Raw genomic sequence first — 230686 nt, forward strand, 5'->3', positions numbered from 1 at the left:
GGCGTCGAACTTGCCGACCTTCTCGTAAAGCGCCTGCAGCGATCGCTTGTCGGTGATGTCGACCTGGTGATCACAGCCCTTGCCCGAGCGGCTCGCCGTGATGACGTTGTGCTTCTTCAACCCGGACATCGCCGCTTTACCTATTTTTCCTTGTGCGCCAATGAGAATTACCGTTTTCATTGCAAGACCTGTTGCGTTAATTGAAGGAAATGCAATATTAAAAATTGATACACGGCGCGTAAATCAAGGGGAGGTTGTATGAGTTACCGGAGTTTGTTGTGGATAAAATAGATATCAAACATATGCGCGTCTTTCTGCAATTGGTGCGCGAAAGAAATGCATCGAAAGTCGCCGCCCAGGCAGGGATCTCGCAACAAGCCATCAGCGGATATCTGAAGCGGCTAAGAGACGCCTTCCCGCACGAAATATTCCTGCGGCAAAGCAGCGGGCTGCAACCCACGGACTTCGCCCTCGAACTGGCGTCGAAATTCGAAAGAGTGCTCGCCGAAGTCGACGACTTGCTCGACAGCCAGCCATTCGACCCGCGCGGCGAGCAACGCACCGTCACGATTGTCGCCAACGAGTACGCGCAACTGGCGCTCGTGCCGAAAATCGTTTTCGCGGTACGGCACGCAGCACCCGGCGTGGATGTGAGAATCGTCGACTTCGATCAAGGCACCCACGCCGATCTCGTCGCGCAAGGCGACGCGGATGTCGTGATCGGATTCGCGGATTTCCTGAATGACGGACTGGTGAAGCGCCCGCTTCGCGAAGAGGTCTATTGCTGCGTGGCAGGGAAGGGCGAGGTGATTGCCGAGGCGAAGGCGAGCGTCGAGGACATCGCGCGACTACCGTTCGTCGACTTCGCACACGGCGGCAGCCACTTTCGAGACGCGATCGACAGCATGCTCGGCACCCAACGACACGGAAAAAGGCCCGTCGCTACGCTTCCCTGCTACACCGCGCTGCAACCGTTCCTCCAGACGAATGACGACGTCATCGCCTTCGTGCCCGCCGACATCGCCCACGTATGCCAAATGCGCGTCGTCGAACTCGATTTTCAACCGCCCCGTTTCAATGTCTCGCTCGCCTGGCATCGCCGCGCCTCCGGAAGCCCGCTTCGGAAATGGCTGGTCGATGTGATTGGGGGGTGTGTTTAGAGAGGGTGGTTGATGTGGAGGCAAGCGCAGACCCCAGTAGTACCCCACACCCCCATACGACGCCTCCGGCGCCGCGAGGACTCGGTCACGTTCCGCGACCCCGGCATCGCTTGCAAGCGATGCCTTTCGAGTCCCCACGCAATGTGCGCAGGCACATTGCTTTCTGGGCAAGAATGAAAAAAGCCGATGATCTAGGATCATCGGCTTTTTTAAATATTTTTTGGTGCCCAGAAGAGGACTCGAACCTCCACGGTGTTACCCGCTAGTACCTGAAACTAGTGCGTCTACCAATTCCGCCATCTGGGCCCCGTCAACTCACACACCCTTACTTCTTTTTGTGTGCTCGCTGCGAAGAAGTGAAATTATGCGGATGCGATGCGGGACTGTCAACACTTTGGACGAAAAATATTTTGTTTCCGTCATCCCCCTCCACCCCCACGCTCAAAATCCGCACAGGTGGCAGATTTCGCGAGGTTTGCCGTATGATTGTCCCTGTTCGCGTCGCCTCATATTCGTAGGCCACGCAACACCACGGACCGTCGGGCGCATGGTGCGCCACTCGGCCGGACTCAACCGGCACAGCAACGCTACCGACCTTTGAGCAAATATCCTTACCCGATCCCGAGTCGCGAAGAGATCCTCGGTGTCCTGCGCACCGCAAACTCCGCGCTGTCCGCCAACGATATCGCCGAATCCCTGGCCATCAAGAAGCAGGAACGCGAAGGCTTCTTCAAACGCCTCGCCGCCATGGAACGCGACGATCAAATCCGACTCGACCGCCGCGGTTATTACCAACTGACCCACCCGTCGAACTTCATCGCAGGCCGCGTCATCGGCCACCGCGACGGCTACGGCTTCGCCGTGCGCGACGACGACGGCGATGACCTCTTCCTCCCCAACGAGGAAATGAAGAAGGTCATGCACAACGACCGCGTCCTCCTGCGCATCGCCGGCTACGATCGCCGCGGCCGCCCCGAAGGCCATATCGTCGAAGTCGTCAGCCGCGCCAATACCCACGTCATCGGCCGACTCCTCAACGAGAACGGCGTCATGGTCGTCGCCCCCGAAGACAAACGCATCGGCCACGACATCCTCATCCCGCCCCGCGCCCAAGGCAAAGCCAAGGTCGGGCAGGTCGTCTCCGTCGAACTCACCGACTACCCCAGCCGCTACAGCCAACCCATCGGCCGCGTCTCGGAAGTGCTCGGCGATATCGACGACCCCGGCATGGAAATCGAAATCGCCGTGCGCAAGTACGGCGTGCCGCATCAGTTCTCCGCCGAAGCCCTCGCCGCCGCCGGTGCACTGCCCGATGAAGTCCGCGCCCCGGATCTGCGCCATCGCATCGACCTGCGCGACGTCCCGCTCGTCACGATCGACGGCGAAGACGCTCGCGACTTCGACGACGCCGTCTACTGCGAACCCGCCAAAATCGGCCGCACGAACGGCTACCGCCTGATCGTCGCCATCGCCGACGTCTCGCACTACGTCACCCCAGGCGGGCCGCTCGACGCCGACGCCCTCACGCGCAGCACCTCCGTGTACTTCCCGCGCCGCGTCATCCCGATGCTCCCGGAGAAGCTCTCGAACGGCCTGTGCTCGCTCAACCCGGACGTCGACCGCTGCGTGCTCGTATGCGATGCGCTCGTGGCCCTCAACGGCGACGTGAAGGCCTATCAGTTCTACCCGGCCGTCATCCACTCGGCCGCTCGCCTCACCTATACGGAAGTGGCCGCCGTCCTCGGCAACACCAAAGGCGCCGAAGCCCAGCGCCGCGCCGCATTGCTGCCGCACCTGCAGAACCTCTACGATCTCTACAAGGTGCTAGCCAAGGCGCGCAAGTCGCGCGGGGCCATCGAATTCGACTCGACCGAGACGTACATCGTCTGCAACGCTCAAGGCAAGATCGAACAGATCCTGCCGCGCACCCGCAACGACGCCCACCGCCTCATCGAGGAGTGCATGCTGACGGCCAACGTGTGTGCCGCCGACTTCCTCAAGCGTCACAAACAACCGGGGCTCTATCGCATTCACGCCGGCCCGTCGGGCGAACGCCTCCAGATCCTGCGCACGTTCCTCAAGACGCTCGGCCTCACGCTGGGCGGCGGCGACGAGCCTGCCACGTCCGACTACGCGGAACTGATGACGCAGATCGAGTCGCGCCCCGACGCGCCAATGCTGCAGACCATGCTGCTGCGCTCCATGCAGCAAGCCGTCTACAGTCCGGACAATATCGGCCACTTCGGTCTCGCGTACCCTGCGTATACCCACTTCACCAGCCCGATTCGACGTTACCCGGACCTGCTCACGCACCGCGCGATCAAGGCGGTGCTCGCCGGGAAGAAGTACGAGCCCGTCGTTCCGGAGGGCGTCGAAATGACGACCGGCCTCTCGCCCCACGCGCGCAAGCTCCAGAAGGACGATGAAGCCGCGAAAGGCAAGAAGACGGCTTCGGCGAAGAAGCGCGACGCCATCTGGGAAGAGCTCGGCCTGCATTGCTCCGCGAACGAACGCCGCGCCGACGAAGCCTCGCGTGACGTGGAAGCCTGGCTCAAGTGCTACTTCATGCGCGACAAGCTCGGCGAGGAATACGGCGGCACGGTCAGCGCCGTCACCTCGTTCGGCATCTTCGTGCAACTCGACGACCTGTTCATCGAAGGCCTCGTGCACGTCACGGAACTGGGCAGCGACTACTTTCAGTTCGACGAAGTGCGCCACGAGCTGCGCGGCGAGCGCACCGGCATCCGTTACCGTCTCACCGACCGCGTTCGCGTGCAGGTCAGCCGCGTGGATCTCGACGCCCGCAAGATCGATTTCCGCCTCGTGCGGGAGCCGAACGCCCGATCGCTCGCGAAGACGTCGGGACGCACCGAGCGTGGCGGAGCACCGGTGCCGGCGCCCGCCGCCGGCACGCCCGGCGTTGCCGGTACGGCCAGCGCCGGGCCCAGCATTCGCCAACTGCCCAAGGGCGGCGCTTTGCTCAACGGCGTGCAACCGGCGCCGGTGGGCAAGCGTCCCGCCAAGCCGAAGTCGGCCAAGGTGAAAGCGGCTCGCGCCGAGCGCGGTGCAGCACCGGCCAAGCGAAGCGGCGGCAAGGCCCCGGCGAAGCATCCGGGAGGCCCGGCGAAGAAGTCGCGCCGCTGACCCGGCGCATCGCCCTCGGTCCCTCGCGGAGCGGCGGCCTGCATGCCGGAGATCGGCCGCAGGCGCGTCGCCGAACGAAGCCGCGGTGCCGGGATCGCGACGCGGCGTTGCATCGGAGCACGCCGGACGGCGGGGGGGGGCAGGGCGCAAGCGTCGAACCGAAAGTTGAGCGCCGTCCTGTGCCGGAAGCGCCGGCCGTAAGTGGCATGGCGAGTCCTGAGTCGCACAGTGCAGCGTTTGCAGTAAGATGGGCGCCTTGTGCCGGTGACAGCCGGCATTTGGCGCCCGCGAGTTTTATGCGGCGGCGGTTGCCCCTACCGGGCACCGCCGCCGCCGTGCTTTGTGCGGTCCAAGCCTCCGGGGCGCCGGCACACACGCTATTTTGAGGAAGTGAAATGAGTCAATTGAAATTGCTGTTCGGCTTTCATGCCGTGACGGCACGTCTTCGCCACGATGCCGGCAGCATCGAGGAAATCTACTACGATCCGAGCCGCCGCGATCGCCGCATGACGGACTTCCTCAAGCATGTGGAATCGGTCGAGGGCGCGCCAGGCGTCAAGATCAAGGTGATTCAGGCCGACGGCAAACGTCTGGATGGCATGGCGGGATCGTCGCGTCATCAGGGCGTTGTCGCGCGCGCACAGGAAGTGTCGCTCGCGCTCAATCTGGACGAACTGCTCGACGGAATTTCCGGGCCGCCGCTGTTGCTGGTGCTCGATGGCGTGACCGATCCGCATAACCTCGGCGCGTGCCTGCGCGTGGCGGACGGGGCGGGGGCGCATGCCGTCATTGCCCCGAAGGATCGCGCCGTCGGCCTGAACGCCACGGCGGCCAAGGTGGCCAGCGGCGCCGCCGAGACCGTGCCGTACATCATGGTGACAAACCTGTCGCGCACGCTGCGGGAGCTCAAGGATCGCGGCATTTGGGTGGTCGGCACGTCCGACGATGCGCCGGCCGACATCTACGGCACCGAACTGACGGGGCCGATGGCCATCGTCATGGGTGCGGAAGGCGAGGGCATACGCCGCCTCGTGCGCGAGAACTGCGATTCGCTGATGAGCATTCCGATGGCCGGTGGCTGCGAGAGCCTGAACGTCTCGGTGGCCAGCGCCGTGTGCCTGTACGAAGCCGTGCGCCAACGTGGCGTCGCCACCAAAGCCGTGAAGAAGTAAGCGCCGGAACGAGCGCCCGAAGCCACTGCACTCGCGGCGTCCGCAGCGGCATCGGCGGCATCGGCGGCGCGTCACCGCCGATGCATCCGCGCAAGAGACAACGTATCGCGGCACCGGCAGGCGCGCATCGCATGCGCACCCCGTTCGCGACAGGCTGATTGCGGACTCCTGCCTTCTCCGCGTGCGCCGCCTTTCGATGCGACGCTTTCAGTGGCTGGCGTACTTATCGCGCTGCGTCGATCAGCGCTTCGAGCTTGATCGCATCGGCGGCGAATGCGCGAATACCTTCGGCGAGCTTCTCGGTGGCCATCGCGTCGTCGTTGAGCTGGAAGCGGAACGACGGCTCGTCCGTTTTCACGCGCTCGATCGTGGCCGAGCGGGCTTCCTTCACATCGAGCTCGCGTTTGACTTCGCCTTCGGTGGTGCGCAGCTGTTCGAGCAGCGCCGGACTGATCGTGAGCAGGTCGCAGCCGGCCAGCGCCAGGATCTGCCCCGTGGAACGGAAGCTGGCGCCCATCACTTCCGTGTCGTGGCCGAAGTGCTTGTAATAGCGGTAGATGGCCGAGACCGAGCGTACGCCCGGATCGTTCGTGCCGGCATTCGCCGCTTCATCCCAGCTCGCGCCCGCCGACTTCTTGAACCAGTCGTAGATGCGACCGACGAATGGCGAGATCAGTCGCGCGCCCGCCTCGGCGCATGCAGCCGCCTGCACCAGCGAGAAGAGCAGCGTCATGTTGCAGCGGATACCGTCGCGCTCGAGGATTTCGGCTGCCCGGATACCTTCCCACGTCGAGGCGATCTTGATCAGGACCCGGTCGCGCTCGATGCCTTCCGCTTCGTACATCGCGATGAGCTTGCGTGCGCGGGCGACGGTGCCGGCGGTGTCGAACGACAGACGTGCATCGACTTCCGTCGACACGCGCCCGGGCACGATGTCGAGAATTTCACGTCCGAAGGCGATCAGCAGTCGATCGATGATCTCGTCGGTGGACTCGGCGCGATGCTCGCCGACCACGCGCGTGAGGATTGGCCGATAGGCGTCCTTCTGTACCGCGCCGAGGATCAGGGAGGGATTCGTGGTGGCGTCCTGCGGCTTGTAGGCGTCCATCGCCTGAAAGTCACCGGTATCGGCGACGACGATCGTATGGCGTTTGAGCTGGTCGAGCAGATTCATGAGAGCGGCCTTGCGACAAGTGCATTGCGTGACATGATGCCCGCCGCATCCGGAGAGCCCGGACGTGCGCGGCGCGGGACGGCGGGAGACGGTGCGTCGATGGCGTGCGGGGCGACGAAATACGGCGCGCCGCGCCCGACTCCGGTAAACTTCCGACTTTACCAAACTTTGCCGGAATTCCCCATGACCCAGGACGAACTCAAACGCCTGGTCGGCCAGGCAGCTGCCGACTATGTGAACCAACACGTGCCCGAGGGCAGCGTGATCGGCGTGGGCACCGGATCGACCGCCAACTGTTTCATCGACGCGCTCGCCGCCCACAAGGGCCGCTATCGCGGCGCCGTCTCCAGCTCCGAAGCGAGCACCGAGCGCCTGCGCAAGCATGGCATCGAAGTCTTCGACCTCAACCAGATCGAAAGCCTGCCCGTCTACGTGGACGGCGCTGATGAAATCAACGCGCTTGGCCACATGGTCAAGGGCGGCGGCGGGGCGCTCACGCGTGAGAAGATCGTGGCTTCCGTGGCAAAGGCGTTTGTCTGCGTGGTCGACGCTTCCAAGGAAGTCGCCGTGCTTGGCGTCTTCCCGCTGCCCGTGGAGGTCATCCCGATGGCGCAGGCGAGCGTCGCCCGTGCGCTCACCGCGCTTGGCGGCAAGCCGCAGGCGCGTGTGCGTGCCGACGGCAGCCCGTACGTGACCGACAACGGTTGTGCCATCCTCGACGTCCACGGTCTGCAGATCCTCGACCCGGTGGCGTTCGAAACGCAGGTCAACCAGATCCCTGGCGTGGTGACGGTTGGCCTGTTCGCGCAGCGTGGCGCGGACCTCACGCTCATGGGTACGCCGGAAGGTGTGCGTACCATCGACTACAAAAACTGATTGGAGGAGGGCTGGATGGCTGGATCGCGTCGTCTTCCCGAAACCTGGTTCCGTCGAGGTTTGTGGCTGATCGCCGTGTTGTTCGCGGCGTTTCTGGTCGGCCTCGGCGGCCTAGTCGTCGATCAACTGCCGGGCGTGGCCCCGGCACCTACGCTCGAGTCCTTCGTGGATCCGGCGCAGGCGCAGCGAGCGGATGCCGCCATCAAGCAGGCGCAGACGCAGTTGGAAGATGTGCAGAGCAAGCTGGAGACGGCGCGTCTCCAGCTCAAGGCGCGCAGTACGGCGTATCGCGATGCGCGCGAGTCCTTCAACGACTGGGTGGCGACGCGCACGGCGACGGCGCAGGCCAGTCAGGATGCGGAGCTCGTATCGCGCACGCGCGCGCTCGACGTGCTCAAGGCGGCGGAACGCGACGCGCAGACGCAGGTTGATGGACTGGAAGCCAGGCAACTCGAAGCGCAGCGTGGCGTTCAATCCGCCCGGAGTGCGCGTGATGCGCTCAACACAGCGGCGGGCGAGCAACTGGCGGCGGTCCAGCACTCGCAGGAGCTCAAGGTTTTCGGCATTCGTCTGGCGTTGACATTGCCGTTGTTGGTGGTGGCGGGCTGGTTGTTCGTGCGTCAGCGCAAGAGTACGTGGTGGCCGTTCGTCTGGGGCTTCATCTTTTTTGCGCTGTTCGCGTTCTTCGTCGAGCTGGTGCCGTATCTGCCGGACTATGGCGGCTATGTGCGTTATCTCGTGGGGATCGTGCTGACCGTGCTGATCGGACGTTATGCGATCGTTTCGTTGCAACGGTATCTGGCGCGTCAGAAGGCGGAAGAGCAGTTGCCGGACGAAGAGCGCCGCAAGACATTGTCGTACGATCTGGCGCAGGCGCGTTTGGCGAAGTCGGTGTGTCCGGGTTGTGAGCGTCCGGTGAAGCTCGACGACGCCGACCGCGACTTCTGTGTGCACTGTGGCATCTGTCTTTTCGATCGCTGTGGGACGTGCACGACGCGCAAGAATGCGTTTGCGCACTTCTGTCATCACTGTGGGGCACGCTCGACGGGCAGTGGCGCAGGCGGTTCAGTGACCGCCGCGTAGCGGACGCCGCCACAAGCGGTCGACAGCAGATGAAAAAAGGCTGAGCCCGAGAGATGGGAGCTCAGCCTTTTGCTTTTGGCGGGAGGCACTGAGTGCGTGTGCGGGGACGGATCGGCGCCCCTTTTCGCCGCGAGTTGGGTTTATGTCTGAGTGGAGGAAAGGGGGGGCGATCCGTCCGGGGGGAGGTTTTCGGGTTTGGGGAACTGGGGAACGAGACGATGCCCGACGTCAGCTCATTCCGAAGCTGGCGGCACATACCCTTGCGCGACGTCGGCGCCTTCGCCGAAGAAGTACTTTTCGGTTTGCTTGACGAGGTACTGGCGTGCGCGTGGGTCGGCCATGTTCAGGCGGTTCTCGTTGATGAGCATGGTTTGCTGCTTGAGCCAGCCGGCCCAGGCTTCCTTGGAGACGCTTTCCCAGAGGCGTTTGCCGAGTTCGCCGGGCATCGGCGGGAAATCGAGACCTTCGGCTTCTTTGCCGAGTTTGACGCATTGAACCATGCGGGCCATGGGGAACTCCTTCGTAATCGTGGTGTGCCGGGAGGCAACAAAAGTGGGTTGTCGCGTTATCGGGTCTGGGGGGCGTGGCCCGGGCGGTCGATCCGTCTAGTCGCCGATAGCGGGATATGGGGGCAGGGGCGCGCAACACAAGAGGCGCATGGCATCGAGTGCGCGCGCGGCCGGCCTGTTCATCGTTACAGCTTCTTGATCAGCACCAGCGAGCGGCGCTGCCAGTTATAGAGGCGGCGGCGGTCGGCGGGCAGATCGTCCACGCCGGCCTTGACGAAGCCTCGCTTGAGGAACCAGTGTTCCGTGCGTGTGGTGAGCACGAACAGGCGTTCCAGTCCGCGGGCGCGCGCCCGTTGCTCGATGTGCTTGAGCAACCGTTCGCCGTCGCCCGATCCTTGAGCTTCGGGGTCGACCGTGAGGCAGGCCATTTCGCCGATGCGCTCCGCGGGGTAGGGATAGAGCGCGGCGCAGCCGAACAGGCGTCCGTCGTGCTCGATGACCGAGAAGTGGTCGATGTCGCGTTCGAGCTGATGGCGGCCGCGGCGCACCAGCGTGCCGTCGGCTTCGAGCGGTTCGATGAGCTGCAGAATGCCGCCGACGTCGTCGATGGTGGCTTCGCGCAGACTCTCGAGGTTCTCGTACGAGATCATGGTGCCCACGCCGTCGTGCGAAAACAGTTCGAGCAGCATGCTGCCGTCGAGCGCGAAGGGCACGATGTGGGCGCGGGCCACCCCAGCGCGGCAGGCGCGGGTGGCGTACTTCAGATAGAACGCCGAGTCGCGATCGAGTGTGCCCTGCGCCTGCATGCGCTGGGCATCCTCGAGCGTGAGCTCGCGCTGCAACTCGTTGTATTCGTTCAGAACGCCGGGCGTCTCGGTGATGAAGATCAGCTTGTCGGCGCGCAGTGCAATGGCGGCCGACGACGCCACGTCTTCCATCGTCAGGTTGAACGACTGCCCCGTCGGCGAGAAACCGAGCGGGGAGAGCAGCACGATCTTGCCGTTGGCGAGCGAGAGGCGAATCGACTCGGCGTCGACCTTGCGAACCACGCCCGTGTGCTGGAAATCGACGCCATCGACGATCCCGACCGGCCGGCCGGTGACGAAGTTGCCCGACACCACGCTGATGCGTGCGTTGCCCATCGGCGTGTTCGGCAGCCCCTGGCTGATCGACGCCTCGATGTCCAGGCGCAGCTCGCCCGCCGCTTCCTTGACCGCTTCGAGCGCTGCGGCGTCGGTGATGCGTAATTGCTGAGCGAAATGCGACTCGATATGTCGCAGACGCATCTGCTCCTCGACCTGCGGTCGCGAGCCATGCACCAGCACGATGTGCATGCCCATGGCGCACAGCAGGGCGACGTCCTGGATCAGGGAGTCGAGCCCGCCGGCCGCGACGAGCTCGCCGCCGAAGGCGACCACGAACGTCTTGTCGCGAAACGCATGGATGTAGGGGGCAACCGAGCGCAGCCAGTCCACGAACTGGGCTTGGCGGGCGGTTTCTTCGTCTTGTATGGCGGGGTCGGGTTCGGTCAGCATGAGTGTACGTGCGCAAACATGCGCAGATTATATAATGCGCGCCCATGGCAAGTGATGAACGAAATCGACAATCGAAGCCCCCGAAGCCGAAAGTGACGGCGCCGGGGCACACGCGCGGCCCGTCCAAGGGGGCCGCACCCGAGGGTGGACGCCGCCTCACGTCGGCCGAGCGCGCCGCGCGCGACGCCGAGCGGCTGGCCGCCCGGCAGGCCGCCGCCCACCGCGTGCCCGAGATCACCTTCCCCGAAGCGTTGCCGGTGTCCGGCCGTCGCGAGGAGATCGCGCGGGCCATCGCCGGGCATCAGGTCGTGATCGTGAGCGGCGAAACCGGCTCCGGCAAGACCACGCAGCTCCCCAAGATATGCCTTGCGCTCGGCCGTGGCCTCGGCGCGGGCGGCGCCGGTCTGATCGGCCACACGCAGCCACGCCGCATTGCGGCCTCGGCCACCGCCCGTCGCATCGCCGAAGAACTGAACACGCCGCTGGGCGAGATCGTCGGCTTCAAGGTCCGCTTCAACGACACGCTCTCGAACGGCGCCTCCGTCAAACTGATGACCGACGGGATCTTGCTCGCCGAGACGCAGACCGATCCGCTGTTGCGCGCGTACGACACGATCATCATCGACGAGGCTCACGAGCGCAGCCTGAACATCGACTTCCTGCTCGGCTACCTCAAGCAGTTGCTGCCGTGTCGGCCGGATCTGAAGATCATCATCACGTCGGCCACCATCGACGCCGAACGCTTCGCCCGCCATTTCGGCACCGGCGAGGGCGATGACCTGCGTCCGGCGCCGGTCATCGAGGTGAGCGGCCGCCTGTACCCGGTGGAAGTTCGTTACCGGCCGATTCAGGACGATGCGCGCATTGCCAATGCCGAGGGGCGCGAGGGCGCCCGTGCAAGCGCCCGGGATCGCGAGCGCGATCTGATGGACGGCATCGTCGACGCCGTCGACGAACTCTGCCGCGAAGGCTCGGGCGACGTGCTCGTGTTCCTGCCCGGCGAGCGCGAGATCCGCGAGGCCGCCGAGTCGCTGCGCAAGCACCATCCGCCGCACACCGAAATTCTCCCGCTCTACGCGCGTCTGTCGGCCGCCGAGCAGGAGCGCGTGTTCAAGCCCTCGAACGCCCGACGCATCGTGCTTGCGACGAACGTGGCGGAAACGTCGCTTACCGTGCCAGGCATTCGCTACGTGGTCGATGCGGGTACGGCGCGCGTCAAACGCTACTCGTACCGCAACAAGGTCGAACAGCTGCAGATCGAACCGATTTCGCAGGCGGCGGCCAACCAGCGTGCCGGCCGATGCGGCCGGGTGGCCGACGGGGTGTGCATTCGCCTGTACGACGAAGCGGATTTCCAGTCGCGCGCGCGCTTCACCGATCCGGAAATCCTGCGCTCGTCGCTGGCCGCCGTCATTCTACGCATGCAGTCGTTGCGGCTCGCGAAGGTCGAGGAATTCCCGTTCATCGAGCCGCCGCCCGGCCGCGCCATTGCCGACGGCTACCAGTTGCTGAACGAACTGGGCGCGGTGGACGACACCAATCAACTCACGCCGCTCGGCCGTGAACTGGCGCGTCTGCCGCTCGACCCGCGCGTCGGTCGCATGATCCTGGCCGCGCGCGATCAGCAGTCGCTGCGCGAAGTGCTGATCATCGCCAGTGCGCTGGCGGTGCAGGATCCTCGCGACCGGCCCATCGAGGCGCAGGATGCCGCCGACAACGCCCATCGCAAGTTCGCCGACGAGCGCAGCGAATTCCTCTCGTGGCTGAAGATCTGGCACTGGTTCGAAGAGGCGATCGCGCACAAGAAGTCGAACCGTCTGCTCGCGCAGGCGTGCCGCGACAACTTCCTCTCGCAGTTGCGTCTGCGCGAGTGGCGCGACGTCCACAGCCAGTTGCTGACGGTCGTGCGCGAGCAGGGGTGGCGCATCAGCGAAACCGAGGCGACCTACGAACAGATCCATCTGGCGCTGCTCGCGGGTCTGCTGGGCAATATCGGCTGCAAGGCCGACGACGAGCCGTACTTCCTCGGCGCGCACGGCATCAAGTTCCACATCTGGCCGGGCTCCTCGCTCGTGAAGAAGGCCGGGCGCTGGGTAATGGCGGGCGAGCTCGTCGAGACGAGCCGGTTGTATGCGCGCTGCATCGCCCGCATCGAGCCGGAATGGATCGAGCGCGTCGGCAAGCATCTCGTCAGGACGTCGCTGTCGGACGCGCATTGGGAGAAGAAGGCCGCGCAGGTCGTCGCCTACGAGCGCGGCACGCTCTACGGGCTCACGATCTATGCGCGCCGGCGCATGAACTTCGGCCCGCGCGATCCGCGGCGCGCGCGAGAGATTTTCCTGCGCAGTGCTCTGGTGGAAGGCGAATGGGAGACGAAACTCCCGTTTTACGCGCACAACCGCAAGCTCATTGCCGACATCGAACAGCTCGAACACAAGTCGCGTCGCCAGGACGTGCTCGTCGACGACGAGCTGATCTACGCATACTACGACGCTCATGTGCCCGCCGATCTGTACGACGGCGCGAGCTTCGAACACTGGTACCGCGAGAACGCCAAGGGTACGCCCCGGTTGCTTTACCTCGAGCGCGACGATCTGATGCGTCACGAGGCCGCCGGCGTCACCACCGATCTGTTCCCCAAGAAGACGGCCATTGCCGGCATCGAAATGGCGCTCACCTACCATTTCGAGCCGGGCTCGCCGCGGGACGGCGTCACGCTCGCGGTGCCGCTGTACGCGCTCAATCAGGTCGACGCGCGGCGTTGCGAATGGCTGGTGCCGGGCATGCTCAAGGAGAAGGTGCACTTGCTGATGAAGTCGCTGCCGCAGAAGCTGCGGCGCCACTTCGTGCCGCTGCCCGACTATGCGGCCGGCTTCGTCGACCGGGCGACATTCGGACAGGGCGCGCTGCTCGATGCGCTCATCGCCGACGCGCGCGAGGCGACCGGCGTCATGCTCAAGCCGAGCGACTTCAAGCTCGAAATGCTCTCGGCGCATCTGTCGATGAACTTCAAGGTGATCGACGAGCACGGGCGTCAGCTCGGCATGGGCCGCAATCTCGCCCAACTGCGTGCCGAGCTTGGCCAGCAGGCGCAGCGGACCTTCCAGGAGCTGGCCGCCAGAAGCGGGACGACGCCGACCGGCAACGTTGCCGCCGAGATCCGCACGCCCGAGGCGAAGGCCGCTCAGGTGCGCAGCAAGGCGGAGGGGCAGGGGCAAGGACAGAAGGCGCCACCGGGCGCACCGACGGCGGCCGTCGAGCCGGGCCGCTACGACAACCTCACGACGTGGAGTTTCGGCGAGTTGCCGGAGATGCTCGAGATTCGCCGGGGTGGGCAGACCCTGTTCGGCTATCCGGCGCTCGTCGACCGCGGCGATCACTGCGACCTGGAAGTGTTCGACGATCCAGACGAGGCGCAGCGTCAGCATCGCGCCGGGCTGCGCAAGCTCTTCGCGATCCAGTTGCGCGAGCAGGTGAAGTACCTGGAGAAGAATATCCCCGGTCTGCAGCAGATGGCGATGCAGTACATGAATCTGGGTACGCAGGAGGAATTGCGCGCGCAGATCGTCGATCTGGCGCTGGAGCGGGCGTGTCTTCAACTGCCGTGGCCGAGCGATAATGCGTCGTTCGTCGCACGCAAGGACGAGGGGCGAGGGCGCCTCACATTGCTTGCGCAGGAGATCGCGCGACTGGCCGGCCAGATCCTCGCCGAGTACGCCACGCTGCAGAAGAAGCTCGCACAGGCGAAGCCGTTCGCACAGGCCTACGCCGATCTGACGGCGCAACTGCCGCGGCTTGTGGGCAAGCGTTTCCTGATCGACACGCCTTATGTCCAGTTGGCGCATTTCCCTCGCTATCTGAAAGCGATGGCCACGCGCATCGACAAGCTCAAGGCCGATCCGGCACGCGATGCGCGCGCCATGAGCGAGCTGGGGCCGTTGCTGCAGAACTGGCAGCGTGCCACGTCGCAACGGCGCGACCATGGCGATGCGCGTCTCGACGAGTTCCGCTGGCTGCTCGAAGAGCTGCGCGTCTCGCTCTTCGCGCAGGAGCTGCGCACGCCGATGCCGGTGTCGGTCAAGCGCCTGCACAAGGTTTGGGAGGCGCTGCAGCGTTGACCGCGAAGGGTTCGCGAAGGTGCGAAGCGGGCGATGGCGTCTGGAGCCGCCGGGCCAACGTTTCCGGGTGCCATCTTTGCATGCAATTCGCGCGCCGGTTTGCGTTGCATCAGGAAGTGTCGCGATTGTGTTTCGCTTGATCAAAAAAGGCGGTGCCGCGACATGCTCGCAGGGCGTTCACAGCCTACAATAGCGAGACTTTTTGCAAGCGAAACCCAATCCCGACCGCAGCTCGACGCAGGGGCGGCGGTCGAGGATTCCGGGCTTCGCTCTCGATCTGCCGACAACGGCTTCAGTTCACCTTTCTCCCGAGAGACTTTGCAATGCGCAAACTTCTGACCGCTGCCAGCCTGGCGGCTTCCTTCGGCCTTGCGGCGCTCGCCGGCCCGGCCGCTGCGACGACGCCCGCGGCGCCCGCGACCGGCGGCGTGGTCGTCGTGCTCAATTCGGGCGACGCGAGCGTCAGTCTGATCGACAAGGCCACGCAGAAGGTCGTTCAGACGTTTCCGGTCGGCAAGGAGCCGCATCACCTGATGGCTACGCCCGACAATCAGTCGCTCATCGTGGCGAACTCGGTGGGCAACAACCTCGTATTCCTCGATCCGAAGACCGGCCAGATCCAGCGCAAGGTCGAAAACATCGAGGACCCGTACCAGATCGGCTTCTCGCCCGACAAGAAATGGTTCGTGGCCAACGGCCTGCGCCTGGATCGCGTGGACGTGTACCGCTTCGACGGCAAGAACCTGAGCGTCGCCAAGCGCATTGCGCTCAAGAAGATGCCGAGCCACCTGGTCTTCACGCAGGACAGCAGGCTCGTGTTCGTCTCGTTGCAGGAATCGAACGAGGTCGCCGCCATCGATCTGGCCACGCAGACGGTGCTCTGGAAGATGAAGGTGGGCGACAGCCCGGCCGGCGTGTGGCTCACGCCGGGCGACAAGTATCTGCTCGTGGGCATGACCGGCGCCGACTATGCCGCCGTGGTCGACTGGCGCAACCAGAAGGTGGTGAAGACCATCCCGACGGGCAAGGGGGCGCACAACTTCCGCTCGCTCGCCGACGGCAAGCACGTGCTGATCTCGAACCGCGTGTCGAGCACGATCAGCATCATCGACCAGGACGCGCTGACCAACGTCGGCAATATCACCGGTCTGCTGCCCGGACCGGACGACATGGAGCTCTCGGCCGATCGCAAGACGCTCTGGGTGACGTTCCGCTGGGCACGCAAGGTCGGCATCATCGACCTGGCGTCGCGCAAGCTGATCAACACCATTCCGGTCGGGCGCTCCCCGCACGGGATCTATTTCTACGACCGCGCGCCGGTGCTGTAACATCAGGGCATTGCCGCAAGCGCGCTATTGACCGGGCGTCACCACGGCGTCCGGCCCCGTTACATGTTCGATTCGCTGGTCGACGGTTCTTACGCCGCTTTCTCGGTGGCGCAGACCGAGATCTATACCCGCGTCGTACAGCCCGTGCTGTACGCCACCGGGCTGATGTCGCTTGCCGACGACGCCTTCGACGCCGTCCAGTTCTTCCTGATCGGCGTACTCCAGATCGTGCTGATGCTCGTGCTGCTGCGCCCGCTCGAGGCGCTCGCGCCGGCCGAGCGCTGGCGTGAGCGCCGCGCCGTGCGTGTCGACGTGATCTACACGCTGGTGCATCGGCTCGGGCTCTTCAATCTGGTGTTCTTCTTCGCGTTCCGTCCGCTCTTCGACAGCCTCCAGTCGTGGTTGCGGCTGGCCGGCTTCGTCAACCTGAATCTCGAAGACCTGTGGCCAGGCGTGACGGATCACGCGCTCGCGAGTTTTCTCATCTATCTGCTGGTGCTCGACTTCGCCGGTTACTGGTATCACCGCTGGAGCCACACGTTTCGATGGTGGTGGGCGCTGCATGCCGTGCATCACAGCCAGCGGCAGATGTCGCTGTGGACCGATAACCGCAACCATCTGCTCGACGATCTGATCAGGGCGGCGTTCTTTGCCGTCATCGCCATCGCGATCGGGGTGAGTCCGGTGCAATTCGTGCTGCTCGTGGCGGTGTCGGACTGGCTGCAGAGCCTGCAGCACACGAACACGCGCCTGCGCTTCGGCTGGCTCGGCGAACGGCTGCTCGTGAGCCCGGCGTTTCATCGGCGCCATCATGCGATTGGCGTCGGGCACGAGGGGCGCCATCGTGGGTGCAACTTCGGCGTGCTGTTCCCGTGGTGGGACATGCTTTTCGGCACCGCCGACTTCTCGCACGCGGGTGTCGCCACCGGCATTCGCGACCAGCTCCCGCCGCCCGCGGGCCGTCTGGCCGACTATGGCGAGGGCTTCTGGGCTCAGCAATGGCTGGGTCTGCGGCGTCTGTGGGCGAGCTTGCGCCCGCGCCGGGCCGCAGGCCCCGGTTCCGATTCCGCGACCCGCACCGACCGTACCGAATCCGCATGAACGATATTCTTCGCGCGCTCGGCCGCGCGCTCGTGAGCCTGTTGCACCCCCGCATGCTGTGGCTCACGGCCATGCCCTTCATCGTTTCGGGCCTCGTCTGGGGCGCCGTGATCTGGTTCGGCTGGGAGCCGTTTACCGATTTCCTGCGCGTCTGGCTGGAGCAGTGGGAGTTCACACAGTGGATCTACCGCTTCTTCAACTACTTCGGCGTGGACAGCGTGCGCATGGCGCTCGCGCCCTTCATTCTGGTGGCGCTGCTCGTGCCGCTGATCGTCGTCACGGCGCTGCTGCTCATTGCGGGATGGTCCATGCCCGCGGTGCTGCGGCATCTGTCGCGCCGTCACTTCATCCATCTCGAGGCCCGTCGCGGCGGCTCGTTCTGGGGCAGTCTCGGGCAATCGCTCGGCGCGACGGTGGTCTTCCTGATCGCCGCGCTGCTGACGCTGCCGCTGTGGCTCGTGCCGCCGTTCTTCGCCATCGTTCCGCCGCTGCTGTGGGGCTGGCTCACGTATCGCGTGATGACCTACGACGCGCTCGCCCATCACGCCAGCCCGGAGGAGCGGCGCCGCATCGTGCGCGAACGCCGTCTGCCGCTGCTCGTGATCGGCGTGTCCACGGGCCTTCTGGGGTCGCTGCCGACGCTGCTCTGGGTCTCGTCGGTCATCATGATCGTGCTGTTCCCGGTCATCGCTTTGCTCGCGATCTGGCTCTATGTGGTGATTTTCGTGTTCTCCGCCCTGTGGTTCGCGCACTACTGTCTGCGGGCGTTGTCGCGGTTGCGGCTCGAAGAGGAAAAGGCCGCCCGGCATGAGCCGACGCTCGGCGCCACCGTCCTGCCGGGGACTGGCGTACCGTCGTCCGAGAGCGAGGATCTGCCGCCCGCGCCGGGCCCGCACGGGGCGCCGAACGGGTCGTCGTGAAAGTGGCACAATCGTCGGATTGCGATCCGGGCGCCGGGTCGCGCCGCGCGACGGCAACCGGGAAGTCCCTCTCAGTCCCCCCTGACGACAAATAAAGGAAGCATCATGGCGGTCGGCATCATCATCATCGGCGACGAAATCCTCTCCGGGCGTCGCCAGGACAAACATCTGCCCAAGATCATCGAACTGCTCACCGAGCGAGGCATGCAACTCGGCTGGGCGGAGTACGTTGGAGACGATCCGGTGCGCATTACCGCCACGCTGCGCCGCACCTTCGCGAGCGACGACATCGTGTTCGTGACCGGCGGCATCGGCGCGACGCCCGACGATCACACCCGCCAGTGCGCGGCCGCGGCGCTCAACGTGCCGCTCGTGCTCACACCGGAAGCCGAAGCGCTCATCATGGAGCGCATTGCCGATACGAGCCCCGACGGCCGCGCCGACATGAGTCAGCCCGACAACCGACACCGTCTGAAGATGGGCGAGTTTCCGGTCGGCGCACGCGTTCTGCCCAATCCGTACAACAAGATTCCGGGCTTCTCGGTCGAACGGCATCACTTCATGCCAGGCTTTCCGGTCATGGCGTGGCCGATGATGGCCTGGGTGCTGGACACGTATTACGCCGACCTGCATCACCTCACGCAGCACGCGGAACGCTCGGTGCTGGTCTTCGGACTGGCGGAATCGACGCTCACGCCGCTCATGGAAACCATCGAGGCCGAGTATGAGGGCGTGAAGGTGTTCAGCCTGCCCAGCGTGGGCGATGCGCAGCGCGGCGGGGTTTATGCGCGGCGTCATATCGATCTGGGAGTGAAAGGCGATCCGGCGCTGGTCGGTGCGGCGTTCGAGCGACTGCTCGCCGGCGTGAGTACGCTGGGCGGCGAAATCATTCACCCGGCCGATGCCGTGGCCGTGCCGGAAGGGACGGCGCACGTGGCGAAGTAGAACGGGCGCGCATCTGCCACGCAGGGCGCGGTTGCGCGACGGTCGTGGTGCGACGACTTCCGTCTGATCTGGACAATACAAGAAGCGGCGCTTGCCTTTGACGGGCAAGCGCCGTTGTCATTTCGAGACGTTCGATGCATGCGATACCGTCGTCACGCGCAACGCACTCGAGCCACGTAACGTGACGACGCGGCGATCAGAATCCGGCGAGTACGAGTTTGCCGATGGTGCGTTCGCCTTCGAGCTGCGCATGTGCACGTCGCAGGTTCACCGCGTTGATCGGGCCAATGACTTCGCCGACGGTCGTGCGCAACGTACCGGCGTCGACCAGGCGCGCCACCTCGGTGAGCAGCTTGTGCTGCGCGATCATGTCCGGCGTCTCGTACATCGCGCGCGTGAACATGAACTCCCACACGAACGTCGCGCTCTTGCTCTTGAGCAGGCCGATTTCCAACGGTCCGGCGTTCTCCACGATCGAGCAGATCTTGCCTTGCGGCGCGACGACCTGCGCCATGGCCGGGAAGTGCGAGTCCGTGTCGTTCAGGCACAGCACGTAGTCGACCTGCGGCAGCCCGAGCGCCTGTAATTGCACGGGGATGTCCTGTGTGTGATCGACGACGTGCTGCGCGCCGAGCTGACGGCACCAGTCGCTCGATTCCGGCCGTGATGCCGTGGCCACGATCGTCAGGCGCGCCAGACGTCTCGCAAGCTGGATCGCGATCGAGCCCACTCCGCCCGCACCTCCCACAATCAGGATCGACTTGCCTTCGTCGGCACCGTCGGGGGCGATGCCAAGCCGATCGAACAGGGCTTCCCATGCTGTAATCGTCGTGAGTGGCAGGGCGGCCGCGCTCACGAAGTCGAGCGACGTCGGCATGTGGCCAACGATGCGCTCATCCACCAGATGGAACTCGCTGTTGGCACCCGGACGCGTGATGCTGCCCGCGTAGTAGACGGGGTCGCCGACCTGGAACAGCGTGACGTCCGGCCCGACGGCGGCGACGGTTCCGGCCGCGTCCCAGCCGAGCACTCGCGGGGCGTCCTCCACTTTGTCCTTCGGAGCGCGCACCTTCGTGTCGACGGGGTTGACGGAGATGGCCTCCACCTTGACCAGCAGGTCGCGGCCGATCGGCGTCGGTGTCGGCAGTTCGACGTCTTCGAGCGACATGGGGTCGTCGATGGGCAAATATCGGGTCAATCCTACGGCTTTCATCGATTTTCTCCTGTTGATGACGGGATGTCGCCAGTTGCGGTAAGGCGCTGGCGATGCCCGCGATGCTCGCGATGGAATAGGGAAAAGATTACGGCTGGTCGATTGATTTGATAATCCGCATAATGCTGAAAATATTTTTTGGAATATCCATCAAATGGCATTGGACCTCGATGCGGTCGCATTGTTCGTCCGCGTGGCGGCGCTGGGCAATGTATCGGCCGCCGGGCGCGAGCGGGGACTGTCGCCGGCAACCGCCAGTACGCGTCTGGCGCAGCTGGAAAGCGCACTCGGCGCGCGCCTGTTGCACCGGACGACGCGTCGCGTTGCGCTCACGCAGGAAGGCGAGCAATTCCTGTCGCAGGCACAGGGCCTGCTCGCAGCCGAAGCCCAGGCGCTCGCGAGTGTGGGACAGGGGTATGCCGCACCGCGGGGACGCCTTCGCGTGTCGTGCTCGTCGTCGTTCGGGCGTCAGCATGTCTCACCGGCACTGCCCGTCTTTCTGGCGCAGTACCCCGGCATCTCGCTCGACTTCCGGCTCACGGATCGGGTCGTCGACCTGATCGAAGAGGGGGTGGATCTGGCGATTCGCGTGGGGGCGTTGCGGGATTCGTCGCTCGTTGCGCGCAAGCTCGCCCCCAACCGACGCACGCTATGCGCGTCGCCCGCCTATCTGGCCACACGCGGTGTGCCGAAGCATCCGGGCGATCTCGCGTCGCATGATTGCCTGATCCTGGGGGAGCGGCGCGACTGGCGTTTCGTCACACCGGGCGGCGCGCTCAACGTGCGGGTGAGCGGACGGCTCGCGTCGGACAACGGCGAGGTGCTGCGCGACGCCGTGCTGGCCGGACTCGGCATTGCGCTGAAGTCGACCTGGGACGTCGGCGCGCACCTGCGGCGCGGGGAGCTGGTGCCGGTGCTGCCGGCGTACCCGCTGGCCGAGGAGGTCGCGATCTGGGCCGTCTACCCGAGTCGGGCGTTTGTGCCGCCGAAGACGCACGCGTTGATCGAGTTCCTGCAGGCGCGTTTCGGCCCGGTGCCGTATTGGGATGCCGGGGACGCGGAGGGTGGGCAGGGGGCCGCGCCGGGACGGTGAGCCCGGCGGCGGGGAAGAATTGAGCTTGGTCGACGTTGGCGACGGGGCCGCCAGAGCATCTCAGTGCAGGCGGTGTGAGCGAGAGGCTTGCGCGCTGCTGTCTTCGTGGCCGATGGCCGGGCTGGCGTGGTGCAGGACGAGCCGCCAGCCGTCCGCCTCCTTCAGATAGACATTGGTCGCCAGCACGAACGCGTAGCGCGCCTCGGGATGGGATTCGACGAGGATCTGCTCGAGCACGTTATGCACGGCGCAAAGCGGGTTGTGGGCGACCTGCAGATGACTCACCGCGACCTGCAGGCCGCCATGGGTCAGCATCTGCCGCCAACTGGCGCGCACGGCCGCCGGCCCGACGTGCCGCGGCCCCGCGGGATGGATGCAGACGATTTCCTCGTCCTCCGACCAGACGTCCATCAGTGCGTCGGTGTCGCCGGCGCGCAACGCTTCGTAGTACGCGTGCTCGGCGTCTTCCGGGCTCAGGTATATGGCTGCGGGCATAGCGACGGCCTCCGTCGGCGTGATGCACCGGGCGGTACGTTCCAGCGGTGGGGAGTCAATGTGTCAGGCGGCCCGGCGAACGCGCCGATTATGGAGGGTTTGTCCGAGCTTGTCGACGTTGCGGCGCTTGCGCGGGCGTCCGTTCGCGGCGACGCGCGACTCTTGATCTGGCGCAAGGCGGGCGGCCCGTCGGACCGGTAGCTTATCGGTAACGCGGGGAAGCGTTATCTGGTGAGGTGTTGAAAGGCGAAGGGGGCGCGTTGGCGCCCCCGGTTGCCCATCAGCAGGGCGCGCCGGCGAGTTCCCGCAGCGCGGTGGCGTCGATGATTTTCACGTGACGCTGGCGAATTTCGATCATGCCATTCTGCGCGAAGCGCGAGAACAGGCGGCTGACCGTTTCGAGCTTGAGGCCCAGGAAGCTGCCGATTTCCTCGCGGCTCATGCGCAGCACGAATTCGTTGGCGGCGTAGCCCCGGGCGGCAAGCCGCTCGGAGAGGTTGAGCAGGAAGACGGCCAGCCGCTCTTCGGCGCGCATGGTGCCGAGTGCGAGCAGTTGCTGGTGTTCATTGCGGATTTCCTGGCTCATCAGCCGGTGCAACTGGCGCTGCAGCGATGGCACCTGGCGCGAAAGCGTTTCGAGTTCGCCGAAGCGGGCGATGCACAGCTCGCTATCCTCGAGCGCGATGGCCGTGCTCGGATGATGGTTGTCGGCCACGGCGTCGAGACCGATCAACTCGCCTTGCAAGTGGAAGCCGACGACCTGCTCGCGACCGTCAGGCGCAGTGACGCAACTCTTGAGCGAGCCAAAACGGATGCCGTAGACGGCATTCAGCGGATCGTTGGCGTGATAGAGCACTTCGCCCTTCTTGAGGCGGCGGCGTTCGTTGACGAGTGCGTCCAGTCGATTCAGCTCCGGTTCCGGGATGCCGACCGGCAGGCAGAACTGCCCCAGCGAGCAGGTGGAACAACGGGGCTGAGCGATGGGAATGCGACCGTTTTCGGTGGTCATGGAGGCCCTTGAAGTTATTATGTGAGTTTACCATGAGGCGTGCACTCGTCGTTCCGTACGACGGAGGGCATGGCCTTGTGCGGGCGATGCGTGCAGTGCTGGCGGCCCCGATAGAGAACGCGAGCCCGCCCGCCGGCAGCCTTGCCGGGCGGTAAATCCACGTGCGCGGCGGGGTTCGGTGCGCCGTTCCCGATGCCGAGGGAGAACGGGGTGCGGCAAGGCGTCGCACGGGAGGGCGAGGGGATACATGAGCTTTCGGCTTCGACGACGCTTTACGGGCGTCAGTGTTTCAGTAATAATTGCGCACATACCGGACGTCCGTCTCGCCGCACTATCGGCCTGGGCGTTTTCCCGGCAGGTCGTTTCGAAGCATCCAGGTCGCGCCGCCGTCACTACGACCGAACACAAACGGGCGCGCGCTTATGCGAAGCGGTTACGACCGTTTCTCGTGTTCCAAGCATCCATTTATTCCTGATACCGGGTTGCCAAGCCCCCGGTTTGCTTAGTCGCACATGAATACCCAAGAGGCGAAAATCGTCCTCGAGACCGCGTTGATTTGCGCGCAGGAGCCGCTCAAGGTCGGCGATCTGCGCAAGCTCTTCAATGACGCCGTGTCTGGCGACACGGTGCGCGCGCTGCTCGAGGAAATCCGCGTGCAATGGGATGGCCGAGGTGTGGAATTGGTGGCGTTGGCCACCGGCTGGCGTTTTCAGAGCCGTCCGCGCATGCGCGAATACCTTGATCGCCTCAATCCGGAGAAGCCGCCGAAGTACTCGCGCGCCGTGATGGAGACGCTGGCGATCATTGCGTACCGACAGCCGGTCACGCGTGGTGACATCGAAGAGATTCGCGGCGTGACAGTCAACACGCAGATCATCAAACAGCTCGAAGACCGTGGCTGGATCGAGGTGATCGGTCATCGCGACGTGCCGGGGCGCCCCGGCCTGTACGCCACGACCAAGGACTTCCTCGACGACCTCGGTCTGCGCGCGCTCGATGCGTTGCCGCCGCTCGAGGATCCTGCCGCACAGGCGCAGATCGATCTGCTCGCGCAGCAGAACATCGAATTCGGCGAGCGTGCCGAAGGCGAAGAGGGTGACGAGGCCGGGGCCGAGGACGCACCGGTGGCCGATGCCGACGCGCTGGCGCGTCTGGCCGAAGCCCGTGCCGACGCCTTGCCGCTGGCACAGGGACTGCCCGCGGATCAGCGCGAGCCGGTTGCTTCACCCCAGGATGAGGCGGTGAGCGAAGAGGCATTGCTCGACGCCGCGCTGGCCGAAGGCGAAGTGCCGGCCGTGACCGAAGTCGATGCCGTGGCTGCCGCCGATGCTGAAATTGCGGTGCCCGACGCGGAACTCCCGCCGGCGGCGCACGTCAGTGAGCAGGTCGATGCGTCGGAGGCCGATGCATCGGACGAACATGGTTCGCAGGGTGACGCGCAAGCATCGTATGCCGACAAGTCGCCGGAGGACGAGGCGGCTGGAGAGGGTGATGTCGCGCCAAGCGCGTGGCATGAGGAATTTTCCGAAGAATCGGAATCCGCGGTGTCGTCTGACGACGAGCTGCCGCAAGATGCGCTGGACGTGACGGCGCTGGCGGCAGATCCCGCCGAGTCGGCGACGCAGGAGGTTTCCCCGCGCGCTGCCGACTCGGCGGCGAACGAAGCCGCTGCCGGACAGCCCGTGTCCGGCGCGTCGGATGACGACGAGAACAGCGGGGACGACAAGAATCTCGTCACCGGTACCTGAGGCGCCGGCGCGGTTGCGCCGTGTGCACACTCAGGGCCGTTAGCGATAAGAACGAAGTCGCGGCAAGGACTTGCCGCGCATTCATGGTGCGAACACGGATCAGGGCGGCGACTTGCGCCTGCCCGCAACGATCCCGTTTTCCAATGAGGTTGTGTTGAAACAAAACGAAGAATCCCAGGACCTGCACGCACGCGATGCCGGTGTCGAAGCGCGCGCGCCGGAAGGCGAGGGCGGCGATGAAAAGGCGTCGCGCCGTGGTTTGCGCCGTGGTCCGCGCAGTCTGATCGCCCGCCGTCGTGCGGCCCAGCAAGCCAAGCGAGAGGGCGACGAGGGCGAGTCGTCCGCGTCGGAGGCCGTGCAGAAGGCATCGGCCGGCAACGGCCCCGAGGGGCAAGCCTCCGGTAACGAAGGTGGCCCTCAGGCCGCCCAAGGGCGAGGCCGCAACGCCGCGCGCAAGCCGCGCGGCGGCAAGCGCGACGGCGGCGCCGGACCATCGTCCTCGTCACAGGCCGGTGCGGCAGGCGCCAACGGTGCCAGTGGTACCCATGGCGCATCGCAGGGGGGCAAGGGGCAAGGGGCCGGCAAGGGCCGCGCTCGCAAGGGTGCGCCCGGCGCTGTCCGCGGTGGCAAGGGCGACGGCGACGACCTGTTTGCGTTCGTGACCTCGGGCGGCTTCGACGGCGAAGAGTCCGACGCCGACAAGGCCGCTGCCAAGCGTGGCCGCCGTCCGGCCGATCGCCGTGTGCTCTCGCCCGATGACGAAGCGCCGAAGCTGCACAAGGTGCTCGCGGAAGCGGGCATGGGCTCGCGTCGCGAGATGGAGGAGCTGATTCTCGCGGGGCGCGTGTCGGTGAATGCCGAGCCGGCCCACATCGGCCAGCGTATTCTGCCGACCGATCAGGTTCGCATCAACGGCAAGCTGGTCAAGCGTCGTATCACCAGCAAGCCGCCGCGCGTGCTGCTCTATCACAAGCCGGCGGGCGAAATCGTCAGCCACTCGGATCCGGAGGGCCGCACGTCGGTGTTCGACCGTCTGCCGCCGATGAAGACCGCCAAGTGGCTCGCCGTCGGACGTCTCGACTTCAATACCGAAGGTCTGCTGATCCTGACGACCTCGGGCGATCTGGCCAACCGTTTCATGCATCCGCGCTACGGTATCGAACGCGAATACGCGGTGCGTACCGTCGGGCAATTGAGCGAAGCGTCGCGCCAGCAATTGCTGCGCGGCATCGAGCTCGACGACGGCCAGGCCAACTTCCTGCGGCTGCAGGACGGTGGTGGCGAAGGCTCCAATCACTGGTACCACGTGGCGCTGACGGAAGGCCGCAACCGCGAAGTGCGTCGTATGTTCGATGCGGCCGGCCTGATGGTGAGCCGTCTGATTCGCACCCGCTACGGCCCGTTGACACTGCCTCGCGGCCTCAAGCGCGGTCGCTACGAGGAACTCGACGACGCGCAGGTGCGTTCGCTGTTCGCGGCGGTCGGCATGAAGATGCCGGGCGCGAGTTCGGACGACAAGGGCAAGAGCGGTCGCGGCGGCAAGGCCGGTGCGCCGAAGGAGCCGCGCCGTCAGCCGGATCCGATGCAAACGGCGCTGGGCGTCTTCGCGCGCGAGCCGGGGCAGTCGCGCCGTCCGCGCGCCAATCCGTTGACGGCGTTCGTCGGGCCGAGCGGCGGTTATCCGGGCCAGACGCCCGCGCCGCGCGGTGAAGGCCGACGTTTCGGCGGTGGCGGCAACGGCGGTGGCGGTTTTGGCGGGCAGCCGCGTGGTGGAAATGCCAACGGAAATACCAACGGCAACGTCAATGGCAACCGCAGCCGTGGCGGCAACCGCGCAGGCACAGGCAGCGGGGGCGGCAATCATGGCAACCGGGGAAATCGCGGTGGGAACCGCTCGCGCTGATTGCGGGGACGGTGTTCTTCCGCGGTGCGGCAATGTCGCATCGATGCCCGTCAGGTGGGCATTTGCCGCGCCAAGCGTTGCAAATTGGCCCAAAACCATATAAAATCAACGAATAAGCTGGTTTGCGCGTCACACGATCTGTTGCGGCGCGCACCTCATGCGCAATGAGGCTGTAAGAAATGGGCGTTTCGCCCATTTTTTTTTGCCGCGAGCGTTTTGCGCGGCCGATACCGCCGTGTCGGGGAGTGGGTGTGTCGACACTGGCACGCCGGCCCGGACGGTCAAGGCAGGTATCGTGCGACGCCCCATGCGGGGCGCGCAGACATGTCGGGCGCTGCTGATGCGCGCGAGTTTTTCTAGGGTGAGCAAAGTTGCAATTGCCAGAACTGATCGAGACCACGGTCGAAGGCCTGGGTTACGAGCTGGTCGATCTTGAGCGCGCCGGCGGCGGGTTGCTGCGCGTGTACATCGACAAGCCGGAGGGCATCACGATCGATGACTGCGAGACGGTGAGCCGTCAGCTCTCGCATGTCCTGATGGTCGAGAACGTCAATTACGACCGACTCGAAGTGTCGTCGCCGGGGCTGGATCGTCCGCTGCGCAAGCTGCGTGACTTCGAGCGTTTCACCGGTGCGGAAGTGAGTCTCACGTTGCGTGTGCCGCTCGAAGGCCGCAAGCAGTTCCGCGGCATTCTGCAGGCACCGCAGGGCGAGAATCTGAGCCTGGAGTTCGAAGGCAAGGGCGGCCCGGCGCTGCTTGAATTCACCCTCGCGGATATTGACCGTGCGCGCCTTGTGCCGCAGATTGATTTTAGGAGTCGCAAACGATGAGTCGCGAAGTATTGCTGTTGGTCGATGCGCTCGCGCGCGAAAAGAACGTCGACAAGGATGTCGTGTTCGGCGCGCTTGAAGCAGCATTGGCTTCGGCCACCAAGAAGCGCTACACGGAAGACGTCGACATTCGCGTGCACATCGACCGTGAGTCGGGCGAGCACGAGAGTTTCCGTCGCTGGCTGGTGGTGCCCGACGAAGCCGGCCTGCAGGAACCGGACAAGCAGATCCTGCTGTTCGAAGCCAAGGAAGAAAATCCCGCGCTCGAAATCGGCGAGTACATCGAAGAGCCGGTCGAGTCGGTGGAGTTTGGCCGCATTGGCGCACAGGCGGCCAAGCAGGTGATTCTGCAGCGCATCCGCGATGCCGAGCGCGAGCAGATCCTGTCGGACTTCCTCGAGCGCGGCGAAAAGATCATGACCGGCACGGTCAAGCGTCTCGACAAGGGCAACCTGATCGTCGAGTCGGGTCGCGTCGAAGCACTGCTGCGCCGCGATCAACTGATCCCGAAGGAAAACCTGCGTATCGGTGACCGCGTTCGCGCGTACATCGTGAAGGTCGACCGTACGGCTCGCGGCCCGCAGATCGAACTCTCGCGCACGGCGCCGGAATTCCTGATCGAGCTGTTCGGCATGGAAGTGCCGGAGATCGAGCAAGGCCTGCTGGAGATCAAGTCGGCCGCCCGCGATCCGGGCGTGCGCGCGAAGATCGCCGTGGTGGCGTACGACAAGCGCATCGATCCGATCGGCACCTGCGTGGGGATTCGCGGCACGCGTGTGCAGGCCGTGCGCAACGAACTCGGCGGCGAAAACGTCGACATCGTGCTGTGGTCGGAAGATCCGGCGCAGTTCGTGATCGGCGCGCTGGCGCCGGCGGCGGTGCAATCGATCGTCGTGGACGAAGAGAAGCACAGCATGGACGTCGTCGTCGACGAGAACGAACTGGCCGTGGCGATCGGTCGCAGCGGTCAGAACGTGCGTCTCGCGTCGGAGTTGACCGGCTGGCAGATCAACATCATGACGCCGGACGAATCGGCCGAGAAGCAGAACGAAGAGCGCGGCACGCTGCGTACGCTGTTCATGCAACGTCTGGACGTGGACGAGGAAGTGGCGGACATCCTGATCGAGGAAGGTTTCTCGAGCCTGGAGGAGATCGCCTACGTGCCCTTGAACGAAATGCTGGAAATCGAAGCGTTCGACGAGGACACGGTGCATGAACTGCGCAACCGTGCGCGCGACGCGCTGCTGACGCAGGCAATTGCGACCGAGGAAAAGGTCGAGGGTGTTGCCCTCGATCTGAAGAGCCTCGAGGGCATGACGCCCGAGTTGCTGGCCAAGCTGGCCGAGCATGAAATTCAGACGCGCGATGATCTGGCCGAACTGGCTGTCGACGAACTGACCGAGATGACCGGCGTCGACGAGGAAGCCGCGAAGGCCCTGATCATGAAAGCGCGAGAGCACTGGTTCCAATGATGACCTGCCCCGGCATGCATATGGAACAGTGAACTTTGAAGTTAACCGCAAGGCGCCTGGCCTTGCTTGAAGAGGTTTGAATGGCGAGCATCAACGTAGCCCAATTTGCTGCAGAACTGAAAATGCCGGCCGGCGTGTTGCTGGAGCAACTCAAAGCCGCCGGCGTGGACAAACTCAGCGCCGACGATTCGCTGACGGAAGCCGACAAGGCCCGTCTGCTGGAGCACCTGCGCCGGTCGCACGGTGCTGGCGACGGCGACAAAAAGAAGATCACTCTGACGCGTCGCCAGACCTCGGAAATCAAGCAGGCCGATGCGACCGGCAAGGCGCGCACGATTCAGGTCGAAGTGCGCAAGAAGCGCACCTTCGTCAAGCGCGACGATATCGCCGAAGGTGCCGAGAGCGCCGCTGCGGCGGAAGACGAAGCGCTTCGCCAGCGTGAGGAAGACGCACGCCGCGAGGCGGAGCGTCTGGCCGCCGAGGCTGCCGAACTGAAGCGTCGCCAGGAGCAACTGGAGCGCGAGGAAGCCGAGCGCCGCGAACGCGAAGAAAAGGAAGCCGCCGAGCGCCGTGCTCGCGAGGAAGCCGAGCGTGCTGCGGCCGCGCAGGTTGCCGAGGCGCAGAAGGCAAAGGCCGCCGAAGCCCAGGCCGACGCGGAAGCCGACAAGGTTGCCAAGGCAGAAGCCGAGCAGGCGGCACAAGCAGAGAAGGCTGCCGCCGACAAGGCAGCCGCGGCGAAGGCGGACGCCGAGCGCGAGCAGGCCCGCAAGGCCAGCGAGGAAGCGCGTGCGGCTGCTGAAAAGGCGAGCGCCGCAGCCGACAAGGCGCGTGCCGAAGAGGAAGCGATTCGCAAGCGCCGCGCGGCAGCCGAAGCCGAAGCCCGTGCCATTCGCGAGATGATGAACGCGCCGCGTCGCGTGCTCAAGGCGCCGGAACCGGCACCGGCGGCGGCAGCGGCGGCGGCCAAGCCCGAAGCGAAGGGCACGCTGCACAAGCCGGCCAAGCCGGAAGGTGCGGCAACGGCCAAGCCGGCGGACAAGAAGCCGGCAGCCGCGGCTCCGGCCACGACGGCTGGCGCAGCGGACAAGAAGGACAAGAAGGGCGGGGCCTGGCAGAAGGACGCCGACAACCGCAACAAGCGCGGCGGCATGAAGACGCGCGGCGACACGAGCGGTGGTTCGGACGGCTGGCGCGGCGGTGGCCGTGGCGGTCGCCGTGGCGACCGTCACGCGCAGGATGACCGTCAGGCATTCCAGGCGCCGACCGAACCGGTCGTGCGCGACGTGCACGTGCCGGAGACGATCAGCGTTGCCGATCTGGCGCACAAGATGTCGGTCAAGGCCGCGGAAGTCATCAAGCTGATGATGAAGATGGGCCAGATGGTGACCATCAACCAGGTGCTCGATCAGGAAACGGCAATGATCGTGGTCGAGGAACTCGGCCACCGTGCGATTGCCGCGAAGCTGGACGATCCGGAAACGTTGCTGGAACTGGGCAACGAGGCGTCGGTGGCCGAAGCGCTGCCGCGTCCGCCGGTCGTCACGGTGATGGGTCACGTCGACCACGGCAAGACCTCGCTGCTCGACTACATCCGTCGCGCCAAGGTGGCGGCGGGCGAAGCGGGCGGCATTACGCAGCATATCGGCGCGTACCACGTCGATACGCCGCGCGGCACGGTCACGTTCCTCGACACGCCGGGTCACGAGGCCTTCACGGCCATGCGTGCCCGCGGCGCCCAGGCGACGGACATCGTGATTCTCGTTGTCGCGGCCGACGACGGCGTGATGCCGCAGACGAAGGAAGCGATTGCCCACGCGAAGTCGGCCGGTGTGCCGATCGTGGTGGCGATCAACAAGATCGACAAGCCGGAAGCCAACCCGGACCGCGTGAAGCAGGAACTCGTGGCCGAAGGCGTGGTGCCGGAAGAGTACGGCGGCGATTCGCCGTTCGTGCCGGTGTCGGCCAAGACGGGTACGGGGATCGACGATCTGCTCGAGAACGTGCTGCTGCAGGCCGAAGTGCTGGAATTGAAGGCGCCGGTGGACGCCCCGGCCAAGGGTATCGTGATCGAAGCGAAGCTGGACAAGGGCAAGGGTCCGGTCGCGACGATCCTGGTGCAGTCGGGCACGCTCAATCGCGGCGACATGGTGCTGGCCGGTCAGGCCTACGGCCGTGTGCGCGCGATGCTGGACGAAACCGGCAAGAACGCGAAGGAAGCAGGCCCGTCGATTCCTGTGGAAATTCAGGGTCTGTCGGAAGTCCCGGGCGCCGGCGAAGAAGTGCTGGTCGTGCAGGACGAGCGCAAGGCGCGCGAAATCGCGCTGTTCCGTCAGGGCAAGTTCCGCGACGTGAAGCTGGCCAAGCAACAGGCCGCCAAGCTCGAGAACATGTTCGAGCAGATGGCCGAAGGCGAAGTCAAGACGCTGCCGCTCATCATCAAGGCCGACGTGCAGGGTTCGCAGGAAGCGCTGGCGCAGTCGCTCAACAAGCTCTCGACGCCGGAAGTGCGCGTGCAGATCGTGCATGCCGCCGTGGGGGGCATCAGCGAAAGCGACGTTAACCTGGCCACGGCTTCGAAGGCGGTCATCATCGGCTTCAACACGCGTGCGGACGCACTGGCCCGCAAGCTGGCGGAATCGAACGGTATCGACATTCGTTACTACAACATCATCTACGACGCTGTGGATGAGGTGAAGGCGGCAATGTCGGGCATGCTGGCGCCGGAGAAGAAGGAAGAGATCACGGGTCTCATCGAAGTGCGCCAGACGTTCCGCGTGCCGAAGGTCGGCACGGTGGCCGGTTGTATGGTACTCGACGGCTTCGTCAAGCGTTCGTCGCACGTGCGTGTGCTGCGCGACAACGTGGTCATCTTTACGGGCGAGCTCGATTCGCTCAAGCGTTTCAAGGATGACGTGAAGGAAGTCAAGTCCGGCTTCGAGTGCGGTCTGTCGGTGAAGAACTTCAACGACATCACCGAAGGCGACCAACTGGAAGCGTTCGAAATCACGGAAGTTGCGCGCTCGCTGTAACGCGATCTGCTCAACGGAAGTGGAATGGCCCACCGAGCCGGGAAACCGGCGGCGTGGGCCATTGCATTATTAGCGAGTTTGTCATGGCAAAGAAACGTGGCGTTCCGGGTCGGAATCTTCGCATCAACGATCAGATCCAGCGCGATCTGTCGGAACTGATCCAACGCGAAGTGAAGGACCCGCGCATTGGTCTGGTGACGCTGCAGAGCGTGGAAGTCACCCCGGACTATGCGCATGCGAAGGTGTTTTACACGACGCTCACCGGCGATCCGAAGGAAACCGGCGAAGCGCTCAACGAGGCGGCCGGCTATCTGCGCAATCTGCTGTTCAAGCGCTTGCACATCCACACCGTGCCGACGCTGCACTTCCACTTCGACCAATCGATCGAACGTGCGATCGAGATGTCGCGACTGATCGATACGGCGAACGCTACGCGCGCGAAGGAAGAGACGGGTGAGGGCGAGTCGCACGACGATGGCGAAGACGGTAAGGAAGGTGACGGTAAGTAGGCCGCCCCGCAAAGTCGATAGAAGACTGCCGACCTGCAGCCTGCCGGGCTGGCCGATGGCGAGCCTGGCGGCGCTGCGGTATCCGTTGCGGTATCCCTCCGGTATCCTTCTTCTCGCTGCCCCTCTCTGCGCCATCGTTGCATCGGCGGCAGGGTGGAATTTCCACGAATCTCTCAAGCCATCCCCGCATCATGACGGACCCGCGTTCGCAGGCATCCCGCCAGAAACTCCCCCGCTTTGCCCTCGACGGCGTGCTGTTGCTCGACAAGCCGCTAGGCCTGTCGTCCAACGATGCGCTCATCAAGGCGAAGCGCTTGCTCCAGGCGTTGAAGGCGGGACATACGGGCACGCTCGATCCCCTGGCCACCGGGTTGCTGCCGTTGTGCTTCGGCGAAGCGACGAAGTTCTCGCAGGACCTGCTCGAAGCGGACAAGACATACGAAGCGCATGTCCGTCTTGGTGAGACGACCACGACGGGCGATGCGGAAGGCGAGGTGCTGCAAACGCGTCCGGTGACGGTGGACGAGGTGGCGATTCGCGCCGTGCTGCCGCGCTTTACCGGTTCGATTTCGCAGGTGCCGCCGATGTACTCGGCGCTCAAGCGCGATGGCAAGCCGCTCTACGAATATGCGCGTGCGGGGCAGACGCTGGAGCGCGAGGCGCGTCAGGTCACGATCCTGTCGCTCGAGTTGGTGACGTGCTCGTTGCCGGAGGTCGCCGAATTCACGTTCCGCGTGACGTGCAGCAAGGGGACCTACGTGCGCACGCTGGCGGAAGACATCGGCGAGGCGCTGGGCTGTGGTGCGCATCTGCGTGGCCTGCGCCGCACGGCGGTGGGGCCGCTCACGCTCGAAGGCGCGATCACGCTTGAAGCGCTGAACGCCCTTGACCACGCGCAACGCGTGGAAAAGCTCGCGCCCGTGGACGCGTTGCTCAAGACCTTGCCGACCGTCTGGCTCGACGAGACGCTGGCGAAGCGCTTCAGTCACGGGCAGCGCTTGCGCCTGGACGACACTCGTTGCCCTCAGCCGCTCCGCGCTTGTGCGTCGACGCACGGCGCGATCGAGGTCAAGGTCTACGCCGAGGCGGCGGGCGACGTCGGTAGCCGGTTGCTCGGCGTCGCGCGGCTCGACGGGGAAGCGCTACTTACGCCGCAGCGCTTGCTCAAGACCCAATAGTCGGCGGCAGACGAAACGCCAAGGGCCTCGCTCCCGATCCCCCGTGCTTTGCCACTGCGGGGAACGGGCGTCGAGGCCCTTGCTGTCGATATCGTCGCCGCGGTACCGCGTTGGCCCGTGGGCGTGAGTACTCGTGACTCAGTTGGTGACGTTGTCGGGCTTCATGGCGTCGATCGCCCCCAGCGCGGCGCGGACGTCCATGGCGTACTTGGCGAGCGCCTTCTGCTCGTCGGTCTTCGGCTCGAACGACGGCACGCTCACCGGGTGATTGCTCTCGTCGACGGCGACGAAAACCATCAGGCAGTCGGTTGTCTGGCGCAACTCGCCCCATTTCGGATCGCCCGCGTGAACCGAGACGTGGATGTGCATGCTCGTGCGGCCGGTCGCGACGATGCGCGCGCGCAGTTCCACCAGATTGCCGACGAGAATCGGACGATGGAAATGGATGTTGCCGACGCTGACCGTCACGCAGTAACGCCCCGACCACGTGGCGGCGCAGGCGTAGGCGACTTCGTCGATCCATTTCATCAGGGAGCCCCCGTGGACCTTGCCGCCGAAGTTGACGGCGGCCGGTTCGGCCAGGAAGCGGAAAGTGATCTCGGAGCGGTCGCTCTGGTTTTGCGGCGTGTTCATGACGTTCGGTTCAGCGGGGAAATAGGTTCTTTACGGCATCGCAGCAACGGGACGCATTGCCGATTGCGCCACGATGATACTGCGAATACGCGAAACGCGCGTCGGCGTGCAATATTCGATGGATTCTCGCTTGCTCACCCGCTTTCCCACCTGCCGAGCCCCCAACGTTCACATTCCACCACTGCGTCGACAACGATTGTCGTGCGCGGCCCCTCGATTCCAGACTCGCAAGAACGTACAAGCCGGCGGCGGCCATATCCGCTATCCTGCACGGCCAGTGGTAATTGCAGGAGTTTTCGTGTCTGGAATGTCTTCTTCGGCTGCGGCGTCGCAGCAGTCCGATGTCAAACTCGAAGTGGCGCGCGGCATGCGCGCTTCGTTGCCGGTGATGCTCGGTTTTGTCCCCTTCGCGATGGTGCTCGGCGCGCAGGCGACCCAAAAGGGGATGCCCGCGTTTCTGGTGCCCCTCATGACGGGCCTCAACTTCGCCGGTGGTTCGGAATTCACCGCCGTGCGCCTGTGGACGTCTCCGCCGCATCTCGCCCTGATCGTGGCGATGTCGTGCCTCGTCAATGCGCGTCACATCCTCATGGGCGCGGCGTTCGCGCCGCTCATGCGTCATGTGCCGCTGCGCCGTGCGCTCGCATCGCTCTTTCTCATGTGCGACGAGAGTTGGGCGATGGCGTTGACCGATGCGAAGGTGCGTCATGCGGACCGCATCAGTCTGCCGTACTATCTCGGCGTGGCCGTCAATCTTTGGCTCGCGTGGATCGCCTTCACGGCGCTTGGCGCGGTGCTCGGTCCCGTGCTCGGCGACATCGAGCAATACGGCTTCGACATGGCCTTCACCGCCGTGTTTCTCGTCCTGCTCAAGGGCATGTGGCGCGGATGGCGCAAGTGTCTGCCGTGGCTCGTGAGCCTCGTGGCCGCAGCGCTTGCATATCTCTATGTGCCCGGCGCCTGGTATGTCGCCGCGGGTGCGTGCGCGGGCCTCGTCGCCGCGATTCTGATGGAGCCGCGCGATGCCGCTTGATGCCACGCTCCTGCTGCCCATTGCGACCGTCGCCCTGATGGCCGCCACGACCTATGTCACACGTATCGTCGGCTTCCTCGTGCTGCGCGATCGCGCGCTCGGCCCGCGAGTGCGCTCGGTGATGGAGAGCCTGCCCGGCTGCGTGCTGATCTCCGTGATCGCGCCGTCGTTCGTCGCCGAGCGTCCCGCCGACCTGATCGCGCTGGCCGTGACACTATTCGCCGCCACGCGTTTCTCGCTGTTGCCCACGGTCGTGATCAGCATCGCCGCCACCGGCGCACTGCGGTACTTCGTCGGCTGAACCCGCGCAAGTCGACGGAATGACGGAATGACGGGATGATGGGATGAAAAAAACCCCGCCAACGTCGGCGGGGTTCAAGAAGCGCCCGGTAGTACAGAGCAGGGCCGGGCACTCGGGGGGAAGTCTTTGCCTCGACGCGTGTGCGCGTCAGTGCGCCCCGGCTGCGGCGTCGCCGCCACCGCCGCCCTTGATCGGCCGCGTGATCCAGACCATCGCGATCATCAGCACGAAGAGCAGCGCCGAAATCCAGAAGATGTCGTTGGCGCCGAGCATCGCCGATTGCTGTGTGACGATGCGATCGAGGTAGCCATGGGCCTGCGACGTGGACATGCCCAACTGGTTGAGCGATTCCACCGAAGCGTTGAACGGCTGATCGTACGGCGTCAGATGCTCGGTCAACTGTGCGTGGTGCAGCGTGATCCGGTTGTCCCACACGGTTGTCGCGATGGACGTGCCCACCGCGCCGCACGTGATACGCACGAAATTCGACAGCCCCGCGGCCGCCGGGATGCGGCTCGGCGGCAGCCCCGACAGGATGATGGCCGTGAGCGGGATGAAGAACATCGACATCGGCACGCCCTGCAGGAACGTCGGAATCATCAGCGTGCGCGTATCGACCAGCGTGTTGAAGTGCGAGCGCATCAGGAACACGAGCGCGAACAGCAGGAACGAGACGGTCACCACCCAGCGCGCGTCGAGCTTTGGCAGGAACTTGCCGATCACCGGCGACAGGATGATCGCGAACAGCCCCACGGGCGCCATCACGAGACCGGCCTCGGTTGCCGTGTATCCGAGATAGATCTGCAACCATTGCGGCAGAATCACCAGATTCCCGAAGAACAGCCCGTAGCCGACCGAGATGGCGACCACGCCGCCCGTGAAGTTGATCCGCTTGAACAGCGTCAGATCGACCACCGGATGCTTCTCGGTGATCTCCCAGACCACGAAGAAGCAGAAGGAGACGAGCGACACGAGCGCGAGCATCACGATGGTCGACGAGTTGAACCAGTCGAGTTCCTTACCCTTGTCGAGCATGACCTGCAGCGAACCGACCCACACCACGAGCAGCGCGAGTCCGATCGTGTCGATGGGCTTGCGATGCGTTGGCGTTTCGCGCTTGGCGTAGATCATCCATGTGACGTACGCGGCCGCGATACCGACTGGAATGTTGATGTAGAAGATCCAGGGCCAGCGATAGTTGTCGGAGATCCAGCCGCCCAGAATCGGCCCCATCACCGGGGCGACGAGTGTCGTCATCCCCCAGAGTGCCAGCGCCATCGAACTCTTCGCGGGCGGATAGCTCGAGAGCAGCAGCGATTGCGAGAGCGGAATCATCGGGCCGGCCACCGCGCCCTGGAGCACGCGGGCAGCCAGCAGGAATTCGAGCGTCGGCGCCATGCCGCACAACCACGAGGCCAGAACGAACAGCAGGATCGACGTGACGAAGAGTCGCACCGCGCCGAAGCGCTCGGTGAGCCAGCCCGTGAGCGGCACCGAGATGGCATTGGCCACGGCGAACGAGGTAATCACCCACGTGCCCTGGCTCGACGAGACGCCGAGGTCGCCGGAGATGGCGGGAATGGACACGTTGGCAATCGATGTGTCGAGCACGTTCATGAACGTGGCGAGCGACAACGCGATGGTGCCAAGGACCAGCTGGCCCCCCGACAGGGGGCCAGGAGCGTTTTGAGTTGCCATGAGATGTCAAAGGGGGTGGGGAGCACCCCCCTCCGATTTACAGGGGACGAGCGCGGGCCGGCTGGTTGCGCGTGTCGTTGGCGCTGCCCGAGGCGAGCGGCGCACCGGCGTTTTCGGTGATGATCCTGGCGACGATGTCGTCGGCGTCGTGCCCGACCTTGTCGTAGACGTCGGTCGAATACACCGGCAGCGCGGGCGCCTCGCGCAGTTCCTTGCCGTCGGTGTTGCGCACGTTCACCTTGACCTGCATCGACAGACCGACACGCAGCGGGTGCTCCTGCAACTGCTTCGGGTCGAGTGCGATGCGCACCGGCAGGCGTTGCACCACCTTGATCCAGTTGCCCGTGGCGTTTTGCGCCGGCAGCAGCGAGAACGCGCTGCCAGTGCCTGCCGAGAAGCCGGCGACCGTGCCCTTGTATTCCACCGACGAACCGTACACGTCGGCCGTGAGCGTCACGGGCTGACCCACGCGCATGTGCGCGATCTGCACTTCCTTGAAGTTGGCGTCGACCCACACTTCGTTGAGCGGCACGAGCGCCATGAGCGGAGCGCCCGTCGCGACTCGCTGGCCGACCTGCACCGAACGCTTGGCGACGTAACCGTCGACCGGCGCCGGAATCGTCGTGCGGGCGTAGTCGAGGTACGAGGCGCGCACCTTGGCGGCGGCCTGTTGCACGTTCGGATGCGTGGTCACCGACGTCTTGTCGGTGAGTGCCTTGTTCGACACGAGTTGCGCGCGAGCCTGTTCGAGCGCGGCGCGGGCGGCCTTCACGGCGTCCTGCGCGTGGGCCAGTTCTTCACGCGACACGGCGCCCGTGGCGATCGCCATCTCACGGCGCTTCACGTCGGCCTGCGCCTTGGCGAGTTCCGACTCGCGCATCGCGACGGTGGCCGCATAGGCGTCGTTGTTCACGAAATAGGTACGAACCTGACGCACGGTCTGCGCCAGATTCGCCTCGGCCTGCAGCAGCGCCACGCGGGCGTCGGCCTGGTCGAGCGTGACCAGCGGCTGGCCGGCCTTGACCATCTGCGTGTCGTCGACCTTCACGCCGGTGACCGTGCCCGCCACTTGCGGGGTGATCTGCACGACGTTGCCCGCGACGTAGGCGTCGTCGGTGTCTTCGTAATAGCGCGCGTACAGCGCGTAGTAGGCGCCGTAGCCGATGGCCGCAATCGCGATCACGGCCGTCAGCGTCAGCATCATGCGGCGGCGCTTGCCATTGCTCTGAGCCGGCTGCTGGGCAGGCGCTTGTTGTTGGTTGTCGCTCATCATTTGCTCCGTACTAATCTCTCAATGTGCTTTGACGTTGTCTTGTCTGTCTTGCGTGTCCTGCATGTCTTGCGCGGCGTGCCTGCCGGTCTGCGCACCGTCAGTGCGTCTGCGGGGCGTCGCCTTCGGCCCTGGCCGGGCGCTCCTGACCCACGACGAGACCTGCGGCCTGGGCGTCGAACCCGCCGCCCAGCGCCTTGATCAGACCGATCTGCTGATCGCGACGGGCGCTTTCGATGTTCACGCGCGCCTGTTCCTGCGTCAGCAGCGAAGACTCCGCGGCGAGCACGGTGAGCTGAGGCGTGAGGCCCGCCTTGTATCGGTCGACGGCCAGGTCGTAGGCGCGCTGCGCGGCGTCCTGTGCCACGCGTTGCGACACCATCTGCTTGTCGGCCGAACGGATCGACGACATGCGATCGGCGATGTCGCCCAGCGCCTTGTTCAGTGTGGCGTCGTAGTTCGCGACGGCGCTTTCGTACGCGGCGTACTGGCCCTTGAGGTTGGCGCGCAGACGTCCGCCGTCGAAGATCGGCAGCGAGATCACCGGGCCGAACTGAATGTTCTGGCTGCTCGGGTCGATCAGCTTGCCCAGCCCGAAGGTCGAATAGCCGAACGCGGCGTTCAGGTTCACATCGGGGTAGAAGCGCGCCTTCGCGACGTCGACGCCCTTGAGTTGCGCTTCGACGCTCCAGCGCGCCGTCACGATGTCGGGGCGGCGGCCGAGCAGGGCGAGCGGCAGGTTGTCGGGCAGGGCGGGCGTCGGTTGTTCGGCGAGCTTCGGACGCTGGATTTCCAGACCGCGATCCGGGCCCTTGCCGAGCAGCACGCCAAGCTGGTGGCGCGTGAGCAGGATCTGTCCGTCGAGCTGCGCGAGTTGTGTGGCGATATCGGCCGTATTGCTGTCGGCCTGTTTCTGTTCGACTTGCGTGTCGAGACCGGCGCGCACGCGATCGGCGGTGAGTTTGCCGAGGTTCTGGCGCTGCCGGGCCGTGCGTTCGAGCACGTCATGCAGCGCGTATTGCTGGGCGAGCTGGTTGTAAGCGCGCGCGACGGCCGTGGCGAGGGCGAGGCGCACTTCCTGGTCTTCGGCTTCTTCGGCGCGTTCGGCCGAAATGGCCTGGGCGCGCGCCGAGCGGTTCTTGCCCCACAGGTCGAGCTCCCACGACAGCGTGGCGTTCAGGTCGCCCTGTGTGAACCAGTTGCCGCCGTAGCCCGGCGGGTAGATGGTGTTCTCGGTGAATTTTTGACGATAGACGTCGCCCGAGAAGTTGACCGACGGCAGCAGCGCGGCGGCGGCGCCTTCAGTCTGCGCCTGCGCCGACTTCAGACGCGCGGCGGCCATCGCCAGATCGGGATTGCCCGCGAGGGCTTCGTCGATCAGCGACACCAGTTGCGGATCGCCAAAGCGCTGGGCCCAGTCCGTGCCGGGCCACTGGCCGCCCTCGGAGGGCAGGCTGCGCTGGGTCTGGTACTGATCCGGCGTGCGGATCTGCTTGTCGCTGTGGATGCCGGCGAAGTTCGCGCAACCGGCAAAGCCCAGCGTCACGGCCGCCACACACAGGGCGGAAATCGCTGAGCGGGCCCGCTGACGCGGGAGGAACGGTGAGGCCGCTTTCATCGCAAAACCTTTACGAGTGAAGTCTTCAACTGACAATAATCGGGAATCGGGCGATGGCAGGTCCGAGAAATAGTGGACTCGACATGCTTTCTGAGGCTGAAGGCAGGGCTGGGTTACCCGCTCTCGCCGTTGACGATCACGCGTCGCAGCAGGCTTTTCAGAAAACCCACTTCCTCGACGGTGAAGCCGCGCAGCAGATGATCGGCGGCGCGCACGAAGATGTCCGGCATCCGGTCGGCCATGGCGTAGCCTGCCTCGGTCGCGCGCAGTTCCACTGTGCGGCGGTCCGTCTTGCTGCGCTCGCGCATCAGCAGACCTTGGGCTTCGAGCCGATCGAGCAGGCGCGTAACGGCGCTCGCATCTATACAGTAGTCGCGCGCGAGGTCCGCCGCTGTCCTGCTCTTGCCCGTGGCGACCTTGTAAAGCATGGTCGCCTGCGTGCTGGTCAGCCCGAACTGCGAGGTTTCTTTCGTAAGCTCCGCCATGATCAGTTGACGCACCCGTGCGACGAGATAGCCGAGCGAATCGTCGATGTCGTAGGCGTTACGAGGCGACTGGATGGTCGAATCGACAGTGGGATTGGCCGGCGGCGCTGAAGTCTCGGAAAGGGGGGCGGACGGTTCGGACATTTTCGTGCTGGTGCAATAATTGACTTGTCACGATTATAGCGTTCACTTAATAAAAAGCAAGGCGATGCAATAGTTGACTAGGCAAATATTGCAACCAGATGTAGACGTATTGCTCTAGTCCGGATTGGTGCGTAGCGGGAAGGGGTAAGGATGCCGGAGAGGGGCGATTCCGCGCATCCGGCAAAGCCGCGGCGCAAGCCGTTGTTGCATCGCAGAAAAGCCATGACGTGAGACATGCGCAAGTGGTAGAATCGCGGATTCTCCAAAGGCTTTTTCGAGCACCTCTTTCATGACCCGCGCTCTCCGTAATATCGCCATCATCGCGCACGTCGACCACGGCAAAACCACGCTCGTCGACCAGCTGCTGCGCCAGTCCGGCACTTTCCGCGAAAACCAGCAGATCGCTGAACGTGTGATGGACTCGAACGACATCGAAAAAGAGCGCGGCATCACGATCCTCGCCAAGAACTGCGCCGTCGAGTACGAAGGCACGCACATCAACATCGTCGACACGCCGGGCCACGCGGACTTCGGCGGCGAAGTGGAGCGCGTGCTCTCGATGGTCGACGGGGTGCTGCTGCTGGTCGACGCCGTCGAAGGCCCGATGCCGCAGACCCGTTTCGTGACGCGCAAGGCGCTCGGCCTCGGTCTGAAGCCGATCGTGGTGGTCAACAAGATCGACCGCCCGGGCGCGCGTCCGGACTGGGTGATCAACCAGACGTTCGACCTGATGGACAAGCTCGGCGCCACCGACGAGCAGCTCGATTTCCCGGTCATCTACGCTTCGGGGCTGAACGGTTTCGCGGGCCTCGACGCCGACGTGCGCGAGGGCGACATGCGCCCGTTGTTCAACGCGATCCTCGAGCACGTGCCCGTGCGTGAAGCCGACGTCGACGCCCCGCTGCAGCTCCAGATCAGCTCGCTCGACTATTCGACGTTCGTGGGCCGCATCGGTATCGGCCGCATCACGCGCGGTCGCATCAAACCGGGCCAGCAAGTCGCCATGCGCTTCGGTCCGGAAGGCGAAGTGCTCAAGCGCAAGATCAACCAGGTGCTGACGTTCAAGGGCCTGGAGCGCGTGATGTCGGACGGCGCGCAGGCCGGCGACATCGTGCTGATCAACGGCATCGAAGACGTGGGCATCGGCGCGACGATCTGCGACGTGGAAGCTCCGGAAGCGCTGCCGCTGCTGACCGTCGACGAGCCGACGCTCACCATGAACTTCTGCGTGAACACGTCGCCGCTGGCCGGTCGTGAAGGCAAGTTCGTGACGAGCCGTCAGATTCGCGATCGTCTGCACAAGGAACTCAACCACAACGTGGCGCTGCGTGTGAAGGACACCTCGGAAGACTCCGTCTTCGAAGTGTCGGGTCGCGGCGAACTGCACCTGACGATTCTCATCGAGAACATGCGTCGCGAAGGCTACGAGCTGGCCGTGTCGCGTCCGCGCGTGGTGCTCAAGGAAATCGACGGTGTGAAGCACGAGCCATACGAACTGCTGACCATCGACCTGGAAGACGATCACCAGGGCGCGGTCATGGAGGAAATCGGCCGTCGCAAGGGCGAAATGCTGGACATGGTCTCGGACGGCCGTGGCCGCACGCGTCTGGAGTACCGCATTCCGGCACGTGGCTTGATCGGCTTCCAGGGCGACTTCCTGTCGATGACCCGTGGTACGGGCCTGATGAGCCACATCTTCGACGCCTACGCACCGCTCAAGGATGGTTCGCTGGGCGAGCGTCGCAACGGCGTGCTGATCTCCCAGGACGACGGTGCCGCCGTGGCCTACGCCCTGTGGAAGTTGCAGGACCGTGGTCGCATGTTCGTGTCGCCGGGCGATGCGCTGTATGAAGGCATGATCATCGGCATCCACAGCCGCGACAACGACCTCGTCGTCAACCCGATCAAGGGCAAGCAGCTCACGAACGTGCGTGCGTCGGGTACCGACGAAGCCGTGCGTCTGGTGCCGCCGATCGCATTGAGCCTGGAATACGCCGTGGAATTCATCGACGACGACGAACTCGTCGAAGTCACGCCGCAAACGATTCGTCTGCGCAAGCGTTTCCTGAAGGAACACGAGCGCAAGCGCGCCTCGCGCGAAGAGAAGTAAGCCCGGCGATGGCGGCGGTGCGTGGCAGACGACAGTCCGCTGCGCCCGCGACGTCCGTTGGTTGGAAGGAAGCCGGTGCCTCGCGCCGGCTTTTTTGTTGGCCGTTCGCCTGTGAATTTGCGATGTCCGACGTGCGGCGCAATGGTTGCCGCCGGCCGTCGCTAGCCCCCGAGGATGTCGTTGTCGACATGGCGCGTCGCCGTGCGCAACGATGTTCATTCCGTTGACGATTTTGAAACACTCGCCTGACATGACCGAATTTGTCCGCACCGAAATCCGTGGTCGCATTGGTTTCATCACGCTGACGCGCCCGAAGGCTCTCAACGCGCTGTCGCACGACATGATCCGCGCGATCGCTGCTGCGCTCGATGGCTGGCGCGACGACCCGAAGGTGCTCGGCGTCGTGCTGCAAGGAGAGGGCGAGAAGGGCTTGTGCGCGGGGGGCGACATTCGCTATTTCCATGAGGCCGTCAGTGCCGGGCGCACCGACATCATGGACTTTTTCACCGACGAGTACCGGCTGAACTACGCCATCGCCGCTTATCCGAAGCCCTACATCGCATTGATGGACGGCGTGGTGATGGGCGGCGGCATGGGCGTCTCACAGGGAGCCGCGCTGCGCATCGTGACCGAAGCGACGCGCATGGCGATGCCCGAAACGGCTATCGGGCTGTTCCCTGATGTCGGCGGGGGGTATTTCCTCGCGAATCTCGCAGGGCGTCTCGGCGAGTATCTCGGCACGACCGGCCTCGTGTTCGGTGCTGTCGACGCATGTGAAATCGGCCTGGCCGACGCGGTGCTGCCGCGCGCCTCGCTGCCTGCGCTGTGCGAATTGCTGGCGAACGGCGAGTGGCAGAACGCCGATGCCGTGCTCGATGCGGCGCGCAACTTTGCTCGCGAGAGCCTGCCGCCCGCCGGCATTGCCCCGGGCAAGCTCGCGCCGTTGCGCGATGTCATTGATCATCATTTCGGTCTGCCCGACATGCCAGCCATTCTTCACTCGCTCAAGCGGGAAGCGCGTTGCGAGTATTCGGGGTGGGCCGAAGAGACGGAGGACCTGCTGCGTGCCAAGCGCTCGCCGCTGATGGTCTGTGTCACGCTGGAGCAGGTGCGCCGCGCCCGCAAACTGTCGTTGGCCGACGAGCTGCGCGAGGAGTGGCTGATGATGCGCAGCGTCTTCAACCTCGATGGCCGTACGGGCGCCGAAGGTGTGGAGGGGATTCGCGCACTGGTCGTGGACAAGGATCACAAGCCGCGCTGGCAGCACGCGAACATCGAAGCGGTGACGCACGCCGATGTGGCGCGCTTCTTCGAAGGTGAGCGCCGCGGCGCAGACAACCCCTTGCGCGATCTGGGGCAGTGATGGTGGCGTGACTGGTTGCCTGCGCGATCGGTTCGTCGACGAACGCGGCCATGGGCGGTCCCGGCTGGCGCCATAGATTCTTCAGACGGCGCCTCCCGGATTTCGGCCTGCGACTTACACCGCAGCCTGGCAGAACTGCTCGCCGACGGCCTGATCGAGCCTGCGGCAGATGTCGGCAATGCTGCCGACCATCACGATGTGCGACACATCGCGATACACGCGCACGTCGTGAGCGGCATGTCCGTTTCCGTTCCCGTTACGGTCGCGCACATCGCGGGATGCCTTGACGGCCTTGCCGGCGGGACATGCGCGGCGCGTCGCCGATGCGACTGCCGACGTCAGCGTGCGCGGCAGCAGCGTACTGCGGGGGCGCACCGGCACGGTATAGGAACGCGCCGTGGCGGGCGCCGCGGCGAACGGGCCGGACAGCGCGGACAAACCGTACACCGCGGACAGACGCGCTTGCGACGACACCCGAACACGCGCTTCACCCAGCGACGTACGCAGCAAACCAAAGAGTCGAGCCATGATGCGATCCTTCTTCCAATATGGGTCGGAGGGGCGTATCCCGTTGCATCGCTTCACAAATCACAGGCGCAGCAGGGCACGGGCGCCGGACCCAGCCCGGCGCAGACGGAAATGCAAATCTTCAGGGAGTGGCGCGTGTCGCTCTCGCGGCGCGCCCGGACAGACGCCTAGAGGTCGTTGTTGCGGATCAGGCCAACCGCAATCCCCTCCAGCGCAAAGTCACCGCTTCCTTCATCGACATGGATGTTCTCGAAGTCGGGGTTCTCGGCGATGAGTTCGACCCCGCCCTTGATGCGATGAAATCGTTTGACGGTCACGTCGTCGCCGATACGCGCCACGACGATCTGACCTTCGCGTGCGTCCGCGGCCTTCTGCACGGCGAGCAGGTCGCCATCGAGAATGCCGGCGTCGCGCATCGACATCCCGCGCACCTTCAACAGGTAATCGGGTTGGCGCGCGAACATGTTCGGATCGCACTGGAAATTGCGTTCGATGTGCTCCTGCGCCAGGATCGGGCTACCGGCGGCCACACGTCCGACGAGCGGCAGCGACAGTTGCATGAGGCTCATATGCGGCAACGTGAACTGATGCGCGCCACCAGCTTCGTCCAGACGCTTGAGGCGGATGCCGCGCGACTGACCGGCCGCCAGTTCGATCACGCCCTTGCGCGCCAGCGCCCGCAGATGCTCCTCCGCCGCATTGGCCGAGGAGAAGCCCAGTTCGGCCGCAATCTCGGCGCGCGTAGGCGGAAAGCCGGTGCGCTCGATCGCTTGTCGGACCAGTTCGTAGACTTGCTGTTGACGGGCAGTCAGTTTGATCATGGCATTACTGTATGGAAGCACAGGTGGCTGTATTTTTGTACAGTGTTTGCAAAAAGGCAAGCGAAACTTCATGTAGTGCATGAAGTTCGTCGACATCCGACGCGATTTTGGCCGGCTGCCGTCATCAGCACGAAATCGCTAATCCTTATTCCGGCATAAACAAAAGAAAAATAATTATTTTTAATTATTTAGCGCCCCCCATAGACTGGCGTCCTACCACACGTAAGCAAACGAGGAGTGCAAGTCATGAGCAGAGCAGCACGGGGATCGAAAGCTAAGAAGCTGGCAAGCGTATTGGGCAGACTGGGTGCGGTGGCGCTGGCCGCCGGCATGGCGATTCAGGCGCACGCGGCGAGTGTTTCGCTGCTGAACGTGTCGTACGATCCGACGCGTGAACTGTACGCCGACTACAACAAGGCCTTCGAAGCGCATTACAAGCAGATCGCGGGCGACACGGTCAACGTGAAGGCCTCGCACGGCGGCTCGGGCAAGCAGGCCCGCACCGTGCTCGATGGCGCACCCGCCGACGTCGTCACGCTCGGCATCTCGGCCGACATCGACGAACTGGCGCAAGCCGGCCTCGTGAGCAAGGACTGGCAGAAGCGTCTGCCGGACAACGCCACGCCGTACACGTCCACCATCGTGTTGCTCGTGCGCAAGGGCAATCCGAAGCAGATCAAGGACTGGGGCGATCTGGTCAAGCCGGGCATCAGCGTCGTCACGCCGAATCCGAAGACCTCGGCCGGCGCTCGCTGGAACTACCTCGCCGCATGGCTCTATGCGCTCAAGCAACCGGGCGGCAACGAGCAGAAGGCGCAGGATTTCGTCAAGGCGCTGTACAGGAACGTCGGCGTGCTCGATTCGGGCGCACGCGGGGCGACGACCACGTTCGTCGAACGCGGTATCGGCGACGTGCTGATCGCCTGGGAAAACGAGGCGCTGCTGTCGGTGAAGGACCTCGGTCCGGACAAGTTCGACATCGTCGTGCCGTCGTCGTCGATCCTGACGGAGCCGCCGGTGGCGGTGGTCGACAAGAACGTCGACAAGCGCGGTACGCGCAAGGTCGCCGAGGCCTATCTGCAATGGCTGTACTCGCCGCAGGGGCAGGAAATCGCCGCCAAGCACTTCTACCGTCCGCGCTCGCCGGAAATCGCGAAGAAGTACGAGTCGCAGTATCCGAAGCTCAAGCTCTATACGGTCGACGCCGATCTGGGCGGCTGGACGAAGACGCAGGCGAAGCACTTTGCCGACGGCGGCATCTTCGACCAGATCTACACTAAGAAGTAACGGCACAGCGAAAGGGGACCATCGCATGAGTACCGCACTGTTTCCTCTCTGGCGCAAGCCGAGTGCCTTGCCGGGCTTCGGCCTGACGATGGGCTACACCGTCGCGTACCTGAGCCTCGTGGTGCTGGTGCCGTTGCTGATGGTCTTCATCAAGGCGAGTTCGCTCGACTGGGCGAGCTTCGTGGCCGCCGTGGGTTCGCCGCGCGTGCTGGCGTCGTACCGCCTCACGTTTGGGATCTCGCTCGCGGCGGCGCTTCTCAATGCCGTGTTCGGCTTCATTCTGGCGTGGGTGCTGGTGCGCTACACGTTCCCGGGCAAGCGCTTCGTCGACGCGCTCATCGACCTGCCGTTCGCGCTGCCGACGTCGGTCGCCGGCATCGTGCTGGCGGCTGTCTATGCGCCCAACGGCTGGGTCGGACGCTGGTTCGAGCCGCTTGGCATCAAGATCGCTTTCACGCCGCTGGGCATTTTCGTGGCGCTGACGTTCATCGGTCTGCCGTTCGTCGTGCGCACGCTCCAACCGGTGCTCGAAGAGTTCGAGCGCGAGCAGGAGGAGGCGGCGGCGTGCTTGGGCGCGTCGCGCTGGCAAACGGTGCGTCACGTCATCCTGCCGGCCGTGCTGCCCGCGCTGCTGACCGGTTTCGCACTGGCCTTCGCGCGCGCCGTCGGCGAATACGGTTCTGTCATCTTCATCGCGGGCAACATCCCGATGGTCTCGGAAATCACGTCGCTGCTCATCGTCACCAAGCTCGAGCAGTTCGATTACGCGGGCGCCGCGGCGCTGGCCGTGGTGATGCTGGGCATCTCGTTCGTGTTGCTGCTCCTTATCAATACCCTGCAATGGTGGCTGCAAAACCGCCATTCGGGCCGGCGCGCCAGCGGCGTGTGATTCCAGAGAACGTTTCGATCATGTCCGATTCACTCGCACTGTCGCCCGCCTTGTCGCAGACGACCTCCGCGCACCGCGCCGATCCCACCGACGAGCCGGCGCTCGTCAAGGTCGTGCTCATTGGCGTGGCGCTGCTGTTCTTTGCGCTGTTCCTGGTGTTGCCGCTCGTGTCGGTGTTCGTTACCGCGCTGGGCAAGGGCCTGGCTGCCTACTGGGAGGGGCTGGCCAACGACGACGCATTGTCGGCCATTCGCCTCACGCTGCTCATCGCGGTCATCGCCGTGCCGCTCAATCTCGTGTTCGGCGTGGCCGCATCGTGGGCGATTGCGCGCTTCGAATTTCGCGGCAAGAGCTTCCTCACCACGCTCATCGACCTGCCGTTCTCGGTCTCGCCGGTCATTGCCGGCATGACGTTCCTGCTGCTCTTCGGCCGTCAGGGCCCGCTGTGGGACTGGCTCGACGCGCACAACCTGAAGATCGTGTTCGCACTGCCGGGCCTGGTGCTCGCCACGGTGTTCGTCACGTTTCCTTTCGTCGCGCGCGAGCTGATCCCGCTCATGCAGGCGCAAGGCAGCGAAGAGGAGGAGGCGGCGCGCGTGCTCGGCGCGAGCGGCTGGCAGGTGTTCACCCGCGTGACGCTGCCCAAGATCAAATGGGGGCTGCTGTACGGCGTGATCCTGTGCAACGCCCGTGCGATGGGCGAATTCGGTGCGGTGTCGGTCGTCTCCGGCCACATTCGCGGCGAGACGAACACGCTGCCGCTGCACGTGGAGATCGAATACAACGATTACCACACCGTGGGCGCATTCGCGGCGGCATCGATTCTCGCGCTGCTGGCGCTTGCCACGCTTGCGCTCAAGCTCTGGGCCGAGCGCAAGCTGGCGCAGGACAAGGCCGCGCGGCGCGAAGACGCCGTACAGGCCTGACCCGCCGCGGCGGCACGACAACACGACAACGTATCGAGGAGCAAGGCAAATGAGTATCCAGGTACAACAGGTTTCGAAGCGTTTCGGTGATTTCGCGGCGCTCGACGACGTCAGTCTAGAATTCCCCACGGGCGAGCTCGTCGCGCTGCTCGGGCCGTCCGGCTGCGGCAAGACCACGCTGCTGCGCATCGTCGCCGGGCTGGAGTTCGCCGATGCGGGGCGCGTGTTGCTCAATGGCGAAGACGTCGCCTCGGTCGGCACGCGCGAGCGGCAGGTCGGCTTCGTGTTCCAGCATTACGCGCTGTTCCGTCACATGACGGTGTTCGAGAACGTGGCGTTCGGCCTGCGCGTGAAGTCGCGTCGGGAGCGCCTTCCGGACGCGCGGATTCGCGCCAAGGTGCACGAACTGCTGGGCCTGGTCCAGCTCGATTGGCTCGCCGATCACTATCCGGCCGAGCTTTCGGGCGGGCAGCGTCAGCGCATTGCGCTGGCGCGTGCGCTGGCCGTCGAGCCGAAGGTGCTGCTGCTCGATGAACCGTTCGGCGCGCTCGACGCGAAGGTGCGCAAGGAGCTGCGCAGCTGGCTGCGCCGGCTGCACGACGAGCTGCACATCACGACGATCTTCGTCACGCACGATCAGGAAGAGGCGCTCGAAGTGGCCGATCGCATCGTGCTGATGAACCGCGGCAAGGTCGAGCAGATCGGTGCGCCGCAGGACGTATACGACACGCCGGAAAGTGCCTTCGTATATGAATTCCTCGGCGCGGCCAACCGTCTCTCGGGCGAGTTGCGTACGCACGATTTCATCGCGGATGCCGGCGCGTATCGGGTGACGGTGCCGCGCGACGATCTGCCGGCGCTGCCGCGGGACGGCCGGGCGATCGCGTACGTGCGTCCGCACGATCTCACGTTGCTGCCGGCGCATGACGGCGGCCCCGGCATCGACGTGGCCGTGCGCCGTGCGATTCCGCTGGGCGGCACCGTGCGCGTGGAGCTCGCCGCACCTGGCGACGCCGTATGGGAGGCGGAACTCACGCGCTCGGGCTGGCAGGCGTTGAAGGCCGATGCCGGTGCGACGCTGCGCGCCGTGCCGCGTCAGTTGCGCGTGTTCGCCGCGCAGGCGTGAACCCGGAGCGCACGGGAGACGCCACGCGCACGATGGAGCGAAGCACCACGCGGCATATCGAACGAAACACTGCACGCATTTCATAACCACAACAGTCAACACGGACAGACAGCCACAGGGCGGAGTCACATCATGAATTTCCAGCAATTGCGCTACGTGCGCGAAGCAGTCCGGCAGAACCTGAACCTGACGGAGGCCGCGAGCGCGCTCTACACGTCGCAATCGGGCGTGAGCAAGCAGATCAAGGATCTCGAGGACGAACTCGGCGTGGACGTGTTCGTGCGTCGCGGCAAGCGGCTCACGGGCCTCACCGAGCCGGGCAAGGCCGTGCTGCAACTGATCGAGCGCATGCTGCTCGACGCCGAGAACCTGCGCCGTGTCGCGCGCCAGTTCGCCGATCAGGACAGCGGTCATCTCGTGGTCGCGACCACGCACACACAGGCGCGCTACGCGTTGCCGCAGGTCATCAAGCAGTTCACCAGCGTGTACCCCAAGGTGCACCTCGCGCTGCGTCAGGGCAGCCCGCGCCAGATCGCGCAGATGGTGATCGATGGCGAGGCCGATATCGGCATCACGACCGAGGCGCTCGATCGCTTCCCCGATATCGTGACGTTCCCGTGCTACTCGTGGCACCACGTGGCCGTCGTGCCGAAGGAGCATCCGCTGGTCGGACGCGAGAACGTGACGCTGGCCGATATCGCCGAATACCCGATCATCACGTACGACGGCGATTTCACGGGACGCTCGCACGTCGACAAGGCGTTCCAGGACCAGGGGCTGGTGCCGGACATCGTGCTCACCGCGCTGGATACGGACGTCATCAAGACCTACGTCGAACTCGGGCTGGGCGTCGGGATCGTGGCGGCGATGGCGGTCGACCCGCGCAAGGATCAGGATCTGGCCGTGCTCGAACTGGACAACGCGTTCGAGCCGAGCACCACGCGTATCGGCCTGCGCCGCGGGGCGTTCCTGCGCTCGTACGCGTATCGATTCATCGAGATGCTGGCCCCGGCGCTCAAGGAGCAGGACATCTCGACGCAGCTTCGCGAGGCGCTTGAATTTGCGGCCTGACATTCGCGGCCTGAAATTCGTCGCCTGAGCGCGATGTCCCGCCGCTTCCGGCGGCGATTCCGCTGCCCGGCGGGATCGCTTTTTTCAGCGATTGGGAAGCGCGGCAGTATTGGATACAATCGCTGGCATGACCTTGACCTCTTTCAATCCGATTCCTCACTATGCCGTGCCGGCGGGCGATCTGCCGCGCATCGCGCTGCTCGCCACGGGCGGCACGATTGCGGGAAGCGCGGCCGACGCCACACGCACTGCCGGCTATCAGGCCGGCGCGCTTGGCGTCCAGGATCTGCTCGCGGCGGTGCCCGCCCTGGGCAGCATTGCGCACATCCATGCGGAGCAGGTCGCGCAGATCGACAGCAAGGACATGAGCGTCGCGCTCTGGCAGAAGCTGGCGGCGCGGGTCAATGCCTTGCTCGCGCAGCCCGACGTGGCGGGCGCGGTCGTCACGCACGGCACCGACACGCTGGAAGAGACGGCGTACTACCTGCATCTGACGGTCAACAGCCGCAAGCCGGTGGTGCTTACGGCCGCGATGCGTCCCGCAACGGCGCTGTCGGCCGACGGACCGCTCAATCTGCTCAATGCGGTGCGTGTGGCGACCGATCCGATTTCGGGCGGCCGCGGCGTGATGGTGGCCATCAACAACCAGATCCATTGCGCGCGCGACGTCGTCAAGACGAGCACCTACAAGGTCGACGCGTTTCACTCGCCCGAGATCGGCGTGCTGGGCTGGGTGCAGGACGAGCGCGTGGCGTTCCAGCGTGCGGCGATGCAGTACCACACGGTCGAGAGCGAGTTCGTCGGGCTGTCGGGCGAGTTGCCCGCCGTGGAAGTGGTATCGAGCTACGCAGGGGTCTCGCGCATCGCGGTGGACGCGCTCGTCGAGGCTGGCGTGCAGGGCATCGTGGTGGCGGGCACGGGCAACGGTTCGCTGCACTCGCAGCTGCAACAGGCGCTCTCCGAAGCGGTACAGCGCGGCGTGACTGTCGTGCGTTCGTCGCGCGTGGGCAGCGGCCATGTGATGCACAACGGCGCCGCGCCCGACGATCAATATGGCTTCGTGAGCGCCGGCAACCTGCACCCGTACAAGGCGCGCGTGCTGCTGATGCTGGCGCTGCAGGCGGGCGTGCCGCGCGAGCGCATGCAGAGTCTGTTCGACGAATATTGACGAAGGGCGGGGCGCTCGACAGCGTCGCGCCGGCGTTTCCCCGTTCCGCGAAGCGATGCCGACGGGGAAAAACCGCGCGATGTGCGCTCAACGGGCGCCGGACTTCTCAGCCCGACGCCCGCCGTCACCTGCCGCCGTCCGCCATCGTTCGGCGGCTTGCGGCGGCGCTCCCTGATTTTCCGTCGTTCCAGGCGGTGGGGTATCAGGCCACCGTGTGGTTGGCGAGCATTTCCAGCGCGCGCACCATACCCGAGTGATCCCAGGCGGCCCCGCCGTTCGCAGCGCATGCGTTGAACAGCTCCTGGCAAGTGGCCGTGTTCGGCAGCGACACGCCCAGCGCCTTCGCGCTCTGGAGCGCCAGATTCAGATCCTTCTGGTGCAGCGCGATGCGGAAGCCCGGCTCGAAGTTGCGCTTGACCATGCGTTCGCCGTGCACTTCGAGAATGCGCGACGAGGCGAAACCTCCCATCAACGCTTCGCGCACCTTGGCCGGATCGGCGCCCGCCTTCGACGCGAAGAGCAGGGCTTCGGCCACGGCTTCGATGGTGAGCGCCACCACGATCTGGTTGGCTACCTTGCAGGTCTGGCCCGCGCCGCTCTCGCCCACGAGCGTGATGTTCTTGCCCATCAACTCGAAGAACGGCTTGACGTCGTCGAACGCGGCTTGCGAGCCACCGACCATGATCGACAGCGAGGCGGCCTTCGCGCCGACTTCGCCGCCCGAGACCGGGGCGTCCAGATACTCGCAGCCCAGCGCCTTGATTTTCTTGGCGTATTCCTTCGTCTCGATCGGCGAGATCGAGCTCATGTCCACGACGATCTTGCCTGCCGTGAGGCCCTCCGCCAGACCGTCCTGGCCGAACAGCACGGCGCCGACGTCGGGCGTGTCCGGCACCATCACGAAGACGATGTCGGCGCGCTTGGCGACTTCCTTGGCCGACGTGCAGACCGTGGCCTGACCGTCGATCAGATCTTGCGGGGGCGTGCGACGCTCGTACAGGAACAGCTTGTGACCGGCGTTTTGCAGATGCTTCGCCATCGGCGCGCCCATGATGCCCAAGCCAATGAAACCGAGTTGTGCCATTTCGAGACTCCTTGTTGCCAAAGTTTGATGTTGCGGCTTGCCGACGATGTCGCGAACCGGGGAGGGGCGACGACGCACCGGTCGTCATGTTCCCCGTGCTCCGGCCGCATGCCCCCTGCATGCGGCCGGCGGGGCCCTCCTCGTCGAAACGTCGTCGTGTCCTGCCGTGTCCTGCCGCACGTCGCCGGGGGAGGCGGCGTGCGGGTTCCGCGTGACGGGGTGCCCGGGGCGCCTAAGTCACTTATGCCGCTTCGCGCAGGCCCGCGGCCTTGAACCAGCCCAGGCCGTCCGTCGTGGTGGTCGCGGGCTTGTACTCGCAGCCGATCCAGCCGGCGTACCCGATGCGATCCAGGAACGCGAACAGGTAGGCATAGTGGATCTCGCCGGTGCCCGGTTCGTTGCGGCCCGGGTTGTCGGCCAGTTGCACGTGAGCGATGCGCGGCAGATTCGTCTCGATGGTCTTGGCGAGCTCACCTTCCATGCGCTGCATGTGATAGATGTCGTACTGCAGGAACAGGTTGTCCGAACCCACTTCGTCGAAGATCTCCAGCGCCTGTTTCGTACGGTTCACGAAGAAGCCGGGAATGTCGTATGTGTTGATCGGCTCGACCAGCAGGCGGATGCCTTCGGCCTTGAGCGCGTTGGCGGCGAAGCGCAGATTGCCCACGAGCGTCTCGCGTGCGGCCTGCGTCGACAGATCCGCGCCTTGCTTGCCCACGAGGCAATTGAGTTGCTTCACGCCCAGCGCCTTGGCGTAGGTGATTGCTTCGCCCACGCCGTCGCGGAATTCCGCCACGCGGTCGGGGAAGATCGCGATGCCGCGCTCGCCCGCGTCCCAGTTGCCGGCCGGCAGGTTGTGCAGCACGAGGTCGAGCTGGTACTGGTTGAGCTTGTCGGCGATCTGGTCGCGGTGATACGCATAGGGGAACAGAAACTCAACGCCGCGAAAGCCCGCAGCGGCGGCCGCCTTGAAGCGGTCGAGGAACGGCACCTCGTTGAACAGCATGGTCAGGTTGGCGGCAAATTTTGGCATTGCACTGACTCCTCTCTCTTTTTTTAGGGGGTGGTTTCGACGATTTCGAAGCAGGGTGTTTCAGGGGCTTGCTGGGGTTGCGGGGCGCGAACTTTGGCCGGTCACGGGGTCTGGTCGCTGCCGGAGGGGACGAACGCACCCCGCAAACCGGTCTCGCAGATGTCGCACTCAGGCGGTCACTGCGTTGTCTTCCTCCACCACGTCGATGATTTCCTCGAACTCATTGACGTTGTTGATTTCGGTGCCCATCGCGATGTTGGTCACACGTTCGAGAATCACTTCCACGATCACCGGCACCGAGAACTCGGCCATGAGCTTGCGGGCCTGGGCGAACGCGGGTTGGATGTCGTTCGGCTGGAACACGCGGATCGCCTTCACGCCGAGGCCTTCGGCCACCTTCACGTGGTCCACGCCGTAGCCGTTCACTTCCGGCGAATTCACGTTCTCGAACGCGAGCTGCACGCAGTAATCCATGTCGAAGTTGCGCTGTGCCTGACGAATCAGGCCCAGGTACGAGTTGTTCACCACGACGTGGATGTACGGCACCTTGAACTGCGCGGCCACGGCCAGCTCTTCGATCATGAACTGGAAGTCGTAGTCGCCCGAGATCGCCACGACGTCCGACGAGGGCGACGCGACCTTCGCACCGATCGCGGCGGGCACCGTCCAGCCCAGCGGGCCGGCCTGACCGCAGTTGATCCAGTGGCGCGGCTTGTTCACGTGCAGGAATTGGGCGGCGGCGATCTGCGACAGGCCGATGGTCGAGACGTAGCGCACGTCGCGGCCGAAGAACGCGTTCATTTCCTGATACACGCGCTGCGGCTTGATCGGCACCTGGTCGAAGTCGGTGCGGCGCAGCATGGTGCGCTTGCGTTTCTGGCAGTCGGCCACCCACTGCGAGCGGTCCGGCAGACGGCCGGCGGCCTTCAGCTCCCTGGCCACTTCGACGAACAGCGTCAGGGCGGCCTTGGCGTCGGAGACGATGCCGTAGTCCGGGCCGAACACGCGGCCGATTTGCGTCGGCTCGATGTCGACGTGCACGAACTTGCGGCCCTTGGTGAACACGTCGACACTGCCCGTGTGGCGGTTCGCCCAACGGTTGCCGATGCCCATCACGAAGTCCGATGCGAGCATCGTGGCGTTGCCGAAGCGGTGCGACGTCTGCAGGCCGACCATGCCGGCCATGAGCGGGTGGTCGTCGGCGATGGTGCCCCAGCCCATGAGCGTGGGCACGACGGGCACGTTCACCGTCTCGGCGAATTCGACCAGCAGGTCGGCCGCATCGGCGTTGATCACGCCGCCGCCCGACACGATGAGCGGGCGCTCCGAGGCGACCAGCATCTGGATGGCCTTCTCGATCTGGGCGCGCGTGGCGGCGGGCTTGTAGACCGGCAGCGGTTCGTACGTCTCGGGATCGAAGTCGATCTCGGCGACCTGCACGTCGAACGGCAGGTCGATGAGCACCGGACCCGGGCGGCCCGAGCGCATCAGGTGGAATGCCTGCTGGAACACGCGCGGCACGAGCGCGGGCTCGCGCACGGTCACGGCCCACTTGGTGACCGGCTTGGCGATCGACTCGATGTCGACGGCCTGGAAGTCTTCCTTGTACAGACGGGCGCGCGGCGCCTGACCCGTGATGCACAGGATGGGAATCGAGTCGGCCCAGGCCGAATACAGGCCCGTGATCATGTCCGTGCCCGCCGGGCCCGAGGTGCCGATGCAAACGCCGATATTGCCCGCTTCGGCGCGTGTGTAGCCTTCGGCCATGTGCGAAGCGCCTTCGACGTGGCGCGCAAGCACGTGCTCGACGCTGCCCGCCTTGCGCAGTGCCGAATAGAACGGGTTGATGGCGGCGCCGGGCACGCCGAATGCGGTCGTGATGCCTTCCTTCTCCAACACTCGGACGGCGGCCTCTACGGCGGTCATCTTGGCCATGTGACTCCTCCAATGGGCAATCGGTATTGATGTTGGAGCCCACTTTAAGCCGGTACGATTTGTTTGATAAGATCACAAAATATCGTTTTTTTAAGAACAAAAAGTATCGAATGGAGACGCGATGGACCGTTACAAGCAGATCGAAACCTTCGTGCAGGTCGCGGAAGCGGGCAGTCTGGCGGCTGCGGCGCTCAAGGAGGGCGTGTCGCCCGTGATCCTGGGGCGTCGCATCGACGCCCTCGAAAAGCGGCTCGGCATCAAGCTCATGTACCGCTCGACGCGCCGGCTTGCGCTCTCGGAGGAGGGCGGCGCTTTCCTGGAGCGCTGCAAACAGTTGCTGGGCGACTGGGAGATGGCGGAGAACGAGATCAGCGCGGGGCGCCATGCGGTTTCGGGGCACCTGATCGTGTCCGCGCCGGCGGCGTTCGGCCGCAAGCACGTGGCGCCGCACGCGCCGGCCTTCCTGCGCCAGCACCCCGATGTCCAGATCTCGTTCAACCTGACCGATCGGGTGGTCGACATCGTGCGCGAAGGCTACGACATGGGCATTCGTATCGGCGGCTCGGTCGATCCGAACTTCGTTGCCGTCAAGCTGGCCCAGAACCGACGCGTGGTGTGCGGCACCCCCGCGTATTTCGCGCGGCACGGCCGTCCGAAGACGCTGGAGGACCTCGCCAGGCACAACTGCCTGGCGTTCAACCTGCAGGGCGGCCAGCAGCGCGGCTGGTACTTCAAGCGGCAGGGCAAGCTCGTGACGATCCGCGTGACGGGCAGTCTGGACTGCAACGACGGCGAGCTGCTGCACCGCTGGGCGCTCGAAGGGCTGGGGCTGGGCTGGCGCTCGACCTGGGAAATCCAGCGCGAACTACTCTCCGGCGAGCTGGAAACCGTCCTCGACGAGTACGCGCTGCCCGACTACGACATTCTCGCCGTGTACCCGCAACAGCGCTTCCAGCCGGCGCGGGTGCGGCTTTTCATCGAGCAGTTGCGGCAGATCTATGCACGGCCCAACTACTGGCTGGAAAATACCTGATGGCGCGGGCGGCGGGTGGTGGTCAGTGGGCCTGAAAGCCGATGTCGCGGACCGGCTCGCCGGCACCGATAGGGCGGGAGTTGATGGTCGACAGGAAATCCGCTAGAATCGCGGGTTCTGCAACCTTGCTGCACTGGTTCTGACGCCCAGGCGGCTTTGTCCATAAGGAGCTCATATGCGTCATTATGAAATCGTATTTATCGTTCACCCCGATCAGAGCGAGCAAGTGCCTGCGATGATCGAGCGCTACAAGGGCATGGTGACGGCCAAGGCGGGTCAGATCCACCGCGTCGAAGACTGGGGCCGTCGTCAACTGGCCTACATGATCGAGAAGCTGGCCAAGGCTCACTACGTGTGCATGAACATCGAGTGCGACCAGGAAACCCTGGACGAGCTCGAGCACGCCTTCAAGTTCAACGACGCCGTGCTGCGCCACCTCGTGGTCCGCCTGAAGAAGGCCGAGACGGCTCCGTCGCCGATGATGAAGGAAGTGGCCCGCGAAGAAGCCAAGAAGGCTGCCGCGACGCCCGCGACCGAAGCCGCCGCTTCGTAAGTAGCGCACCGGAACGCATCGGGGTGTCAACGGATACGTCGACCACGTGAATCGCTTACGGCTCGAGGCCAGCATCGCCGAAATCGGCACGCTGCGCTATACCCCGGCCGGGCTTCCCGTGATCGATGTCACGCTGACGCACGAGGGAACAGTCGAAGAGGCGGGCGTACCCCGTCAGACCGAGTTCTCGATACCGGCGGTTGCGATCGGTCCCATCAGCGCCAAAGTCATGGCGTTGGGACTCGGGAAACCGGCCCAGTGGGCAGGGTTTCTGGCCAAGAAGCATCGCAATAGCCGCACCCTGGTGTTTCACATCACAGCATTGCAAGAATTTGAAAAGGATTGTTGAACATGCCGCGTCCTAACGGTAAAAACAAGAAGTTTGATCGTCGCCGCCAACAGCAGAACCCGCTGTTCAAGCGCAAGAAGTTCTGCCGCTTCACCGTCGCCGGTGTCGAGCAGATCGATTACAAGGATGTCGAAACGCTGAAGGACTTCATCGGCGACAACGGCAAGATCACCCCGGCTCGCCTGACGGGCACGAAGGCGCACTACCAGCGCCAGCTCGATACGGCCATCAAGCGCGCACGTTTCCTGGCGCTGCTGCCGTACACCGATCTGCACGGTGCTTAATCGCCAGTCGACGAAGGAGAATAGATAATGCAAGTGATTCTGCTGGAAAAGGTCGTCAATCTGGGTAACCTGGGCGACATCGTGAAGGTCAAGGACGGTTTCGCACGTAACTTCCTGATCCCGACCAAGCTGGCTCGTCGTGCCACCAAGGATGCCATCGCCGAATTCGAAGTTCGCCGCGCCGAACTGGAAAAGGCCGCTGCCGAGAAGCTGGCTGCCGCGCAAGCCGAAGGCGAAAAGCTGGCTGGCCTGACCGTTCAAATCTCGCAGAAGGCCGGTGTTGACGGCCGTCTGTTCGGTTCGGTCACCAACTTCGACATCGCCGAGGCTCTGAACGGCCAAGGTTTCAAGGTCGAGAAGATGCAAGTGCGCCTGCCGAACGGCCCGCTCAAGACCGTGGGCGACTTCCCGGTCCAGGTGGCGCTGCACACGGACGTCGTCGTTGACGTGAACGTGTCGGTGCTGGGCGAGCACGCCTAAGTCGTATCCGCGTCAGCTTCCCGACGCGAATGGAAAAAACGGAAGTCGGTTCACCGGCTTCCGTTTTTTTATGCCTGTCCACCTCAAGAGCCGCCGATGCTGCCGGTTGCCGCTCAAGCACGGATTGGCCTGATCAATGCCGACCGCCTCCCGGTTGCGCGCCCGTCCCACGTACGTCTCGTTCGATAGCTGCGCCTTATGCTGCCTCCAGGGAAACTACTGAGCAAATCACGTTCGGAAAAAACATCGCGCAAGCGGGAATTCGCCGGTTCGGATCGCGATCGCGGGAACGGTATAATGCCCGGCATGAACGCGCCCGATCCCCAGCTCGATTCGCTAAAAGTGCCGCCGCACTCCATCGAGGCGGAGCAATCCGTGCTCGGCGGGTTGCTGCTCGATAACAGCGCCTGGGATCGTATCGGCGACTTCGTATCCGAGTCGGACTTCTACCGTTACGACCACCGGCTGATCTATCAGCACATCGGCCGTCTGATCGCCTCCGACCGTCCCGCGGACGTCATCACCGTCTTCGAATCGCTCACGAGCGCCGGCAAGGGCGAAGATGTGGGCGGGCTCGCCTATCTGAACGCGCTCGCACAGAACACGCCGAGCGCGGCCAACATCCGTCGTTATGCCGAGATCGTGCGCGACCGTGCGGTGTTGCGCAAGCTGGTCACGGTGGCCGACGAGATCGCCTCCGACGCCTTCAACCCGCAGGGCAAGGAAGTGCGTCAGATGCTCGACGAGGCCGAAGCCAAGGTCTTCGCCATCGCGGAAGAAGGCTCGCGCAGCACGAGCGGCTTTCTCGAACTCCAGCCGCTGCTCACCCAGGTGGTGGAGCGCATCGACGAGCTCTATCATCGCGAAGGCGGCAGCGACATCACCGGCATTCCGACCGGCTTCGTCGATCTCGATCGCATGACGTCGGGCTTCAATGGCGGCGACTTGATCATCGTCGCCGGCCGTCCGTCGATGGGTAAGACGACCTTCTCGATGAACATCGGCGAGCACATCGCCGTGGAAGAGGGCTTGCCCGTTGCCGTATTCTCGATGGAAATGCCGGGCACCCAGCTGGCCATGCGTATGCTGGGCTCGGTCGGGCGCCTGGATCAGCATCGCCTGCGTACCGGCAAGCTGGTCGACGAAGACTGGCCGAAGCTCACGCACGCGATGCAGAAGATGAACGAGACGCAGTTGTTCGTCGACGAGACGCCCGCGCTCAACCCGATGGAACTGCGTGCGCGTGCACGACGCCTGGCGCGGCAGTGCGGCAAGCTCGGGCTGATCATCATCGACTACCTGCAGCTCATGAGCGGCTCGGGCGGCGGCGAAAACCGCGCGACCGAGATTTCCGAAATCTCGCGCTCGCTCAAGGGCCTGGCCAAAGAGCTGAACGTGCCGGTCATTGCGCTCTCGCAGCTCAACCGCAGTCTCGAGCAACGTCCGAACAAGCGCCCCGTGATGTCGGACCTGCGTGAATCGGGCGCTATCGAACAGGATGCCGACATCATCCTGTTCATCTATCGCGACGAAGTTTACAACCCCGATACGCCCGACAAGGGCACGGCCGAGATCATTATCGCGAAGCAGCGTAATGGCCCGATCGGTCACGTGCGTCTGGCGTTCATCGGTGCCTATACCAAATTCGACAATCTGGCCGGTCCCCAATACTGATACGCAAATTTGGGCCTGTGTGAGTCGGCTTGCGGCGACGCATGCCTGCACAGGGTAGAATGTGACGTTTTTGTGTCGACCAGTTCCCTCTCAATACCCGGAGTTTTCCAATAATGTTCGGTCGCTTCATGCCCACCGAGGGCAAGTTCTTTGAGCTGTTCAACCAGCATGCGGCATGCATGGTTGCCGGCAGCCGCGAGCTGTCTGCCATGCTCAACGATCTGCCCAATGCCGAGGCACGCACCGTCGCCGTGCAGAACAACGAGAAGAAAGCGGATCGCATCACGCACGAGACCATCGACCTGATGCACAAGACGTTCATCACGCCGTTCGATCGCGATGAGATCCACAAGTTGATCAGCACGATGGACGACATCCTGGACCTGATGGAAGACGTCGCCACGGCCGTCTGGATGTACGACATCAAGCGTGTGCCCGCCGAGGCCCGCACGCTCGGCGAGATCTGCGTGAAGTGCTGCGAACGCGTGCAAAGCACCGTGGCGCTGCTCAACGACATGGATCGTGCGCGCGACATCCTCAAGCTGTGCGAGGAAATCGACGGGCTCGAGTCGGAAGCGGATCGTCTGCTGCGCGCCTCGCTCTCGAAGCTGTTCCGCGAAGAGAACGACGTGAAAGAGCTGATCAAGCAGAAGGCCGTTTCGGAATTGCTCGAGTCGGTGACCGACAAGTGCGAGGACGTTGCCAATATCATCGAAGGCATTGTGCTGGAAAACGCCTGAGCGCCTGAGCGGAGATTTTCGATGGCAACGCTGCACATCAGCCTTTGGCTGGTCGGACTCTTGGTCGTACTGGCGCTCCTGTTCGACTTCATGAATGGCTTTCACGACGCCGCTAACTCCATCGCCACGGTGGTGTCGACGGGCGTGCTCAAGCCGCATCAGGCGGTGGCTTTTGCCGCCATGTTCAACATCATCGCGCTGTTCGTCTTTCACCTGAAAGTGGCCGCGACGGTGGGCAAGGGCACGGTCCACCCGGAGATCGTCGATCACTATGTGATTTTCGGCGCGCTCGTCGGGGCGATCGCCTGGAACATCATCACTTGGTATTACGGCATTCCGTCGAGCTCGTCGCATGCGCTGATCGGCGGTCTGGTCGGCGCGGCAGTGGCCAAGGCGGGCACGGGCTCGCTCGTGGCGAGCGGCCTGCTGCAGACGGTGGCCTTCATTTTCGTGTCGCCGCTGCTCGGCTTCGTGCTCGGGTCGTTCTTCATGCTCGTGGTGTCGTGGCTGTGCTTCCGCACGCCGCCCGCCCGGGTGGATCGCTGGTTCCGTCGCCTGCAACTGGTCTCGGCCGGCATGTACAGCCTCGGACACGGCGGCAACGACGCGCAGAAGACCATCGGCATCATCTGGATGCTGCTGATCGCCGCCGGTCTGTGGCCGCAGGAAGCGGCCGAGCCGCCGCTGTGGGTGATCGTCGGCTGCTATCTGGCCATCGGTCTGGGCACCATGTTCGGCGGCTGGCGCATCGTGCGCACGATGGGGCAGAAGATTACCAAGCTCAAGCCGGTCGGCGGTTTCTGTGCCGAGACGGGTGGCGCCTTCACGCTGTTCTTCGCATCGTGGCTGGGCGTGCCGGTGTCGACCACGCACACGATCACGGGCGCCATCGTCGGCGTCGGTGCGACGCAGAAGCTCTCGGCGGTGCGCTGGGGCGTGGCAGGGAACATTGTTTGGGCGTGGATTCTGACGATTCCGGCTTCGGCATTCATTGCCGCCATCGCCTGGTGGGTCGGCAAGCAGTTCCTGTGATTTCGGGTGCATATGAGCCGTCTTGTGGCGGCGCATGGACGAAATGAAAAGCGGCTTCGGCCGCTTTCTTCATGTCCGCGTTCGGGCGCGGTTCGCATTGACTCGGTGTATCGCCGTCATCGGGAGAATTCATTTCAATAGAAAATTGCGATTGACTATCATATAGTCATAGTATTTTTGAGAAAACGCCGGAGGCCGATATGACCGCATTGTTCACTCATTCCCTGCGCCGCCGCCCACTAGCCACACTCATGGGCGTGGCGATCAATGTCGGCGGTGCTGCGACCCTGCTGGCGCATCTGCACCGGTAAGGGCAAAGCTGCGATGGAAGCACAAAAAAACACGCCAGACGCATTCGCGCGCCTGGCGTGTTTTGCATTCTTGCGACTCTCTTGCGGTGTTTACATCGAACTATTGGCGAAGCGGGCGATGGGATCGTCTTCCGGGGCGGGCGGCGCGCTCAACCGCGCAGTGTTGCTCGCAGACGTGGCTTGCGGCGTGTCGAGCGGTGACGGCGTCGCTGTCGTCAGGGGGCGATTGAGCGGGGGCGCCGCAACGGGTTGGGCCTGTGCCACGCTGGCGGGTGCCGAGCGGTTCACGTACGTCGTATTGCCCGCCGGCGCCTTGTTGGCGGCGACCCGGCGGATACCGTCGATGCGGCGCGCCCAGTAGGGGATGTAGAGGCTTTCCAGGCGCACGGTGCCACCCGAATTGGGGGCGTGCACGAATTTGCCCTGACCGACGTAGATGCCCACGTGCGAATGCGCGCGTCCCGTCGTATTGAAGAAGATCAGGTCGCCGGAGGCGAGGTCGTCGCGATCGAGCGACGTGCCGACACTGCTCATGTCCGCGGTGGTGCGTGGCAGGTTGACGCCGGCAGCTCGCGCGACGACGTAGCGCACGAGGCCGCTGCAATCGAAGCCGGAATCGGGCGTGTTGCCGCCGTAGCGGTAGGGGATGCCGACGAGGCTCATCGCCTCGAGCGTGATCTCTTCCTGTCCCGCACTGTTCTCGGGCCCCATGGTGCGATTGCCATAGTTCGTACTGCTGCCTTGGCGGACCGATGGGCCCGAGGAGCATGCCGCGACCAGCAGGGTAATCGCGAGCACGGTGGCGCAGCGCGATGACGTACGCAGCAGTCCTGCCGAGGATGTCAGGCGGCGGGCAGGGGCGGCGTCGTGACCGAGGGAGCGGGCAAGAGAGCGAGGCATGCGGAGAGGGCGCTGGATTCGCATGCGCCGAGTTTACGACGCTTATCGGACGAATGCACCGCAGAAGTGCCGAAATACGGACGTTTTGTGGCATCGATGTCACAAACGCGCCGTTTTTCGGGTGATTTCACCGTTCAGACGCCGTGATCACTACGTCCGTCGCGTGAGATCGATGAAAAAACGGCGCCCGAAGGCGCCGTCGTCGTAGCGATCAAGCCGGTGCGCTCAGAGGATTTCCGCCGCGTAATCGGCCAGCCGCGAGCGTTCGCCGCGCGCGAGCGTGACGTGCCCGCTATGACCCCAGCCCTTGAAGCGATCCACCACGTAGGTGAGGCCCGAACTGCCTTCGGTCAGATACGGCGTATCGATCTGCGCGATGTTGCCCAGGCAGACCAGCTTGGTGCCGGGACCAGCGCGCGTGACGAGCGTCTTCATCTGCTTCGGCGTGAGGTTCTGCGCCTCATCGATGATGACGAACTTGTTCACGAACGTGCGTCCGCGCATGAAGTTCATGCTCTTGACCTTGAGTCGCGAGCGAATCAGCTCTTGCGTGGCCGCACGGCCCCATTCGCCGGCGGAGTCGTCGGTCTTCTGCAGGACTTCGAGGTTGTCGTCGAACGCCCCCATCCACGGCTGCATCTTCTCTTCCTCGGTCCCCGGCAGGAAGCCGATATCCTCACCGACGGGCACGGTCGCGCGCGTGATGATGATCTCGTTGTAGCGCTTCTCGTCGAGCGTCTGCGCCAGCCCGGCGGCGAGCGCGAGCAGCGTCTTGCCGGTGCCTGCCTGACCGAGCAGGGTGATGAAGTCGACCTCGGGATTCATCAGCAGGTTCAGCGCGAAGTTCTGCTCGCGGTTGCGTGCCGTGATGCCCCACACGTTGTTCTTGTGGTGCCCGTAGTCACGCAGCGTCTGCAGCAGCGCCGTCTTGCCGTTGATTTCGCGGACCTGCGCGTAGAAGGGCGCTTCGCCGTTGTTGGTCTCGAGATAGACGAACTGGTTGATGAGGAAGCTCGCGCACAGCGGGCCGGTGATCCGGTAGAACGTGGTGCCGGTACGGTTGTCCTGCCAGCTCTCCATGCCCTTGCCGTGCTTCGTCCAGAAGTCCGGCGGCAGCGCCATCACGCCCGAGTACAGCAGGTCGCTGTCCTCGAGCACCTTGTCGTTGAAGTAGTCTTCCGCCGGCAGCCCGAGCGCATGCGCCTTGACACGCATGTTGATGTCCTTCGACACCAGCACGACCTGACGATCGCGGAACTTGTCCTGCAACGCGCGCACGACGCCAAGAATCTGGTTGTCGGCCTTGCTCTGCGGCAAGCCTTCGAGCGGCGGCACTTCGGGCAGATCGGTCTGGAAGTACAGACGACCCGTGGCGTCCTTGTTGCCGAGGCGGGACAGCGGAATGCCTTCCGCCATCGACTTCGTGCCGCTCTCCGCGACCAGCCCGTCGAGCGTGCGGCTCACCTGACGCGCGTTGCGCGCCACTTCCGACATGCCCTTCTTGTGATTGTCGAGCTCTTCCAACGTCATCATCGGCAGATAGACGTCGTGCTCTTCGAAGCGGAACAGGCTGCTCGGGTCGTGCATGAGCACGTTCGTGTCGAGTACGAAGAGCTTGGCCGGCTCCTGGTCCTTGTTGCGTGCACGTTTCGAACCGGCGCCCGGGGCCGTCGTCTTCACGGATTTGAGCGACGTGGCGGCGTCATTCGAACCGGTGGGCGCGGGCGTTTGCGGCGAACGTGCGACGGGTGACGGCTGTGCTGCAGTCTGCGTCACCGCGGGTGTCTTGGGAACGACCTTCAAATCGGCCGCACCAGCGGCGCCGGACGTGTCGCCCAGCGCGTGTTGTTCAGAAGTGGGGATCGGTTTCTTGGCCTCCGTGCGCGAAGGTTTGAGGCGAGTGGGGAATTGATCCGGGGCAAGCAGCGTGCCCGGTTTGGTCGGCGCCGATGGCAATGGCATAGATTTCCCGTTCAAGAAAACACAACACTACTCGGCCGGGACATACAACGGTACAACACGTCCCGGCAACAAAAAAGCCGCCTGCCCGGACGCACCGGAGAGGCGGCTTGGCTGAAGGCGCCGCCTTGGCGACGCCTGCAATAGTCTCGTTCAATGCGCTTGATCATTACGGCCGACTATAGCGTCTCTTGCCGTGCTTGTATAGCGTCGGATGTTCGCATGGGCGGCCATCGTACAACACGTCGGCCGCACCAGGTACGCGAGGTTTGGGGGCCGCCGGGCAGCGCTCAGAGCGCCTGGACGGTTGCGAGTACTTCGTCGACGTGATCGGGCACGCGCACGCCGCGCCACTCCTTGCGCAGCACGCCTTTCTCATCGATCAGAAACGTGCTGCGCTCGATGCCCAGATGTTCCTTGCCATACAGCTTTTTCAACTTGATGACACCGAACAATTTGCACACCGCTTCGTCGGCATCCGAGATGAGCGGGAAGGGCAGGCCGAGCTTCTTCTGGAAGTTCTCGTGCGAGCGCAGGCTGTCGCGCGATACGCCGACGATTTGCGCGCCGGCGGCCTGGAATTGCGCGTAGCTGTCGCGGAAGTTCATGCCTTCCGTGGTGCAGCCCGGTGTGTTGTCCTTCGGGTAGAAGTAGATCACCACTTTCTGGCCGCGATGCGCCTTGAGCGAAAAATCGCCGCCGGTGGCCGGTGCGGTGAATTCGGGCACGGCGGTGTCGATGGCTACCGTCACTATGGTCTCCTTGGATGGCCTTGCCAGGCCGGAACGGGGAAGCGGGTTACAAGCAGGCTGGAAGCGAATTGGATGCGGGTTCAGGCAGCCGCCTGGCCCTCGAGAATCAGATCGCCCGAGCGGCCCGGAATCTCTCCCCACACGACCGGACGCGCCGGTAGCGAGGCAAGATCGAGCGACGCGTACAACTGGCCCATCGTCACCAGGTCGTGCCCCTGACGACGCCATCCGGCCAGCAACCGGCGGAACAGCGGGGCCAGCTTCTGCCCTTCGAGTTCTGCGTGAAGCGTGAACACGTGATCTTGCGCCGGATCGCGGGTCAGGGCAAGCAGATGCTCCGCCACACCCTCGATGTCGCGACCGTCCACGCCGAGCAACTCGTCGACCGTCGGCAGTGTGGTGGGCATCTGCACGTGTTGCAGACGCACGCCGTCGACGATCGGGTAGTGTGGGGCATTGCCGCGGCCGTCAGACGCATACTTCATGCCCCAGGCGTCGATCTGGCGAAATGCGTCGTTGTTCATCTGCCACCCGGCGGCGCCATGGGTGAGCGGTGGGGCGCCGAAGATCTGCGTGAAGCGGGCATGCGCCTGCGACATCTGGCGCTGCGTCCACGCGGCGTCGCGCGTGCGCACGTTGTCCTGCCAGTAGGTGTGGTCCCAGGTGTGGATGCCGGTCTCGTGGCCGGCCGTCTGCACGGTGCGCATGACGTCGGCGGCGCGTCGGCCGATGTCCGGCCCGGGCAGCAGCGTGCCGTACATAAGTGTCTTGAAGCCATAGTGCTCGACCACCGAGGTGCGCGAGACCTTCTTCAGGAAACCCGGGCGGAAAACGCGCTTGAGCGCCCACCCGGTGTGGTCCGGCCCGAGGCTGAACAGGAACGTCGCCTGAGCCTGGTGCTCGGCCAGCGCGGCGAGCAGATTGGGCACGCCTTCGCGCGTGCCGCGCAAGGTGTCGACGTCGATCTTCAGGACAATCTTGGCCATAGCCGTCCTTGATTGCGGGTATCGGCAGCGTGCTGCCCGATCCCTCCGTTTCCGAGTCAAAAACGCCCGATGCGCCGAGGGCGCACCGGGCGTGCCGTGCGATGTGCCGCCCGCGGCGCCGAAGCGGCGGGCGCGCGCGTTACTCGACCAGGCGGCGAGCTTCCGCGACGTGGCCGCGATACGCTTCGAAAATCTTGCGCAGCGCGTCGTCCATCGACGTGGTCGGCGCCCAGCCGAGTTCCTGCATGGTGTTCTCGATCTTCGGCACGCGATTCTGCACGTCCTGGTAGCCGTTGCCGTAGTAGGCGCCCGACGACGTCTCGACGAGCTGAACCTTCTTGGCGGTCTCGGCGTACTCGGGGAATTCGGCGGCCAGCTTGAGCATCATGTTGGCCAGCTCGCGCACCGAATAGTTGTTCTTCGGGTTGCCGATGTTGTAGATCTTGCCGCTGGCAACGTTGTTCTTGTTGTCGATGATGCGCACGAGCGCGTCGATGCCGTCGTCGATGTCGGTGAAGGCGCGCTTTTGCGAGCCGCCGTCGACCAGGCTGATGTTCTCGCCGCGGGCGATGTGGCCCAGGAACTGCGTGACCACGCGCGACGAACCTTCCTTCGGCGTATAGATCGAGTCGAGGCCGGCGCCGATCCAGTTGAACGGACGGAACAGCGAGAAATTCAGACCTTCCTGCATGCCGTAACCCCAGATCACGCGATCCATGAGTTGCTTCGAGCAGGCGTAGATCCAGCGCGGCTTGTTGATCGGGCCGTAGATCAGCGGCGAGTTTTCCGGATCGAACTCGCCGTCGGTGCACATGCCGTAGACCTCCGAGGTCGACGGGAACACCAGGTGCTTGCCGTACTTCACGGCCGAGCGCACGATCGGCAGGTTCGCCTCGAAGTCGAGTTCGAACACGCGCAGCGGCGCCTTCACGTAGGTGGCCGGCGTGGCGATGGCGACCAGCGGCAGGATCACGTCGCACTTGCGGATGTGGTACTCGACCCACTCCTTGTTGATCGTGATATCGCCTTCGAAGAAGTGCATGCGCTCGTGGTTCACCAGATCGCCGAGGCGATCGGTGAGCATGTCCATGCCATAAACTTCCCAGTCGGTCGTCTCCAGGATGCGCTTCGACAGATGGTGGCCGATGAACCCGTTGACACCGAGAATCAGGACTTTTTTCATATTGCGGTCAGTGATTTAGCTGGGAAAACCGGTCCGGCGTGACAGGCTTGCCGTCCAGTAATAGTTCATGAATGACGATGGCGTTCGCGTCGCCGCAAACGCCGAGGATCGCATTATCCACTACTTGCAGTCCGCAGGGCAAACCGGCAGGCGCGGGCGCGCGGGACAGGCGGGCGCGGGTGACGACCCAGCGGCGTCCGGCGCTTTCGGTGAATGCGCCCGGGTAGGGCGGTGCCACGGCGCGAATCAGGTTGTAGACCTCCTGGGCAGGCTTCGACCAGTCGATGCGGCCGTCTTCCGGCTTGCGACCGCCGAAGTAGCTGCCTGCGCCGAGATCGTTGAGGCGCCGCTCAGCAGTCCCTGCGAGCAGGCCCGGCAGGCAGTGCCAGAGCGTCTGCTCGGCGGCGACGGTGACCTTTTCGAAGACTTCGCCCGCCGTGTCGTCCGGCAGGATCGGCACGGACGTCTGGTCGACGATGGCGCCGGCATCGGGCTTGAGGGCCATTTCGTGCAGCGTCGCGCCCGTTTCCGTTTCGCCGTTCAAAACCGCCCAGTTCACCGGCACGCGGCCACGATATTTCGGCAGCAGTGAGCCGTGCATGTTGAAAGCGCCGCGCGGGGCGATCTCCAGCACCGGCACGGGAATCATGTGGCGGTAATAGAACGAGAAGATGAAGTCCGGCGCCACGGCGCGGATGCGCTCGGCAAGCGCCGGGTCGGCCGGGTCGTCGGGCGTGACGACCGGAATGCCGTGCTCGGCGGCCACTGCGGCGACGCTGCCGAACCAGATGTTCTCATTCGGGTTGTCCTGGTGGGTGACCACGAGGGCAACGTCGACGCCGCGCGCGAGCAGCACCTGCAGGCAGCGCACACCGACGTTGTGATACGCGAAGACGACAGCTTTGATGCTCATGAGGTGTGCGACCCCAGTTCCTTGGCGCCGGTCGTGTGGCTCGCACCGCCGACCGTCTTGTCGGCATGGCCCGACGGCGCCGGCTGGTTTTCGAGCACGGCCTGCACCAGATAGCGCGGGCGCTGACGAACCTGCTGGTAGATGCGGCCGATGTACTCGCCAAGCAGCCCCATGCCGAACAGGATCACACCGAGCAGACAGAACGTGACGGCAAACAGCGTAAACACCCCTTGAACCTCCGAACCAAAAATGAAGCGGCGGGCCATCAGCACGACGAACAGCACGCCCGACGCGGCCGACAGCGTGATGCCCACGCCCGAGAGCCATTGGAGCGGCACCACCGAAAAGCCCGTGACCAGATCGAAATTGAGACGGATCAGGCTGTAGAGCGAGTACTTCGACTCGCCGGCGAAGCGTTCCTCGTGCGCAACGTCCACTTCCGTGGGGTTTTGCGCAAACGTATAGGCCAGCGCCGGGATGAATGTGTTGATTTCGCGGCACTGGTTGACCGTGTCGACGATGTGGCGGCTGTAGCCACGCAGCATGCAGCCCTGGTCGGTCATGCGAATGCGCGTGATGCGCTCGCGCAGACGGTTCATCGCGCGCGAGGCATTGCGGCGGAACCACGTGTCCTGACGGTTCATGCGCACCGTGCCGACGTAGTCGTGACCGGCGGCGAGCTGATCGACGAGCTTGCGGATTTCCTCCGGCGGGTTCTGCAGGTCGGCGTCGAGGGTCACGACCCATTCGCCGCGCGTGTGCTCGAAGCCCGCGAGAATCGCCATGTGCTGGCCGTAGTTGCCGTTGAACAGCACCACGCGCGTCACGTCGGGACGCTGGCGCTGCTGCTCGGCCAGGATCGCCGCGGAGCGGTCGCGGCTGCCGTCGTTGACGAACACCACTTCGTAAGGCACGCCCAGCTTGTCGAGTGCCGGGTACAGCCGAGCGAAGAGCGCGGCGAGGCCGGCCTCTTCGTTATAAACCGGGATGACGACGGAGAGTTGGGGAGAAGTCATTTTTGATGGTCGGCGCAGATGGCATTGACGGCTTCGCAAACGCGCGCGACGTCGGCATCCGTCATGGCGGGGAATAGGGGGAGCGTGAGAATCGCGCGGCCCAGTCGTTCCGTGTGCGGGAACTGACCCTCCCGGAAACCGAGCGCGCGATACATGGTAAACAGGTGGATGGCCGGGTAGTGCACACCGCTGCCGATGTTGCGGGCCTTGAGCTTTTCCATGAACCCGGCGCGGTCGATCGTCAGACGCTCGAGCGGCAACTCGACCTGGAACATGTGCCAGTTCGAGTTCGTGAAGTCGGCAGGCGGCAGGCCGAGACCCAGCGCCACGGCGGGGCCGCCGGCAAGCGTGTCGAAATACAGGCGCGCGAGTTCGGCGCGGCGGGTATTGAATGCCGCCAGGTGCGGCATCTGGCCGAGGCCGACGCGGGCGGCCACATCGGTCAGGTTGTACTTGCCGCCGAGCACGTCGACGTCCATGCCGTCGAAGCCGGTGCGGGTCACGCCCTGCAGACGGTACTTTTCGGCCAGACGCGCTTCGTCCTCGTTGTTGAACACGAGTGCGCCGCCTTCGATGGAGGTCAGATTCTTGTTGGCATGGAAGCTGAACGACACGAGGTCGCCGAACGATCCGATGCGCTTGCCGCCCCACGTCGAGCCCATGGCTTGTGCCGCATCTTCGATCACGCGCAGTTGATGGCGGCGGGCGATGTCGTAAAGGCGGTCCATGTCGAGCGGCAACCCGGCGAGATAGACGGGGATGATCGCGCGAGTCTTCGGCGTGATCGCCTTTTCGAGTCGGTCGAGGTCGAGGTTGCGCGTGGCCGGATCGACGTCGACGAATACGGGCGTGGCGCCCACTTCCAGGATCACGTTGGCCGTGGCGACCCACGACAGCGGGGTGGTGATGACTTCGTCGCCGGCCTGCACGCCGGCCAGACGCAGGCCGATTTCCAGCGTGGCGGTGCCCGAGTTGAAGGCGCGCACCGGACGCCCGCCGAAGTACTCCGAGAGGGCCTTCTCGAAGGCCTGCACTTGCGGACCCGAAGTGATCCAGCCCGAGCGCAGCACGTCGGCCACGCCGGCGATCGTCGCGTCGTCGATGCTCGGCCGCGTGAACGGCAGGAACGGTTGATTCGGTTGGGAGGTTGCCGAGTCGCTCATGATGTAGGTCAAAGCCTCAGGTAAGCATTACGAATGCGCCGGCGCTTGCCGCCGCGCGTTCTTCGATTCCGTTGCCATCGGGCAGGGCCGCCCGATGCGTTTTAGCTGCGCGCAAGAATATAGACGCCAACAAGGATGATGCCGATGGCCACGATACGTTGCATCGACAGGGTTTCGCCAAACAGGTACCAGGCAGCGATCGCGTTCACGACGTAGCCCAGCGAGAGCATCGGGTAGGCGATCGAGACTTCGACGCGCGAGAGCGCGAGAATCCAGACGACCACGCTGATGGCATAGCAGACCAGCCCGCCCATGATCGGCACTTGCGTTGCAAGCTTGATGCCGATGGGCACGATGTTGGCGCGCGTAAATTCCAGTGCGCCGATGGAGCCCGCACCTGCCTTGAGCAGCAACTGGGCGCAGGCATTGAGCAGCACGCCCGTGAGAATAAGTGAAAACGTGGCGAGATTCATGGAACGTTTGTGAACGTTTGTGAACAATTATGGACGTCGTAAGTTGGCGTTTCCGTCCGTTCATCCGTCTGTCGCGAGTTGCCGGCACGATCGCGCCGGTGGATCGCACCGGCTGAGCATCGAACCGGCGATTGAAACGGAGGGACGAGCGATAAAAGCGCTATTTTACGTTGTCTTCAGGCAGGGGTTTCGAGATTACGACGCGTCGGACGTCGCGGGCGACGATTCGCATCGGTAAATGTGCGGCTTCGAGCTTGCCGAACGTGTCCGGATCGACCAGGGCAAGCGCTTTCGGGTCGGCTCGCCAGCGGGCGCAGAACGCGTCGAGCGTCGGTAGCCACTTCTGCGGTTCCTGCTTCACGCCAAACTCCAGTTCATCCGGATGCTGCACCATGATCATCGTGTGCCCGAGGTAGTAGGGCATGGTGTGATCGAGCACGTTCACCGAATAGAACGGCACGTCGGGTCCGAGGCGCCGCATCTCGGCCTTGACGGCGGGCACCAGCAGCACGCCGGTGCTCTGGCGCCCGAACACCTCGTGGCCCAGGCCGCCGATCGTTGCCAGCAGCAGCATCGAGCCGGCGAACGTGAGCAGCGCCCGGCGCGCACTGTGCCGTGCCAGACGCCACGCCACGAGCGTGCCGGCCAGGCCGGCGCCCAGCGCGAAGTACAACCAGATCTGAAACGTCTTGTACAGCTCGTTCGGATTGCGCACGCTGCCGGCGCGACCCACGAAGATGGCCACCATGACGAGCGCGGCAATCAGGAAGATCGCATAGCCGGCCAGATGCCCACGCACGGTGTCGCGACGCAACTGGGCCAGATACAGGCCAAGGAGCAGCGCCATGGCCGGGGCGATCGGCAGCAGGTACGAGATCAGTTTCGAATGCGAAGCGCTGAAGAACAGGAAGATGAAGACCGACCACACCCACAGCATGAGCGCCGGGGCGAAGCCGTTGGGCTGACGCGGCATGCGCAGCGTCGCGCGCACCGTGCCCGGCAGCACCGACAGCCACGGCAGGAAGCCCACGAGGAAGACGGGCACGAAATACCACGGCGCGCCGTCCCGGTTGTGGCCTTCCATCGCGAAACGGCGGAAGTGTTCGTTGATGAAGAAGAAATCGAAGAATTCGGGGTTGCGCATCTCCACCAGCACGAACCAGGGCGCGGCGATCGCGAGGAAGACGATCAGACCGCTGCCCAGGTAGAGGCGGCGCCACAGCGCCCAGTCTCGTGCAATCAGCGTGTAGAGCACGAGCACGGCGCCCGGCAGCACGATGCCCACGAGTCCTTTGCTCAGCACCGCGAGCGCCATGGCCGCCCAGCACACCCACATCCAGCCGCGCACGGCGGGGCGGGCCAGTCCCGGACGCTGCGCGAGCAGCAGGGCGCACAGGGACAGTCCCATGAAGAAGGACAGCCCCATGTCGAGCACGTTGAAGTGCCCCAGCAGCGACCACAGCGGTGCGCTCGCGAGCGCGGCGGCGGCGAAGAGCCCCACGCGGGCGTTGAAGAGGCGTCGGCCGGTAAAGCCGATCATCAGCACGCCGGCGAAGCCGGTGAGGGCCGTCCACAGACGCGCCTGCCATTCGCCCAGCCCGAAGGCCGCGAACGTGAGCGCGTTCATCCAGGTCTGCAGCGGGGGTTTCTCGAAGTACTTGTAGCCGTTGTAGCGCGGCGTGATCCAGTCGCCCGTGACCCACATCTCGCGCGCCATTTCGGCATAACGGCCTTCGTCGCTCGCGATCAGGTGACGGTAGTCGAGCACGCCGAACCACACCAGCGCGAACGCCAGGAGCAGCAGCCAGAAGGCGGCGGGGGAGAGCGGGTACGACACCGCGGCGGTGCCGGAAGCATGGGAAGCGTGAGGGGTGGGCGATTCGGCGCCCGTCAGGGCGGCAGCGAGCGGGCGGCGGCTCACGCAGGCGCCTCGCTCTCGATGAGCAGGGCGAGGACGACGCGACGGCCTTCGCTCATCAGGATGTTGTAGGTGCGGCAGGCGGCTTGCGTGTCCATCGAGTCGACGCCGATGCGCTCGCTGGTGAGCGACGTGGTCAGGCGCGGATGCGCGAAGCGCAGACGCCCGCCGCTGCCGAAGATGACCAGCTCGGGGTCGAGGCGACGCAAGGCTTCGAAATGGGGCGGCTCGAGCGCATCGAAGCTCGAGACCGGCCAGGGCTGGATCTCGCCCTCGGGCGCGATGATCACGCTGTGCTCGTGGCGAACCTTGTTGACCTCGACATAGCCCGGCCCGTAGCCGGTCACCGTGTTCAATGCTTGCGACGGGTCTTGATGCAGTTTCACTTTCGGAGATTCCCTACCCAGTGGTTGGCCAATGGTGCCCCAGTGGCGACTGAGCGTCGGCAGCTCGCGCAACGGCCGGGCATCTTGCCTCGCATGGCGCAAACCGTCAATGATGCATTGCCGAACTCTGTCATAATTGGCTAAATTATAGCTTTTTGCCGTACGCAGCACGGCAAAACCGTTGCAGTGCGGCATTTGCCACGCCGAACGCGGGGAAACCCGGCGCATCGTGCGCTTCATGCGCGTCGGTCGCCGTGGTTCCGCGTCGCGGGGCGTCCCGCCTGGCCCTGCGCCGCCCGCCAAGACCACAACCGCCGTGAAACCGATCCTCAAATCGCAGAAATTGCAGAATGTCTGCTACGACATTCGTGGGCCCGTGCTCGAACATGCCAAGCGCATGGAAGACGAAGGTCATCGCATCATCAAGCTGAATATCGGCAATCTGGCGCCGTTCGGTTTCGAGCCGCCCGACGAGATCGTGCAGGACATGATCCGCAACCTGCCCAATTCGGCCGGCTATTCGGATTCGCGGGGCGTGTTCGCGGCGCGCAAGGCGATCATGCATTACTGCCAGCAAAAGCGCATCAACGACGTGCAGCTCGACGACATCTACCTCGGCAACGGGGCGTCGGAGCTCATCGTGATGGCCATGCAGGCGTTGCTCAACGACGGCGACGAAGTGCTCGTGCCGGCGCCCGACTATCCGCTGTGGACCGCGGCCGTGAGCCTTTCGGGAGGCACACCGGTGCACTACGTCTGCGACGAGCAGGCCGACTGGCAGCCCGACCTGGCGGACATCCGCAAGAAGATCACGCCCAACACGCGCGCGATCGTCGTTATCAACCCGAACAATCCGACCGGCGCGCTGTACTCGGACGAACTCCTCAAGGAGATCGTGGCGCTTGCGCGCGAGCACAAGCTGATCATCTACGCCGACGAGATCTACGACAAGATCGTCTACGACGGCGCGGAACACACGTCCATCGGCTCGCTGTCGGAGGACGTGCTCACCATCACCTTCAACGGGCTGTCCAAGAGCTATCGCGCGTGCGGCTACCGCGCGGGCTGGATGGTCGTGTCCGGCGACAAGCGTCCGGCGCGCGACTACATCGAAGGGTTGAACATCCTCGCTTCGATGCGCCTGTGCCCGAACGTGCCGGGCCAGTACGCCGTGCAAACGGCGCTGGGCGGTTATCAGAGCATCAAGGATCTGATCGCGCCGGGCGGGCGTCTGTACGAGCAGCGCGAGATCGCGCACCGCATGCTCACCGACATTCCCGGTGTGACGTGCGTGAAGCCCAAGGCGGCGCTGTACCTGTTCCCGCGTCTCGATCCGGCGCTGTATCCCATCGCCAACGATCAGGACTTCATTCTCCAGTTGCTTTGCGACGAAAAGGTCCTGCTGGTGCAGGGCAGCGGCTTCAACTGGATGCATCCGGACCATTTCCGCGTGGTGTTCCTGCCTCACGAGGGCGACCTGGAAGACGCCATCAGTCGCATTGCCCGCTTCCTTGACGGTTATCGCCGTCGCCACGGCAAGTGATGCGCGCCAACCGATTTCGACTTTTGAGTAAAACTGCATGAAACCGATCAAATTGGGCCTCCTCGGCCTTGGCACGGTAGGCTTCGGGGCCTTCCAGGTACTGGCTCGCAACCAGGAGGAAATTCAACGTCGTGCCGGCCGGGGTATCGAGATTACGAAGGTGGCGGTGCGTAATGTCGAGCGGGCCCGCGGGCTCGTCGGCAACGCGGCCGTCGTGACCGGCGATCCGTTCGAGGTCGTCACCGATCCGGACATCGAAGTCGTCGTCGAGACGATCGGCGGTTACGACCTCACGAAGGAACTGGTCCTCAAGGCGATCGAGAACGGCAAGCACGTGGTCACGGCCAACAAGGCGCTGCTCGCCGTGTACGGCAACGAGATCTTCGCCGCGGCGCGCAAGGCCAACGTGATGGTGGCCTTCGAAGCCGCCGTGGCCGGCGGCATCCCGATCATCAAGGCGCTGCGCGAAGGCCTCACGGCCAACCGCATCCAGTGGATCGCGGGCATCATCAACGGCACGACCAACTTCATCCTCTCGGAGATGCGCGACAAGGGCATCGACTTCGACGTGGCGCTCGCCGACGCGCAGCGTCTGGGCTACGCGGAAGCCGATCCGACGTTCGACATCGAGGGCGTGGACGCCGCCCACAAGCTCACGCTCATGAGCGCTATCGCGTTCGGCGTGCCGGTGCAGTTCGACCGCGCCTACGTCGAGGGCATCACCCGGCTGGCGGCGCTCGACATCAAGTATGCGGAAGAGCTCGGCTATCGCATCAAGCTGCTGGGGATCACGCGTCGCACCGACGCCGGGATCGAACTGCGCGTGCATCCGACGCTGATTCCGGCCAAGCGCCTGATCGCCAACGTGGAAGGCGCCATGAACGCCGTGCTGGTGCAGGGCGACGCCGTGGGCGCCACGCTGTACTACGGCAAGGGCGCTGGCGCCGAGCCGACCGCGTCGGCCGTCGTCGCCGACATCGTGGACGTGACGCGTCTGCAGACGGCCGATCCGGGGCACCGCGTACCGCACCTGGCGTTCCAGCACGATGCGCTGTCCGACGCGCCGGTGCTGCCCATCGACGAAGTCACCACGAGCTACTACCTGCGCCTGCGCGTGGTCGACCGCGCCGGCGTGATGGCGGAACTCACGCGCATTCTGGCCGACCTGGACATCTCCATCGACGCGCTGCTGCAGAAGGAATCGCGTGAAGGCGAACACCAGACCGATATCATCATCCTGACGCACCAGACGCAGGAGAAGCACATCAACGCGGCCATCGCCAGGATCGAAGCGATGAGCACCGTGCTCTCGAAGGTGACGCGCATCCGCATGGAGTCGCTGAGCTGAACGGCGAGTCACACCAAGCGATACGACAGGACACGATTCCCATGAAATACATCTCCACGCGCGGCGCCGGCCTCACTTCGGGCGAGCCGCAATCGTTCTCCAGCATCCTGCTCGGCGGGCTGGCGCCGGACGGCGGCCTCTACCTGCCGACCGAGTACCCGCGGGTCAGCGCCGACGAACTGCGCGCCTGGCGCCAGTTGTCGTACGCCGAACTGGCCGCCCGGGTGCTGGGCAAGTTCGCGGGCGACGTCCCGGCGGAGATCCTGGCCGACCTCACGCAGCGCACCTACACCGCCGAGGTGTATCGCAACGTGCGCCCCGGCGAGGACGCCGCCGAGATCACGCCGCTGCTGCCGCTGGGCGTCGAGCAGGGGGCACAGCTCTCGCTGCTGGCGCTCTCGAACGGCCCCACGCTCGCGTTCAAGGACATGGCGATGCAGTTGCTCGGCAACCTGTTCGAGTACGCACTCGCACAGCATGGCGACGCGCTGAACATTCTCGGCGCGACATCGGGCGACACCGGCAGCGCAGCCGAATACGCCATGCGCGGCAAGGAGGGCATTCGTGTGTTCATGCTCTCGCCCGCCGGCAAGATGAGCGCGTTCCAGACCGCGCAGATGTACAGCCTGCAGGATCCGAACATCTTCAACCTCGCGGTCGAAGGCGTCTTCGACGACTGCCAGGACATCGTCAAGGCCGTCTCGAACGATCACGCCTTCAAGGCGCGCTATAAGATCGGCACGGTCAACTCGATCAACTGGGCGCGTGTCGTCGCCCAGGTCGTCTATTACTTCAAGGGCTACTTCGCGGCCACGGGCGGCAAGTCCGGCCAGGACGGCGAGGTCTCGTTCACGGTGCCGTCGGGCAACTTCGGCAACGTCTGTGCGGGCCACATCGCGCGCATGATGGGGCTGCCCATCCGCAAGCTGGTGGTGGCGACCAATGAGAACGACGTGCTCGACGAGTTCTTCCGCACCGGTCGTTATCGCGTGCGCAAATCGGCCGAGACGTTCCATACGAGCAGCCCGAGCATGGACATCTCGAAGGCGTCGAACTTCGAGCGCTTCCTGTTCGATCTGCTCGGCCGCGACGCGACGGCCACGGCGACGCTGCTCGCCAAGGTCGAGAGCGAAGGCGGCTTCGATCTGTCGGGCACCGACGCCTTTGCGCGCGTGGCGCAGTTCGGTTTCGTCTCGGGGCGCAGCACGCACGACGATCGCGTGACGACGATCCAGGACGTGGCCAAGCGCTACGACGTGGTGATCGACACGCACACGGCCGACGGTGTGAAAGTGGCCCGCGAGGCGCTGGAGCCGGGGGTGCCGATGGTGGTGCTCGAAACCGCGCAACCCGCCAAGTTCGCCGAGACGATTCGTGAAGCGCTGCATCGCGAACCGCCGCGCCCGGCCGGGTTCGAGCAACTCGAATCGCTGCCGCAACGCTTCGAGACCGTGGCGAACGACGCGGCGCGCGTGAAGGCGTACATTGCCGAGCACACCGGCCTGTAGGACGGTCGCTGTCGTGCCTTCCCAAGACTTCCGGGCCCATTCGTCATGCTGAGTACCCAAGAAGCTCTCGACGCCGTGCTGGCGGCGGCCCGTCCGCTCGCCGGGACGGAAACCGTCGACACGCTCGCGGCCAATGGCCGCGTGCTGGCGCGCGATGTCGTCGCCACGCTCGATGTCCCGCCGATGGACATCAGTGCGATGGACGGCTATGCCGTGCGTATCGCCGATCTGCATGGTGAAGGGATCTCGCCGCCGATTCTGCCCATTTCGCAGCGCATTCCCGCCGGGCACGCCCCCGCGCCGCTCGCCGGCGGCACGGCGGCGCGGATTTTCACCGGTGCGCCGGTGCCGTCCGGTGCCGACGCGATCGTGATGCAGGAGCAATGCGACGCGCTCGAGGACGGCACGGTCGCGGTTCGCCATACGCCGCGGCCGGGCGAGTTCATCAACCGGCAGGGCGCCGACATCCGGCGCGACAGCGTGGTGCTCGCCGCGGGGACGCGCTTGCGCGCCCCCGCGCTGGGACTGGCGGCTTCCGTGGGCATCGCCCGTCTGGAGGTGGCGCGTCGCCTGCGCGTGGCCGTGTTCTTCACGGGGGACGAACTGACGATGCCCGGCGAGCCGCTGCGCGCGGGCAGCATCTACAACTCGAACCGCTTCGTGTTGCGCAGCCTGCTGGAAAATCTCGGCTGCGAGATGACCGACTACGGGATCGTGCCAGACAATCTGGCGGCCACGCGCGCCATCTTGCGCGACGCGGCCCGCGCCAACGACCTGATCATCACGTCGGGCGGCGTGTCGGTCGGCGAGGAGGATCACGTGAAGCCGGCCGTCGAGGCTGAAGGTCGTCTCAATCTGTGGCAGATCGCTCTCAAACCGGGCAAACCGCTGGCGTACGGCGAGATCCATCGCGCGAACGCCGCAGCGAGTGACGCGGGTGGAGCAGGCGGGACGGCGCACTTCATCGGCCTGCCGGGCAACCCGGTGTCGAGCTTCGTGACGTTCCTGCTGTTCGTGCGGCCGTTCATCCTGCGGCTGCAGGGCGTGACGGATGTCGCCCCGCGCCGCATCGCGATGCGTGCGGACTTCACGCAGACCAAGGCGGATCGCCGCAACGAGTTCGTGCGTGCGCGGATCAATGCGCAGGGCGGGCTGGACGCCTTCCCGAACCAGAGCTCGGCCGTGCTCACGTCGACCGTGTGGGGCGACGGCCTGATCGACAATCCGCCGGGCCATCGCATCGAAGCCGGGCAGACGGTGGCCTTCCTGCCATTCTCCGACCTCCTATATTGAGAGACAGGTGCACCGCTCGCGCGGTGTGCCGGCCAGACTATGCAGATCGAACTTCGCTTTTTTGCCAGCGTGCGCGAGGCGCTCAACCTCGCCGAGGAGCGCGTGGAAGTGCCAGCGGGCGTTGCCACCGTGGGAGACGTGCGCCAGTGGCTGTGCGGCCGTGGCCCGGTGTGGGCCGAGACGCTCGGCGAGCAGCGTGCGCTGCGCATGGCGCTCAACCACACCATGGTGCCTGCCGCCACACGCCTGACCGACGGATGTGAAGTGGCTTTCTTCCCGCCGGTGACGGGCGGCTGAGCGGCAATCATCCTCCACGGAGACGTCGACCATCATGCCGATTCGAGTACAGACTGAGGATTTCGACCTGTCGGAAGAAGTTCGCCAACTGCGCGCAGGCGATCTGCGCGTGGGCGCCGTCGCAAGCTTCGTCGGGACGGTACGCGATCTGAACGATGGCAAGGACGTCTCGCGCATGACCCTGGAGCACTATCCGGGCATGACGGAGAAGGCGCTGGAGGCGATCGTGGCCCAGGCCCGCGAGCGCTGGCGCCTGTTCGACGCGCTCGTGATTCACCGCTACGGCGACCTGGGGCCGGGCGATCAGATCGTGCTCGTGGCCGTCACGTCCGCCCATCGCGGCGACGCGTTCGCGGCCTGCGAATTCATCATGGACTATCTGAAGACGGAAGCCCCGTTCTGGAAGAAGGAGTCCACGCCGCAGGGTGAGCGCTGGGTCGACGCCCGCGATACCGACACGGCCGCCCGAGAGCGCTGGACGGGCGGTGAAAAGGCGTCTGGTCGCTGAATTCGCCCAAATCTTCCTAAGTTCGGCGAATTTCTTCTATTTTTGACGATTGAGGCTCGGCGGCTCGTCGAGGGTTTCTCGTCATTCCTCGCGGCGCGCCTTGGCCCGCTTCACGCTCTCCAGCAGCGCCCGTTGCGCCGGCGGCAGCGCGTATTCCCACCCGAACAGGTTCAGTTGAAGGCTCTCCGCGATGCGGATGGCCGGTTCGGCAAACGCGAAAGCGGCTTGCGGCTCGAACAGCGTGTCCAGCGTATCGAAGAACAGTGCGAGCCAGCGGCTGAAGTGTTCGCCGCTCAGATGCCCGAATGGCTGATGCGCCTGCGTCACGTTGCCGCGGTAGCGCTTGGCGCCGAGCACGATGCTCGACCAGAACGCCACCATCTTTTCCAGGTGCGGGTCCCAGCGGCCCGCCAGCGCTTGTCCGAAGACAGGGCCGAGCATGTCGTCGTCGCGAATGCGTCCGTAGAACGTGTGCACGAGTACCCGCACGGCGCCTTCATCGATCTCGGCGAAGCGCGTCGCGGGAAGGTCGGGCTGGGCGAGGGGCTGCTTTTCGGTATCGACCGCAGTATCGGTGGCGCTCGCGGCGGGCGATTCAGTGTGCAATCCGGCGCGCGATTCAGCGGCGCCAGGCGTTCGGACGGCGGGATGGTCCATGGTGCGGCATGCTTAAAATCGCTATTATGAGCTTCAAACCCGGGCGTGTCCTGCGGTTGCTCGATTCCCCCGAAATCCCCCACCGCAAGCCCCTGCGCCGGCCTGAGACCGGCTTGCGCGAAATGTCAATCGTCGCGCTGTAATGCCCCTTGAAACCGAGGGGAATTGTCCGCACATCCGATCCAGCAAGATTCTTACCGGAGCACTAGATGCGACAAGACAAATTCACCACGCAGTTCCTGGAAGCGCTGGCTGATGCCCAAAGCATGGCAGTCGGTCGCGACCAGCAATACATCGAGCCGCTGCACCTTCTCGCCGCGCTGATCGCACAACCCGAGGGCGCCGCGCGCTCGCTGCTGCAGCGCGCCGGCGTGCAGGTGCAGCCGCTCGCCCACGACATCGAGGCGGCCATCGCCAGGCTGCCGCAGGTGCAGGGCACCGACGGCAACGTGCAGGTCGGGCGCGAGCTCGCCGGCCTGCTCAACCAGGCCGACAAGGAAGCGCAAAAGCATGGCGACAGCTATATCGCCAGCGAAATGTTCCTGCTCGCGCTCGCCGACGACAAGGGCGAGACGGGCAAGCTCGCCCGCGCCCGGGGGCTCACGCGCAAGTCGCTCGAAGCCGCCATCGAAGGCGTGCGCGGCGGCGCATCCGTCAACAGCCAGGATGCCGAGAGCCAGCGCGAAGCCCTCAAGAAGTACACCCTCGACCTGACGGAGCGCGCGGCCCAGGGCAAGCTCGATCCGGTGATCGGCCGCGACGACGAAATCCGTCGCACGATCCAGATCCTGCAACGCCGCACCAAGAACAACCCGGTGCTCATCGGCGAGCCGGGCGTGGGCAAGACCGCCATCGTGGAAGGTCTCGCGCAGCGTATCGTGAACGGCGAAGTGCCGGAGTCGCTCAAGAACAAGCGCGTGCTCGCGCTCGACATGGCCGGGCTCCTCGCGGGCGCCAAGTTCCGTGGCGAATTCGAGGAGCGTCTGAAGGGCGTGCTCAACGACATTGCCAAGGACGAAGGCCGCACGATCCTGTTCATCGACGAGATTCACACGATGGTCGGCGCCGGCAAGGCCGAGGGCGCCATGGACGCGGGCAACATGCTCAAGCCGGCGCTCGCACGCGGCGAACTGCATTGCATCGGCGCGACCACGCTCGACGAATATCGCAAGTACATCGAGAAGGATGCCGCCCTCGAGCGCCGCTTCCAGAAGGTGCTCGTGGAAGAGCCGAGCGTGGAAGCGACCATCGCCATCCTGCGCGGTCTGCAGGAAAAGTACGAACTGCACCACGGCGTGGAGATCACCGACCCGGCCATCGTGGCGGCGGCGGAGCTCAGCCAGCGCTATATCACCGATCGCTTCCTGCCCGACAAGGCCATCGATCTGATCGACGAAGCGGCTTCGAAGATCAAGATGGAAATCGACTCGAAGCCGGAAGTGATGGACAAGCTCGACCGTCGCCTGATTCAGTTGAAGATCGAGCGCGAGGCCATCAAGAAGGAAACCGACGAAGCGTCGCAGAAGCGTCTGGCGTTGATCGAGGAAGAGATCTCGCGTCTGGAGCGCGAGTACGCCGATCTGGAAGAAGTGTGGACGGCCGAGAAGGCTGCCGTGCAGGGCAGCGCACAGGTCAAGGAAGAGATCGACCGCGTGCGCGCCGAGATCGCGAAGCTGCAACGTGAAGGCAAGCTCGACAAGGTGGCCGAACTGCAGTACGGCAAGCTGCCTCAGCTCGAAGCGCAGTTGAAGGACGCCGACGCCGCCGAAGCGGCGGGCCAGCAGGCGCACCCGCGTCTGTTGCGCACGCAGGTCGGCACCGAGGAGATCGCGGAAGTGATCTCGCGGGCCACGGGTATCCCGGTCTCGAAGATGATGCAGGGCGAGCGCGAGAAGCTGCTCAACATGGAAGCGAAGCTGCACGAGCGCGTGGTCGGGCAGGACGAGGCGATCACCGCCGTGGCGGACGCCATCCGTCGTTCGCGCGCAGGGCTGGCCGATCCGAATCGTCCGTACGGTTCGTTCCTGTTTCTCGGACCGACCGGGGTGGGCAAGACCGAGCTGTGCAAGGCGCTCGCCATGTTCCTGTTCGATTCGGAGGAGCACCTCATTCGCATCGACATGAGCGAGTTCATGGAGAAGCACAGCGTGGCGCGTCTGATCGGCGCGCCCCCGGGCTACGTCGGCTATGAGGAAGGGGGCTATCTCACCGAAGCCGTGCGTCGCAAGCCGTACAGCGTGATCCTGCTCGACGAGATCGAGAAGGCGCACCCGGACGTGTTCAACGTGCTGCTGCAGGTACTGGACGACGGTCGCATGACCGACGGTCAGGGGCGCACCGTGGACTTCAAGAACACGGTGATCGTGATGACGTCGAACCTCGGTTCGTCGATGATCCAGTCCATGGTGGGCGAGCCGCAGGATCGCATCAAGGACGCCGTGTGGACGGAGATCAAGGATCACTTCCGTCCGGAGTTCCTGAACCGGATCGACGAAGTCGTGGTGTTCCACGGACTCGACCAGAAGCACATCGAGTCGATCGCATCGATCCAGATCGAGATCCTGCGTCAACGTCTGGCGAAGCTCGACATGACGCTCGACGTCAGCAAGGCGGCGCTCATGCACGTGGCACGCGAGGGCTTCGATCCGGTGTTCGGGGCACGTCCGCTCAAGCGCGCCATCCAGCAGGAGATCGAAAACCCGGTCGCCAAGCTGGTGCTCGCCGGCAAGTTCGGGCCGAAGGACACGATCCCGGTCGACTGGCGCAACGGCCGCTTCACCTTCGAAGGCGAGGCGGCGGCACAGGCGGCCAAGGACAGCCAGGCCGCTGCGGAGTAACGCCGGGCGGACGCTCGCGCAGAGGCGGCGGGCTCATGCTCGCTGACGGCGATCGGGCAACGTCCATAACGTCGCTGACATTGGTAGTGCCGACAACCCCGCGTTCCTCACGGAGCGCGGGGTTATTTTTTCCGCCGAGGCGAGCGGTGGCCACGGAGGTCCCGCCGCATGCACGTCCACGAGCGGGCACGCGGATGCCCGGCATTGGCGTGTCACAATCGTCGGTGAGAATGCCGGACTGGCCGGCCGCAGGGCATGCTGTCGGAGCTGACGTCGTTCGCGACGCCCACCGACCGTTCGCGCAACCCGCCGCGGCTTTCGTCGCATGGCAGGTGCCCGGCTGGCGCTCCGGTCCTATCGTTCCGTCATCGAATCGCTCGAGGAGAGGACGTGATGACGACGATAGTGGCATTGCATGTGGCAGCCGCCGGGGTGGCGGTGTTGCTCGGTATCGGAATTCTGGTGCTTCGGCGCGGGACGCCGCGCCACCGATGGCTGGGACGGGCGTGGGCGCTGGCGATGGTGGTGACGGCGGTGTCGAGCTTCGGCATCCGGGAGTTGCGACACGGCGAGCTGTCGTGGTTACACTTGCTCGCGGCGTGGGTACTGTTCAGCCTGACGATGGCGATCACGGCCATCCGGCGCGGCAACGTGGCGTTGCATCGGCGTAGTATGCTGGGCCTCTACACGGGCCTGGTCGTCGCCGGCGTGGCAGCGGTCGCGGTGCCGGGCCGCACGTTGAGTCTGTCGCTCGCGCGCCCGCCGCAGGCGTTCGTCGCGAGAGACGAGACGGCACAAAGAGAAATGACGGCGCTTGTGATGCAGCACACAGGAGAACGCGGGGCAGGCGGGCAAGGTGGATCACAATGACAACGACGATGAGACGACCGCAATCCGTGGAGCCGGCCGTGCCGCCGGAGCGCGCCGCGCCGCGTGGGCTCTGGCTGTCCTTTGTGCGCGAGCTGGCCGGTGTGTTGCTGTTCAATACGCTCATTGCCGTGATCCTTCGGCTCATCGGCTTTGGCGGCACGTTCTGGCAGAACCTCGTATTCAGTCAGTGCATCGGGATCTCGATCGCGGTGTTGATCGACGGCGGACGCCGGGTGCTGTGGCGGCGAGGCGCGCCGCCGATGGCGCCGTTCCTGCTGTTGGTGGCGTTTGGATGCGCGGCGGGGCTCGCTGCCGGCATCGCGTTGGGCACGGCGCTGCTGGGTGTGCCCATGGCGATATGGCGTCCGGTCAACGGTCACACGGTGCCGATCGTGCTGGTGATCGCATTGCTGGGGACCGCCATTGGCACGTATAACGGCTGGTCCCGGGCCAGACTGGCGCAACTGCGCGAAGCCGCCGCGCAGCAGGCGCTGCGTGAGGCGGCCGCCGAGAAGCAACTGGTGCGGGCGCAGTTGCAGACGCTTCAGGCGCAACTCGAACCGCACTTTCTCTTCAACGTGCTGGCCAATCTCGATTCGTTGATCGCGAGCGATCCGGCGCGAGCGCGCGAATTGCTTGGACATCTGAACCGGTTCGTGCGCGCATCGCTCGCCGCGACGCGCGCCGAGTCCACCACGCTGGCCGACGAATTCGCGTTGATCGACGCGTTGCTGGCAATTCAGCGAATCCGCTTTGGCGAACGCCTGCGCTACCGCATCGATTTGCCGGACGACTGCCGCGCGCTGCGTGTGTTGCCGATGCTCGTTCAGCCGCTTGTGGAGAACGCCATCAAGCACGGTGTGGAGCCGCTCACCGAGGGCGCCGCGGTGCACGTGAGTGCGCAACGCGAGCCTCTGGGGAACGGCGGCGAGTGTGTTGTCCTTCGCGTAGCCGATGACGGTGCGGGTTTTCGCGCGGCTGGGGGCGCTGGATCGATGTCGGCGGGAGCGGTGGGCGCGGCCGCATCGACGGCAGCGGGTGCATCCGGCGTCGACCCGATCGGTTTGCGTGGGCCGAGCGAGGGTGACGGCGTCGGCCTGACCAATATTCGAGAGCGCCTGCGTGTGCTCTACGGCGACGCCGCGCGCCTCACGCTCACCGAGCGCGTGCCGCGCGGCGTGATCGCGACGCTACGGCTGCCCGTGGGGGCGCCCGGGTCGCCAACGGCATAGGTTTCCAGTCCCAGTGAGTGCAGTGCATGACACCCCCCGTCGCTTTGATTGCCGAAGACGAACCGTTGCTCGCCGACGCCTTGCGCGCGCTGCTCGCGCACGCGTGGCCCGAACTGCGGATGTTGCCCGTGGCGCCGGACGGCACGTCGGCGATTGCCGCCATCGCGCAGTCGCAGCCGGATGTGGTCTTTCTCGACATCGCGATGCCCGGCATGTCGGGACTCGATGTCGCGCGCGCGTGCGCACGCCTGGCGCGGCCGCCGCAGATCGTGTTCGTGACGGCGTTCGACCGCTTCGCGCTCGACGCCTTCGAAGCGGCCGCCGTGGACTACCTGCTCAAGCCGGTGGAGCCCGACCGGCTCGCACGCACGGTCGCTCGCGTACGGGAGCGGCTTGCGTCACCGTCCGGTGGCACACTTTCGCAACTGTTGACGACGCTGCGCGCGCATCTGGAACAGGAATCCGTACCGCTGGCGGCGAGCACGGACGGGAACGGCGGAGAGGGTTCTTCGGCGTTGGCCGCCAACGGAACGAAGGGCACGAAAGGTGCGAAGGGCGTGAAAGGCACGATCGGCACGATCGGCGCGAACGGTTCGAATGATTCGAATGGCACGCGTCCGTCAGTTCACCACGAAGCACTCACGATGAGGGCAGATGTGCAGAACGCTGACACCGCGGCTGCAGCGGGCGCAGCGATCCCGCCTCGGGACTACTTGCGTTTCGTGCGGGCGTCGGTCGGCGACGAGATCCGCATCGTGCCGGTGGAGGAGGTGTGCTTCTTCGAGGCGGCCGACAAGTACGTGATGGTCGCGACCGTCGACGGCGACCTGCTCATTCGGACCAGCTTGCGCGAGTTGCTGCCGCAGCTCGACCCGTCGCGCTTCTGGCAGGTGCATCGCAGCACTGTCGTCAACGTGGCGGAAGTCGTGAGCGCGCAGCACACGCCGCTCGGCCGCCTCACGCTCAAGCTCAAGCGTCGCAAGGACCGGGTGGCCGTCAGTCGCCAGTACGCTCACCTGTTTCGACAGATGTAGCGTCGGGTGCGGGCGCGAAGAACTCGCTGGGCGTGCGTCCGAAGGTGCGCTTGAACATCGCCGAGAATGCGCTCTGGCTCCGGTAGCCAAGCTCACGCGCGATGCGCGCGAGCGGATAGCCTTTCGACGCGAGCGGAATCGCCTGCGCGAGCACGACCTGCTGCCGCCACTGCACGAAACTCATGTTGAGCTCCTGCCGGAACAGGCGCCCGATCGTGCGCGGGCTGGCCCCGGCATAGCGGGCCCATTGGTCGAGCGTCCAGGCGCGCGCCGGATCGGCCAGCATCGCGTTGCACAGCGTGAGCAGACGCTTGTCGCGCGGCAGCGGCACTTCCAGCGGCAGTGGCGACGCGCGCCGCAACTCGTCCAGGATCAGCTTGCCGAGCCACTGCTCGCGCGGTGCGTCGAGTTCCGTTTCGGGGACATCGATGGCCGCGATCAATTCGCGCAGCAGCGACGAGACTTCCACCACGCGACAGTGATCGAGCCCGGCCGGAATGACCGTCGGGTGCACGTACAGCGTGCGCAGGTAGGACGGTTCGTTCACTTGCAGGCTGTGTTCGACGTTCGGCGGTATCCAGATGGCGCGCGACGGCGGGACGATCCACGCTGCATCGGCCACTGCGATCTGGATCACGCCGCGCGGCGTGTAGGCGACCTGCGCCCAGGCATGACGATGATCGGGCACGCGAATGCCGTCGCGTAGCGGCCGTCCGCGCACGCGAACCGGACGTTCGTGGGTCGGCGTGAACTCGACGGGCACCACGTGCTTCGCCGGTGCTTCGGAGGCGGCCGGATCGCTTGCCTGCGGCTCGGCATCGCCGCGCTCGGGGCTTGGCAATGCGTCGGTCGGTGCAGCGGCCGGCACGGAGGGGATGTGGGGCATGGCGTAAGCACGACAATTTGTGTGCCATAAGTGTAATTCAGCCGCCTTGACCCTTGCGCCCGTTGAATCCATTGCGTTCATTGCGTCCATTGTGGCCGCGGCGGTGCTTCACGCCGAAGCCGGGCCTACGAGAGCACCGTCCTTCCGGGCGAACCGGCATCAGCTTTCCGGGTCGCCAAGGCGCTATGATCGGCGCATCGACGACCCAACGATGGATACGCTATGAACGAGCCCACACGCGTCGCGTCGCACGACGACGCGATCTACGCTTTCGTCTACGGCACCCTGCGCGCCGGAGAGATCAACGACATGATGCGCGCGGCGCAGCGGCATGGCATTGCCGCACCGGTCTACATCGGTACCGCTGCAATGCCCGGACGGCTCTACGATTTCGGCGCTTATCCCGGCATGGTTCTCGCGACCTCCGGCGCAGACGCCGCCCGCGTGACCGGAGACGTCTATCGTATTCCGGCGGCGCTGGTCCCGGTGCTCGATGACATCGAAGCGGTGTACCCGGGCGAGGCGGGGCTGTTCGTTCGCGAAGTGTGGGATGTCGTTTGCGATGGCGCGACGTATGCCTGCATCGTTTATCCGGTCAGTACGTCGGCGGTGTCGCAACTTCCGCAAATTCCGGATGGCGACTGGGTCGCCTATCGCCGTGCCCGGGATACGAGCGCGGCTTGAAATGTCGTCTTGTGTGTCAGGAGCGGGAATGGCGGCCAGGAGCACACGGCGTGCCCGGGGGGTGTCCGGGGCTATTTGTCGCCGACAGACGGTTCCGGCGGCGGTGCGGCCATTCGCATACGAAACCCGAACGGATTGAGCGAGGTGCCGACGTCGTAGTGATCGATGCCGTCCGTGCGCTTGAGCCAGCGCGCCAGACCCAGCGTCGCGGGCAGCACCAGCCACTGCAGTGCGCACTTGAAGACGAATTCGATCCCGGCCATGCGAGCCATTGCGTCGACGTCGAGCACATAGGCAAACGCCACCACCACGAAGACGATCGAGTCCAGTGCCGCCGCCAGCGCGCTGCCCAACGTGAAACGAAGACTGGCCAGCCGGCCGTGCATCGCGACCTTCATGCGTGCGAGCGTCGCGGCGTTCGCGAACTCGCCCACGAGGCATGCCGACACGGAGGCGAGGAACATGTGCGCGATGGCCTCGAACCAGCGGCGCTGAACCTCGTCGGTGAAGCCGGTTTGCGCGGCCCACGCGGGGTCTGTCGGAAACATCGCCATGAGCCATAGAAACGCCAGCATTACCAGATTGGCGCCGAGACCGCTCCAGATCACCACGCGGCTGATGCGGTAGCCATAGACTTCGGTCAGTACCGACGAGAACAGATAGGCGAACGGGAAGCTGATGAGGGCGGCCGAGATCGTGAGACGCAACGGCTCGCCCGACACCGTCCAGGGCAGAACGACCTCGCACACGCGCGCGCCCATCGCGTTCGAAATCAGCAGGAAGCTGACGAAGCCGATGGCCAGCACGATGACGGCGGGCGTGATGCGGGTGGCCTGGCGGGCGGGCAAAGAGGGGCCGGGGAGCGGCGTTGCGGTGGTATCGGTTGTTGCCATCATTGACGAACGGTGCGGAGGTTGGTGACGGACGTGGCATGCGTCGAGCGCACGGGGTTGATGTCGATGCCGTGGCGTCGCGTGAAGCGTGCACTGACGACGAGCCGCGTCGGTGCGCATTGCGCGAGGATATCGGAGAAAAGCGTCTCCACGCATTGCTCGATGTACATCTCGCTGTCCCGGTACGACAGCACGTACGCCAGCAGCGAACGCCGGCAGATCGGCGTGCCAGTGTAGTCGAACCATACCGTGCCGTAGTCGACGCCGCCGCTGAGCGGGCAGCGGATGCTCAAAAGGTCGGAAGTCAGGCATTCGTGCACGGTGGATGGGAACGGGGACGAGGATGCGCACGAGGAGGGCGCTGCCGCCGCGTCGCGCGCCCGGGACAGGAGGTCGGCGCGCACGCCGCCGCGCACCACGCCGACGGGCTCCGAATCGAGCGTCTGTGTATCGGGCGCGCAAGCCATGGTCGTGCGCACCGCCTGACGTACGGGCGTCGTGCGAACGAGGACATACTCCTGCAAAGACCGCGACAACTCACCCGCAACGTGTGCCTCGAGCGCTTCCGGCGATTCGAAGCACTGCTCGCGCAGCGTCAGGAAGTAGCGTTGCGCGTCCGCCATTTCCAGGGTGTAGGGGGAACTGCACGGAATGACCAGTTCGACGACGGCGATCTGCGGCCGTTCGTGCATGTCGAGCCAGCTCACTTCGTAGTGATTCCACAGGTCGTAGCCACGCGCGGCGACGATCGCCGACGGGGGGCGGCACCGAAGCCGGCTTCGGGGGATGGGATGAATCGCGGCACGCTGGCGCGAGAGTGGCCGTGCGGCGCTGAGGTCGATGTCCGCAAGCTCCCACTGCGGCGGACGGTGTGAATCGCGAAAGGTCATATCGTGTGCAGTCCGGAATCGGTCGACCCACGACCCTATCGCGCGACATCTCGCACCTGCAATGGGGCGACTCTGAAAATATGACGGTGGAACCCTCTCTCCTTTTTGAACGGATCGCACGGCAGAGGATTGGGCGTGATGCGTCGCCATGTCCGAATATGACCAGCGCTGCCGGTGCCGATATGGGACGATTCAGTCACTTCGACTCTCTCGGGGCGGCCTGTCCGCCGCCCGTTCGACCATGCGTTCTTCCGACATCGCCCGTTTGTTGACGCTTTCCGCCATCTGGGGAGCGAGCTTTCTGTTCATGCGCATCATCGTGCCCGCCCTCGGGCCGCTGCCCACGGCGTTCCTGCGCGTCCTGCTCGGCGCGACAGGCCTCGCCGTCATCCTGCTGGTGATGCGCGTGCGCTGGCAGTTCAAGGGGCTGCTGGGCGCATCGATGGCGTTAGGCGTCATCAACTCCGGCATCCCCTTCGTGATGTACTGCCTCGCGGCGCGCGTACTGCCCGCCGGCTACTCCGCCATTCTCAACGCCACCACGCCGCTCATGGGCGTGATCATCGGCGCGCTCTTCTTCCGCGAACGGCTCACGAGTGCCAAGGCGCTCGGCGTCCTGCTGGGGCTGATCGGCGTCGCGGTGCTCACGCGCACCGGGCCGGTGACGATGTCGGGCCCGGTGCTGATGGGCGCGCTGGCGTGTCTCGTCGCGACCTCGTGCTACGGTCTCGCCGGCTATCTGACCAAACGGTGGATCACTGAGCGGGGTGGCCTCGACGCCAAGCTCGTGGCCTTCGGCAGCCAGTTGGGCGCGTCGGTCGTGCTGCTGCCGTTCTTTGCCTATATCTCGGCCACCGCCGACATTCCCGGGCCGGTGACCGGTGGCGTGTGGGCCGCCATGGCGGCACTCGGTTTCCTGTGCAGTGCGGTCGCCTACATGTTGTTCTTCCGCCTGATCGCGGATCTCGGACCATTGCGCTCGCTGACCGTCACGTTCCTCATCCCGCCGTTCGGCGTTCTGTGGGGCGCGCTGTTCCTCGACGAAGCCGTCACCCTGGCGCATCTGGCGGGAGGCTGTTTCATCGCCTTGGCCGTGTGGCTCGTGTGCAAGCCGCCCAAGGCGGCGCCTGCCACCCATCGCGCCACCTCATGACGTGACGCGCGGTGTGGCGGGATCGCCGGGCGCCGCAGCGACTGCGACTCCGCAATCCGCAATCCGCAATCCGCAATCCGCAACCTCGCCTCCTCCCCGAAGCCGATAACTTGTGTTATCGGCTTTTTTCATGATGCGAAATGTCTTTGCGATCCGTAAAAATTTGCGCTGCTTGGCACAATGGCGTGATTTCAGGAAGGAAAATATCGTTTCACATCAAGAAATAATTTCTTTATCTGATTGATTTTAATAAATAAAAAATATCTGATAAGACGGTAATTCGTTCTGTTGCGTTGCGTGACAAATCCCTAAACTCTTATACAAGACCTGCCGATTTGGAGACGCCGCAAGCGGTCAACCAAGACCCCCCGGCAAGGACAAGGCAGCAAGAGTCACCTTCTTATTTGTATCGAGAAACCAGGAGAGATCATCATGACGACGCGTCAAGAACAAGTGAAGCAACTGGAGCAGGACTGGGCGAACAATCCGCGCTGGAAAGGCATCAAGCGCGGTTATACGGCCGAGGACGTGGTTCGCCTGCGCGGTTCGATCCAGCCGGAGCAGACGCTGGCCCGCCGCGGTGCCGAGCGCCTGTGGAACATGATCAACGAAGAGCCGTTCGTCAACGCCCTCGGCGCGTTGACCGGCAACCAGGCCATGCAGCAGGTCAAGGCAGGCCTCAAGGCGATCTACCTGTCGGGCTGGCAAGTCGCAGGCGACGCCAACCTCGCGGGCGAAATGTACCCGGATCAGTCGCTGTACCCGGCCAACTCGGTGCCGCAGGTCGTGCGTCGCATCAACAACACGTTCACGCGCGCCGACCAGATTCAATGGTCGGAAGGCAAGAACCCGGGCGACGAAGGCTACATCGACTACTTCGCACCGATCGTGGCCGATGCCGAAGCCGGTTTCGGCGGCGTGCTCAACGCCTTCGAACTGATGAAGGCGATGATCGAAGCGGGTGCCGGCGGCGTTCACTTCGAAGACCAGCTCGCGTCGGTCAAGAAGTGCGGCCACATGGGCGGCAAGGTGCTCGTGCCGACGCGCGAAGCGGTGGCCAAGCTGGTGGCCGCGCGTCTGGCTGCGGACGTGCTCGGCGTGCCGACGGTGCTCATCGCCCGTACCGATGCCGAAGCCGCGGACCTCATCACGGCGGACGTCGACCCGCTCGACCAGCCGTTCTGCACCGGCGAGCGCACGGTCGAGGGCTTCTATCGCACCCGCAATGGCCTCGATCAGGCGATCGCGCGTGGCCTGGCCTATGCGCCGTACGCCGACCTGGTGTGGTGCGAGACCGGCAAGCCGGATCTCGAGTTCGCCAAGCAGTTCGCGGAAGGCATTCACAAGCACTTCCCGGGCAAGATGCTCTCGTACAACTGCTCGCCGTCGTTCAACTGGAAGAAGAACCTCGACGACGCGACCATCGCCAAGTTCCAGAAGGAACTCGGGGCAATGGGCTACAAGTTCCAGTTCATCACGCTGGCTGGCTTCCACAGCCTGAATTACTCGATGTTCAACCTGGCGCATGGCTATGCCCGCCGTCAGATGAGCGCCTTCGTCGAGTTGCAGGAAGCCGAATTCGCCGCGGCCGACAAGGGCTTCACGGCGGTCAAGCACCAGCGCGAGGTGGGTACGGGCTACTTCGATGCCGTCACGCAAACGATCGAGCGCGACGCATCGACCACGGCCCTGAAGGGTTCGACGGAGGACGAACAGTTCTTCGACGAGAAGAAGGCGCAAGTCAAGGCAGCCTGACCGGGCTGAGGGAGGGCGTGGTGCGCCCGTCCGCGACGATGCGCGTGGGGGCGTGTCGTCGCGGTACGGAACGTACGGCGCCATGACTGCGCATCCGGCCTATCCGGCCGGGGCGGCGCGAACTGCGGTCCCGTCGCAGCGAGTGCCGCAATGCACGCCTGACGAGAAGAGGCCCGCGAGCTTATCCGGCTCGTGGGCCTTTTTTCATGTTTCGTCCCTCGGCCGAGTTGCCGCGACGCTTGAGCCGATCGGAGCCGATCCGAAGGCCGTCACCGCGCCGCGTGCGCAGAGGTGCTCATCGATAGACGAGAACGGGAATCTTGGAGTGCACGAGAACGCGCTGCGTTTCGCTGCCGAGCAACAGGCTGGAGAGGCCGCGTCGGCCGTGGGAGGCCATCAGGATGACGTCGCAGCCATGACGTTCGGCCGCATCGATGATGCCGAGATAGGGCGCCGGAAACGTAGAGCTGTCGCGGTCGAACGGCACGCCCGCAGCGGCGGCGGCGGCGGCCAGTTTGTCGAGATGCGCGCTCGCCTCTTCGGCGATGCGCTCGCTGAACGTGTTGGGCGCCTCGAGCACGTATTCGCTGAACGGCGAATACGGGTACTCGGCGAGGCAGCAATAGCCCGTGACTCTCGCGCCCAGTGCACGCGCCAGTTCGAGTCCGCCGGTGACGGCTTTCTCGGAGAGATCCGAACCATCGGTCGGAATGAGGATGTGGGTAAACAACATATGACCTCCCGCTGTTTGCGTTGCTGAACACGCGTTCACAGGCTCGCGCAGGTATTTCGGTCTTGCACCCAGCCCGTCGCGGTGCTCCGTCAACGGACCCTTCGCTTCGATTCTATGGCTTTGGCGCGACGCAACAACGGGGGCAAACCCGATGCCGCGGATATCGTCGCACCGGCATCTTCAGTAAAGCGCAATGCACGTGCACAGGTATCGTGCAGGAACCCGTTGCGCACAAAAGACCGGAATTCGATACGTCCGCCCGCCATCGCATCGTCAGCATTCCTCATCTGTGCATGAGACGCACCATGCGTTACAAACGTTCCGCGCGACGCTTGCGTCAGCGCGTGGGGTTGCCCGGGGGCAGGTCGTCGCGCCAGTAGGTCGAGCGGCTGTAATGGTGCTTGAGATGATCGATGAACAGGCGCACGCGCAGCGGCAGGTGACGCCGCTGCGGGAACACGGCGTGGATGCCGATGGGTGGCGCGGCGAAGTCGTCCAGCACGGTGACGAGGCGTCCCGCACGGATGTCGTCGCCCACCTCCCACCACGAACGCCACGCCAGCCCATAGCCCTCCAGACACCAGTCGTGCAACACGGCGCCGTCGGTGCATTCCATGTTGCCGTTCACGCGGATGGTGACGACCTTGCCCGCGTGAGAGAACGTCCAGCCGCGCTGCTGGTTGGCCGTCGAGCCGAAGGCGAGGCAGTTGTGACGAGCGAGGGCGTCAAGCGATTCGGGGCGGCCGTATTGCGCGAGGTAATGGGGCGAGGCCACGCACACACGGCGGTTCTCGCCCAGGCGCAACGACACGAGGCTCGAGTCGGGCAGCTCACCCAGGCGGATCGCACAGTCGAAGCCTTCGTTGACGAGATCGACTAGGCGGTCGGAAAGATCGAGCGTGACCGTGACATCCGGATGCGACCCGATGAACATCGGCAACAGCGGTGCGACGTGCCGTCGACCGAACCCGGCAGGCGCCGAGAGCCGCAGATGGCCGCTTGCCTTCACACCTCCCGCCGACACCGCGGCTTCCGCGTTGTGCATCTCGTTGAGAATGCGCTGGCAGTCCTCCAGGAAGGCAGAGCCTTCGAAGGTGAGCGTGACGCGCCGCGTCGTACGCATGAGCAGCTTCACGCCCAGCCGGGCTTCGAGGGCGTCGATGCGCCGGCCGATGACGGCGGGCGCCACGCCCTCCATTGCCGCTGCCGCCGAGAGGCTTCCCTTGGCGGCCACGGCCACGAACGTTTCGAGTTGTTTGAAGCGGTCCACTCGGCGATTATGTACTAAAAAGTAAAAGATAAAGTGATTTAAGCGCTCTTTTATGGCGTTGGTTATGAATAATACAATCGAGCCACCATGACAAGTCGGTGCGAGTGATACCCAGCTTATGACTTCGCGTATTCAGGCCGTGATCTTCGACGCCTACGGCACGCTGTTCGACGTGTATTCGGTCGCCGCGGCGGCCGAGCAGCAATTCCCCGGTCATGGGGCGGCGTTGGCCGAACTCTGGCGCGCCAAGCAGATCGAGTACACGCAGCTGCGCTCGCTGAGCGGCCCGCGCGGCGAGCGCTACCGGCCGTTTTGGGACGTCACGGCCGATGCGCTGCGCTACGCCGCCGCGCGTCTGAACCTCACGCTCACGCCCGTGGCCGAGAAGCGGCTGATGGACGAATACACGTGCCTGTCCGTCTTCCCCGAGAATCCACCCGTGTTGCGCGCGCTGCGCGCGATGGGGCTTCGCCTCGGCGTGCTCTCGAACGGCAATCCGCAGATGCTCGACGTCGGCCTGAAGAGCGGGGGGATCAAGGACTTGTTCGATCACGTACTGTCGGTCGACGCGGTACGCAAATACAAGACGGCTCCCGAGGCCTACCAACTCGGACCCGATGCGTTCGGCCTGCCGGCCGACGCCATCGTTTTCGTCTCCAGCAACGGCTGGGACGCGGCCGGCGCCACCTGGTTCGGTTACCCGTCCTTCTGGGTCAACCGGGCCGGGTGGCCGGTCGAACAACTCGGCGTAACGCCGCAAGGGATGGGGCGCGATATGCGCGACTTGCAGCGGTTCGTCGAGGCATTGACGGGAGCGCGCGCCTGACACCCCTCGTGGTGCGAGGCCTTGTGCAAAGCCCCTGAAGTTCTTCCTTGCGGCGCACTCCCTTATATAAATCAAGAGAGCTGGAGATCCCTGATGCCCCTGATGCTGCCCCCCGGCATGCAATTGCATGTCGACGTCAATACCGATATTCGTCCCGAGTACGAAGCGATCCTGACGCCCGAGGCGCTCGCCTTCATCACCAGGCTGCACCGCGCATTCGAGCCGCGTCGCCAGGAACTGCTCGCCGCCCGCGCGGCGCGCGTCGCCCGCCTGGATGCCGGCGAAGTGCCCGACTTCCTCCCCGAGACGCAACCGATTCGCGATGGCGACTGGCGCATTGCGCCGCTGCCGGCGGCACTGCAATGCCGCCGCGTGGAGATTACCGGGCCGGTCGAGCGCAAGATGATCATCAACGCGCTCAATTCGGGGGCGGACAGCTATATGACCGACTTCGAGGACTCGAACACGCCGAACTGGCACAACCAGTTGCAGGGCCACATCAATGTGCGCGACGCCGTGCGCGGCGTCATCAGCCTCGAGCAGAACGGCAAGCACTACAAATTGAACGACAAGGTGGCCACGCTGATCGTGCGTCCGCGCGGCTGGCATCTCGACGAGAAGCATGTGAGCGTGGACGGCGTGCGCATGTCGGGCAGCCTGTTCGATTTCGGCCTGCATTTCTTCCACAACGCCAAGGCGTCGCTGGCGCGCGGCTTCGGTCCGTACTACTACCTGCCGAAGCTCGAGAGCCATCTCGAGGCGCGTCTGTGGAACGACGTCTTCGTGCTCGCCCAGAACGAGCTCGGCGTGGCGCAAGGCACGATCAAGGCGACCGTGCTCGTCGAAACGATTCTCGCCGCCTTCGAGATGGACGAGATCCTGTACGAGCTGCGCGAGCACAGCTCGGGGCTGAACGCCGGGCGCTGGGACTACATCTTTTCGTGCATCAAGAAGTTCAAGGTCGACGCGGACTTCTGCCTGGCCGATCGCAGCCGCATCAACATGACGGTGCCGTTCATGCGCGCTTACGCGTTGCTGCTGCTCAAGACGTGCCATCGTCGCGGTGCGCCGGCCATTGGCGGCATGAGCGCGCTCATTCCCATCAAGAACGATCCGGAAGCGAACGAGAAGGCGATGGCCGGCATTCGCGGCGACAAGGCACGCGATGCGACCGACGGCTATGACGGCGGTTGGGTCGCGCACCCGGGCCTCGTGCCGGTGGCGATGGAAGAATTCGTGAAAGTGCTCGGCGATCGTCCGAACCAGATCGACAGGCAACGCGACGACGTGAACGTCAAGGGCCGCGATCTGCTGGAGTTCAAGCCCGAAGCCCCGATCACGGAGGCCGGCCTGCGCAACAACATCAACGTCGGTATTCACTATTTGGGCGCCTGGCTCGCCGGCAACGGTTGCGTGCCCATCCATCATCTGATGGAGGACGCCGCGACGGCGGAGATTTCGCGCTCGCAGGTGTGGCAGTGGATTCGCTCGCCCAAGGGCAAGCTCGACGACGGCCGCAAAGTCACCGCCGAACTCGTGCGCGAACTGATTCCGCAGGAGCTCGCGAACGTCAAGGAACTCGTGGGGCAGGTCGCGCCGACGTACGATCGCGCCGCGGTCATCTTCGAGCAGATGAGCACGAGCGAGGACTTCGTGGATTTCCTCACGCTGCCGCTGTACGAAGAAGTGTGAAGCCCGCACGCTGACCGTGTGCACCGTGTGCACCGTGTGCACCGTGTGCGATGAGGTCGAGCAGGCACCTCGATGGGACGATGGCAACATCGTCCCATTTCGTTTCCGGCGCCCTTTGTCTTGTTTGTGGCACCGCGCTACACTGGACCTCGACGTATTCGTACCTGTCTACGCTTCGCTTGCGCGAATGCGCTTCGATACCCGTTCACGAGAGGATGCCGATGTCAGCCGATTTTCCCGACGATGCGCCCCACGATGCGCGAACCGATGCTCACGTCGTCCCGCCGACGGTGCAGCGAAAGCCGCGCGGCCCGGGCCGGATCGTAGAGACGCGGCCGGCCGCGCTTCGTGGACTCTATCCGCCCATCGAGCCGTTCGACAGCGGGATGCTCGACGTGGGCGACGGGCACACCCTCTACTGGGAACGATGCGGCAATCCCCTCGGCAAGCCGGCCGTGTTTCTGCACGGTGGCCCGGGTGGGGGATGCTCGCCCGCGCACCGGCGTCTGTTCGATCCCGAGAAGTACTGCGTCACGCTGTTCGATCAGCGTGGATGCGGGCGCTCGGTGCCTCACGCCTGCCTCGAGCACAACACGACATGGGATCTGGTGGCCGACATCGAGCGTCTGCGCACGAAATTCGGTTACGACCGCTGGCTGGTCTTCGGTGGTTCCTGGGGAAGCACGCTGGCGCTGGCCTATGCCGAGACACATCCGACGCGCGTGAGCGAGTTGGTGCTGCGAGGCATCTTCGCCGTCCGGCGCGAAGAACTGCAGTGGTATTACCAGAAGGGCGCGTCGTGGCTGTTTCCGGACCGATGGGAGAAGTTTGTGGCGCCGATTCCACTGGAGGAACGGGGCGATCTCATGCGCGCCTATCAGAAGCGGCTGACGCATCCGGACGAGGCTGTGCGCATCGAAGCGGCGCGAGCCTGGAGCCAGTGGGAGGGAGGCACCATCACGCTGCTGCCGGACGAACAGCTCACGGACGCCTTCGGCGATCCGCACTATGCGATTGCGTTCGCGCGCATCGAGAACCACTACTTCGTCAACGACGGCTTTTTCGAACCGAATCAGCTCATCGACAGGGCGTCGACGTTGCGCGACATTCCGGGCGTGATCGTGCAGGGCCGCTACGACGCGGCGACGCCCCCGCGCACGGCGTGGGATCTGCACAAGGCGTGGCCCGAAGCGGACTTTTACTGGGCGCCGGATGCGGGACACGCGTTCAGCGAGCCGACGATCCTGCACTGGTTGATCGAAGCCACGGATCGGTTTGCGTCTGCCCCGTGACGTGAGCCGTTGAGGCGAAAGCACGCAGGGCCGCAGCGGGCTTGCGGCGTGCGCAAAGAGAAAAACCCCGCCGTCGACGATTGACGTCAACGTTCGGGGTTTTTTCATCCTGCGGCATCATTCGGATCGGTCCGCTTGCCGTCTGGCAACATCCGTCCGATCCGACGTCGGAAACGCTCAGTCGCCGCGGCGCTTGCTGAAGCCGCCGCCGTTGCCGCCATTGCGATTGCCGAAGCCGCGATCCTGACGCGGGGCGTCAAAGCTGCGGTTGCCACGATCCTGACGGTAGCCACCCTCGAACGAGCGGCCGCCACGGTCTTGACGGTTACCGTCGAACGGGCGCGGCGAACGACGCTCGAAGCGGTCGGTGCTGCTGCCGTTCGAGAAGCCATTGCCACCTTCGTTTTGCTGGTAGCTGCCGTGGAAGCCGTTGCTCTCACGACGCTCAAAGGGGCCGCCCGACGGCTTGTTGCCGCCGAAGCGCTGGCCGCCTTGGTAGCCACCATTGCCGCCGTTACCCCCGTTGCCGCCGTTGTTGCCGTAGCGCGGACCGTTGTTGCTCCAACGGCCGCCGCCGTTGCCCTGACCGTGACGCGGACCGCCACGACCCTGGCCCGGGCGCTTGCCGCCGGCGCCCGCCTTGGGCGGCGAGCGGCGCGGCTCGAAACCAGCCACGACGTTGACCGGCAGCGGTTGACGCGTATAGCGCTCGATGCGACGCACGGCGCCGATTTCGGCGTGCGCGGCGAGGCTCACGGCCACGCCACGGCGACCGGCACGGCCGGTACGGCCGATACGGTGCACGTAGTCTTCCGCGAACTTCGGCAGATCGTAGTTGAATACGTGCGTGATACCCGGCACGTCGATGCCGCGCGCGGCCACATCGGTGGCGACCAGCACGCGCACGCGGCGCTCGCGCAGGGCGCGCAGCGTACGGTTGCGGACGCCTTGCGGCATGTCGCCGTGCAGCGCGGCGCTGTCGAAACCGGCTTGTTCGAGCTGGTCGGCCAGCAGGTCGGCGTCGCGCTTGGTCGACGTAAACACGATGGCCTGATCGAGCGAATCGTTGCCGAGCAGGTGCGTGAGCAGGCGGTCCTTGTGGGCGCGATCGTCCACGTAGTGCAGCGTTTGCTCGATGTTGGCGTTGGTGCGCTGTTCGGTGCCACGCGTGATCTCGATGGTCTCCGGATCGCGCAGCAGACGACGGGTGATCTCGCCCATGCGGCCGTCGATGGTGGCCGAGAACAGCAGCGTCTGACGCGACTCGGGCGTGGCATCGACGATGGTCTGGATGTCGTCGATGAAGCCCATGTCGAGCATGCGATCGGCTTCGTCGAGCACGAGCATCATCAGTTGCGACAGGTCGATCTTGCCGCTGGAGATGTGGTCGAGCAGACGGCCCGGCGTCGCCACGATGATTTCGGGCTGCTTGGCCAGCATTTCGAGCTGACGCGGATAGGGCATGCCGCCCAGGATGCTCACGGTGCGCAGGCGGCGCAGTTGCTTGCCGTACGTGTCGGCGGCGCTCGAGACCTGTTGCGCCAGTTCGCGCGTCGGCGTGAGCACGAGCAGCGACGGCTGGGCGGCGACGCGGCGAACGCGTTGGCCCTTGCGCGGTTTCTCGCCGGGCGCGGCCGGCTGGTTGCGCGGGTGAGCGGCCGGGGCGCGGCTATTGAGCTCGCCGCTGGCCTGCATTTCGGCGAAGCGGTGGATGGCCGGCAGCATGAAGGCGGCCGTCTTGCCGGAGCCCGTCGGGCTCGACACCAGCAGATCGCGACCGGCGAGCGCGGCCGGAATGGCGCGCTGCTGTACGGGCGTCGGGTGGTCGTAGCCGGCGGTGGCCAGTGCCGACAGGATGGCCGGGTTCAGACCGAGTTCGGCGAACGTGGGCTTGCCGTCGTCGTTGCCTGCGGTCGCAGCGTCAACGGTGGCGTCGGCGTTTTCGTCGGACGTGGGGAAATAGGTCTGCGCGAGCGCAGACAGCTTGGACGTCTGTTCCATGAATCCTCTTGCGGATGGATAGGTTGTGTCGGGGCGTTGGCGCCAATCGGCAAACCCAATTCGTCGCAAGCAGGAAGCAAATCGCGGATGGGGCAGAAAGCGGATCGAAATCCGTATCGTAAGCCAGGGACGGCGGCGGGTCGTTCTTCAGGAACGCCAGTGCCGGCAAGAACTACTACGGCTTATCACAGGATTGGGGCAAAACGCGGTTTTCGTCGCTTGACGGGAATTGATATGGGGTCCCGCAAAGCGAAGCGCGGATTATACCTGACTTTTTCGAAAAGTGCACGTTCGGATTTTCACTGGGATGGAACGGTCCGAATGAGGGGGCCGACCCGACCTCGATGGCATGCGGCTCCCTGAAGCGGCGCCCGCCGGCGCGGGAAACGACGGCGGGCATGTGCTGCAAGCTGCAATCCCCAATCCCGTTAGGTCGCGCGGCGCGTGGCCGATTACAATAGCGCCATGTCTTCGATTACGCTTCTCGCCCTCGACACCTCGACCGAATTCTGTTCGGTCGCCGTGTATCGCCATGATCCCGCCTGCGGTGCCCCGGCCCTCGTGGTCGAGCGCCACCTCGATACCGGCCCCGTCTCCAGTACCCATATCCTGCCTGCCGCCCGCGACGTATTGCGTGAGGCGGGGATCACGCTCGCGGCTTGCGACGCGATCGCGTTCGGCGCCGGGCCGGGCTCGTTCACCGGATTGCGCACCGCGTGCGGTGTGGCACAGGGACTGGCGTTCGGCGCCGGGCTGCCGGTGGTGCCGGTCGGTACGCTGCTGGCCTGTGCCGAGGCGGCCCGGGCATCGCGTGCGGGCACCGAGCGTGTGCTCGTCGCCCTCGATGCACGGATGAACGAGGCCTATTGGGCCGACTACGCATGGGATGCTGCCGCTCGAGACTGGCGCGAAGTGCGGGCCCCGTCGCTCGACGCGGCCGAGAAGGTGCGCGCGCCCGATGCGGATTTTGTTGTCGCGGGCAATGCGGTGACGGCGTTCGGCGAACGCCTGCAAGCGGCCCTGCGGGCGCAAGCCGTGCTGGCCGACGCCATGCCGCGCGCGCGCCACGTCGCCGAACTCGCGGCCCGCGCGTTTGCGCGAGGCGAAGCGATTCCGGCGGATCGGGCCATGCCGGTCTACATCCGCAACAAGGTGGCGCAGACGACGGCCGAGCGCGAAGCGATCAAGCAAGCGACGCGCGGCGACGACAAGGGGGCGTCCTGATGCGCCAGGCCGGACCGAATCACTTTTCTCCGATGACGATGAGCGATCTCGACGAGATTGTCGGCGTCGAGGTGCGCGCCTATCCGTTCCCGTGGACGCGGCAGAACTTCGTCGACTCGCTTGCCGCGGGGCATCAGGGCGTTTGTCTGCGTGCGGTCGATGGCGCGCTGCTCGGCTATTTTCTGCTCATGCCGGTCGTCGACGAAGCGCATCTTCTCAACGTTTGCGTGGTGCCGGAGATGCAGGGCAACGGATTGGGCGTGCAGTTGCTCGAAGAAGTCGTGCGCGTCTCGCGTGCGCAGGGAATGGGCGGCGTGCTGCTCGAGGTGCGGCCGTCGAACATGCGTGCGCTGCGCATTTATGAGCGTTTCGGCTTCGAACAGATCGGCCGTCGCAAGGGATACTATCCGGCGAGCGGGCGTCGTGAGGACGCCATCGTGATGCGCCTGTCGTGGGAGACCGATCGTGCCGTGGCCTAAAGCGATTCTGGAAGAGTTCGGGCTGTGGCCGGTGTGGATGCCGCAAGGCGCCGTCGTGGCGCATGCGGCCGGCCCGGAAGCCGGCGACGTGGCGACACTCACCGCGCCCGAAGGCGCCACGTGGGCGACAAATGCACCGAGCGCCGATGAACTCCCGCCGTGGGATGTTGCGCCGGCAGCCGCGGCCGTCCCTGCTGCGCCGATCGCATCGGTGGCGCCGACGCCTGCCGCCTCGCGTCCTGCGGCGCGCGCCGCCGTGCCGGACGAGGCGCCCGCGGCGAGCGCATCGCACGGTGGGCAGCGTCGCATGGCCGATTTGCCGCCCGACGACATACCGATGTGGCTCGACAGCGACGGCAACGGCGATGGCGACGCGGCGGCCGATGCCGCGCTGTGGTCGATCGTGCGCGATGCGGGTGATGCGGGGGACGGGCTGGCGGCGGCACGCGCGGCGGTGCCGGCGGTCGAGACGCTCGACTGGGACGCGTTGGCCGAGCGCGTCTCCAATTGCCGGCTGTGCGGCCTGTGCGAGAAACGTAAGCAGACGGTGTTCGGCGTGGGCGATCGCGAAGCCGACTGGCTGCTCGTGGGCGAGGCGCCGGGGCAACAGGAAGACCTGCAGGGCGAGCCGTTCGTCGGACAAGCGGGTAAGCTGCTCGACAACATGCTGCGTGCGGTGACGTTGCGGCGCGGCGAGAACGTGTACATTGCGAACGTGCTCAAGTGCCGTCCGCCGAACAACCGGGACCCGGAAGCCGGCGAGGTGGCGAGCTGCGAGCCGTATCTGAAGCGTCAGGTGGCGCTGCTCAAGCCGCGCGTGATCGTGGTGATGGGGCGTTTCGCGGCGCAGAGCATTCTGCGCACGCAGGCGAGCATCGCCAGCTTGCGCGGCCGTGTGCACGAGTATGAAGGGGTGCCGGTGATCGTGACTTATCATCCGGCCTACCTGTTACGCAGTCTGCCCGACAAGGCCAAGGCCTGGACGGATTGGTGCCTGGCGCGGGCTACCTACGAGGCAGTGTGCGAATCGACTCCGGCCAGCGGGCCTACGGCGAACTGATCGAAACGCTGCGCGAGGCGCCGGTGCGCGACCTCGCGTGGCTGCTGCTGTCCGCTGATTTGCTCAGTGCCGCGCGCTTTCCGGCGGCGCTTGCCCATTTCGACGGCGTTCAGGCGGCGGCCGATGCGCCTCCTGCGTCGGCGCGGCAGCGCCCGGATGCCGCCGTGTCCGGCGATCCCGATCCCATCTTCCATTCCCGAGACCTGCACGACTGGCTGCTCGCCTGCGACGCCAATCCCGAGCCGCTGCGCGAATTTCTGACGCGGGGCGAGAGCCACCGGCTCGGGCGCTATGCCGAGCAGTTGCTGCACTTCGCGCTGTTGCACAGCCCGCGTTTCGATCTGCTGGCGGCGGGGTTGCAGGTGCGGGATGCGCGGCGCAGCAACATGACGCTCGGCGAATGCGACTTCCTGCTCGAGCGCCGCTCCGATCGCCGGTTGCTGCATTGGGAGCTGGCGGTGAAGCTGTATCTCTTCGTTCCGCCGGCGGCCCCCGAGCCGCTCGGCGAGCGTGCCGTCCAGTTCCACTGGCTCGGGCCGAATCTGGCCGACAGCTTTGCCGACAAGGTGGCGCGGCTGCTGGGACATCAACTTCGGCTCACCACGCTCGACGCCGCGCGCAGTGCATTGCCCGCCGCTGGGCCGTGGTTGCCGCAGGTGTATCTGAAGGGCTGGCTGTTCCATCCGCTGGCGCACCCGGTGCAGTTGCCGCAGGCGGCGTCCGAGGCGCATGGCCGCGGCTGGTGGGCCACGCTCGACGAGTGGTGGGCGCACGCACAGTCGCAGGTGCATGCCAGGACGGCGCCGCCGGAACGGGCATGGGCCATGCTGCCTCGCGCGCGTTGGCTGGCGCCGGCGCGTGTCGCGGCGTCGGATGCGTTGTCGCTCGTCGACATGCACGAACGCATCGAGACGCACTGGCGCGAACGCGGCATCGCCGAGCCACTGCTGATCGTTTCGCTGGCGCGGCATGAGCAGGCGGGCAAAGGGGCTGGAGGTGCTGGCAATGGCGGCGGAGCGGCCCACGACTGGTTCGAATGCGAACGGGGCTTCATCGTGCCGGACTTCTGGGCGCCGCGTGCGCGGCATCGCATCGAGGAGTTGAGCGAGCGCGCCGAGGCGGCTGCGCAGCGCGCGCTCGCACGCGCTGCCGAAGACAGTGCGCCGTCGATCTGAGAAAGCAGAAGGGAGCGGAAGAGAACCGGGGGCAGATGGGCGGGATACTGGCGCGTCGGACGATGCGCGTCACGCCTTCGGCCAGATGGCGTGGAAGTGGTGGACCGGCCCGATGCCGTGGCCGATGCGCAGTTCGTCGCTGGCGGCGAGCGCGCCGTTCAGATAGGTCTTGGCGTCACGTACGGTGTTCGACCAGTCCTCGCGACGCGGGCGCAGTGCGGCGAGCGCGGCCGACAGCGTGCAGCCGGTGCCGTGCGTGTTGTGGGCGGCGATGCGCGGCGCGTTGAAGCGCTCGACGCCGGCGGCGCTCACGAGCCAGTCCGGGCTCAGTTCGCTCGCCAGGTGCCCGCCCTTGACGAGCACATTGCGGGCGCCCAGCGCGCGCAGCGCCTGCGCCTGACGCTCCATCCCGGCTTCGTCCTCGGCAGGCGCCACGCCAAGCAGCGCTGCCGCTTCGGGCAGGTTGGGCGTGATCAGATCCGCCAGCGGCAGCAGTTCGTCGCGCAGGGCGGCAACGGCATCCGGCTGCAGCAGCGCGTGCCCGCTCTTCGAAATCATCACGGTATCGAGCACCACGAAGCGCGGCTTGTACTGGCGCAGGCCGGCGGCCACCGCGCGCACGACGTCGGCGTTGGCCAGCATGCCGAGCTTCACCGCATCGACATCGAGGTCCTGGAACACGGCATCCATTTGCGCCGTGACGAAGCTCGCAGGCGGCGTGTGGATGCCGGTCACACCCAGCGTGTTCTGCGCGGTGAGCGCCGTGATGACGCTCGCGCCATACGCGCCGAGCGCGGAGAAAGTCTTGAGATCGGCCTGGATGCCGGCCCCGCCGCCGGAGTCCGATCCTGCGATGGTCAGGGCGATGGGAACGGACGACTGACGCAAATTCATATCAATGCTTGACTTCGCCGATGAGCGCAACCGAGTCGAATTCGCGCTGATTGGCCTGATGGCGCTTCATGACGAGCCACATCGTGCCCGAGACGAACACGCCGAACAGAATGATCACGACCCCGACCGGCACGTTGCACCAGATGAGCAGGGCGTAGAGGCACAGCATGATCAGCACCGACAGGTTCTCGTTGAAGTTCTGCACGGCGATGGAGTGACCGGCCGAGAGCAGCACGTGCCCGCGATGCTGGAGCAGGGCGTTCATCGGTACCACGAAGAACCCGGCGAGCGCGCCGACGATGATCAGGAAGATGTAGGCGATGATCAGATACAGCGGCATCTTCCACTCGGTGCCCCACGGCAGGAGATCCTTGGAGAAGAACGCCATGGCCATGACGGCAATGCCCATGGCGATCCCCACTGGCAGCACGGACAGCGAGCGCTTGAGCGGAATGCGCGAGGCGGCCACGATCGCGCCGACGGCCACGCCGACGGCCGACACGGCCTGCAGGATCGCGCCTTCGGAGAGCGTCATGCCGAGCGCTTTTTCGGCCCAGCGCAGCACGATGAACTGCAACGTTGCACCGGCGCCCCAGAACAGGGTGGTCACGGCGAGCGAGATCTGGCCCAGCTTGTCGCGCCACAGCGTGACGAAGCAGTCGGCGAAATCGGAGACGAGCTTGATCGGGTTGCGTTCCTGACGCGCATAGCGCGCGCCGGTATCGGGGATGCGCAGATTGAACAGCGCGGCGATCACGTAGATGCCCATGATGACCACCATCGCGGCCATTGCCGGCGAACTGATGACTTCGGGCGTGTGATGCAGTACCCACTGGGAGACGTGCGGGCTGATGAGTGCGCCACCGAGCACTGTGCCCAGGATGATCGAACTGACCGTCAGGCCTTCGATCCAGCCGTTGGCCGCGACGAGTTTTTCGGCGGGCAGCAATTCGGTGAGAATTCCGTATTTCGCGGGCGAGTAGGCCGCGGCGCCAAAGCCGACGACGCCGTAGGCGATGAGCGGATGCGAGCCGAACAGCATCATCAGACAGCCCACGACCTTGATCGAATTGCTGATGAACATCACCCGGCCCTTGGGCATCGAGTCGGCGAACGCGCCCACGTAGGCGGCGAGAATGACGTACGAGAGAACGAAGAAGAGTTTGAGCAGCGGTGTCATCCACTGCGGGGAATGCAGGTCCTTCAGGAGTGCGATTGCGGCGATGAGCAATGCGTTGTCGGCCAGCGACGAAAAAAACTGCGCGGCCATGATGGTGTAAAAGCCTTTCTTCATCGGTACTTGAGTCGATCCCGTGCGGCGTAAAACTTGCGTGTCTCGGTTGTCGGAATCCGCGGCGCCCTCCGCGGGCACCTTAACGGGAAGAAACCGGGCTTAAACACAGGGGTATCTGCGCTCATCCAGCCTTCAAATGTCGCCAAACGACCGTATGCGCGGTCTTGAAGCCCCCGTGCCGGGCGCCCGGTCGCCCTCGGTCTGAGACCGATATTCTTGTCGGGATAAAGATTTCGGCAAAACAAGTTGTGCGCACGGCTTTATAACACGAAAATATGCCGATGCGTTATGCCGCCAGCCTGCGCCAGCGAGCTTCTCTTTCCGTTGCCGAACCTGCCATGCCTCGTCCGATCAAAGTCTCGATTCATACCGCCGCTCTTGCCCACAATCTCGATGTCGCCCGCCGCTGTGTCGCCCGTCACGGCGCGCCTACCCCGAAGGTCTGGGCGATCGTCAAGGCCAACGCCTACGGGCACGGCATCGAGAACGCCTACCCTGGATTGCGCGACGCCGACGGCTTCGGCCTGCTCGACCTCGACGAGGCCGTTCGTCTGCGCGAACTCGGCTGGGCCGGGCCCATTCTCCTGCTCGAAGGGTTCTTCACGCCGGAAGACCTGGCCGTCGTCGACGAGCACGGCCTGACGATCACCGTGCACTGCGACGAGCAACTGCGCATGCTCGAGACGGCGCGTCTCACCAAGCCGGTCAACGTGCAGTTGAAGATGAACTCCGGCATGAATCGTCTGGGCTTCGCGCCCGAGCGTTTCCGTGCCGCGTGGGAACGTGCCCGCGCGATTCCCTGCGTGAGCCAGATCGTGCTCATGACCCACTTCTCCGACGCCGACGGCCCGCGCGGTATCGAACACCAGATGGAGGCGTTCGAGCGCGGTGCGCGGGACGTGCCGGGCGAGCGCAGCCTCGCCAACTCGGCTGCCACGCTGTTCCATCCGGGCACGCACGGCGCCTGGGTGCGCCCGGGCATCATGCTCTACGGCTCGTCGCCGAAGGGCGTCGAAGTGCCGGCGGCGGATCTCGATCTGCAGCCGACGATGACGCTCGAGTCGGCGCTGATCGGTGTGCAGGAAGTGCCGGCGGGCGGCACCGTCGGTTACGGCAGCGTTTTCAAGGCCGAAGCGCCGATGCGCGTCGGCACGGTGGCATGCGGTTATGCGGACGGCTATCCGCGTGTCGCCCCCACGGGCACGCCGGTGCTCGTCGATGGCGTGCGCACCCGCACGGTCGGCCGCGTGTCGATGGACATGCTCGCGGTCGATCTCACGCCGGTGCCGCAGGCGCGTGTCGGCTCGACCGTCACGCTGTGGGGGCGTGGACTGTGCATTGACGAGGTGGCTGCGGCAGCTGGCACGCTCGGCTACGAGTTGATGTGCGCGGTCACGCGCCGTGTTCCGGTGCACGCCAACTGAACGACGGGACGGGATCGCTGCGCATGGCCAAAGCCAAGACTGTCTACATCTGCACCGAATGCGGGGGGCAAACGCCCAAGTGGGCCGGCCAGTGCCCCCACTGCAACGGCTGGAATACGCTCGTCGAGTCGGTGGCGGAAACGTCGACCGGCCATCGTTATCAGTCGCTTGCCAAGAGCACGCCGGTGCGCAAGCTCGCGCAGATCGAGGCGGCGGACGTGCCGCGTTTTTCGAGCGGCGTGAGCGAATTCGACCGTGTGCTCGGCGGCGGTCTCGTGTCGGGCGGTGTGGTGCTCATCGGCGGCGACCCAGGGATCGGCAAGTCGACGCTGCTGCTTCAATCGCTTGCGCACCTGTCGCGCGAGCGCCGGGCGCTCTACGTAAGCGGCGAAGAGTCCGGGGCGCAGATCGCCTTGCGGGCGCAGCGGCTCGGCCTGGGCGCGGCCGGCGACGGCGGCGGCGAGCTTGACCTGCTCGCCGAAATCCAGCTCGAGAAGATTCTCGGTGCGATGGAATCGGAGAAGCCCGACGTCGTCGTCATCGATTCGATTCAGACGATCTATTCCGAGGCACTGAGCTCCGCGCCCGGTTCGGTGGCGCAGGTGCGCGAGTGCGCGGCGCAGCTTACGCGCGCGGCGAAGCAGGGCGGTGTGACCGTCATCATGGTGGGCCACGTGACGAAGGAAGGCAGTCTCGCGGGGCCGCGCGTGCTGGAGCACATCGTCGACACCGTGCTGTATTTCGAAGGCGATACGCATTCTTCCTACCGGCTGGTGCGCGCATTCAAGAACCGCTTCGGCGCCGTGAACGAGCTGGGCGTGTTCGCGATGACGGAGAAGGGATTGCGCGGCGTGGCGAACCCATCGGCGCTGTTTCTCTCGCAGCACGAGCAGAGTGTGCCGGGCTCTTGCGTGCTCGTTACGCAAGAGGGCACGCGGCCGCTGCTGGTCGAAGTGCAGGCGCTGGTCGATACGGCGCAGGTGCCGAATCCCCGGCGTCTGGCGGTCGGGCTGGAGCAGAACCGTCTGGCCATGCTGCTTGCGGTGATGCATCGCCACGCAGGCATCGCCTGTTTCGACCAGGACGTGTTTCTCAACGCCGTGGGCGGCGTAAAGATTTCCGAGCCGGCGGCCGATCTGGCGGTGCTGCTGGCGATTCACTCGTCGCTGCGCAACAAGCCGTTGCCGCGTGGCATCGTGGCGTTCGGTGAAGTCGGTCTGGCGGGGGAGATCCGGCCGAGTCCGCGCGGACAGGACCGTCTGAAGGAGGCGGCCAAGCTCGGCTTCTCGATTGCGATCATCCCGAAGGCGAATGCGCCCAAGCACCCCATCGACGGTCTCGAAGTCCACGCCGTCGATCGGCTGGAGCAAGCCATTTCCGTGGTGGCGGGGATGTAACGCCGCCGCGAGGCGGGGTTGGACGATTGACGCGTCCTCGGCATGATCCTGCGGATCGTGCCGCCGCCCCGCGATATCAAACGATCTGTTCGAGCGCTTCCTGCGCTTCGAGCCACTCGGCTTCCACGTCCGACAACTGTGCGGTGACGTCCGCCTGTTGCTTGAGACTTTCCGTGAGCAGCGCCTTCTTCGAATCCTCGTACGTCGTGCTGTCGGCGAGTACGGCGTCGAGCCGGGCCTTTTCATCCGACAGTTTCGCCATCGACGCTTCGAGCTTTTCGATCTTGCGCTGAAGCGGCTTGCGCAGTTGCGACAGACGCTGACGCTCCTGCGCTTCGGCCCGCTTCTGATCCTTGCGATTGACGCCGTCGCCCGCGTCCGCACTCTCGCCACCATCGCCACTATCACTCGCCGTTTGACGTGCCGCCGCCCGCTGATCGGCCGCATGCTGCAGCAGCCAGTCGCGGTAGTCGTCGAGATCGCCGTCGAACGGCTTCACTTCGCCGCCGGCCACGAGCAGGAACTGGTCCGTCGTCGCGCGCAGCAGGTGCCGGTCGTGCGAGACGAGAATCAGCGTGCCATCGAACTGCGCGAGGGCCATGGTGAGCGCGTGACGCGTTTCGAGATCCAGATGGTTGGTCGGCTCGTCGAGCAGCAGCAGATTGGGTTTCTGCCAGATGATGAGCGCCAGCGCAAGGCGCGCCTTTTCGCCGCCCGAGAACGGTGCGATGGACGAGGTGGCCATCTCGCCGCGGAAATTGAAGCCGCCGAGGAAGTCGCGCAACTCCTGCTCGCGCGTGTCCGGCGCAAGCCGCTGCAGATGCTGCAACGGCGAATCGTCATGGCGCAACGTCTCGACCTGATGCTGGGCGAAGTAGCCGATCTGCAGCCCCTTGCCGGTTTTCACCGCACCGGCCAATGGCGCGAGCGTGCCGGCGAGCGTCTTGATCAGTGTGGATTTACCTTGACCGTTGGCGCCGAGCAGGCCGATACGCTGCTCGTTCTGCACCGACATCGTGACGTGCGGCAGGATGACCTTCTCGGCGCCATCGTCGAGCGGATAGCCGCAACGTACCGCGTCGAGCACGAGCATCGGGTTCGGTGCGCTGTTGGCCGGCCGAAACTCGAACGTGAACGGCGACGCGACGTGCGCGGGCGCAATGCGCTCCATCTTCTCGAGCGCCTTCATGCGGCTTTGCGCCTGCCGTGCCTTCGTGGCCTTGGCCTTGAATCGCGTGATGAACGATTCGAGATGCGCGATCGTCTTCTGCTGCTTCACGAACGCGCTTTGCTGCAGCGCGAGCTGCTGGCCGCGCAGGATTTCGAACTGGCTGTAGTTGCCGCCGTAGCGCTTGATCTGCTGGTTCTCGATGTGCAGCGTGACGTTGCAGACCTCGTCGAGAAATTCGCGGTCGTGCGAAATCACGATGAGCGTGCCCGGATAGCGCTTGAGCCAGTCTTCGAGCCAGACGATGGCGTCCAGATCCAGGTGGTTGGTCGGTTCGTCGAGTAGCAACAGGTCGGATGGGCACATGAGCGCCTGCGCGAGGTTCAGGCGCATGCGCCATCCGCCCGAGAAGCTGGCCACCGGCAACTGCGTTTGCGCGAGCGTGAAGCCCAGGCCGAGCAGCAGCGCTTCGCCGCGCGCCGGTGCGGTATAGCCGTCGGCGTCGGCGAATGCCGTATGCGCCTCGGCTTGTGCATGACCGTCGTGAGCGGCCTCGGCGGCGGCGATGGCCGCTTCGATCTCGCGCAGACGGGTGTCGCCGTCGAGCACGTAGTCGAGGGCCGTGCGCTCGACGGCGGGTGTCTCCTGCATGACATGGGCGACGCGCCAACTGCTGGGGATAAAGACATCGCCGCCGTCGGCGTGCAGCTGGCCGCGCAGCAGTGCGAACAGCGTGGATTTTCCGGCGCCGTTGGCGCCGACGAGGCCGACGCGTTCGCCCGGGTTGAGCGTGACGGAGGTGTCCTCGAAGAGCGACTTGGTGCCGCGCGCGAGCGTGAGGTGTTCGAATCGGATCACGGGAAAGCGGTATGAATGCGAGCTGGGCCGCCGACGGGCGGCCAAACGCGCATTTTACCGGGTGGTGCGGCCCAGGCGGAAATCTATTGCCAAAGATCTATTGCCGGAGGTGTGGACGCCGGCCGCGGCGGCGCAACGCAGGGACGACGTCAAAGAATGGGCGCGAACAGCCGGGCCACGCGCATCACGATCTGACGCCACCTGGCGGTTTTTCGGAAGTCGTCCTTGTTCAGTAGCGCGGCGTGCTCGAAGTCGTTGGCGAGCATGGCCGCCACGTCCTGCGCGAAGGTGCCGTCGACGACCAGCAGCATGAGTTCGAAATTGAGCCGGAACGATCGGTTGTCGAGGTTGGCGCTGCCCACGGCGGCGGCGCTGTCGTCGATCAGCACGACCTTCTGATGGAGGAAGCCGTGCCGGTAACGGTACACTTGGATACCGCTGCGCGTCGCCTCGAAGGCGTACGATGTCGTCGCTTCGAACACGACATAGTGATCGGCCCGATCGGGAATCAGCAGGCGCACGTCGACGCCGCGCAGCACGGCAAGCCGCAAAGCCGAGAAGACGGCCTCGTCGGGCACGAAATACGGCGTGGTGAGCCACACACGCTTTTGCGCGGCGTTGATCGCCGTCACGAAGAACAGCGACGACGTCTCCAACTGGTCCGCGGGGCCGCTGGGCACCACCTGACAGTGCATGTCCCCGCCCGAAGGGGCCGGCTGGCGATTGAGCTCCGGCACGGTGCCCGTGCTCCAGTGCCAGTCCTCGGCGAACGCGCGCTGAATGCCCACGACAGCCGGGCCGCGCACCGAGATGTGTGTGTCTCGCCACGGTGCGAGCGGCGGCTTTTCGCCGAGATATTCCACGCCCACGTTGTGCCCGCCGATGAACGCCTCGTCGCCATCGACCACGACGATCTTGCGGTGATTGCGGAAATTCAACTGGAAGCGATTGACGACGATGCCGCGCCTGGCCGCCGCGAACTCGTGCGCGAGCACGCCGCCCTGACGCAGCTTCTCGCAATAGCTGCGAGGCAGGTCGTGACTGCCGATGCGGTCGTAGAGAAAGTAGACTTTGACGCCCGTTGCGGCGCGCGCGAGCAGGCGTGCCGCGAGCGCTCGCCCAAGCGCGTCGTCCTTGACGATGAAGAACTGGACGAGGATGTAGTCGCGGGCGCGGTCGATGGCGGCAAAGACGGCGTCGAACGTTGCATGACCGTTCACGAGCAGACGCACGTGGTTGCCCGCGACGAACGACATCCGCGTCATGGCGGTGAGCGCGGCGAATTCGGGATGGGCGTCCGTCGCGACGGGCGGCTCGCCGGTCCACTGGATTTCGCCCATGCGCGACTGCAACGCCTCGTTGCGTGCACGTCGTGCCTCGACGTAGCCGACGAACTTCGAGCGTCCGAGAAAAAGATAGGGGATGAGCGTGAGATACGGCATCGTCACGAGCGATACCGCCCAGGCCACGGCGCCCTGCGATGTGCGCACCGTCAGCACGGCATGGATCGCGGCGATGATTCCCAGCGCATGGATACAGGCAACGCCAAAGCCGACGTCGAGCCAATTGAGCACCATGACGGACTGTCTTCCTCCCTGCCAAGGGTCATGCGGACCCGGGAACCCGAGTGTAACCGGGCTGTGTCGAGTTAGGCGAGGCCTTGCGGCGTCGGCGCGACACGCGGGCCCATGGTCGGGCGGGTAGGTGGGGAGACGTGGTCGCGACTTTGGCGGGAACGCCGTTCGCCGCGGGCGAGCGGGGCGGGGATGGCGACGATCGCACCGGTAGACGCGCAAGCGTGCCCGTCGGTGCGACCGTGCGATTACGGCAGGTCGGCGGCCTGTACCAGGAACACCATGTCGTCGCCCGCGCTCGTGGCGAGCCATGTCATGGGCAGGTCGGGGAATGCCGCCTCGACGAAGGGGCGCTCGTTGCCGATTTCCACGACCAGCACGCCGTCATCGGTCAGACGCTCGCGCGCACCCGCGATGATGCGCCGCACGACATCCATGCCGTCGTCGCCACCTGCCAGCGCGAGGCGCGGCTCGTGGCGGTACTCGGCCGGGAGCGTCTGCATCGACCCTTCGTTCACGTACGGCGGATTGGTCAGGATGACTTCGTAACGCTTGCCCTTGGGCAGCGGCGTGTACAGATCGCCCAGATGCAGCGTGATGCGATCGTCCAGCGCGTAATCGGCGACGTTGATCTTTGCCACGGCGAGGGCGTCGGCCGAGATGTCGACGGCATCGATCCGCGCGGCGGGGAACGTCTCCGCGGCGAGAATGGCGAGGCAGCCCGAGCCGGTGCAAAGTTCGAGCACGTCGGCGACCTCGTCGGCGTGGTTGACCCATGGCTGCAGCGCGTCTTCCAGCAGTTCGCCCACGAACGAGCGCGGCACGATGACGCGCTCGTCCACATAGAAGCGCCGGCCATGCATCCACGCTTCGTTCGTGATGTACGAAGCCGGCACGCGTTCGCCGGCACGGCGGTTGACGACCGACAGCACGCGCTCGATCTCTTCGGGCAGAAGACGGGCGTCCAGGAACGGGTCGAGCGTGTCGATGGGCAGATGCAGCGTGTGCAGCAGCAGGTATGCGGCTTCGTCGTATGCGCTTGCGCAGCCGTGACCGAAAGCCAGCTCGGCCTCGTTGAAGCGCGAGACGGCGTAGCGCAGCAGGTCGCGCAGCGTCTGAAACGGGTGCGAGGATTGCGTGCTCATGATCGTCATGCCACCAGACGCGTCAACACGCCGCGATAAATGTTCTTGAGCGGCTCGATGTCGGCTACCGCGATATGCTCGTCGATCTTGTGGATGCTCGCGTTGCACGGCCCGAACTCGATTACCTGCGGGCAGATGCGCGCGATGAAGCGGCCGTCGGACGTGCCGCCTGTCGTCGAAAGCTCGGTCTCCAGACCGGTTTCCTCGCGGATCGCACCGCTGAGCGCGTCGGACAGATCGCCGCGCGGCGTGAGGAACGGCTGGCCGCTGATCGTCCAGTCGAGCGTGTACGTCAGCCCGTGCCGGTCGAGTAGTTCGTGCACGCGTTTCTGCAGGCCCTCGGACGTGCTGGCCGTCGAGAAGCGGAAGTTGAACATCACGGTCAGCTCGCCGGGGATGACGTTGGTCGCCCCCGTGCCAGCGTGGATGTTCGAAATTTGCCAGGTGGTGGGCGGAAAGTACTCGTTGCCTTCGTCCCACACCGTCTGCGTGAGCTCGGCTAGCGCGGGCGCGAACAGATGCGTCGGGTTCTTCGCCAGATGCGGGTACGCGATATGGCCTTGCACGCCCTTCACCACGAGCTTGCCGGACATCGATCCGCGACGGCCGTTCTTGACCATGTCGCCCAGGCGCTGGCTCGACGTCGGCTCGCCGACCACGCAGTAATCGAGCCGTTCGCCACGCGCCTGGAGCGCTTCGACGACCTTCACGGTGCCGTCGGTGGCGGGGCCTTCCTCATCGCTCGTCAGCAGGAAGCCGATGGCGCCGGCGTGATCCGGGTGCCGGGCGACGAATTCCTCCGAAGCGACCACGAACGCGGCGAGCGACGTCTTCATGTCGGCCGCGCCGCGACCATAGAGCATGCCGTCGCGATGCGTCGGGGCGAACGGGTCCGAGTGCCACTGTTCGACCGGGCCGGTCGGCACCACGTCCGTGTGCCCGGCGAAGACGAGCAGCTTGCCGTCGGTGCCGCGCGTGCCGCGCTTGAGCGCCCACAGGTTGGTCACGCCGTTCGACGCGATGGTCTCGCACGCGAAGCCGATCGCCGCCAGCCGACGCGCCAGGATCGCCTGGCAATCGCGGTCTTCGGGCGTCACCGAGTGACGGGCGATCAGTTGCTCGGTAAGCGCCAGCGTGGCGCCTTGGGAGGAAGTCATGAAATCAGAATCGTGAAGCGTAACTGTCGGGCGTGAAGCCCACGGAAACCTTGCCGTCGGCCACCAGCACGGGGCGTTTGATGAGCGACGGGTTTTCGATCATCAGGGCGCGCGCGGCCGGTTCCCCGGCTGCCGCCGCCTGTTGTTCGGGCGAGAGCTTGCGCCACGTGGTGCCCTTGCGATTGAGCAGCGTGGCGAGCGGCACCTGGGCGAGCCAGGTGTCCAGCATTGCGTCGCTCACGCCCGCCTTCTTGAAGTCGTGAAAATCGTACGCCACGCCGTGCTCGTCGAGCCACGTGCGCGCCTTCTTCACGGTATCGCAGTTGGGAATGCCGTACAGCACTGCCGTCATTGCCGGAACTCCAGAGGTTGCTGCTACAAAAAAGCCGGCGGGCGAGGTGATCGCACTCGCCGGCATCCCGTGCGCCGGCTTACTCGCCGCGCAGCAGGTCGTTGATGGCCGTCTTGGCGCGCGTCTGGGCGTCCACCTTCTTGACGATCACCGCGCAGTACAGGCTGTACTTGCCGTCCTTCGAGGGCAGGTTGCCCGGCACGACCACCGAGCCGGCCGGCACGCGACCGTAGTGCACTTCACCCGTTTCGCGATCGTAGATCTTCGTCGACTGACCCAGGTACACGCCCATCGAGATCACCGAGTTCTCTTCGACGATCACGCCTTCCACGACTTCCGAGCGCGCGCCGATGAAGCAGTTGTCTTCGATGATGACCGGGTTGGCCTGCAGCGGCTCGAGCACGCCGCCGATGCCCACGCCGCCCGAGAGGTGAACATTCTTGCCGATCTGGGCGCACGAACCGACCGTGGCCCACGTGTCGACCATCGTGCCTTCATCGACGTAGGCGCCGATGTTGGTGTACGACGGCATCAGCACGACGTTCTTGCCGATGAACGAGCCACGGCGCGCCACGGCCGGCGGTACCACGCGGAAGCCGCCGCGCGCAAAGTCTTCGGCGGTGTAGTTCGCGAACTTGCTCGGCACCTTGTCGTAGAACTGGCTGAAGCCGCCGGCGGGCATCACGGCGTTGTCTTCCAGCCGGAACGACAGCAGCACGGCCTTCTTGATCCACTGATTCACGATCCACTGACCCTCTTGCTTCTGGGCCACGCGCAGGGCGCCCTTGTCGAGCTCGGCGATGACGTGAGCGACCGCCTCACGCACGTCGGCAGGTGCCGACTTGGCCGAGATCTCGGCGCGGTTTTCCCAGGCTTGGTCGATGGTGGTTTGCAGTTGTTGCGACATGGCGAGAGTCAGTTGCAGTAAGGAATTAAAGGGATTGGCAGAACTGCACGATGCGCTGTGCGCCTTCGGTGCATTCGTCCACATCGGCCACGAGGGCGATGCGCACATAGTTCTCGCCCGGGTTGACGCCGTGCGCCGCGCGGCCCAGGTACGATCCGGGCAGTACGGCTACATTGTATTGCGCCAGCAACTGGCGCGTGAATTCCGTATCCGACAGGCCGGTCTTCGCGTCGACCTTGGCCCACAGGTAAAAACCGGCGTCCGGCAGGCGCACGTCGAGCACTTCGGCGAGCATCGGCGTGACCGTCTGGAATTTCTTGAGGTACTTGCTGCGATTCAGGCGTACGTGCGCTTCATCGTTCCATGCGGCGACGCTCGCCGCCTGCACGGCCGGGCTCATGGCGCAGCCGTGGTACGTCCGGTACAGCAGGAATTTCTTGAGGATGGCGGCGTCGCCCGCGACGAAGCCCGAGCGCATGCCCGGCACGTTCGAACGCTTGGACAGGCTCGAGAAGACCACCAGACGCTCGAAGCCGCGCCCGAGCTGATGCGCTGCCGCAAGGCCGCCCAGCGGCGCGCTTTCCTCGTCGAAATAGATCTCGGAGTAGCACTCGTCCGAGGCGATCACGAACCCGTACTGGTCCGAGAGTTCGAACAGGCGTTTCCAGTCCGCCAGGCCGAGCACCGCGCCGGTCGGGTTGCCCGGCGAGCACAGGTAGACGAGCTGGACGTCGCGCCAGACATCGGCGGGCACGGCGTCGTAGTTCGGCGCGAAGTTGCGCGCCGGATCGCTGTCGGCGTAATAGGGCGTGGCGCCGGCGAGCAGCGTCGCGCCTTCGTAGATCTGATAGAACGGGTTCGGACACAGCACGCGGGCGCCGGGCTTGCTGCCGTCGACGACGGCCTGTGCGAACGAGAACAACGCTTCACGCGAGCCGGTCACCGGCAGCACCTCGGTGGCCGGATTCACGTTCGGCAGCGCGTAGCGGCGCTCCAGCCACTGTGCGATGGCCGCGCGCAGCGGCTCGCCGCCCGCCGTGGCGGGATAGTTCGCGAGACCGCCCAGCCCTTCGATCAGGGCTTCCTTGATGAACTGCGGCGTCGGGTGCTTGGGCTCGCCGATGCCGAAGCTGATGGCCTTGAAGGCGCTGGCGGGCGTGACATCGGCCACCAACGACTTCAGGCGTTCAAACGGGTAGGGCTGGAGCTTGTCGAGTAATGGGTTCACGAGATTCAAACGGACTCAGGACTAGGGGTCGCGATGTGATGCGATTCGATTCGAGGCGATTCGAGGCAGCTTGACGCCGTAGTGCGGCGGGGCTGGCGGGCAAGGACGGTCACCCGAAGGGGTTCCCGGACGCGCTCAAGAATGGCAAGATCGGCAAAGCGAAAATTATACCGTCACGGCGCGCACAAAGCGCGACCGCCGCGTAATTCAGCACATTCCGAGGCGCCAATGGGGCGAGCCTGCGGAGTATCTCAGGTTTTTCAGGAGTCATCAGTATGACCGTAGCCGGCAACGGCTCGCAGGGCCCGGAGCTGACATCCGGCGCGTCCTTGCGCACCCGGGCGGCGCCCGCCCTGGCCATTCTCATTGGATCTTCGGTGTGGGGCCTGGCCTGGTTTCCCTATCGCGTGCTGGCCCAGTGGGGCGTGGCGGCCGTGCCGGCGCAGGCCTGCACGGCGACCGTCGCGCTGCTGCTGCTCACGCTCGTCTATCGTCGCTCGCTCGGCACGCTGCGCTGGTCGTGGCTGCTCGTCGGGGTGGCGTTCGCGGGCGGCACCACCAATGTGGCGTTCGTCTGGGGCACCACGCATGGTCACGTCATGCGGGTGCTGCTGCTTTTCTATCTGACGCCGGTCTGGACGGCGCTCTTCGCGCACTGGCTGCTCGGTGAGCGCGTGGGGCTGCGCGGGGTCGGGCTCATCGCCCTGGCGCTCGGTGGCGCCGGGCTGATGCTCTGGTCGCCCGAATTGGGCTGGCCGGTGCCGAACAACCCCGGCGAATGGGCCGGCGCCATCGCCGGCGCGGCCTTTGCGCTCAACAACGTGCTGCTGCGCAAGGTGAGCCAGTCGCTGCCCGACGTGAAGCCGGAGATGCGCAGCTGGACACTTTACCTGGGCTGCCTCGTGGGCGGCCTGCTGGTGCTCCCGCTCGATGGCGGGGCCGAGGCCGGGCGCACCGCGCTGGTGGCCCTGACGTCGAGCGGTCCGACGGCGGCGGTTGCACTCGCGCTCGGTTGCACCATCGCGCTCACCAACGTGATCGTGCAGTTCGGGCTGGCGCGGGTGCCGGCCAACCAGGCGGCGCTCATCATGCTGTTCGAAATCGTGGTGGCGGCGATCTCCTCGTGGTGGCTGGCGAGCGAGGGCCTGGGCGTACGCGAAATCGCGGGCGGACTGTGCATCGTCGCCGCCGGCGTGCTGTCCGGAATTTTGCCCGATCCGCGTCGTTGTAAAAGCGCGACGGCGGGGGATGCGATGGTATGATGCGTACCGATGTGACGCCGGGTTTCATGCGATAGCAGGGCGGTGCCGGTAAGGCATTGTTTTTGCATGGACTCGTGGCATTCGGCGTCAAGCGGCCGCCGCGCGCGCCAGCGTGCGCGAGGCCCGACAGGACCAGCTGAGCGCGTCTGCGTCTTTCCCATCATTCAATGACCGAAAAAGCGAACCTGCCGTGCGTCTGACTTCCATCAAACTCGCTGGCTTCAAGTCGTTCGTCGATCCGACGAACTTTGCGGTGCCCGGCCAACTGGTCGGGATCGTCGGCCCGAACGGGTGCGGCAAATCCAACATCATCGATGCCGTGCGCTGGGTGCTCGGCGAGTCGCGCGCCTCGGAGCTGCGCGGCGAATCGATGCAGGACGTGATCTTCAATGGATCAACCGCCCGCAAGCAGGCGAGCCGCGCAAGCGTCGAACTCGTGTTCGACAACAGCGCCGGGCGCGCCGCCGGGCAGTGGAGCCAGTACGCCGAAATCGCCGTCAAGCGCGTGCTCACGCGCGACGGCACCTCCAGCTACTACATCAACAATCTTCCGGCGCGTCGCCGCGACATTCAGGACATCTTCCTCGGCACCGGCCTGGGGCCGCGCGCCTACGCCATCATCGGCCAGGGGATGATCTCGCGCATCATCGAGGCCAAGCCCGAAGAGCTGCGCGTGTTCCTCGAGGAAGCCGCCGGCGTGTCGAAGTACAAGGAACGCCGCCGCGAGACCGAGAACCGCCTGCAGGACACGCGCGAGAACCTCACGCGCGTCGAAGACATCCTGCGCGAGCTCGGCACCAATCTCGAAAAGCTCGAATCGCAGGCGGTCGTGGCCAATCGATTCAAGGATCTGCAGCGCGACGGCGAGGAAAAGCAGCAACTGCTGTGGCTGTTGCGCAAGAACGAAGCCCAGAACGAGCAGGAGCGCCAGCAACGCGCGATCGAGTCGGCGCAGGTCGACCTCGAAGCGCAGATGGCGCGTCTGCGTGGCTCGGAGTCGGATCTCGAAACGCTGCGTGCCGCGCACTACACCGCGACGGACGCCGTGCAGGCCGCGCAAGGCGCCATGTACGAGGCGAACTCGGAAGTCAGCCGTCTCGAGGCTGAAATCCGCTATGTCGTCGAGTCGCGCAACCGTGTGCAGGCCCAGCTGGCGGCGCTGACCTCGCAACGCGAGCAGTGGCAGGCCCGTTCCGCTCAATCGGAAGAAGCGCTCGCGCTCGCCGAGGAAGAACTCGTCATCGCCGAGGAGCGCGCCGCCACCGCGCAGGATCAGGCTGCCGAGCAGAACGAAGCGCTTCCCGCGCTCGAAGCCCGCTGGCGCGATGCGCAGAACCTGCTCAACGAGCAGCGCAGCGAGATCGCGCAGGTCGAGCAGAGTCTGAAGCTCGAAGCGGCGCATCAGCGCAATGCCGACCAGGCATTGCAGCAGTTGCAACAGCGTCAGGAGCGCCTGCAGGGCGAAGCGCGCGGGCTGGACAAGCCCGACGAGGCCGAGCTCGAGATGCAGCGCGCCGAGCTCGCCGAGCATCAGGCGATGCTCGAAGACGCGCAGGCTGAACTCGCCGAAGCGCAGGAGCGTCTGCCGCGTCTGGAAAGCGAACGCACCGAGGCGCAGGCGCGCGTGCAGGCCGAAGCGGCGACCATTGCGCAGCTCGAAGCCCGACTGACGGCGCTCAAGCAGTTGCAGGAAAGCGTGCAGACCGAGGGCAAGGTGCAGCCGTGGCTCGACAAGCATGAACTCGCGCAGCTGCCGCGCCTGTGGAAGAAGCTGCATATCGAGCCGGGCTGGGAAAATGCGCTCGAATCGGTGCTGCGGGAGCGCCTGGCGGCGCTCGAAATCAGCAACCTCGATTGGGTGAAGGCCTTCGCGAGCGACGCACCGCCGGCCAAGCTGGCGTTCTACTCGCCGCCGCCGGCCGCGCGTCCGCTCGATGCGCCTGCGTCGCTGCGTCCGCTGCTGTCCCTGCTTCGCATCGACGATCCGGGGCTGCGCGCCGTGCTGCAGGAATGGCTTGGCCACGTGTTCGTGGCCGACGATCTCGCGCAGGCGATGGGCGTGCGTGCCCAACTGCCCGAAGGCGCGTCGATCGTCGTCAAGGCCGGTCACCAGGTCACCCGCGTGGGCGTGCAGCTCTACGCGGCGGACTCCGAGCAAGCCGGTTTGCTCGCCCGTCAGCAGGAAATCGAGAACCTCGGCAAGCAGTTGCGCGCGCAGGCATTGCTCTCCGACGAGGCGAAGTCCAACGCCGTGCGCGCGGAAGCCGCCTACAGCCAGGCTGCGCAGTCGCTCACCGAGGTGCGCGCGCGCGCCGAGCGCGCGACGCAACGCGTGCATGCGTTGCAGATGGACGTGCTCAAGCTCACGCAGGCGTACGAGCGCTACAACGCCCGTAGCACGCAGATCGACGAAGAACTGCGCGAAATCGCCGCGCAGATCGAAGAGCAACTGGCCATGCGCGCCGAGTCGGAAGCGAATTTCGAGCAGAGCGACGCGCGTCTGGCGGAATTGCAGGCGACGTTCGAAGACGGCCAACTGGAATTCGAATCGCTCGACGGGCAGCTCTCGGACGCCCGCAATCGCGCACGCGAACTGGAGCGTCTGGCGCAAGAGGCATCGTACGGGCAGAAGGGCGTCGCGAGCCGGATCGACGAGCATCGCCGCAATATCCAGACGGCGCTGGAGCAGGCCGAACGTCTCGTGGTGTCGATCGAGCAGGCACAGGCCGAACTCGCCCAGATCACCGAGCAGACAGCGGAAAACGGCTTGCAGGACGCGCTCGAACTGCGCGCCGAGAAGGAAGATATCCTGGGCGCGGCCCGCATGGAGCTCGAAGCCCTCACGCAGAAGCTGCGTCAGAGCGACGAAGAACGTCTCGCGGCCGAGCGCGGCTTGCAGCCATTGCGCGACCGTATCACCGAGTTGCAGTTGAAGGAGCAGGCGGCGCGCCTGAATCGCGAGCAGTTCGTCGAACAGCTGACGGCGGCCGAGGTCGACGAGGAAGCGCTCGCGGCCAAGCTCACGCCGGACATGAAGCCGTCGTACCTGCAAGGCGAAGTCACCCGCATCAACAACGCGATCAATGCGCTGGGACCGGTCAACATGGCCGCGCTCGAGGAGTTGGAGACGGCGCGCGAGCGCAAGATTTTCCTCGATGCGCAGTCGGCCGACCTGAACGACGCCATCGAGACGCTCGAAGGCGCCATTCGCAAGATCGACGAGGAAACGCGCGTGTTGCTGCAAGGCACGTTCGACGAGGTGAACAAGCATTTCGGCGAGTTGTTCCCGATGCTGTTCGGGGGCGGCCAGGCCAAGCTGATCATGACCGGCGACGAAATTCTTGATGCCGGCGTGCAGGTGATGGCGCAGCCGCCGGGCAAGAAGAACTCCACGATTCATTTGCTGTCGGGCGGTGAGAAGGCGCTCACGGCCATTGCGCTGGTGTTTGGCATGTTCCAGCTCAATCCGGCGCCGTTCTGCTTGCTCGATGAGGTGGACGCGCCGCTCGACGACGCGAACACCGAGCGCTACGCCAAGATGGTGGCGCGCATGTCGGACCGTACCCAATTCGTATTTATTTCGCATAACAAAATCGCGATGGAAATGGCCAATCAGCTCATCGGCGTCACCATGCAGGAGCAGGGGGTGTCGCGGATCGTGGCGGTGGACATGGAGTCTGCGATCAATCTGGCCGAGATCGCCTGACCCCGCGCCCACGATGGAGAAGAGAGAGGAACGCCGCGCATGAATGAACTGCAGCTGAGCTTGATTGCCGCAGGGGTAGTGGTACTGCTGGGAGTGGTGGCTTATAACGCCTGGCAAGGCAGCAAGGCGCGAGCGCGCATCCCGCGCCGCATGCCGGTCGACGGGGCGGGTATCGACGCCACCGCTGGCGCGCCCGACGCCGACGACGATCGTCCGTTCATCGAGCCGACGCTTTCGCCGCCGCGTGTGCCGGCGCAATCGGGCGAACGCCGCGAGCCGACGCTGGGCGCCGTGGACCCCAAGGGCCCGCAGGGGCAGGCGACACCGGCCGGCACCTCGGTGCAGGACGCCTTTGCCATCAACGAAGACGCCTGGGATGCCCCCCCTGCCGCACGTAAGCGTGCCGCACAGGAAGCGGCCGCCGCCGCTGCCCATGGGGGGGCCACCGAGGCCGAAGCGACCCCGGCCACCGGGACAGGCAGCGGGGCCGAGCGCGACGCAGAGCAGGCCCATGCGACTGACGTCGCCGGTACGGTCGTGCGCGTCGATGCGGAACTCGCCGTCGACGCTTCCGCCGCGGCCGCCGTGGCGGCAGCCGCCGGTGCACCGTCGGTCGAATCGGCCAACGCGTCTGAACCGACCGCTGCCGCTGCTGCCCCGGCAACGCCCGCGGCGCCGGCGCCGACGGCGCGTGCTGCCACGCCGGCCGGCCCGCCCGCGATCATCGACGAGCGCATCGACTGCATCGTCGAGCTGCCGCTCTCGAATGTGATCGCCGCCGAGCGCCTGATGCCACTCACGATGCGCATGCGTCGTGCGGGCAGCAAACCCGTGAACATCGAGGGCCGCCTCGACGAGCAGTCGCCGTGGGAGCCGATTCGCACCGGCGGACGCTATCACCAGTTGCGCATGGCCGTGCAGTTGGCCAACCGGGCCGGTGCGCTCAACGAAGTCGAATTCTCCGAATTTTCCAATCTTGTCCAGACGCTCGCGGATGCGGTGGATGCGCTGCCCGAGCTGCCGGATATGATGGAGACGGTGTCGCGCGGTCGCGAACTCGACAGCTTCGCCGCGCAATGCGACGCGCAACTGTCCGTGAACGTGCTATCCGACGGCGCGCCGTGGTCGGCCAACTATGTCCAGGCGGTGGCCACGCAGGACGGTCTGCTGCTCTCGCGCGACGGCATGCGTTTCGTCAAGCTCGACGCTCGCCAGAACCCGGTGTTCATGCTGCAGTTCGGCGACACGAACTTCCTGCGCGACGATCTGACGTACAAGGGGGGCGATCTGATCACGATGCTGCTCGACGTGCCCGTGGCCGACGAAGATCTCTTGCCGTTCCGACTGATGTGCGATTATGCCCGCTCGATTGGGCAGCGCATTGGCGGGCGTGTGGTGGACGATCAGCGACGTCCGCTCTCGGATGCTGCATTGCAGAACGTCGACAAGCAGTTGCTCAAGCTCTATGAGCGCCTAGAGGCGCGCGGTTTGCCGGCGGGCTCGCCGGTCACGCGCCGCCTGTTCAGCCAGTAAGGCGGGGCGGTGCCCGGCCGATGATGCGACGGCGTGACGGCGCATCGTTTTGCCGGGCGTTCGATGCACGCCGTTCACCGTTGGGTGAGCGGCGTTTTTGTTCCCATTGATTCCTGCTATCGACGACGCCAAGCCGCTTACGTCGAAGGCATAATGTTCTGACCTTTCGAATCCCGAGTCTCAACGCATGTCCCAAACTTCCGCTACGGGTCAGGGCGCGAAAGCCCACACGGCTGCCGACGCCACGGCGGCAGCCAAGCGCGCCGCCGAGCTGCGCATCGAACTGGCACGTTACAACCGCGCCTACTATGAAGACGACGCACCGCTCGTCCCCGATGCCGAGTACGACCGCCTGTTCGGCGAACTGGTCGCACTCGAGAACGCTTTCCCGGAATTGCAACGTCCCGATTCGCCCACCCAGCGCGTGGGCGGCAAGCCGGTGGAGGGGTTCGCGCCCGTCGTGCATCGTGTGCCGATGCTCTCGCTCAACAACGCCTTTACCGACGAGGATGTCGAGGCGTTTGACCGGCGTGTGGCCGACGGATTGCGCGGGGCGGGGGATGCCGGTGCGTCGTCCGGCGATCTATTCGGTGCGCCCGTCGAATATGCGGCGGAACTGAAGTTCGACGGCCTTGCGATTGCCCTGCGTTATGAGCATGGCGTACTTGTGCAGGCGGCGACGCGCGGCGACGGCACGACCGGCGAGGACGTCACCGCGAACGTCCGTACTATCAAGAAGATTCCCCTTAACCTGCGCACGCAGACGCCTCCCGAAGTGCTGGAGGTGCGCGGCGAAGTGCTGATGTTCCGCGCCGACTTCGACAAGCTCAACCGGGCCCAGGAGGCGGCGGGCGAGAAGGTGTTCGTCAATCCGCGCAATGCGGCCGCAGGCGGTCTGCGCCAGCTCGATTCCCGGATTACGGCCAGGCGCCCGCTGTCGTTCTTCGCTTACGGCGTGGGCGAGTTGGTCGGGGTGCCGATGCCCGAGACGCATTCGGCGCTGCTCGACTGGTATGTCGAACTCGGCATTCCGGTCAACGAGCGCCGTGAGGTGGTGCAGGGCGCGGCCGGCCTGCTCGCGTTCTACCGAGCGGTTGGCGAGGCGCGCGAGTCGCTGCCGTACGACATCGATGGCGTTGTTTACAAGGTGAATCGCCGTGACGAGCAAGACCGGCTCGGCTTCGTCTCGCGGGCGCCACGGTTTGCGCTCGCGCATAAGTTCCCGGCGCAAGAGGCGCTCACGACGCTGCTCGACATCGAGGTTCAGGTCGGCCGCACGGGGGCGATCACGCCGGTGGCGCGTCTGGCGCCGGTGTTCGTGGGCGGCGCGACCGTCACGAATGCGACCTTGCACAACGAAGACGAAATTCGCCGCAAGGACGTGATGATCGGCGATACGGTCATCGTGCGGCGTGCGGGAGACGTGATTCCCGAGGTCGTCGGGTCGATACTGGATCGCCGCCCGGCCGACGCGCGGGCGTTCGTGATGCCGACCGAATGTCCTGTCTGCGGCTCCGCAATCGAGAAACTGCCCGACGAGGTGATCGCGCGATGCACGGGCGGGCTGATCTGCGCGGCGCAGCGCAAGCAGGCGCTGCTCCACTTCGCGCAGCGCCGGGCGCTCGATATCGAAGGGCTGGGCGACAAGCTGGTGGAGCAACTGGTCGATCAGCAGATCATTCGCACGCCGGCGGATCTGTTCAAGCTCGGCGTGGCAAAACTCGCCGCGCTCGATCGCATGGCCGATAAGTCGGCGTCCAATCTGGTGGCGTCGATCGACAAGGCGCGTCACACGACGCTCGCCCGCTTTATTTTTGCGCTGGGCATTCGCCACGTGGGCGAGGCGACGGCGAAGGATCTCGCCCGCCACTTCGGCAAGCTCGACAACCTGATCGCCGTATGCAAGCGCGATTCGGATCTCACGGAACTGCTGGCGGTGCCTGACGTCGGACCCGTGGTGGCCGAGTCGATCAACAATTTCTTCTGCGAAGATCATAATGTTGAAGTGATCGAGCAGATGCGTGCCGCGGGCGTGACGTGGCCCGAATCGGAACCGGCCGCGGTGGCGCCGTTGCCATTGGCCGGCAAGACGTTCGTGCTCACCGGCACGTTGCCGACGCTTTCGCGCGACGAGGCCAAGGCGATGCTGGAAGAGAGAGGGGCGAAAGTGGCGGGCTCGGTGTCCGCGAAGACGAACTACGTCGTCGCGGGTGCCGAAGCCGGCAGCAAACTGACGAAAGCCGAGGCACTGGGTGTGCCTGTGCTCGACGAGGACGCTATGCGCGCCATGTTGGCCGCGCTTTGATGTGAGGACCCGATCGATGATTCGCGACATTTTGAAGATGGGCGATCCGCGCTTGCTGCGCATCGCCAAGGCGGTGGAGCAGTTCGATACGCCCGAGTTGCACGAACTCGTGGCCGATATGTTCGACACGATGAAGGATGCCAAGGGCGCAGGGCTGGCGGCGCCGCAAATCGGCGTGGATCTGCAGGTGGTGATCTTCGGCTTCGACCGCAACGAGCGCTACCCGGACGCTCCGGTGGTGCCCGAGACCGTGCTCATCAACCCGGTGATCACGCCGCTGACGCAGGATATGGAGGAGGGCTGGGAAGGCTGCCTGTCGGTGCCGGGCCTGCGCGGCATGGTCAATCGCTATTCGATGCTGCGTTACGAAGGCTTCGATCAATACGGCAAGGCCATCAACCGTGTGGCCGAGGGTTTCCATGCACGCGTGGTGCAGCACGAATGCGACCACCTGATCGGCAAGCTCTATCCAATGCGCATCACGGATTTCAGCAAGTTCGGCTTCACCGAAATTCTCTTCCCCGGGCTGGATCCGGCCAGTGACGATTGATGCGCGATGTTTGCGTGCAGATATGAACAAGCCCGCCATTCGGTGGGCTTGTTCATTGTGGCTGCCGCCGATGAGCGGCGGCGGCTGGCGGGAGCCTGTGGCAGTCGGCGAAAGACCGGCTGCTCGGATCAGAAGGTTTCGCCCGGACGCAGATAGCGCCACTCGCCGACAGGGAGATTTCCGAGTGTGATGCGGCCCATGCGAACGCGCTTGAGGCCGGTCACGTGCAGGCCGACCAGCTCGCACATCCGGCGAATCTGGCGCTTCTTGCCTTCCTTGAGTACGAAGCGCAACTGCTCCGGGTTCTGCCAGTCGACCTGAGCCGGCTTGAGCGGTTGGTCGTCCAGTTCGAGGCCGTGGCGCAGCAGCGCCAGACGCTCGGCCGGGAAGTGTGCCTGCACATTTTGCGAATGGTCATTGAACGAGACGCGCACGAGATATTCCTTCTCGATCTCGGAATCCTCGCCGATCAGTTGCTTGGCAACGCGACCGTCCTGCGTCAGGACGAGCAGGCCGGTCGAGTCGATGTCGAGGCGCCCGGCCGGCGCGAGACTGCGCAAATGCGACGGCGAGAAGCGCACGCCGGCGTCGTCTTCGCTCCAGTGGTGCTCGCGTGTGACCAAGACGACGGCGGGTTCGTAGCCATCTTCCGCCTGGCCCGACACATAGCCCACGGGCTTGTGCAGCAGGATCGTCACGCGGTTGGCCTGTTCCTTGTGGGCCGCCTGGACAACGGTGATCTCCTGCGTCGGCAGAATCTTCGTGCCGAGCTCGGTCACGACCTTGCCATCGACGCGTACCCAGCCCTTGGCAATCCACTCGTCCGCTTCGCGGCGCGAGCACAGGCCGAGTTCGGACATGCGCTTGGACAGGCGCAGCGAGCCGGCGGCATCGTGATGGATCTTGATGTCGTCCTCATCGTCACGCGGCGCGCGAGTGGGACGTGCGCCGCGCACCGGACGAACGCCTCGTGCATCGCGGTCATCGGCGCTGCGTTTCACTGGACGAGCGTAGTCGCCACGGGCACCGCCTTCGGCGCCGCGGCGCGGCCGGTCTTCGTCGAAGCGACGCGGCGCACGGTCGTCGGCACCGCGCTTCGCCGGGCGAGCGTAGTCGCCACGGGTACCGCCTTCGGCGCCACGGCGTGGACGGTCTTCGTCGAAGCGGCGCGGCGTACGGTCGTCGGCACCGCGCTTCGCCGGGCGAGCGTAGTCGCCACGGGTACCGCCTTCGGCGCCACGGCGCGGCCGGTCTTCGTCGAAGCGGCGCGGCGTACGGTCGTCGGCACCGCGCTTCGCCGGGCGAGCATAGTCGCCACGGGCACCGCCTTCGGCGCCACGGCGTGGACGGTCTTCGTCGAAGCGGCGCGGCGCCCGGTCATCGGCACCGCGCTTCGCCGGGCGAGCATAGTCGCCACGGGCACCGCCTTCGGCGCCGCGGCGTGGCCGGTCTTCGTCGAAGCGGCGCGGCGCCCGGTCATCGGCACCGCGCTTCGCCGGGCGAGCGTAGTCGCCACGGGCGCCACCTTCGGCGCCACGGCGTGGACGGTCTTCGTCAAAGCGGCGCGGACGCGTTTCATCATCGAAGCGTACCGGGCGGGCGCCGGCGACACGCTCACGCTGACCGCGTGCGGGCGGACGTTCACCACCTGGCGGTCGCTTCTCATACGGTTTGGCAGCGCCGGCGGTCTTGCGCGGCGCAGTCCCTGCGGGGCGTGTGCCGCCCGCAGGTGCCGCCACATCGCCGGCGGGACGCGGCCGTGCCGGCTTTGTCGGCTTCTTTTTTGCGCCGGACGCATCGAGCATCGACACCGGCACGGCTTTGGTCGGGCGCCGCAACGGGCTCGAGGAGCGCACCGGTGCGCGGGTCTTGTCGAGAGTGCGGGGATGTTTGGCGCTCAGTTTGGCGCGCGGGGTATCGCTCATGGTTCCAGTGCTTCGAGTAATTCGGTCTCGACGGCGATTTGCAGGCGGTTGTCCTGCAAGCGGCTGCCGTCGAGCAGGAACGTGTCTTCGACACGTTCGCCGAGGGTGTTGATGCGGGCGGTGCGCACGCTCACGCCATGACGCGCGAGCACGCGGGCGACCGCGTACAGCAAGCCGGTGCGGTCGTTGGCCGACACCGACAGGAGGTAGTACTGGCCCCGATCGTCGGGCCGCAGATCGACGCGAGGTGTGACGGGGAAGCTGCGCGAGCGTCGCGGCAGGCGGCCCTTGTTCGGTTCGGCCAGCGGCTCGGCGCGCGTGAGTAACGAGACCAACTCGCTTTCCACGAGACTGATGATGTCGCGATAGCTCGTGTCCAGGCCGGGGTCGGTGAGCAGGAAGCTGTCGAGCGCGAAACCCTGGCTGGTCGTATGCACCTTGGCGTCGAGAATCGAGAGGCCCTTGCGCTCGAAGTAGCCGCAGATCCGCGCGAACAGATCTACCTGATCGCGCACGTACACCATCACCTGCAATCCTTCGCCAATCGGTGAGGGACGTGCCTTGACGATGGGCGCCGCACTCTCCACGTGCCGCCACAGGTGGCGCGTCTGCCATGCCACGTCCGCCGGATCGTTACGAAGGAAGTAAGCCACGTCCAGCGTGTTCCACAGCGCTTCCTGCGCACGCTCGGGCACGGTGTACAGGCGCAGCAGGCCGAGCGCCTCTTCCTTGCGCGCCTTGAGCTGCGCATGCGGATCGGGGTTGGCGCCGCCCAGCACCTGCAACGTCAGGCGATAGAGATCTTCAAGCAGTTTGCCCTTCCAGGCATTCCACACCTTCGGGCTGGTGCCGCGAATGTCGGCAACCGTCAGCAGGTAGAGCGCGGTCAGACGGCGCTCGTTGCCGACTTTTTCGGCGAACCGGCGGATGACCTCCGGATCGGTGGTGTCCTGCTTCTGTGCGACCGTGCTCATCGTCAGATGCTCGCCGACGAGCCACACGACCAGTTCGGTGTCTTCCTTGGCCAGTCCGTGACGCGTACAGAAGCGTCGCGCGTCGACCATGCCGAGGGTCGAGTGATCGCCGCCGCGCCCCTTCGCGATGTCATGGAAGAGGGCGGCGATGGTCAGCACCCATGGGCGGTCGAAGTTCGCGATCAACTGGCTGCAGAACGGGTACTCATGCGTGTGTTCCGCCACGGCGAAGCGGCGGATGTTGCGCACGACCATCAGGATGTGCTGATCGACCGTGTACACGTGATACAGATCGTGCTGCATCTGGCCGACGACCCGACGGAAGTTGATCAGATAACGGCCCAGCACGCTCGTCTGATTCATCAGCCGCAACGCATGCGTGATGCCCTGCGGTTGCTGCAGAATCTCGAGGAACGTGCGGCGATTCTCCGGATCGGCCCGCCAGTGCGCGTTCATCAATTCCCGGGCGTTGTACAGCGCGCGCAGGGTTCGCGCCGACAGCCCTTTCACGCCGACGACCTGCTCGTACAGCAGGAACGTCTCGAGAATCGCGTTCGGGTGACGCTGATACAACTCGTCATCCGCGATCTCGATCATGCCTTGCTTCTCGACGAAGCGCTCGTTGATCACGCGCGTCACACCGCTGGTCTGCGGGAAGAGGCGCGCTTCGACGTTGAGCAACAACACGGTGTTGAGTTGCGAGACGGCCTTCGCGGCCCAGTAGTACCGGCGCATGAGTTGCTCGCTCGCGCGCTTGGTCGCCGTGGCGTCGAAGCCCAGGCTTTGCGCGAGCGCGGTCTGCATGTCGAACACGAGGACGTCCTGACGGCGTCGCGCGATCAGATGCAGCCGCGCGCGCAGGCCTTTCAGGAACTGCTCGTTGCGGCGCAGCTCCTTTAGCTCGCGCTCGGTCAGCAGGTCGCGCGCGAACAGCTCCGTCCAGCTGTTGCCCAGGCCGGCCGCCTTCGTCATCCACAGGATCACCTGCAGGTCGCGCAGTCCGCCCGGGCTTTCCTTGCAGTTCGGCTCCAGGCTGTACGGGCTGTCCTGGTACTTGGCGTGCCGCTGGCGGATTTCCAGTTGCTTGCTGCGGAAGAACGCGCGTGGATCGAGGTCGGTCGCAAAGCGTTGTTCGAATTCCTCGAACAGGGCGTGATTGCCCGCGAGGAAGCGGGCTTCGAGCAGGCTCGTCTGCACGGTGACGTCGGCGTGAGCCTCGATGATGCACTCGTCGACCGTGCGGACCGAAGAGCCGATTTCCAGCCCGATGTCCCACAGGAAACCGATGAAAGGCTCCACGTGCCGCGTCAACGCCTCGTCGTCCGCGTTGCGATGCAGCAGCAGGATGTCGACGTCCGAATACGGGTACAGCTCCCCACGGCCGTAACCGCCAACGGCGACCAACGCGAGATCGCCGGGCATTTCGCATTCGGCCCAGGCGTCGCGCATGGATTGATCGACCGCCTGGCAGAGTCCGTGCAGCAAGGCGTCTACCTTGCCGTGCGCGGTGAAGCGTTCGACGAGGTCGGCTTTGCGTTGCTTGAGAGCCTGACGTAGCGGAGACGGGGCGTGCGCACGCGCGTGCATGGCGGCTTCCTGAGTGTGGTATAGCGGGTCAGGCTGTGGCGGCCGCCGCAATCGTCGGCGGCCGGACATGGGACTTCGTCTGTCGCATAACGTCAGGCGGCGGCCGGGACGGTCGCCACGTAGGCGGAACCCGGGGGCGGCGGCGGGGTGAGGGCCGAGTGCGTAAGCACCTCGTGGCCCGTTTCCGTCACCAGCACGGTGTGTTCCCACTGCGCCGAGAGACTCCGGTCGCGCGTCTTTACCGTCCACTGATCCGGCATCGTGCGGATTTCGCGCTTGCCGGCGTTGATCATCGGCTCGATCGTGAAGATCATGCCGGCCTGCAGTTCGATGCCGGTGCCCGGGCGTCCGTAATGCAGGATCTGCGGATCCTCGTGAAACACCTGCCCGATGCCGTGGCCGCAATATTCGCGCACGACGCTGTAGCCCTGAGCCTCGGCGTGCGTCTGGATCGCGTGGCCGATGTCGCCCAGGTGCGCGCCCGGGCGCACCTGGTTGATGCCGAGCCACATGCATTCGTATGTCACCTGGGCCAGACGCCTGGCCAGGATCGAGCCCTCGCCGACGATGAACATGCGGCTCGTGTCGCCGAAGTATCCGTCCTTGATGACGGTGACATCGATGTTGAGTGCGTCGCCGTTCTTGAGAACCTTCTCGCCCGGGATGCCGTGGCAGATCACGTCGTTGACCGAGATGCAGGTGGCCTTCGGATAGGGCGGGTAACCGGGCGGCTGGTAGTTCAGCGGCGCAGGCACGGTGCCTTGCTCCTTGACCATGTACTCGTGGCACAGCCGGTCGAGTTCCCCGGTTGTCACGCCGGCACGGACGTGCGGCGTAATGAAATCGAGCACTTCGCTGGCCAGCCGGCAGGCGACGCGCATCATTTCGATGTCGTGGGCATTCTTGAGAGTGATGGCCATTGCTGGATCTGACAAATTGCGGAAACAATGTCGCATTATGGCATCAATAGGCCGGTTTCGGCCCGTGCGGCGGGGATTTCAGCGAGATCCGAGGCGGAATTTCCGATTTTCCCGGCAAGGCGTCGGACGGCAGGCCGAACCGGGCGCAATGCCGCATGAACCGGGCGTTTGCGATATCGAAAAGCAGGCTCACGCGTCACTTGAGCGAAGGCGCTTGGCGATGCTATAATCTCGGGCTAAGTCGAGGACGAGTTGTCAATAAACCCGAGGGTTTCCCCTTGGATTTCAACGATCTTCGCCGGGTTTTTGGGGTGTTTTTGCCCCAATGTGGTGCCAGATGGCGCTGCGCCGGGCGAGGACGGCATCCGTCGCGGCTTGGAACTTTTGAAATCGCGGGCCGGCGCACCCAGGGTGCCCGATCTTCGCAGGCGGGTCATGCAAAGCTGTGTGGCAGTCTGACGAAACGGGTACGGCAGCCGGTCTAAGACCTAACCCTCACGGAGAATCACATGTCTGTCACGATGCGTCAGATGCTGGAAGCGGGCGTCCATTTCGGTCACCAAACCCGTTTCTGGAACCCCAAGATGGCCCCCTATATCTTCGGCCATCGCAACAAGATTCATATCATCAACCTCGAAAAGACGTTGCCGATGTACCAGGACGCACTGAAGTACGTGCGTCAACTGGCCGCCAACCGTGGCACGATCCTGTTCGTGGGCACGAAGCGCCAGGCGCGTGAAATCGTGGCGGAAGCCGCAACGCGCGCCGGTATGCCGTACGTCAACAACCGTTGGCTGGGCGGCATGCTGACGAACTTCAAGACCCTGAAGTCGTCGATCAAGAAGCTCAAGGACATGGAGCAGGCCCTGGAAGCCGGCGAGCAGGAGCGCATGAGCAAGAAGGAAGCGCTGCTGTTCGATCGCGAAATGGCCAAGCTGCAGAAGTCGATCGGTGGTGTGAAGGAAATGGGCGGCATGCCCGACGCCATCTTCGTGGTCGACGTCGGTTACCACAAGATCGCCATCACCGAAGCCAACAAACTGGGCATTCCGGTGATCGCCGTGGTCGATACGAACCACTCGCCGGACGGCGTCGACTACGTCATTCCGGGTAACGACGACTCGAGCAAGGCTGTCGAGCTGTACGTGCAAGGCGTTGCCGACGCCATCCTCGAAGGCCGTGCGAACGCCGTCAAGGAAGTCGTCGAAGCCGTGCGCGGCGATGGCGACGAGTTCGTCGAAGTGAACGAAGAGGCGTAAGCGGCCACCGCTGCGTAACAAAAGGGGCTGCTGGTGGCGCCCCTTTTTTTTAGTCCGATTTCCCCGCGTCGGGTGCGCGGGGCGCCAGCGGCGGGCAGTGAGGCCGTCGGGGCGCCATCCTCATCCGACTGATTCGATATACAGGAGTAACGAGATGCCGGCAATTACTGCAGCAATGGTGGGCGAACTGCGTGCCAAGACCGATGCGCCGATGATGGAGTGCAAGAAGGCGCTGACCGAAGCCGACGGCGACATGGTCCGTGCTGAAGAAATCCTGCGCGTCAAGCTGGGCAGCAAGGCCAGCAAGGCCGCCAGCCGTATCACGGCGGAAGGCGTGATCGCCGCTTACATCGACGGCGGCAAGGGTGCCGTGGTCGAAATCAACTGCGAAACCGACTTCGTCTCGAAGAACGACGATTTCCTGAAGTTCGCCAACGATGTGGCCAAGCTGGTCGCCGAGAAGAACCCGGCCGACGTGGCTGCCCTGTCGGCGCTGCCGCTCGAGGGCAAGACGGTCGATCAGGTGCGCGCCGACCTGATCGGCAAGATCGGCGAGAACATGACGATCCGTCGCTTCCAGCGCTACGAGACGTCGGGCAAGCTGGCTGCGTACCTGCACGGCACGCGCATCGGCGTGGTGGTCGAGTACGAAGGCGCGGATGCGGAAGTCGGCAAGAACGTGGCAATGCACATTGCCGCCATGAAGCCGGTGGCCGTGTCGGGCGACCAGGTTGCGCCGGAACTGATCGAGAAGGAGCGCAAGGTCGCTGCCGAGAAGGCTGCCGAATCGGGCAAGCCGGCCGAGATCGTCGCCAAGATGGTGGAAGGCAGCGTGCAGAAGTTCCTGAAGGAAGTCTCGCTGTTCAACCAGGCTTACGTGAAGGACGACAAGTCGACGGTCGAGCAGATGCTCAAGGCCAACAACACCACGGTCAAGGGTTTTACCATGTTCGTGGTCGGCGAAGGCATCGAGAAGAAGCAGGACGACTTCGCTGCTGAAGTGGCTGCCCAGGTGGCTGCTGCCAAGCAGTCGTAATTCGCGCAGTATGTAGTAACCGGGGGCGGCGGTGCCGTCCCCGTTGTTTCATCCAGAATACCCTCACAGTGCCCGACCAGACTTCTTAAGGACCGCCATGTCTACTCCTTATAAACGCGTACTTCTCAAGCTCTCTGGTGAAGCCCTCATGGGTGACGATGCGTTCGGCATCAATCGCGCGACCATCGAACGGATGGTGGGCGACATTGCCGAAGTCGTTCGCTTGGGCACGCAATTGGCCGTCGTGATTGGCGGCGGCAATATTTTCCGGGGCGTGGCGGGCGGCGCGGCAGGCATGGACCGTGCAACAGCGGACTACATGGGCATGCTGGCCACGATGATGAACGCACTGGCCCTGCAGGACGCCATGCGTCACGCCGGTATCGAAGCGCGTGTGCAGTCCGCGCTGCGCATGGACCAGGTGGTCGAGCCTTACATTCGTCCGCGTGCGATCCGTCAGCTCGAAGAGGGCAAGGTCGTGATTTTCGCCGCCGGTACGGGTAACCCGTTCTTTACCACCGATACCGCCGCTGCGTTGCGCGGCTCCGAAGTCGGTGCGGAAGTCGTGCTCAAGGCGACCAAGGTCGATGGCGTATACTCGGCCGACCCCAAGAAGGATCCCAACGCAGTAAAGTATTCGACCATCAGCTTCGACGAGGCCATCTCGAAGAACCTGCAGGTCATGGACGCGACCGCTTTCGCGCTGTGCCGCGATCAGAAGATGCCGGTGCGCGTGTTCTCGATCGTGAAGCCTGGCGCACTCAAGCACGTCATCCTCGGCGAGGACGAGGGAACGCTCGTCCACGTTTGAGTTCAAATTGCGGCGTCGGCGTGCGTTGCGTGCCTGCGCCGTATTATTTACGTTTGCGTATCAATTCAAGGTTTGGAGGTTGTCATGACCGTTGCTGACATCAAGAAGAATGTCGAGCAAAAAATGCAAAGCTCGATCGAATCGTTCAAGAACAACCTGGCGAAGATTCGTACCGGTCGCGCGCACACCGGCTTGCTCGATCACGTGCAGGTCGACTACTACGGCTCGATGGTGCCCATCTCGCAGGTGGCCAACATCAACCTCGTCGATGGCCGCACGATTGGCGTGCAGCCGTGGGAAAAGAAGATGGTTGCCGCTGTCGAGAAAGCGATCCGCGAATCGGACCTCGGTCTGAACCCGGCCACGCAGGGCGATCTGATCCGCGTGCCGATGCCCATGCTGACCGAAGAGCGGCGTCGTGAGCTGACCAAGCTGGTTAAGTCGGAAGGCGAAAACGCCAAGGTTGCCGTGCGCAACCTGCGCCGCGATGCCAACGAGCAGCTCAAGAAGCTGGTCAAGGACAAGGAAGCGTCCGAAGACGACGAGCGCCGTGGCAGCGACGACGTGCAGAAGCTCACGGACAAGTTTGTCGCGGAAATCGACAAGCTCGTGCAGCAGAAGGACGCCGAGATCATGACGGTCTGAGGGCCTGGGGCACTCACCGTAAGACTCTCGCCGACTTTTGCGACTTCCGCGCCGTATCTCAATGGGTTTTCTCAGCTCTATGCTCACCGTTCCCGAGACAGCGAGCATCCCACGCCACGTCGCCATCGTTATGGATGGCAACGGGCGTTGGGCTACCAGTCGTAAATTGCCGCGCGTAGCGGGACACAAGCGCGGCGTCGACGCCGTGCGCGAAGCGGTGACGGCGTGTGCCGAGCTCGGCGTCGAGTACCTGACCCTGTTCGCGTTCAGTTCGGAGAACTGGCGACGCCCGCAGGACGAGGTCTCGACGCTGATGCAGCTCTTCATCCTCGCGCTGGAGCGCGAAGTGGGCAAGCTGCACAGCAATGGCATCCGTCTACGCGTCATCGGCGCGCTCGAAGCGTTCGAGCCGCGCATTCAGGAGCTCGTCCAGCGTGCCGAAGAGCGCACGCAAGACAACAAGGGCCTCACGCTTACCATCGCCGCCAACTATGGTGGACGCTGGGACATTCTGCAGGCTGCTCGGAAGCTCGCTGCCGCACGCGTTGCGCAGGGCGGGGGCGCGGCGCTGGAACAGGCGTTCAGCGAGGAGGATCTCGCTCCTTATCTGAGCATGGCCTACGCGCCGGAGCCCGATCTGTTTATCCGTACCGGCGGCGACCAGCGGATCAGTAATTTTCTGCTTTGGCAACTGGCGTACACTGAACTGTATTTCACCGAAGAATTCTGGCCGGACTTCAACGCCGAAACGCTCAAGCGGGCGATCGCCGAGTTTCAGCAACGCGAACGCCGTTTCGGTCGTACCAGTGCGCAAGTCCAGAACCCCTCAGGACAATCCGCCTGATGCTCAAGACACGCGTCATTACCGCTGTCGTACTTCTCGCCATTCTGTTGCCTGTGATCTTCGTCGGTACGCCGGCGCAGTTCGCATTGCTCGCGGCCGTCATCGTTGCAGCGGCGGGCTGGGAGTGGGGGCGGCTGGTCGGACTTAACGGTGCCGGCGCGGTTTTCTACGGTGCGCTCGCGCTGCTGGGCGTCGGTCTCACGTGGGGTGGCGGCTGGACTTTCTCGGGCCTCTGGCTCAAGCCCGCGGCCATTTTCTGGCTGCTTGCGGGACCTTACACCTTGATGCGCAAACCTGCGACGAAGGGCGCCTGGCGCGGTCTGTTGCTCGTCGCCGGCCCGGTGCTGCTGATCGCGGCATGGCAGGCGTTGTGCCTGGCACGCGAACGCGGCGTGGCATTCCTGTTGTCGGTGCTCGTGATCGTTTGGCTGGCCGATACCGGCGCCTACTTTGCCGGGCGCGCCTTCGGGCGTCGCAAGCTGGCGCCGTCCATCAGTCCCGGCAAGTCGTGGGAAGGCGCGATCGGCGGATGGCTGCTCGTGCTGGTGGTCGCCGCAGTCGTGCTGGCGAGCGGTCTGCAGGCGCCGACCATCGTCTCCCATCTCGCCAGCACGCTTGGACTGGCTCTCGGCGTTCTGGCGCTCACGCTGCTGGTGGCGTTCTCGGTCGTGGGCGACCTGTTCGAATCTCAACTCAAACGGCAGGCCGGCGTGAAGGATTCCAGCGCGCTGCTGCCCGGCCACGGAGGCGTGCTCGACAGAATCGACGCATTGCTCCCGGTGCTCCCGTTGGCTCTGCTCTTCGTCTGATCATGTCGCAACGTCTCTCCATTCTCGGCTCCACTGGCTCCATCGGCGTCAGCACGCTCGATGTCGTTGGCCGACATCCCGACCGGTTCACCGTTTATGCGCTTTCGGCGCACCGCAATCTGGATCGCCTGTTCGAACAATGCGTCGCGCATCGTCCGCAGGTGGCCGTGGTTGCCGATGCCGACGGGGCTCGTTCGCTGGCAGCGCGTCTGGCCGAGGCCGGACTGAAGATCGAGGTCGCGTACGGTCCCCAGGCGTTGGTGGACGTCGCCGAAGCGTCGCAAGCCACGACCGTCGTGGCGGCGATCGTCGGCGCCGCCGGCCTTCAGTCGACGCTCGCCGCCGCTCGCGCGGGCAAGCGTATTTTGCTGGCGAATAAGGAATCGCTCGTGCTCTCGGGGGCGCTGTTCATGGCAACGGCCGAGCGCGCCGGCGCGACGCTGCTGCCGCTCGACAGTGAGCACAACGCCATTTTTCAATGCCTGCCGCAGGTTGCCGGCGAGAGCCGGATTGCCACGCACGGCGTGGAGAAGCTCGTGCTGACCGCGTCCGGCGGTCCGTTCCGCGAGCGCGAGTTGGCGTCGCTGGAAAATGTGACGCCTGACGAAGCGTGCGCACACCCGAACTGGGTCATGGGCCGCAAGATCTCGGTCGACTCGGCGAGCATGATGAACAAGGGGCTGGAAGTCATCGAGGCCCACTGGCTGTTCAACATGCCGCCCGAGAAGATCGAAGTCCTGATCCATCCGCAAAGCGTGATTCATTCGATGGTCACGTACACGGACGGCTCCACGCTCGCCCAGCTTGGCAACCCCGACATGCGTACACCGATCGCGCACGCGCTGGCGTTCCCCGATCGGGTGACGTCGGGCGTGCCGAGTCTCAATCTTGCGGACATCGCGCGTCTGACTTTCGAAGCACCGGATCTGCGTCGTTTTCCGTGCCTGCGTCTGGCGTTCGATACGCTGCATCGCGGCGGCACGGCGGGGGCGTTGCTCAATGCGGCCAACGAAGTCGCCGTCGCGGCCTTCCTCGAAGGGCGAATCCGCTTCACGGCCATCGCGCAGGTGGTCGAGCAGGTACTCGACGCCGTGCCGGTGGGCGAGGCCACGTCGCTTGACGTCGTGCTCGAAGCCGATCGTCGTGCCCGCGAACTGGCGACCGGCATCGTCGCCAAATTGCCCGCGCCGGCGTTTTCCTGACGCCGCGCCCATGTCGTAACGTCTCCGGGGCCCGATCTCGTTCATGAATCTGCTGACCACGCTGCTTGCTTTCGCCGTCGCCATTGGCGTGCTGGTGGTGTTCCATGAACTGGGCCACTACACGGTGGCACGGCTTTGCGGCGTGAAGGTGTTGCGCTTCTCGGTGGGGTTCGGAGCGCCGCTGCTCAAGTGGACGATGGGGAGAGACCGCACCGAATGGACGGTTTGCGCATTGCCGCTGGGCGGCTACGTTCGCATGCTCGACGAGCGCGACGAGACGCAGATCGTCGCCCCCGAGGACCGGGATCGCGCTTTCAACCGTCAGTCGGTCTACAAGCGCTTCGCCATCGTGGCGGCCGGGCCGATCGCCAACTTCCTGCTTGCCATTGCACTGTACGCCGGCCTGAATCTCGCGGGTGTGACCGAGCCGGTCGCGCGCGTTGCGCCGCCAGCTGCGGGAACGCTGGCCGCACGCGCGGGGCTATCCGGAGGAGAGGTCATTACCGGGGTTCGCGAGAATGGCAACGGTCCCGATGCCGCCGTCGGCGATGAAGCGCCGGTGCGTTCGTGGGAGGATCTGCGCTGGCGACTCGTCGATCCGATGATCGAGGGGCAGCGTGTCACGCTCGTGGCGCGCACGCGCGACGGCCGGGCCGAATACACGCTGGACGCCGCCGGTCAGCACCTCGACGCCGACGGCGATCAGGATTTCATGCAGCGTCTGGGGCTGGTGCCCTCGGCGCGCGTCAAGGTCGGGCAGTTGACGCCCGGGGGCGTGGCCGAGAAGGCCGGGTTGCGCGTCGGCGATGAAATCACGGCGGTCGATGGCAGTCCGCTCACGTCGGCCAAGGCGCTGGTGGATGCCGTGCGCGCCCATCCCGGCAAGCCCATGACGCTCACGGTGCGCCGTGATGGCGGTGTTCGCAACGTGACGCTCACGCCGAGCGCGGAAGTCGATGCGGCGGGCCAGGGTGCGGCAGCCGGGGCGCGCGTGGGCAAGATCGGCGCGGCGCTTGCGAGCCAGATCGACTCGGTAACGGTGCGTTATGGCTTGTTCGAGGCGATCGGTCGCGGCGCGCAGCGCACCTGGGACGTGACCGCCTTCAGCGTGCGCATGTTCGGCAAGATGATCACCGGCCAGGCGTCGCTCAAAAATCTGAGCGGTCCGGTCACGATTGCCGACTATGCCGGGCGTTCGGCGCGGCTGGGTCTCGATTATTTCGTCGCCTTTCTGGCGCTTGTCAGCATTAGTCTGGGCGTATTGAATCTGTTGCCGATTCCGGTTCTGGACGGTGGCTATCTGTTATATTATGCGGTCGAAGCGATTACCGGTCGGGCAGTTTCCGAGCGCTGGCAGGGCGCGCTGCAACGAGTGGGCATCGTTTGCATCCTCGCGCTCTCTGCCGTAGCACTTTTCAACGACCTGTCGAAGTTGCTGCACTAGACAGCGTCACGCGCCTGCCGGTCGCAGGCAAATCCGAGTTTTTACGATTCAATTGTTTCTTGGGGAAGCAAGTTGTCGAATAAATACCACCTTGTTCCGAAGACCCTGGTGATTGCGGTTCTGGCGGCACACAGTTTCCTGGCGCGCGCCGTCGAGCCGTTCGTGGTCAAGGATATCCGAGTGGAGGGCTTGCAGCGCATCGAGCCGGGCACGGTGTTCTCCTACCTGCCGGTCAAGCCGGGTGACAAGTTCAACGACGATAAGGGCACCGAAGCAATTCGTGCCCTTTATGCAACGGGCCTGTTCTCGGACGTGAGCGTTGAAGCGCAAGGCAGCGTGCTGGTGGTGCACGTCAACGAGCGTCCCGCGATCGCGAGCATCGACTTCCTCGGCATCAAGGAATTCGACAAGGACGGTTTGAAAAAGGCTCTGCGTTCGGTCGGCCTGACCGAAGGTCGCACCTTCGACCGCAACCTGCTCGACAAGTCGGAGCAGGAACTCAAGCGTCAATATCTCACGCGCGGTTACTATGCTGCCGAGGTGAAGACGACGGTCACACCGCTCGAGCGCAACCGCGTGGGCATTCAGTTCGCGGTGACGGAAGGCCCGAAGGCAACGATCCAGCAGATCAACTTCGTCGGCAACAAGGCGTTCTCCTCGTCGGACCTGATGTCTGAAATGGAGCTCGGTACGCCCAACTGGCTGTCGTGGTACTCGAAGAACGATCTGTACTCCAAGGACAAGCTCACCGGCGATCTGGAAAAGCTGCGTTCGTTCTATCTGAACCGTGGCTATCTGGAATTCAACATCGACTCCACCGACGTCTCGATCACGCCGGACAAGGATCAGATGTTCCTGACCATCAACCTGCACGAAGGCGAGCCGTACAAGGTTTCGGACGTCAAGCTCACCGGCGAGATGCTCGGCAAGCAGGACGACATCCAGAAGCTCGTGCAACTGAAGGCCGGCGACACGTTCTCCGCCGCCAAGCTGCAGGCGAGCACCAAGGCGATTTCCGATCTGCTCGGCAACTACGGCTTTGCGTTCGCCAATGTGAACGCCCAGCCGACGATCGATCGCAACAACCACACGGTGGCCTTGACGATGACGATCGATCCGGGCCGCCGCGTGTACGTCCGCAAGATCAACATCGTGGGCAACTCCCGCACGCGCGACGAAGTGATTCGCCGCGAACTGCGCCAGCTCGAGAGCTCGTGGTACGACGCCGACCGTCTCAAGCTCTCGCAGGACCGTATCAATCGTCTCGGCTACTTCACCGACGTGAACGTGACGACCGAGCCGGTGGCCGGGTCGAACGATCAGGTCGACCTCCAGGTGAAGGTGGAAGAAAAGCCGACGGGTACGATCAACGTCGGTGCCGGCTTCTCGTCGACCGACAAGGTCGTGCTGCAGGCCGGTATCAGCCAGGACAACGTGTTTGGGTCGGGCACGTCGCTGTCGGTGAACGTGAACACCGGTAAGACCTACCGTACGTTGGCGGTCACGCAAGTCGACCCGTACTTCACGGTCGACGGCGTGAGCCGCATCACCGACGTCTACTACCGTACGTACCAGCCGCTGCTGCTCACGAGCGACTCGGACTTCCGTATCAACACGCTGGGTGGCAACCTCAAGTTCGGTGTGCCGTTCTCGGAAGTCGACACGGTCTTCTTCGGTCTGGGCTTCGAACAGACGCGTCTGCACCTGACGAGCGACGGCACCACGCCGCAGCGCTACGTCGACTACGCGAAGCAGTTCGGTTATGTCAGCAACAACTATCCGCTCACGATCGGCTGGTCGCGCGACTCGCGCGACAGCGCGCTGATCCCGAACCGCGGTCATTATCAGCAGGCCAACCTGGAAGTCGGCACGCCGATCGGGACGACCAAGTACTTCCGTGCCTACTACCAGCACCAGTACTACTATCCGGTGAGCCGCGGTTTCACGCTGGCACTGAACGGCGAAGTGGGCTACGGTCACGGGTTGGGCGGTCAGCCGTTCCCGATCTTCAAGAACTACTTCGCGGGCGGTATCGGTTCGGTGCGTGGTTATGAGCCGAGCTCGCTGGGTCCGCGGGATACGAACGGCGAACCGCTGGGCGGCGCCTCGAAGCTGATCGGTAACATCGAACTGACGTTCCCGCTGCCGGGCACGGGTTACGATCGCACGCTGCGCATCTTCACGTTCTTCGACGGTGGTAACGTGTTCGACAACGGCCAGGCGATTACCGTCAATAACCTGCGCTATTCTTATGGTTTCGGCCTGTCATGGATTTCGCCGATCGGCCCGCTCAAGCTCTCGATGGGTTTCCCGCTCGTCAAGAAGACGGGCGACCAGTACCAGAAATTCCAGTTCCAGGTCGGTACGTCGTTCTGACGACGGTGCACCGACGGGTTCCGCATGAATCATTGTTGTAAGGGGTAATACATTGAACGGTATCCGTAAGCATTGCCTGCGCGGCCTCGCCGCGGCGTTGCTGGCCGGTGTGGCGTTTGCCGCCACGGCTCAGGATGCGCGCATCGCCGCGGTCAATTCGGATCGCATTCTGCGCGATTCTGCACCGGCCAAGGCGGCCCAAGCCAAGCTCGAAGCCGAGTTCTCCAAGCGGGATGCGGATCTGCAGAGCATGGCGCAACGTCTCAAGGCGATGTCGGACAAGCTCGACAAGGACAATCCCACGTTGTCCGATGCCGAGCGCGCCAAGCGTCAGCGTGATCTGGCTGCGGCCGACACCGAGTTCCAGCGCAAGCAGCGCGAGTTCCGTGAAGACCTGAACCAGCGTCGCAACGAAGAACTCGCCGCCGTGCTCGACCGCGCCAACCGCGTCATCAAGCAAATTGCCGAGACCGAAAAGTACGATCTCATCGTGCAGGAAGCAGTCTACGTGAGCCCGCGTATCGACATCACCGATAAGGTGCTCAAGACCCTGAACGGCGGTTCGGGCAGCGGCAAGTGACGGGGGCGTCTTCCATGTCGGGGACACTGTCGGTTTCAATGGCTCAACTGGTGGCCCGCTTCGGCGGAGATCTGGTGGGCGACGGTGAGGTGACGGTCGAGGGCCTCGCGCCGCTGGACCGCGCCGGAGCCCGTCAACTCGCATTCCTGTCCAATCCGCTGTATCTCGCCGAAGTGCCCAAGTCGGGCGCGGCGGCGGTGATTCTCTCCAAGGCCGATTTCGATAAGCTGCCGTCGCACGACGGCCGCACCTGGATCATCGCGCCGAATCCTTACGCGTATTTCGCCCGTGTGGCGCAGATGTTCGCGCAGGCGGCCGCACCAGTGTCCGCGCCCGGGGTTCATCCGAGCGCTGTGGTCGACGCGACGGCTGTCGTGCCGGCATCCTGCGTGATCGGCCCGAACGTCGTCATCGAGGCGGGCGTGCGTCTGGGCGAGCGCGTGCGTCTGATGGCCAACGTCTTCGTTGGTCGCGGCACCACGTTGGGCGACGACGTGCTCGTCTATCCGAACGTCACGATCTATCACACGAGCGTGATCGGCGCGCGTTGCGTGATTCACGCGGGCGCGGTGATCGGCTCCGACGGGTTCGGCTTCGCGCCGGACTTCTCGGCCACGGGCGGCGAGTGGGTGAAGATTCCGCAAGTCGGCCGTGCCGTGATCGAGGACGACGTGGAGATCGGCGCCTCGACCTCCATCGACCGCGGTGCGATGGCCGATACGGTGATCGAGCGCGGCTGCAAGATCGACAACCAGGTGCAGATCGCACACAACGTGCGTGTCGGCGCCTATACCGTGATTGCCGCCTGTACGGGCGTTGCCGGCAGCAGTACCATCGGGAAGTTCTGCATGCTGGGCGGTGCCGTGGGCGTGGCCGGGCATGTGACCATCGGCGACCGGGTCATCGTGACGGCTAAATCGGGGGTCTCGAAGTCGATCCCCGGTCCGGGCACGTATACGAGCGCGTTTCCGGCGATTCCGAACGCCGAATGGAACAAAAACGCGGCGATCATGCGCAATCTGGACAAGATGCGCGATCGTGTGCGTCAACTTGAAGCGAAGGTCAAAGACCTGCAAGACAAATGAGCGAGACCACTATCAATATCGACATCCACAAGATCATGAAGCTGCTGCCGCATCGGTATCCGATGCTGATGGTGGACCGCGTGATCGGACTGGAGCCGCACAAGAACATCAAGGTCATCAAGAACGTCACGATCAATGAGCCGTACTTCACGGGGCATTATCCGCAGCGTCCGGTCATGCCGGGTGTGCTGATCATCGAAGCGATGGCGCAGGCCGCCGCATTGCTGACGTTCTCCGAAGAGCCGGTGCACGACGAAAACACGCTCTACTATTTCGTGGGCATCGAGAACGTCCGCTTCAGGCGTCCTGTCGAACCGGGCGATCAGATCGTGCTCGACATCGATTTCCTGAGCGAACGTCGCGGGTTCTTCAAGTTCAAGGGCAAGGCTCTGGTGGAAGGCGAGATCGCGGCGGAAGCCGAGTTCATGTGCATGGTCAAGAAGAACGGCGAATAACCGGAACCGAGACGCTCATGACGAATATTCATCCCACCGCGGTCGTCGATCGGAACGCGCAACTGGCCGACGGCGTTGTCGTTGGTCCGTATGCGATCGTCGGGCCGAACGTCACGCTCGGCGCCGGGACACAGATTCTTTCGCACACCGTTGTCGACGGTCATACGACGCTGGGCGAGGGCAACAAGATCGGCCCGTTCGCGTCGATCGGCGGCAGCCCGCAGGATATGAAGTACGCAGGCGAGCCGACCCGGCTCGTCATCGGCGACCGCAACACGATCCGCGAATTCACGACGATCCACACCGGTACGGTGCAGGACGGCGGCCTGACCAGCGTCGGCGACGACAACTGGATCATGGCGTATGTGCATATCGCACACGATTGCCACGTGGGCAACCACACGGTGTTTTCCAGCAATGCGCAGTTGGCCGGTCACGTCAACGTCGGTGACTGGGCGATCATCGGCGGCATGACGGGCGTGCACCAGTTCGTGCGCATCGGTGCGCACTCGATGGTCGGTGGTGCGTCGGTACTCGTGCAGGACGTGCCGCCGTTCGTCATCGCGTCGGGCGACCGTGCGGTGCCGTACGGTATCAACGTCGAAGGTCTGCGTCGCCGCAACTTCACGGCCGAAGCGATCACCGCACTGCGTCACGCCTACAAGCTGCTCTACAAGAGCGGACTTACGCTCGACGAAGCCAAGGTGCAGATCGAGGCGTTCGGCAATGCCGGCGCTTCCGACGTCTTCGACGCCGTGCGTACGCTGCTCGATTTCCTCAACACCAGCACGCGCGGTATCGTGCGCTGACCTATGTCGCCGACCCTTCCCGGCGCCGGCCAGCGAACCCTGGCGATGGTGGCCGGGGAACTGTCCGGCGATCTCATTGCAGGCAACGTCCTTGCCGGCCTCAAGCAGAGCCTGCCGTCCGACATCGCATACACGGGTGTCGGCGGTCCGCACATGGCGGAAGAGGGCTTCGAGGCCGACTTCCCGATCGACAAGCTCTCGGTCATGGGCTATGTCGAAGTCATCAAGCATCTGCGCGAGATCCTCTCGATCCGCAAGCAGCTCCGCGAACGCTGGCTGGCCGACAAGCCGCTGGCATTCGTCGGCTTTGACGCTCCCGATTTCAACTTCGATCTCGAGATCAAGCTGCGTGAGGCGGGTGTGCCCACGATTCACTTCGTGAGTCCGTCGATCTGGGCATGGCGCGGCGGGCGCATCAAAAAGATCAAGCGCGCGGTCGATCACATGCTCTGCCTGTTCCCGTTCGAGCCGGAGATCTATCATCGTGCGGGGATCGACGCCACGTTCGTCGGTCACCCGATGGCGGACAAGATTCCGATGGTGCCTGACGTGAGCGGCGCGCGTGCGAAGCTGGCGCTGTCTGGCAACGGGCCAGTGGTCGCCATTCTGCCGGGCAGTCGGACGTCGGAGGTGCAGCGCCTCACCCCGGTCTTCTTTGCCGCGATGCGTCTGCTCGCCAAGCGCGAACCGTCGATCCGTTTCGTGCTGCCGGCGGCCACGCCGCGCTTGCACGCGATGATGCAGCCGATCTTCGACGCCCATGGCGACCTCAATCTGACGGTGATCGACGGCCAGGCGCCGCTCGCGCTCGAAGCCGCCGACAGCGTGCTGCTCGCGAGTGGTACGGCAACGCTCGAAGCGGCGCTGTACAAGAAGCCGATGGTGATTTCGTACAAAGTGCCCTGGCTCACCGCGCAGATCATGAAGCGTCAGGGATATCTGCCGTACGTCGGGTTGCCCAACATCCTGTCTGGCGAATTCGTCGTGCCGGAACTGCTTCAGCATTTTGCGACGCCCGAGGCGCTGGCGGATGCCGTCTGGCAGCAGTTGACCGATCCCGCCTTGCGGGAGTCGCTGCAGGCGCGTTTCACGAAGGTTCACGAGCAACTGCGCCAGAACACGGCGGCGCGCTCGGCCGAGGTCATCGAGCGCGTGCTGCGCGAGAAGGGGCGGATATGAGCGACGAAGTGAAAGTCCGCCGCACGCCTCGCAACGTCATGGGCGAGGGCGCGACGCCTGCTGCCGCAAAGCCGCGTGCGCGCGCCACCAAGGCGACGTTGCCGCAAATGGCGTTCGACCTGTTCGCCGACGTGGCGGCCGATCTCACCTGCGGCGTGGACGAAGTCGGGCGAGGACCGCTGGCGGGGCCGGTGGTGACGGCCGCCGTCATCCTGGATCCGGCGCGCCCCATCAAAGGGCTGGCCGATTCGAAGAAACTCACCCCGCAGCGCCGCGAGGCGTTGTACGAGGAAATCGTCGAGCGGGCGCTGGCGTTTTGCGTTGCCGAAGCGAGCGTGGCGGAGATCGACTCGCTCAACATCCTGCACGCGACGATGCTCGCCATGCAGCGTGCCGTAAACGGCCTTTCGCGCGTGCCGACGCTCGCACTGATCGATGGCAATCGCTGCCCGAAGCTGCCGATGCGTGCCGAGGCCATTATCAAGGGCGACGACAAGGTGCCGGCGATTTCGGCGGCGTCGATTCTCGCGAAGGTCACGCGCGATCGCCAACTGATCGCCTTGCATGACGAGTTTCCGCAGTACGGCTTTAACGAGCACGTCGGTTACGGTACGCCGCGCCATCTCGAAGCACTGCGCTTGCACGGGCCCAGCCCGCACCATCGCCAGTCGTTTGCGCCGGTGCGTGAAGCGTTCGAGCGCTTCGGCACGCTGACCGTATCGCGCGGGGTTCGTACGTCATGAAGCTCATCAGTTCCAAAGACAACCCGTTCTACAAGCGACTCAAGCAACTGGCGCAGTCGAACCAGCAACGCCGCAAGCTCGGCCAGACGTTGCTCGAAGGCGTGCATCTTGCCGACGCGTATCTCGATGCGCTCGGCCAGCCGCTCGTCTGCGTGGCAGCGGAATCGGCACTCGAGAACGACGAGGTCGCCCGGATCTGGGCGCGGGTGGAGCCCGATCGTCGCGTGTGCCTGCCGCACGCGTTGTTCGAGCCGCTCTCGACGCTGGTCAACGGCGTGCCGCTGCTGTTCGTGGTCGAGATGCCCGCGGGACATCTGCCGGCTTCGCAAACGGCCGACTGCGTGATCCTCGATGCCGTGCAGGACGCCGGTAACGTCGGATCGATCCTGCGCAGCGCGGCCGCTGCCGGCGTGCGCGATGTCTACTGCATGTCGGGCACCTCGCTCGCCTGGTCGAGCAAGGTGCTGCGCGCGGGCATGGGGGCGCATTTCTCGCTGAACATCGTCGAGCATTGCACGCCGGATTCGCTGGGGCCGCGACTGGCCGTGCCGCTGATCGCCACCAGCCTGCAGGCGAGGACGTCGCTGTACGAGCAGGACTTGCGCGCGCCCGTCGCGTGGATTTTCGGCAACGAAGGGATGGGGGTGTCGCCGCACTGGCTCGAGCGTGTGCAGACGCCCATCCGTATTCCACAGCCGGGCGGCATGGAGTCGCTCAACGTGGCGGCGTGCGCGGCCATCTGTCTGTTCGAAGCGGTGCGCCAGCGGCTGGCGTGAGAACGTGTCGATGTCCGCGCTTGCGGCGCATGGTGAGATTCCGAAACGGAAAAGGGACGCTCGAGGCGTCCCTTGTTGCTTCTGCTTTGGCGAAGTCCTCAGTAGACGTCGCGCTCCAGTTTGATTTCCTGGAGGATCGTCGTGGCGATTTCCTCGATCGACTTGTGGGTCGACGACAGCCACTTGATGCCTTCGCGCCGCATCATCGCCTCGGCCTCGTTGACCTCGTAGCGGCAGTTCTCCAGCGACGCATACTTGCTGCCCGGCCGGCGCTCGTTGCGAATCTCCGACAGGCGCTGTGGATCGATGGAAAGGCCGAAGATCTTGTCCTTGTACTGATCGAGCGTGGAGGGCAGTCTTTCTCGCTCGAAATCGTCAGGGATCAGCGGGTAGTTGGCTGCCTTCACGCCGTATTGCATGGCGAGATAGAGCGTCGTCGGCGTTTTGCCGCTGCGCGACACGCCCACGAGGATCACGTCGGCGCTTTGCAGGTTCTTGTTGGACTGCCCGTCGTCGTGAGCGAGTGAGAAATTCACCGCTTCGATCCGGTTCTTGTACGCTTCACTGTCGGCATTCTGGTGGACCCGGCCGATGGCGTGCATCGACTTGAGGCCGAGCTCCAGTTCCAGCGGTTCGATGAACGTCTGGAACATGTCCAGGATCACCCCCTGGCAGTTGCGCAGGATTTCGTTGGCGCGGGCGTCGACGAGCGTGCTGAAGATGATCGGCCGCACGTTCTCGGTCCGATATATTTCATTGATCCGTTGCGCCGTTTCATAGGCTTTATCGACGGAATCCACGAATGGAACGCGAATCTGACGGAAGCGCATTTCGAATTGCGCGAGGATCGAATGCGCGAACGTTTCGGCCGTGATCCCCGTGCCGTCGGACACGATGAAAACCGGGCGTGCGGACACCGGTTTGACCGGGGCGGCAGCGTTGTCGGCAGGGGCAGTCGGGGAATTTCCGGTATTGGCGGCGTCGGTCATGCGCAGAATCGCAAAATGGTGCGTTGCACGGTAGAATAGCGGCAACTTGTTGGATAAGCAATTGCGCGGCCCGGCGCCAGGCCTGTACGGCGGGGCGTTGCGGGAAATCCAGAGCGTTGGAAATCGGACGCAGGCCGTCGGGCGCTAGCCCCTGGTACCCGACGCCGCCGAAGCGCGATTTCTTATCCAACAGGTCGATCGGCCCATGTCAGTCCCAGCCGATTCACCGAGAATTTTTTTTCTTACCTTAGGGGCTTTTATGACTAACGCAGCACACAACGGCGCCTACGTGGTGCCGTTTGAGCATCTGCGCATGACCGATGTCGAGTCGGTCGGCGGCAAGAATGCATCGCTTGGCGAGATGATCAGCCAACTGGCGGGCGCCGGCGTGCGCGTGCCGGGTGGTTTCGCCACGACGTCTCACGCGTTCCGCGAGTTCCTTCAGCACAACAACCTGACCGAGCGTATTGCCAAGCGCCTCGAGGGTCTTGACGTGGACAACGTCAAGGCGCTCGCGCAGGCCGGTGCCGAAATCCGTCAATGGATCGTCGACGCGCCGCTGCAACCGCAGCTCGAGAAGGACATCCGCGAGCAGTTCGCGCGCCTGACGGCCGACCAGCCGGAGGCGTCGTTCGCCGTGCGCTCGTCGGCGACGGCCGAGGATCTGCCGGACGCCTCGTTCGCCGGTCAGCAGGAAAGCTATCTGAACGTCGTGGGCATCGACGACGTACTCGATCGCATGAAGCATGTGTTCGCGTCGCTCTACAACGACCGCGCGATCTCGTACCGCGTGCACAAGGGCTTCACGCACGCCGAAGTCGCGCTGTCGGCCGGCGTGCAGCGCATGGTGCGTTCGGACTGCGGCGCGTCGGGCGTGATGTTCACGATCGACACCGAGTCGGGCTTCCAGGATGTGGTGTTCATCACGTCGAGCTATGGCCTGGGCGAGACGGTGGTGCAGGGCGCCGTGAACCCGGACGAGTTCTACGTCTTCAAACCGACGCTGCAAGCCGGCAAGTACCCGATCATCCGCCGCACGCTGGGCTCGAAGCTCGTGAAGATGGAATTCACGCAGCCGGGCGAGCCGGGCCGCGTGAAGACGATCGACGTGCCGATGGAACTGCGCAACCGCTACTCGATCACCGACGACGATTGCGTCGAACTGGCGAAGTTCGCGCTGATCATCGAGAAGCACTATGGTCGTCCGATGGACATCGAGTGGGGCAAGGACGGCAAGGATGGCAAGATCTACATCCTGCAGGCGCGTCCGGAGACGGTGAAGAGCCAGGCGGCCGGCAAGGTCGAACAGCGTTTCAAGCTCAAGGGCGACGCCCCGGTGCTGACCACGGGCCGCGCCATCGGTCAGAAGATCGGCGCCGGTCCCGTGCGCGTGATCATGGATCCGAGCGAGATGGAGCGCGTGCAGCCGGGCGACGTGCTGGTGGCCGACATGACCGACCCGAATTGGGAGCCGGTGATGAAGCGGGCCTCGGCCATCGTGACGAACCGCGGCGGCCGTACCTGTCACGCGGCGATCATCGCGCGTGAGCTGGGCGTGCCGGCCGTCGTGGGGTGCGGTGACGCGACCGACGTGCTCAAGGACGGCGCCCTCGTGACGGTATCGTGCGCCGAAGGCGACGAAGGCAAGATCTACGACGGTCTGCTCGAGACCGAAGTGACCGAGATCCAGCGCGGCGAAATGCCGAAGATCCCGGTGAAGATCATGATGAACGTGGGCAACCCGCAACTCGCTTTCGACTTCGCGCAATTGCCGAACGAAGGCGTGGGTCTGGCGCGTCTGGAATTCATCATCAACAACAACATCGGCGTGCACCCGCGCGCGATTCTAGAGTACCCGAACATCGATGCCGACCTGAAGAAGGCGGTCGAGTCGGTGGCCCGTGGTCATGCGTCGCCGCGCGCGTTCTATGTCGACAAGCTGGCCGAAGGTATCGCCACGATCGCCGCGGCGTTCTACCCGAAGAGCGTCATCGTGCGTCTGTCGGACTTCAAGTCCAACGAGTACAAGAAGCTGATCGGCGGTTCGCGTTACGAGCCGGATGAAGAGAACCCGATGCTGGGCTTCCGCGGCGCGTCGCGCTACATCTCGGAAGACTTCGCGGAAGCGTTCGAGATGGAATGCCGTGCCCTCAAGCGCGTTCGCGACGAGATGGGCCTGACCAACGTCGAGATCATGGTGCCGTTCGTGCGCACGCTGGGCCAGGCGGAACGCGTGGTCGGCATGCTGGCGGGTTACGGCCTGAAGCGTGGCGAAAACGGTCTGAAGCTAGTCATGATGTGCGAGGTGCCGTCGAACGCCATTCTGGCCGACGAATTCCTCGAGTACTTCGACGGCTTCTCGATCGGCTCGAACGACTTGACGCAGCTTACGCTGGGTCTGGATCGCGATTCGGGGATGGAGTTGCTCGCCAAGGACTTCGACGAGCGCGACCCCGCGGTGCAGTTCATGCTGCGCCGTGCGATCAAGGCTTGCCTGTCGAAAGGCAAGTACGTTGGTATCTGCGGTCAGGGTCCGTCGGACCATCCGGATCTGGCCGAGTGGCTGGCGAAGGAAGGCATTGCATCGATGTCGCTCAACCCGGATACGGTGATCGAGACGTGGCAACAACTCGCCAAACTGGCGAAGTAAAGCCACTGACGACAGCCTAGGTTGGGAGGCGTCCGAGCGGCATCTCGGACGCCACTGAAAGGCGGCGGCTTCCTTTGGGAAGCCCACGCCTTGCAGTGGGTTTCATGCTATAAACCTCGGTATCACACCGGGGTTTTTTTGTGTCTGGGAGTTGCGATGGAACAGGCTTGGCTTTGGTTCGGCGTTGCCGGATTGACCGTGGTACTGGAGCTGGCAAGCGGAACGTTCTATCTGTTGATGGTGGCGCTTGGCATGGCGGCGGGCGGCATCGCGGCGACGCTGCGTGTGGATTGGCCGTTGCAGTGGGTGATTGCCGCCGTGGTGGCGGGCGTGGCGGTCTGGCTGCTGCGGCGCAGCCGCTTCGGTCGGCGCGGTATCAAGGTCGATGCGGCGGCGGACCCGAACACGAATCTCGATATCGGCCAGCAATTGCATGTCGAAACCTGGCAGCAGGATGGTCGCGCGCGGGCGATGTATCGCGGGGCGGAGTGGGACGTCGAACTGTTGCCAGGCGAGTCGCCCAATGCGGGTTGGTTCGTCATTCGCGAGGTTCGCGGCAGCCGTCTGTACGTCGCTCACGTCGCGGCATAGGCAGCGCGCAACTTGTGTCGCGCGGGGTTGTCGGAGATAACGCGTCGTCCGCCGTTGCGGCTGCGATGGCGGGAAATCGGGGTAACAAGGTCACAGGGACCGGCCTGCCGGCAAGGCGGGCGCATCAGGGGAAACTATGTTCGATCTATCCAACGTTGCGTTCATCATCTTCATCATCGCGGTGATCATTGCCGCGCGCTCGATCAAGATCGTGCCGCAGCAGCATGCCTGGGTAGTGGAGCGTCTGGGCAAGTATCACGCGACACTCACACCGGGTCTGTCGATCGTCGTGCCGTTCGTGGATCGGGTGGCGTACAAGCATCTGCTCAAGGAAGTGCCGCTCGACGTGCCGAGTCAGATTTGTATCACCAAGGACAACACGCAGTTGCAGGTCGACGGCATTCTGTACTTCCAGGTGACGGATCCGATGAAGGCGTCTTACGGGTCGAGCAACTTCATCGTCGCCATCACGCAGCTCGCACAAACGACGCTGCGTAGCGTGATCGGCAAGCTGGAGCTCGACAAGACGTTCGAGGAGCGCGAGTTCATCAACCATAGCGTGGTGAATGCGCTCGACGAAGCGGCGTCGAACTGGGGGGTGAAGGTCCTGCGCTACGAGATCAAGGATCTGACGCCGCCGAAGGAAATTCTGCACGCCATGCAGGCGCAGATCACGGCCGAGCGCGAGAAGCGTGCGCTGATCGCGGCGTCGGAAGGCAAGAAACAGGAGCAGATCAACCTGGCGTCGGGCGCACGCGAAGCGGCGATTCAGAAGTCCGAAGGCGAGCGTCAGGCGGCAATCAACCAGGCGCAGGGCGAGGCGGCGGCGATTCTGGCAGTGGCGGAGGCCAATGCCGAGGCCATCCACAAGATCGCGACGGCGATTCAGACGCAAGGCGGCATGGAAGCCGTCAATCTGAAGGTCGCGGAGCAGTATGTCGATGCGTTCAGCAAGATCGCCAGAACGAACAACACGCTGATCGTGCCGGGCAATCTGACCGATATGAGCGGTATGATCGCCGCGGCGCTCAAGATCGTCCGCGGTTCGGAAGGCGGCTCGGCCGTTGCCGGCGATGGTGGCAGCGGCGGCGGTGTCGGTGGCTTCGGGAATTCGAACGTTCGCCGCTGAGTTGATCGGCCCCAGCGGGCCGGCGAGTCATCGCAGGGGGGGAGCGCCGTGCGGCGCGCGGCGGTGACGGCAGATTCAGGTGCGCGTCTTCCATGGCCGCGCCACTTTCACAAAAGACGGCCCATTCGGGCCGTTTCTTTTTTTGATAGTGCCGCATGCCGGCGCCGTCTTGTGCATCGCGCCGCGCTCAGGCCGCCGTTCAGGTCGGCGTGCGCATGAGTCGTGCCTTTTCGCGCTCCCAGTCGCGTTTCTTCTCGGTCTCGCGCTTGTCGTGCAGTTTCTTGCCCTTGGCCAGGCCGATCTCGGCTTTGACGAGTCCTTTGCTGTAGTGCAGGTTCAGCGGCACGAGCGTGTAGCCGCGCTGCTCCACCTTGCCGACGAGCTTCTTGATCTCGTCCGCTTTGAGCAGCAGCTTGCGCGTGCGCACCGGGTCGGGCTTGATGTGCGTCGATGCCGTGGGCAGTGGGCTGATGTGCGTGCCGATCAGAAAGATCTCGCCTTCTTTGATGACGACGTAGCCTTCCTTGATCTGTGCCCGCCCGGCGCGAATGGCCTTGACTTCCCATCCCTCGAGTGCGATCCCGGCTTCGTATCGCTCCTCGATGAAGTAGTCGAAGAAGGCTTTCCTGTTGTCGATGATACTCATGGATCCTTGACGGGTAACTTGGTCGGACCCGGTGAGGCGGGCTCGGGTAAAATGGTGATTTTAACAAAGAGTCTCGGCAAGAGGCGGACCATCGATGGATCGATGACAGATCGATACCCGGCGCGTCCATGCCTGCTTCGCCCGACAGACGATGGCCGAAGTCAGTAAAACCGTTCTCGTGCATTTCTCGGCAGCGCAGATGTACGATCTGGTGACCAATGTCGCCGACTATCCCAAGTTCCTGCCGTGGTGCGGTGGTGTCGAGATTCGACATCAGGACGAGCACAGCATGGAGGCATCGTTGATCATCGACTTCAAGGGCCTGAAGCATTCGTTCGCGACACGCAATATCCAGGAGCGTCCGCACTCCATTCAGATGACCTTCGTCGAAGGGCCGTTCAAGCGTTTTCACGGCACGTGGAAATTCACCGCGCTGCGCGAAAACGCGTGCAAGATCGAATTCAGCCTGCACTACGAGTTTGCGAATTTCCTGCTGGAGAAGGTCATCGGGCCGGTCTTCAGTCACATCGCGAATACGTTCGTCGACGCCTTCGTCAAACGCGCGGAGACCGTGTATGTCAAGTGAGCTGAAGGTGGAAGTCTGCTATGCGCTGCCGGCTGAGCAGGCCATCGTTACGTTGGACTTGCCCGAGGGGGCTACCGTTCGCGATGCCGTCGAGCGCAGCGGTTTGCTGCAGCGGTTTCCTGAGCTCGATCTGACGCGGATGAAGACCGGCGTGTTCGGCAAAGTCCGTGCGCTGGACGCCGCCGTCGAGGCCGGCGATCGTGTCGAAATCTACCGTCCGCTCAAGGCTGACCCGAAGGTGGCGCGCCAGCGGCGCGTCGAGAAGGTGCGCAACGAGGGAAGCCGCGAAGGGCAGAAGTGGCTCGGTAGCCGCCGCAGCGGTTGAGCTGCGCGCCGCTTCGCTACGCCACGGCGATACGCCAGACCCCTAAGTTCTTCGGGCCTCCGATACTCCAATATGCCGGACAACTCGGTGGCCGCTAGCCACCCACCCGTGTCGTTGCCCTACGCCTGTTGGCTAGGGCGGCTGCCGGCTACCCTGGCCCACCGCCTCGTGCAGCGAGCCGTTTTCTCAATGCGCGGCCCCTCGCGAATGCAAACGCACCGACGCGCTGACCCCTGCGAGCAACAGCACCATGGCGGCGACTTCGAGCAGACGCGGCAGGCGATGCTCGTAGACGAAACCATACAACAGCGCGAACAGCGTTTCAAACACGATCAACTGGCCTGACAGCGTGAGCGGCAGGCGCCGGCTCGCGGCGTTCCAGAATGCATTGCCGATGGTCGACGCTCCGACCGCCACCGCGATATTCACGAGCAGGAACATCTGCCAGTCGCGTGGCGCGTCGGTGGTAATCGGATGGGGCACGAACGCAGCCGCGATGGCGAGTGCCAATGCCAGCGCACCGGTCGCCACGCCTGTCAACAGCGACCATTCCTGACTGGTGAAGTGTCCGAAGCGCGCCAGATAGCGGGCGTTGGCCACCGCATACCACGTCCAACTGGCGAGGGCGCCCACGGCACAGGCGACGCCCGCGAGCGTCAGACGCCAGTCTCCGCCGCTTTGCGTTGTGTGCGCGAACACATCCACATTGATACAGACGATGCCGGCGGCGACCAGCAGGAGCGGGCCGGCCAGACGGGACAGGGACAGGGCGCCATGATCCCGGCTGCCGACGAGAGTTACCGTCACGGGCAGCACGCCGACGATCAGCGACGCCGGCGCGATGCCGGCCATCTGTACCGAGCCAGCGACGAACAGGTAATAGACCAGATTCCCGACCAGACTCAGGCGGAATAACGCCCGCCAGTCGTTTGTGGTCACCGAATGACGCAAGCGCGCCCAGAGCGGGGCGAGCAGCGCTGCCGATACGACGCCGTAGAGCACATAGCGTGCGGCCGACAGTTCCAGCGGCGAGAACCCGGGCAGTAGCCGAGGGGCCAGGAAAACCAGCCCCCACAGCGCCCCTGCCGCCAGTCCGTAAGAAATGCCTTGCCCCATGAGATGCGTGTCCGTGGTTCCTGATGGTCCGTGGTGCCGAGATGGCGGCGTTCGGCCGTGGCCTGCGCTTGTTCGTCGATGATCGCGCCGGGCCGGTGGCATGTGCACGTTGGCCGGAGGCTGTGCCGGTCCGGCCGGTGCAGGGAGGGCGCAAGAATAGCATGGGGGGCGGGCCCGTCTATTGTGAAATCCGGCATTCGGAGGGCCCTTGAGGGGTGCCGACTTGTCGAGCCGGTTCTCGGGGAAAAAGCCCCTTGACATGTGGGGCGGACGCTCCATGCCGCGCGCGATTTCTGTATAATTCGGTTTTGCGCCTATAGGATTTGCCATGCGTCTGATCCAAAAAGCACTCACTTTCGATGACGTGCTCCTCGTCCCGGCGTACTCCGCCGTTCTCCCGCGCGACACCAGCCTGAAAACCAAGCTCACGCGCAACATCACCCTGAACATGCCTTTGCTGTCGGCCGCCATGGATACGGTGACCGAAGCGCGTCTGGCCATTGCCATGGCGCAACAGGGCGGTATCGGCATCATTCACAAGAATTTGAAGCCGGCCGAGCAGGCGCGGGAAGTCTCGAAGGTCAAGCGTTTTGAGTCTGGCGTTCTGCGCGATCCGATCACGATTCCGCCGCACATGAAGGTGCGCGACGTGATCGCCCTGTCGCGCCAGCATGGTATTTCCGGCTTCCCGGTCGTGGAAGGCGCACAACTCATCGGTATTGTCACCAACCGTGACCTGCGTTTCGAAAGCCGCCTGGACGAGCCGGTGCGCGTGATCATGACGCCGAAGGACAAGCTCATCACGGTGCGGGAGGGCGCTTCCCCGGCCGACGCCGAACGTCTGATGCACGATCATCGCCTCGAGCGCGTGCTGGTGGTGAACGACGCTTTCGAACTGCGCGGCCTGATGACCGTCAAGGACATCACGAAGGCGACCGAGTATCCCCTCGCAAGCAAGGACGAGCACGGCAAGCTGCGCGTCGGTGCTGCCGTCGGGGTAGGTCAGGATAATGAAGAGCGTGTCGAACTGCTGGTTGCGGCGGGCGTCGACGTGATCGTGGTCGACACGGCTCATGGCCATAGCCAGGGCGTGCTGGACCGTGTGCAGTGGGTCAAGAAGCACTTTCCGCAAATCGAAGTGGTCGGTGGCAACATCGCCACGGCAAGTGCCGCGCTGGCGCTGGTCGAGCATGGGGCGGACGCCGTCAAGGTCGGTATCGGGCCGGGTTCGATCTGCACGACGCGTATCGTGGCCGGTGTGGGTGTGCCGCAAATCACGGCCATCGCGAATGTGGCCGAAGCTCTCAAACTCAAGCATCCGGACGTTCCGCTGATCGCCGACGGTGGCATCCGTTACTCGGGCGACGTTGCCAAGGCGCTGGCCGCTGGCGCGCACACCGTGATGATGGGCAGCATGTTCTCGGGCACGGAAGAAGCCCCGGGCGAAGTGTTCCTGTATCAGGGCCGCTCGTACAAGAGCTACCGTGGCATGGGTTCGGTGGGCGCGATGAAGGATGGCGCGGCTGACCGTTACTTCCAGGATCCGGCCAATAACGCCGACAAGCTGGTGCCTGAAGGCATCGAAGGTCGCGTGGCGTACAAGGGGAGTGTGAATGCCATCCTGCATCAGTTGACCGGCGGTATCCGTTCGTCGATGGGCTATCTGGGTTGCCCGACGATCAAGGATCTGCACGAGAAGGCTGAGTTTGTCGAAATCACGGCCGCGGGCATGCGCGAATCGCACGTGCACGACGTCCAGATCATGAAGGAAGCCCCCAACTACCACGTGGAGTAATCGCCATGAAGGCCATGTTGCGTACGGTTCTGTTCCTTGATGCAGCGCTCAATCTGGCACTCGGTGTGCTGCTGATCGCGTCGTTCTGGTCATCGCTGTACGCGGCCATTGAAGTGCCTGCGCCGTCGCCTGTGTTGTATGCGCAGGCGCTCGGTGTGGCCTTCATCGGCGTGGCCTGGCTGCAATGGCACGCCACCGTGAACGGTCAGTTGACGGCGACCGTCGCGAAAGTGACGGGGCACATCAACTGGGTGACCGGTGCGTTCGTGCTGGGTTGGCTGATTTCCGGCCAACTGACGGTCACGGGCGGGGGCAAGTTGTTGATGCCTGCGCTCGGCGCCGTGTTGCTGGTGATCGGCGCCATTCTCGTCAAGCTGGCGTCGAGCGTGCGCACGAAAGAGCGCGTGCTGGCGGCGCAGCAGGCGGGCGAACGCGTGCGGGGCGGGGTCGTGAGCGACACTCGCCGTGATCCGCGCGATGCCGGCCACGACTCCGATGCCCGGGTGGTCGACGGCGACACCCATGGCCGGCGCGCAGAGCCGCGCATGGAAACACCTGCGGGCGCTTCCGCCCACACCACGCCGGTCGCGCCTGTGGGCGCCACCGGCATTGTCACGCCCGTGTCTTCCGACACGGCGCCGACGTCCAACGAATCCACTTCATCCGTACCTCACGATGCACGACAAAATCCTCATTCTTGACTTCGGCTCGCAAGTCACCCAGCTTATCGGACGCCGCGTTCGCGAAGCGCACGTCTATTGCGAGATCCATCCGAACGACGTTACGGACGAATTCATCCGCGAATTCAATCCGAAGGCGGTCATTCTGTCGGGCAGCCACGCGAGCACGTATGAAGACCAGGACCTGCGTGCGCCGCAGGCCGTGTGGGATCTGGGCGTGCCGGTGCTGGGCATTTGCTACGGCATGTTCGCGATGACGGTGCAGTTGGGCGGTCAGGTCGAGGCCAGCAGCCATCGGGAATTCGGTTATGCCGAAGTGCGCGCGCATGGTCATACGCCGCTGCTCGACGGCCTCGAGGATTTCCGTACGGCCGAGGGCCACGGCATGCTCAAGGTCTGGATGAGTCATGGCGACAAGGTGACGCAACTGCCGGAGGGTTTTGCGCTGATGGCGTCCACGCCGAGCTGTCCGATCGCCGGGATGGCCGATGTGAAGCGTCATTACTATGCCGTGCAGTTCCATCCGGAAGTCACGCACACCGTGAAGGGACGTGAGCTGCTCGAGCGTTTCGTGCTGGAGATTGCGGGTGCGAAGCCGGACTGGATCATGCGCGACCACATCGAGGAAGCCGTGCAGGCGATTCGCGAGCAGGTGGGCGACGAGGAAGTGATTCTGGGGCTGTCGGGCGGTGTGGATTCGAGTGTGGCGGCCGCGCTGATTCACCGCGCGATCGGCGATCAACTGACGTGCGTGTTCGTCGATCACGGTCTGCTGCGTCTGAACGAAGGTCAGATGGTGATGGACATGTTCCAGGGCCGTCTGCACGCGAAGGTGGTGCACGTGGATGCTTCCGAGCAGTTCATGGGGCATCTGACGGGGGTGACCGATCCGGAGCAGAAGCGCAAGATCATCGGCCGCGAGTTTGTGGAAGTCTTCCAGGCCGAAGCGAAGAAGCTGAAGAATGCGAAGTGGCTCGCGCAGGGCACGATCTATCCGGACGTGATCGAATCGGGTGGTGCGAAGACGAAGAAGGCGACGACGATCAAGAGCCACCACAACGTGGGTGGTTTGCCGGAGACGTTGGGTCTGAAACTGCTGGAGCCGTTGCGCGATCTGTTCAAGGACGAAGTGCGCGAGTTGGGCGTGGCGCTGGGCCTGCCGCACGACATGGTGTACCGCCACCCGTTCCCGGGCCCGGGTCTGGGCGTGCGGATCCTGGGCGAAGTGAAGCGCGATTACGCTGATCTGCTGCGTCGCGCGGATGCGATCTTCATTGAGGAGTTGCGTAACACGGTCGAGCCGAACAGCGGCAAGACGTGGTACGAGCTTACGAGCCAGGCGTTCGCGGTGTTCCTGCCGGTCAAGAGCGTGGGGGTGATGGGCGATGGCCGCACATACGAATGGGTCGTGGCGCTGCGCGCTGTGCAGACGCAAGACTTCATGACGGCGCACTGGGCCCACCTGCCGCACGAATTGCTCGGCAAGGTCTCGAACCGCATCATCAACGAAGTGCGCGGCCTGAACCGGGTCGTCTACGATATCTCGGGCAAGCCGCCTGCGACAATCGAGTGGGAGTGAATTTAGGTCCTTCAAGGACTATCGCCAGCTATCGATAAATCTGTCGTAACGTATTGATTTATAAAAAATGCGTCGCGTAAACTATCGATGGCTATCGCCGGCCAGCAAAAACGGTTGACGGTAGCGCTGACGGTAAGAATTGATGCGCAATTAAGACACTCTCGTTCACTATTGAGGCTTTTACCGTCTTTGACGGTAAAAGCCTTCTCGGGAAAGCTTGTTTCATGCGGCTTTCCGGGCATCAGCGGGTCTCCTGAACCCTGACGGTAAAAGCCGTCAAAAGAACAGGAGAAAACCTCTATGCTGGCCTTGCAGGTCAATGTGGCGGAAGGAGGGGCGGCGCTTGCCGCGCGCGGCGTCCAAGGCACTGGAAGCCTTGGTTGGATGAGAGCCGTTACCCGGCCTCATGCCTCGCTCGGACCCACCCGGACAGGGCGGGTTTTTCGTTGGCGGACATCCGATTTCGAGACGCCAGCGCGAGGAACTTGCTTGCGCGCTTCGACCCATGCTTTCACTTCGGCCAAGTCCCACACGACGCCGCGCGGCGTCAGGTTGAAGCGGCGCGGGAACTCGCGGCGGCGCTCCATTTCGTAGATCGTTGTTTCGGCCAGGGGGACGATCTGCCGCAGTTTCTGGTGGCGGATCGTGCGCCGGAAAGGAAGAGCGCTGCGCTTTGGAAACTGCGGCAGTGCCTCATAGCCTTCCGTGCCCGGCAACGGGAGGGGGCGGCCGGCGTCGATGCCGGCGATGTTGGATGCTTGCGGTAAGTGTTCCACCCTTGACTCCATGAGTATGCTTCACGGAGATATGGTGAATTTCAGTACCTAGCCGCATCGTGTCCGCATCTATTTGACGGACGCCGGGTCTTGCAATGTGGCTTCTCGCATCAACCAATCCCGGAAAGTGACGAGCCGTGGCAGGCTGGCGCGCTCGGGACGGTATACGACGTAGTAGGCCAACTCGGATTCATACTGGATCTCCGGGAACAACCGCACCAGCCGCCCCGCCGCCAGATCATCGTGGGCCATGGCGCTGCGCGCGAGTGCGATACCTCGGCCCTCAATCGCTGCTTGCAGGACTGCTGCCGAGTTGTTGATCTTCATGCCGCGCGATGTGACGACATCGGTAACTTTGGCTTTCTTGAGCCACTTCTCCCAGGTGGGGAAGCCTGCATGGCCATCCATCGACAAGTCGTGGATCAAGGTGACCTGGGTGATGCCGCCAAGCTTGTGCAGACTCCGGTTCTGCCGCAACAGCTCGGGCGAGCACACTGGGAATATCTCTTCGCCCATCAACCTCTCCGCCGCCAATCCCGGCCAGGTGCCAGTGCCGTAGCGCACGCCAATGTCTACCCGCTGGGCCACGAAGTCCACGGGCTTGAGACTGGTTTCAAGGCGCACATCCGTGTCGGGGCAGATGGCCTGGAATCGCTCGAAGCGCGGCAGCAGCCATTTGGCGGCGAACGCGGGGCTGACCGTCACGGTCAACACGCCGGCAGCCGCACTTTCCTTGAGCCGCTCCAGGCCCAGGGCCAGTCGGTCGAAGCCGGCCCGTATGTCGGGCAGGGCGCACAACGCAGCGTCGGTGGTCACAAGCCTGGCCCGGCCGCTGGTACTCCGGATGAACAGAGGCGTGCCCAGCCATTCCTCCAGGCCCCGAACCAACTGGCCGACGGCCGCCGGCGTGACGCTGAGTTCCTGCGCCGCGGCAGAAAAACTCTGGTACCGGGCGCTAGCTTCGAACGCACGCAAGGCATTCAGGTGAACTGGCAGCTTCATAGCGATAAAGATCTTCTTTCAATGATTGACACTTTATCTCATTTGTCACAGTTCCCGAATTCGCGAAGAATTTGATCTGAATAAGGGTAGGCATCTCGTGATGCGCAAGGCTCTGGGAGTTTCTTGGCATCGATCTTCATACATAGCTTTTCTTGCAAACGAGGCGAAGCGCTTTGTATGGACATTGAGCGTGAAGACCGCCTGTCCCTTGTTTATTTCAACCAAGGCCTGTCAGCGGGCGGGAAAGAGAGAGTTCAGATGAGCAATCAGTTCAGGGGTAAGAAGTTGCTGGTCGTCGGCGGCACCAGCGGCATGGGCTTGCAAACGGCCAGGATGGTCCTCGCCGAAGGCGGCTCCGTCGTGGTCGCGGGCCATCGTGCGGACAAGACCGAAGCGGCTCGCCAGGAACTGGCCGCGCTGGGTCAGGTTGCAGCGCTGACGGCGGACCTGGGCAGCGATGAAGGCGTGGCAGCACTCATCAAGGCCATCGACGAACAGCATTCCGACATCGACCTACTGGTCAATGCAGCGGGCGTGTTCTTCCCCAAGCCCTTCCTGGAACACCAGGACGCGGACTACGACCAGTACATGAAGCTGAATAAGGCGTTCTTCTTCATCACACAGAAGGTTGCCGCCAACCTTGTCGCCAAGGGCCGCCCGGGTGCCATCGTCAACATCGGTTCGATGTGGGCCAAGCAAGCCATCGCCGCCACGCCGTCGTCCGCCTACTCCATGGCCAAGGCCGGCCTCCATTCGCTGACCCAGCATCTGGCCATGGAGCTGGCACCGAAGCACATCCGCGTCAACGCGGTCTCGCCCGCAGTGGTTCATACCCCGATCTATGAGGGCTTCATCCCGAAGGCCGAAGTGCACAGTGCGCTGCAGGGCTTCAACAGATTCCATCCGATCGGTCGCGTCGGTTTCCCGCAAGACGTTGCCGAAGTCGTCACCTTCCTCCTGTCGGACAAGGCGGGTTGGGTGACTGGCGCGGTCTGGGACGTGGACGGCGGCGTGATGGCTGGTCGCAACTGACGCGCGAAGGTACCGAAGGCGTAAGTCGTGAGGGAGGTGTTGCCTGGCGCCGATCTTCCCAGCCAACGTCCTCCCGATTCTTGAAGAACATCCATGCTCGTCAATGCAGATCTTTCGCTGCGCGCCGCAGTAGAGCCCCACCAGTACCGCTGGGTGGACTCGCCGCAGCCGGGCGTCGAGCGTGTCATGCTGGACCGCTTGGGCGGTGAAAAGGCCCGGGCGACCAGCATCGTGCGCTATGCACCTGGATCGCAATTCCCTCGCCATCAACACCCCGGTGGCGAGGAGATCCTGGTGCTGTCCGGCACCTTCTCCGAAGGCGGGGAGCATTATCCCGCCGGCTGGTACATGCGCAATCCGCCGGGCTCCAGCCACCAACCCTCCAGCGAAGTGGGGGCCGTCATCTTCGTCAAGCTGTGGCAGATGCGTGCCAGCGAGAGCCGGCGTGTGCGCATCGACACCCGCGACGCTTCGGCGTGGACGGTTCGGGGTGGACGTGCGGCTTGTCTGCTGTTCGCAGACCAGATCGAGCTCGTGTCGATGGAACGCCTGCCGGCGGGCGTCCGCGTTTGCTCCGGACCGGTCGAAGGCTCGGAAATACTGGTGCTGGAGGGCGCCTTGCACGAAGGCGCACATCGGTACGACCGTGGCAGTTGGATACGGCTGCCTCCAGGTGAGCATCCCGATCTCGTGGCGGGCGACGCCGGAGCCACGATGTATCTCAAGACAGGGCATCTCTCGGCCCATGCCAGAGAGAAAGGTATTCCATGCTGAAGGCGAGAGTAGCCATCATCGGTGGCGGTCTGAGCGGTCTGTACGCGGCCGCATTGCTCGAAGAGCGTGGCATGCGGGATTACGTGCTGCTCGAGGCGCGCGAGACCTTGGGGGGCAGGATCCTGTCCATGCCCCGAGGCAGTGATACGGGCGACGCTGGATCACCGTCCGACATCGGGCGTTTTGACCTCGGCGCGACCTGGTTCTGGCCCGATCTGCAGCCGGGCCTCGCGCGATTGGTGGATGAGCTTGGTCTTGCCACCTTCGAACAGCATGAGGCCGGAGACATGCTGGTTGAACGCTCCAGCGTGCACAGGCCCAGCCGTGTCAACGGTTATCGCTCTGCTCCAGCCTCACTGCGGGTGGTGGGTGGTATGGACGCACTGATCGAAGCCCTGCGCGATCGGCTGACGGCCGACCGGCTCATCTGCGGCTGCCATGTCAAGCGCCTGGTGCACTTGGGAGGCGAGGGCGTCGAAGTACAGGCCGACGACATGCTGGGGCGCCCAGTCGTTTATCGCGTGGCTCATGTCCTGCTGGCCGTGCCTCCGCGTCTCGCAGTCCACGCGCTCGACTTCACGCCGACGCTCCCGCACGCGCTGGTGCAGCAATGGAAAAACTGCGCGACCTGGATGGCTCCGCATGCCAAGTACGTGGCGGTCTTCGACAAGCCGTTTTGGCGCGAGCAGGGACTCTCCGGCGAAGCGCGCAGTTCCGTGGGGCCTCTGACCGAGATCCACGATGCATCGTCCGAGGGCGGCCACGCCGCGCTGTTCGGGTTCCTCGGCGTGCCCGCGCACGTGCGGGCCCAGGTAGCGGAAGCAGACCTGTTCAATCACTGTCGCGCCCAGTTGGTGCGATTGTTTGGCAGCAGTGCGGCTTTGCCTCAGGTGGAGCTCCTCAAGGATTGGGCGAGCGACCCCTATACCGCGGTGGCCGCTGACCAGCGTCCGGGTTTGCATCAGTCCCTGCAACTGCTTCCGACGGCGCTTTCCGGTACGTGGCGAAACCAACTCATTGGCATCGCGAGCGAATGGTCGCCGGAGTTTTCCGGATACCTCGCGGGCGCGGTGGATGCCGCCCGGCGAGGCGTTGAGGTGCTGACGGCCCCCAACGCGGCCAGTTCCCTTTTGCATTGACATATCCGTCCCATGAATTGGATGGGATGAAAACACTGGAGAGACGGAAATGAAGACAAGCTATCGGGCCATGCAGGTCAGCAGCCCAGGCGTGCTGGAGCTTGTGGAGCGAGAGACGCCCCAGCCGGGTGTTGGCGAAGTCCTGATCCAGGTGGAGGCCTGCGGCATCTGCGGGGCGGACGCCGCCGACATCGAGAAGGCCAACCCCGCGACCCAGCCACCGCGCGTGCCGGGCCACGAGGTGGTCGGGCGCATCGTGGCATTGGGCACTGGCACGCCCTTGATCTGGAAGGTCGGCCAGCGCGTGGGCGTGGGCCGCCTCGGCGGCCATTGCAATGAATGCGTCCAGTGCCGCCAGGGACGTTTCCAGCTGTGCCAGAACCAGCCGATCGTCGGCGCCACCTGCGATGGCGGCTATGCCGAGATGATGCTGGCGCGCAGCACGGGCCTGGTGTCGATTCCGGACGAACTCAATGCCGAGGAAGCCGCGCCGATCCTGTGCGCGGGCCTTGCCACCTTCAACGCGCTGAAGAAGTGCGGCGCCCAGGCGGGCGACACGGTGGCCATCCTGGGCATCGGTGGCCTGGGGCACATGGCGCTGCAGTACGCACGCAGCATGGGCTTCAAGGTGATTGCCATCGGACGCGGCAGCGATGTCGCCGCGGATGCCCTGGCGCTGGGCGCACACGTCTACATCGACAACCGCGAGGAAGACGCCGCAGCCACGCTCAAGAGCATGGACGGAGCACAGGCCATCGTAACCATGATCGACCATGCCGAGACCGTGTCGGCATTGCTGGGGGGCCTGGCTCCGGAAGGGCGACTGGTCGTGCTCAACCCGGGCAAGAGTCCGCTGCAGGTCCCTGCGGGCCTGCTGGTCGGTGGCCAGCGCAGCATCCTGGGATCGATCACCGGCACGCCCTACGACAACGAAAAGGCGCTGAACTTCAGCGTGTTGGTGCATGTGCGGCCGCACATCGAGGTCATGCCATTGGAGCGGGCGGGCGAGGCCTATCAGCGGAAGAAGTCCGGCAACGTCAAGTACCGCATGGTGCTGACCATGGGGAACCAATGACGCAAAACACGACTACTCCTGCGGCGAATTCGTCTGCCGTGCTCCCGGAAGAGGTCCAGAGCGCAAACATATGGCGCCTGTCCATCGCCCAGGCGCTGGCCGGCGCGAACTCGGTGGTGGTCTATGCCACCGGGGCCATCGTCGGCGACATGCTGGCGCCTACACCGATGCTGGCCACGCTGCCGATCTCCATCTTCGTGGTGGGCATGGCGGCGTGCATCCTGCCCATGGGGACCATCACCCGAAGACATGGCCGGCGTGCCGCCTTTCTGCTGGGGACGGGGGCCGGCGTGCTGACCGGCCTGCTGGCCATGCTGGCGGTCATCTTGGGGTCGTTCTGGCTGTTCTGTCTGGCGACCTTCTTTGGTGGCAGCTACGCAGCCGTGGTGCTGTCGTTCCGCTTTGCGGCTGCCGACGGGGTGGCGCCAGGCCGGCGCGCGCGTGCACTGTCGCTCGTCATGGCCGGGGGCGTGGCCGCGGGCGTCGTGGGGCCACAACTGGTGACCTGGACCATGGACCTGTGGCCCCCGCACATGTTCGCGCTCACCTTCCTGGTGCAGGCTGCCGTCGCGGCGATTTCGGCGGTCATCCTGCGTGGGGTCCGGTTGCCGATGCCGAACAGGGCGGATGTGGCGGGCGGTCGGCGACTTAGGAGCATCGCACTTCAGCCGCGCTTCATCGCCGCGGCGATCGGCGGTGCGGTTTCCTACATGTTGATGAACTTCCTGATGACGGCCGCGCCCCTGGCGATGCACATCTGTGGGCATTCGCAGGCGTCGGCCAATCTGGGCATGCAATGGCACGTCATCGCGATGTACGCGCCCAGTTTCTTCACCGGCTCTCTGATCACCCGCTTCGGCGCAGGCCGTGTGGCGATGGCTGGCTTGTTGCTGACGGGCCTGTCCGCCGGCGTTGGGCTGGGCGGCGTTGACGTGGCGCATTTCTGGGGGACGCTGGTCCTGCTCGGGCTGGGCTGGAATTTCGGATTCCTTGGGGCGTCGGCAATGGTGCTCGAATGCCATCGGCCCGAGGAGAAGACGCGCGTGCAGTCGTTCAACGACTTCATCGTGTTCGGCCTGATGGCGATTGGCTCGTTCTCGTCCGGTGGCCTGCTGTCCGCCTATGGCTGGGACACCGTGCTCTGGGTCTCGTTCATGCCGCTCGCACTGGCGGTGATTGCGTTGACGATGGTCCTGCGAAGAAAGTCGACCGCGGCGACTGAAGCGGGAAATGCCTTGTAGCGGGCCGCACTGACCGTTCGTCAAGGGGATGCGGGAGCCGATCTCGTCGTTCCACTGCTTGGGCTGGCGGGTGAGACAGGAAAGCTGTTAAGCGAGTACAAAAAGCATTTTCGAGACGGTGATTACCGACACAGCACTGCGCAACCTTAAGCCTAAGTCCAAGACTTATAAGGCTTCTGGCTGTGTGTTTTTCATCATGCATGCGCTATCGCGGTCGGCCTCGACGGTCCCATGGCGCACGGCGTCGAGAGTGGCTTCGAGCATCGAACGGGCTTTCTCGCGCCGCCTCCGAGCGAGCCGCGCTTCTCCCACGCTTCTCTTGCTCGGATCATTGACGAGCATGGCGTGGATGTCGGGAACTGTCCGAATGGTGCCTCTGCTGCCCCATTGTCCGTCGGGAATTTCGGTGGGGAATACCCAAACACGGGGGGCGATATCTTCAAATGTCGTGTTCTCGGCGCGAGCGAAAGCTTCCGTTATTTCTCGAACCAGCGCTTTACGAGATTCATCGGTGTATTGACCCTCGGGAACCGTAGGAACGATTCGATAACGCGGCAACTTGGACGGCTCGCCACCGACGAACACCCCTGCAGGTCGATGAAGATTGAGTACCGTTACGCCACGAGCGATCTGACTGCCCGGATCGTATCCTTCGGCTTTGATCAGAATATCGGTCAGTTCTCTAAAAAGTTGCGCCTCCGCTGCGGGAGTCAGGCTATCTGCGGGAATGAGCGCGTCGATCATTGGCATGGTGGTGTCCTCTCATCGGTTGTTCCGAGCCTAGATCATCCCGCTTTGCAAACTTGCGTGGGAGTGGCAGGATTGCCTCTTTTGAGGGTATATCGGACATTGCGATGACTACCATCCGAATTTGGGTCTACGACGGGATTCTTGCCTCCGGTGTTGCCGGGCCGATCGATGTTTTCAATGCCGCGAATCACTTGAGCGCAGGGGCGGCCATGCGTTCGTCCAGATTCGAGTGGCGAGTCGAGTCGCTCGATGGCCGAGAAGTCAAAGCTGCCTCGGGTCAGAGTATTGCGGTAGACGGAAAGATCGAGCCGCGCCGGCGCGCAGATGCGGTCCTGCTCACCGCGCCATTCTTTTCCGACATGGAGGAATTTCTCGCTCGAGAAGCGCAATTGAGTTCACTGCTTTCTGCGATCCGCAGTCAACACAAAGCAGGGGCCGTGATGGCCGCGTACTGTACCGGGAACTACCTGCTTGCCGAAGCGGGACTTTTGGATGGTCGCGCCGCCACAACGCATTGGTCGAAGGCGGCCGACTTTACGCGGCGCTATCCCAGAGTTTCACTGCGAGCACAAGAAGTTCTGATGTCGCAAGACGGCATTGTTTCGAGCGGGGCGGTTACCTCGTATCTCAATCTCGCCATACGGCTGGTCGAAATGTTTGGTGGCGAGAAACTAGCGTCAATGACCGCAAAGGCGCTATTGATCGATATGAATCGAATCTCTCAGGCCTCGTATGCCAAGCTCCTGGGCGAGCATGGGCACACCGATACGCTTGTCGCCAGGGCTCAGCAGCGTATGGAGGTGACGCTTCAGCACGGTATTCAACTGCGAAAGCTTGCCGAACATCTGGCTGTAAGCGAACGTACGCTTAACCGACGCTTCAAACAGGCAGTGGGTTTGGCGCCATTGGAATACCTCCAGCGCCTTCGCATCGAAGTGGCAAAGCAACTGCTCGAATCGAAACCAATCGAATTTGATGAGGTGAGTCAGCGTGTCGGATATGGTGACGTCAGCACGTTTCGGCAGCTCTTTAAACGCAAAACCGGTCTGACGCCACGTGAATATCAAATGCGCTTTGCTAGCACCAACCGGTCGGACGGCGATGTCGGTAACTCTTAAGTTGCGCGTCTTGACCGGTTGTTTGCTTCGATTGGCGACGGGCCGCGTCCATGCGTTCATCGACTTCGAGAAATTACGCCAGTCATATATTCATTCAGATCGCGGAAATCCTTAACTGTCCATGTGAATGCAGGCAACCTTGTGCCGTTTTCTCGTAATGTCCTGGGAATCAGATCCCCGTTTGGACGGAGTATTACGGACGAGACAATGACGCCTGGGTAAGCGACCAGGCGTTGACGGAAAGCGGGTGTTGTGAGATCGGGCGTAGGAGGGACACTCTTTTTAGCCAATGGCCCTGTGCCTTTAATATCGGTTCCGTGGCACATAGCGCACCTCGACAAGAAGATTCGCTCTCCATTTCTGCTGTCAGCAAGGGAGACGGATGGAATCAAAAGCGTGATTGCCAGTGCGGCGATGAAATTTTCTTTAGTCGTCATTGCGCGCTGAAAGGCCGGCATTCAACCGAATGCGGCCGATGTAGAAGGAAAACTATTCCCTGACGATAATGCCATACGCTTGAGTGTCCAGCGCCAGAGCGACGTCCTGAATCGCCAGATCGTGGCGAGGGCGAGGATGAAGAGGCGGGACAGCGCGAGCCTGGTCCGCAGGATCAGATCAGCCAGGCCCGTCACTCGCGGCGGCAAGGAGCGGCACCAACACGTCGCTGATGGGTGTCGGGATGCCGTGAGCCCGGCCGCGGCGTGAGACAACACCGTTGCGAACCTCCCATTCGAGTGGCCGGCCAGCTTCTCGATCCGTCAGGATGGACGTGCCCATGTCGGCGGGTGCCGCCAGGAACTTGTCGAGGATCGCCCGCGGCACCTCGTCGCCAAGTTCAGCACCCTCGGCACGCGCCACGGCCAGACATTCCTGCAGATAGTCCAGGGTGAGCCTGGAGATGTCGGACCGGGCGAACATGCCCGAGCGACGATGCGTGAGCGCCATGAGTCCGGCCGCCGCGTTCTGCAGCAGCTTGCGCCAGGCTAGAGATCTGAAATCCTCGGCCAGCTCAACGAAACATCGGGTGCCTTGCAGCGCCTCCGCCGCCACGCGGGAAGCCGGTGTGTCCGGCAAGCTGAGGTGCACATCGCCGCGCAAGCGCACCGAGCCATCCGATTGCGCCTGCGCAGGAAACCACACAACAGCGGGGACTATCCGCGCGTCCGGGAAATGTGGGGTGACCTTCTCCAACTGTTCAACCCCGTTTTGCAGAACGCACACAACGGTCTCCGGACCGATCAACGCGGCAAGCCAGTCCACCGCCGCCTCGGTCTGTGTCGTCTTGACCGCGAGAAAGACGAGATCGACCGCGTGATCGATCTGTCTGGGATCCGTCTGGACGGGACCGGGAATGGTGATGTCGCGTTCGCCATCCTGCAACGTCAGATGATCGCGGGACGTGCGGCCGCATAGCAACGGTGTGCGGCCGACTTCGTGCAGCGCAGCCGCGATCGTGGTGCCGATGGCACCCGGACCCACGACAGCGACGGAGGTAAGGGTTTCGGTATTCATGAAAGGACTCCTGTGGCGTCGTTGCAGCGCGCTTGTCCGCGCAATGGTTGTGTGCTTCGCATAGAGTATGTAACATATTACAAATGAATAATGATAATGGTAATAAAATTTCAAGCGAAGAGGGGCGCCTCGGGCAATGGCTTGGGAGCATCCAGGCCCGCAGTGGCGATCTCGCCGCCAGCGAGGCAAAGGTAGTCGCTCTTCTGCTTGCCGATCCCTTGTTCGTCGGCGCGAGCACGGCCGCGCAGGTGGCTGCTCGGGCCGGCGTTTCGCCGCCGAGCGTGGTCCGGGCCGCGCGTGCGATTGGGTTCGGCGGGTTCACCGAGCTCAAGATCGAGATCGCCCGCGCACGCGGCACTACACGGTTCTTCGCGCCGCCTGAAGCACTCGCCGCGGACGCGACGTCGGCCACAGTGCTGGAGACCTCCATTCGCGCAGGCACCGACGCCCTGACCGCACTCGGCGGGGCCGTCGAACTCCCTGCGTTCGACCAGGCGGTCGATACGATCCTGTCCGCGCGACAGGTGATCGCATTCGGGGCCGGCCCTTCAGCGACGGTTGCCGCCGATGCCGTCTTCCGGCTACGTGCGGTCGGCGTGACGACCATCAGCATCCCGGACCATTTGTCGGCCATGATCGCGACGCGTCTCCTCGGCCCCGGCGATGTCGTGATCGCCGTCAGCTCGACGGGGCGCACCTCGACGACGCTTGCCGTCGCCGATGCGGCTGCCTCCGCCGGGGCCTCGCTCATTGCCATCACCAACCAGTACAGCACGCCGCTGGCGAACCTCGCTGACGTCGCCCTCGTCGTCGGCGGTGTGCCCCTGCCGGCGCAGATGGCCGCGGCGGGCAGCCGATTGGCTCAACTCGTCGTCATTGACGCGCTGGTCGCCGCCATTGCGCTACGCGACCCGGAGCGCAGCCGCAGGGCAGAGCGGGCAGGCATCGACTTGCCCGACATTTCTTGATGCAGCCCACCATTGTCGCGATGGTTCTGGCCGCAGCAGTCGCCCATGCGGTGTGGAACCTGGCCTCGAAGTACAAGCGGGGGGATACCTTGCTGTTCGTCTGGGCCTATACCTGGGCCTCGACGCTGTGGTGCGTCCCGATTGGCATTGCGCTCATGGTAAAGGGACAGCAGGCGCTCGATTGGCGGCTCGCGGTGGCCGCAGCAGTCTCGGCCGCGTTGCACATCGCGTACTCCATGGTCCTGCAGGACGGATACGACCGGGCCGAGCTTGGCGTGGTTTATCCGGTCGCCCGAGGCACGGCACCGATGCTCACGATGCTGTTCGCGGTCCTTCTGCGGGGAGAGCGGGTCAGCGGGGTCGCCGTGCTTGGCGCGCTTCTCATCGTCACAGGTATCCTCGTCGTCACCGGCAACCCGTTCAGAAGGGGGAGCCGCCAACCACTGCAGGGCGTGTTGTGGGGGACTGCCACCGGCGCCGCCATCGCCAGCTACACCCTCTGGGACAGCTATGCGGTGACCTCGTGGCATTTGGCGCCCGTGAGCTACTACGCCGGCACGCTGCTGTTGCAGAGCGTGTTCCTGGCCCCTATCGCGCTGCGTCGTCGGCATCGGATTTCAGCTGTCCTGCGCGCTGACGCTGTGCCGATTCTCATCGTGGCCGTGTTCTCCCCGCTGGCCTACATCCTCGTTCTCACCGCCATGCAGACCGCTCCGGTGGCGCTTGTCGCGCCTTTGCGCGAGTCATCGATTGTTGTCGGCGCTCTCCTCGCATACTGGCTCTTCCGTGAAAACCATCTCGCTCGCCGTATCGTCGGGGCGATGGTCGTGCTGGTCGGGATCGTGGCGATCGGTTCGGGTTGATCGGGAGCCTGTCGCCGCTCGCAATACGCCACACTCAGCGCTCAAAAGTCTACCGTCCCTGCGCCAGTGCACGCAGCATCATCGGCACCTTATCCTTGCTCGTCGTCTGCACACGCGAGATCAGCGCATGATCCACGTGCCCCAGGCCGTACGTCCGCCCGATGTCGTTCTGCAGACGATGCCAGAGATGCGTCGTCATTTCCGCATCGACCATCGCCCGGTGAGCGCGGCCGGTTTGCGGCAGGCATAGCATCTGCGCCAGACTGGAGAGCCGGTGGTTCTGGGCGTGCGGGTAGATGCGCCGTGACGCCAGCATGGTGCACGCAAACGCGTGGTCGGCCTTCATGCCGAGCAACGCCAATTCGGCCTGCCAGAACCGCTTGTCGAACCCGGCATTGTGCGCGACCACCGGACACGCCCCGACAAACTCCGCAGCTTCGCGCATCACCTTGGATACCGACGGCGCCGCGGCGATCATGTCATTCGTGATGCCCGTCAGCGCGGCGACGTCCGACGGAATCCGCCTGCCGGCGTTCATCAGGCTCTGATAGCGATCGACGATCTTCCCGTCACGCAAAAGGACGACGGCAATTTCCGTCGCCCGATCGCCTTGCGTTGGCGACAGGCCGGTGGTTTCAAAGTCGAGGACTGCTACGGTTTGCATGCATTTATCACGGTTCGTCGGCAATCGGGACGCACTGCGCCAGTGCCTCCGATCACGACATGGGTCGACGCGAATTTCAACGCGTGATTCTACAGATCGTCCGACGCTCGCCCGACGTTCCGCGACATAACGGCCCGGTGACGTGCCCAATGCCTTGCGGAACATCGTGACGAAGCTCCCGGCGCTTTCATAACCCAGCGCGTCCGCGACTTCCTGAACCGATGAGCCCGTGCTCAACCATTTCACGGCCAGCATCAACTGCAGTTGTTGTCGCCAACGCCCGAAGCTCATGCCGGTTTCCTGCGTGAGCAGCCGCGCGAGCGTCCTTTCGCTCAGTCCCACGCGACGCGCCCATATCCGCATCGTTCCCCGGTCGTCCGGCGCTTTCATGATGGCCTCGGCAATCCGGCGCAATCGCTTGTCGGTCGGCATCGGCAACTTCAGCGTGCCGAGCGGCGCCGCTGCGAGTTCGTCGAGCAACAACGTGACGAGATGCGACTCGGGGCCGCCCTCGGGATAGCGCACAGGCAGCGTGGCCGATCGGACCACCAATTCGCGCAGGAGCGGTGTCGTGGTGACCGCACAACAGGCCGCCGGAAGCGCCGACGTCGCCGCCGGATCGATAAACGCGACATACACCTCGATCGTGCCCGCCGCCGTGATTTTGTGCATCACATCGCCCGGCACCCATAGCGCGCTATGCGGCGGCACGATCCACAGGCTGCCTTCGATCTCGCATGTGAGCACGCCGCGCAGCAACATCATGAGCTGCCCCTTGCGGTGGCGGTGAAAGTCCTTCTCCAATCGGTCCGGGCCCGCTTCGATACTCGCGATATCGATGCCCGACGCGCCGAACGTCACCACCGGACGCGGCACGACGTCGGGGTCTATCCATTCCACGTGGGTGCTCAGATCGGTGAGAAGCGGCATGGCAAGGGGGGCGCAGAAATGCAGATTGGCAGAAATTCGCAATATGTTGGCAGAGTTTCCCAATGCTGCCAAACGTCCAGCTTCCTAACATGATCGAGATCACGAACGGCCGCGCCGTTTGCCTCTGATTCCCCGATGGAAAGGAATGACGATCATGAATTCACTGCACGCCGGTCCGGCGGCCGACACCTTGGAGCGGCTCTTTCGCGAAGCCGAGCAAGCCGATAGCGGTCTGATGGATCAATTCGATGACCTTCCGACGGAAAACGCCGAGGAGGTCTTTGCCGATGCGATCAGCCACATGATGGCCGCCGAACGGCGAGACCTTCGCGGCGTGTACCGCGGTTACGCGGAGAACTTCCTCAACGTCACATCCGCCTATGGCCGATTCCTCTACCAGTGCGCCCGTGCGCGTCAGGCGACGCGCATCGTGGAGTTCGGCACGTCGATGGGGATCTCCACGATCCACCTCGCGGCGGCGCTTCGCGACATGGGAGGCGGTCATCTGATCGGTACGGAGCTGGAGCCGACGAAGGCTGCGCGTGCTCGTCGCCATCTCGAGGCGGCCGGTCTGGCCGATCTGGTCGACATCCGCGTCGGCGATGCTCGCGAGACGCTTGCCGATGTGGGCGGCGAAGTCGATCTCGTGCTGCTCGACGGTGCGTTCAGCCTCTATCTGCCGGTGTTGAAGCTGCTGGAGCCGCATCTGAAGACGGGTACGCCGATTCTCGCGGAAAACGCCTTCGACCACGACAACGAGTATCTGGCTTACGTCCGAGATCCCGCCAACGGCTACTTCTCTCAGCCGATTCCGATAAGCGAAGGCCGCGGCAACGAATTCACGGTGGTGACGCGATGACCATGACCGTGCCCGATAACACCACGCCGCCACCGGTACCCGGCCGGGTCAGTCGTGCACTGATCCGGATGTTCATGAAGCCGGCGCGTATCGTACAGGCCGAATCGCTCGGGGAAGACGTCCGCCTGATCACGATGGCGAGTCCGGCATTCCGCAACCTTCAATGGACGCCCGGCGACAAGTTGCAGATCGCCATGGGTTCGGCGTTCGTCGCGCGCACCTACACGCCTGTCGAATGGGATTCCGCGGAGGGAGCCACGCGTATCGTCGCCTTCGCTCACGGCAGCGGGCCGGGCAGCGAATGGGTTCGTCGCACGGCGCCCGGTGACACGTGCCACGTCTTCGGTCCGCGCTCGTCGCTCGATCTCACTCGCGCCACACCCGCTTGCGTAATGCTCGGCGACGAAACGTCGATCGCGCTCGCGTACGCGCTCAGTTGCAGTCGTGCCGAGGGCGACGCTCGGTACTTGTTGGAAGTCGGCGACGTCGCGAACGTGCGCGAGGTCCTCGCGCGGCTGAATCTCGGGGGCGTCGAGCTGTTTGCACGCTCGGCGTACGACCAGCACCTCGAGACCATGGCCGGTCGTCTGAGCGCGCTCGCCGACGACGCGACGATGTTCGTGCTGACCGGCAAGGCGTCGTCGATTCAACGCTGGCGTCGCGCCCTGAATGCGAAGCGGGTGCGGGCGACGCGGATCATGACCAAGGCCTACTGGGCCCCCGGCAAGGCGGGACTGGATTGATCCGCGTCGCGAGACCGCGAAGGGCGGGACTCAGACCGAGCGTGTCAGCCCGCCGTCGACCCGAATGTTCTGACCGGTGATGTAGCCACCGCCTTCGGAAGCGAGAAACGCCACGGTCGCCGCGATCTCCTCGGCCTTGCCGTAGCGCCGCATCGGCACGCTCTCGCGACGCACCTCCTGCTGCGGCAGGCTGTCGATCCAGCCGGGCAGGATGTTGTTCATGCGGACGTTGTCCGGCGCGTACTTGTCGGCAAACAGTTTCGTGAACGACGCCAGCCCGGCACGGAACACCGCCGACGTCGGGAACATCTCGCTCGGCTCGAAGGCCCACGCCGTCGAGATGTTGACGATCACGCCCGCGCGCTGCTTCTGCATGATCGGCGTGACGAGCCGCGTCGGACGGATCACGTTCATCAGGTAGGTGTCCATGCCGCGGTGCCAGTCCTCGTCCGAGATGTCGAGAATCGGCGCGCGCGGACCATGACCCGCGCTGTTCACGAGCACGTCGATGCGTCCCCAGCGGGCCATGGCGGTATCGACCAGCGTGGCGAGCGCCTCGTTGGACTGGTTCGAACCCGTCACGCCCACGCCGCCCAGCTCGGCGGCCAGCGCTTCGCCTTTGCCCGACGACGACAGAATGCCGACCTTGAAACCATCGGCCGCCAGACGTCGTGCCGCCGCCGCGCCCATGCCGCTGCCGCCTGCCGTAACCAATGCGACTTTTTCCACTGTCATGCTGTTAACCTCCGGATAAGCCGGCGTCCGCCCGTGTGGCCGCCGGCGCTTGTCATCGATGGGAAATCCATGGGCAGCAGCGTAACATCGCGACGCGTCACCCGGGCACCAGATTTCGACACATCATCCGGTAGAAAAACTGCACCAGGACGAAAGTGATTGGCCAATGACCGTCGCTTGACGCGCCGCGCACACGCGACGTCGCTCGTCAACGCAGAGTCTTCAACGTCCGGCGCGCTGCACGAAGCCATGTCGCCTGGCGAAATATGCGACACCCCAGGCGGCGACGGCGAGGATCAGCAACACATGCGGCAGGGCGGCCGCGCCCCACGCCGACAGCACTGCGCCGCCAAGAATGCCGCTGCCGGCGAACGACAGATTGAACACGGTGACGAGCATCGATTGGGCGACGTTTTCATGCGCGCCTGCCGCGTTGCCCAGGGCGGTCTGCAGAAGTGTCGGTGCGCCGCTGAAGCTCAGTCCCCACAGCACCGCGCCGGCCGCGAGCACGGGCCACGACGTCGGCCACGTCCCGAAAGCAACAATCACCACGGCGAAGGTCGCGAGCGCCAGCAGCACGAGCCGGCGCAGCCAGCGGTCCACCCACAAGCCGATCCCCCACAGCCCTACAAGCGTGAAGACACCGAACGTGGACAGCACCGTGGCAAGCCGATCGCCCATGCCGGCCGAGGCGAGAAAGGGCGCGATGTAGGTGTAGAGCGTGTAGTGCGCCACGACCCACAGCATCACGACGGCAAGGACGGGACGCACGCCGGGCAGCCGCAGCACGTCGCCGATCGGGGCGCGTGCGCCCGATGCCGTGCCGGGCACGTCGGGCACGATCCACAGCATCCAACCTACGAGGATCAGCGCAAAGGCGGCGAGTCCGCCGAACACCCAGCGCCAACCGATCATGTGGCCGAGCGTGGTGGCCATCGGTACGCCCAGCGCCAGCGCGAGCGGTACGCCGAGCATTGCGATGGCCAGCGCCCGGCCTTGTCGCGATGGACTGACGAGACGGCGGGCATAGGTCGCGATCTCGCTCCAGGCGAGCCCCGTCGCCAGCCCGACCACGAAACGTGCGACGAGCGTCAGCGTGAAGTGCGTGGAAAGCGCGGTAACGAGATTGCACACCACGAAGCCGAGCAGGGCGGCGATGAGTACCGTGCGGCGTGACCGACCTTGCAGCAGGGCGGTGAGCGGCACGGCACCCAGGCCGGCGCCGAGCGCGCACAGTGTGACGAGCTGACCGGCCCACGATTCGGAGACGCCGAAGCCGTCGGCCAATTGCGGCAACAGGCCGGCGGGTATGGTTTCGTTGGCGGCGGCGATGAACGTGGCGAGCATCAGCGCGACGAGCGAGGCCCAGGGGGTGGCGTCGGCACTGACCGTCGGTGCGATGGTTTCGATTGACGTGGCGCGGCGCGGCGGCGCCGATGTGGCGCGAGAGGAGGGGGAAGACATGTCGGTCGTGAGATGAAAAAACCCCGGATCGGGCGATGCGATGTAGTCTGCCAATGCGCGCTATATTTGATAATTCGTTACGAATTTGAATGACTTTCAAATCCAGATAGAAAATGGCAACCGATAAACTCGGCGATATGCGACTCTTCACGAGCGCGGCGACGCTTGGCAGCCTATCGGCCGCCGGTCGCAAGCTGGGCCTCTCGCCGGCGGCGGCGAGCGCCCGTCTGGCCAAGCTCGAAGCGTCGTTGCAGACGCGACTCTTCGTGCGCACGACGCGCGCGCTGCGTCTCACCGACGAGGGACGGGTCTATCTCGCGCACTGTCTTGTCGCCCTGCAGGCCATCGACGACGGCGAAGCCGCGCTGCAGGCGGGCTGCGCGGCAATCCGGGGCAAGATTCGGCTGTCGGCGTCGACCGACTTCGGTCTGCACACGCTCTCGCCGTGGCTCGACGAATTCACGGCGCGGTATCCGGACGTGCGCCTCTCGCTCACACTGACCGACTCGTTGACCAACCTCGTGCAGGACGACGTCGATCTCGCCATCCGCTTCAGCGAACCGGACGACGGCACGCTCGTCGCGCGGCGCCTCGCGCCGATGTGTCGAGTGCTGTGCGCGTCGCCGGACTATCTTGCGCAGCATGGCGAGCCGCACACGCCGGACGCCTTGTCGGCGCATCGGTTCATCGTGCTGGTCACCTCCTCAGGGCCGCTCAACGAGTTCCACTTTCGCCAGGGGGAGGCGACGTGGGCGTTTACCGTACCGATGGCACAGGCGTGGGAGACCAACGATGGGACGCTCGCCCGCCGGTGGGCCCTGGATGGGCGCGGCATCGTGCGCAAGACGCTCTGGGACGCGGCCGACGACGTGCGCGCAGGCCGACTGAAGATCGTGCTGTCGGACTACATCGCGAAGGAGCCGGGCGTGTATGCGGTGCGCCATCGCACGAGCTACATGGTGCCGCGCGTGCGTGCGCTGCTGGACTTTCTGATCGAACGGTTCGCGCGGGAATCGGCGGCGTGGCCTGACATCGGCACGTGCCGGGTGTGACTTCGTGTCATGATACGGCATGGCCCAGATCCCGCTCTTCCCGCTCGGTAATGCCCTGTTTCCCGCCGGGGTGTTGCATCTGCGCATCTTCGAGGTGCGCTATCTCGACATGGTCAAGCGATGCCTTGCCGACGGCACCGAATTCGGTGTAGTCGTATTGCGTCAGGGCAGCGAGGTGCGGCTGCCGGACAGCGTCGAGGAACCGGCGATGATCGGCACCATGGCCCGCATCGAAGACTGGCGCGCGCCCATGCCGGCGTTGCTCGAACTGGTGTGCCGCGGCACGTCGAAGTTTCGGCTCTCCTCGGTCGAACTGGGCAAGTACGGCTTGTGGATGGGCGAAGCGCAGACGCTGCCGGACGACGCCTGCGTCGCCATTCCCGATACGCTACAGATCAGCGCCGACACACTGGGCAAGCTGATCGCCGGGCTGCAGCGCGACCCGGCGCGTGCCGCGAAGCTGCCGCTCGCGCCGCCGTACCGGCTCGACGAGTGCGGTTGGGTTGCCGATCGCTGGGCCGAGCTGTTGCCGCTGCCCGCGCATGAGAAGGAGACGCTGCTGGGCATGGCCGATCCGGTGACGCGGCTGGCGCGCATCCAGGCCTTCCTGACGGATCACGGCGTGTTGTCGTGAGCGTCGTCGGAACGAGCGGGCGCGGACGAGGGTGACAAGGGTCGGCGGGCGCCATGCCCGGCCCAACGCCATTCGAGTCCGGCCGCGATAGCCGCCTTGCGTGGCGTTTCAAGTCTGCGGTTCGCCAACTCAGGCGATAATGCCGCCTGCAGCGATTTTCTCTGCTGACGTCATCCGGCGTGTCGAGTCCAGCGGCGCGCGGACGGCAGCATCGTTACAGAACACCATGACAGTCCAGATCAACGAAGAACTCAAGGCGTACATCGACCCGCTCACGCCTGACGAATACGCCTCGCTCGAACAGAGTCTGCTGGCCGAAGGGTGCCGCGACGCGCTCGTCCTGTGGGGCGACGTGCTCGTCGATGGGCACAACCGATACGAGATCTGCCGCAAGCACGGCATCGAATTCCGTACGGTGCAGAACACGACGTTCCGCTCGATGGACGACGTCCATCTGTGGATGATCGACAACCATCTCGGCCGTCGCAGCGTGTCCGACTATCAGCGCGGTGTTCTGGCATTGCGCAAGAAGACCATCATCGAAGCGCGTTCGGCGGCCGCTGCCCCGGCACAGAACGGGGCGGAGGCCGCACCGGCCGACGCCGAGGCGTCGTCGACGCACAGTGCGAAGGCTGCCACGGCCCACACGATGGCGCTCACGCGTGCGGCGCTCGCGCGTGCTGCGCGCCTGTCGAGCAACACGCTCGGACAGATCGAGCAGATCCACAATGCCGCGGCGCCCGAGTTGGTGGATGCGCTCAAGCGTGGCGAAGTGTCGATCAACGCGGCGGCCGCCGTCTCGACCTTGCCGCAGGCGGCACAGGTCGCGGCCGTCGTGGCTGGCAAGCAGGAGTTGCGCGAGCTCGCCCGGCAGGTGCGCGAGGCGCGTCCCGTAAAGCCGCGCAAGAAGAAGGAAGAGGTCGAGCTCGAAGAGGACGACGGCACGCCGCCGTGGGACACGAGCGCCGATCCGTCGGAAGAACTCGCGCGCCTGTCCAGGGAGCTCAAGGCGATGACCGCCGAGCGCGACGCGCTCAAGAAAAAGGTGGCGCATCTGACCATTGCGCTCGCCGAGGCGCGGGCCGGCAAGTGAGGCGCGTGCGACCACGAAGTGTGCTCTAATCGCGCCATGCGAACGCCCGGACCCCAAGCTCGTCATCAGGCCATCCGCGACACGCTTCGAGACGAGATCTTGAGCGGCGTGCTTCCGGGTGGATATCAATTGCGTCAGGAGGCGCTGGCCGAGCGTTTCCACGCCAGCCGTGTGCCGGTGCGCGAAGCGTTGCGCCAGTTGGAGGCGGAAGGGTTGGTCACGCACCATCTGAACCGCGGTGCGACGGTGGCGAGCATGAATCTCGAGCAGTTGTGCGAGTTGCTCGACATTCGCGTGGCGCTGGAATGCCATGCGGCCAAGCTGGCGGTGCCCAACATGGCGGAACGCGACTTCCAGGTGATGGAGCGGATCCTGGCCGACTACTCGGCCTCGGAAGTCGTGTCGGAATGGGCCGAATACAACCGGCGCTTCCATCTGGCGCTCTCGGCGCCTGCGAACAACCGGCGTTTGCGCATGCTCATCGAAGAGTATTGCCTGAACACCGATCGATACTCGCATCTCGCGATGTCGCAGGCCACGGGCAAGGAACAGCCGCAGCACGATCACTACGACATCCTGGCGGCGTGCCGGCGTCGGGATGTCGCGGGCGTCGTTTCCCTGCTCGAAACGCACATCCTCACCACCCGCAACGAAATCAAGGCGATGGCTCGCGAGGACAGCAGTTTTCTCGCCCACGCCGCCATCTGAGCGGCGGCGTCCCCCGGCCTGGGACTGGGCGCCCGGGGCTTGGCGAAAACATCGTGCGCAGACGTCATGCCAAGTGCTATCTTGGACGGCATCACATCCGGTGAGGTGAACGCATCATGGCTACCAGCCCCGCAAATCCCGCGTCGGTGTCGCGTTCGTCTTCATCGAAGATTGCCACGGTGATTCGTGTCACGAGTGGCAACTTCATGGAGATGTTCGATTTCTTCCTGTTCGGTTTTTACGCCACCTACATCTCCTCCACGTTCTTCCCTTCGGGGGACGAGTTCGCGTCGCTCATGCTTACGTTCATGACGTTCGGCGCGGGTTTTCTGATGCGGCCGTTGGGCGCGATCATCCTCGGGGCGTACGTCGACCGGATCGGTCGGCGCAAGGGGCTCATCGTCACGTTGTCCATCATGGCGATGGGCACCATCCTGATCGCGTTCGTGCCGGGGTTTGCGACCATAGGCTACGCGGCGCCGTTTCTCGTGCTGGTTGGGCGGTTGTTGCAGGGCTTCTCGGCGGGCGTGGAGCTCGGCGGGGTGTCCGTTTACCTGTCCGAAATGGCGACGCCGGGCCACAAGGGGTTTTACGTGAGCTGGCAGTCGGGCAGTCAGCAGGTGGCGATCATCGTGGCGGCGTTGCTGGGGTACTGGCTCAACAGGACGTTGACGCCGGGCCAGGTGGCCGACTGGGGGTGGCGCATTCCGTTCTTCATCGGTTGCATGATCGTGCCGGTATTGTTCATGATCCGGCGTTCGTTGCAGGAGACCGAGGCGTTTCTGGCGCGCAAGCATCGTCCGAGCACGGGCGAGATCTTCCGGTCGATGGTGCAGAACTGGGGGCTGGTCGTCGCGGGAATGATGCTCGTGGCCATGACGACCGTGTCCTTCTATCTGATCACCGTCTATACACCGACCTTCGGCAAGTCCGTGCTGAAGCTCTCGACGACCGATGCCCTGGTCGTCACGTTCTGCGTGGGGGTGTCCAACTTCCTCTGGTTGCCGGTGATGGGGGCGTTGTCCGATCGTGTCGGCCGCAAGCCGTTGCTGATCGTGTTTACCGTGCTGACCATTCTCACGGCCTATCCCGTCATGGCGTGGCTCGTGGTGCAGCCGACCTTCGGCAAGATGCTGCTGGTCGAATTGTGGCTGTCGTTCCTCTACGCCAGCTACAACGGTGCGATGGTGGTGGCGCTTACCGAGATCATGCCTGTCGACGTGCGCACGGCGGGGTTTTCGCTCGCGTACAGTCTGGCGACGGCGTTGTTCGGCGGATTCACGCCGGCGGTGGCGACGGGGCTGATCGAGATCACTGGCAACAAGGCGGCGCCGGGCTGGTGGATGACCTTTGCGGCCGTGTGCGGGTTGATTGCCACGCTCGTGTTGTATCGCAGGCGGGGCGTGCCCGATGCGGCGATGGCGGCCGTGCGAGAATAGCGCATTGCCGATAGCGGCCAATTGCGCCGTGCGTTACCGGTCCCGTGGGGGCCGGCAGCGGGCGGCGGCTCTCCGTCAACGTTTCATGAATCGAGATTTACCCCCCACCGACGAGACCTATATGGGCCTTGCGCTGGCGCAGGCCCGCGCCGCGATGGCGCAGGGCGAGGTGCCGGTCGGCGCCGTGGTGGTGTGCGACGGGCAGGTGGTGGCCGTGGGGCACAACTGCCCCGTGGGCGGTCACGATCCGTCCGCTCATGCCGAGATGCAGGCGTTGCGTGCGGCGGCGCAGGTGTTGGGCAACTACCGTCTTCCCGAGTGCGAACTGTATGTGACGCTCGAGCCGTGCGTCATGTGTGCGGGCGCGATCATGCATGCGCGCATCAAGCGCGTCGTCTACGGGGCAGCGGATCCCAAGACGGGGGCATGCGGCAGCGTCGTCGACCTGTTTGCGGAACCTCGCCTGAATCATCATGCCGAAGTCGTGGGTGGTGTCATGCGCGACCAGTGCGTGGGCATTCTTCAGCAATTCTTCAGCGAGCGGCGCGCGGCGGCGAAGGCGCGGCGCTTATCGGCAGCGTCCGACGCGGACGACGCGAGCTCAACCCCAACTCCGGAACAACCCAATTGACGCAGACCAGGCTTATCGAACTGATCGCTCCCTCGGGCTACGCGCCCAACGCCGAGGTTGCCGAGCGCGGCGTGCAGACGCTCGAGCGGCTCGGCTACACCGTGAGCAACCGCGAAGCGCTTGCGCGTCGCCACTTGCGCTTTGCCGGCACCGATGCGGAGCGTGTGGCCGAGATCAACCGACTGGCACGGCGCGACCATCCGGTGCCCGACATCGTGCTGGCGGTGCGTGGCGGATATGGAGCAGTACATCTGCTGGATCATCTCGATTACGAGGGATTGCATCGTCGGTTGTCGGGCGCGTCGGTGGCCATTGTCGGGCACAGCGATTTCACGGCCCTGCAGTTGGCGTTGTTGTCGCAGGCGCATCTGATCACGTTCGCCGGGCCGATGCTGCTGGCCGATTTCGGGGCCGAGACGCCGAGCGACTTCACGCTCGACCAATTCCGGTCGGTGTTGAGCGCGCCGAGCCATGTCGTCGGATGGACGGGGGATGGGGCGAGCGGCGACATCGACGTGTCGGGCACCTTGTGGGGCGGCAATCTGGCGATGGTGTGCAGCCTGATCGGCACGCGGTACCTGCCGCAGATCGAGGGTGGCGTGCTGTTCGTGGAGGACGTCAACGAGCCGCCGTACCGGGTGGAGCGGATGATTTACCAGTTGCACCAGACGGGGATCCTGGCGCGTCAGCGGGCGCTTGTGCTGGGCGACTTTTCCGAATACCGGCTGAGTGACTACGACAACGGTTACGACATGGCGGCCATGATCGAGAACATGCGCCGGGTGGTTGGCATTCCCATCGTCACCGGCCTGCCGTTCGGCCATTGTCCTGACAAGCTGACCTTGCCAGTGGGTGGGCAGGCGAGGTTGCAGACGGCGGGGGCGCAGGCGACGCTCACGCTTACGGGATATCCCTATATCGCGAGCTAAGCGACTGGCCGCACGGCCGGACATCGGGCGGGCTGGCAAATTCCGAAGCACGCCGGGTCGAATCGACGGCCCGGCGTGCTTTTTTCATTGCGAGACGAATTTCGGTGGGTTTGCACCCGATCGAGGGTGTTTATGGGGATTTTGCGGGGATTTCGTGGGTGAAACGTACCGATACATCCAACGAGACGACGCTGGCTTTTGCGACCGATGGACAGCGGATGGGCCGCAGGCCGACGGCGGATTGCCGCTCGGGTCGAGGTGAAAAATGGTGCATTGCGCAAGCGACTATACGTCTTGCCGCAGCTTGAATATCTGAATATGGCTATGTCTGGCGGTAGGGGATTTGGCTAAACTTCTTCGATCGTTTCGCCAACAGAAGGATGCCAGGACATCATGGCCAGCAACGTCGGAAATGCCAAGGACTACCCCCGCGACCTGATTGGCTATGGTCGTCACGTACCGTTTGCCGATTGGCCGGGGCGTGCGCGCATTGCCGTCCAGTTCGTCCTGAACTACGAAGAAGGCGGCGAGAACTGTGTGTTGCACGGTGATCGCGCGTCGGAGCAGTTCCTGTCCGAGATCATTGGCGCGGCGGCGTACGAGGCGCGTCACATGAGCATGGAGTCCATTTACGAGTATGGGGCGCGTGCGGGGGTATGGCGCATTCTGCGCGAATTCGAGCGTCGTGGTCTGCCGCTGACCGTGTTTGGCGTGGCGATGGCGATGCAGCGCCATCCCGAGGTGACGGCGGCGTTCCAGGAACTGGGGCATGAGATCGCGTGTCACGGCTGGCGCTGGATCCATTATCAGAACATCGACGAGGCGACCGAGCGCGAGCACATGCGCGTTGCCATCGAGATCTTCAGGGAGATGACGGGGAGTGCTCCGTTGGGTTGGTACACAGGCCGTGACAGTCCGAATACGCGTCGGTTGGTGGTCGAGCAGGGCGGGTTCGTATACGACTCCGACAACTATGGCGACGACCTGCCGTTCTGGACGCAGGTACGGACCAGCGGCGGTGAAGTGAAACCGCATCTCGTCGTGCCGTACACGCTCGATTCCAACGACATGCGCTTCGCGGCGCCCCAGGGTTTCAACACGGCGGATCACTTCTTTCATTACCTGCGCGACGCCTTCGATGTCTTGTATGCCGAGGGAGACGAGGCGCCGAAGATGTTGTCGATCGGCATGCATTGCCGGTTGCTGGGCCGTCCGGGGCGATTCGCGGCGTTGCAGCGGTTCCTCGATCACATCGAAAAGCACGATCGCGTGTGGGTGTGCCGTCGGATCGACGTGGCGCGTCACTGGCAGGAGCGCCACCCGTTCGTGGCGGCCTGAAATTTTGAGTGCGACCGTCTTGGCCGGGGAGGGTGAGGCGGTTGAAGACAGATTGAATCCGACAGGCGTCATCGGGCTGCGCGTGTGCGTGCGGCGGGGGCGCCGACATGTTCTGCAGGAGAGTCGTCAATGAACGCCCCGTTGCCTACGACCCGACGTACCGTTGCCGAGATTTCGGCGTTACCGCGTGCCGAGTTCGTTGCCGCGCTCGACGGCATTTTCGAGCATTCCCCGTGGGTCGCCGAAGCGGCTTGGGAAGATCGTCCGTTTGCGTCCGTGGCGGCGTTGCACGATGCCATGTGCCAGGCCGTCCTCGATGCTGGGGAAGGCCCGCAACTGGATCTCATCCGTGCGCACCCGGAGTTGGCGGGCAAGGCGGCGGTGCGTGGTGAGTTGACGGCCGAGTCCACGCGTGAGCAGGCCGGGGCGGGTCTCGATCAATGCAGCGCGGAAGAATTTGCGCGCCTGACCGAGCTCAACGACGCCTACAAGGTCAAGTTCGGTTTTCCGTACATTCTGGCGGTGCGTGGCCATACACGTCGCAGCATCATCGACAACTTTGCCGGGCGGCTCGAAAACAGCCGGGCGGACGAAATCGAGGAGTGCTTGCGTCAGATTTTCCGGATTGCGGGTTTCCGGTTGCAGGATCTGGTGAGCGACTGAGTCGTTTGCCTGACGGGCGGCGAGGGCCGCCCGATGCGTTTCAAGAGAAATTCAGTACAGACATTACCGAGCATCAAGGAGTTGGCATGGCAATCGTCCCGCAAGATCCGAACGCACCGGAATTCGTGCGCCGTTACGTCAATCTGGCAGATCCGCGTCTTGGGGCGCAGGCGCTGGAGGCCAGCGACGAATTCTTTGCGGCCAAGGAGCGCATGCTCAATCCCGAGCCGGCGGTGTTCATCCCGGGCAAGTACGACGAGAACGGCAAGTGGATGGACGGGTGGGAGACGCGTCGCAAGCGCGTGAACGGCTACGACTGGTGCGTGGTCAAGTTGGCGCGCGCGGGTGTGCTGTATGGCGTCGATCTCGACACCAGCCACTTCACCGGCAACTTCCCGCCGGCCGCCTCGCTCGAGGGCTGCTACAGTCCGAGTGGTGCGCCGTCCGCGTCGGCTGAATGGTTCGAGCTGCTGCCATCGACCACTCTGCAGGGCAATGCGCACCATTACCATGCGATTGCCGACCAGCGCGCGGTGACTCACGTGCGCGTGAACCTGTATCCCGACGGTGGTCTGGCGCGCCTGCGCCTGTACGGGTTGCCGCAGAGCGATTGGGCGGGCCGTTCGCGTGACGAGTTGATCGATCTGGTGGCGATGGAAAACGGCGGGTACGTCGTGGCGGCGAACAACCAGCATTTCGGGTTGGCGTCGAACCTGCTGATGCCGGGCCGGGGTGTGAATATGGGGGATGGCTGGGAGACGCGTCGTCGTCGTGAGCCGGGTAACGACTGGGCCATCATTGCGCTGGCGCAGCCGGGCGAGATCGCGAAGATCGAAGTCGATACTGCGCACTTCAAGGGCAACTTCCCGGATCGGTGTTCCATCCAGGGGGCGTATGTGACGGGTGGCACCGAGCAGTCGTTGATTACGCAGTCGATGTTCTGGCCGGTGTTGTTGCCCGAGCAGAAGTTGGCGATGGACAAGCAGTTCTGCTTCGAGGAGCCGGTGCAGAAGCTGGGGGCGATCACGCACATTCGCTTCAACATCATTCCGGACGGTGGCGTGTCGCGTCTGCGGCTGTGGGGCCGTTTGAGTGAGAAGAAGGCGTAAAGCGAGGGGATAAAAAGGTGCGTAGAGGAACAAGGAGAACGTGACATGTCGGGTCCGACGTTGAAGATAGAGCGATTGACGCGGGAGGCGTTTGCGCCGTTTGGGGATGTGATCGAGTTGTCGGGCGCGAGGCATTTTGCGATCAATGGTGGGACGACGGAGCGGTATCACGACTTGGCGACGGTGGATCTGGGGCCGGAGGGTGGTCGTACGTTGATCAATGTGTTCCGGGGTCAGCCGCGTCGGTTGCCGTACGAGGTGAAAATGCTGGAGCGTCATCCGCTGGGCAGCCAGGCGTTTATTCCGTTGAAGGCGACGCCGTATCTGGTGGTGGTGGCGCCGGTGGGCGAGTTGGATGTCAGCCGGATGCGGGCGTTTGTGTCGGAGGGTTGGCAGGGGGTGAACTATGCGCGGGGCGTGTGGCATCACCCGTTGTTGGCGTTGGATGAGGTGAGTGACTTCGTGGTGGTCGATCGTGGGGGGGAGGGGCCCAACTGTGACGAGCAGGATTTGCCGGGCGAGTATTTATTGACGCAGGCGGCGTTGGATGCTGCCCGAGCGCCAAAGAAGGCCGCGTAAGCAGTAAAAGCAACAGCAAGCATGAGATAAACGCCGGGTAAATCCCGGCGTTTCTTATGGAGGTAGAAAAGCTGAGGCGGTCATATGGGCGGAGGAAGTTGGAGCGGGTAGGAGGTTGGGAGGGACTGGTGGGGTATGAGCGATGGCGCGGCCGTCCCGCGCAGTTGCGGAGCACGTGCGGGGCGGGTGCGGCGTCGCGTTGGTGCTGGAGTCGATGGGTGTCGACGGGACTGGGGTGGTGGGAGGTGAGCGCGAGAAGCGGGCGGTGTCGGTTGAAGCGTTGAGGGCGTGGAGGGGGACGGAGCGGGGCCCCGTTGCGGCGCGAGTTGGGTCACTGTTTGAGTGACGCAATGGGGCCCCGCTCCGTCGGGGGAAAGACGCGGAAGGTGCGAACGAGAGCTAGCTGAGCGGTGAGCGGCAAGGCGTGGAAAGCGCGAACGCCAGCAACCCGGAACCGGCCCAGCAGGACAGCAGCAAGCCAGTGCTGTCAAAACCAAAACCCATGCGCTTTTAGCGACAAAAAGCCGGAAACCGACAGCGCCGAATCCCATACTCCAAATCACCGGCGTGGTGCGCGAAAATCAATTGCGCACCAAAACCGTGCCGAAAGGGGGATATCGCTCGGGCATATTTATTGCTCGATCTCGACACAGCAATCTGCGGAGAAGCATATGGTCGAGAGCTATAACGAGATGGCGAGCATGACGGGGGCTACGCGTTCGCACTATCGTCGATTTGACGACTGGCTGAAATGCCAATCCGACGATGTCCTGCACCATAAGCGCGCTGAGGCCGATCTGGCGTTTCGCCGGGTGGGGATCACCTTTGCCGTGTATGGGAACGATGCGGGGACCGAGCGACTCATCCCCTTCGATCTGATCCCACGGATCATCCCGGCACATGAGTGGCAGACCTTGCAGACCGGCTTGCGCCAGCGTGTCGAGGCGCTGAACCGGTTCATTCACGATGTTTACCATGAGCAGGAGATATTGCGAGCGGGCGTGATCCCTGCCGAGCAGGTGCTCATGAATGCGCAGTATCGTCCCGAGATGCAGGGTGTGGACGTGCCTGGCGACATATACGCACATATCGCGGGTGTGGATGTCGTCAGAGCGGGAACGGGCGACGATGGCGTCTTCTATGTGCTGGAAGACAACTTGCGCGTCCCGTCGGGCGTGTCGTACATGCTCGAAAACCGAAAAATGATGATGCGACTGTTCCCCGAGTTGTTCGCGAGGAACCGCATCGCGCCGGTCGAACATTACCCTGATCTGCTTCTCGACAGTTTGCGCGCGGTGGCGCCGATGGGCGTTGACGATCCCACCGTTGTCGTCATGACGCCGGGCATCTACAACTCCGCGTACTTCGAGCATGCGTTCCTTGCGCAGCAAATGGGGATCGAGTTGGTCGAAGGGCAAGACCTGTTCGTCGAGGATAACCTCGTCTACATGAGGACCACCAACGGTCCGAAGCGTGTCGACGTCATCTACCGGCGCATCGACGATGACTTCCTCGATCCACTCGCATTCCGCGCCGATTCCACGCTGGGCGTGCCGGGTCTGCTGAGCGTGTACCGGGCGGGGCGAGTGACACTGGCCAACGCCATCGGCACCGGTGTGGCGGATGACAAATCCATCTACCCGTTCGTGCCCGACATGATCGAGTTCTATCTTGGCGAAAAGCCTATCCTGAACAACGTTCCGACCTACCAATGCCGCCGCGCGGACGACCTCGCATACACCCTCGAGAATCTCGGCAATCTCGTCGTCAAGGAAGTCCACGGCGCGGGCGGTTACGGCATGCTCGTTGGCCCGGCGTCCACTCGCGCTGAAATCGAAGCCTTCCGCGAAAGACTGATCGCGAAGCCGGACGGTTACATCGCCCAGCCCACGCTGGCGCTATCGGCGTGCCCGACCTTCGTCGACGCCGGGATCGCGCCGCGGCACATCGACCTCAGGCCATTCGTGCTGTCGTCCGGCAAAAACGTCACCATGGTGCCCGGCGGCCTCACCCGGGTGGCGCTGACCGAGGGTTCGCTCGTCGTCAACTCATCGCAGGGTGGGGGTACCAAAGACACCTGGGTGCTCGAAAAGTAACCCGCGAAACCTAACCCGTACCGACAAGACCGAATACGCATCGGGAAACCATCATGCTAAGCCGCACCGCCGACCACCTGTTCTGGATGGCCCGCTACATGGAGCGGGCAGAAAACACAGCGCGTCTTCTGGACGTCAATCTGCAGAATCTGCTGCTGCCGCAGGATGCTGGCGACGACGAAGACGACACCGAGCCGCCCGTGCCCACGAGCGCTTTCGACGACGAAGCCGGCTGGCGCGCCACGCTGCGCATCTCCGAACTCGAGCCCGCGTTCAACCGCAAACACCTGCGGGCCACGCAGGCCAACGTACTCGACTTCGTCGTGCGAGATCGCGACAACCCGTCGAGCATCGCGTGCTGCCTTGCGGCGGCCCGCGAAAATGCGCGCGCCGTGCGCGGCACCCTGACCACCGAACTGTGGGAGACCGTCAACAGCACTTGGCTCGAATTCCCCAGGATGCTCGATCTGCTCGAGCATGATCCAGCGCAACTGTTCGAATGGGTCAAAGTGCGCTCCCACCTCTCGCGCGGCGTGAGCTTCGGCACCTTGTTCCAGGACGACGCGTTCTACTTCACGCGCCTCGGCCTCTTCCTCGAGCGAGCCGACAACACCGCGCGGATCCTCGACGTGCGCTTCCACGAAGCCGTGCGTGCTGACCGGGCTGGCCCCGATGCGTCACACCCCACCGACTTCTACTACTGGTCCGCCGTGCTGCGCAGCGTGTCCGGGTTCGAAATCTACCGAAAAGTCTATCGTGACGTCATTACCCCCGAGCGTGTCGTCGAACTCCTCATGCTCAATGCCCACATGCCGCGCTCCCTGCTCGCGTCGCTCAATGGTGTGTGCGAAAACCTGGCCACGCTCTCCAACGCCCAGTCCGGCGACGTCGAACGATATGCCGGCAAGCTGCAAGCCGAACTCAAGTACGCCGACATCCAGCAAATCCAGCAACAGGGGCTGCATCCCGTGCTCACCGAGTTTCTCGAACGCGTGTCCGTGCTCGGCAACAAAATCAGCCAGACCTTCCTGATACCGCTCGCCGCTTGACACCATGCGCCTGACCATCCGCCACGAAACCACCTACCGCTACGACTCGCCGGTGCGCTATACCATCCAGCAGTTGCGGCTCACGCCTGCGGCGTCCGGGGTGCAGCGCGTCGTGCAATGGCGGCTGAGCGCGCCGGGCAAACTCACCGCCGCGCGAGACGCATACGGCAACGACATGCATACCCTCGTGCTGCACCAGCCGCACAGCGAGATCCATTTGCTTGCCGAGGGAGAGGTCGAAACCACGCCGCTCGCCGATGGCCGGCTCGACGAGACGACCCATGCCGTTCCAGTGTTATCCTTTGCCAGCCCGACGCCGCTCACCGCGCGCAGCGAGGCCATCGACGTCCTGGCAGGGGCCGCCGGCGTGGCGACCGTCGACCAATTGCTGGCGCTTGCCGCCACCATCTGCGAAGCCGTCGACTACGAGTCCGGCATTACCGCTGTGACCAGTACCGCGGCGCAAGCGCTGGCGTTGGGGCGGGGTGTCTGCCAGGACCACGCGCACCTCATGCTCGCCGTTTGCCGGGCGCGCGGGGTGCCGGCGCGTTACGTCAGCGGGTACATCGATCCGGGCGACGTACCGCACGCGGCTAGCCATGCGTGGGTCGACGTGTGGGTGGGGGGTGTGGGATGGGTCAGCATCGACGTCACACACGCCTGCTTCGCCAGCGGCAACTACTGCCGTCTGGCCGTCGGGCGCGATTACGAATCGGCCGCGCCCGTGCGCGGCATGCGCAGCGGCGGGGCGACAGAGGCGCTGCACGTGAAAGTTGCCGTCGACGCCGCGCCGCTCGATCGGCAACAATAGGTTTAACAGGTTTTCGTGCGACGGGGCTGGCGCTCCGCACCGCTAGACTCGCAAGACAGGAACGACATGACGTACTGCGTGGCCATGAAGCTCGATGCCGGGCTGGTCTTTCTCTCCGATACCCGCACCAATGCGGGCGTCGACCATGTGAGTACCTTTCGCAAGATGCTCGTGTTCGAGCGGGCAGGCGAGCGCGTGCTCGTGCTGCTCTCGGCCGGCAACCTCGCGGTGACGCAGGCCGTGCGCCAGCAGCTTATCGACGCGCGCGACACCGATACGCTCTGGAACGCCAAATCCATGACCGACGTCGCCCGCGTCGTCGGCCAGGCCATCCGCGACGTCTATGCGCGAGACGCCAAGGCGCTGGAAACCTTCGGTGTCGACTTCAATTGCAGCTTCCTGCTCGGCGGACAGATCGCCGGCGCGCCGAGCCGCCTGTTCCAGCTGTATTCGGCGGGCAACTTCATCGAAGCGTCCTCCGTCAATCCGTACTTTCAGATCGGCGAGTCGAAGTACGGCAAGCCCATCATCGACCGGCTCGTGACGCCGGCAACGTCGCTCGACGACGGCGCGAAGTGCGCATTGATCTCCATGGACTCCACGCTGCGCTCCAATGTCTCGGTAGGCCTGCCGCTCGACTTGCTCGTGTATGAAGAGAATTCGTTGCGAGTGACGCGTTTCGCCTCGCTGGACGACGAAAACGTTTACTACAGGATGATTCACGACACCTGGGGAGCGCGTCTGCGCCAGGTGTTCGACGAATTGCCCGAGCCACAATGGGCGGCCGCGGCGCACAACACCCCGACCGCCTTGCCGCCATTCGCGGCGCCGCCCGAAGGCATTCCGGGTGCCGCCGAGCCGGGCAGCGTGCAGTCGCTCGCGCAGACGTTCTCGCTGAAGATGCCGTCCTGAGCGGTCCTCGCGGCATCGGAACAGGAAACGGCGTCATCCCCTCGGGCCACGCCGTTTCCTGGTTCGTCGACGCCGATCAACGCATCGCCGAGGCGGGCAGCAACTTCACGCCATGAGCGTTGCGCCAGTAAAGCCAGGCGCTGATGGCGAGCGTCACCATTTCCGTGATCAGCAGCGTGTACCAGATGGCCTCGCCGCCGAGCCATGCGTCGAGCCACCACAGCGTGCCGAGTAGCAGCACCCAACTGCGCAACATCGCAATGGCGGCGGATGGGCCCGGCGCTTCCACGGCCGTCAGGAAGCCGGCCACGATCAGGTTGCCGGCCGCCGGCAGGAACGCGAGCGCGTACCACAGCACCGCGTGTTCGAGAATCGACCAGGCCTGTCCGCCCGAGGGCAGGAACGCAAACGTCAGCGGACGCGCCAGCGTCACCATGACGACGGCCACGAGCAACGAGAAGCCCATCACCGCCATCACGCCGAGCCGGAACGACTCGCGCAGCGCGCGCACGTCGCGTGCCCCGCGATAGAAACTGATCATCGGCTGCATGCTCTGCACGAGCGCGACCATCGTGACCGTCGCGCCGAGTGTCATGTATTCCAGGATCGCGTACGCCGCGAGACCCGGTTCGCCGAAATTCGCCAGGATCACGCGGTTGAAGGCGAACACCGTGACCGCCGGTGCGATCGCGCCAAGGAACTCCGACGCACCGTTGTACATCGCGCGCCAGACGTGCACCGTGCCGCCGCCGAACGCCCGCGTCGCGGGCACGACCTTGCGTGCGAGCCACAGGTGATAGGCGAACATCGCGCTGCTCGACACCATCATCGAGATGCCCGTCGCCAGCGACGCGCCGTACATCCCCATACCGCGCACGGCGATCAGCCAGTAGTCCAGCGCCACATTGGCGAGCGCGCCGAGGAACATCGCGTACAACCCGAAGCGCGCGGCGTGCGCGCCCTCCACGCGAAGAAACAACTCCATGGCGTAAAGACCGTTGGCGAACAGCACGAACCAGGCCCAGCCGGAGAGATAGGCCACCACGTCGTCCGTGATGGCGCCTTGCGCACCGAGTGCCGCTGCGATTTCGTGCGTGAACGCCAGTACGCCCGCGCTCATTGCGATGCCGAAGGCAAGCATCACCCACAGCACCTGCGAGAACGCGCGACGCGCTTCGGCGTGACGCCCCTCGCCGAGCAGACGGGCGATCAGTGTGGCGCCGCCCACGCCGACCATCACACTGATTGCGTAAGGGACATAGAGCAGCGGCACGACCAGATTCAGCGCGGCCAACGCTTGTTGGCCCACGTAGCGACCGATGAAAATGCCGTCGATCAGCGTGTAGATCGTGTAGACCCAGCCCGACAGAATCGTCGGAATCGCGAGCGACGTGAATTGCTTGAGCAGGGACGTCCTCGCGCCCCGCGGCGTATGACTTTGATTGGATAGAGACATGGTCCCCCCGATGACGAATCGCCGCGTCGTGTCGGGACGCGGCTCACATATCGAAAATTCTGAAAACTTCGAAGGAAGGAGATCACCGCTCACGCGCAAGCGATGGCGTGAGCGCTCCGCCCGAACCATCACGCGCGGACAGACTGGCGTGCGTTAGCGGGTCAGAGAGATTGACCGAGACGCGGACGGCGGAAACATCGCCTGGTGCAGATGCAGCCAGACAACGCCTTGCCGGGAAGCGGAGAAAACGAGGAAGTTCATGGTGTCTCGTGCATGACGCGTTTGCCAGCGGCGTTGCGTCAGTCGTTTGACGTCATGGGAGGGTTGGGCGGGATGCCGCCGCTGCGCCAAAACATCACGCCCGGATTGCCGGGCGCGTAATACAGACCTGCGTACCTCCGACGAAGTTCCCGAGGGGTTTGTTTCCCCATGGGATTGCCGTACCGGTCGGTGTTCGCTTCCCTCCAAAGCAGGGAAAACGCGCCGCGCGCGCATGAAAAAAAGGGCGCCGAAGCGCCCCAACATGGGTCCAGCAAGAAGGACGTCTCCGACCGCTATTGTTGTGCGCCGCCGTTGAACCAGGCGGCAATCTTCTGGCGTTCGTCGTCCGTCATCTGGGTCACGTTGCCCAGCGGCATCGACTTCAGCGCCACGGCCTGTTGATAAATGCGTTGCGCGTTCTGCGAGATCTCGGCGGGTGTGTCGAGCATCACGCCGGCCGGTGCGCTACCCATCATCGTCGGCTTGGCCGAGTGGCAGGTGGCGCAACGTTGCGTGATGATCGGCTGGATCTCCGAGAGCTTCACCGCGGGGGCCGCCGCTTCGCCGTGCGCACCCGTGGCCGGGGCCGGGGCGGGACGCGGGGCGGCGAACACGGCCACACCGGCGAGCAGGGCGGCGCCGGCCACCGGCAACGCGTACAGATTCCTGCCTGCGTGACGCAGCACGAAGAACTGACGAATCATCGCGCCCGCGGCCATGATGACCGTGAGGATCACCCAGTTGTACGGATTGCTGTACGTGAACGCGTAATGGTTGCTGATCATGATGAACACGACCGGCAGCGTGAAGTACGTGTTGTGCACCGAGCGCTGCTTGCCGAGCTTGCCCCAGATCGGATTCGGGACTTCGCCCTTCGACAGCGCATCCACACTCTTGCGCTGACCCGGGATGATCCAGAAGAACACGTTGGCCGACATCGACGTGGCCATCATCGCTCCCACGATCAGGAACGCGGCACGGCCGGCGAAGATGTGCGTCGTCGCGTACGTTGCGGCGATCACGAACAGCGCCACGGCGACACCGAGCACACGCTCGTTCCTGCCCAGCATGCGGCACAGGAAGTCATAGACGAACCAGCCGCCGATCAGGAACGCCACCGCGAGGCCCACGGCCTGGCCCGGTTGCAGATCCATCACGTTTCTGTCGATCAGGTACGTTTGCGGTTGCAGCAGATACAGCACGCAGAACAGCGCGAAGCCCGAGAGCCACGTCGTGTACGACTTCCACTTCGACCAGTGCAGATCTTCCGGCATCTGCGGCGGCGAGTTCAGATACTTCTGGGCGTGATAGAAACCGCCGCCGTGCACCGACCACATCTCGCCGAACACGCCTTTCTGCTTGTCTTCCGCAGCCTTGGGCGGCTTCAGCCCGTTGTCCAGCATCACGAAATAGAACGACTCGCCAATCCATGCAATCGCAGCCACCACGTGCAGCCAGCGCAGCAACAGATTGACCCAGTCCGAAATAAACGCTTCCATCCTATGTTCTCCTCAACTGCCTGACGTTCACGCTCGCGGCTATCAGCTGCCGCGATACGTGGAAAAGCTCCACGGCGACACCAGAAGGGGCACGTGGTAATGCTGCGACGGGTCCGCAATGCCGAAGCGCAATACGACGCGATCGACGAAACGCGGCGACGGCACTTCCACGCCCTGCGCGGCAAAATAGTCGCCCGCGTGAAACACCAGCTCGTATTCGCCCGCGACGAATTCCTCGCCCTCGAGCAACGGCTTGTCGCAACGGCCGTCGTGATTGGTCTGCACGTCGCGCAGCGAACGGCGCTCGCCGTCCACACGCCAGAGCTCCACACGGATGCCCGCGCCTGGCTTGCCGTGCGATGTATCAAGTACGTGGGTAGTCAGTCGTCCCATGATGTCTCCTGTGATGGATGGCTGCATTGTAGGGAGATGGCGGCCGGGCAACGCGCGCAATACCAAAGATAAAAACGCGCACATACCCCGTGATGCCGGACAAAAAGATGACAGGCATCCATATGTCCCGACGCCGTGTCGAATGTACGCAGCGTGCACCGGAACGGGGATTTTGCCGACCACTATTTGATTTTGTTATCCGATTTATAACGCCAAGCATATGAAGTGTTCTCGCGGTGGGAGACGACCCGCCCGGAAAGCCCAATGTCCACGTACATGCCTGGGGAAAACCCGAAACGCATGATAAGCATTCATGCATACGTTCTATGAAAAAAACACTATAGCCTGCACCGGTCTTGCCGCAAAAGACGTCGACCTGCACCATTGAGCCACCCCAAAAATATCAATCAAACAGCCCCCCTGGGACGGAGACGCAATGAGTGTGACAACCAAAGCCGTGGTGGATCCGGTCGACGAGCGACTGCCGATCGGAAAATTGTTCATGCTGGGCCTGCAACACGTGCTGGTGATGTATGCGGGTGCGGTAGCCGTGCCGCTGATCATCGGCGGCGCCCTTGGCTTGCCCAAGGATCAGATTGCCTTTCTCATTTCCGCCGACCTGATGTGCTGCGGCATCGCCACACTGCTGCAAAGCGTGGGCGTGGGCCGGTTCGGTATCCGCATGCCGGTCATCATGGCCGTGACGTTCGCGGCCGTCGGCCCGATGCTCGCCATCGGTACCAATCCTTCGCTCGGTCTGCCGGGCATCTTCGGGGCGACCATCGCCTCGGGCATCATCGGCACGCTTCTGGCGCCGGTCGTCGGCAAGCTGTTGCGCTTTTTCCCGCCGATCGTCACCGGCATCGTGATCACGTCCATCGGTCTCACCATCATCGGCGTGGGCATCAACTGGGCGGCCGGTGGCGTGGGCAACCCCGATTACGGCGACCCGGTCTACCTGGGCGTGTCGTTCGCGGTGCTCGTCTTCATCCTGCTCGTCACGCGCTTCGTCAAGGGCTTCTTCTCGAATATCGCCGTGCTGCTCGGCATCCTGTTCGGTTTCATGATCGCGCTGATGCTCCACAAGGTGAATTTCGACGGACTCGATCAGGTGAAGTGGTTCGACATCGTGTTGCCGTTCCACTTCGGCATGCCGGTCTTCGATCCGTGGGCCATCGTCACGCTGACCATCGTGATCCTGATCACGTTCATCGAATCGACGGGCATGTTCCTCGCACTCGGTGAAATCGTCGGCAAGCCCGTCGACGAGAAGGCGCTCGTGGCCGGTCTGCGTGTCGATGGCGTCGCCACTGTCATCGGTGGCGTGTTCAACACCTTCCCGCACACCTCGTTCTCGCAGAACATCGGCCTGGTCGGCGTGACCGGCGTGAAGAGCCGCTGGGTTTGTGCGGCGGCCGGTGTCATCCTGCTCGTGTTCGGCCTGATCCCGAAGATGTCGGTGGTCGTGGCGTCGATTCCGCAATTCGTGCTGGGCGGGGCAGGGGTGGTAATGTTCGGCATGGTGCTTGCCACGGGTATCAAGATCCTGTCGAAGGTCGATTACTCGAACAATCGCTACAACCTGTACATCGTGGCGATCAGCATCGGCATGGCCATGATCCCGGTGGCGTCGAACAAGTTCTTCGCAAAGATGCCCGAGCAGCTCGCACCGCTGTTGCACAGCGGTATTCTGCTCGCCACGCTCTCGGCCGTGATCCTCAACGCCTACTTCAACGGCTTCAAGGCGCCGGTGGCCAATGGCCACGGCAAGCCGAACGGATCGGGCATGGGGCTCGAAGCGCACTGAGCGCGTTTCCTATTCGTCCACAGGCCATCGTTTCCACGTAACCAGACACCATGACAACTCGTTCTCAACCCACGAAAACGCTGCTCGTCAAGAATGCCGACGTCCTCGTCACGATGGACGCCGGCCGTCGCGAGATCGCTCGCGGCGGGCTCTACGTGGAGGACAACCGGATCGTGGCCGTCGGTCCCAGCGACACGCTGCCGGCCACCGCCGACGAAGTGCTCGACATGAGCGGGCACGTCGTCGTCCCCGGTCTCGTGAACACGCATCACCATATGTATCAGAGCCTCACGCGGGCCATTCCGGCCGCGCAGGACGGCGAGCTGTTCAACTGGCTGACGAACCTCTATCCGGTGTGGGCCAACCTCACGCCGGAGATGATCCGCGTCTCGACGCAGACGGCCATGGCCGAACTGCTGCTCTCGGGCTGCACGACGTCGAGCGACCATCTCTATATCTATCCGAACGGCTGCAAGCTCGACGACAGCATCGAAGCGGCCGCACAGATCGGCATGCGCTTTCACGCGAGCCGGGGCAGCATGAGTGTCGGACAGAGTCAGGGCGGCCTGCCGCCCGATCGCGTGGTCGAGCGCGAAGACGACATCTTGAAAGACACCCAGCGCCTCATCGAGGCGTATCACGACCCGGGCCGCTACGCGATGTTGCGCGTGGTCGTGGCGCCGTGCTCGCCGTTCTCCGTGAGCCGCGACCTGATGCGCGAGTCCGCGGCGATGGCACGTCACTACGGCGTGTCGCTGCACACGCACCTGGCGGAGAACGTCAACGACATCGCCTACAGCCGCGAGAAGTTCGGCATGACACCCGCCGAATACGCGCAGGACCTGGGCTGGGTCGGCCACGATGTCTGGCACGCCCACTGCGTGCAGCTCGACGACGCCGGGATCGCGCTCTTCGCGAAGACCGGCACCGGCGTGGCGCATTGCCCGTGTTCGAACATGCGGCTCGCGTCGGGCATCGCCCCGATTCGACGCATGCGCGACGCCGGCGTGCCGGTCGGGCTCGGCGTGGACGGCTCGGCATCGAACGACGCCGGTCATATGATCAACGAGACACGCCAGGCCTTGCTGCTGCAGCGCGTCGGCTTCGGCCCGAGCGCCATGACGGCGCGAGAGGCGTTGGAAATCGCGACCGTGGGCGGTGCGCGCGTGCTCGGCCGCGACGACATCGGCGTGCTGGCCGCAGGCATGGCGGCCGACTTCGTGGCGTTCGATACGCGCGGCGTCGGCATGGCCGGCGGCCTGCACGATCCGGTCGCGGCGCTGGTCTTCTGCAATCCCGGACAAGCCGCGTACAGCGTGGTGAACGGACGTGTGGTGGTACGCGAAGGGCGTCTGACGACGCTCGACCTGCCATCGCTCGTCACGCGTCACAACGCGCTGGCGCGGCAACTGGCCGAGGCTTCCCGGTAAAGCGTTGCCATGTCGGCCGCATATTCATGGTGTGCGGCCGAGCGTGGCAATGGGCAAGCGGGAAGTCGGGGGCGGAGTTCCTGTGCATAGGGAACGCCGCCATGCGGTTCGGCGGAGCGGTGGGGGCCGCTCTGCCGGTAAAACCGGAGCGCGGCCAGTTGCCGAACGACGGCACTGGCGGCGGGCGAGACCTGGGAGATCAGGGCTGCGTACGGGCTTCGAGCAACGTGCGCGTGGCGTCGGAGATGACACTGCGCAGCCAGCGCACTTCGTCCGAGTAGTGCGTACGTTCGTGCCAGAGCTGGTAGTACTGCATCGGCGGAAAGTCGATGGGCGTCTCGAGCACGGTGAGCGGCAGGAATTCGGCGTAGTGATCGGCGAACAGACGCGTCGTCGTGAAGATCAGATCGGACTTGAGCAGCACGTACGGCGCGAGGTTGAAGTAAGGAATCGTGACGACCACGTTGCGCTTCAGACGCTCGCGCGCGAGATGCATGTCGATGGCACCGCGTTGCGCGACCGAGTACGGCGTGGGGGCGAGATGCGGGCTGGCGAGGTACTGATCGAGCGTGAGGCCGCGCTTGGCGTACGGGTGCGTGTTGCGCACCAGACAGACGATCTGGTCGACGAACAGGTTCGAGAGGTGAAGCTGCTCGGGCGGCTCGGGCCAGTTGCCGATGACGATGTCGACCTTGCCGTCTTCGAGCGCATGCTCGTAATCGAACGCCGGGCCGAGCGAATGCAGTTCCAGCTGTGCGTTCGGGGCCTGCTGCCGGAAGCGTTCGACGACCGTTGGCACGAAGAGGGTATTCAGATAGTCGGGCGAGCCGATCCGGAACGTGCGCACCGTGGTGGCGGGATCGAAATTCGATTGCTGGACCGTGATGCGCTCGATTTCGCGCAAGGCGTTCTGCGTCGGCTCCAGCAGCGATTGACCGTACTCGGTGGGCACCATGCCCGACTTGCCGCGCACGAGCAGCGGGTCGCCGGTGATGTCCCGCAGACGCCGCAAGGCCGCACTGATCGCCGGTTGCGACTGATTCAGCTTGACGGCCGCGCGCGTGACGCTGCGCTCGATCAGCAAGGTATGCAGGACCCGCAGCAAATAGGTATCGATCGGTTCGCGGTTTTGGCTCATGAGAAATATAACGATCCGAATATGTCGGACCCTATGGTGCATAAGTAAATCATTATGAAGCACAAGGGGTGCCGACTCCATAGCGGAAAGTCCCTATCACCAAATCCGAGGCTTGTCGCGGGCAACGAGTCCGGGAACGCCGTGTTTATTGACACATGCTCGACATTTGGCTGCGAATTGGGTATTTTCGTCCCGCCCAAGCCCAGGACTAAGAATTTTCCCAGTGACATCTCATCCCGAACCGACCCCACGCCTGGCGCTCTCCGGCATCACCAAGCGTTATCCGAGTGTGGTCGCCAACGACGACATCGCGTTGCGCGTCCTGCCTGGCGAGATCCACGCCGTGCTGGGCGAGAATGGCGCGGGCAAGAGCACCCTGATGAAGATCATCTACGGCGCGGTGCGTCCCGACGCCGGTGAAATTCGCTGGGAAGGCGAGCCGGTGCGCATCGACAGCCCGGCGGCGGCGCGCAGGCTCGGCATCGGCATGGTGTTCCAGCATTTCTCGCTGTTCGAGACGCTGACCGTCGCCGAGAATATTTCGCTCGCGCTCGACGGCGCGGGGCGCGACCTCAAGGCGCTGGCCGCCCGCATCCGCGAGGTGTCCGCGCAGTACGGGCTCGAGGTCGATCCGGTGCGTCACGTGCACAGCCTGTCGGTCGGCGAGCGTCAGCGCGTGGAGATCGTGCGCTGCCTGCTGCAGAATCCGCGCCTGCTGATCATGGACGAGCCCACTTCGGTGCTCACGCCGCAGGCGGTCCAGAAGCTGTTCGGGACACTGCGTCGCCTTGCCGCCGAAGGATGCAGCATTGTCTACATCAGCCACAAGCTCGACGAAATTCGCGAGCTGTGCGATCGCGCGACCGTGTTGCGCGCCGGCCGTGTGTCGGGCCATGCGGTGCCGCGTGAAGAAACGGCCGAAACGCTGGCCCAGTTGATGATCGGGCGAGCGTTGCCGCGGATCGAGCGTCGCGCGCATCGGCCGGGCGAGGTGCTGCTCTCGCTGCGCCAGCTCACGATGGCGAGCGACGATCCCTTCGGCACCTCGCTGCACGGCGTGAACCTCGACGTGCACGCGGGGGAGATCGTCGGCATTGCCGGGGTGTCCGGCAACGGACAGGCGGAGTTGCTGGCCGCGCTCTCGGGCGAGGCCCGCGCGCCGCATGCCGAGGCGATCACCCTGAACGACCGCGCCGTTGGCCGCATGGGCGCCGCGACGCGCCGCCGTCTCGGGCTGTCGTTCGTGCCCGAGGAGCGTCTCGGACGCGGCGCCGTGCCCAGCATGTCGCTGACCGACAATGCGCTGCTCGGCGCCACCGGCACGGCACACCTCGGGTTGCTGCGCGGCGGCTGGATCCGTCGCGGTGCGTTACGACGCTTTGCGTTGCAGTGCATCGAGCGTTTCACCGTGAAGGCGGGTGGCCCGGACGCCGCGGCGCAGAGCCTGTCCGGCGGCAATTTGCAGAAGTTCATCGTCGGGCGCGAAATCCTGCAGGAGCCGCGCGTACTCGTGGTGGCCCAGCCGACCTGGGGAGTGGACGTCGGCGCGGCGAGCTTTATCCGTCAACAACTGCTCGATCTGTCGGCGCGCGGCGTCGCTGTGCTGGTGCTGTCCGAGGAGCTCGACGAACTCTTCGAAATCTGCGACCGGATCACGGTGCTCGCGCAGGGGCGGCTCTCGCCCGTGCGCAAGCCCGAGCAGACCGACGCGCGCGAGATCGGCCTGTGGATGGCGGGGATGTTCCCCGGCGGGCCGGGCGAGCGCGCGCCGTGATGTGCGTGGAGTGGGTGGAGTGGGTAGTGCCGCGCGGCTAGCAATTTTTGCCGGCAGCAAGGGCGTAGGCGATGCGAGGTCCGCGCCACCGCCGGCGCCGGAGTGTTTTCATCGGTCTTCATCGATTGCCAGACAACATGTTCGATTTCACGCTTGAGCCTAGGCCAAGTCCCTCGCACACCATGCGGCTGGTCATGCCGTTGATGGCCACGCTCATCACGCTGGCTGGCGGTGTGCTCATCTTCGGCTTCCTCGGCAAGAATCCGGCGCAGGCCATGGCCGCTTTCTTCCTGGCGCCGATCAGCAGCCTGAACGGCTGGTCCGAGCTGTTGCTTAAGGCCTCGCCACTGTGCCTGATTGCGCTGGGGCTCGCCATCGGCTACCGGGCGAACGTCTGGAACATCGGCGCGGAAGGGCAACTGCTGCTCGGCGGCATCTTTGCCTCGGGCGTCGCGATCCATTTCGACGGTCATGGCGGCCCGTGGCTGTTGCCGCTGATGATGGCGGCGGGTGCGCTCGGCGGCATGCTGTGGGCCGCGATTCCGGCGCTGCTGCGCGTGCGGTTCAACGCCAACGAGATCCTCGTGAGCCTGATGCTCACCTACGTGGCCACGCAACTGCTGATCTATCTCGTGAGCGGGCCGTGGCAGGACCCGCACGGCATGAATTTTCCGCAGTCGATCAACTTCGGCCGCGAGGCGCTGTTCCCGCGCTTCTTCGGCGATTGGCACTGGGCGCCGTGGCGCGGTACGCGTCTGAACGCGTCGGTGCTGATGGCGCTGGTGGCCGTGCCCGCCGCCTGGTTCTTCATGCGCAAGAGCTTCGCCGGCTATCGCATGGAAGTGGGTGGTCTCGCGCCGCTCGCCGCGCGCTATGCCGGCTATTCCGAGCCTCGCGCCGTGTGGCTCGCATTGCTCATCGGCGGTGCGGCGGCGGGGTTGGCGGGCACCGGCGAAGTCGCCGGCCCGGTCGGTCAGTTGCAGGCGACGTGGGCGCCGGGCTACGGCTTTACCGCCATTATCGTGGCGTTCGTGGGGCGGCTGCATCCGGTCGGCATCGTGCTCGCGAGCCTGCTCATGGCACTGCTGTATCTCGGCGGCGAAGCGGTGCAGACGTCGCTGCAACTGCCCAAGGCCATCAGCGGCGTCTTCCAGGGGCTGTTGCTGTTCAGCCTGCTCGGCTGCGACGTCTTCGTGAATTACCGTCTGCGTCGTCGCGTCCGTGCGCACGCGCGGCAAGCCTGAGGAGTGCGTCGTGGACTGGATCAATCTGCTCACGCCGCTGGCCGCAAGTGCCGTGATCGCGGCCATCCCGCTGATGCTCGCCGCGCTCGGTGAACTCGTGACCGAAAAGTCGGGCGTCCTCAATCTCGGTGTGGAAGGCACGATGCTCATGGGTGCGATCGGCGCCTTCGCCGTCACCGTGCAGACCGGCAGCCTCTGGCTCGGCGTGCTCGCCGGGATCGCCGCCGGAGTGGCGATGTCGGCCGTCTTCGCCTGGCTCACGCTCTCGCTCATGGCCAACCAGGTCGCCACGGGCCTTGCGTTGACCCTCTTCGGCGTCGGGCTGTCGGCGTACGTCGGCCGTCCCTACACCGACGCGACCATCCCGGTGCTGCGCGACATGCCGATCCCGGGCCTGTCGTCGATTCCCGTGCTCGGCCCGTCGGTCTTTTCCCTGAACCCGCTCGGGTATCTCGCCGTGCTGCTGCTCGTGGCGATTGCATGGTTCCTGTATCGCACGCGCTCAGGGCTGGTGCTGCGTTCGATCGGCGAGGCGCCGTCGGTGGCGCACGCCATCGGCTATCCAGTCGTGCGCATTCGCTACCTCGCCACGCTTTTTGGCGGCGCTATGTCGGGGCTCGCGGGCGCCTACTACTCGGTCGGCTACCTGCGGTTGTGGCAGGAGAACCTGACCGCGGGCCGCGGCTGGATCGCGCTCGCACTGGTGGTGTTCGCGACGTGGCGGCCGGGGCGGACGGTGCTCGGCGCACTGCTGTTCGGCGTGGTGATGGCGCTGCAATTCCAGGCACAGGCGATGGGCATTCGCATCCCGTCGCAAGCGTTGGCGAGCCTGCCGTATCTCGCGACGATCGTGGTGCTGGTGATCATCTCGCGCAACCGTCAGACGATCCGGCTGAATGCGCCGGCATCGCTCGGCAAGCCGTTTTTTGCAGGGTCCTGAGCGCGCGTATCGTTGTCGTACCGCGCTTTGGGGCACCCAACGAATCAACCTGAAACAATCGATGACGAGGAGAAAATCGATGCGACGTAAAGTCCTGATCACGATGGCGAGCCTGGCGGCCGCGATGCTGATGTCCGCCTGCGGCAAGCAGGAGAGCAACACGGCCGGCGCTCCAGGCGCGGCGTCCGACGCGCAAGCCGCTTCGGCCGCGCCGGCGGGCAAGGGCCCGATGGGCGTGGCGTTCGTCTACATCGGCAACCCGGGCGACGCAGGCTGGACTTACGCGCATGAGCAGGGTGCGAAGGCCGTCGAGGCGAAGTACGGCGACAAAGTCACCGTGACGCGCGTGGAGAACGTGCCCGAAGGCGCCGACTCGGAGCGCGTGTTCCGCGACCTGGCGAGCAAGGGCAACAAGCTGGTCTTCGGTACGTCGTTCGGCTACATGGACTCGATGGTCAAGACGGCGGCGGATTTCCCCGATGTGACGTTCGAGCACGCCACGGGCTTCAAGACGGCTCCGAACCTCGGCACGTACGACGTCCGCACGTATGAGGGCGCGCATCTGGCCGGCGTCGTGGGCGGTCATGTCACGAAGACGAACGTGATCGGCTACGTGGCCTCGGTGCCGATTCCCGAGGTCATCCGCAACATCGACGCGTTCACCATCGCCGCACGGGAAGTGAATCCGAAGGTCAAGGTGAAGGTCGTCTGGATCAATAGCTGGTTCGATCCGGGCAAGGAGCGCCAGGCGGCGGAATCGCTGGTCGGTCAGGGCGCGGACGTGCTGATGCAGAACGTCGACTCGGCCGTGGTGATGCAAGTGGCCGAGGAGAAGAAGATTCACGCGTTCGGCTGGAATTCGGACATGAGCAAGTTCGGCCCGAACGCCCATCTGGCGTCGGCGGCCATCGACTGGAGCCAGTACTACGTCCGCACGGTCGACGAAGTGATGCGGGGCGCATGGAAGAACACGCCGGTCTGGGGCGGCATCAAGGAGGACGAGATCAACCTCGTCGCCATCAACGACAAGGCCGTGCCGGAAGCGGCGCGCAAGGCCGTGACCGCTCGCCATGACGCCATCCGCGATGGCAAGTACGACCCGTTCACCGGCCCGCTCAAGGGGCAGGACGGCAAGGAAGTCGTGCCGGCCGGCAAGACGCTCAACGACGACGAGAAGCACCAGATCAACTGGTTCGTCGAGGGTGTCGAAGGTTCGCTGCCCAAGCAATAAGGCCGCCAGGTCCGGGGCGGGGCGTGCGGACACGTCCGCCCGACGGGCCAGCAGGAAGGAACCGCCGGCGTCCCCGGCGGTTTTTTATTGCGCCGGTGATTCGTGGATTCGCGCCTTTCTTTGCGGCGCGGGGCGTCAACGGGGCATGCGACACGCATCGGTGCTAAAATGTCGGGTTTCGTGGCGCAATTTCGCGCCGCCGCACCTCATCTCCCGGATACTGCCTGTGCTGTCTACCGCCAATATCACGATGCAATTCGGCGCCAAGCCGCTTTTCGAGAACATCTCCGTCAAGTTCGGCGGGGGCAACCGCTATGGCCTGATCGGCGCCAACGGTTGTGGCAAGTCGACGTTCATGAAAATCCTCGGCGGCGATCTGGAACCGAGCTCGGGCAACGTCATGCTCGAGCCGAACGTGCGACTGGGCAAGCTCAAGCAGGACCAGTTCGCGTACGAAGACATGCGCGTGCTCGACGTCGTGATGATGGGGCACACCGAAATGTGGGCCGCGATGAGCGAGCGCGACGCAATCTACGCCAATCCGGAAGCGACCGACGACGACTACATGCACGCCGCCGAACTCGAAGCGAAGTTCGCCGAGTACGACGGCTACACGGCCGAAGCGCGGGCGGGCGAGCTGCTGCTGGGCGTGGGGATTCCGACGGAACAGCATCAGGGCCCGATGAGCAACGTCGCACCGGGCTGGAAGCTGCGCGTGCTGCTTGCCCAGGCGCTGTTCTCGAATCCGGACGTGCTGCTGCTCGACGAACCGACCAATAACCTGGACATCAATACGATCCGCTGGCTGGAAGACGTGCTCAACGAGCGCAACTCCACCATGATCATCATTTCGCACGATCGCCACTTCCTGAACGCCGTGTGCACGCACATGGCCGACATGGACTACGGCACGCTCACGATCTACCCGGGCAACTACGACGACTACATGCTGGCGTCGGCACAGGCTCGCGAGCGTCAGATGGCGGCGAACACGAAGGCGAAGGAGCGCATCTCCGACCTGCAGGACTTCGTGCGTCGTTTCTCGGCGAACAAGTCGAAGGCCCGTCAGGCGACGAGCCGCCTCAAGCAGATCGACAAGATCAAGGTGGAGGACGTCAAGCCGTCGTCGCGTCAGAACCCGTTCATCCGTTTCGAATTCGAGAAGAAGCTGCATAACCTTGCGTTCGAGTTCGAGGGCGTTGCGAAGTCGTTCGACCGCCAGATCTTCAAGAACTACTCCGGCGCGGTGCGCGCCGGCGAGCGCGTGGCGATCATCGGTGAGAACGGCGCGGGCAAGACCACGCTGCTGCGCTGCCTGATGGCCGATCTGCCGGTCGATGCCGGTCATGTGAAGTGGGCCGAGAACGCCAATATCGGCTATATGCCGCAGGACACGTCGGAGGCGTTCCCGGAAGACGTGACGCTCACCGACTGGATGACGCAGTGGGGCAAGGAAGGCGACGACGATCAGGTGATCCGCGGTTCGCTGGGGCGTCTGCTGTTCGGTGGCGACGACGTGCGCAAGTCGGTGCGCGTGCTCTCCGGTGGGGAGAAAGGGCGCATGATCTGGGGCAAGTTGATGCTCGGCCGCCACAACGTGCTGATGATGGACGAGCCGACCAACCACATGGATATGGAATCGATCGAATCGCTGCAGATCGCGCTCGACAAGTATCCGGGTACGCTGGTCTTCGTGTCGCATGACCGCGAGTTCGTGTCGGGTCTGGCCACGCGCATCATCGAAGTGAAGAGCGACGGCACGCTGGTCGACTACCAGGGAACATACGACGAGTATCTCGCGAGCCAGGGCGTGGAAGTCTGACGCCGCACGGCAATCGCAGGAGACGTTTCGAGGCGGGGCGCTTGCATGGCAGGCGCCCTGTTTGCGTTTACGTTCAGGAATCATGTCCGGGAATTGCGTCTCGGAATATCGGCAGGTGCGCGTCGGAGAGGACTGATTTCATGCTCGAACACCAAAGCCGACGAGCAAGCGGACTACAATGACCGTTCGTGTCCAACGGCAGCAGGAGACATTGCATGATCACGTACGACAAGTTCTATATCGACGGCAAGTGGGTCAGCCCGGTGGGGAAAGGCGAGCTCGAGGTGTTCCACTCGGCTGATGCAACGCTCATGGGGCGGATTCCCGAAGGAGCCGTGGAGGACGCCGAGGCGGCCATCGCGGCAGCGCGCAAGGCGCGCGATGGCTGGGCGGCAACGGCGCCCGCCGAACGCGCCGGTTATCTGCGCAGGATTGCCGCGGGACTGAAAGCGCGTACCGACGAACTGGCGCAGGCGATGACCGGTGAGACGGGCATGCCGATCAAGCTCGTGCGCGCCATCCAGGTCGGCGGCCCAGTCTATCACTGGAACAAGTACGCCGAACTGGCCGAGTCGTTCGAGTTCGAGGCGCGCGTGGGCAATTCGCTCGTCGTGCGCGAGCCGGTGGGTGTCGTCGGCGCGATCACGCCGTGGAACTACCCGCTCAATCAGATCACGTTGAAGGTCGCTCCCGCACTGGCTGCCGGATGTACGGTGGTGCTCAAGCCATCCGAAGTGGCGCCGTTCAATGCGTTCATCCTCGCCGAAGTGATCGCCGAGGCCGGGTTGCCGGCGGGCGTCTTCAATCTGGTGACGGGACTGGGGCCGGTCGTGGGCGAAGTCCTCGCGCGACACCCGGACGTCGATATGGTGTCGTTCACCGGTTCGACGCGCGCGGGCAAGCGTGTCTCCGAAGTGGCGTCGCAGACCGTCAAGCGCGTGGCGCTCGAACTGGGCGGCAAGTCGGCGTCCGTGGTGCTCGATGACGCCGATCTGGCGGCCGCCGTCAAAGGCACGCTCAACGCGTGCTATCTGAACTCCGGACAAACCTGCTCGGCGCACACGCGCATGCTCGTGCCGGCGTCGCGCTACGAGGAAGTCAAGGCGTTGGCGAAGGAGGCCGTCGCGCGTTTCACGTTGGGCGATCCACGCGAGGAGACGACGCGTCTGGGGCCGTTGGCGTCGGCTGCCCAGCGCGAGCGTGTGCGGAACTACATCCGCAAGGGACTGGCCGAAGGCGCCGAACTGATCGCAGGCGGCGACGCCGTGCCCGAGGGCTTCGAGACGGGATTCTTCGTGCAGCCGACGGTGCTCGGACGTGTGACGCCGGATGCGACGGTGGCGCAGGAAGAGATCTTCGGCCCCGTGCTCTCGATCATTACCTATCAGGACGAAGCCGACGCCGTGCGCATCGCCAACGACTCCATCTATGGTCTGGGCGGCGGCGTGTGGTCGGGCGACGAGGCACGGGCTGTGCGCGTCGCGCGTCAGATCCGCACGGGGCAGGTGGACATCAACGGTGGTGAGTTCAACGTGCAGGCCCCGTTTGGTGGTTTCAAGCAGTCAGGGCACGGACGGGAAAACGGCGTCTATGGGTTCGAGGAGTTTCTCGAATACAAGTCGCTGCAGTTCAGGGTTGCGAAGTCGTAGTGCCGGTTTCGCAAAAGCGCATCGCCTTGCCTTCCCGGGTGATGCGCGCCCACACGGCCGCCTTCTCCTCTTCGGAGAAGAATACCCAGTTCGAGACTTCGTAGGCGGTACGGCCGCAACCCTTGCACACCTCGTCGAAGAGGGTCGAGCAAACACCAATGCAGGGGCTGTCGGGGCGGTCGTGCAATTCGGACATAGGGGCGGGCGGCTGGGTGAGGCAGTGAAGCAGAAGGTGCCATTATCGCACCGATGGCGGTACTGGCCCCGATTCCCCTACGGCCTGCGGCCGGGTATGGATTTCCGGCCGCGTTTCTGATGTCTGCCGGCAGATCGCTGCCGACGTGAAGGAGTTCTATGCTGCGTAGCTGGCAACTGTTCGCGCTGGGTTCGGCATTCTTCGCCGCGCTGACAGCGATTTTCGGCAAGCTCGGGGTGGCGCACGTCAATTCGAACATGGCCACGCTGATTCGCACTGTGATCATTTTCGCTGTAACGCTGGGCATCGTCGCCATGCGAGGCGAATGGCAGCGGCCCACGAGCCTTAGTGCGAATACCTGGCTGTTCCTGGTGCTCTCGGGCGTGGCGACCGGCCTGTCGTGGCTGTGCTACTTCAGGGCGCTGCAACTTGGCCCAGTGTCGGGCGTGGCGCCGCTCGACAAGCTCAGTGTGGCGATGGCCATCCTGATTGGTTGGACCGTGCTCGGCGAACCGCTCACGCTCAAAACGGCCATCGGCGGGGCGCTGATCGTTGGCGGGGCGTTGGTGCTGGTGTTGTGAACTGGCGAGGTGCGCCGCCGCGCCCTCCGGATCACCAGCGGAACACACTATATCCGATGCGCACCTGCGAGGGCGAGTGACGGTTGTAGTCGAGCATGTCTTCGCCGTAACCGGTGAAGTAGCCGAGCCAGATGTAGCCGCCGGTGCCCGGAATCAGCTTGCCGAGCGGATAGGTCACCTGCACGTCCACGCTGCCGTAGTTGCGTTTCATGCCTTTGCGGAACGTGGCGCCGATCTGCCAGCCGTTGGGCTTGCCCCAGAGCACGAGCAGGTCCATGTAGCCACGGTAGTTCTGGATATCGCTGTTGTCCTTCTTCTCCAGATACGTGTACAGCTTCGGAGCGACCGTCCAGTGATAGTCGGACGGATTGCCGAAGGTGAGGATGGGTTTTACGAAAACGGTGTTGATGCTGCGCGAGTCGTCGCCCGCCTTGCCATTGGATTCGTGCTCGATACCGGCGGCGACGCCGAGCGACGTGAACCAATTGGCTCGCATACCCGTGTCGGGAATGTAGTAAAACAGGCTCGGCCGATAGTTGGAATCGCGGAACGGCGCCGATTCCGCTTCCAGATCCCAGACCGACAACTGCGTGTAGCCGAAGTAAAGATTGTCGAGAAATGCCTTGGAGGATGGATTATCCGGCTTCAGGATGTGGAACTTGAAGCTGAGCTGGAAACGCGCGTTGGCGTTGCCGTTCTTGCCGAATCCGATGTACATCGGCTCATTGGACGAGATGCGCGCGAACTCGGTGTCGCTCGTCGGGGCAATCGTGTCGGGCGGCACGCCGGCGGTTGCGGACGATGCCGCGTTGCCGCTCGCCGCTGACGTCTGCGGGGCGGGCGCGGCGGCCACCATCGGCTCGGGCGGCGCAGTGCGATCGAGCACGATGGTCGTGGTCGAGGCGTCCCAGTCCAGCGGTTCGATATGCACGGTGCCGCGCAACTCGGGCGGGAGTGAGGCGGAATAGGCGACGCGCCGGAATTGCCCGTCCGAGAGCGTGACCTGTGCCGGCGCGACGGCCGCGCGCTTGAGATGCAGCAGCGTTGGCTTGAAGTCGTCGTTGGAGACGCGAACGACGATCTCGTCGGGTAGCGCAATCGTCTTTTGTCCCGGTGACTCCTGTGTCGCGAGCAGGGTCAGTTGCAGCGGAGCGCCACCGCTCAACGAGCGGGGTGGCTGCAGGAGGGACAGGTCGGCGTGTGCGGCGTGACTAAGCGCCAGACAGAGGGCTGCGGCGGCCTGGAGGGCGCGTAATGGCGATGGGGCGAATGTCGCGAGATTCGTCTTGGGCATCAGTCCGGTCTGGGTTGACGACCCCGGGCCGGTGGTGAGCCCGAAGTCTGTTAAGACCCGCCCCGGGGTAGCGCCCGGAGGTCGGATTCGCAGGCGCAGCGATTGCGTCCGCGAGATTTGGCCAGATACAACGCAGCGTCGGCGCGTTGCAGCCACGCGTTATCGTCGTCGCCTGCGTGCCACTCGGCAACGCCGGCACTGACGGTGAACTGAAGTGTTCGCGCGTCGACGGCGATGTGGGTGTTCTGAACCGCCTCGCGCAGTCGCTCGGCGGCTTCGATGGCGCGTGCTTCGTTGGCGCCACTTAAGATGATAGCGAATTCCTCGCCACCCAAACGTCCACAAATATCATCTTCACGTAACGATTCGTGACAAATCCGCACGAATGTGGCAAGCACCGTGTCGCCAAGCGCATGGCCCCAGGTGTCGTTGATCCGCTTGAAGTGATCGAGGTCGATCAGGATGATGCTCGTTGGCACCTTGGCCGCGCCGGCCTGCACGACCTCCGCGCGCAATCGCTTCAGGAAGTGAGCGCGCGACAAGGCGCCGGTGAGGGCGTCATATTTGACTTCGTGCTCGAGCGCGGCGTTCTTCGCCAGCGTGTCGGACAACTGGAGTTTTTCCCGTCGCAGGTAGCGAACGAGCATGAACAGCGCGCCCGCGGAACTCAGTAGGACTGCGAACACCAGCACGGCGTAGCGGCGGCGCTCGACGACCAGGCTGCCCAGTGTGGGCACCTCGGTCATGGTGTAGATGATCAGTTCGCTGTCCAGCGCCGTGTCGACCTCGAGCAGATACGGCTGGTCGTCAGGCCTGACGCGTACCAGGCGTGCATCGCGAACGCCGTCTTCCGTGTCGCTGTCCGCCCTGAACCCGAGGGTGCTCGGCGACAGGTCGTAGTTCTCGATCGGAACAACGCTGAAGTCCTCCTGCTGATAGAGGCGACGCCGCTCGTCGGGGGCAAGCTTGAACACGCGTGCGCCGGGTACGGCGAGACCGGTGAAGGTCGGGTCATTCGCCAGCACGATGACGCCGTTCTTGTCCGTGATGAACGACGAGCCCGAGTCGACCCAGTGCGAAAGCCGGCGCAGCCCGAGCTTGATCACCGTTACACCGACAAGGCGGCCCTCCCGATAGACGGGGGCGGTGAAGTAGATGCCTGGCAGTCGCGTCTTGCGCCCGATGATGTATTGCTGCCCACTGCCCCCGAGCACGGCAATGCGGAAATACTCCCGATCGCCATAGTTCTCGCCGACGAGCGGGTTGGGGGTGTCGGCATCGCTCGAGGCGATCGTCGTCCCGTCCGGTGTGGCGAGCCAGACGAGATCGGCGCCGAAGTAAAGTTGCGTCGCGCGCAGCAGCTCGTTGACGGGCTTGAGCGTTGGATTGGCCAGCAAGGCCGCATGGGCCTTCGCGTGCGGCAGGGCGGTGAGCGGGTGTGCTTCGATTTCCTCGGCCGCTGCCTGGATCTGCTCGATCTGCGCGAGGACCTGGGGAATGCCGCGAATGAGGATGAGATCCTGATTGACCGTGTGGACGGTGCCATGCGCCAGGCGGCTCGCCACGCTGCGCTCTTCGTAAAGCAGGCGCGCGGAGCGGTTTGCCACGAGCTGATCGGCAGCGAAGCGCGCCAGCCCCCATGCGACGAGTACGCAAAGGAGAACGACCAGTCCGGTAGCGAGAACGGGAACCGCGCGACGGCGATTGAACAGAACGTTGGTCAATGGCAGAAGCGGTTGCAGACGCGTTTACAGGCGCCCGTGCCAGTCACGAATGAACGTCTCGATATGTCCAGGCGGCAAGGGGCGGGTGCAATGATATCCCTGCCACGCATGACAGCCGAGCGAAGCGAGGGCATCGCGCTGGGCGCTCGTCTCGACGCCCTCGGCGACGGTCTCGATCTCCAGTTTGCGTGCAATGGCAATGATAGCGCGAATCAATTCGGTATCGTAGCCACCGAGCAGCACGCCGGCGACGAACTGATAGTCGATCTTGACGGTGCCGAACGGCCAGCGCTTGAGACGCACGAAACTCGAGTAACCGGTGCCGAAGTCATCGAGCGACAGACGCACGCCCATCGCCACGAGCTCGTTCATCAGCGTGGCGGCCTCGTCGAGATGCGAGATCAGCGACGACTCGGTGATCTCGATCTCGAGCTTGTCCGGTGGGACGCGATGATGGCGCAGGGCGTAGCGCACCGTCTCCAGCGTTTGCACGCGCATTTGCTGGGCCGACAGGTTGACGGCCACGCGTGGGTATTCCTCACCGTCTCTATGCCATTGATCGAGCTGACGGCAAGCTTCCTGCAGCGTCCAGTCGCCGATCGGACCGATCACGTCGCAACGCTCCGCCGCCGGGATGAACTCGCCCGGCATGATCAGCTCGTCGTCCCGCTGCCAGCGGATGAGCGCCTCCAGGCCGGTGAGCCGATGCGTACGCATGTCGATCTGCGGCTGGTAATGCAGGCGGAATTCCGAGTCGGACAGCGCGCGGCCGATGGCGCTGCGCCAATAGTGTTCGTTGCCGGCTTCATCGGGCGGATGAATGCCTTCGGTCGGCGCCGACGGCGCCTCGGTGACCAGGAAGCGCGACGCGCTTTCGCGGATGGCCTGGTCGGCGACGTCCGAGGTGTGCTCGAGCAGCGTCGCGGGCCAGACGGGCACCTGCGGCAGATGCGTTACGCCGGCCGAGAGAATCGGGTAAAGCAGTCCATTGCCGCAGGGTACCGGCGACTCGCCCGCGCGAATGAAGCGGCGGGTGACTTGCACAGCGGCTTCGCGGCTGCCGAGGTCGCGCAGCAGGATGGCGATCTGCTGATCCGAGACGCGCCCGACGAGATCGCGGCGGCGGATGCGCGAGCCGATGCGAAATGCGATGGTCGCGAGCAGATCCGCGTCGGAGATGGCGGCCTGGCTTGTCGCCGTGCGTTGACCGCGCCCGACATGCAGCACGACGAGCGCGCTATGGCTGCCCGGCGGACTCGGTGTGCGCAGTTCCAGACTCAGGGCGCGCAACAGCCGCTGGCGATCCAGCAGCAGATCGGCGAGGACGACTTGCCGGCGCAGCGCGTTTGTATCGTTCATCTCGGCAGGCAGGCAAACGTCGCCCGAACGGTGGAACGGTTGTCAGTGCCGCGTGGAATACCGGAAGGCTGGGCAAGCCCGCGCGTCGAACAGGTCGTGCCGCCAGAAAACCCTTGAATCATGTTCTGCATAAGACGCGTAAATGTGTCGGCCGGCGAACGACAGGTGGGCAGCGCTCGTCTCCCGGTACGCTGTGCCTCCCGATCGCCGGCAGACCGCGCGCAAGGCGTGGCCCGACAAGAAGCTCGTGCCCGGTCGCGAAACCGGGTCCTGTGACCTTTAACGGCACCCGTCTATGAAAATTGAGTTGGGGTTTCACCTATGGCTGGGACGGCTCGGTTGCGCCAGCCACTCGCGCCCGCGCAACATGAAATCCCAGTAAACCTTTGGCAGCACATACTTCTTGAGCACCCAGGCGAAGCGGTTTGCGCGGGTGCCGTCGATCGGGAACGTGGGCAGCAGTTTGCCGCCATAGCCGAATTCCGCGAGCACGATCTTGCCATGCTCGACCGTCAGCGGACAGGCGCCATAGCCGTCGTATTGCAGCGGCAGCGGACGACCGTCCATGGCCGCAAGCAGGTTCTCGGCAACGACCACGGCCTGCTTGCGCGCCGCCGCAGCCGTCTTGGCGTTGGGCGCCGAGATGGCGTCGCCCAGCCCGAACACGTCGGCGAAGCGTGTATGGCGCAGCGTTGCCGGGTCGACCTCGCACCAGCCGGCGGCGTCGGCGAGGGGGCTCGCACGCAGCACGTCAGGCGCGCTTTGCGGTGGCACCACATGCAGGAAATCGAATGGCTTGTCGACAAACTGCGATTGACCGTCGGCGTCGAAGATCTCGAAGCGGGCCACGCGGCGCTCGCCATCCACCGCGCGCAGGTGCGAGAGATGATTGAGCGAGATGTTGTAACGCTTCACATACTCCATCAACGCCGGGATGTAATCCTTCACGCCGAAGAGCGCGGGCGCCACGAGATGGAACTCGATTTTCGTCTTGTCGAGCACGCCGTTCTGGCGCCAGGTATCCGCCGACAGATACATCGCCTTCTGCGGGGCGCCGGCGCACTTGATCGGCATGGGCGGCTGGGTGAAGAGCGCGTTGCCGCCCTTGAACTGCTGCACCAGCGACCAGGTATAGGGCGCGAGATCGAAGCGATAGTTGGACGTGACGCCATTGCGACCGAGCGTATCGGTCAGGCCATCGATGGCTTCCCAGTTCAGTTGCAGGCCCGGCGCAACGATCAGGTAGCGATAAGCCAGGCGGCGGCCATCCGAGAGCAGGACTTGTTGGTGTTCCGGCGCGAAAGCCGTGACAGCCGCCTGCACCCAGTTCACGCCTTCCGGGATGACACTTGACATGGGACGCGCTGTTCGCGCCGCGTCGAACTCGCCGGCGCCGACGAGCGTCCACGCCGGTTGGTAGTAGTGGGTATCGGCCGGGTCGATGATCGTGATCGAGAGCGACGGACGACGGCGTCGCAGACTGGCGGCCACGGAAATGCCTGCCGCGCCCGCGCCCATGATGACGATGTCGGCACTGCTTTGCGTCGCAGGCGTCGGCGTTGCGGATACGTCGCTGGACATAAAGTCTCCGGCAAATAAAACGAGAATTGGGACGGATTGCGATCTATCGGTGCACATCCTGAGCGTTGCACGATGGCAGTTCGCAAATGCGAACGCGCACGGCGCGACGCGTGCGGGACATTGTATAGAAACTAAGCCGGTTTGCCCTTGTTTTCGCGGGAAAAGACGCGATTCATCACATTTGCCGCGACGTTGAGTGCGGCGTTGCAACGAAAGATGGCGAACGAGCTGCGTTTTTCACACGGGCTCGTTGGCGTGTCGCGGCGCGCCGTTTCAGGTACGCGCCATGCGAAGAAAAATATACCTACGCACAACTACGCACGAAGTGATTCGGTGTGGTGAGGATCAGGCGTGCCGATGCCCGTCGTCGGGGGCATGCGTGTGGTTGTGATCGCACGCCACTTCGATCGGATCGGTGTCGTTGTGGCACGCGCACGCTTCGCCATTGGCGCCTTGCATGAGCGCACGCAGAATGCCGCAGTCGCTGGTGTCGTGACGACTCTGGCATTGCGCCTGAAGGTGCAGCAATTGCTGTTCGAGCGCCTGCAGCTCATGAATGCGGGCATGCACGCGTGCGAGGTGGGCCTCGATCAGTTGATTGGCGTCTTCGCACGTCACGCTCGTGTCGTGAGCGAGCTCGCTGAGGCGCTTGGCGTCGGCCAGCGGCATGTCGAGCGAGCGGCAGTGGCGAATGAATCGCAAGGCTTCCAGATGGTCTTCGCCGTAAGCACGGTAACCCGAATCGGTGCGCGGCGGGGCTGCCAACAGGCCGGCGCGCTCGTAGTAGCGGATCGTCTCGACGTCGGTGCCCGCCGCCTGGGCCAGTTCTCCGATTTTCATGCTTGACTCCGTAGTCACTACAGGGTTTTGAATGGAGGGTAACACGAATCGGTAAACCAGGAGTGAGCATGTCCAATCCCTCGACGCCGGCCCGCGTGGCGGACTCGATGACAGCGGATCCCTCGACCCATCGTCACGGGGAGGCCCGTGATCCCGCCCATCACCACGATGCCGCGTGCGCACGCGACCACGTGCATGATCACAATCATGGTCACGACCACGACCACGACCACGACCACGACCACGCGCACGAGCACGGTCGCGCCCATGCGCGAGTCGCATCGCCTGCCGTAAGGCACGCACATTCGCATGGCGCCGACGCTTGCTGCGCGGGCGCGGCGAGTGTCGCGCCCATCGAGCCGATCCCGGACACCGGCGCGCCGCAGGCGCGATTTCGGATCGATCAGATGGATTGTCCGACCGAAGAACGCCTGATTCGCGATCAGCTCGAGCGTCAGCCGGGCATCGACGCCCTCTATTTCAATCTTCTCAAACGCGAACTGACGGTCGTTTTCGACGCGCGCACGTCTGCACAGGACACCGCCCGCCATAGCGATTCCGTGGCCGGAACGCTGCGCAAGCTCGGCATGACGCCGGTGCCGCTCGGCGGCGATGCCGAGGGCTCGGCGCCTCCGCCGCCCGAGGCGCGCAAGCACGATACGTGGCGTCTTGCCGCGGGTGGCGTGCTCGCCGCTGCCAGCGAAATCCTGGTCTGGTCCGGCGTGCCGGAGCACAGCCCGTGGATCGGCGCCATCGTCGTTGCGGCCATCCTGTCGTGCGGCCTGCCGACATTGAAGAAAGGCTGGATCGCGCTGCGGCACTTCACCCTGAACATTCACTTCCTGATGTCGCTCGCCGTGATCGGCGCGATGTGCATCGGCCAGTGGCCGGAAGCGGCGATGGTCATCGTACTGTTCGCGTTGTCCGAGAAGCTCGAAGCCGCGTCCCTGACGCGAGCGCGCCGTGCCGTCGAAGCGCTGATGCGTCTCGCCCCTGATCAGGCGTCGGTCGAGCAGCCCGATGGCAGTTGGGCGGACGTTCCCGCCGCCACGCTGCCCGTGGGCACGCGAGTTCGCGCGCGTCCCGGCGAACGCATCGCGATCGACGGTGTGATCGAGCAGGGCAGTTCCGCACTCAATCAGGCCTCGATCACGGGTGAAAGCGTGCCGGTCGACAAGACGGTCGGCGACGACGTATACGCGGGCAGCATCAACGAGAGCGGCCTGATCGTGTATCGCACGAATGTTGCACCGGGCGATACGACACTCGCACGCATCGTGCGCATCGTCGAGACCGCGCAGCAGCAACGCTCGCCGACGCAGCGCTTCGTCGACAGGTTCTCGCGCATTTATACGCCGGTGGTGGTCCTGTGCGCGTTGCTCGTCGCGCTGGTGCCGCCGCTCGCGTTTGGTCTTGCGTGGGCGCCCTGGATCTACAAGGCGCTGGTGATGCTCGTCATCGCTTGCCCGTGCGCGCTGGTGATTTCCACGCCGGTGACGGTCGTCAGTGGTCTGACGGCGGCCGCGCGGGCTGGCATCCTGATCAAGGGTGGGGCGTTCCTGGAGAGCGGGCGCTTGATTCGCGCAGTGGCGCTGGACAAGACCGGCACGCTCACGCGCGGCGAACCACGCCTGACCGATGTGGTGCCGCTGGGCGAAACGGCGCGCGACGATGTGCTTGTGCTCGCCGCGGCACTCGATGCGCAAACGACACATCCCATTGCGCGTGCCGTTGTCGACGCGCACCGCGACGCCGGTTTGGGGGCGCTGCCGCAAGTCACCGACTTCGAGGCATTGCCGGGCATGGGCGTGAAAGGCCGGGTGGGTCAACGCCAGTACTACTTCGGCAATCATCGCTTGATCGAGTCGCTCGGCGTGTGCAATGCAAAGGTGGAAGCCGAGTTGACGCGTCTCGAGGCGCAGGCGCGCACCGCTATCGTGCTGACCAGCGAAACGCAGGCGCTCGCCGTCCTCGCGGTGGCCGACACGTTGCGCGAGGAAAGCCGCGAGGCCCTGGCGCGTTTGACGCAGATGGGCGTGCGCACGGTCATGCTCACGGGCGACAATCGCGCGACGGCGCAGGTGATCGGCGAGCAGGCCGGTGTGAGCGACGTACGCGCCGAGATGCTGCCCGAAGACAAGTGGCAGGCAGTGTCGGCCTTGCGGGAGGAATCGGGCCACGTCGGGATGGTCGGCGACGGCATCAACGACGCTCCCGCGCTCGCCGCCGCCGACGTCGGTTTCGCCATGGGCGTCACCGGCACGGACAGTGCGCTGGAGACGGCGGACGTCACGCTCATGGACGACGACCTGCGCAAGCTGCCGGCGTTCATCGATCTGTCGAAACGTTCGGCGGGCGTGCTCAAGCAGAACATCGTCGTCGCGCTGGGTATCAAGGCGGTGTTCTTCGCGCTGGCGGTGGGGGGGCTGGCGTCGCTGTGGATGGCCGTGTTCGCGGACGTCGGCGCGAGTCTGCTGGTCATTGCGAACGGTATGCGTCTGCTGCGAACGAAGGTGGCGTGATGTGGCAACGCGGGGCGGCCTGCGTCGCATCTGCCCCGTATTGGCTCCGTATCTGCTCCATATCCGGATTCCCGCCCCGTATCGGGCGTCAGACGTTGCGCAGGCTGCGCTCGAGTGTCTGCGCATCGGGCAAATGGCACAGCACATGTGCCGCCCGGCTCGTGGCATTGACGATGAGGGTATCGAGCCGGCCGCTCAGCACGGCGCGCTGCTCGGCGGAGAGCGGCAGATCTTCGCAGAAGCGCTGGGCGACGACGGCGTCGTTGAGCTGCCCGAGCAAGGCCTGTGCGGTGCGAAGCGTGTCCTGATAGGGGCGACTCATCGATTTGCGCAGCCACGGCACCAGGATCTCGGCGCTATATCGCGCATGCTTGATGCGCACGCGCAACGCGTGCAACTGCTCGGTGTCGAGCATCGCCAACTGCCGACAATCCGGAAATAACGCAATGTAGCGCTCCCGAACCACGTTATGCACGTGTTTGGCGAGCGCGCGAGGGCGCTTGCCCGGGGTGCGTGACGCGCGTCGCAGGGCCTTCGCCTTGCGCACCTCGGCGCGTCCGTTTTCCGCTATCCCGAACGCCTGCCGCAGCATGGCGTGCAACGCGATCCTGCGCTCGCTCGACAGCGCCCGTGAGGCCTGCGCACGCGCGTCGCCGCGCAGCTTCGCAACGTGCGCGTCGACGGCTGGCCAGTCGATGTCGGGATGCTCGATGCGCAAGGCGGGCAGGGTCGTGGTGGCCAACACGTCGGTGTCGCGCATGGGGCCCATCTCGACGCTCAGCCAATGGAGCTCATGGCTCAGCCGCCGGCGCCAGCGGGGTTTCAGCCACGGCGAGAAGACGTCGAGCAATGCGCGCAGGCGTCGCGTCGCGATACGGAGTTGATGAACGGTTTCCGGCTCGATGGTGCCGGAGGTGTCGGTGGCGGGGTCGGCGGCCGAATCGGGTTGCGGTGGCCATTCCACAATCGCCGACGCCGCGAGCATTACCAGCAGGCGCGAGGCGGGCATGCGCCGCGCATGTGCGGCATCGGGCAGTGCGACGGCTTCCGCAGCGGCCGTGCCAGCGTGCGAAACCTTGTGGGAAGCGGTGGTGGTCGCAGTCGTCGCGCGTGTCATGTCACGCAACATAGCATAGTTGCCGCGCGGAATCCGTCGAAGAAATTAAGATGCGGCGCCATGACGTCGGTCGCCAGTTCGTTGCCGGATCGGCAAGGCGAGCGATGCAGCGGGACAACACAATGCAGGCCGTGGAACGGGGATGCGAGGAAGGGGGATTGAAGCGGAGAAGGGCCTTCCGCGGACTTTCGTCGCGGGCGCCCGGTTTCCGAGGAGATCGGTGTGCAGGACACCCGCGAGGCACGCAGCGTCACATCAGTCGTGGACCTCGCGGGAGGATGACGTGACGCTTACCCATTGCCGCATGCCGCGGAACGACGATGCAGGCAAAAAGATAGGCCGGCACGGAGGCCGGCCTGCGCGCAACTGGTTTTACTTCTTGTTGACGGCGTCCTTGAACGCCTTGCCAGCCGTGAACTTCACGGTCTTGGCTGCGGGGATCTTGATCGCTTCGCCGGTCTTCGGGTTGCGGCCGGTACGCGCAGCACGCTTGCCCGAACCGAACGAGCCAAAGCCGATCAACTGAACCGCATCACCCTTGGCGACAGCCTTCTTGATGACCTCGAGCACAGCGTCGATGGTTTCGCCAGTGTTTGCTTTGGATGCGCCCGTAGCGCCGGCGACGGCGTCGATCAGTTCCTGTTTGTTCATGTGTGTTTCCCTTGAGAGGTGGTGAATACCGGCGACAACTCTAACACTTTCGTCATTTGGCGAGTGTCGGTGTTGTATCCGCGCCATAAGGCACGCGGCTCACGCCAGAAGTTCGCCTTCGCGAGACGCCACGCGAACGCGATCCGGAGATCCGTCCCGTCACGTATCGAGAGGGCGCCGGCACTGGCCGGGCAGCGGCATTATAGAGCCATCGGCGGGCTGTGGGCCAGTCCTGACAACGGTTTGCGGCGATTTTGTCGTGGTGTACCGCGTATTTTCTCGTTCTTGGTCGCAAAACCCCAGTATCTGCGGCCATCTCCGGTCATGCCTTCGCGCAATCCCTTGCTGGGCGGGCTTTGGGGGTTTCCCCTAGCCTCTCGGGGGCTTGCGCAGGCGGGCGACTTTTGATTGGCGTCAACCCGTACTGTGCCGGGGCCTCACCTCTTCATTCCCCTGTCATCTGGACCGGCTAGCGTGACGCCGCCCGACGTCCGTGATATCCGCCATGCCGCAGTGGTCCCCATAATCGTTTCCACACGTGTTCTAGACTCCAATCATCGCCTCGCACATGCCGCCGCTCTGCGGCATCGCGCCTCGAGCCCCTCAAGGAATTGCCTCCATGCTGCTTTGCCAGATTACCGATCTCCATGTCACTCGTCCGAATGCGCTGGCGTGCGGGCGTGTCGATACGGCACGTGCGCTGCGTCACGCCATCGCTGCCATTCACCGGCTGTCGCCGCGCCCGGACGCGGTCATCGCCACGGGTGATCTTGTCGATACGCCATATAGGTCGGAATACGAAGTACTTCGCGAATCCCTCGCCGACCTGTCCATTCCGCTCTATCTGGTCGTCGGCAACCACGACCATCGCGAGTGGTTGCGCGAGGCGTTCCCCGATCACGCCTATTTGCACACCGGCAGCGAGTTCGTGCAGTACCGGGTCGATCTGGGGCCGATGACGGTGCTTGTCGTCGACACGCAAAACCCGCCCAGCCCGGGCGGCCACCTGTGCGAGACCCGTCTCGCCTGGCTCGACGAACAGTTGCGCGCCTGTGCGGGCCGTCCGACCGTCGTGGCGATGCATCACCCGCCGTTCGACACGGGGATTCAATGGATGGACGGCATGGGCCTGTCCGCAGCCGGGCGCGAAGGTTTCGGCCGCGTGATGTCTCGTCATCGTCATGTCGAGCGGGTCATCTGTGGACATCTGCACCGCAGCATTCACGCAAGCGTGCAGGGCGCGCCCGGAATCATGGCGAGCACATGCGTCTCGACGGCGCATCAGATCGCGCTGGACCTCTCTGCCCACGCCGCGGAATGGATCATGCTCGAGCCGCCCGGTTTTGCGTTGCACCTGTGGCAGCCGGGCGCCGGCTTGCGCACGCACCTGGCCTATGTCGGTCCGTACGACGGGCCGTACACGTTCGAGGGTGAGTCGGTCTCCTGACGGATTCATGCGGGTTTTCGCGTTATGAAAATGGGGACGAAAGTAGGACCGGGCGTGTGTAAAGTGCAGTCCCATCAAACATAAGAGATCAGTTCGGATCAGCAGTCGCGGGCCGTCCCGAGGGCAATGTGACGTCCGTCGCCCACAGCGCGGGTGCACGGCACCGGGCGGGGCGCCGTCCGACGACGGGGAACCATGCATACCGCCATCGCGCAAGACCTGCGCGTGCGCCCTTGTCGCATTCGGGGCATTTCGATGGCGTGCGACGACGCGCTGCTGCCAACCTGGCACCCGGGCCAACCGGCCGCACGACCCGGCTGAACTCATTTTTCCGCGAGCGCCACGTGACCACCGCCACGCCAGAAGACGCCGAACCGGCACGCAACGCGCCGTCGTCCGTCCGCGTACGCCGCTCGCAGCCGCTCGGCAATCTCGGGCGATGGGGGCGATGGATCGCCCCGGCCATGGCGCGCCCCTTCGCGCTGCTCGAAGTCGTGGGCGGCACGGCGTTGGCGGTTTTCGTCGCCTGGCGGCTTCGCCCCGACGATCCCCTGTTGCTCACCACGCAGTTCCCATGGCTGTGGCTCGTCGCACTCGTCTGTGCGCTGCGTTACGGATCGCTCGCCGGCGTGGCGAGCGCGCTGGTGCTCGTGACCGGCTGGTACGGCCTGTGCGCGCGAGCAGGGACGCCGTTTCCCACGGTGCACTTCGCCGGCGGCACGATCGTCGCGCTGATCGCCGGCCACTTCTGCGACATCTGGTCGAACCGGGCGCATCGTGCGCAGGGCATCAATGCGTACTACAGCGACCGACTCGTGGCCATCACGCACAACCACTACCTATTGCGCGTCTCGCACGAGCGGCTGGAGCGCGACCTGCTGGCCCGGCCGGTGACGCTGCGCGACGCGCTCACCCGCCTGCGCGATCTGACGTCGCGACGGGCAGGGGACCTCCACACGCTCGGCAGCGGCTTGCCGAATGCGCAGCCGATGCTCGAGTTCGCCGCGCTCACCTGCCAGATCGAGGTCGCTTCGCTCTTTCCGGTACGCGCCGGACGGCTCGTGCCCACGGCCATCGCCCGCGTCGGCGAAGGCTTCGAGCCGAACCCGGACGACCCGCTCGTGCAGCATTGCCTACGTGACGGCACACTCGCCCACGTGCGCGCAGACGACGCGGCGAGCGACACCAGCCCCTGTCTCGCCTGCGCGCCGCTGCTCGATGGCGACGGCACGCTGGTGAGCCTGCTGATCGTGCGCCGCATGCCGTTTCTGGCGCTCAATCACGACAATCTGCAACTGCTGCTCGTTTTGCTTGCGTACTATGCCGATGGCGTGGCGCATCAGCCGCTGGTGGCGAGCGTGCGCGAATTCGTGCCGCAGGCCCCCTACGACTTCGCACTCGAACTCGGCCGTCTCGCGCGACTCAAGCGCGCGAGCGGCATCGAATCGTCGCTGGTCGCGCTGGCGTTCCCGCGCGGCGCGCGGGGCGACTCGCTGTTCGAGCAGACGGTGCGCCAGCGTCGTGCGCTCGACGCCCTGTGGACCATCGGCACGCCGCGCCGCCAGATCGCGATCGCGCTGATGCCCATCACCGACGAGCATGGCATCGACGGCTATTTGATGCGTGTCGAGAACCTGCTGCGCCAGCAGTACGACGTCGATTTCGAGCGCGGCCACATCGCCGTTCACACGGCACACGTGGACCCCGATTCGCCCGGCGAGGGGCTGCTCAAGCTCGTGGAGCGATGCGTCGACCATGGCTGAGCTGCGACCCGGGAGCCCGCGCACGACCTCACGCTGGCATGCGCGCCGCAGCGGCCGCAGTGGAGTGAGGCGCGGTCTCCGTGTGCTGCGATGGCTGGCGCTGCTGGGCGTTGCCGTGCTGGCCATCGGATGCCAGGCGCATGCGTTGACACTCGTATTGACGACCGACGCGGTTGCCGGTCTGCAGGGCGCACCCTCGGCGCTCCCCGTGCCGCTCGCCTCATCCGGTTCGCTGCCGATCGTGCTGGCATGGCAGGCCGTGACGGCGTCGCTGGCCGGAATCTTCATGACGCACGTGCTGCCGCCAGACTATCGCGACCGGCGCGGCGTTTTCGTGCACGTGGCACTCATCGTCTTTTTTCTTCCGATGGCCGGGCTTGCGGTGATGTTCGGCGTGCTGCTGCTCGGCTACCTGTTCCCGCCGCCGCGCGAAGCGCGGGAAGCGCTGCACGTGAGCAAGCCCGGCTTCGTGTCGCATCTCGTGGCGCGGGTCCGGCACGGTGCAGGGATGCGGTTGCGCGCGCGCCTGCGCAACTTGCGGGGCGAGCGCGACGACCGCGTCGCGGCGCTCGTTTCCGTGCAGGCACTGCCCTCGCGCGTGACGAGCGAGATCGCGCGCGATCTGCTCGCCGATCCGGTCGAGGAGGTGCGCCTGCTCGCCTACGGCATTCTCGACGGGCTGGAAAAGCGCATCATGCAGCAGATCTTCGTCATGCGGGATCGCCACGAGGGCGCGCAGGACGACGACGAACGCGCACACGCCGCCCGGCGACTTGCGCAACTGTACTGGGAGCTGATCTACCAGAACCTGGTGCGCGGCGAAGTGCTGCGCTTCACGCTGGAGCGCGTCGAGACGTTCGCCCGCAACACGCTGGAACAGTACGAGGACGACGCGTCGATGTGGTACCTGCTCGGTCGTTGCGCGCTCATGCGCGAGCAGTCCGATGCCGCCGAGATGTATCTGCGGCAAGCGCAGTTCCACAGTTTTCCGGCGGAGCGGCTGCTGCCATGGCTGGCGGAAGCGGCGTTCCAGAAGCGGCGCTACGACCGCGTCTCGCAACTGCTCGAGGGCATCGGCGCGAATGCCGTGACCGGGGCCGCCGCGTCGCAGGTGGTGCAGCCCGCCGTGCGTTTCTGGACGCGGTGATGGCGATGGCCGACGATTTCGCGTCCTCCTCATCCTCGGCGCCACGCGCCGACGTATCGAGCGCCTTTGTCGCCGACGTCGCACTACTGCTCGAAGGCACGTTCCCGTACGTGAGGGGTGGCGTGTCGTCCTGGGTGGACCAGCTCATCCGCGCATTCCCGGATTTGACGTTCGCGGTCGTGTTCATCGGCAGCCGCCGCGACGACTACGGCGAACCGGTCTACATCATGCCGCCGAATGTCACGCATTTCGAGGCTCATTATCTCTACGAGCCGCAGGCGGCGTCGACGGTGGGCGAACGCACCGAGCGCACGTCGCCGGGGCGTGCGGGGCCGGACGAGCCCGCAGCCTTCGCGGATGTCGCCCGGATGCACGACCTGTTTCGACATCACCACGCGTCGCTCGCCGGCGATGGAGGCCCGAGCAACGAATCGACGAGCGCCGGGGACGATAGTTTGCGCGGCGTGCTGTCGCGAATCCTGCCGAAATTGCAGGACGGCCAGACGCTTGCGCAAACGGCGTTCCTGCATAGCGAAAGTGCGTGGACGTTCATTACCGCGCGGTATGAGCGGTACTGCCACGATCCGTCCTTCACCGACTACTTCTGGACCGTGCGCGCAATGCACCAGCCGATCTGGCAACTGGCGCGGATCGCGCACGCCCTGCCGCCGGCGCGGATGTATCACACGGTGTCCACCGGCTATGCCGGGCTGTTCGGCGCCTTGCTGCGGATACGCACTGGCCGGCCATTGCTCGTGACCGAGCACGGCAGCTACACGAAGGAGCGCAAGCTCGATCTGCTGCAAAGCGAGTGGCTGCGCGACAACCGGGGACCGTTCGAGCGCGACATCTCGCGCGTAGGCTATTTCCAGAATCTGTGGATGCGCTTCTTCGAGGCCATCGGCCGCGTGTGCTACGACACGGCCGACGAGATCGTCGCGCTCTACGAGGGCAACCGCCGACGGCAGGTGAGCGATGGCGCGCCGGCCGGGAAGACCCGCGTCATTCCCAACGGCGTGGACATCGCGCGCTTCGCGGCGTTGCGCCTGTCATTGCCTGATCCGTCGCGCGAGACCGGCTCTCGGGCCGAGGACGCGGACATCCCCCCCGTCGTTGCCCTGGTCGGGCGTGTGGTGCCGGTCAAGGACATCAAGACGTTCCTGCGCGCGATCTTCATCGCGTATCGCGAACGTCCGGACGTACAGGGCTGGATCGTGGGTCCGGACACCGAGGACCCGGCCTACGCGCAGGAGTGCCGTGACCTCGCGGCCAGTCTCGGCATGGAGTTTCAAGTGCGTTTCATGGGCTATCGCGCCGTCGAGTCGGTGCTGCCGCAGATCGGCGTTCTGGCGCTGTCGTCCGTCTCCGAAGCCTTGCCGCTGGTCATGCTCGAGGCGGCCGCCGCGGGCGTGCCGGTCGTGGCCACGGACGTCGGCGCATGCCGGCAACTGATCGAGGGAGAGGGCGACGAGGATCGTGCGTTGGGTCGTGCGGGGCGGGTCGTGCCGATGGCCGATCCGGAGGCGCTCGCCAGGGCCATCGTCGACGTTCTGGAACCCGCCGAATGGCATGCCGCCCGTCGTGCCGGCATGGCCCGCGTCGAACGCTACTACCGGCTCGACATGATGCGCGACGCCTATCACACGTTGTATCGCCGCTGGATGGCGGGGAGCGCCGACTGATGGCCGGTATCGGTTTCGAACTGCGGCGTCTGCTGCGCAGCGATACGCTCACGGGCGCGCTGGCCGCCTACAGCTATGCGGGCATCATCAGCGCCGGGCCGCTGGTGCTGTCGATGGTCGGTGTCGTTCTGGTCGGGCTGATGAGCCTGGCGAACGTCCATCCGCAACAGGTGCTCACGCAATTCCAGGTCTCGGTCACGTACCTGATCGCGTCGAGCGTGATTGCCACCGGCCTCATCCAACTCGCCTTCACGCGCTATTTGAGCGACAGGCTGTTCGCGGGCGAGCCGCAGGCCGTGATGCCGTCCTTCAACGCGGTCACGCTCGTCACGACGGTCGTGCTGGGCGCCATCGGCCTAGCGCTGTCGGAGACGATCTTCGCGAACCAGCCGCTACCGTATCGCTGGCTGATGTGGATTGGCTTCGTGCTGCTGGGCAACCTGTGGATCGTGGTGCTGTTTCTCACCAGCGTGAAGCAATACCGGGCCATCCTCGGCGTATTTTGTGTGGGCTACAGCCTGTGCGTGGTCAGCGCCGTGCTGCTCGGGCGCTACGGCCTCACGGGGTTGCTCGGCGGCTTCGTGATCGGCCATACGTGCCTGCTGCTGGGCCTCACAGCCATCGTGGTGCGTCAGTACCGTACGGTGACATGGTTGTCGTGGAAGGTCTTCGCGCCGCGCAATCTTCGGCTGTCGCTGGTCGGTGTCGGCGTGTGCTTCGGTCTTGGCGTATGGATCGACAAGCTGATCTTCTGGGCGTCGCCGGCGACCGGCATGGCGGTCATCGGCCCGCTGCGGGCGGCGCCGATCTACGATCTGCCGGTCTTTCTCTCGTACCTTTGCGTGATTCCGGGCATGGCGGTGTTCCTGCTGCGCATCGAGACCGATTTCGCCGAAGCTTACGCGGGTTTTTTCGACGCGATCCGTCACGGCGGTACGCTGCGGCAGATCTCGGCCTCGCGCGTGCTGATGGTGCGTGCCGTACGCACGGGGCTCCACGAGATACTGAAGGTGCAGGCGGTGGTGACGCTGCTCGTCTTCGCGTTCGGCGACGACTTGCTGCGGCTCGTCGGCATGCCGTCGGCCTGGCAGCCGCTGTTGCGTGTCGATGTCATTGCGGCGGGGCTGCAGGTGCTGCTGCTGGGCGTGCTCAACGTGCTGTTCTATCTGGACCGGCGGCGCGACGTCCTGTTGCTCACCGGTCTGCTGGTGGTGCTGAACGCCTCGCTCACCTGGGCTACGCTGCACTACGGCCCGGCGCTGTACGGTTACGGATTCGCCCTGGCGCTGCTGTGCGTGCTGCTGCTCGGCGCCCACCGGCTGGCGCGCCGGCTCGCTGCGCTCGAATACGATACCTATATGGGGCAGCAGGGATAAGCCGGCGCGTCCGGCCGGCGGCGTCCATGGCGGCGACATCGGCGAATCCTATGCCAATCCGGCCGGCCCGCAGGCGTGCGCGACCGGGCGCTGGCAGCATCAGAACCCTGACGGATATCAATAACCACGCCGAAAAACCCCGCGTGTCCGCAGGGGACAAATGAAAGCCATTCCCAATTGGGGTAAAATAGTCGGGTTTTCCCGCCCTCGACCGAAAGTGAGTGCACCTGATGCACCTGGGGCCGGACATCGGGGCCATCACGGACGGCCCGCGCAGGTGCACCCCAGGCAGTTGGTACCCTTCCGGCCCGGCGCGTGCATCGCGCCGCCCTCCGTCAAACGTCAACGCGAATATGAGTTCACAGAATCAACAGACCGTGCTGGAAGTCCACCACTGGACTGATACGTTGTTCAGCTTCAAGACCACGCGCGATGCGTCGTTCCGCTACGTCAACGGCCAGTT

General features: G+C 64.6%; 197 protein-coding genes, 1 tRNA gene and 2 pseudogenes (2 of these 200 cut by a window edge). 128 read left to right on the forward strand and 72 right to left on the reverse strand.

Features of this window, described 5'->3' with window-relative positions; all coding sequences use genetic code 11:
* On the reverse strand, positions 1-129 hold the beginning of the coding sequence (locus tag RO07_RS10910) for a short chain dehydrogenase (RefSeq protein ID WP_237171422.1). 429 nt of this gene lie to the left of the window's left edge; the window shows 129 of its 558 coding nt (coding positions 1-129); its start codon is at positions 127-129; its stop codon lies beyond the left edge, outside the window.
* Positions 130-254: 125 nt separating this feature from the next.
* Between RO07_RS10910 and RO07_RS10915 the strand changes: the two genes are divergently transcribed.
* Entirely contained in the window at positions 255-1160 is a 906-nt protein-coding gene (locus RO07_RS10915; protein WP_147284508.1) for a LysR family transcriptional regulator, read from the forward strand.
* A 221-nt stretch (positions 1161-1381) separates the two neighbouring features.
* Here the strand turns inward: RO07_RS10915 and RO07_RS10920 are convergent.
* Positions 1382-1466: transfer RNA gene (locus tag RO07_RS10920), tRNA-Leu, on the reverse strand.
* Positions 1467-1757: 291 nt separating this feature from the next.
* Between RO07_RS10920 and rnr the strand changes: the two genes are divergently transcribed.
* Both rnr and rlmB read left to right on the forward strand, forming a co-directional pair.
* The gene (gene rnr / locus RO07_RS10925; protein ID WP_039410647.1) at positions 1758-4304 is read left to right on the forward strand and encodes a ribonuclease R; all 2547 of its coding nucleotides are present in this window, start codon (positions 1758-1760) and stop codon (positions 4302-4304) included.
* A 395-nt stretch (positions 4305-4699) separates the two neighbouring features.
* Positions 4700-5476, forward strand: coding sequence for a 23S rRNA (guanosine(2251)-2'-O)-methyltransferase RlmB (gene rlmB, locus RO07_RS10930; RefSeq protein WP_039410649.1), 777 nt, complete (start codon positions 4700-4702; stop codon positions 5474-5476).
* A 223-nt stretch (positions 5477-5699) separates the two neighbouring features.
* Here the strand turns inward: rlmB and tal are convergent, their stop codons facing one another.
* A complete protein-coding gene (tal, locus tag RO07_RS10935; RefSeq protein WP_039410651.1) occupies positions 5700-6650 on the reverse strand; it encodes a transaldolase in 951 nt (316 codons plus the stop codon).
* 183 nt (positions 6651-6833) lie between these two features.
* Here tal and rpiA point away from each other — a divergent pair, with 183 nt between their 5' ends.
* Positions 6834-7526 carry a ribose-5-phosphate isomerase RpiA gene (rpiA, locus tag RO07_RS10940; protein ID WP_039410653.1) on the forward strand — a complete coding sequence of 231 codons (693 nt, stop codon included), beginning with the start codon at positions 6834-6836 and terminating at the stop codon, positions 7524-7526.
* 15 nt (positions 7527-7541) lie between these two features.
* Positions 7542-8609 carry a serine endopeptidase gene (locus RO07_RS10945; protein WP_039415073.1) on the forward strand — a complete coding sequence of 356 codons (1068 nt, stop codon included), beginning with the start codon at positions 7542-7544 and terminating at the stop codon, positions 8607-8609.
* A 233-nt stretch (positions 8610-8842) separates the two neighbouring features.
* Here the strand turns inward: RO07_RS10945 and RO07_RS10950 are convergent, their stop codons facing one another.
* Both RO07_RS10950 and argA read right to left on the reverse strand, forming a co-directional pair.
* Positions 8843-9118 (reverse strand): oxidative damage protection protein, encoded by a 276-nt coding sequence (locus tag RO07_RS10950; protein ID WP_039410655.1) that lies wholly within the window; start codon positions 9116-9118, stop codon positions 8843-8845.
* Positions 9119-9303: 185 nt separating this feature from the next.
* Positions 9304-10653: an amino-acid N-acetyltransferase gene (gene argA / locus RO07_RS10955; protein ID WP_039410657.1), complete on the reverse strand. Its 1350-nt coding sequence runs from the start codon at positions 10651-10653 to the stop codon at positions 9304-9306.
* A 44-nt stretch (positions 10654-10697) separates the two neighbouring features.
* On the opposite strand from argA, the gene hrpA reads away from it, so the two are divergent.
* From hrpA to RO07_RS10980, 5 genes are all read left to right on the forward strand, one after another.
* A complete protein-coding gene (gene hrpA, locus RO07_RS10960; protein WP_084072561.1) occupies positions 10698-14771 on the forward strand; it encodes an ATP-dependent RNA helicase HrpA in 4074 nt (1357 codons plus the stop codon).
* A gap of 323 nt (positions 14772-15094) precedes the next feature.
* Entirely contained in the window at positions 15095-16099 is a 1005-nt protein-coding gene (locus tag RO07_RS10965) for a YVTN family beta-propeller repeat protein (RefSeq protein ID WP_039410660.1), read from the forward strand.
* Positions 16100-16162: 63 nt separating this feature from the next.
* The gene (locus RO07_RS10970; protein ID WP_039410663.1) at positions 16163-17200 is read left to right on the forward strand and encodes a sterol desaturase family protein; all 1038 of its coding nucleotides are present in this window, start codon (positions 16163-16165) and stop codon (positions 17198-17200) included.
* Entirely contained in the window at positions 17197-18120 is a 924-nt protein-coding gene (locus tag RO07_RS10975) for an EI24 domain-containing protein (RefSeq protein ID WP_039410666.1), read from the forward strand. Before RO07_RS10970 ends, RO07_RS10975 begins: the two co-directional genes overlap by 4 nt.
* Before the next feature lie 105 nt (positions 18121-18225).
* Positions 18226-19065 (forward strand): competence/damage-inducible protein A, encoded by an 840-nt coding sequence (locus RO07_RS10980; RefSeq protein ID WP_039410669.1) that lies wholly within the window; start codon positions 18226-18228, stop codon positions 19063-19065.
* A 196-nt stretch (positions 19066-19261) separates the two neighbouring features.
* Here RO07_RS10980 and RO07_RS10985 read toward each other — a convergent pair whose 3' ends face one another.
* A complete protein-coding gene (locus RO07_RS10985; RefSeq protein WP_039410670.1) occupies positions 19262-20278 on the reverse strand; it encodes a zinc-binding alcohol dehydrogenase family protein in 1017 nt (338 codons plus the stop codon).
* A gap of 154 nt (positions 20279-20432) precedes the next feature.
* Here RO07_RS10985 and RO07_RS10990 point away from each other — a divergent pair, with 154 nt between their 5' ends.
* Positions 20433-21371 (forward strand): LysR family transcriptional regulator, encoded by a 939-nt coding sequence (locus RO07_RS10990; RefSeq protein ID WP_052267196.1) that lies wholly within the window; start codon positions 20433-20435, stop codon positions 21369-21371.
* A gap of 60 nt (positions 21372-21431) precedes the next feature.
* Here RO07_RS10990 and RO07_RS10995 read toward each other — a convergent pair whose 3' ends face one another.
* Both RO07_RS10995 and fnr read right to left on the reverse strand, forming a co-directional pair.
* The gene (locus RO07_RS10995) at positions 21432-21866 is read right to left on the reverse strand and encodes a YybH family protein (RefSeq protein ID WP_052267197.1); all 435 of its coding nucleotides are present in this window, start codon (positions 21864-21866) and stop codon (positions 21432-21434) included.
* Between the two features lie 280 nt (positions 21867-22146).
* A complete protein-coding gene (fnr, locus tag RO07_RS11000; RefSeq protein WP_039410675.1) occupies positions 22147-22875 on the reverse strand; it encodes a fumarate/nitrate reduction transcriptional regulator Fnr in 729 nt (242 codons plus the stop codon).
* Positions 22876-23387: 512 nt separating this feature from the next.
* Between fnr and scpB the strand changes: the two genes are divergently transcribed.
* The 7 genes from scpB to truB all read left to right on the forward strand — a co-directional run bounded on the left by scpB (position 23388) and on the right by truB (position 33544).
* On the forward strand, positions 23388-24623 hold the full coding sequence (scpB, locus tag RO07_RS11005; RefSeq protein ID WP_039410678.1) for an SMC-Scp complex subunit ScpB: 1236 nt from the start codon (positions 23388-23390) through the stop codon (positions 24621-24623).
* Positions 24624-24804: 181 nt separating this feature from the next.
* Entirely contained in the window at positions 24805-26526 is a 1722-nt protein-coding gene (locus tag RO07_RS11010; RefSeq protein WP_039415081.1) for a pseudouridine synthase, read from the forward strand.
* A 371-nt stretch (positions 26527-26897) separates the two neighbouring features.
* Entirely contained in the window at positions 26898-27356 is a 459-nt protein-coding gene (gene rimP, locus RO07_RS11015) for a ribosome maturation factor RimP (protein ID WP_039410682.1), read from the forward strand.
* Positions 27353-28828 (forward strand): transcription termination factor NusA, encoded by a 1476-nt coding sequence (nusA, locus tag RO07_RS11020; RefSeq protein ID WP_039410685.1) that lies wholly within the window; start codon positions 27353-27355, stop codon positions 28826-28828. Before rimP ends, nusA begins: the two co-directional genes overlap by 4 nt.
* An 80-nt stretch (positions 28829-28908) precedes the next feature.
* Positions 28909-31857, forward strand: coding sequence for a translation initiation factor IF-2 (infB, locus tag RO07_RS11025; RefSeq protein WP_039410687.1), 2949 nt, complete (start codon positions 28909-28911; stop codon positions 31855-31857).
* An 83-nt stretch (positions 31858-31940) separates the two neighbouring features.
* On the forward strand, positions 31941-32366 hold the full coding sequence (gene rbfA, locus RO07_RS11030) for a 30S ribosome-binding factor RbfA (RefSeq protein WP_039410689.1): 426 nt from the start codon (positions 31941-31943) through the stop codon (positions 32364-32366).
* Between the two features lie 191 nt (positions 32367-32557).
* Positions 32558-33544 (forward strand): tRNA pseudouridine(55) synthase TruB, encoded by a 987-nt coding sequence (truB, locus tag RO07_RS11035; RefSeq protein ID WP_039410691.1) that lies wholly within the window; start codon positions 32558-32560, stop codon positions 33542-33544.
* 138 nt (positions 33545-33682) lie between these two features.
* Here truB and RO07_RS11040 read toward each other — a convergent pair whose 3' ends face one another.
* A complete protein-coding gene (locus tag RO07_RS11040) occupies positions 33683-34177 on the reverse strand; it encodes an acyl-CoA thioesterase (RefSeq protein ID WP_039410694.1) in 495 nt (164 codons plus the stop codon).
* 298 nt (positions 34178-34475) lie between these two features.
* Between RO07_RS11040 and RO07_RS11045 the strand changes: the two genes are divergently transcribed.
* Both RO07_RS11045 and RO07_RS11050 read left to right on the forward strand, forming a co-directional pair.
* Positions 34476-35210 (forward strand): AzlC family ABC transporter permease, encoded by a 735-nt coding sequence (locus tag RO07_RS11045; protein ID WP_418303709.1) that lies wholly within the window; start codon positions 34476-34478, stop codon positions 35208-35210.
* Positions 35200-35511: an AzlD family protein gene (locus tag RO07_RS11050; RefSeq protein ID WP_039410698.1), complete on the forward strand. Its 312-nt coding sequence runs from the start codon at positions 35200-35202 to the stop codon at positions 35509-35511. Before RO07_RS11045 ends, RO07_RS11050 begins: the two co-directional genes overlap by 11 nt.
* 147 nt (positions 35512-35658) lie before the next feature.
* Here RO07_RS11050 and RO07_RS11055 read toward each other — a convergent pair whose 3' ends face one another.
* The 4 genes from RO07_RS11055 to RO07_RS11070 form a co-directional block, all read right to left on the reverse strand.
* Positions 35659-37209: a DHA2 family efflux MFS transporter permease subunit gene (locus RO07_RS11055; protein WP_039410700.1), complete on the reverse strand. Its 1551-nt coding sequence runs from the start codon at positions 37207-37209 to the stop codon at positions 35659-35661.
* A gap of 37 nt (positions 37210-37246) precedes the next feature.
* The gene (locus tag RO07_RS11060; RefSeq protein WP_039410702.1) at positions 37247-38479 is read right to left on the reverse strand and encodes an HlyD/EmrA/EmrK family protein; all 1233 of its coding nucleotides are present in this window, start codon (positions 38477-38479) and stop codon (positions 37247-37249) included.
* A 100-nt stretch (positions 38480-38579) separates the two neighbouring features.
* The gene (locus tag RO07_RS11065) at positions 38580-40097 is read right to left on the reverse strand and encodes an efflux transporter outer membrane subunit (RefSeq protein ID WP_039410703.1); all 1518 of its coding nucleotides are present in this window, start codon (positions 40095-40097) and stop codon (positions 38580-38582) included.
* A 113-nt stretch (positions 40098-40210) separates the two neighbouring features.
* Positions 40211-40726: a MarR family winged helix-turn-helix transcriptional regulator gene (locus tag RO07_RS11070; RefSeq protein WP_052267198.1), complete on the reverse strand. Its 516-nt coding sequence runs from the start codon at positions 40724-40726 to the stop codon at positions 40211-40213.
* A 289-nt stretch (positions 40727-41015) separates the two neighbouring features.
* Between RO07_RS11070 and typA the strand changes: the two genes are divergently transcribed.
* Both typA and RO07_RS11080 read left to right on the forward strand, forming a co-directional pair.
* On the forward strand, positions 41016-42836 hold the full coding sequence (gene typA / locus RO07_RS11075; RefSeq protein WP_039410706.1) for a translational GTPase TypA: 1821 nt from the start codon (positions 41016-41018) through the stop codon (positions 42834-42836).
* Between the two features lie 250 nt (positions 42837-43086).
* Positions 43087-44199, forward strand: a complete 1113-nt coding sequence (locus RO07_RS11080; RefSeq protein ID WP_039415085.1) for an enoyl-CoA hydratase/isomerase family protein — start codon at positions 43087-43089, stop codon at positions 44197-44199.
* Between the two features lie 114 nt (positions 44200-44313).
* Here RO07_RS11080 and RO07_RS11085 read toward each other — a convergent pair whose 3' ends face one another.
* Positions 44314-44727 (reverse strand): hypothetical protein, encoded by a 414-nt coding sequence (locus tag RO07_RS11085; protein WP_039410709.1) that lies wholly within the window; start codon positions 44725-44727, stop codon positions 44314-44316.
* A gap of 167 nt (positions 44728-44894) precedes the next feature.
* On the reverse strand, positions 44895-45548 hold the full coding sequence (gene lexA, locus RO07_RS11090) for a transcriptional repressor LexA (protein WP_039410713.1): 654 nt from the start codon (positions 45546-45548) through the stop codon (positions 44895-44897).
* 330 nt (positions 45549-45878) lie between these two features.
* On the opposite strand from lexA, the gene RO07_RS11095 reads away from it, so the two are divergent.
* From RO07_RS11095 to RO07_RS11120, 6 genes are all read left to right on the forward strand, one after another.
* Entirely contained in the window at positions 45879-46835 is a 957-nt protein-coding gene (locus tag RO07_RS11095) for a sulfate ABC transporter substrate-binding protein (RefSeq protein ID WP_237171457.1), read from the forward strand.
* Positions 46836-46860: 25 nt separating this feature from the next.
* Positions 46861-47724 (forward strand): sulfate ABC transporter permease subunit CysT, encoded by an 864-nt coding sequence (gene cysT, locus RO07_RS11100; protein ID WP_039410716.1) that lies wholly within the window; start codon positions 46861-46863, stop codon positions 47722-47724.
* Positions 47725-47744: 20 nt separating this feature from the next.
* Positions 47745-48650, forward strand: a complete 906-nt coding sequence (cysW, locus tag RO07_RS11105) for a sulfate ABC transporter permease subunit CysW (protein ID WP_039415091.1) — start codon at positions 47745-47747, stop codon at positions 48648-48650.
* A gap of 49 nt (positions 48651-48699) precedes the next feature.
* A complete protein-coding gene (locus tag RO07_RS11110) occupies positions 48700-49776 on the forward strand; it encodes a sulfate/molybdate ABC transporter ATP-binding protein (RefSeq protein WP_039410718.1) in 1077 nt (358 codons plus the stop codon).
* Positions 49777-49908: 132 nt separating this feature from the next.
* The gene (locus RO07_RS11115) at positions 49909-50847 is read left to right on the forward strand and encodes a CysB family HTH-type transcriptional regulator (RefSeq protein ID WP_039410720.1); all 939 of its coding nucleotides are present in this window, start codon (positions 49909-49911) and stop codon (positions 50845-50847) included.
* Between the two features lie 127 nt (positions 50848-50974).
* Positions 50975-52015, forward strand: coding sequence for an asparaginase (locus tag RO07_RS11120; protein ID WP_052267200.1), 1041 nt, complete (start codon positions 50975-50977; stop codon positions 52013-52015).
* Between the two features lie 202 nt (positions 52016-52217).
* On the opposite strand, the gene glxR is transcribed toward RO07_RS11120, so the two are convergent.
* From glxR to gcl, 3 genes are all read right to left on the reverse strand, one after another.
* Complete coding sequence (gene glxR, locus RO07_RS11125; RefSeq protein WP_039410722.1) at positions 52218-53099, reverse strand: 2-hydroxy-3-oxopropionate reductase; 882 nt, start codon at positions 53097-53099, stop codon at positions 52218-52220.
* A 241-nt stretch (positions 53100-53340) separates the two neighbouring features.
* Positions 53341-54132 carry a hydroxypyruvate isomerase gene (gene hyi / locus RO07_RS11130; RefSeq protein ID WP_039410726.1) on the reverse strand — a complete coding sequence of 264 codons (792 nt, stop codon included), beginning with the start codon at positions 54130-54132 and terminating at the stop codon, positions 53341-53343.
* Between the two features lie 168 nt (positions 54133-54300).
* Entirely contained in the window at positions 54301-56067 is a 1767-nt protein-coding gene (gene gcl, locus RO07_RS11135) for a glyoxylate carboligase (protein WP_039410729.1), read from the reverse strand.
* A gap of 121 nt (positions 56068-56188) precedes the next feature.
* Here gcl and RO07_RS11140 point away from each other — a divergent pair, with 121 nt between their 5' ends.
* From RO07_RS11140 to RO07_RS11175, 8 genes are all read left to right on the forward strand, one after another.
* Positions 56189-57100 carry a LysR family transcriptional regulator gene (locus RO07_RS11140; protein ID WP_039410731.1) on the forward strand — a complete coding sequence of 304 codons (912 nt, stop codon included), beginning with the start codon at positions 56189-56191 and terminating at the stop codon, positions 57098-57100.
* 175 nt (positions 57101-57275) lie between these two features.
* On the forward strand, positions 57276-57653 hold the full coding sequence (rpsF, locus tag RO07_RS11145; protein ID WP_039410734.1) for a 30S ribosomal protein S6: 378 nt from the start codon (positions 57276-57278) through the stop codon (positions 57651-57653).
* Positions 57654-57699: 46 nt separating this feature from the next.
* Positions 57700-58002, forward strand: a complete 303-nt coding sequence (priB, locus tag RO07_RS11150; RefSeq protein ID WP_039410737.1) for a primosomal replication protein N — start codon at positions 57700-57702, stop codon at positions 58000-58002.
* A 2-nt stretch (positions 58003-58004) separates the two neighbouring features.
* On the forward strand, positions 58005-58286 hold the full coding sequence (gene rpsR, locus RO07_RS11155; protein ID WP_010803800.1) for a 30S ribosomal protein S18: 282 nt from the start codon (positions 58005-58007) through the stop codon (positions 58284-58286).
* Between the two features lie 27 nt (positions 58287-58313).
* Positions 58314-58766, forward strand: a complete 453-nt coding sequence (gene rplI / locus RO07_RS11160; RefSeq protein ID WP_039410740.1) for a 50S ribosomal protein L9 — start codon at positions 58314-58316, stop codon at positions 58764-58766.
* 306 nt (positions 58767-59072) lie between these two features.
* Positions 59073-60440 carry a replicative DNA helicase gene (locus tag RO07_RS11165; RefSeq protein ID WP_039415097.1) on the forward strand — a complete coding sequence of 456 codons (1368 nt, stop codon included), beginning with the start codon at positions 59073-59075 and terminating at the stop codon, positions 60438-60440.
* Between the two features lie 113 nt (positions 60441-60553).
* Positions 60554-61180, forward strand: coding sequence for a DUF47 domain-containing protein (locus tag RO07_RS11170; protein WP_039410743.1), 627 nt, complete (start codon positions 60554-60556; stop codon positions 61178-61180).
* 21 nt (positions 61181-61201) lie between these two features.
* Positions 61202-62212 (forward strand): inorganic phosphate transporter, encoded by a 1011-nt coding sequence (locus RO07_RS11175; RefSeq protein ID WP_039410745.1) that lies wholly within the window; start codon positions 61202-61204, stop codon positions 62210-62212.
* 401 nt (positions 62213-62613) lie between these two features.
* On the opposite strand, the gene RO07_RS11180 is transcribed toward RO07_RS11175, so the two are convergent.
* The 11 genes from RO07_RS11180 to RO07_RS11230 all read right to left on the reverse strand — a co-directional run bounded on the left by RO07_RS11180 (position 62614) and on the right by RO07_RS11230 (position 74172).
* Positions 62614-63423, reverse strand: a complete 810-nt coding sequence (locus RO07_RS11180) for a C40 family peptidase (RefSeq protein ID WP_052267201.1) — start codon at positions 63421-63423, stop codon at positions 62614-62616.
* 225 nt (positions 63424-63648) lie between these two features.
* Positions 63649-65385 (reverse strand): PhoH family protein, encoded by a 1737-nt coding sequence (locus RO07_RS11185; RefSeq protein WP_039410747.1) that lies wholly within the window; start codon positions 65383-65385, stop codon positions 63649-63651.
* 287 nt (positions 65386-65672) lie between these two features.
* Positions 65673-66134 carry a peroxiredoxin gene (locus RO07_RS11190; protein WP_039410750.1) on the reverse strand — a complete coding sequence of 154 codons (462 nt, stop codon included), beginning with the start codon at positions 66132-66134 and terminating at the stop codon, positions 65673-65675.
* A gap of 80 nt (positions 66135-66214) precedes the next feature.
* Positions 66215-67120, reverse strand: coding sequence for a polysaccharide deacetylase family protein (locus RO07_RS11195; RefSeq protein WP_039410752.1), 906 nt, complete (start codon positions 67118-67120; stop codon positions 66215-66217).
* A 139-nt stretch (positions 67121-67259) separates the two neighbouring features.
* Positions 67260-68303, reverse strand: coding sequence for a bifunctional UDP-4-keto-pentose/UDP-xylose synthase (locus tag RO07_RS11200; RefSeq protein ID WP_052267202.1), 1044 nt, complete (start codon positions 68301-68303; stop codon positions 67260-67262).
* A 7-nt stretch (positions 68304-68310) separates the two neighbouring features.
* On the reverse strand, positions 68311-69216 hold the full coding sequence (locus tag RO07_RS11205) for a formyltransferase (RefSeq protein ID WP_039410754.1): 906 nt from the start codon (positions 69214-69216) through the stop codon (positions 68311-68313).
* Positions 69213-70232, reverse strand: coding sequence for a glycosyltransferase (locus tag RO07_RS11210; protein WP_039410756.1), 1020 nt, complete (start codon positions 70230-70232; stop codon positions 69213-69215). Before RO07_RS11210 ends, RO07_RS11205 begins: the two co-directional genes overlap by 4 nt.
* Positions 70229-71395: a DegT/DnrJ/EryC1/StrS family aminotransferase gene (locus RO07_RS11215; RefSeq protein WP_039415105.1), complete on the reverse strand. Its 1167-nt coding sequence runs from the start codon at positions 71393-71395 to the stop codon at positions 70229-70231. The genes RO07_RS11210 and RO07_RS11215 overlap by 4 nt, the downstream gene beginning before the upstream one ends.
* 101 nt (positions 71396-71496) lie before the next feature.
* On the reverse strand, positions 71497-71868 hold the full coding sequence (locus RO07_RS11220) for an SMR family transporter (protein WP_039415107.1): 372 nt from the start codon (positions 71866-71868) through the stop codon (positions 71497-71499).
* A 160-nt stretch (positions 71869-72028) separates the two neighbouring features.
* Complete coding sequence (locus RO07_RS11225; protein WP_039415110.1) at positions 72029-73705, reverse strand: ArnT family glycosyltransferase; 1677 nt, start codon at positions 73703-73705, stop codon at positions 72029-72031.
* A gap of 80 nt (positions 73706-73785) precedes the next feature.
* A complete protein-coding gene (locus RO07_RS11230) occupies positions 73786-74172 on the reverse strand; it encodes an Mth938-like domain-containing protein (RefSeq protein ID WP_039410758.1) in 387 nt (128 codons plus the stop codon).
* A 316-nt stretch (positions 74173-74488) separates the two neighbouring features.
* Here RO07_RS11230 and RO07_RS11235 point away from each other — a divergent pair, with 316 nt between their 5' ends.
* The 6 genes from RO07_RS11235 to moaE are packed head-to-tail and all read left to right on the forward strand — an operon-like array spanning position 74489 to position 80669.
* The gene (locus RO07_RS11235) at positions 74489-75715 is read left to right on the forward strand and encodes a pyridoxal phosphate-dependent aminotransferase (protein ID WP_039415113.1); all 1227 of its coding nucleotides are present in this window, start codon (positions 74489-74491) and stop codon (positions 75713-75715) included.
* Between the two features lie 37 nt (positions 75716-75752).
* Complete coding sequence (locus RO07_RS11240; protein WP_039410761.1) at positions 75753-77063, forward strand: homoserine dehydrogenase; 1311 nt, start codon at positions 75753-75755, stop codon at positions 77061-77063.
* 41 nt (positions 77064-77104) lie between these two features.
* Positions 77105-78571 (forward strand): threonine synthase, encoded by a 1467-nt coding sequence (thrC, locus tag RO07_RS11245; RefSeq protein WP_039410763.1) that lies wholly within the window; start codon positions 77105-77107, stop codon positions 78569-78571.
* 45 nt (positions 78572-78616) lie between these two features.
* Complete coding sequence (locus RO07_RS11250; protein ID WP_052267203.1) at positions 78617-79864, forward strand: molybdopterin molybdotransferase MoeA; 1248 nt, start codon at positions 78617-78619, stop codon at positions 79862-79864.
* 39 nt (positions 79865-79903) lie between these two features.
* Positions 79904-80161, forward strand: coding sequence for a molybdopterin converting factor subunit 1 (gene moaD, locus RO07_RS11255; protein WP_039410766.1), 258 nt, complete (start codon positions 79904-79906; stop codon positions 80159-80161).
* Positions 80162-80195: 34 nt separating this feature from the next.
* A complete protein-coding gene (moaE, locus tag RO07_RS11260) occupies positions 80196-80669 on the forward strand; it encodes a molybdopterin synthase catalytic subunit MoaE (protein ID WP_039410769.1) in 474 nt (157 codons plus the stop codon).
* An 81-nt stretch (positions 80670-80750) separates the two neighbouring features.
* Here moaE and RO07_RS11265 read toward each other — a convergent pair whose 3' ends face one another.
* Positions 80751-81326, reverse strand: a complete 576-nt coding sequence (locus RO07_RS11265; RefSeq protein ID WP_237171423.1) for a group III truncated hemoglobin — start codon at positions 81324-81326, stop codon at positions 80751-80753.
* Positions 81327-81535: 209 nt separating this feature from the next.
* On the opposite strand from RO07_RS11265, the gene clpB reads away from it, so the two are divergent.
* From clpB to RO07_RS26565, 4 genes are all read left to right on the forward strand, one after another.
* Complete coding sequence (gene clpB, locus RO07_RS11270) at positions 81536-84163, forward strand: ATP-dependent chaperone ClpB (RefSeq protein ID WP_039410771.1); 2628 nt, start codon at positions 81536-81538, stop codon at positions 84161-84163.
* Positions 84164-84556: 393 nt separating this feature from the next.
* A complete protein-coding gene (locus RO07_RS11275) occupies positions 84557-85033 on the forward strand; it encodes a DUF2306 domain-containing protein (protein WP_052267204.1) in 477 nt (158 codons plus the stop codon).
* Positions 85034-85041: 8 nt separating this feature from the next.
* Positions 85042-86265 (forward strand): sensor histidine kinase, encoded by a 1224-nt coding sequence (locus RO07_RS11280; protein ID WP_160118048.1) that lies wholly within the window; start codon positions 85042-85044, stop codon positions 86263-86265.
* Between the two features lie 26 nt (positions 86266-86291).
* Positions 86292-87299 carry a LytR/AlgR family response regulator transcription factor gene (locus tag RO07_RS26565; RefSeq protein WP_039410773.1) on the forward strand — a complete coding sequence of 336 codons (1008 nt, stop codon included), beginning with the start codon at positions 86292-86294 and terminating at the stop codon, positions 87297-87299.
* On the opposite strand, the gene RO07_RS11290 is transcribed toward RO07_RS26565, so the two are convergent.
* Positions 87262-88185 (reverse strand): AraC family transcriptional regulator, encoded by a 924-nt coding sequence (locus tag RO07_RS11290; protein WP_084072563.1) that lies wholly within the window; start codon positions 88183-88185, stop codon positions 87262-87264. The two genes, RO07_RS26565 and RO07_RS11290, sit on opposite strands and share 38 nt — an antisense overlap.
* A gap of 222 nt (positions 88186-88407) precedes the next feature.
* Here RO07_RS11290 and RO07_RS11295 point away from each other — a divergent pair, with 222 nt between their 5' ends.
* Positions 88408-88869 (forward strand): gamma-glutamylcyclotransferase family protein, encoded by a 462-nt coding sequence (locus tag RO07_RS11295; RefSeq protein ID WP_052267206.1) that lies wholly within the window; start codon positions 88408-88410, stop codon positions 88867-88869.
* A gap of 71 nt (positions 88870-88940) precedes the next feature.
* Here RO07_RS11295 and RO07_RS11300 read toward each other — a convergent pair whose 3' ends face one another.
* Together RO07_RS11300 and RO07_RS11305 are read right to left on the reverse strand one after the other, a co-directional pair.
* Positions 88941-89765: a VUT family protein gene (locus RO07_RS11300; RefSeq protein WP_160118047.1), complete on the reverse strand. Its 825-nt coding sequence runs from the start codon at positions 89763-89765 to the stop codon at positions 88941-88943.
* Positions 89762-90652, reverse strand: a complete 891-nt coding sequence (locus RO07_RS11305; RefSeq protein WP_052267207.1) for a 7-cyano-7-deazaguanine reductase — start codon at positions 90650-90652, stop codon at positions 89762-89764. The genes RO07_RS11300 and RO07_RS11305 overlap by 4 nt, the downstream gene beginning before the upstream one ends.
* A gap of 241 nt (positions 90653-90893) precedes the next feature.
* Between RO07_RS11305 and RO07_RS11310 the strand changes: the two genes are divergently transcribed.
* A complete protein-coding gene (locus RO07_RS11310) occupies positions 90894-91805 on the forward strand; it encodes a DMT family transporter (protein WP_039410778.1) in 912 nt (303 codons plus the stop codon).
* A gap of 432 nt (positions 91806-92237) precedes the next feature.
* Positions 92238-93560, forward strand: a complete 1323-nt coding sequence (gene aceA, locus RO07_RS11315) for an isocitrate lyase (RefSeq protein ID WP_039410780.1) — start codon at positions 92238-92240, stop codon at positions 93558-93560.
* A gap of 295 nt (positions 93561-93855) precedes the next feature.
* Here aceA and RO07_RS11320 read toward each other — a convergent pair whose 3' ends face one another.
* Together RO07_RS11320 and RO07_RS11325 are read right to left on the reverse strand one after the other, a co-directional pair.
* A complete protein-coding gene (locus RO07_RS11320; protein WP_039415134.1) occupies positions 93856-94290 on the reverse strand; it encodes a universal stress protein in 435 nt (144 codons plus the stop codon).
* Positions 94291-94630: 340 nt separating this feature from the next.
* Positions 94631-95563, reverse strand: a complete 933-nt coding sequence (locus tag RO07_RS11325) for a LysR family transcriptional regulator (protein ID WP_039410782.1) — start codon at positions 95561-95563, stop codon at positions 94631-94633.
* A gap of 118 nt (positions 95564-95681) precedes the next feature.
* Between RO07_RS11325 and RO07_RS11330 the strand changes: the two genes are divergently transcribed.
* From RO07_RS11330 to pip, 3 genes are all read left to right on the forward strand, one after another.
* A complete protein-coding gene (locus RO07_RS11330; RefSeq protein WP_039410784.1) occupies positions 95682-96389 on the forward strand; it encodes a haloacid dehalogenase type II in 708 nt (235 codons plus the stop codon).
* A gap of 93 nt (positions 96390-96482) precedes the next feature.
* Entirely contained in the window at positions 96483-98081 is a 1599-nt protein-coding gene (gene aceB, locus RO07_RS11335; RefSeq protein WP_039410786.1) for a malate synthase A, read from the forward strand.
* 215 nt (positions 98082-98296) lie between these two features.
* Positions 98297-99373, forward strand: coding sequence for a prolyl aminopeptidase (pip, locus tag RO07_RS11340; protein ID WP_084072567.1), 1077 nt, complete (start codon positions 98297-98299; stop codon positions 99371-99373).
* Positions 99374-99550: 177 nt separating this feature from the next.
* Here the strand turns inward: pip and RO07_RS11345 are convergent, their stop codons facing one another.
* On the reverse strand, positions 99551-101374 hold the full coding sequence (locus RO07_RS11345) for a DEAD/DEAH box helicase (protein WP_072637018.1): 1824 nt from the start codon (positions 101372-101374) through the stop codon (positions 99551-99553).
* Between the two features lie 465 nt (positions 101375-101839).
* Between RO07_RS11345 and tsaB the strand changes: the two genes are divergently transcribed.
* The 4 genes from tsaB to RO07_RS11365 are packed head-to-tail and all read left to right on the forward strand — an operon-like array spanning position 101840 to position 105312.
* Positions 101840-102598: a tRNA (adenosine(37)-N6)-threonylcarbamoyltransferase complex dimerization subunit type 1 TsaB gene (tsaB, locus tag RO07_RS11350; RefSeq protein WP_039410787.1), complete on the forward strand. Its 759-nt coding sequence runs from the start codon at positions 101840-101842 to the stop codon at positions 102596-102598.
* Positions 102598-103077: a ribosomal protein S18-alanine N-acetyltransferase gene (gene rimI / locus RO07_RS11355; RefSeq protein ID WP_039410789.1), complete on the forward strand. Its 480-nt coding sequence runs from the start codon at positions 102598-102600 to the stop codon at positions 103075-103077. Before tsaB ends, rimI begins: the two co-directional genes overlap by 1 nt.
* Complete coding sequence (locus RO07_RS11360) at positions 103064-104137, forward strand: uracil-DNA glycosylase (RefSeq protein ID WP_039410791.1); 1074 nt, start codon at positions 103064-103066, stop codon at positions 104135-104137. Before rimI ends, RO07_RS11360 begins: the two co-directional genes overlap by 14 nt.
* On the forward strand, positions 104098-105312 hold the full coding sequence (locus RO07_RS11365; protein ID WP_052267208.1) for a DUF1853 family protein: 1215 nt from the start codon (positions 104098-104100) through the stop codon (positions 105310-105312). Before RO07_RS11360 ends, RO07_RS11365 begins: the two co-directional genes overlap by 40 nt.
* 69 nt (positions 105313-105381) lie before the next feature.
* Here the strand turns inward: RO07_RS11365 and thiD are convergent, their stop codons facing one another.
* Together thiD and lplT are read right to left on the reverse strand one after the other, a co-directional pair.
* On the reverse strand, positions 105382-106206 hold the full coding sequence (gene thiD / locus RO07_RS11370; RefSeq protein WP_039410793.1) for a bifunctional hydroxymethylpyrimidine kinase/phosphomethylpyrimidine kinase: 825 nt from the start codon (positions 106204-106206) through the stop codon (positions 105382-105384).
* Position 106207: 1 nt separating this feature from the next.
* A complete protein-coding gene (gene lplT / locus RO07_RS11375) occupies positions 106208-107500 on the reverse strand; it encodes a lysophospholipid transporter LplT (RefSeq protein ID WP_039410796.1) in 1293 nt (430 codons plus the stop codon).
* 338 nt (positions 107501-107838) lie between these two features.
* Here lplT and alr point away from each other — a divergent pair, with 338 nt between their 5' ends.
* A complete protein-coding gene (alr, locus tag RO07_RS11380; protein ID WP_039410799.1) occupies positions 107839-108924 on the forward strand; it encodes an alanine racemase in 1086 nt (361 codons plus the stop codon).
* Positions 108925-108947: 23 nt separating this feature from the next.
* Positions 108948-110321: a DNA repair protein RadA gene (radA, locus tag RO07_RS11385; RefSeq protein WP_039415145.1), complete on the forward strand. Its 1374-nt coding sequence runs from the start codon at positions 108948-108950 to the stop codon at positions 110319-110321.
* A 76-nt stretch (positions 110322-110397) separates the two neighbouring features.
* Here the strand turns inward: radA and RO07_RS11390 are convergent, their stop codons facing one another.
* The 7 genes from RO07_RS11390 to dapC all read right to left on the reverse strand — a co-directional run bounded on the left by RO07_RS11390 (position 110398) and on the right by dapC (position 118710).
* On the reverse strand, positions 110398-112347 hold the full coding sequence (locus tag RO07_RS11390) for an ATP-binding cassette domain-containing protein (RefSeq protein WP_039410802.1): 1950 nt from the start codon (positions 112345-112347) through the stop codon (positions 110398-110400).
* 149 nt (positions 112348-112496) lie between these two features.
* Positions 112497-113924, reverse strand: coding sequence for a cardiolipin synthase (cls, locus tag RO07_RS11395; RefSeq protein WP_039410804.1), 1428 nt, complete (start codon positions 113922-113924; stop codon positions 112497-112499).
* Between the two features lie 245 nt (positions 113925-114169).
* Positions 114170-115066, reverse strand: coding sequence for a 50S ribosomal protein L3 N(5)-glutamine methyltransferase (prmB, locus tag RO07_RS11400; protein WP_039415148.1), 897 nt, complete (start codon positions 115064-115066; stop codon positions 114170-114172).
* A gap of 5 nt (positions 115067-115071) precedes the next feature.
* Positions 115072-116223: a succinyl-diaminopimelate desuccinylase gene (dapE, locus tag RO07_RS11405; protein WP_039410806.1), complete on the reverse strand. Its 1152-nt coding sequence runs from the start codon at positions 116221-116223 to the stop codon at positions 115072-115074.
* A gap of 4 nt (positions 116224-116227) precedes the next feature.
* Positions 116228-116575 carry an ArsC family reductase gene (locus tag RO07_RS11410; protein WP_039410807.1) on the reverse strand — a complete coding sequence of 116 codons (348 nt, stop codon included), beginning with the start codon at positions 116573-116575 and terminating at the stop codon, positions 116228-116230.
* Positions 116576-116654: 79 nt separating this feature from the next.
* Positions 116655-117482, reverse strand: a complete 828-nt coding sequence (gene dapD / locus RO07_RS11415; protein ID WP_039410808.1) for a 2,3,4,5-tetrahydropyridine-2,6-dicarboxylate N-succinyltransferase — start codon at positions 117480-117482, stop codon at positions 116655-116657.
* A 25-nt stretch (positions 117483-117507) separates the two neighbouring features.
* Positions 117508-118710, reverse strand: a complete 1203-nt coding sequence (dapC, locus tag RO07_RS11420) for a succinyldiaminopimelate transaminase (RefSeq protein WP_039415150.1) — start codon at positions 118708-118710, stop codon at positions 117508-117510.
* A 275-nt stretch (positions 118711-118985) separates the two neighbouring features.
* On the opposite strand from dapC, the gene RO07_RS11425 reads away from it, so the two are divergent.
* From RO07_RS11425 to def, 5 genes are all read left to right on the forward strand, one after another.
* Entirely contained in the window at positions 118986-119972 is a 987-nt protein-coding gene (locus RO07_RS11425) for a DMT family transporter (protein WP_052267209.1), read from the forward strand.
* A 190-nt stretch (positions 119973-120162) separates the two neighbouring features.
* Complete coding sequence (gene smc, locus RO07_RS11430) at positions 120163-123678, forward strand: chromosome segregation protein SMC (protein ID WP_039410810.1); 3516 nt, start codon at positions 120163-120165, stop codon at positions 123676-123678.
* A 39-nt stretch (positions 123679-123717) separates the two neighbouring features.
* Positions 123718-125211: a cell division protein ZipA C-terminal FtsZ-binding domain-containing protein gene (locus RO07_RS11435; protein WP_039410812.1), complete on the forward strand. Its 1494-nt coding sequence runs from the start codon at positions 123718-123720 to the stop codon at positions 125209-125211.
* A gap of 187 nt (positions 125212-125398) precedes the next feature.
* Positions 125399-127516: an NAD-dependent DNA ligase LigA gene (ligA, locus tag RO07_RS11440; RefSeq protein ID WP_039410814.1), complete on the forward strand. Its 2118-nt coding sequence runs from the start codon at positions 125399-125401 to the stop codon at positions 127514-127516.
* A gap of 16 nt (positions 127517-127532) precedes the next feature.
* Complete coding sequence (gene def, locus RO07_RS11445; RefSeq protein WP_039410815.1) at positions 127533-128066, forward strand: peptide deformylase; 534 nt, start codon at positions 127533-127535, stop codon at positions 128064-128066.
* Between the two features lie 128 nt (positions 128067-128194).
* Here def and RO07_RS11450 read toward each other — a convergent pair whose 3' ends face one another.
* The 3 genes from RO07_RS11450 to map all read right to left on the reverse strand — a co-directional run bounded on the left by RO07_RS11450 (position 128195) and on the right by map (position 133472).
* Positions 128195-129991 (reverse strand): pseudouridine synthase, encoded by a 1797-nt coding sequence (locus tag RO07_RS11450; RefSeq protein ID WP_039410816.1) that lies wholly within the window; start codon positions 129989-129991, stop codon positions 128195-128197.
* The gene (locus RO07_RS11455; RefSeq protein ID WP_039410818.1) at positions 129988-132552 is read right to left on the reverse strand and encodes a [protein-PII] uridylyltransferase; all 2565 of its coding nucleotides are present in this window, start codon (positions 132550-132552) and stop codon (positions 129988-129990) included. Before RO07_RS11455 ends, RO07_RS11450 begins: the two co-directional genes overlap by 4 nt.
* 92 nt (positions 132553-132644) lie before the next feature.
* Positions 132645-133472 carry a type I methionyl aminopeptidase gene (map, locus tag RO07_RS11460; protein ID WP_039410820.1) on the reverse strand — a complete coding sequence of 276 codons (828 nt, stop codon included), beginning with the start codon at positions 133470-133472 and terminating at the stop codon, positions 132645-132647.
* Positions 133473-133981: 509 nt separating this feature from the next.
* On the opposite strand from map, the gene rpsB reads away from it, so the two are divergent.
* The 16 genes from rpsB (at position 133982) to RO07_RS11540 (ending at position 149525) form a co-directional block, all read left to right on the forward strand.
* On the forward strand, positions 133982-134731 hold the full coding sequence (rpsB, locus tag RO07_RS11465) for a 30S ribosomal protein S2 (RefSeq protein WP_023596248.1): 750 nt from the start codon (positions 133982-133984) through the stop codon (positions 134729-134731).
* Between the two features lie 154 nt (positions 134732-134885).
* Entirely contained in the window at positions 134886-135767 is an 882-nt protein-coding gene (gene tsf / locus RO07_RS11470) for a translation elongation factor Ts (RefSeq protein WP_039410822.1), read from the forward strand.
* Between the two features lie 97 nt (positions 135768-135864).
* Positions 135865-136578 (forward strand): UMP kinase, encoded by a 714-nt coding sequence (gene pyrH / locus RO07_RS11475; RefSeq protein ID WP_010803863.1) that lies wholly within the window; start codon positions 135865-135867, stop codon positions 136576-136578.
* Positions 136579-136662: 84 nt separating this feature from the next.
* On the forward strand, positions 136663-137223 hold the full coding sequence (gene frr, locus RO07_RS11480; protein WP_039410824.1) for a ribosome recycling factor: 561 nt from the start codon (positions 136663-136665) through the stop codon (positions 137221-137223).
* Positions 137224-137284: 61 nt separating this feature from the next.
* Positions 137285-138067 (forward strand): polyprenyl diphosphate synthase, encoded by a 783-nt coding sequence (gene uppS, locus RO07_RS11485; protein WP_039410826.1) that lies wholly within the window; start codon positions 137285-137287, stop codon positions 138065-138067.
* Positions 138067-138876 carry a phosphatidate cytidylyltransferase gene (locus RO07_RS11490; RefSeq protein WP_039410828.1) on the forward strand — a complete coding sequence of 270 codons (810 nt, stop codon included), beginning with the start codon at positions 138067-138069 and terminating at the stop codon, positions 138874-138876. Before uppS ends, RO07_RS11490 begins: the two co-directional genes overlap by 1 nt.
* Positions 138877-138878: 2 nt before the next feature.
* Entirely contained in the window at positions 138879-140078 is a 1200-nt protein-coding gene (gene ispC / locus RO07_RS11495) for a 1-deoxy-D-xylulose-5-phosphate reductoisomerase (RefSeq protein ID WP_039410830.1), read from the forward strand.
* A gap of 43 nt (positions 140079-140121) precedes the next feature.
* Positions 140122-141522, forward strand: coding sequence for an RIP metalloprotease RseP (gene rseP / locus RO07_RS11500; RefSeq protein WP_039410832.1), 1401 nt, complete (start codon positions 140122-140124; stop codon positions 141520-141522).
* 72 nt (positions 141523-141594) lie between these two features.
* Positions 141595-143898: an outer membrane protein assembly factor BamA gene (gene bamA / locus RO07_RS11505; protein ID WP_039410834.1), complete on the forward strand. Its 2304-nt coding sequence runs from the start codon at positions 141595-141597 to the stop codon at positions 143896-143898.
* A gap of 52 nt (positions 143899-143950) precedes the next feature.
* Positions 143951-144478 (forward strand): OmpH/Skp family outer membrane protein, encoded by a 528-nt coding sequence (locus RO07_RS11510; protein WP_115088829.1) that lies wholly within the window; start codon positions 143951-143953, stop codon positions 144476-144478.
* A 26-nt stretch (positions 144479-144504) separates the two neighbouring features.
* Positions 144505-145563: a UDP-3-O-(3-hydroxymyristoyl)glucosamine N-acyltransferase gene (lpxD, locus tag RO07_RS11515; protein WP_039415157.1), complete on the forward strand. Its 1059-nt coding sequence runs from the start codon at positions 144505-144507 to the stop codon at positions 145561-145563.
* On the forward strand, positions 145560-146018 hold the full coding sequence (gene fabZ / locus RO07_RS11520; RefSeq protein WP_039410835.1) for a 3-hydroxyacyl-ACP dehydratase FabZ: 459 nt from the start codon (positions 145560-145562) through the stop codon (positions 146016-146018). The genes lpxD and fabZ overlap by 4 nt, the downstream gene beginning before the upstream one ends.
* 17 nt (positions 146019-146035) lie before the next feature.
* A complete protein-coding gene (gene lpxA / locus RO07_RS11525) occupies positions 146036-146827 on the forward strand; it encodes an acyl-ACP--UDP-N-acetylglucosamine O-acyltransferase (RefSeq protein WP_039410837.1) in 792 nt (263 codons plus the stop codon).
* A 3-nt stretch (positions 146828-146830) separates the two neighbouring features.
* The gene (gene lpxB, locus RO07_RS11530) at positions 146831-148006 is read left to right on the forward strand and encodes a lipid-A-disaccharide synthase (protein ID WP_039410838.1); all 1176 of its coding nucleotides are present in this window, start codon (positions 146831-146833) and stop codon (positions 148004-148006) included.
* Positions 148007-148044: 38 nt separating this feature from the next.
* Positions 148045-148749, forward strand: coding sequence for a ribonuclease HII (rnhB, locus tag RO07_RS11535; protein ID WP_418303721.1), 705 nt, complete (start codon positions 148045-148047; stop codon positions 148747-148749).
* The gene (locus tag RO07_RS11540; RefSeq protein ID WP_039410842.1) at positions 148746-149525 is read left to right on the forward strand and encodes a TrmH family RNA methyltransferase; all 780 of its coding nucleotides are present in this window, start codon (positions 148746-148748) and stop codon (positions 149523-149525) included. Before rnhB ends, RO07_RS11540 begins: the two co-directional genes overlap by 4 nt.
* 98 nt (positions 149526-149623) lie before the next feature.
* Here the strand turns inward: RO07_RS11540 and ppsR are convergent, their stop codons facing one another.
* A complete protein-coding gene (gene ppsR / locus RO07_RS11545; RefSeq protein ID WP_084072843.1) occupies positions 149624-150514 on the reverse strand; it encodes a posphoenolpyruvate synthetase regulatory kinase/phosphorylase PpsR in 891 nt (296 codons plus the stop codon).
* Positions 150515-150773: 259 nt separating this feature from the next.
* On the opposite strand from ppsR, the gene ppsA reads away from it, so the two are divergent.
* The 3 genes from ppsA to RO07_RS11560 all read left to right on the forward strand — a co-directional run bounded on the left by ppsA (position 150774) and on the right by RO07_RS11560 (position 154884).
* A complete protein-coding gene (ppsA, locus tag RO07_RS11550; RefSeq protein ID WP_039410845.1) occupies positions 150774-153164 on the forward strand; it encodes a phosphoenolpyruvate synthase in 2391 nt (796 codons plus the stop codon).
* A gap of 156 nt (positions 153165-153320) precedes the next feature.
* On the forward strand, positions 153321-153755 hold the full coding sequence (locus RO07_RS11555) for an NfeD family protein (protein WP_039410846.1): 435 nt from the start codon (positions 153321-153323) through the stop codon (positions 153753-153755).
* Positions 153756-153891: 136 nt separating this feature from the next.
* Positions 153892-154884 (forward strand): SPFH domain-containing protein, encoded by a 993-nt coding sequence (locus RO07_RS11560; RefSeq protein WP_039410849.1) that lies wholly within the window; start codon positions 153892-153894, stop codon positions 154882-154884.
* Positions 154885-155083: 199 nt separating this feature from the next.
* Here the strand turns inward: RO07_RS11560 and smpB are convergent, their stop codons facing one another.
* Complete coding sequence (gene smpB, locus RO07_RS11565) at positions 155084-155530, reverse strand: SsrA-binding protein SmpB (protein WP_039410851.1); 447 nt, start codon at positions 155528-155530, stop codon at positions 155084-155086.
* A 151-nt stretch (positions 155531-155681) separates the two neighbouring features.
* Between smpB and RO07_RS11570 the strand changes: the two genes are divergently transcribed.
* Both RO07_RS11570 and RO07_RS11575 read left to right on the forward strand, forming a co-directional pair.
* Positions 155682-156116, forward strand: a complete 435-nt coding sequence (locus RO07_RS11570; RefSeq protein WP_039410854.1) for a type II toxin-antitoxin system RatA family toxin — start codon at positions 155682-155684, stop codon at positions 156114-156116.
* The gene (locus RO07_RS11575) at positions 156106-156441 is read left to right on the forward strand and encodes an RnfH family protein (protein ID WP_039410855.1); all 336 of its coding nucleotides are present in this window, start codon (positions 156106-156108) and stop codon (positions 156439-156441) included. Before RO07_RS11570 ends, RO07_RS11575 begins: the two co-directional genes overlap by 11 nt.
* A gap of 186 nt (positions 156442-156627) precedes the next feature.
* On the opposite strand, the gene RO07_RS11580 is transcribed toward RO07_RS11575, so the two are convergent.
* Positions 156628-157557: a DMT family transporter gene (locus RO07_RS11580; RefSeq protein ID WP_039410858.1), complete on the reverse strand. Its 930-nt coding sequence runs from the start codon at positions 157555-157557 to the stop codon at positions 156628-156630.
* Between the two features lie 328 nt (positions 157558-157885).
* On the opposite strand from RO07_RS11580, the gene guaB reads away from it, so the two are divergent.
* Genes guaB through guaA form a run of 3 tightly spaced genes read left to right on the forward strand, consistent with a single transcriptional unit; the run spans position 157886 to position 161611 of the window.
* Positions 157886-159352: an IMP dehydrogenase gene (gene guaB / locus RO07_RS11585; RefSeq protein WP_039410860.1), complete on the forward strand. Its 1467-nt coding sequence runs from the start codon at positions 157886-157888 to the stop codon at positions 159350-159352.
* A gap of 5 nt (positions 159353-159357) precedes the next feature.
* Positions 159358-160053, forward strand: coding sequence for a hypothetical protein (locus tag RO07_RS11590; protein ID WP_052267211.1), 696 nt, complete (start codon positions 159358-159360; stop codon positions 160051-160053).
* Positions 160028-161611 carry a glutamine-hydrolyzing GMP synthase gene (gene guaA, locus RO07_RS11595; RefSeq protein WP_039410863.1) on the forward strand — a complete coding sequence of 528 codons (1584 nt, stop codon included), beginning with the start codon at positions 160028-160030 and terminating at the stop codon, positions 161609-161611. Before RO07_RS11590 ends, guaA begins: the two co-directional genes overlap by 26 nt.
* 404 nt (positions 161612-162015) lie before the next feature.
* Here the strand turns inward: guaA and RO07_RS11600 are convergent, their stop codons facing one another.
* The gene (locus RO07_RS11600; protein ID WP_039410864.1) at positions 162016-162399 is read right to left on the reverse strand and encodes a helix-turn-helix transcriptional regulator; all 384 of its coding nucleotides are present in this window, start codon (positions 162397-162399) and stop codon (positions 162016-162018) included.
* 57 nt (positions 162400-162456) lie between these two features.
* Entirely contained in the window at positions 162457-163389 is a 933-nt protein-coding gene (gcvA, locus tag RO07_RS11605) for a transcriptional regulator GcvA (protein ID WP_039410867.1), read from the reverse strand.
* Between the two features lie 258 nt (positions 163390-163647).
* On the opposite strand from gcvA, the gene RO07_RS11610 reads away from it, so the two are divergent.
* The 5 genes from RO07_RS11610 (at position 163648) to RO07_RS11630 (ending at position 168650) form a co-directional block, all read left to right on the forward strand.
* The gene (locus tag RO07_RS11610) at positions 163648-164421 is read left to right on the forward strand and encodes an SDR family NAD(P)-dependent oxidoreductase (protein WP_039410870.1); all 774 of its coding nucleotides are present in this window, start codon (positions 163648-163650) and stop codon (positions 164419-164421) included.
* A 93-nt stretch (positions 164422-164514) separates the two neighbouring features.
* Positions 164515-165195 carry a cupin domain-containing protein gene (locus tag RO07_RS11615; RefSeq protein ID WP_039410872.1) on the forward strand — a complete coding sequence of 227 codons (681 nt, stop codon included), beginning with the start codon at positions 164515-164517 and terminating at the stop codon, positions 165193-165195.
* Entirely contained in the window at positions 165189-166334 is a 1146-nt protein-coding gene (locus RO07_RS11620) for a flavin monoamine oxidase family protein (RefSeq protein WP_039410874.1), read from the forward strand. The genes RO07_RS11615 and RO07_RS11620 overlap by 7 nt, the downstream gene beginning before the upstream one ends.
* Before the next feature lie 49 nt (positions 166335-166383).
* A complete protein-coding gene (locus RO07_RS11625) occupies positions 166384-167409 on the forward strand; it encodes an alcohol dehydrogenase (protein ID WP_039410877.1) in 1026 nt (341 codons plus the stop codon).
* Entirely contained in the window at positions 167406-168650 is a 1245-nt protein-coding gene (locus RO07_RS11630; RefSeq protein WP_039410879.1) for an MFS transporter, read from the forward strand. Before RO07_RS11625 ends, RO07_RS11630 begins: the two co-directional genes overlap by 4 nt.
* A 165-nt stretch (positions 168651-168815) precedes the next feature.
* Here the strand turns inward: RO07_RS11630 and RO07_RS11635 are convergent, their stop codons facing one another.
* Positions 168816-169400, reverse strand: coding sequence for a tautomerase family protein (locus tag RO07_RS11635; protein ID WP_052267212.1), 585 nt, complete (start codon positions 169398-169400; stop codon positions 168816-168818).
* Between the two features lie 104 nt (positions 169401-169504).
* Here RO07_RS11635 and RO07_RS11640 point away from each other — a divergent pair, with 104 nt between their 5' ends.
* Positions 169505-170518, forward strand: a complete 1014-nt coding sequence (locus tag RO07_RS11640) for a GlxA family transcriptional regulator (protein WP_039410881.1) — start codon at positions 169505-169507, stop codon at positions 170516-170518.
* A gap of 56 nt (positions 170519-170574) precedes the next feature.
* Here RO07_RS11640 and RO07_RS26570 read toward each other — a convergent pair whose 3' ends face one another.
* Positions 170575-170955, reverse strand: a complete 381-nt coding sequence (locus RO07_RS26570) for a c-type cytochrome (protein WP_072637198.1) — start codon at positions 170953-170955, stop codon at positions 170575-170577.
* A 178-nt stretch (positions 170956-171133) separates the two neighbouring features.
* Positions 171134-172030, reverse strand: a complete 897-nt coding sequence (locus RO07_RS11650; protein ID WP_039410883.1) for an oxidoreductase — start codon at positions 172028-172030, stop codon at positions 171134-171136.
* 83 nt (positions 172031-172113) lie between these two features.
* Here RO07_RS11650 and RO07_RS11655 point away from each other — a divergent pair, with 83 nt between their 5' ends.
* Together RO07_RS11655 and RO07_RS11660 are read left to right on the forward strand one after the other, a co-directional pair.
* Positions 172114-172998: a MurR/RpiR family transcriptional regulator gene (locus tag RO07_RS11655; RefSeq protein ID WP_039410885.1), complete on the forward strand. Its 885-nt coding sequence runs from the start codon at positions 172114-172116 to the stop codon at positions 172996-172998.
* Positions 172998-173861, forward strand: coding sequence for a DMT family transporter (locus RO07_RS11660; RefSeq protein ID WP_039410887.1), 864 nt, complete (start codon positions 172998-173000; stop codon positions 173859-173861). The genes RO07_RS11655 and RO07_RS11660 overlap by 1 nt, the downstream gene beginning before the upstream one ends.
* 49 nt (positions 173862-173910) lie before the next feature.
* Here the strand turns inward: RO07_RS11660 and RO07_RS11665 are convergent, their stop codons facing one another.
* Positions 173911-174525 carry a 3'-5' exonuclease gene (locus RO07_RS11665; RefSeq protein WP_039415171.1) on the reverse strand — a complete coding sequence of 205 codons (615 nt, stop codon included), beginning with the start codon at positions 174523-174525 and terminating at the stop codon, positions 173911-173913.
* A gap of 183 nt (positions 174526-174708) precedes the next feature.
* Positions 174709-175455, reverse strand: a pseudogene (locus tag RO07_RS26805) (AraC family transcriptional regulator); the annotation flags it as partial.
* A 154-nt stretch (positions 175456-175609) separates the two neighbouring features.
* Between RO07_RS26805 and RO07_RS11675 the strand changes: the two are divergent.
* Positions 175610-176314 (forward strand): O-methyltransferase, encoded by a 705-nt coding sequence (locus RO07_RS11675; protein WP_039415176.1) that lies wholly within the window; start codon positions 175610-175612, stop codon positions 176312-176314.
* A gap of 2 nt (positions 176315-176316) precedes the next feature.
* Positions 176317-177057, forward strand: coding sequence for a siderophore-interacting protein (locus RO07_RS11680; protein ID WP_072637019.1), 741 nt, complete (start codon positions 176317-176319; stop codon positions 177055-177057).
* 30 nt (positions 177058-177087) lie between these two features.
* Here the strand turns inward: RO07_RS11680 and RO07_RS11685 are convergent, their stop codons facing one another.
* Together RO07_RS11685 and RO07_RS11690 are read right to left on the reverse strand one after the other, a co-directional pair.
* The gene (locus tag RO07_RS11685; protein ID WP_039410891.1) at positions 177088-177792 is read right to left on the reverse strand and encodes an SDR family oxidoreductase; all 705 of its coding nucleotides are present in this window, start codon (positions 177790-177792) and stop codon (positions 177088-177090) included.
* A gap of 222 nt (positions 177793-178014) precedes the next feature.
* Positions 178015-179256, reverse strand: coding sequence for an MFS transporter (locus tag RO07_RS11690; RefSeq protein ID WP_084072844.1), 1242 nt, complete (start codon positions 179254-179256; stop codon positions 178015-178017).
* A gap of 113 nt (positions 179257-179369) precedes the next feature.
* Here RO07_RS11690 and RO07_RS11695 point away from each other — a divergent pair, with 113 nt between their 5' ends.
* From RO07_RS11695 to RO07_RS11770, 15 genes are all read left to right on the forward strand, one after another.
* On the forward strand, positions 179370-180308 hold the full coding sequence (locus tag RO07_RS11695; protein WP_039410893.1) for a LysR family transcriptional regulator: 939 nt from the start codon (positions 179370-179372) through the stop codon (positions 180306-180308).
* 19 nt (positions 180309-180327) lie between these two features.
* Positions 180328-180942, forward strand: a complete 615-nt coding sequence (locus tag RO07_RS11700; RefSeq protein ID WP_039410895.1) for an LON peptidase substrate-binding domain-containing protein — start codon at positions 180328-180330, stop codon at positions 180940-180942.
* 226 nt (positions 180943-181168) lie between these two features.
* Positions 181169-182035 carry a ParB N-terminal domain-containing protein gene (locus RO07_RS11705; RefSeq protein WP_039410897.1) on the forward strand — a complete coding sequence of 289 codons (867 nt, stop codon included), beginning with the start codon at positions 181169-181171 and terminating at the stop codon, positions 182033-182035.
* A gap of 108 nt (positions 182036-182143) precedes the next feature.
* Positions 182144-182743, forward strand: coding sequence for a GntR family transcriptional regulator (locus RO07_RS11710; protein ID WP_237171458.1), 600 nt, complete (start codon positions 182144-182146; stop codon positions 182741-182743).
* A gap of 116 nt (positions 182744-182859) precedes the next feature.
* Entirely contained in the window at positions 182860-184182 is a 1323-nt protein-coding gene (gene tcuC / locus RO07_RS11715) for an MFS transporter (RefSeq protein ID WP_039410901.1), read from the forward strand.
* A gap of 85 nt (positions 184183-184267) precedes the next feature.
* Entirely contained in the window at positions 184268-184813 is a 546-nt protein-coding gene (gene tadA / locus RO07_RS11720; protein WP_084072570.1) for a tRNA adenosine(34) deaminase TadA, read from the forward strand.
* Complete coding sequence (ldcA, locus tag RO07_RS11725; protein ID WP_039410905.1) at positions 184810-185742, forward strand: muramoyltetrapeptide carboxypeptidase; 933 nt, start codon at positions 184810-184812, stop codon at positions 185740-185742. The genes tadA and ldcA overlap by 4 nt, the downstream gene beginning before the upstream one ends.
* 393 nt (positions 185743-186135) lie before the next feature.
* Entirely contained in the window at positions 186136-187080 is a 945-nt protein-coding gene (gene puuE / locus RO07_RS11730; RefSeq protein WP_039410907.1) for an allantoinase PuuE, read from the forward strand.
* Between the two features lie 129 nt (positions 187081-187209).
* Positions 187210-187743, forward strand: coding sequence for a 2-oxo-4-hydroxy-4-carboxy-5-ureidoimidazoline decarboxylase (gene uraD, locus RO07_RS11735; protein WP_039410909.1), 534 nt, complete (start codon positions 187210-187212; stop codon positions 187741-187743).
* An 86-nt stretch (positions 187744-187829) separates the two neighbouring features.
* Positions 187830-188852, forward strand: a complete 1023-nt coding sequence (gene alc, locus RO07_RS11740; RefSeq protein WP_039410911.1) for an allantoicase — start codon at positions 187830-187832, stop codon at positions 188850-188852.
* A 45-nt stretch (positions 188853-188897) separates the two neighbouring features.
* The gene (locus tag RO07_RS11745; protein WP_039404304.1) at positions 188898-189431 is read left to right on the forward strand and encodes an ureidoglycolate lyase; all 534 of its coding nucleotides are present in this window, start codon (positions 188898-188900) and stop codon (positions 189429-189431) included.
* A 671-nt stretch (positions 189432-190102) separates the two neighbouring features.
* Entirely contained in the window at positions 190103-191527 is a 1425-nt protein-coding gene (locus tag RO07_RS11755; protein ID WP_039410913.1) for a circularly permuted type 2 ATP-grasp protein, read from the forward strand.
* A 53-nt stretch (positions 191528-191580) separates the two neighbouring features.
* Positions 191581-192576, forward strand: a complete 996-nt coding sequence (locus tag RO07_RS11760; protein ID WP_039410915.1) for an alpha-E domain-containing protein — start codon at positions 191581-191583, stop codon at positions 192574-192576.
* Positions 192577-192580: 4 nt separating this feature from the next.
* Complete coding sequence (locus tag RO07_RS11765; protein ID WP_039410917.1) at positions 192581-193387, forward strand: transglutaminase family protein; 807 nt, start codon at positions 192581-192583, stop codon at positions 193385-193387.
* Between the two features lie 66 nt (positions 193388-193453).
* A complete protein-coding gene (locus tag RO07_RS11770) occupies positions 193454-194299 on the forward strand; it encodes a proteasome-type protease (protein WP_039410919.1) in 846 nt (281 codons plus the stop codon).
* Positions 194300-194375: 76 nt separating this feature from the next.
* On the opposite strand, the gene RO07_RS11775 is transcribed toward RO07_RS11770, so the two are convergent.
* The 3 genes from RO07_RS11775 to uraH form a co-directional block, all read right to left on the reverse strand.
* A complete protein-coding gene (locus RO07_RS11775) occupies positions 194376-195755 on the reverse strand; it encodes an MATE family efflux transporter (RefSeq protein WP_039410921.1) in 1380 nt (459 codons plus the stop codon).
* 554 nt (positions 195756-196309) lie between these two features.
* Positions 196310-197515 carry a urate hydroxylase PuuD gene (locus tag RO07_RS11780; RefSeq protein WP_039410923.1) on the reverse strand — a complete coding sequence of 402 codons (1206 nt, stop codon included), beginning with the start codon at positions 197513-197515 and terminating at the stop codon, positions 196310-196312.
* A gap of 42 nt (positions 197516-197557) precedes the next feature.
* Positions 197558-197908, reverse strand: coding sequence for a hydroxyisourate hydrolase (gene uraH / locus RO07_RS11785; RefSeq protein WP_039410925.1), 351 nt, complete (start codon positions 197906-197908; stop codon positions 197558-197560).
* Between the two features lie 436 nt (positions 197909-198344).
* On the opposite strand from uraH, the gene RO07_RS11790 reads away from it, so the two are divergent.
* Together RO07_RS11790 and RO07_RS11795 are read left to right on the forward strand one after the other, a co-directional pair.
* Positions 198345-199715 carry a nucleobase:cation symporter-2 family protein gene (locus tag RO07_RS11790; RefSeq protein WP_039410927.1) on the forward strand — a complete coding sequence of 457 codons (1371 nt, stop codon included), beginning with the start codon at positions 198345-198347 and terminating at the stop codon, positions 199713-199715.
* A gap of 50 nt (positions 199716-199765) precedes the next feature.
* Positions 199766-201145, forward strand: a complete 1380-nt coding sequence (locus tag RO07_RS11795; RefSeq protein WP_039410929.1) for an 8-oxoguanine deaminase — start codon at positions 199766-199768, stop codon at positions 201143-201145.
* A gap of 199 nt (positions 201146-201344) precedes the next feature.
* Here RO07_RS11795 and RO07_RS11800 read toward each other — a convergent pair whose 3' ends face one another.
* The gene (locus RO07_RS11800) at positions 201345-202283 is read right to left on the reverse strand and encodes a LysR substrate-binding domain-containing protein (protein ID WP_039410931.1); all 939 of its coding nucleotides are present in this window, start codon (positions 202281-202283) and stop codon (positions 201345-201347) included.
* Between the two features lie 223 nt (positions 202284-202506).
* Between RO07_RS11800 and RO07_RS11805 the strand changes: the two genes are divergently transcribed.
* The 6 genes from RO07_RS11805 (at position 202507) to RO07_RS11830 (ending at position 210943) form a co-directional block, all read left to right on the forward strand.
* Positions 202507-204057: an ABC transporter ATP-binding protein gene (locus RO07_RS11805; RefSeq protein ID WP_237171424.1), complete on the forward strand. Its 1551-nt coding sequence runs from the start codon at positions 202507-202509 to the stop codon at positions 204055-204057.
* Between the two features lie 137 nt (positions 204058-204194).
* Positions 204195-205301, forward strand: a complete 1107-nt coding sequence (locus RO07_RS11810; protein WP_039410933.1) for an ABC transporter permease — start codon at positions 204195-204197, stop codon at positions 205299-205301.
* A 73-nt stretch (positions 205302-205374) separates the two neighbouring features.
* Complete coding sequence (locus RO07_RS11815; RefSeq protein ID WP_237171459.1) at positions 205375-206241, forward strand: ABC transporter permease; 867 nt, start codon at positions 205375-205377, stop codon at positions 206239-206241.
* A gap of 79 nt (positions 206242-206320) precedes the next feature.
* Positions 206321-207472 (forward strand): BMP family ABC transporter substrate-binding protein, encoded by a 1152-nt coding sequence (locus RO07_RS11820; RefSeq protein ID WP_039410934.1) that lies wholly within the window; start codon positions 206321-206323, stop codon positions 207470-207472.
* A 226-nt stretch (positions 207473-207698) separates the two neighbouring features.
* On the forward strand, positions 207699-209294 hold the full coding sequence (locus tag RO07_RS11825; RefSeq protein ID WP_039410936.1) for an ABC-F family ATPase: 1596 nt from the start codon (positions 207699-207701) through the stop codon (positions 209292-209294).
* 215 nt (positions 209295-209509) lie between these two features.
* On the forward strand, positions 209510-210943 hold the full coding sequence (locus RO07_RS11830; RefSeq protein WP_039410938.1) for an aldehyde dehydrogenase family protein: 1434 nt from the start codon (positions 209510-209512) through the stop codon (positions 210941-210943).
* Here the strand turns inward: RO07_RS11830 and RO07_RS11835 are convergent.
* Positions 210924-211139 (reverse strand): DUF1289 domain-containing protein, encoded by a 216-nt coding sequence (locus RO07_RS11835; RefSeq protein WP_039410939.1) that lies wholly within the window; start codon positions 211137-211139, stop codon positions 210924-210926. The genes RO07_RS11830 and RO07_RS11835 overlap by 20 nt on opposite strands.
* Positions 211140-211297: 158 nt before the next feature.
* On the opposite strand from RO07_RS11835, the gene RO07_RS11840 reads away from it, so the two are divergent.
* On the forward strand, positions 211298-211720 hold the full coding sequence (locus RO07_RS11840) for an EamA family transporter (protein ID WP_039410940.1): 423 nt from the start codon (positions 211298-211300) through the stop codon (positions 211718-211720).
* Between the two features lie 31 nt (positions 211721-211751).
* Here the strand turns inward: RO07_RS11840 and RO07_RS11845 are convergent, their stop codons facing one another.
* From RO07_RS11845 to RO07_RS11865, 5 genes and pseudogenes are all read right to left on the reverse strand, one after another.
* Positions 211752-213014 carry a phospholipase A gene (locus RO07_RS11845; protein ID WP_039410941.1) on the reverse strand — a complete coding sequence of 421 codons (1263 nt, stop codon included), beginning with the start codon at positions 213012-213014 and terminating at the stop codon, positions 211752-211754.
* Between the two features lie 50 nt (positions 213015-213064).
* Complete coding sequence (locus RO07_RS11850; protein WP_039410942.1) at positions 213065-214738, reverse strand: sensor domain-containing diguanylate cyclase; 1674 nt, start codon at positions 214736-214738, stop codon at positions 213065-213067.
* A 24-nt stretch (positions 214739-214762) separates the two neighbouring features.
* Positions 214763-216097: a putative bifunctional diguanylate cyclase/phosphodiesterase gene (locus tag RO07_RS11855; RefSeq protein ID WP_052267214.1), complete on the reverse strand. Its 1335-nt coding sequence runs from the start codon at positions 216095-216097 to the stop codon at positions 214763-214765.
* A gap of 315 nt (positions 216098-216412) precedes the next feature.
* Positions 216413-217735: pseudogene (locus RO07_RS11860) on the reverse strand (NAD(P)/FAD-dependent oxidoreductase); the annotation flags it as partial.
* Positions 217736-218023: 288 nt separating this feature from the next.
* On the reverse strand, positions 218024-218518 hold the full coding sequence (locus tag RO07_RS11865) for a Cd(II)/Pb(II)-responsive transcriptional regulator (RefSeq protein ID WP_039410944.1): 495 nt from the start codon (positions 218516-218518) through the stop codon (positions 218024-218026).
* A 407-nt stretch (positions 218519-218925) separates the two neighbouring features.
* Here RO07_RS11865 and RO07_RS11870 point away from each other — a divergent pair, with 407 nt between their 5' ends.
* Positions 218926-221040 carry a heavy metal translocating P-type ATPase gene (locus RO07_RS11870; protein ID WP_039410945.1) on the forward strand — a complete coding sequence of 705 codons (2115 nt, stop codon included), beginning with the start codon at positions 218926-218928 and terminating at the stop codon, positions 221038-221040.
* 88 nt (positions 221041-221128) lie between these two features.
* Here the strand turns inward: RO07_RS11870 and RO07_RS11875 are convergent, their stop codons facing one another.
* Together RO07_RS11875 and RO07_RS11880 are read right to left on the reverse strand one after the other, a co-directional pair.
* Positions 221129-222169 (reverse strand): CHAD domain-containing protein, encoded by a 1041-nt coding sequence (locus RO07_RS11875; protein ID WP_039410946.1) that lies wholly within the window; start codon positions 222167-222169, stop codon positions 221129-221131.
* Between the two features lie 360 nt (positions 222170-222529).
* The gene (locus RO07_RS11880) at positions 222530-222808 is read right to left on the reverse strand and encodes an HU family DNA-binding protein (protein WP_039410947.1); all 279 of its coding nucleotides are present in this window, start codon (positions 222806-222808) and stop codon (positions 222530-222532) included.
* A gap of 619 nt (positions 222809-223427) precedes the next feature.
* Here RO07_RS11880 and RO07_RS11885 point away from each other — a divergent pair.
* The 6 genes from RO07_RS11885 to RO07_RS11910 all read left to right on the forward strand — a co-directional run.
* Positions 223428-224255, forward strand: coding sequence for a phosphodiesterase (locus tag RO07_RS11885; protein ID WP_039410948.1), 828 nt, complete (start codon positions 223428-223430; stop codon positions 224253-224255).
* Between the two features lie 344 nt (positions 224256-224599).
* On the forward strand, positions 224600-226018 hold the full coding sequence (locus RO07_RS11890; RefSeq protein WP_039410950.1) for a PelD GGDEF domain-containing protein: 1419 nt from the start codon (positions 224600-224602) through the stop codon (positions 226016-226018).
* Positions 226019-226100: 82 nt separating this feature from the next.
* Complete coding sequence (locus RO07_RS11895; protein ID WP_052267215.1) at positions 226101-227165, forward strand: hypothetical protein; 1065 nt, start codon at positions 226101-226103, stop codon at positions 227163-227165.
* 5 nt (positions 227166-227170) lie between these two features.
* Positions 227171-228847, forward strand: a complete 1677-nt coding sequence (gene pelF, locus RO07_RS11900) for a GT4 family glycosyltransferase PelF (RefSeq protein ID WP_084072848.1) — start codon at positions 227171-227173, stop codon at positions 228845-228847.
* A complete protein-coding gene (gene pelG, locus RO07_RS11905) occupies positions 228847-230223 on the forward strand; it encodes an exopolysaccharide Pel transporter PelG (protein ID WP_039410952.1) in 1377 nt (458 codons plus the stop codon). The genes pelF and pelG overlap by 1 nt, the downstream gene beginning before the upstream one ends.
* Before the next feature lie 353 nt (positions 230224-230576).
* A protein-coding gene (locus RO07_RS11910; RefSeq protein ID WP_039410954.1) for a ferredoxin--NADP reductase crosses the window boundary here: on the forward strand, positions 230577-230686 show its beginning. 661 nt of this gene lie beyond the right edge of the window; the window shows 110 of its 771 coding nt (coding positions 1-110); its start codon is at positions 230577-230579; the stop codon falls past the right edge of the window.

The organism is Pandoraea pulmonicola (assembly GCF_000815105.2).
GTDB classification, from domain to species: domain Bacteria; phylum Pseudomonadota; class Gammaproteobacteria; order Burkholderiales; family Burkholderiaceae; genus Pandoraea; species Pandoraea pulmonicola.

Coding starts and splice junctions, on each gene's coding strand:
- RO07_RS11490 (WP_039410828.1), top strand. CDS start 138,067: ATGCTCAAGACACGCGTCATTACCGCTGTCGTACTTCTCGCCATTCTG.
- RO07_RS11170 (WP_039410743.1), top strand. CDS start 60,554: ATGTTCGGTCGCTTCATGCCCACCGAGGGCAAGTTCTTTGAGCTGTTC.
- RO07_RS11435 (WP_039410812.1), top strand. CDS start 123,718: ATGAATGAACTGCAGCTGAGCTTGATTGCCGCAGGGGTAGTGGTACTG.
- RO07_RS11175 (WP_039410745.1), top strand. CDS start 61,202: ATGGCAACGCTGCACATCAGCCTTTGGCTGGTCGGACTCTTGGTCGTA.
- RO07_RS11065 (WP_039410703.1), bottom strand. CDS start 40,097: ATGAAAGCGGCCTCACCGTTCCTCCCGCGTCAGCGGGCCCGCTCAGCG.
- rpsR (WP_010803800.1), top strand. CDS start 58,005: ATGCCGCGTCCTAACGGTAAAAACAAGAAGTTTGATCGTCGCCGCCAA.
- RO07_RS11070 (WP_052267198.1), bottom strand. CDS start 40,726: ATGTCCGAACCGTCCGCCCCCCTTTCCGAGACTTCAGCGCCGCCGGCC.
- cls (WP_039410804.1), bottom strand. CDS start 113,924: ATGGTGCTCAATTGGCTCGACGTCGGCTTTGGCGTTGCCTGTATCCAT.
- RO07_RS11775 (WP_039410921.1), bottom strand. CDS start 195,755: ATGTCTCTATCCAATCAAAGTCATACGCCGCGGGGCGCGAGGACGTCC.
- gcl (WP_039410729.1), bottom strand. CDS start 56,067: ATGGCCAAGATGACCGCCGTAGAGGCCGCCGTCCGAGTGTTGGAGAAG.
- RO07_RS11875 (WP_039410946.1), bottom strand. CDS start 222,169: ATGTTGCGTGACATGACACGCGCGACGACTGCGACCACCACCGCTTCC.
- rbfA (WP_039410689.1), top strand. CDS start 31,941: ATGGCAAAGAAACGTGGCGTTCCGGGTCGGAATCTTCGCATCAACGAT.
- RO07_RS11690 (WP_084072844.1), bottom strand. CDS start 179,256: ATGTCTTCCCCCTCCTCTCGCGCCACATCGGCGCCGCCGCGCCGCGCC.
- alc (WP_039410911.1), top strand. CDS start 187,830: ATGGCAATCGTCCCGCAAGATCCGAACGCACCGGAATTCGTGCGCCGT.
- RO07_RS11795 (WP_039410929.1), top strand. CDS start 199,766: ATGACAACTCGTTCTCAACCCACGAAAACGCTGCTCGTCAAGAATGCC.
- RO07_RS11115 (WP_039410720.1), top strand. CDS start 49,909: ATGAATTTCCAGCAATTGCGCTACGTGCGCGAAGCAGTCCGGCAGAAC.
- dapE (WP_039410806.1), bottom strand. CDS start 116,223: ATGACTTCCTCCCAAGGCGCCACGCTGGCGCTTACCGAGCAACTGATC.
- RO07_RS11120 (WP_052267200.1), top strand. CDS start 50,975: ATGACCTTGACCTCTTTCAATCCGATTCCTCACTATGCCGTGCCGGCG.
- RO07_RS11600 (WP_039410864.1), bottom strand. CDS start 162,399: ATGGAGTCAAGGGTGGAACACTTACCGCAAGCATCCAACATCGCCGGC.
- tcuC (WP_039410901.1), top strand. CDS start 182,860: ATGGCTACCAGCCCCGCAAATCCCGCGTCGGTGTCGCGTTCGTCTTCA.
- pip (WP_084072567.1), top strand. CDS start 98,297: ATGCCGATGTCAGCCGATTTTCCCGACGATGCGCCCCACGATGCGCGA.
- RO07_RS11050 (WP_039410698.1), top strand. CDS start 35,200: ATGCCGCTTGATGCCACGCTCCTGCTGCCCATTGCGACCGTCGCCCTG.
- RO07_RS11080 (WP_039415085.1), top strand. CDS start 43,087: ATGACCGAATTTGTCCGCACCGAAATCCGTGGTCGCATTGGTTTCATC.
- tsf (WP_039410822.1), top strand. CDS start 134,886: ATGCCGGCAATTACTGCAGCAATGGTGGGCGAACTGCGTGCCAAGACC.
- RO07_RS11625 (WP_039410877.1), top strand. CDS start 166,384: ATGAAGACAAGCTATCGGGCCATGCAGGTCAGCAGCCCAGGCGTGCTG.
- RO07_RS11610 (WP_039410870.1), top strand. CDS start 163,648: ATGAGCAATCAGTTCAGGGGTAAGAAGTTGCTGGTCGTCGGCGGCACC.
- RO07_RS11330 (WP_039410784.1), top strand. CDS start 95,682: ATGACTTCGCGTATTCAGGCCGTGATCTTCGACGCCTACGGCACGCTG.
- RO07_RS10965 (WP_039410660.1), top strand. CDS start 15,095: ATGCGCAAACTTCTGACCGCTGCCAGCCTGGCGGCTTCCTTCGGCCTT.
- hyi (WP_039410726.1), bottom strand. CDS start 54,132: ATGCCAAAATTTGCCGCCAACCTGACCATGCTGTTCAACGAGGTGCCG.
- RO07_RS10990 (WP_052267196.1), top strand. CDS start 20,433: ATGGCATTGGACCTCGATGCGGTCGCATTGTTCGTCCGCGTGGCGGCG.
- RO07_RS11680 (WP_072637019.1), top strand. CDS start 176,317: ATGACCGTGCCCGATAACACCACGCCGCCACCGGTACCCGGCCGGGTC.
- ligA (WP_039410814.1), top strand. CDS start 125,399: ATGTCCCAAACTTCCGCTACGGGTCAGGGCGCGAAAGCCCACACGGCT.
- RO07_RS10945 (WP_039415073.1), top strand. CDS start 7,542: ATGGCTGGATCGCGTCGTCTTCCCGAAACCTGGTTCCGTCGAGGTTTG.
- pelG (WP_039410952.1), top strand. CDS start 228,847: ATGGCCGGTATCGGTTTCGAACTGCGGCGTCTGCTGCGCAGCGATACG.
- RO07_RS11675 (WP_039415176.1), top strand. CDS start 175,610: ATGAATTCACTGCACGCCGGTCCGGCGGCCGACACCTTGGAGCGGCTC.
- RO07_RS11240 (WP_039410761.1), top strand. CDS start 75,753: ATGAAACCGATCAAATTGGGCCTCCTCGGCCTTGGCACGGTAGGCTTC.
- scpB (WP_039410678.1), top strand. CDS start 23,388: ATGAATACCCAAGAGGCGAAAATCGTCCTCGAGACCGCGTTGATTTGC.
- fabZ (WP_039410835.1), top strand. CDS start 145,560: ATGAGCGAGACCACTATCAATATCGACATCCACAAGATCATGAAGCTG.
- RO07_RS11865 (WP_039410944.1), bottom strand. CDS start 218,518: ATGAAAATCGGAGAACTGGCCCAGGCGGCGGGCACCGACGTCGAGACG.
- rpsB (WP_023596248.1), top strand. CDS start 133,982: ATGTCTGTCACGATGCGTCAGATGCTGGAAGCGGGCGTCCATTTCGGT.
- aceB (WP_039410786.1), top strand. CDS start 96,483: ATGCCCCTGATGCTGCCCCCCGGCATGCAATTGCATGTCGACGTCAAT.
- RO07_RS11630 (WP_039410879.1), top strand. CDS start 167,406: ATGACGCAAAACACGACTACTCCTGCGGCGAATTCGTCTGCCGTGCTC.
- RO07_RS11215 (WP_039415105.1), bottom strand. CDS start 71,395: ATGAGCGACTCGGCAACCTCCCAACCGAATCAACCGTTCCTGCCGTTC.
- prmB (WP_039415148.1), bottom strand. CDS start 115,066: ATGAGCACGCAATCCTCGCACCCGTTTCAGACGCTGCGCGACCTGCTG.
- RO07_RS11700 (WP_039410895.1), top strand. CDS start 180,328: ATGGCCCAGATCCCGCTCTTCCCGCTCGGTAATGCCCTGTTTCCCGCC.
- thrC (WP_039410763.1), top strand. CDS start 77,105: ATGAAATACATCTCCACGCGCGGCGCCGGCCTCACTTCGGGCGAGCCG.
- RO07_RS11110 (WP_039410718.1), top strand. CDS start 48,700: ATGAGTATCCAGGTACAACAGGTTTCGAAGCGTTTCGGTGATTTCGCG.
- RO07_RS11200 (WP_052267202.1), bottom strand. CDS start 68,303: ATGAAAAAAGTCCTGATTCTCGGTGTCAACGGGTTCATCGGCCACCAT.
- RO07_RS11210 (WP_039410756.1), bottom strand. CDS start 70,232: ATGACTTCTCCCCAACTCTCCGTCGTCATCCCGGTTTATAACGAAGAG.
- gcvA (WP_039410867.1), bottom strand. CDS start 163,389: ATGAAGCTGCCAGTTCACCTGAATGCCTTGCGTGCGTTCGAAGCTAGC.
- RO07_RS11620 (WP_039410874.1), top strand. CDS start 165,189: ATGCTGAAGGCGAGAGTAGCCATCATCGGTGGCGGTCTGAGCGGTCTG.
- RO07_RS11305 (WP_052267207.1), bottom strand. CDS start 90,652: ATGACCTTTCGCGATTCACACCGTCCGCCGCAGTGGGAGCTTGCGGAC.
- RO07_RS11665 (WP_039415171.1), bottom strand. CDS start 174,525: ATGCAAACCGTAGCAGTCCTCGACTTTGAAACCACCGGCCTGTCGCCA.
- RO07_RS11280 (WP_160118048.1), top strand. CDS start 85,042: ATGAGACGACCGCAATCCGTGGAGCCGGCCGTGCCGCCGGAGCGCGCC.
- RO07_RS11660 (WP_039410887.1), top strand. CDS start 172,998: ATGCAGCCCACCATTGTCGCGATGGTTCTGGCCGCAGCAGTCGCCCAT.
- RO07_RS11870 (WP_039410945.1), top strand. CDS start 218,926: ATGGATTGTCCGACCGAAGAACGCCTGATTCGCGATCAGCTCGAGCGT.
- ppsA (WP_039410845.1), top strand. CDS start 150,774: ATGACTAACGCAGCACACAACGGCGCCTACGTGGTGCCGTTTGAGCAT.
- RO07_RS11095 (WP_237171457.1), top strand. CDS start 45,879: ATGGCGATTCAGGCGCACGCGGCGAGTGTTTCGCTGCTGAACGTGTCG.
- cysT (WP_039410716.1), top strand. CDS start 46,861: ATGAGTACCGCACTGTTTCCTCTCTGGCGCAAGCCGAGTGCCTTGCCG.
- RO07_RS11640 (WP_039410881.1), top strand. CDS start 169,505: ATGACTACCATCCGAATTTGGGTCTACGACGGGATTCTTGCCTCCGGT.
- RO07_RS11820 (WP_039410934.1), top strand. CDS start 206,321: ATGCGACGTAAAGTCCTGATCACGATGGCGAGCCTGGCGGCCGCGATG.
- rseP (WP_039410832.1), top strand. CDS start 140,122: ATGAATCTGCTGACCACGCTGCTTGCTTTCGCCGTCGCCATTGGCGTG.
- rpsF (WP_039410734.1), top strand. CDS start 57,276: ATGCGTCATTATGAAATCGTATTTATCGTTCACCCCGATCAGAGCGAG.
- RO07_RS11205 (WP_039410754.1), bottom strand. CDS start 69,216: ATGAGCATCAAAGCTGTCGTCTTCGCGTATCACAACGTCGGTGTGCGC.
- RO07_RS10985 (WP_039410670.1), bottom strand. CDS start 20,278: ATGAAAGCCGTAGGATTGACCCGATATTTGCCCATCGACGACCCCATG.
- rpiA (WP_039410653.1), top strand. CDS start 6,834: ATGACCCAGGACGAACTCAAACGCCTGGTCGGCCAGGCAGCTGCCGAC.
- RO07_RS11810 (WP_039410933.1), top strand. CDS start 204,195: ATGTTCGATTTCACGCTTGAGCCTAGGCCAAGTCCCTCGCACACCATG.
- RO07_RS11835 (WP_039410939.1), bottom strand. CDS start 211,139: ATGTCCGAATTGCACGACCGCCCCGACAGCCCCTGCATTGGTGTTTGC.
- RO07_RS10950 (WP_039410655.1), bottom strand. CDS start 9,118: ATGGCCCGCATGGTTCAATGCGTCAAACTCGGCAAAGAAGCCGAAGGT.
- rplI (WP_039410740.1), top strand. CDS start 58,314: ATGCAAGTGATTCTGCTGGAAAAGGTCGTCAATCTGGGTAACCTGGGC.
- RO07_RS11745 (WP_039404304.1), top strand. CDS start 188,898: ATGTCGGGTCCGACGTTGAAGATAGAGCGATTGACGCGGGAGGCGTTT.
- RO07_RS11695 (WP_039410893.1), top strand. CDS start 179,370: ATGGCAACCGATAAACTCGGCGATATGCGACTCTTCACGAGCGCGGCG.
- RO07_RS11885 (WP_039410948.1), top strand. CDS start 223,428: ATGCTGCTTTGCCAGATTACCGATCTCCATGTCACTCGTCCGAATGCG.
- RO07_RS10970 (WP_039410663.1), top strand. CDS start 16,163: ATGTTCGATTCGCTGGTCGACGGTTCTTACGCCGCTTTCTCGGTGGCG.
- uraD (WP_039410909.1), top strand. CDS start 187,210: ATGAACGCCCCGTTGCCTACGACCCGACGTACCGTTGCCGAGATTTCG.
- RO07_RS26565 (WP_039410773.1), top strand. CDS start 86,292: ATGACACCCCCCGTCGCTTTGATTGCCGAAGACGAACCGTTGCTCGCC.
- RO07_RS11800 (WP_039410931.1), bottom strand. CDS start 202,283: ATGAGCCAAAACCGCGAACCGATCGATACCTATTTGCTGCGGGTCCTG.
- RO07_RS11760 (WP_039410915.1), top strand. CDS start 191,581: ATGCTAAGCCGCACCGCCGACCACCTGTTCTGGATGGCCCGCTACATG.
- RO07_RS11575 (WP_039410855.1), top strand. CDS start 156,106: ATGTCAAGTGAGCTGAAGGTGGAAGTCTGCTATGCGCTGCCGGCTGAG.
- RO07_RS11845 (WP_039410941.1), bottom strand. CDS start 213,014: ATGCCCAAGACGAATCTCGCGACATTCGCCCCATCGCCATTACGCGCC.
- RO07_RS11590 (WP_052267211.1), top strand. CDS start 159,358: ATGAAGGCCATGTTGCGTACGGTTCTGTTCCTTGATGCAGCGCTCAAT.
- RO07_RS11295 (WP_052267206.1), top strand. CDS start 88,408: ATGAACGAGCCCACACGCGTCGCGTCGCACGACGACGCGATCTACGCT.
- truB (WP_039410691.1), top strand. CDS start 32,558: ATGACGGACCCGCGTTCGCAGGCATCCCGCCAGAAACTCCCCCGCTTT.
- glxR (WP_039410722.1), bottom strand. CDS start 53,099: ATGGCACAACTCGGTTTCATTGGCTTGGGCATCATGGGCGCGCCGATG.
- RO07_RS11085 (WP_039410709.1), bottom strand. CDS start 44,727: ATGGCTCGACTCTTTGGTTTGCTGCGTACGTCGCTGGGTGAAGCGCGT.
- pelF (WP_084072848.1), top strand. CDS start 227,171: ATGGCCGACGATTTCGCGTCCTCCTCATCCTCGGCGCCACGCGCCGAC.
- moaE (WP_039410769.1), top strand. CDS start 80,196: ATGCCGATTCGAGTACAGACTGAGGATTTCGACCTGTCGGAAGAAGTT.
- RO07_RS10980 (WP_039410669.1), top strand. CDS start 18,226: ATGGCGGTCGGCATCATCATCATCGGCGACGAAATCCTCTCCGGGCGT.
- RO07_RS11055 (WP_039410700.1), bottom strand. CDS start 37,209: ATGGCAACTCAAAACGCTCCTGGCCCCCTGTCGGGGGGCCAGCTGGTC.
- RO07_RS11165 (WP_039415097.1), top strand. CDS start 59,073: ATGAACGCGCCCGATCCCCAGCTCGATTCGCTAAAAGTGCCGCCGCAC.
- RO07_RS11685 (WP_039410891.1), bottom strand. CDS start 177,792: ATGACAGTGGAAAAAGTCGCATTGGTTACGGCAGGCGGCAGCGGCATG.
- RO07_RS11345 (WP_072637018.1), bottom strand. CDS start 101,374: ATGGAACAGACGTCCAAGCTGTCTGCGCTCGCGCAGACCTATTTCCCC.
- alr (WP_039410799.1), top strand. CDS start 107,839: ATGCCTCGTCCGATCAAAGTCTCGATTCATACCGCCGCTCTTGCCCAC.
- RO07_RS11880 (WP_039410947.1), bottom strand. CDS start 222,808: ATGAACAAACAGGAACTGATCGACGCCGTCGCCGGCGCTACGGGCGCA.
- RO07_RS11540 (WP_039410842.1), top strand. CDS start 148,746: ATGAAGCTCATCAGTTCCAAAGACAACCCGTTCTACAAGCGACTCAAG.
- RO07_RS11250 (WP_052267203.1), top strand. CDS start 78,617: ATGCTGAGTACCCAAGAAGCTCTCGACGCCGTGCTGGCGGCGGCCCGT.
- pyrH (WP_010803863.1), top strand. CDS start 135,865: ATGTCTACTCCTTATAAACGCGTACTTCTCAAGCTCTCTGGTGAAGCC.
- RO07_RS11560 (WP_039410849.1), top strand. CDS start 153,892: ATGTTCGATCTATCCAACGTTGCGTTCATCATCTTCATCATCGCGGTG.
- typA (WP_039410706.1), top strand. CDS start 41,016: ATGACCCGCGCTCTCCGTAATATCGCCATCATCGCGCACGTCGACCAC.
- rlmB (WP_039410649.1), top strand. CDS start 4,700: ATGAGTCAATTGAAATTGCTGTTCGGCTTTCATGCCGTGACGGCACGT.
- RO07_RS11275 (WP_052267204.1), top strand. CDS start 84,557: ATGACGACGATAGTGGCATTGCATGTGGCAGCCGCCGGGGTGGCGGTG.
- RO07_RS11770 (WP_039410919.1), top strand. CDS start 193,454: ATGACGTACTGCGTGGCCATGAAGCTCGATGCCGGGCTGGTCTTTCTC.
- RO07_RS11635 (WP_052267212.1), bottom strand. CDS start 169,400: ATGCCAATGATCGACGCGCTCATTCCCGCAGATAGCCTGACTCCCGCA.
- RO07_RS11705 (WP_039410897.1), top strand. CDS start 181,169: ATGACAGTCCAGATCAACGAAGAACTCAAGGCGTACATCGACCCGCTC.
- argA (WP_039410657.1), bottom strand. CDS start 10,653: ATGCTGACCGAACCCGACCCCGCCATACAAGACGAAGAAACCGCCCGC.
- RO07_RS10995 (WP_052267197.1), bottom strand. CDS start 21,866: ATGCCCGCAGCCATATACCTGAGCCCGGAAGACGCCGAGCACGCGTAC.
- RO07_RS11425 (WP_052267209.1), top strand. CDS start 118,986: ATGACCGTAGCCGGCAACGGCTCGCAGGGCCCGGAGCTGACATCCGGC.
- lpxA (WP_039410837.1), top strand. CDS start 146,036: ATGACGAATATTCATCCCACCGCGGTCGTCGATCGGAACGCGCAACTG.
- hrpA (WP_084072561.1), top strand. CDS start 10,698: ATGGCAAGTGATGAACGAAATCGACAATCGAAGCCCCCGAAGCCGAAA.
- lpxB (WP_039410838.1), top strand. CDS start 146,831: ATGTCGCCGACCCTTCCCGGCGCCGGCCAGCGAACCCTGGCGATGGTG.
- uraH (WP_039410925.1), bottom strand. CDS start 197,908: ATGGGACGACTGACTACCCACGTACTTGATACATCGCACGGCAAGCCA.
- radA (WP_039415145.1), top strand. CDS start 108,948: ATGGCCAAAGCCAAGACTGTCTACATCTGCACCGAATGCGGGGGGCAA.
- lexA (WP_039410713.1), bottom strand. CDS start 45,548: ATGATCAAACTGACTGCCCGTCAACAGCAAGTCTACGAACTGGTCCGA.
- ppsR (WP_084072843.1), bottom strand. CDS start 150,514: ATGACCGACGCCGCCAATACCGGAAATTCCCCGACTGCCCCTGCCGAC.
- dapD (WP_039410808.1), bottom strand. CDS start 117,482: ATGTCGCAACAACTGCAAACCACCATCGACCAAGCCTGGGAAAACCGC.
- smpB (WP_039410851.1), bottom strand. CDS start 155,530: ATGAGTATCATCGACAACAGGAAAGCCTTCTTCGACTACTTCATCGAG.
- RO07_RS11765 (WP_039410917.1), top strand. CDS start 192,581: ATGCGCCTGACCATCCGCCACGAAACCACCTACCGCTACGACTCGCCG.
- RO07_RS11060 (WP_039410702.1), bottom strand. CDS start 38,479: ATGAGCGACAACCAACAACAAGCGCCTGCCCAGCAGCCGGCTCAGAGC.
- thiD (WP_039410793.1), bottom strand. CDS start 106,206: ATGAATTTGCGTCAGTCGTCCGTTCCCATCGCCCTGACCATCGCAGGA.
- RO07_RS11780 (WP_039410923.1), bottom strand. CDS start 197,515: ATGGAAGCGTTTATTTCGGACTGGGTCAATCTGTTGCTGCGCTGGCTG.
- lplT (WP_039410796.1), bottom strand. CDS start 107,500: ATGAAGAAAGGCTTTTACACCATCATGGCCGCGCAGTTTTTTTCGTCG.
- RO07_RS11310 (WP_039410778.1), top strand. CDS start 90,894: ATGCGTTCTTCCGACATCGCCCGTTTGTTGACGCTTTCCGCCATCTGG.
- aceA (WP_039410780.1), top strand. CDS start 92,238: ATGACGACGCGTCAAGAACAAGTGAAGCAACTGGAGCAGGACTGGGCG.
- RO07_RS11220 (WP_039415107.1), bottom strand. CDS start 71,868: ATGAATCTCGCCACGTTTTCACTTATTCTCACGGGCGTGCTGCTCAAT.
- RO07_RS11615 (WP_039410872.1), top strand. CDS start 164,515: ATGCTCGTCAATGCAGATCTTTCGCTGCGCGCCGCAGTAGAGCCCCAC.
- RO07_RS11790 (WP_039410927.1), top strand. CDS start 198,345: ATGAGTGTGACAACCAAAGCCGTGGTGGATCCGGTCGACGAGCGACTG.
- nusA (WP_039410685.1), top strand. CDS start 27,353: ATGAGTCGCGAAGTATTGCTGTTGGTCGATGCGCTCGCGCGCGAAAAG.
- RO07_RS11450 (WP_039410816.1), bottom strand. CDS start 129,991: ATGAGCGATACCCCGCGCGCCAAACTGAGCGCCAAACATCCCCGCACT.
- RO07_RS11855 (WP_052267214.1), bottom strand. CDS start 216,097: ATGAACGATACAAACGCGCTGCGCCGGCAAGTCGTCCTCGCCGATCTG.
- moaD (WP_039410766.1), top strand. CDS start 79,904: ATGCAGATCGAACTTCGCTTTTTTGCCAGCGTGCGCGAGGCGCTCAAC.
- tal (WP_039410651.1), bottom strand. CDS start 6,650: ATGAATCTGCTCGACCAGCTCAAACGCCATACGATCGTCGTCGCCGAT.
- fnr (WP_039410675.1), bottom strand. CDS start 22,875: ATGACCACCGAAAACGGTCGCATTCCCATCGCTCAGCCCCGTTGTTCC.
- guaA (WP_039410863.1), top strand. CDS start 160,028: ATGCACGACAAAATCCTCATTCTTGACTTCGGCTCGCAAGTCACCCAG.
- RO07_RS26570 (WP_072637198.1), bottom strand. CDS start 170,955: ATGACGACTAAAGAAAATTTCATCGCCGCACTGGCAATCACGCTTTTG.
- infB (WP_039410687.1), top strand. CDS start 28,909: ATGGCGAGCATCAACGTAGCCCAATTTGCTGCAGAACTGAAAATGCCG.
- cysW (WP_039415091.1), top strand. CDS start 47,745: ATGTCCGATTCACTCGCACTGTCGCCCGCCTTGTCGCAGACGACCTCC.
- ispC (WP_039410830.1), top strand. CDS start 138,879: ATGTCGCAACGTCTCTCCATTCTCGGCTCCACTGGCTCCATCGGCGTC.
- RO07_RS11040 (WP_039410694.1), bottom strand. CDS start 34,177: ATGAACACGCCGCAAAACCAGAGCGACCGCTCCGAGATCACTTTCCGC.
- puuE (WP_039410907.1), top strand. CDS start 186,136: ATGGCCAGCAACGTCGGAAATGCCAAGGACTACCCCCGCGACCTGATT.
- def (WP_039410815.1), top strand. CDS start 127,533: ATGATTCGCGACATTTTGAAGATGGGCGATCCGCGCTTGCTGCGCATC.
- RO07_RS11410 (WP_039410807.1), bottom strand. CDS start 116,575: ATGACGGCAGTGCTGTACGGCATTCCCAACTGCGATACCGTGAAGAAG.
- RO07_RS11455 (WP_039410818.1), bottom strand. CDS start 132,552: ATGCACGCGCGTGCGCACGCCCCGTCTCCGCTACGTCAGGCTCTCAAG.
- RO07_RS11290 (WP_084072563.1), bottom strand. CDS start 88,185: ATGCCCCACATCCCCTCCGTGCCGGCCGCTGCACCGACCGACGCATTG.
- RO07_RS11840 (WP_039410940.1), top strand. CDS start 211,298: ATGCTGCGTAGCTGGCAACTGTTCGCGCTGGGTTCGGCATTCTTCGCC.
- RO07_RS11180 (WP_052267201.1), bottom strand. CDS start 63,423: ATGCCTCGCTCTCTTGCCCGCTCCCTCGGTCACGACGCCGCCCCTGCC.
- tadA (WP_084072570.1), top strand. CDS start 184,268: ATGAATCGAGATTTACCCCCCACCGACGAGACCTATATGGGCCTTGCG.
- RO07_RS11830 (WP_039410938.1), top strand. CDS start 209,510: ATGATCACGTACGACAAGTTCTATATCGACGGCAAGTGGGTCAGCCCG.
- RO07_RS11300 (WP_160118047.1), bottom strand. CDS start 89,765: ATGATGGCAACAACCGATACCACCGCAACGCCGCTCCCCGGCCCCTCT.
- RO07_RS11580 (WP_039410858.1), bottom strand. CDS start 157,557: ATGGGGCAAGGCATTTCTTACGGACTGGCGGCAGGGGCGCTGTGGGGG.
- RO07_RS11815 (WP_237171459.1), top strand. CDS start 205,375: ATGCTCGCCGCGCTCGGTGAACTCGTGACCGAAAAGTCGGGCGTCCTC.
- clpB (WP_039410771.1), top strand. CDS start 81,536: ATGCGACAAGACAAATTCACCACGCAGTTCCTGGAAGCGCTGGCTGAT.
- RO07_RS11655 (WP_039410885.1), top strand. CDS start 172,114: ATGAATAATGATAATGGTAATAAAATTTCAAGCGAAGAGGGGCGCCTC.
- RO07_RS11195 (WP_039410752.1), bottom strand. CDS start 67,120: ATGGCCAAGATTGTCCTGAAGATCGACGTCGACACCTTGCGCGGCACG.
- RO07_RS11650 (WP_039410883.1), bottom strand. CDS start 172,030: ATGAATACCGAAACCCTTACCTCCGTCGCTGTCGTGGGTCCGGGTGCC.
- RO07_RS11185 (WP_039410747.1), bottom strand. CDS start 65,385: ATGCCATTGCCATCGGCGCCGACCAAACCGGGCACGCTGCTTGCCCCG.
- RO07_RS11140 (WP_039410731.1), top strand. CDS start 56,189: ATGGACCGTTACAAGCAGATCGAAACCTTCGTGCAGGTCGCGGAAGCG.
- map (WP_039410820.1), bottom strand. CDS start 133,472: ATGGCCATCACTCTCAAGAATGCCCACGACATCGAAATGATGCGCGTC.
- RO07_RS11570 (WP_039410854.1), top strand. CDS start 155,682: ATGGCCGAAGTCAGTAAAACCGTTCTCGTGCATTTCTCGGCAGCGCAG.
- rnhB (WP_418303721.1), top strand. CDS start 148,045: ATGGGCGAGGGCGCGACGCCTGCTGCCGCAAAGCCGCGTGCGCGCGCC.
- tsaB (WP_039410787.1), top strand. CDS start 101,840: ATGTCTTCGATTACGCTTCTCGCCCTCGACACCTCGACCGAATTCTGT.
- rimI (WP_039410789.1), top strand. CDS start 102,598: ATGCGCCAGGCCGGACCGAATCACTTTTCTCCGATGACGATGAGCGAT.
- guaB (WP_039410860.1), top strand. CDS start 157,886: ATGCGTCTGATCCAAAAAGCACTCACTTTCGATGACGTGCTCCTCGTC.
- RO07_RS10975 (WP_039410666.1), top strand. CDS start 17,197: ATGAACGATATTCTTCGCGCGCTCGGCCGCGCGCTCGTGAGCCTGTTG.
- RO07_RS11555 (WP_039410846.1), top strand. CDS start 153,321: ATGGAACAGGCTTGGCTTTGGTTCGGCGTTGCCGGATTGACCGTGGTA.
- uppS (WP_039410826.1), top strand. CDS start 137,285: ATGGGTTTTCTCAGCTCTATGCTCACCGTTCCCGAGACAGCGAGCATC.
- frr (WP_039410824.1), top strand. CDS start 136,663: ATGACCGTTGCTGACATCAAGAAGAATGTCGAGCAAAAAATGCAAAGC.
- RO07_RS11265 (WP_237171423.1), bottom strand. CDS start 81,326: ATGGACCATCCCGCCGTCCGAACGCCTGGCGCCGCTGAATCGCGCGCC.
- RO07_RS11755 (WP_039410913.1), top strand. CDS start 190,103: ATGGTCGAGAGCTATAACGAGATGGCGAGCATGACGGGGGCTACGCGT.